170 protein-coding genes and 10 pseudogenes are annotated in these 169,265 nt (G+C 69.7%); 104 read left to right on the top strand and 76 right to left on the bottom strand.

Going from position 1 to position 169,265, the window contains the following annotated elements:
- The 7 genes and pseudogenes from ABZ016_RS22945 to ABZ016_RS22915 all read right to left on the bottom strand — a co-directional run.
- Positions 1–558: pseudogene (locus ABZ016_RS22945) on the bottom strand (site-specific integrase); the annotation flags it as partial.
- Positions 559–781: 223 nt separating this feature from the next.
- Positions 782–958 (bottom strand): helix-turn-helix domain-containing protein, encoded by a 177-nt coding sequence (locus ABZ016_RS22940; RefSeq protein WP_356918498.1) that lies wholly within the window; start codon positions 956–958, stop codon positions 782–784.
- A gap of 848 nt (positions 959–1,806) precedes the next feature.
- On the bottom strand, positions 1,807–2,520 hold the full coding sequence (locus ABZ016_RS22935; RefSeq protein WP_356918505.1) for a 5-formyltetrahydrofolate cyclo-ligase: 714 nt from the start codon (positions 2,518–2,520) through the stop codon (positions 1,807–1,809).
- Positions 2,521–2,546: 26 nt separating this feature from the next.
- The gene (locus ABZ016_RS22930) at positions 2,547–3,713 is read right to left on the bottom strand and encodes a helix-turn-helix domain-containing protein (protein ID WP_356918497.1); all 1,167 of its coding nucleotides are present in this window, start codon (positions 3,711–3,713) and stop codon (positions 2,547–2,549) included.
- 202 nt (positions 3,714–3,915) lie between these two features.
- Positions 3,916–4,794, bottom strand: a complete 879-nt coding sequence (locus ABZ016_RS22925) for a hypothetical protein (RefSeq protein ID WP_356918506.1) — start codon at positions 4,792–4,794, stop codon at positions 3,916–3,918.
- Between the two features lie 27 nt (positions 4,795–4,821).
- Positions 4,822–5,109 (bottom strand): annotated as a pseudogene (locus tag ABZ016_RS22920) (helix-turn-helix transcriptional regulator); the annotation flags it as partial.
- A gap of 6 nt (positions 5,110–5,115) precedes the next feature.
- Positions 5,116–5,550 carry an NUDIX hydrolase gene (locus tag ABZ016_RS22915; protein ID WP_356918496.1) on the bottom strand — a complete coding sequence of 145 codons (435 nt, stop codon included), beginning with the start codon at positions 5,548–5,550 and terminating at the stop codon, positions 5,116–5,118.
- A 201-nt stretch (positions 5,551–5,751) separates the two neighbouring features.
- Between ABZ016_RS22915 and ABZ016_RS22910 the strand changes: the two genes are divergently transcribed.
- From ABZ016_RS22910 to ABZ016_RS22800, 23 genes are all read left to right on the top strand, one after another.
- Positions 5,752–6,552 carry a TauD/TfdA family dioxygenase gene (locus ABZ016_RS22910; RefSeq protein WP_356918495.1) on the top strand — a complete coding sequence of 267 codons (801 nt, stop codon included), beginning with the start codon at positions 5,752–5,754 and terminating at the stop codon, positions 6,550–6,552.
- A gap of 96 nt (positions 6,553–6,648) precedes the next feature.
- Positions 6,649–8,553 carry a glycoside hydrolase family 15 protein gene (locus tag ABZ016_RS22905; protein WP_356918494.1) on the top strand — a complete coding sequence of 635 codons (1,905 nt, stop codon included), beginning with the start codon at positions 6,649–6,651 and terminating at the stop codon, positions 8,551–8,553.
- Between the two features lie 371 nt (positions 8,554–8,924).
- Entirely contained in the window at positions 8,925–10,094 is a 1,170-nt protein-coding gene (locus ABZ016_RS22900; RefSeq protein WP_356918493.1) for an ATP-binding protein, read from the top strand.
- Between the two features lie 9 nt (positions 10,095–10,103).
- A complete protein-coding gene (locus ABZ016_RS22895) occupies positions 10,104–10,643 on the top strand; it encodes a roadblock/LC7 domain-containing protein (RefSeq protein WP_355721589.1) in 540 nt (179 codons plus the stop codon).
- Positions 10,644–10,717: 74 nt separating this feature from the next.
- The gene (locus ABZ016_RS22890) at positions 10,718–11,050 is read left to right on the top strand and encodes a DUF742 domain-containing protein (RefSeq protein WP_355721592.1); all 333 of its coding nucleotides are present in this window, start codon (positions 10,718–10,720) and stop codon (positions 11,048–11,050) included.
- A gap of 55 nt (positions 11,051–11,105) precedes the next feature.
- Positions 11,106–11,693 (top strand): ATP/GTP-binding protein, encoded by a 588-nt coding sequence (locus ABZ016_RS22885; protein WP_356918504.1) that lies wholly within the window; start codon positions 11,106–11,108, stop codon positions 11,691–11,693.
- Complete coding sequence (locus tag ABZ016_RS22880; RefSeq protein ID WP_356918492.1) at positions 11,690–12,346, top strand: GAF domain-containing protein; 657 nt, start codon at positions 11,690–11,692, stop codon at positions 12,344–12,346. The genes ABZ016_RS22885 and ABZ016_RS22880 overlap by 4 nt, the downstream gene beginning before the upstream one ends.
- Before the next feature lie 85 nt (positions 12,347–12,431).
- Positions 12,432–13,682, top strand: coding sequence for an acyl-CoA dehydrogenase family protein (locus tag ABZ016_RS22875; RefSeq protein WP_356918491.1), 1,251 nt, complete (start codon positions 12,432–12,434; stop codon positions 13,680–13,682).
- Positions 13,683–13,789: 107 nt separating this feature from the next.
- On the top strand, positions 13,790–14,527 hold the full coding sequence (locus ABZ016_RS22870; protein WP_356918490.1) for a hypothetical protein: 738 nt from the start codon (positions 13,790–13,792) through the stop codon (positions 14,525–14,527).
- A gap of 374 nt (positions 14,528–14,901) precedes the next feature.
- The gene (locus tag ABZ016_RS22865) at positions 14,902–15,774 is read left to right on the top strand and encodes a GntR family transcriptional regulator (RefSeq protein ID WP_356918489.1); all 873 of its coding nucleotides are present in this window, start codon (positions 14,902–14,904) and stop codon (positions 15,772–15,774) included.
- Complete coding sequence (locus tag ABZ016_RS22860) at positions 15,771–16,238, top strand: DUF6082 family protein (protein ID WP_356918488.1); 468 nt, start codon at positions 15,771–15,773, stop codon at positions 16,236–16,238. The genes ABZ016_RS22865 and ABZ016_RS22860 overlap by 4 nt, the downstream gene beginning before the upstream one ends.
- 126 nt (positions 16,239–16,364) lie before the next feature.
- Positions 16,365–16,550, top strand: a complete 186-nt coding sequence (locus ABZ016_RS22855; protein ID WP_355727284.1) for an FxLD family lanthipeptide — start codon at positions 16,365–16,367, stop codon at positions 16,548–16,550.
- Positions 16,551–16,638: 88 nt separating this feature from the next.
- Positions 16,639–18,678, top strand: coding sequence for a lantibiotic dehydratase family protein (locus ABZ016_RS22850; protein ID WP_356918487.1), 2,040 nt, complete (start codon positions 16,639–16,641; stop codon positions 18,676–18,678).
- Positions 18,675–19,745, top strand: coding sequence for a lanthionine synthetase LanC family protein (locus tag ABZ016_RS22845; protein ID WP_356918486.1), 1,071 nt, complete (start codon positions 18,675–18,677; stop codon positions 19,743–19,745). Before ABZ016_RS22850 ends, ABZ016_RS22845 begins: the two co-directional genes overlap by 4 nt.
- Positions 19,746–19,781: 36 nt before the next feature.
- Positions 19,782–21,827, top strand: a complete 2,046-nt coding sequence (gene fxlM / locus ABZ016_RS22840) for a methyltransferase, FxLD system (protein WP_356918485.1) — start codon at positions 19,782–19,784, stop codon at positions 21,825–21,827.
- A 4-nt stretch (positions 21,828–21,831) separates the two neighbouring features.
- Complete coding sequence (locus tag ABZ016_RS22835) at positions 21,832–22,944, top strand: hypothetical protein (protein ID WP_356918484.1); 1,113 nt, start codon at positions 21,832–21,834, stop codon at positions 22,942–22,944.
- A gap of 233 nt (positions 22,945–23,177) precedes the next feature.
- On the top strand, positions 23,178–25,118 hold the full coding sequence (locus ABZ016_RS22830; RefSeq protein ID WP_356918483.1) for an ABC transporter ATP-binding protein: 1,941 nt from the start codon (positions 23,178–23,180) through the stop codon (positions 25,116–25,118).
- Positions 25,119–25,179: 61 nt separating this feature from the next.
- Positions 25,180–26,316: an NUDIX hydrolase gene (locus ABZ016_RS22825; RefSeq protein WP_356918482.1), complete on the top strand. Its 1,137-nt coding sequence runs from the start codon at positions 25,180–25,182 to the stop codon at positions 26,314–26,316.
- 57 nt (positions 26,317–26,373) lie between these two features.
- On the top strand, positions 26,374–27,867 hold the full coding sequence (locus tag ABZ016_RS22820) for an NUDIX domain-containing protein (protein WP_356918481.1): 1,494 nt from the start codon (positions 26,374–26,376) through the stop codon (positions 27,865–27,867).
- Complete coding sequence (locus ABZ016_RS22815; protein WP_356918480.1) at positions 27,864–29,132, top strand: M15 family metallopeptidase; 1,269 nt, start codon at positions 27,864–27,866, stop codon at positions 29,130–29,132. Before ABZ016_RS22820 ends, ABZ016_RS22815 begins: the two co-directional genes overlap by 4 nt.
- Positions 29,133–29,262: 130 nt before the next feature.
- Complete coding sequence (locus ABZ016_RS22810; RefSeq protein ID WP_356918479.1) at positions 29,263–30,078, top strand: NUDIX domain-containing protein; 816 nt, start codon at positions 29,263–29,265, stop codon at positions 30,076–30,078.
- Complete coding sequence (locus tag ABZ016_RS22805; RefSeq protein ID WP_356918478.1) at positions 30,039–30,164, top strand: hypothetical protein; 126 nt, start codon at positions 30,039–30,041, stop codon at positions 30,162–30,164. The genes ABZ016_RS22810 and ABZ016_RS22805 overlap by 40 nt, the downstream gene beginning before the upstream one ends.
- Positions 30,165–30,193: 29 nt before the next feature.
- Positions 30,194–30,613: a methyltransferase domain-containing protein gene (locus tag ABZ016_RS22800; protein ID WP_356918477.1), complete on the top strand. Its 420-nt coding sequence runs from the start codon at positions 30,194–30,196 to the stop codon at positions 30,611–30,613.
- 93 nt (positions 30,614–30,706) lie between these two features.
- On the opposite strand, the gene ABZ016_RS22795 is transcribed toward ABZ016_RS22800, so the two are convergent.
- The 4 genes from ABZ016_RS22795 to ABZ016_RS22780 are packed head-to-tail and all read right to left on the bottom strand — an operon-like array spanning position 30,707 to position 34,335.
- Positions 30,707–32,155: an amidase family protein gene (locus ABZ016_RS22795; RefSeq protein WP_356918476.1), complete on the bottom strand. Its 1,449-nt coding sequence runs from the start codon at positions 32,153–32,155 to the stop codon at positions 30,707–30,709.
- Positions 32,152–33,360, bottom strand: coding sequence for an MAB_1171c family putative transporter (locus tag ABZ016_RS22790; RefSeq protein WP_356918475.1), 1,209 nt, complete (start codon positions 33,358–33,360; stop codon positions 32,152–32,154). Before ABZ016_RS22790 ends, ABZ016_RS22795 begins: the two co-directional genes overlap by 4 nt.
- Positions 33,357–33,869 carry a hypothetical protein gene (locus tag ABZ016_RS22785; RefSeq protein WP_306688730.1) on the bottom strand — a complete coding sequence of 171 codons (513 nt, stop codon included), beginning with the start codon at positions 33,867–33,869 and terminating at the stop codon, positions 33,357–33,359. The genes ABZ016_RS22790 and ABZ016_RS22785 overlap by 4 nt, the downstream gene beginning before the upstream one ends.
- Before the next feature lie 34 nt (positions 33,870–33,903).
- Positions 33,904–34,335, bottom strand: a complete 432-nt coding sequence (locus ABZ016_RS22780; RefSeq protein WP_355720378.1) for a helix-turn-helix domain-containing protein — start codon at positions 34,333–34,335, stop codon at positions 33,904–33,906.
- A 745-nt stretch (positions 34,336–35,080) separates the two neighbouring features.
- Between ABZ016_RS22780 and ABZ016_RS22775 the strand changes: the two genes are divergently transcribed.
- From ABZ016_RS22775 to ABZ016_RS22730, 10 genes are all read left to right on the top strand, one after another.
- On the top strand, positions 35,081–35,227 hold the full coding sequence (locus ABZ016_RS22775; RefSeq protein ID WP_210964443.1) for a hypothetical protein: 147 nt from the start codon (positions 35,081–35,083) through the stop codon (positions 35,225–35,227).
- Positions 35,224–36,120 carry a helix-turn-helix domain-containing protein gene (locus ABZ016_RS22770; protein WP_356918474.1) on the top strand — a complete coding sequence of 299 codons (897 nt, stop codon included), beginning with the start codon at positions 35,224–35,226 and terminating at the stop codon, positions 36,118–36,120. Before ABZ016_RS22775 ends, ABZ016_RS22770 begins: the two co-directional genes overlap by 4 nt.
- Before the next feature lie 2 nt (positions 36,121–36,122).
- Positions 36,123–36,839 carry a hypothetical protein gene (locus tag ABZ016_RS22765; protein ID WP_356918473.1) on the top strand — a complete coding sequence of 239 codons (717 nt, stop codon included), beginning with the start codon at positions 36,123–36,125 and terminating at the stop codon, positions 36,837–36,839.
- Positions 36,840–36,999: 160 nt separating this feature from the next.
- Complete coding sequence (locus ABZ016_RS22760; RefSeq protein WP_356918472.1) at positions 37,000–37,641, top strand: WhiB family transcriptional regulator; 642 nt, start codon at positions 37,000–37,002, stop codon at positions 37,639–37,641.
- Positions 37,638–39,278 (top strand): hypothetical protein, encoded by a 1,641-nt coding sequence (locus ABZ016_RS22755; protein WP_356918471.1) that lies wholly within the window; start codon positions 37,638–37,640, stop codon positions 39,276–39,278. The genes ABZ016_RS22760 and ABZ016_RS22755 overlap by 4 nt, the downstream gene beginning before the upstream one ends.
- A complete protein-coding gene (locus tag ABZ016_RS22750; RefSeq protein WP_030422103.1) occupies positions 39,275–39,466 on the top strand; it encodes a hypothetical protein in 192 nt (63 codons plus the stop codon). Before ABZ016_RS22755 ends, ABZ016_RS22750 begins: the two co-directional genes overlap by 4 nt.
- Positions 39,467–39,785: 319 nt before the next feature.
- Complete coding sequence (locus ABZ016_RS22745) at positions 39,786–40,412, top strand: hypothetical protein (RefSeq protein WP_356918470.1); 627 nt, start codon at positions 39,786–39,788, stop codon at positions 40,410–40,412.
- Positions 40,409–42,151: a relaxase/mobilization nuclease domain-containing protein gene (locus ABZ016_RS22740; RefSeq protein WP_356918468.1), complete on the top strand. Its 1,743-nt coding sequence runs from the start codon at positions 40,409–40,411 to the stop codon at positions 42,149–42,151. Before ABZ016_RS22745 ends, ABZ016_RS22740 begins: the two co-directional genes overlap by 4 nt.
- A gap of 441 nt (positions 42,152–42,592) precedes the next feature.
- Entirely contained in the window at positions 42,593–43,036 is a 444-nt protein-coding gene (locus tag ABZ016_RS22735) for a hypothetical protein (protein ID WP_031102860.1), read from the top strand.
- 79 nt (positions 43,037–43,115) lie between these two features.
- On the top strand, positions 43,116–43,808 hold the full coding sequence (locus ABZ016_RS22730) for a hypothetical protein (RefSeq protein ID WP_356918466.1): 693 nt from the start codon (positions 43,116–43,118) through the stop codon (positions 43,806–43,808).
- A gap of 553 nt (positions 43,809–44,361) precedes the next feature.
- On the opposite strand, the gene ABZ016_RS22725 is transcribed toward ABZ016_RS22730, so the two are convergent.
- From ABZ016_RS22725 to ABZ016_RS22715, 3 genes are all read right to left on the bottom strand, one after another.
- Positions 44,362–45,183 (bottom strand): DUF317 domain-containing protein, encoded by an 822-nt coding sequence (locus ABZ016_RS22725; RefSeq protein ID WP_356918465.1) that lies wholly within the window; start codon positions 45,181–45,183, stop codon positions 44,362–44,364.
- Between the two features lie 15 nt (positions 45,184–45,198).
- The gene (locus ABZ016_RS22720; protein WP_356918464.1) at positions 45,199–45,489 is read right to left on the bottom strand and encodes a hypothetical protein; all 291 of its coding nucleotides are present in this window, start codon (positions 45,487–45,489) and stop codon (positions 45,199–45,201) included.
- Positions 45,490–45,594: 105 nt separating this feature from the next.
- Positions 45,595–45,948 (bottom strand): DUF317 domain-containing protein, encoded by a 354-nt coding sequence (locus ABZ016_RS22715; protein WP_356918463.1) that lies wholly within the window; start codon positions 45,946–45,948, stop codon positions 45,595–45,597.
- A gap of 284 nt (positions 45,949–46,232) precedes the next feature.
- Between ABZ016_RS22715 and ABZ016_RS22710 the strand changes: the two genes are divergently transcribed.
- Positions 46,233–46,946 carry a hypothetical protein gene (locus ABZ016_RS22710; RefSeq protein WP_356918462.1) on the top strand — a complete coding sequence of 238 codons (714 nt, stop codon included), beginning with the start codon at positions 46,233–46,235 and terminating at the stop codon, positions 46,944–46,946.
- Between the two features lie 881 nt (positions 46,947–47,827).
- Here ABZ016_RS22710 and ABZ016_RS22705 read toward each other — a convergent pair.
- Positions 47,828–48,163 (bottom strand): hypothetical protein, encoded by a 336-nt coding sequence (locus ABZ016_RS22705; protein ID WP_356918461.1) that lies wholly within the window; start codon positions 48,161–48,163, stop codon positions 47,828–47,830.
- A gap of 943 nt (positions 48,164–49,106) precedes the next feature.
- Between ABZ016_RS22705 and ABZ016_RS22700 the strand changes: the two genes are divergently transcribed.
- The 3 genes and pseudogenes from ABZ016_RS22700 to ABZ016_RS22690 form a co-directional block, all read left to right on the top strand.
- Positions 49,107–49,277: a hypothetical protein gene (locus ABZ016_RS22700; RefSeq protein WP_356918460.1), complete on the top strand. Its 171-nt coding sequence runs from the start codon at positions 49,107–49,109 to the stop codon at positions 49,275–49,277.
- 238 nt (positions 49,278–49,515) lie between these two features.
- On the top strand, positions 49,516–50,559 hold the full coding sequence (locus tag ABZ016_RS22695) for a YihY/virulence factor BrkB family protein (protein WP_356918503.1): 1,044 nt from the start codon (positions 49,516–49,518) through the stop codon (positions 50,557–50,559).
- Between the two features lie 106 nt (positions 50,560–50,665).
- A pseudogene (locus tag ABZ016_RS22690) lies at positions 50,666–50,790 on the top strand (phage holin family protein); the annotation flags it as partial.
- A 106-nt stretch (positions 50,791–50,896) separates the two neighbouring features.
- Here the strand turns inward: ABZ016_RS22690 and ABZ016_RS22685 are convergent.
- The 7 genes and pseudogenes from ABZ016_RS22685 to ABZ016_RS22655 all read right to left on the bottom strand — a co-directional run.
- Positions 50,897–51,871, bottom strand: a complete 975-nt coding sequence (locus ABZ016_RS22685; RefSeq protein ID WP_356918459.1) for a YihY/virulence factor BrkB family protein — start codon at positions 51,869–51,871, stop codon at positions 50,897–50,899.
- Positions 51,872–51,942: 71 nt separating this feature from the next.
- Complete coding sequence (locus tag ABZ016_RS22680; protein ID WP_356918458.1) at positions 51,943–52,623, bottom strand: DUF3618 domain-containing protein; 681 nt, start codon at positions 52,621–52,623, stop codon at positions 51,943–51,945.
- Positions 52,599–52,943, bottom strand: coding sequence for a phage holin family protein (locus ABZ016_RS22675; protein ID WP_356918457.1), 345 nt, complete (start codon positions 52,941–52,943; stop codon positions 52,599–52,601). The genes ABZ016_RS22680 and ABZ016_RS22675 overlap by 25 nt, the downstream gene beginning before the upstream one ends.
- A 64-nt stretch (positions 52,944–53,007) precedes the next feature.
- Entirely contained in the window at positions 53,008–53,682 is a 675-nt protein-coding gene (locus ABZ016_RS22670) for a hypothetical protein (RefSeq protein ID WP_356918456.1), read from the bottom strand.
- Positions 53,683–54,127: 445 nt separating this feature from the next.
- Positions 54,128–54,268, bottom strand: a complete 141-nt coding sequence (locus ABZ016_RS22665; RefSeq protein WP_356918455.1) for a hypothetical protein — start codon at positions 54,266–54,268, stop codon at positions 54,128–54,130.
- A gap of 562 nt (positions 54,269–54,830) precedes the next feature.
- Complete coding sequence (locus ABZ016_RS22660) at positions 54,831–55,190, bottom strand: CorA family divalent cation transporter (RefSeq protein WP_356918453.1); 360 nt, start codon at positions 55,188–55,190, stop codon at positions 54,831–54,833.
- Positions 55,191–55,306: 116 nt separating this feature from the next.
- A pseudogene (locus ABZ016_RS22655) lies at positions 55,307–55,687 on the bottom strand (CorA family divalent cation transporter); the annotation flags it as partial.
- Between the two features lie 301 nt (positions 55,688–55,988).
- Between ABZ016_RS22655 and ABZ016_RS22650 the strand changes: the two are divergent.
- Both ABZ016_RS22650 and ABZ016_RS22645 read left to right on the top strand, forming a co-directional pair.
- Entirely contained in the window at positions 55,989–56,180 is a 192-nt protein-coding gene (locus tag ABZ016_RS22650) for a hypothetical protein (RefSeq protein ID WP_356918452.1), read from the top strand.
- Positions 56,181–56,387: 207 nt separating this feature from the next.
- On the top strand, positions 56,388–56,738 hold the full coding sequence (locus ABZ016_RS22645) for an ANTAR domain-containing protein (RefSeq protein WP_356918451.1): 351 nt from the start codon (positions 56,388–56,390) through the stop codon (positions 56,736–56,738).
- A gap of 23 nt (positions 56,739–56,761) precedes the next feature.
- Here the strand turns inward: ABZ016_RS22645 and ABZ016_RS22640 are convergent, their stop codons facing one another.
- The gene (locus ABZ016_RS22640; protein ID WP_356918450.1) at positions 56,762–57,241 is read right to left on the bottom strand and encodes an ATP-binding protein; all 480 of its coding nucleotides are present in this window, start codon (positions 57,239–57,241) and stop codon (positions 56,762–56,764) included.
- A 160-nt stretch (positions 57,242–57,401) separates the two neighbouring features.
- Between ABZ016_RS22640 and ABZ016_RS22635 the strand changes: the two genes are divergently transcribed.
- Positions 57,402–57,788, top strand: coding sequence for an STAS domain-containing protein (locus tag ABZ016_RS22635; RefSeq protein ID WP_356918449.1), 387 nt, complete (start codon positions 57,402–57,404; stop codon positions 57,786–57,788).
- 171 nt (positions 57,789–57,959) lie between these two features.
- A complete protein-coding gene (locus tag ABZ016_RS22630; RefSeq protein WP_356918448.1) occupies positions 57,960–58,514 on the top strand; it encodes a phosphatase PAP2 family protein in 555 nt (184 codons plus the stop codon).
- On the opposite strand, the gene ABZ016_RS22625 is transcribed toward ABZ016_RS22630, so the two are convergent.
- From ABZ016_RS22625 to ABZ016_RS22615, 3 genes are all read right to left on the bottom strand, one after another.
- Positions 58,506–58,727 (bottom strand): hypothetical protein, encoded by a 222-nt coding sequence (locus tag ABZ016_RS22625; RefSeq protein ID WP_356918447.1) that lies wholly within the window; start codon positions 58,725–58,727, stop codon positions 58,506–58,508. The two genes, ABZ016_RS22630 and ABZ016_RS22625, sit on opposite strands and share 9 nt — an antisense overlap.
- 83 nt (positions 58,728–58,810) lie before the next feature.
- Positions 58,811–59,599: a GvpL/GvpF family gas vesicle protein gene (locus ABZ016_RS22620; protein ID WP_356918446.1), complete on the bottom strand. Its 789-nt coding sequence runs from the start codon at positions 59,597–59,599 to the stop codon at positions 58,811–58,813.
- Positions 59,596–60,003: a gas vesicle structural protein GvpA gene (locus tag ABZ016_RS22615; protein WP_356918445.1), complete on the bottom strand. Its 408-nt coding sequence runs from the start codon at positions 60,001–60,003 to the stop codon at positions 59,596–59,598. The genes ABZ016_RS22620 and ABZ016_RS22615 overlap by 4 nt, the downstream gene beginning before the upstream one ends.
- Before the next feature lie 282 nt (positions 60,004–60,285).
- Here ABZ016_RS22615 and ABZ016_RS22610 point away from each other — a divergent pair.
- From ABZ016_RS22610 to ABZ016_RS22590, 5 genes and pseudogenes are all read left to right on the top strand, one after another.
- A pseudogene (locus tag ABZ016_RS22610) lies at positions 60,286–61,091 on the top strand (PRC and DUF2382 domain-containing protein).
- Between the two features lie 179 nt (positions 61,092–61,270).
- The gene (locus ABZ016_RS22605; RefSeq protein ID WP_356918444.1) at positions 61,271–61,540 is read left to right on the top strand and encodes a hypothetical protein; all 270 of its coding nucleotides are present in this window, start codon (positions 61,271–61,273) and stop codon (positions 61,538–61,540) included.
- 535 nt (positions 61,541–62,075) lie between these two features.
- Positions 62,076–62,447: a phage holin family protein gene (locus ABZ016_RS22600; protein ID WP_356918502.1), complete on the top strand. Its 372-nt coding sequence runs from the start codon at positions 62,076–62,078 to the stop codon at positions 62,445–62,447.
- Positions 62,444–62,926 (top strand): DUF3618 domain-containing protein, encoded by a 483-nt coding sequence (locus ABZ016_RS22595; protein WP_356918443.1) that lies wholly within the window; start codon positions 62,444–62,446, stop codon positions 62,924–62,926. The genes ABZ016_RS22600 and ABZ016_RS22595 overlap by 4 nt, the downstream gene beginning before the upstream one ends.
- 5 nt (positions 62,927–62,931) lie before the next feature.
- Positions 62,932–63,198, top strand: coding sequence for a DUF4235 domain-containing protein (locus ABZ016_RS22590; protein ID WP_356918442.1), 267 nt, complete (start codon positions 62,932–62,934; stop codon positions 63,196–63,198).
- Positions 63,199–63,520: 322 nt separating this feature from the next.
- Here ABZ016_RS22590 and ABZ016_RS22585 read toward each other — a convergent pair whose 3' ends face one another.
- The 20 genes and pseudogenes from ABZ016_RS22585 to ABZ016_RS22490 all read right to left on the bottom strand — a co-directional run bounded on the left by ABZ016_RS22585 (position 63,521) and on the right by ABZ016_RS22490 (position 77,220).
- Positions 63,521–64,198 (bottom strand): isochorismatase family cysteine hydrolase, encoded by a 678-nt coding sequence (locus ABZ016_RS22585; RefSeq protein WP_356918441.1) that lies wholly within the window; start codon positions 64,196–64,198, stop codon positions 63,521–63,523.
- Positions 64,199–64,421: 223 nt separating this feature from the next.
- Complete coding sequence (locus ABZ016_RS22580; RefSeq protein WP_356918440.1) at positions 64,422–65,441, bottom strand: SpaA isopeptide-forming pilin-related protein; 1,020 nt, start codon at positions 65,439–65,441, stop codon at positions 64,422–64,424.
- Between the two features lie 37 nt (positions 65,442–65,478).
- A complete protein-coding gene (locus ABZ016_RS22575) occupies positions 65,479–66,267 on the bottom strand; it encodes a DUF317 domain-containing protein (protein ID WP_356918439.1) in 789 nt (262 codons plus the stop codon).
- A gap of 51 nt (positions 66,268–66,318) precedes the next feature.
- Positions 66,319–66,807: a hypothetical protein gene (locus ABZ016_RS22570; protein ID WP_356918437.1), complete on the bottom strand. Its 489-nt coding sequence runs from the start codon at positions 66,805–66,807 to the stop codon at positions 66,319–66,321.
- Positions 66,808–66,836: 29 nt separating this feature from the next.
- Positions 66,837–67,706 (bottom strand): DUF317 domain-containing protein, encoded by an 870-nt coding sequence (locus ABZ016_RS22565; protein WP_356918436.1) that lies wholly within the window; start codon positions 67,704–67,706, stop codon positions 66,837–66,839.
- Complete coding sequence (locus tag ABZ016_RS22560; protein WP_356918435.1) at positions 67,703–68,932, bottom strand: ATP-grasp domain-containing protein; 1,230 nt, start codon at positions 68,930–68,932, stop codon at positions 67,703–67,705. The genes ABZ016_RS22565 and ABZ016_RS22560 overlap by 4 nt, the downstream gene beginning before the upstream one ends.
- Before the next feature lie 52 nt (positions 68,933–68,984).
- Positions 68,985–69,287: a hypothetical protein gene (locus ABZ016_RS22555; protein WP_356918434.1), complete on the bottom strand. Its 303-nt coding sequence runs from the start codon at positions 69,285–69,287 to the stop codon at positions 68,985–68,987.
- Positions 69,288–69,319: 32 nt separating this feature from the next.
- Positions 69,320–70,554 (bottom strand): annotated as a pseudogene (locus ABZ016_RS22550) (MFS transporter).
- Positions 70,551–71,030 carry a regulator gene (locus ABZ016_RS22545; RefSeq protein WP_356918433.1) on the bottom strand — a complete coding sequence of 160 codons (480 nt, stop codon included), beginning with the start codon at positions 71,028–71,030 and terminating at the stop codon, positions 70,551–70,553. The pseudogene ABZ016_RS22550 and the gene ABZ016_RS22545 overlap by 4 nt, the downstream one beginning before the upstream one ends.
- Positions 71,027–71,869 (bottom strand): helix-turn-helix domain-containing protein, encoded by an 843-nt coding sequence (locus ABZ016_RS22540; protein WP_356918432.1) that lies wholly within the window; start codon positions 71,867–71,869, stop codon positions 71,027–71,029. The genes ABZ016_RS22545 and ABZ016_RS22540 overlap by 4 nt, the downstream gene beginning before the upstream one ends.
- A 42-nt stretch (positions 71,870–71,911) precedes the next feature.
- Positions 71,912–72,325, bottom strand: coding sequence for a hypothetical protein (locus ABZ016_RS22535; RefSeq protein WP_356918431.1), 414 nt, complete (start codon positions 72,323–72,325; stop codon positions 71,912–71,914).
- Positions 72,326–72,335: 10 nt separating this feature from the next.
- The gene (locus ABZ016_RS22530; RefSeq protein ID WP_356918430.1) at positions 72,336–72,779 is read right to left on the bottom strand and encodes a hypothetical protein; all 444 of its coding nucleotides are present in this window, start codon (positions 72,777–72,779) and stop codon (positions 72,336–72,338) included.
- Positions 72,776–73,258 (bottom strand): hypothetical protein, encoded by a 483-nt coding sequence (locus ABZ016_RS22525; RefSeq protein WP_356918429.1) that lies wholly within the window; start codon positions 73,256–73,258, stop codon positions 72,776–72,778. Before ABZ016_RS22525 ends, ABZ016_RS22530 begins: the two co-directional genes overlap by 4 nt.
- 95 nt (positions 73,259–73,353) lie before the next feature.
- A complete protein-coding gene (locus ABZ016_RS22520) occupies positions 73,354–73,707 on the bottom strand; it encodes an SH3 domain-containing protein (RefSeq protein WP_356918428.1) in 354 nt (117 codons plus the stop codon).
- A 148-nt stretch (positions 73,708–73,855) separates the two neighbouring features.
- On the bottom strand, positions 73,856–74,599 hold the full coding sequence (locus ABZ016_RS22515) for a hypothetical protein (RefSeq protein WP_356918427.1): 744 nt from the start codon (positions 74,597–74,599) through the stop codon (positions 73,856–73,858).
- Between the two features lie 18 nt (positions 74,600–74,617).
- Positions 74,618–74,854: a hypothetical protein gene (locus tag ABZ016_RS22510; protein ID WP_356918426.1), complete on the bottom strand. Its 237-nt coding sequence runs from the start codon at positions 74,852–74,854 to the stop codon at positions 74,618–74,620.
- Positions 74,855–74,921: 67 nt separating this feature from the next.
- Positions 74,922–75,170, bottom strand: a complete 249-nt coding sequence (locus ABZ016_RS22505; RefSeq protein ID WP_356918425.1) for a hypothetical protein — start codon at positions 75,168–75,170, stop codon at positions 74,922–74,924.
- A gap of 18 nt (positions 75,171–75,188) precedes the next feature.
- Positions 75,189–75,674: a hypothetical protein gene (locus ABZ016_RS22500; protein ID WP_020271124.1), complete on the bottom strand. Its 486-nt coding sequence runs from the start codon at positions 75,672–75,674 to the stop codon at positions 75,189–75,191.
- Entirely contained in the window at positions 75,671–76,213 is a 543-nt protein-coding gene (locus ABZ016_RS22495) for a DUF4913 domain-containing protein (protein WP_356918501.1), read from the bottom strand. Before ABZ016_RS22495 ends, ABZ016_RS22500 begins: the two co-directional genes overlap by 4 nt.
- 251 nt (positions 76,214–76,464) lie before the next feature.
- The gene (locus ABZ016_RS22490) at positions 76,465–77,220 is read right to left on the bottom strand and encodes a site-specific DNA-methyltransferase (protein WP_112438327.1); all 756 of its coding nucleotides are present in this window, start codon (positions 77,218–77,220) and stop codon (positions 76,465–76,467) included.
- Positions 77,221–77,733: 513 nt separating this feature from the next.
- Between ABZ016_RS22490 and ABZ016_RS22485 the strand changes: the two genes are divergently transcribed.
- The 8 genes from ABZ016_RS22485 to ABZ016_RS22450 all read left to right on the top strand — a co-directional run bounded on the left by ABZ016_RS22485 (position 77,734) and on the right by ABZ016_RS22450 (position 85,700).
- A complete protein-coding gene (locus ABZ016_RS22485) occupies positions 77,734–78,864 on the top strand; it encodes a C40 family peptidase (RefSeq protein WP_356918423.1) in 1,131 nt (376 codons plus the stop codon).
- Between the two features lie 175 nt (positions 78,865–79,039).
- Positions 79,040–79,405, top strand: coding sequence for a hypothetical protein (locus tag ABZ016_RS22480; RefSeq protein ID WP_356918422.1), 366 nt, complete (start codon positions 79,040–79,042; stop codon positions 79,403–79,405).
- A gap of 213 nt (positions 79,406–79,618) precedes the next feature.
- Positions 79,619–79,933: a DUF6112 family protein gene (locus tag ABZ016_RS22475; RefSeq protein WP_011031268.1), complete on the top strand. Its 315-nt coding sequence runs from the start codon at positions 79,619–79,621 to the stop codon at positions 79,931–79,933.
- Positions 79,933–80,625 (top strand): hypothetical protein, encoded by a 693-nt coding sequence (locus ABZ016_RS22470; RefSeq protein ID WP_356918421.1) that lies wholly within the window; start codon positions 79,933–79,935, stop codon positions 80,623–80,625. The genes ABZ016_RS22475 and ABZ016_RS22470 overlap by 1 nt, the downstream gene beginning before the upstream one ends.
- A 36-nt stretch (positions 80,626–80,661) precedes the next feature.
- Positions 80,662–82,041, top strand: coding sequence for an ATP-binding protein (locus ABZ016_RS22465; RefSeq protein ID WP_356041039.1), 1,380 nt, complete (start codon positions 80,662–80,664; stop codon positions 82,039–82,041).
- A gap of 81 nt (positions 82,042–82,122) precedes the next feature.
- Positions 82,123–83,595: an SCO6880 family protein gene (locus ABZ016_RS22460; protein ID WP_356918420.1), complete on the top strand. Its 1,473-nt coding sequence runs from the start codon at positions 82,123–82,125 to the stop codon at positions 83,593–83,595.
- Between the two features lie 100 nt (positions 83,596–83,695).
- On the top strand, positions 83,696–84,157 hold the full coding sequence (locus ABZ016_RS22455) for a DUF6238 family protein (RefSeq protein WP_356918419.1): 462 nt from the start codon (positions 83,696–83,698) through the stop codon (positions 84,155–84,157).
- Positions 84,158–84,185: 28 nt separating this feature from the next.
- Positions 84,186–85,700, top strand: a complete 1,515-nt coding sequence (locus tag ABZ016_RS22450; RefSeq protein ID WP_356918418.1) for an ATP-binding protein — start codon at positions 84,186–84,188, stop codon at positions 85,698–85,700.
- Positions 85,701–86,142: 442 nt separating this feature from the next.
- On the opposite strand, the gene ABZ016_RS22445 is transcribed toward ABZ016_RS22450, so the two are convergent.
- Complete coding sequence (locus ABZ016_RS22445; protein WP_266425718.1) at positions 86,143–86,364, bottom strand: hypothetical protein; 222 nt, start codon at positions 86,362–86,364, stop codon at positions 86,143–86,145.
- A 118-nt stretch (positions 86,365–86,482) separates the two neighbouring features.
- On the opposite strand from ABZ016_RS22445, the gene ABZ016_RS22440 reads away from it, so the two are divergent.
- From ABZ016_RS22440 to ABZ016_RS22430, 3 genes and pseudogenes are all read left to right on the top strand, one after another.
- Entirely contained in the window at positions 86,483–87,406 is a 924-nt protein-coding gene (locus ABZ016_RS22440; RefSeq protein WP_356918417.1) for a hypothetical protein, read from the top strand.
- Positions 87,407–87,620: 214 nt separating this feature from the next.
- Entirely contained in the window at positions 87,621–88,688 is a 1,068-nt protein-coding gene (locus tag ABZ016_RS22435; protein WP_356918416.1) for a hypothetical protein, read from the top strand.
- Positions 88,689–88,809: 121 nt separating this feature from the next.
- Positions 88,810–89,347, top strand: a pseudogene (locus ABZ016_RS22430) (hypothetical protein).
- A 577-nt stretch (positions 89,348–89,924) separates the two neighbouring features.
- Here the strand turns inward: ABZ016_RS22430 and ABZ016_RS22425 are convergent.
- The 5 genes from ABZ016_RS22425 to ABZ016_RS22405 all read right to left on the bottom strand — a co-directional run bounded on the left by ABZ016_RS22425 (position 89,925) and on the right by ABZ016_RS22405 (position 94,627).
- Positions 89,925–90,803, bottom strand: a complete 879-nt coding sequence (locus tag ABZ016_RS22425) for a hypothetical protein (protein WP_356918415.1) — start codon at positions 90,801–90,803, stop codon at positions 89,925–89,927.
- A 260-nt stretch (positions 90,804–91,063) separates the two neighbouring features.
- Positions 91,064–91,507 carry a PaaI family thioesterase gene (locus tag ABZ016_RS22420; protein WP_356918414.1) on the bottom strand — a complete coding sequence of 148 codons (444 nt, stop codon included), beginning with the start codon at positions 91,505–91,507 and terminating at the stop codon, positions 91,064–91,066.
- Entirely contained in the window at positions 91,504–92,331 is an 828-nt protein-coding gene (locus ABZ016_RS22415) for an amidohydrolase family protein (RefSeq protein ID WP_356918413.1), read from the bottom strand. The genes ABZ016_RS22420 and ABZ016_RS22415 overlap by 4 nt, the downstream gene beginning before the upstream one ends.
- A complete protein-coding gene (locus tag ABZ016_RS22410) occupies positions 92,328–93,470 on the bottom strand; it encodes a CaiB/BaiF CoA-transferase family protein (protein ID WP_356918411.1) in 1,143 nt (380 codons plus the stop codon). Before ABZ016_RS22410 ends, ABZ016_RS22415 begins: the two co-directional genes overlap by 4 nt.
- 20 nt (positions 93,471–93,490) lie before the next feature.
- Entirely contained in the window at positions 93,491–94,627 is a 1,137-nt protein-coding gene (locus tag ABZ016_RS22405) for an acyl-CoA dehydrogenase family protein (RefSeq protein ID WP_356918409.1), read from the bottom strand.
- Positions 94,628–94,715: 88 nt separating this feature from the next.
- Here ABZ016_RS22405 and ABZ016_RS22400 point away from each other — a divergent pair, with 88 nt between their 5' ends.
- The 5 genes from ABZ016_RS22400 to ABZ016_RS22380 all read left to right on the top strand — a co-directional run bounded on the left by ABZ016_RS22400 (position 94,716) and on the right by ABZ016_RS22380 (position 100,734).
- A complete protein-coding gene (locus ABZ016_RS22400) occupies positions 94,716–95,777 on the top strand; it encodes an AraC family transcriptional regulator (RefSeq protein WP_356918408.1) in 1,062 nt (353 codons plus the stop codon).
- Positions 95,778–95,868: 91 nt separating this feature from the next.
- Entirely contained in the window at positions 95,869–97,071 is a 1,203-nt protein-coding gene (locus ABZ016_RS22395) for an acetyl-CoA C-acetyltransferase (RefSeq protein WP_356918407.1), read from the top strand.
- A gap of 13 nt (positions 97,072–97,084) precedes the next feature.
- A complete protein-coding gene (locus ABZ016_RS22390; protein WP_356918406.1) occupies positions 97,085–99,220 on the top strand; it encodes a 3-hydroxyacyl-CoA dehydrogenase NAD-binding domain-containing protein in 2,136 nt (711 codons plus the stop codon).
- 136 nt (positions 99,221–99,356) lie between these two features.
- On the top strand, positions 99,357–100,124 hold the full coding sequence (locus tag ABZ016_RS22385) for an enoyl-CoA hydratase-related protein (RefSeq protein ID WP_356918405.1): 768 nt from the start codon (positions 99,357–99,359) through the stop codon (positions 100,122–100,124).
- 10 nt (positions 100,125–100,134) lie between these two features.
- Positions 100,135–100,734: a TetR/AcrR family transcriptional regulator gene (locus ABZ016_RS22380; RefSeq protein ID WP_356918404.1), complete on the top strand. Its 600-nt coding sequence runs from the start codon at positions 100,135–100,137 to the stop codon at positions 100,732–100,734.
- A 201-nt stretch (positions 100,735–100,935) separates the two neighbouring features.
- Here ABZ016_RS22380 and ABZ016_RS22375 read toward each other — a convergent pair whose 3' ends face one another.
- Positions 100,936–101,280 (bottom strand): AzlD domain-containing protein, encoded by a 345-nt coding sequence (locus tag ABZ016_RS22375; protein WP_356918403.1) that lies wholly within the window; start codon positions 101,278–101,280, stop codon positions 100,936–100,938.
- Positions 101,273–102,019, bottom strand: a complete 747-nt coding sequence (locus ABZ016_RS22370) for an AzlC family ABC transporter permease (protein ID WP_356918402.1) — start codon at positions 102,017–102,019, stop codon at positions 101,273–101,275. The genes ABZ016_RS22375 and ABZ016_RS22370 overlap by 8 nt, the downstream gene beginning before the upstream one ends.
- A 62-nt stretch (positions 102,020–102,081) precedes the next feature.
- On the opposite strand from ABZ016_RS22370, the gene ABZ016_RS22365 reads away from it, so the two are divergent.
- The 7 genes and pseudogenes from ABZ016_RS22365 to ABZ016_RS22335 all read left to right on the top strand — a co-directional run bounded on the left by ABZ016_RS22365 (position 102,082) and on the right by ABZ016_RS22335 (position 107,575).
- Entirely contained in the window at positions 102,082–102,540 is a 459-nt protein-coding gene (locus tag ABZ016_RS22365; RefSeq protein WP_356918401.1) for an Lrp/AsnC family transcriptional regulator, read from the top strand.
- A gap of 781 nt (positions 102,541–103,321) precedes the next feature.
- On the top strand, positions 103,322–103,780 hold the full coding sequence (locus ABZ016_RS22360) for a hypothetical protein (protein WP_356918400.1): 459 nt from the start codon (positions 103,322–103,324) through the stop codon (positions 103,778–103,780).
- A pseudogene (locus tag ABZ016_RS22355) lies at positions 103,777–104,933 on the top strand (hypothetical protein). Before ABZ016_RS22360 ends, ABZ016_RS22355 begins: the two are co-directional and overlap by 4 nt.
- An 18-nt stretch (positions 104,934–104,951) precedes the next feature.
- Complete coding sequence (locus ABZ016_RS22350; protein ID WP_356918399.1) at positions 104,952–106,181, top strand: MFS transporter; 1,230 nt, start codon at positions 104,952–104,954, stop codon at positions 106,179–106,181.
- Positions 106,182–106,265: 84 nt separating this feature from the next.
- Entirely contained in the window at positions 106,266–106,763 is a 498-nt protein-coding gene (locus ABZ016_RS22345) for a hypothetical protein (RefSeq protein ID WP_356918398.1), read from the top strand.
- Positions 106,764–106,862: 99 nt separating this feature from the next.
- The gene (locus ABZ016_RS22340) at positions 106,863–107,288 is read left to right on the top strand and encodes a hypothetical protein (protein ID WP_356918397.1); all 426 of its coding nucleotides are present in this window, start codon (positions 106,863–106,865) and stop codon (positions 107,286–107,288) included.
- Positions 107,285–107,575, top strand: coding sequence for a hypothetical protein (locus ABZ016_RS22335; protein ID WP_356918396.1), 291 nt, complete (start codon positions 107,285–107,287; stop codon positions 107,573–107,575). Before ABZ016_RS22340 ends, ABZ016_RS22335 begins: the two co-directional genes overlap by 4 nt.
- 38 nt (positions 107,576–107,613) lie before the next feature.
- Here the strand turns inward: ABZ016_RS22335 and ABZ016_RS22330 are convergent, their stop codons facing one another.
- Together ABZ016_RS22330 and ABZ016_RS22325 are read right to left on the bottom strand one after the other, a co-directional pair.
- On the bottom strand, positions 107,614–107,799 hold the full coding sequence (locus ABZ016_RS22330; RefSeq protein WP_356918395.1) for a hypothetical protein: 186 nt from the start codon (positions 107,797–107,799) through the stop codon (positions 107,614–107,616).
- Positions 107,800–107,826: 27 nt separating this feature from the next.
- Positions 107,827–108,117 (bottom strand): hypothetical protein, encoded by a 291-nt coding sequence (locus tag ABZ016_RS22325; RefSeq protein ID WP_356918394.1) that lies wholly within the window; start codon positions 108,115–108,117, stop codon positions 107,827–107,829.
- 25 nt (positions 108,118–108,142) lie between these two features.
- Here ABZ016_RS22325 and ABZ016_RS22320 point away from each other — a divergent pair, with 25 nt between their 5' ends.
- From ABZ016_RS22320 to ABZ016_RS22280, 9 genes are all read left to right on the top strand, one after another.
- Entirely contained in the window at positions 108,143–108,838 is a 696-nt protein-coding gene (locus tag ABZ016_RS22320; RefSeq protein ID WP_356918393.1) for a hypothetical protein, read from the top strand.
- A 23-nt stretch (positions 108,839–108,861) separates the two neighbouring features.
- The gene (locus tag ABZ016_RS22315; RefSeq protein WP_356918392.1) at positions 108,862–109,620 is read left to right on the top strand and encodes a hypothetical protein; all 759 of its coding nucleotides are present in this window, start codon (positions 108,862–108,864) and stop codon (positions 109,618–109,620) included.
- On the top strand, positions 109,617–110,267 hold the full coding sequence (locus ABZ016_RS22310) for a hypothetical protein (RefSeq protein ID WP_356918391.1): 651 nt from the start codon (positions 109,617–109,619) through the stop codon (positions 110,265–110,267). The genes ABZ016_RS22315 and ABZ016_RS22310 overlap by 4 nt, the downstream gene beginning before the upstream one ends.
- Before the next feature lie 14 nt (positions 110,268–110,281).
- Complete coding sequence (locus ABZ016_RS22305; protein ID WP_356918390.1) at positions 110,282–110,689, top strand: hypothetical protein; 408 nt, start codon at positions 110,282–110,284, stop codon at positions 110,687–110,689.
- A gap of 272 nt (positions 110,690–110,961) precedes the next feature.
- A complete protein-coding gene (locus ABZ016_RS22300; RefSeq protein ID WP_356918389.1) occupies positions 110,962–111,345 on the top strand; it encodes a hypothetical protein in 384 nt (127 codons plus the stop codon).
- A complete protein-coding gene (locus tag ABZ016_RS22295; protein WP_356918388.1) occupies positions 111,342–112,145 on the top strand; it encodes a DUF317 domain-containing protein in 804 nt (267 codons plus the stop codon). The genes ABZ016_RS22300 and ABZ016_RS22295 overlap by 4 nt, the downstream gene beginning before the upstream one ends.
- Positions 112,146–112,173: 28 nt before the next feature.
- On the top strand, positions 112,174–112,530 hold the full coding sequence (locus tag ABZ016_RS22290) for a hypothetical protein (RefSeq protein ID WP_356918387.1): 357 nt from the start codon (positions 112,174–112,176) through the stop codon (positions 112,528–112,530).
- Entirely contained in the window at positions 112,521–113,339 is an 819-nt protein-coding gene (locus ABZ016_RS22285; protein ID WP_356918386.1) for a DUF317 domain-containing protein, read from the top strand. Before ABZ016_RS22290 ends, ABZ016_RS22285 begins: the two co-directional genes overlap by 10 nt.
- Positions 113,340–113,412: 73 nt before the next feature.
- Complete coding sequence (locus ABZ016_RS22280; protein ID WP_356918385.1) at positions 113,413–113,925, top strand: hypothetical protein; 513 nt, start codon at positions 113,413–113,415, stop codon at positions 113,923–113,925.
- 133 nt (positions 113,926–114,058) lie between these two features.
- Here the strand turns inward: ABZ016_RS22280 and ABZ016_RS22275 are convergent, their stop codons facing one another.
- Positions 114,059–115,297, bottom strand: a complete 1,239-nt coding sequence (locus ABZ016_RS22275) for an IS701 family transposase (RefSeq protein WP_356918384.1) — start codon at positions 115,295–115,297, stop codon at positions 114,059–114,061.
- Positions 115,298–115,554: 257 nt separating this feature from the next.
- Here ABZ016_RS22275 and ABZ016_RS22270 point away from each other — a divergent pair, with 257 nt between their 5' ends.
- From ABZ016_RS22270 to ABZ016_RS22225, 10 genes are all read left to right on the top strand, one after another.
- The gene (locus tag ABZ016_RS22270) at positions 115,555–115,728 is read left to right on the top strand and encodes a DUF317 domain-containing protein (RefSeq protein WP_356918383.1); all 174 of its coding nucleotides are present in this window, start codon (positions 115,555–115,557) and stop codon (positions 115,726–115,728) included.
- An 80-nt stretch (positions 115,729–115,808) separates the two neighbouring features.
- On the top strand, positions 115,809–116,126 hold the full coding sequence (locus tag ABZ016_RS22265; RefSeq protein ID WP_356918500.1) for a DUF317 domain-containing protein: 318 nt from the start codon (positions 115,809–115,811) through the stop codon (positions 116,124–116,126).
- Between the two features lie 31 nt (positions 116,127–116,157).
- Positions 116,158–117,948 (top strand): TraM recognition domain-containing protein, encoded by a 1,791-nt coding sequence (locus ABZ016_RS22260; RefSeq protein ID WP_356918382.1) that lies wholly within the window; start codon positions 116,158–116,160, stop codon positions 117,946–117,948.
- 56 nt (positions 117,949–118,004) lie between these two features.
- Positions 118,005–118,604: a hypothetical protein gene (locus ABZ016_RS22255; RefSeq protein WP_356918381.1), complete on the top strand. Its 600-nt coding sequence runs from the start codon at positions 118,005–118,007 to the stop codon at positions 118,602–118,604.
- 43 nt (positions 118,605–118,647) lie between these two features.
- On the top strand, positions 118,648–119,430 hold the full coding sequence (locus ABZ016_RS22250; RefSeq protein WP_356918380.1) for a hypothetical protein: 783 nt from the start codon (positions 118,648–118,650) through the stop codon (positions 119,428–119,430).
- Positions 119,431–120,113: 683 nt separating this feature from the next.
- A complete protein-coding gene (locus ABZ016_RS22245) occupies positions 120,114–121,052 on the top strand; it encodes an alpha/beta hydrolase (RefSeq protein ID WP_356918379.1) in 939 nt (312 codons plus the stop codon).
- A 23-nt stretch (positions 121,053–121,075) separates the two neighbouring features.
- The gene (locus tag ABZ016_RS22240) at positions 121,076–121,948 is read left to right on the top strand and encodes a hypothetical protein (protein ID WP_356918378.1); all 873 of its coding nucleotides are present in this window, start codon (positions 121,076–121,078) and stop codon (positions 121,946–121,948) included.
- Positions 121,948–123,213, top strand: coding sequence for a DNA cytosine methyltransferase (locus tag ABZ016_RS22235; RefSeq protein ID WP_356918499.1), 1,266 nt, complete (start codon positions 121,948–121,950; stop codon positions 123,211–123,213). Before ABZ016_RS22240 ends, ABZ016_RS22235 begins: the two co-directional genes overlap by 1 nt.
- The gene (locus ABZ016_RS22230) at positions 123,213–124,340 is read left to right on the top strand and encodes a DnaB-like helicase N-terminal domain-containing protein (protein ID WP_356918377.1); all 1,128 of its coding nucleotides are present in this window, start codon (positions 123,213–123,215) and stop codon (positions 124,338–124,340) included. The genes ABZ016_RS22235 and ABZ016_RS22230 overlap by 1 nt, the downstream gene beginning before the upstream one ends.
- A 64-nt stretch (positions 124,341–124,404) precedes the next feature.
- Positions 124,405–124,593, top strand: coding sequence for a hypothetical protein (locus ABZ016_RS22225; RefSeq protein ID WP_356918376.1), 189 nt, complete (start codon positions 124,405–124,407; stop codon positions 124,591–124,593).
- Between the two features lie 679 nt (positions 124,594–125,272).
- Here ABZ016_RS22225 and ABZ016_RS22220 read toward each other — a convergent pair.
- Positions 125,273–125,893: a TetR family transcriptional regulator gene (locus tag ABZ016_RS22220; protein WP_356918375.1), complete on the bottom strand. Its 621-nt coding sequence runs from the start codon at positions 125,891–125,893 to the stop codon at positions 125,273–125,275.
- Positions 125,894–126,047: 154 nt separating this feature from the next.
- Between ABZ016_RS22220 and ABZ016_RS22215 the strand changes: the two genes are divergently transcribed.
- Together ABZ016_RS22215 and ABZ016_RS22210 are read left to right on the top strand one after the other, a co-directional pair.
- Positions 126,048–127,607, top strand: a complete 1,560-nt coding sequence (locus ABZ016_RS22215) for an MDR family MFS transporter (RefSeq protein ID WP_356918374.1) — start codon at positions 126,048–126,050, stop codon at positions 127,605–127,607.
- A 46-nt stretch (positions 127,608–127,653) separates the two neighbouring features.
- Positions 127,654–128,835, top strand: a complete 1,182-nt coding sequence (locus ABZ016_RS22210; protein ID WP_356918373.1) for an NAD(P)/FAD-dependent oxidoreductase — start codon at positions 127,654–127,656, stop codon at positions 128,833–128,835.
- Between the two features lie 188 nt (positions 128,836–129,023).
- Here the strand turns inward: ABZ016_RS22210 and ABZ016_RS22205 are convergent, their stop codons facing one another.
- The gene (locus ABZ016_RS22205) at positions 129,024–130,214 is read right to left on the bottom strand and encodes an IS110 family transposase (RefSeq protein WP_356918372.1); all 1,191 of its coding nucleotides are present in this window, start codon (positions 130,212–130,214) and stop codon (positions 129,024–129,026) included.
- A gap of 324 nt (positions 130,215–130,538) precedes the next feature.
- Between ABZ016_RS22205 and ABZ016_RS22200 the strand changes: the two genes are divergently transcribed.
- Positions 130,539–131,615 (top strand): DUF317 domain-containing protein, encoded by a 1,077-nt coding sequence (locus tag ABZ016_RS22200; RefSeq protein ID WP_356918371.1) that lies wholly within the window; start codon positions 130,539–130,541, stop codon positions 131,613–131,615.
- A 24-nt stretch (positions 131,616–131,639) separates the two neighbouring features.
- Positions 131,640–131,958, top strand: a pseudogene (locus ABZ016_RS22195) (transposase); the annotation flags it as partial.
- A 158-nt stretch (positions 131,959–132,116) separates the two neighbouring features.
- Here the strand turns inward: ABZ016_RS22195 and ABZ016_RS22190 are convergent.
- The 14 genes and pseudogenes from ABZ016_RS22190 to ABZ016_RS22125 form a co-directional block, all read right to left on the bottom strand.
- Entirely contained in the window at positions 132,117–132,341 is a 225-nt protein-coding gene (locus ABZ016_RS22190) for a hypothetical protein (RefSeq protein ID WP_356918370.1), read from the bottom strand.
- 209 nt (positions 132,342–132,550) lie between these two features.
- The gene (locus tag ABZ016_RS22185; protein ID WP_356918369.1) at positions 132,551–134,722 is read right to left on the bottom strand and encodes an MMPL family transporter; all 2,172 of its coding nucleotides are present in this window, start codon (positions 134,720–134,722) and stop codon (positions 132,551–132,553) included.
- Between the two features lie 143 nt (positions 134,723–134,865).
- Positions 134,866–135,273, bottom strand: coding sequence for a DUF302 domain-containing protein (locus ABZ016_RS22180; protein WP_356918368.1), 408 nt, complete (start codon positions 135,271–135,273; stop codon positions 134,866–134,868).
- A gap of 397 nt (positions 135,274–135,670) precedes the next feature.
- The gene (locus ABZ016_RS22175; RefSeq protein ID WP_356918367.1) at positions 135,671–135,958 is read right to left on the bottom strand and encodes a metal-sensitive transcriptional regulator; all 288 of its coding nucleotides are present in this window, start codon (positions 135,956–135,958) and stop codon (positions 135,671–135,673) included.
- A 115-nt stretch (positions 135,959–136,073) separates the two neighbouring features.
- On the bottom strand, positions 136,074–136,817 hold the full coding sequence (locus ABZ016_RS22170) for a sulfite exporter TauE/SafE family protein (protein WP_356918366.1): 744 nt from the start codon (positions 136,815–136,817) through the stop codon (positions 136,074–136,076).
- On the bottom strand, positions 136,814–137,194 hold the full coding sequence (locus ABZ016_RS22165; protein WP_356918365.1) for a rhodanese-like domain-containing protein: 381 nt from the start codon (positions 137,192–137,194) through the stop codon (positions 136,814–136,816). Before ABZ016_RS22165 ends, ABZ016_RS22170 begins: the two co-directional genes overlap by 4 nt.
- A 54-nt stretch (positions 137,195–137,248) precedes the next feature.
- Positions 137,249–138,622 (bottom strand): MBL fold metallo-hydrolase, encoded by a 1,374-nt coding sequence (locus ABZ016_RS22160; RefSeq protein WP_356918364.1) that lies wholly within the window; start codon positions 138,620–138,622, stop codon positions 137,249–137,251.
- Between the two features lie 144 nt (positions 138,623–138,766).
- Positions 138,767–139,887: pseudogene (locus tag ABZ016_RS22155) on the bottom strand (histidine kinase).
- A gap of 580 nt (positions 139,888–140,467) precedes the next feature.
- Positions 140,468–142,222: a DUF5605 domain-containing protein gene (locus tag ABZ016_RS22150; protein WP_356918363.1), complete on the bottom strand. Its 1,755-nt coding sequence runs from the start codon at positions 142,220–142,222 to the stop codon at positions 140,468–140,470.
- A 47-nt stretch (positions 142,223–142,269) separates the two neighbouring features.
- Complete coding sequence (locus ABZ016_RS22145; RefSeq protein WP_356918362.1) at positions 142,270–143,487, bottom strand: MFS transporter; 1,218 nt, start codon at positions 143,485–143,487, stop codon at positions 142,270–142,272.
- 58 nt (positions 143,488–143,545) lie between these two features.
- Positions 143,546–144,625, bottom strand: coding sequence for a family 43 glycosylhydrolase (locus tag ABZ016_RS22140; protein ID WP_356918361.1), 1,080 nt, complete (start codon positions 144,623–144,625; stop codon positions 143,546–143,548).
- Positions 144,622–146,142 (bottom strand): family 43 glycosylhydrolase, encoded by a 1,521-nt coding sequence (locus ABZ016_RS22135; protein WP_356918360.1) that lies wholly within the window; start codon positions 146,140–146,142, stop codon positions 144,622–144,624. The genes ABZ016_RS22140 and ABZ016_RS22135 overlap by 4 nt, the downstream gene beginning before the upstream one ends.
- Complete coding sequence (locus ABZ016_RS22130) at positions 146,135–148,540, bottom strand: glycoside hydrolase family 3 N-terminal domain-containing protein (protein ID WP_356918359.1); 2,406 nt, start codon at positions 148,538–148,540, stop codon at positions 146,135–146,137. The genes ABZ016_RS22135 and ABZ016_RS22130 overlap by 8 nt, the downstream gene beginning before the upstream one ends.
- Positions 148,541–148,709: 169 nt before the next feature.
- The gene (locus tag ABZ016_RS22125) at positions 148,710–151,523 is read right to left on the bottom strand and encodes a glycoside hydrolase family 78 protein (protein ID WP_356918357.1); all 2,814 of its coding nucleotides are present in this window, start codon (positions 151,521–151,523) and stop codon (positions 148,710–148,712) included.
- Between the two features lie 341 nt (positions 151,524–151,864).
- Here ABZ016_RS22125 and ABZ016_RS22120 point away from each other — a divergent pair, with 341 nt between their 5' ends.
- The 10 genes from ABZ016_RS22120 to ABZ016_RS22075 all read left to right on the top strand — a co-directional run bounded on the left by ABZ016_RS22120 (position 151,865) and on the right by ABZ016_RS22075 (position 165,588).
- Positions 151,865–152,896 carry a LacI family DNA-binding transcriptional regulator gene (locus ABZ016_RS22120; RefSeq protein ID WP_356918356.1) on the top strand — a complete coding sequence of 344 codons (1,032 nt, stop codon included), beginning with the start codon at positions 151,865–151,867 and terminating at the stop codon, positions 152,894–152,896.
- A 395-nt stretch (positions 152,897–153,291) separates the two neighbouring features.
- Positions 153,292–154,818, top strand: coding sequence for an ABC transporter substrate-binding protein (locus ABZ016_RS22115; RefSeq protein WP_356918355.1), 1,527 nt, complete (start codon positions 153,292–153,294; stop codon positions 154,816–154,818).
- A gap of 45 nt (positions 154,819–154,863) precedes the next feature.
- Entirely contained in the window at positions 154,864–155,790 is a 927-nt protein-coding gene (locus ABZ016_RS22110; protein WP_356918354.1) for an ABC transporter permease, read from the top strand.
- Positions 155,787–157,559 carry a dipeptide/oligopeptide/nickel ABC transporter permease/ATP-binding protein gene (locus tag ABZ016_RS22105; protein ID WP_356918353.1) on the top strand — a complete coding sequence of 591 codons (1,773 nt, stop codon included), beginning with the start codon at positions 155,787–155,789 and terminating at the stop codon, positions 157,557–157,559. Before ABZ016_RS22110 ends, ABZ016_RS22105 begins: the two co-directional genes overlap by 4 nt.
- A 1-nt stretch (position 157,560) precedes the next feature.
- On the top strand, positions 157,561–158,403 hold the full coding sequence (locus ABZ016_RS22100) for an ATP-binding cassette domain-containing protein (protein ID WP_356918352.1): 843 nt from the start codon (positions 157,561–157,563) through the stop codon (positions 158,401–158,403).
- Entirely contained in the window at positions 158,400–160,493 is a 2,094-nt protein-coding gene (locus ABZ016_RS22095) for a Tat pathway signal sequence domain protein (RefSeq protein ID WP_356918350.1), read from the top strand. Before ABZ016_RS22100 ends, ABZ016_RS22095 begins: the two co-directional genes overlap by 4 nt.
- A 739-nt stretch (positions 160,494–161,232) precedes the next feature.
- Positions 161,233–162,264: a sugar phosphate isomerase/epimerase family protein gene (locus ABZ016_RS22090; protein ID WP_356918349.1), complete on the top strand. Its 1,032-nt coding sequence runs from the start codon at positions 161,233–161,235 to the stop codon at positions 162,262–162,264.
- The gene (locus ABZ016_RS22085; protein ID WP_356918348.1) at positions 162,261–163,169 is read left to right on the top strand and encodes a transketolase; all 909 of its coding nucleotides are present in this window, start codon (positions 162,261–162,263) and stop codon (positions 163,167–163,169) included. Before ABZ016_RS22090 ends, ABZ016_RS22085 begins: the two co-directional genes overlap by 4 nt.
- Positions 163,166–164,119 carry a transketolase C-terminal domain-containing protein gene (locus tag ABZ016_RS22080; protein WP_356918346.1) on the top strand — a complete coding sequence of 318 codons (954 nt, stop codon included), beginning with the start codon at positions 163,166–163,168 and terminating at the stop codon, positions 164,117–164,119. The genes ABZ016_RS22085 and ABZ016_RS22080 overlap by 4 nt, the downstream gene beginning before the upstream one ends.
- Complete coding sequence (locus ABZ016_RS22075; protein WP_356918345.1) at positions 164,119–165,588, top strand: FGGY family carbohydrate kinase; 1,470 nt, start codon at positions 164,119–164,121, stop codon at positions 165,586–165,588. The genes ABZ016_RS22080 and ABZ016_RS22075 overlap by 1 nt, the downstream gene beginning before the upstream one ends.
- Before the next feature lie 107 nt (positions 165,589–165,695).
- On the opposite strand, the gene ABZ016_RS22070 is transcribed toward ABZ016_RS22075, so the two are convergent.
- From ABZ016_RS22070 to ABZ016_RS22060, 3 genes are all read right to left on the bottom strand, one after another.
- The gene (locus ABZ016_RS22070) at positions 165,696–166,325 is read right to left on the bottom strand and encodes a TetR/AcrR family transcriptional regulator (protein WP_356918344.1); all 630 of its coding nucleotides are present in this window, start codon (positions 166,323–166,325) and stop codon (positions 165,696–165,698) included.
- The gene (locus tag ABZ016_RS22065) at positions 166,318–166,770 is read right to left on the bottom strand and encodes a DUF1569 domain-containing protein (protein ID WP_356918343.1); all 453 of its coding nucleotides are present in this window, start codon (positions 166,768–166,770) and stop codon (positions 166,318–166,320) included. The genes ABZ016_RS22070 and ABZ016_RS22065 overlap by 8 nt, the downstream gene beginning before the upstream one ends.
- A gap of 127 nt (positions 166,771–166,897) precedes the next feature.
- Positions 166,898–167,260, bottom strand: coding sequence for a hypothetical protein (locus ABZ016_RS22060; protein ID WP_356918342.1), 363 nt, complete (start codon positions 167,258–167,260; stop codon positions 166,898–166,900).
- A 166-nt stretch (positions 167,261–167,426) separates the two neighbouring features.
- On the opposite strand from ABZ016_RS22060, the gene ABZ016_RS22055 reads away from it, so the two are divergent.
- Positions 167,427–168,581: a histidine kinase gene (locus ABZ016_RS22055; RefSeq protein WP_356918341.1), complete on the top strand. Its 1,155-nt coding sequence runs from the start codon at positions 167,427–167,429 to the stop codon at positions 168,579–168,581.
- Positions 168,569–169,228 carry a response regulator transcription factor gene (locus ABZ016_RS22050; protein WP_356918340.1) on the top strand — a complete coding sequence of 220 codons (660 nt, stop codon included), beginning with the start codon at positions 168,569–168,571 and terminating at the stop codon, positions 169,226–169,228. Before ABZ016_RS22055 ends, ABZ016_RS22050 begins: the two co-directional genes overlap by 13 nt.
- The last annotated feature ends 37 nt before the right edge of the window (positions 169,229–169,265 follow it).

Genomic DNA, 169,265 nt, shown 5'->3' with positions numbered 1-169,265 from the left:
GTTGACCGCGAAGGCCTCACCGTTACGCATCCCGCAGCCGCTCATCAGGTCGGCGACCAGCAGGAAACTGTCGTCGCCGGCGGCGCGTATCTGCCCCAGCTGCTCCGGTGAGGGGATCACCACCCGCTTGGGGTCGTACTGAGGCGGCTTGACCCCGGCCACCGGATTGTCGTCGAACAGCCCCAGCCGGTTCGCGTCCAGCAGGATCGCTTTCAGCTTGTCGAACGCATTCGCCTGCGCAGCCAGGCCCACCCCGTTGCGCTCCAGGGCCTGGAGGAACCCTTCGACGACCTTGTGGTCAAAGGTGTTCATCCGCCGGCTGCCCAGGAGTGGCAACAGATGGATGTTCAGCAGCGACTCCAGGTGCACCACCGACGCCGGCCCCAGATCCCGCTGGGCGGCCTTCCACTGGCCCGTGTACTCCTCGAACCGCATCGCCCCGTACCTCGCGATCCGGTCCGCCTTCGCCTGCCCCCGTGGCGCGGCCTTCTTCGCGTTGTAGACCTCCGTCAAACGCGCGATCGCCTTGTCCTGGGTCGCGAACCCGGACTCCTTCACCTGCCTCCCCGCCGCCGACCGATACCGGACCTTGTACGGATGAGGACACTTCGACCACCGCGATCGCGGATGCTCACACTCCTTGAAAAACGACCCCATCCCACGAACCAACGAACTCGTCAAGATCCACGTCCTGCACAACTGGAAAGTTCCGAACGATACTGCGTGTTTCGAACCATGGCACCAGCGGTGGCATCGCCGGGGCCGCGAATCGGAGATCGCTTCAATAGCCCCGTACTCGTTGCTGCTTTACCCAGGCTTCAACCTCTGACACTTTGAATCGGATTTTGGCGTTCGCTCCTACACCAAACCGGTACATCACCAATCCCGATCGGGCGGAATTCTTGTACAACCAGGAAGTGGACACATTCAAATACTCGGCAGTTTCTTTGACATCCATGAAACGGACTGTTACAGGCGCTCGCATAATCCCCTCCGAAAATCTCTAGGCTGCAGCTGTTACTGCATCGACTCGAAAGCCACGTCTGGGGTTCGATGTATGACTGGCCTCAGGTGTTGCAACCAATACTCCGCAGCGTCGCCGGTTTGCCCAACCGGCGATCGTCGGCTATGTTGCGCTCGCGCCACACGCGCACACCGGCCCTCGACTGCGTTTTGAACCCGCGAGGCAGCCCGCCAACCGAGCCGTGCCCAGAAGTGACGGGAACTCAACTCGAGCTTGACGAGAGCCACCTGTGGCCCGGGCGACGTTCAGTGGCCGCATCAAGTAGACTCTCCCAACTCACAGGTCGCCGTTCACGACGCACCCGGTCAGGCCCGCAGACCTGTGCTCCCACCGAGCGTGGCTTTCGCTTCCACCACCGCAACTACACGCGATCACCGCCGGACAGGGACAACGCCGCCTCGATGGCTCGGCAACCCACGCGATCGGGTCGGGACCGTTTGACGGAAAGTCCGGCACGGGCTGAGGTAGGGCTCCTTCAGCAGCGTGACGTATGCCTTTGACGGCTCAATTGGGTCCCGGTAACCGCGCTGGTCTGTCGCCCAACCAGCCCAACTGGCAGTCGTGCAAGAAGATCGCAACCCCTAGTCACCGAGTAGGGGCGCGTCGGCAGCCCGGTGCGTTTCTCCATGCCCGACGGAGGAACGGACCGCGCCACGGCGGGTCATCGGAGGGGCGAAGCTAGGTGATCGCCCAGTCCAGATCGATATCCTGTCGGTGCGGGCTGGGACAAGCACTGAAGAAATAAAAGCGGCACACCGGCGGCACGGACCTGAACACCCTCGCTAACCCCTCGCGCGGGACTGCAGGGCAGGGATTGCAGCAATCTTGGCTGCATCAAGGTGGTCCCAGAAAATTCCCTTTGGCCTTCGTGGCGAAGTGCATGGAATGACCTCTTGCGGTGTGACAACCAGGTCGACGTTCACGTCATGATCCGTAACCGGGATAGGGAAGTCGATCACCTGTAGTGAGTGAACGGTGGTGACGACCAGCGTTTCTGCCCCCACGAGCCCTGCCTCCGTGAGCAGAGCAAACTCCAGGTCCGAGTAACCGGCCCCCTTACCGATACGGGCACCATCCCGATTGACGGCCACACTCCCCAGGACCACAACATCCACCGGCCGCAGGGCGTCGACCTCGACAGTAGGTGCGATCGTGGCCGCTATCTTGCTGCTTGCTGCCTCGATCGCCGGCACGTCCAAGACGGCGGGATCGAGCAGGTAGAACGGCTTGGCGGAGGCCAGCTTCGGCACGGCCATGTAGACGAGCTTGCCCTCATCCAAGGCGCGTGCTCGTACCGGCAGCTGGGCCTTGTCCGGCACGGCCTTGACGACTCCGGCCTTCTTCCAGCGCTCCAGCTCAGCCAGCCTGGCGGCGGCTTCCTCCGAGCCGCGGAAGTTGGGGATGCGGCCATGGGCGGTGTCGTCGTACACCGCGCCGGCCGCATCGAGCGCGTTCCACACCTGGGTCCGCACGAGTTGCTTGGCATCGTCTTGCATTGCGGGCACCCAGGTTCTCCTCACTCCTACGCCGTCGTCATGAGAGCGAACAGCCGGTCGTGGACGTCGGTGACGATTCGCTCGCGCCGCCAGGGCCCCAGCTCACGAGCAGCGCCGAAGACCACGTTCAGTCCTCCGCCGCCCCGTGTCTTCTCCAACTCGGTGATGGCCTCGGACAGCGTAGTCACGGCACCGTCGATTTCGCCCTGCCGGATATAGGCGAGCGTAAGGTTTCCCAGCACGATCGCGCGGGACTTCCGACGATCTTGCAGTTCGGTGGCCGTCGCCTCAAGGAACTTCTGTGCGCGCCGGTGCTGTCCCAGTGAGAGGTAGCACGACCCGGCCAAGCGGCCGAACTGAGTCGAGGACACGAGATCTGCGGCCGCGTCCATCCCGTCAGTCTGTTCCAGCTGCTGCTGGGCCCGCCCAAGAGCCTTCTCACAGTCGCTCGCCTCGCCGAGCATGGCGTGCGCCTCACCGGCGTGGAGGAGTGCCAGCCCAGTGACGGCTGGGCTGGTGGTCCGGGCGGTGTCGGCTGCCTGGAGGGCCAGGTCCAAGCCGCTCCGCGGGTCTTGGGCGCCGTAGAGCTCTACGTAGCAGGTCCTCAGGAGTGCGCGTCCTTCAAGGGTGTGATCTCGCAGGCGCCGGGCGACCACGACGCTCTCGTCGTAGAAGCCACGTGCTGTGGCGTGGTCCCGCCTCTGTGAGGCGTCCCAGACGAGTTGTCCCATGAGTGTGAGCACATCCGCTCGGAGTGCGAGGAGATCTCTCTCCGCTCGCCCACGCGGGCCATTCCGTCCCATGAGGGTGATCAGGCTGAGCTGCTCTCCTCCCTTCGCCAGCAAGCTCGCCGACGGGGCCCGATCGTAGGAGGCCGCGAGCTCGTCGTACTCACGCCGGAGCTCCGCCACAGTCGTGAGGTCGACCTGGGCAGTGCCGGAAGGCGTCGGCTTCTGAAGCGCGGGGGGCTCTTGTGCCGAGTCGGTCTCCTGCTCCAGCAGTTCGACGAGTCCAGTGACCGAGATCCCGAGTGTCTGAGCGAGGCGTGGGCGCATCCATGGCTGTGGGGAGGCCGTTCCCGCCTCCCAGCGCACGACAGTGGAGCGATCCACGCCGAGGTGTTCGGCCAAGCCCTCCTGCGTCAGGCCCATCGCTTGGCGCCGCTGGGCAAGTCTCTGCCGTCTGCGTGCCATGCCATAGCCCCCCTTCAACGTCCTAGACGTGGCAAACACCCAGGTGATGCCCGTCGATGCCACATGGATGCATCACGAGCGCATCAATTTTGCTCTGGGAACGCAGGAGTTGGCCCGCTTGTCTGGGGTTCCACATTCCACACGACAAAGGACCGTGACGGTGTTGGACCCACGTGCTGATGCCAGCGAGCGCGCCATCAGGTCAGGCCGCCATCTCGCAGCGCATGCGATCCAGAGCCTGTGCAGCGGTGTCGTGGATCTCGGGCAGGCGGCCCGTGGCCGTTCGCATGATGCGCTGAAGTTGGTGCGGAAGCCTCTGCACCACCGCCTCCTGCACCGCGACGTCCAAGGACTTCTCCGCGCCGCCGCGATCGTCGGCAAGCAGCTGCACGTGTGCGACGGTCACCAGCTCGATCACCCGCCACTGGGGCGCAACCGTCGTTGTGAGCACCGGGCTGTGCTCGACCAGCCGTATGGCCGTGTCGACCTGTCCAGTGGCGATCAGCCCCCGGAGCCGGATCTCATGCAGCGAAAAGGGATTGAACAGACTGGTGTGATCCACCGAGGTGAGGTGGTCTTCCGTCTCGCGCATCACTCGGTCGAACAGCTCTGCGTTGCCCAACGCGCCGGCCGCCCGGGCCAGCAGCGGCAAAGCGGCGGCACGGGAGTCGTTGTCCGGCGCGAGGGCAGCGGCGCGGCCCAAACGTTCTACAGCGGCACCCACGAGACGCGCCTTGCGCAGTTCGTTCCCGTGCATGCGCAGTGCGTACGACGTCAGCGCCGGCTCCTCGAAGTACTGCACGAGATCCAGACTCTTGGCGGTCCAGCGGGCCGCCGTACTCAGTCTCTCTTCCGGGAGGACGTTGCCCAGCGCGACGCCGAGCCCTACTCGGGCACGGGCGAGCAGGTGGAGGACGTCTCGCTCGGTGTGCCCGTCCTCGACACGGGCTTCGAGCCGGGCGACCAGCGGCCAGAGCTCGGAGACGGCCTCCGCTGCGTGTCCGGACTGTCTGGCGATCTCGGCGAGCCGAACGGTGGACTCGCCGAACTGCACCATGGCCCGATGGTCGGTGTCGGCCACGTCCGTGACTCCGAGGACGTGCGGCGGCAGGCGCAGGTACTCGCAGACACGGCGCCGGGACCCTACGTCGTCCAGGCTGCGCTTCCCGAGTTCAAGCGCGGAGATGTAGGTCTTGTCGTAGCCGAGGAGTTCACCGAGCTCTGTCTGGTTCAGTCCGTGTACCCGCCTGTAGAAGCGCAGGATGGGGGCCAGATCCCCTGTCGCCAGTACGAGTTCGGCCTGCGGTGTCGCCCAGTGCCACTGGGCATGCTCCGCCGACGGGCGGGATCCAACGACGTCACGGCTTGGCCCTGCCACGAGCTCTCCCCCGACCATGGCTGGCTACATCCGCTCGTAGTCGTCCAGGCCGACGGCGTCGCGGCGGTACCACGCGGCCACGGCCCGTTTGTAGCCCTCTGGCATGTTCAGAGTCGGTACTTCCTCGGCGGTGAACATGCCGAGTTGCTTGTGTTCATGGCTGACGACAGGCGGTTGATCGGGTGTGAGCACCGTGCAGCCATAGGTGACGATCAAAACCCTCCGGCCGGGGATGGGCTCGTAGATCCACACGCCTCCGTCGATCAGAGGTCCGGCTTTCACCACCCAGCCGGTCTCTTCGTGGATCTCTCGTTCCACCGCCGACTCAGGGCTGTCATCGGTGGGGACCGCGCCGGTGGGGTTCCCGATCTCCAGGCGCCCTCCGGGCAGTTCCCACTCCTCACGCTCGTTCTTGAGCAACAACACGCGGTTCCGCGCGTCGAGGGCAACGCCCTTCACGGAGACAGGCCAGAGGGGCGGCGTATACGTCATTGCTGTCCTCGTCCTGGGGTGTGTGATCCCGGCTCTCGGAACGTAGCACGGTGCGCACAGCGTGCACCTGAGCTGGGCGATTTGCCCGAGTCGACAATCAGTCGCTTTACCCGGGCCTCGGCGACTTCCCAGTCTGTCCGCACAGAAGCCGATCTAAGGAGCACGTCGATGCGCGTTGCCCTCGCTCGCTCCGCGACGCTCTTCGCGTCGCACTACGTTGACATCCGAGCACCGCACGCTCTCGATGCCTGCGCTGCCCGGCTCCAGGACACGGGCCTGGTGACCGTGGGCGGGCTCTTGTCCCGCCGGGCTGTGCTCGCCTTCGCTGAGCGGCTGATGCGGATCGCGCCGCACCCCCACAGTGGTCCCGATGGGCTCACAGCCATCTACGACACCGGAACCGATGCGCACCGCGTCGGCTTCGCCGGACTCGGTCGCGGCGAGCTGGAGGCCCACACGGAGCGCGCCGGCGTGCCCAATCCGCCGCGGCTGATGCTGCTCGTCTGCCTGCGGCCTGCCGACGACGGCGGTGAGGTGCTGCTGGCCGACGGGCACGATGTTCTCGCCAGCTTGTGCGCCGAGGGGAGGGACGCAGCGGTCGTACTCTCCAAGCCCCGGACTGCCTACTTCGGCGCGGGCGCCGGACACCCCTCGCAGGTGTTCACCGTGCATGCCGAAGGACGTGTATCCGTTCGTCTCCGGCAGGACGGCTTGGCTCGGTGGAGCCCGATCGTCCACCCTTATCTGCCGTTGGTCAGGCGCGCGATCGCAGGATGCCAGCGGCGCCTGCGCCTCGAGCCGGGCCAGGGCTACGTTCTGGACAACCAGCGCTGGCTGCACGCCCGGGCCGGCTTCTCTGGCAACCGTCTGTGCCTGCGTGCCCTTGGTGACCCGCTCGTCCCCATGCAAGAGGGCTTCACGCCGGACTCCATTGGAGTCTCCCTGCCCAGGACCAACGACGTCGTCTGACGACTTCCGATCTCACCACACATCGCCAACTGCCCCGGCCGCTGCGGCGGCCCCGAAGCCGTCCCCGAAGTCGCGGGGCCTACGGAGATCTACACGATGAAGCGCCTTCCGCGTATTGAGCAATACGGCCTGATCGGCGACATGCAGACCAGCGCCCACGTCTGCGACGACGGCTCGATCGACTGGCTGTGCCTGCCCCGCTTCGACTCGCCGGCCGTCTTCGCCGGCCTACTCGGAACGGAGAAGCACGGCACCTGGCAGATTGCTCCGGCCTCGCGTTCTCGCTCCGGTCTGGATCCGGAGCTGTCGCCGAACCGCCGCTACTGCGGTGACTCGCTCGTCCTGGAAACGGTGTGGCGCACCCCGACCGGTTCGGTCCGCGTCCTGGACTTCATGCCGCCGCGCGACGGGACACCGCAGGTGATCCGAATCGTCGAGGGCCTGGCCGGCGAAGTGCCGATGGTCTCGGCTATGCGTCCGCGGCCGGGATACGGCAGCGTCAGCCCGTGGATCCACGAGGTCGACGGCCGCATGGTCGCGGAGGCCGGCGCGGACGCTCTGTGGCTCGACACCTGCGTCGAGCAGGTGGAGAAGGACGGCGTCGTCATCAGTGGCTTCGACGTCCCCGCCGGGCAGAGCGTGGCGTTCGTGCTCAGTTGGTGCCCGTCCCACGCAGCTGCGCCTGACGTTCCCGACCCGGAGGCCGCGCTCGCCGAGACGCTCGCCTTCTGGCAGGAATGGACGCAGAAATGCACCTATGACGGGCCCTACCGCGAGCCCGTGGTCCGTTCGTTGATCGCGCTGAAGGCGATGACGTACGGGCCGAGTGGAGGGATCGTCGCGGCGCCGAGCACGTCGCTGCCCGAGGAGATCGGAGGCAACCGGAACTGGGACTACCGCTTCACCTGGTTGCGTGACGCCTCCACGACGCTCGCCGCGCTGCTGGGGACCGGGTATCGGCAGGAGGCTCAGGCATGGCGACGGTGGCTCTTACGCGCTGTGGCCGGCGATCCGGAGAACCTGCAGATCATGTACGGGCTCACCGGGGAGCGTGACCTGCGGGAACGGGAGCTGCCCTGGCTTCCCGGGTACGAGGGATCAGCCCCGGTGCGGGTCGGCAATGGGGCGGCGGACCAGCTGCAGCTCGACGTGTACGGCGAAGTCATCGAGACCCTGTACCTCGCCCACCAGAGCGGTGTGGCCCACTGCGCCGATAGCGCGGTCTTGCACCAGCGACTCATCAAGCACCTGGCGCAGCGCTGGCATGAGCCCGACGAGGGGATCTGGGAGATCCGCGGGGCACGCCGGCACTTCGTGCACTCCAAGGTGATGGCCTGGGTGGCGGTCGACCGCACCATTCGCTTGGCCGAAGCCGGTGCCCTCGACATGGATTTGGGCCCCTTGATCGAGCTGCGCGAGACGATTCACCGCGAGGTCTGCGCCGAGGGCTTCGACCCGGTGCGCAACACCTTCACCCAGTCCTACGGCTCCCAGGAACTGGATGCCGCCACGCTGCTGATCCCCCGCGTCGGCTTCCTGCCGCCCGACGACCCGCGTGTCATCGGCACCGTAGACGCGGTACGGCGTGAACTCTCCACGGCGGACGGGCTCGTGCACCGGTATCCCACCACCGGCGAGGACGCCGGAGTGGACGGCCTGGCGGGAGATGAGGGCACATTCGTCCTCTGCTCCTTCTGGCTCGTCGATGCCCTGGCCCTGACCGGCCGCCTCGACGAGGCCCACGCCCTCTTCGAACACCTCCTCGCGCTGCGCAGCGACCTCGGGCTCCTGGCCGAGGAGTACGACCCCGTCCAGCAGCGGCAGCTCGGGAACTTCCCGCAGGCGTTCAGCCACATGGGCCTGATCCAGAGCGCCCGGCTCCTTCATCTGCTGTCGACGCGGTCCTCCCGTCACCAGGGCTCGGTCGCTCTTCCGGTGCCCCGCTCGGCACCAGATCGGCGACGACAGACCCGCACTGGCCTGGCTTCGCAGCACGCCTAGCCGCCCGTCCCCCACTGATGAGGTTCCTCATGTCTGACAGCGCGTTCCCGACACGGCCGGTCGCGCCCGGCCGCCGCAGGCGGCGGCCTCCACAGATCGACGCATTCACGCTGCACCGTGTCCGTCGTGCCGTGGCGTTGCCCCTGCTGCTTCTCGCGGCGGTGCTGGGCGCTGTATTCGTCGCCTGGTCGACATCCGCTGTCGCTGCGGGCTGGCTTGTGGCCGGCTTCGTGTGCGGGCTGCTCGGAGTCGCGTTTGCAGCAGTCCGTGGGACACGAAGGGCCGCAGGGGCACTACAGGCAGCCGCGGATGAAGCCCGGGCAGCGGAGCTGGCGGCGATCTCGGGGGCAGCGGCGGCTGTCGAGCGGTCGGTGCTGCGTTCGGCTGACGAGCTGTGCCGCGGGGGGCGTCCGCCGCTGCCGGAGCGGCAGGCGCCCAGGCAGACCGGTCTGACCGCAGAGATCGACGCAGCTCTGAGTGCCCTGCAGGTGCAGGCCATTTCCGATCTGATCCGCGTGCACGACAGGTCGCAGTCGGCGGTGCTGCTGTCGATGCTGCACCAGTTCTCCAAGCGGGAACATGCCCTGGTCGGACGGGCTCTGGAGAAGCTGGACGCTCTCCAGGACCTGACCGAGGACCCCGACCAGCTGGACGCGCTGTTCAAGCTGGATCACCTGGTGACGCGGATGCGGCGCTGGGTGGAGAGCAAGGCCATGGTCGCCGGCGAGTCGCTGCGCAGCGCCCGGGAACCGGTGAGCGTGATGCACGTCCTGCGGGGCGCGAACCAGGAGATCCTGCACTACTCCCGGGTGACCGTCGCCGCGGGAACCGTGGGGGCCGAGCTGGGCCTTCCCCGGCATGTCGGACCGGACATGACGCACCTGCTGGCCGAACTCATCGAGAACGCCACGCAGTTCTCCGACCCCACCACCAAGGTGCAGGTGCGAGCCCAGCGGGTCGCGCTGGGGCTCGCGGTCGAGGTCGAGGACCGGGTCGTCATCCCCATGCGGCCCACCGACCGGGAGCGATGGAACCACCTGCTGGCGGACCCCCATCGAGTCGATGTGAGCGCGGAAGTCAGCGCGGGGCGGCTCGGCCTGCTCACGACGGCGATGATCGCCCGCCGCCACGGCATATCGGTCGAGTTGAAGGAGAACCCGACCGGCGGGACCACGGCCCTGGTGGTTGTTCCGAACAGGCTGCTGGTGGCGATGCCCGCTCCCGTAGTGCCGCCGGCTCCGCCGCAGCCGCCCGCCGCACCGGCCCCGCGGGCTGCGACGTCAACGCGCCGCAGCTCCCCAGCTCCCGCCCAGGCACGCGCGCGGCCCGTTTCAGCCGTCGTTGCTGGGAGCGCGCCGCCCTTGCCGCAGCGTGTCGTACGCGAGCCGTCGCAGATGCCTGCAACATCCCGGCCCATGCTCTCGACAAAGGGTCCCCGCTATGACCTGGCCGGCGCGTTCCAGGGCGGGATCAAGGCCGCCCGCGCTCACGACAGCACCGATGCCTCCGGTCCGTCCACAGCGCCGCCCCCTCACCCGTAGCCCCCACCCATGATCGGCCCCGACGCCGGTGCCGGCCTGTATCCGCAGGAGCACATGCTGATGACCCATGACACGCCCCACCTCGACAGCGACACCATGACGGCCGCATCCGGGAAGGACGCGAAGAAGCAGCTGGCCGGGCTGCTGAAGAACTTCGTCGATAACGTCCCCAGGGTCACGCACGCCCTGCTGATCTCACGCGACGGACTGAGCCTAGTGGACAGCGAGATCCACAAGGACTGGGCCGACAAGTGGGCAGCGACCCTGGGCTCACTGGCCTCCCTGAGCGAGAACATCCCCGGACCGGGTGGTGGCCGGGCCGCACTGCGACTGGCTCTGATCGAACGCGGCGACGCCCTGATCTTCGTGTCGATCGCCGGTACCAGCGCGGCCTTCCCGAACCAGCCGGGCAACACGGCGGGCATGGTCGACACCGTGCTGGCCGTGATCGCCGAGCCTGCTGCCGACGCGGGAACCGTGGGCTTCGAGATGGGTCAGCTGGTGGACCGCTTCGCCCCCTACATGGTCGCGCCTGTGCGCAGCGCATGATGACCAGGCCCAGCAGGCACGATCCAGATCCACGACCGGCTGACCCTGCACCGGCGTTCGTACGCCCCTACCTCGTGACCGGGGGCCGGGCACGCCCCAGGCACTGGCTGAGCCCGGAGACCCTGCTGGAGGCCGGGGAGGGCAGGCCCGGACCGAGGCTGGCCGAGGAGCACCGGCAGATCGCTCAACTGTGCCGGCAGCGGCGCCGGTCGGTGGCCGAGCTGGCCGGCACGACACGCCTCCCGCTCACCGCGGCCCGCGTTTTGATCTCGGACCTCATCGACGCCCGTGTCCTGACACTCGCCCTCACCAACCCCTACGCAGTCTCCGACTCCCCGACCGGGGACCGCCCCTCCCCGCAGCTCTTGGAGGCACTTCGTGCCGGTCTCGAACGACTCGCCGGCTGACCCGGCCACCACCGCCCAGAGCGGTGCCGCCATCAGGAGCGCTGGCGGCCCGGCCGTGCTGAAGATCCTCATCGCGGGGGGATTCGGCGTCGGCAAGACGACCACCGTGGGCGCGATCAGCGAGATCGAGCCGGTCTCCACCGAGGAGTACCTGACCCAGGCCAGCGCCCCCACCGACAGCCTGGACGGAGTGGAGACAAAGAAGACCACCACGGTCGCCTTCGACTTTGGCCGTATCAGCTTCGGTGCGCCGATACCGATGGAACTGATGTTGTTCGGCACTCCCGGCCAGGACCGGTTCGTCGAAAGCCTCTGGTACGACCTCGCCCGCGGGGCCGTCGGTGCGGTCGTAATGGCCGACACCCGCCGCCTGGAGACCAGCTTCGACGCGGTCACCTTCTGCGAGCGAGCCCGCCTGCCGTTCATCGTGGCCGTCAACGAGTTCGACGACGCCCACCGCTATCCGGTCCACGACGTCCGGCAGGCCATCGCCCTCGCCCCACACGTCCCTGTCGTGGCCTTCGACGCCCGAGTGTCCACCTCGGTCGCCACGGTGCTGCTGCGACTCGTCGACCACGCCCTGACCCAGACCACGCCCAGTCCCGTCAAACGGTCCGACCCCACTCTCCTGGACGCCCGATGACACACCACACCCACACCCCCCAAACCCCTGCGCTGACCCGCCGCGTGCGCGACGTACAGGCCGCACCCACCGCAGGCCAGGCGATCAGCGTGAGGCCCGGCACCCTTCACACGGGCCAGGAGCTGATCAGCGCTGCCATGGCCGAGGAACTCGCCGAACAGAAGGCCCGCGAGGAACTGATCCAGCACCTCGGGATTCCCACCGGCCCCGACGATCTGATGGACCAGTTTGCCGACCGCCTCGCCGAGGCGACGGGCATGCTCTACGGATTCGTCAATGTCTTCCGCGGCGAGCAGACGTTCATCGGCCTGCACAACCCGCCACCGGAGAGCGGCCACCTCATCCTCGGCCGCACCATGGACCGCGAGCACGGCTGGTGCCCCGCCGTCGTCAAACGCAGGAAGGGACTTCCCCTGCCCGACGTGCACGCCTCCCCCCGCTTCTCCGGCAACGCCGTGGTCGACGCGGTGGGCATCCGCTCCTACTTCGGCGCCCCGCTCATCCACGCCGAGACCGGGATCACGCTGGGCACCGTGTGCACGATCGACCCCGAGGCCCGCCCCCGCACCGACGCCCGACGACTGCTCGGCGCGGTCAAGGACACGGGCGCCGAAGTCCTGCACGCCCTCACATCCGGTGCCTCCGTGCGCTGAGTACTGGCCTCGCCCCCCACCCGGTATCCCGTGACCGGGGCCGGCCGCACCCGCCTTGCGACCCCACAGGGACAGGGAGACGACCATGCCCACCACCATGAGCCCGCCACCCGCGCTTCATCCGTATCTCACTGCCTCCCATGAGCAACTTTGGCGCGAGGCAGATCAGTTCGCTGCTGGTGAAGTCGCACTGCGTGTTGCTGCAATGGAAGCCGCCCCGCACAAGGTGGAGGACGAGCTGGCGCGACTCATGGCCGCTCGAGGCTGGTTCGGGGTGACCATCCCCAAGAAGTACGGAGGGATGGAGGCCGGGCACGTCGCCAAGACTGTGCTGATTCACCGCCTCGCCTGCGTCTCGGCGGCTGCGGCGGCCATCCTGCAAGCCACGCTGATTCCCGTCGGCGCGGTCGACCACTGGGGCACGGTCGAGCAGAAGGAACGCTGGCTATCGCAGGTAGCTGACGGGACGGTGCTGACGTCCATCGCAGTCACCGAACAGGACGCCGGTGGCCACATCGGCGGCATCGAGACCGTCGCCGAACGGTCCGGGGAAGACTGGGTGCTCACCGGCGAGAAGGTCCACATCGGTAACAGTCACCTCGCAGGGCTCCACGTCGTCGTCGCGCGCACCGCTCCTTCCGGCGTCTCCGCGTCCCAGGCTCTGACCGCGTTCCTGGTGGAATCCGACCGCCCCGGGCTCTCCGTCTCCGGCCACCTCCCCGGCCTCGGGCTGCACGGCTTCTCCGCCGGCCGCCTCAACCTCGACCGCGTCCGTGTCCCCGGCAACAACGTGGTCGGGGAGATCGGTCAAGGGCTGAGCGTGGCCCAGAGCAGCAGCATCCTGTACGGGCGGCCCAACCTTGCCGCTATAAGCCTCGGGATCCACGAGGCCGTCGTGGGCACCACAACGGCCTACCTCAAGCGCCGTCCCCGCTACCGAGGCACTCTGTCCGACCTGCCTGTCCTGCGTGACCGTATCGGTGACATGCAGGCCCGCCTGTGCGCCGCACGGATCCTGGCCTACCAGTCCGTGCACCTCCTCGACCAGGGCCTGCCCTGCGACGCCGACCTGGTCAACGCCAAGTACCTCGGCCACCAGTGGGCGATGCGATCCGCGCAGGACGCCATGGAACTCCACGGCGCCCAGGCACTCGACGGTGACTACGTCCTCCAGCGGCTGTGGCGCGACATCCAGCACACCTACCCACCGGCCGGAACAGGCGAAGTCCAACGCATACGTCTCGCCGACGCGGCGCTGAGCGAAGACCGCATCCAGTGGTCCGAACGCCTCGCCGCCAACGCCGCCCGGGCGAGCCCCGACCCCACCGCTGTATGACCTCCCGTGTGCGCCGCACACGGGCTCGCGCCGCCGGCCCTTGTCCCCCGCGAGGGCCGGCGGCACCCACTACTGCGTCCATCAGGGCATCCGAGGAAGAAGCGACCGTGAACCCCGCCATCGCCGACCCACTGAACCCCGAACATCCCCCTACTTTGGGGGAATTGAAGCCGATCCTCGAAGGCGCGCTGCGAGACGCTCACTTCGCTGCACGAGTCGACCTGAGAGGCGTCGGCTCCGTCCTGGATCTGACGGTCCTGAGCCACAAGGCACCGTTCGACAGAACCCTCGATGCAGCCAACGCATGGATGGCCAGCGTCGGCATCGGCGGCACCGCCACCTTCAACGATTTCCACGACATCGTCGTCACGCTGTCCACGGCCGCCGAGGTACATAAGCTCACCACCGCCCTGCTGGAGCCGCACATCCGAGCCCACGCCGTGGCCGACGAGCTGTCTGGCCTTCTTGAGGCCCACCACCTGAGCAGCAGCATAGAGCTGCAGGGCACGCATGCCGTGGAAGTGGTTCTGGCCGGCGACGAGTTGGAGGCAGTCGCCGGGTTCGCGGCCAAGCTCGACGCGCCCGCGATCGAGGCCGGCCTCGCACTGCACCGGCCTCGCGGGATGCGCCGACTCGCCGAACGGCTCCAGTGGCTGGTGACCGGCGCCCTGGGGAGCGCTGTCTGCGCGACCGCAACGCCTGGATGTGCCCACGACCCGGACCACATCACACTCCACCTGACCATCGACCAGGCGCAGCGCCTGACGCAACGCCTCCCCTGTCCTACGCAGGACAACCCGATCGCCACCTGTCCTGTCCGGTCAGCCTCCCGGGGTATCTCATGACCCCGCCAGCCGGCACGGGTGCTCCCGCCCGCGGACCCGAACCTCACGACGGCAGGCCGCGCTACCGCCAGCTGCGGTCCTCCCTGGTCTCGCTGCAGCGGGCCACCACTCAGTTCACGGGTCAGACACGCACGGGGTCCGACCGCGATCGCGAGACAGTCTGGAACACGGTGGAGGTCTGGCTTCCGCTGGCCGCACAGCGGTTACGGGAAGCGGAACACTCGCCCTCACAGCAGGCTCACTGGCGGGCGATGATCAGTGCCGCCAGCCGCCCCGACCCCACCTGTCTGCCCGGATCTGACCTGGTCCTACTCGTCTCTGCCGCACGCCGCCTGATGCGCGCCCTGATGGAGGCTGAGCGCCCCGGACCGAGCGTGAGCGCCATCGCCGACTCGGTGCGACGTGCGATCACCGACGGCGCCCACCCGCCCGGGAGCCTGCTGGGAGCACGCCGCATCGCCACTCAGATCGGTGCGCCCACCGTGGAACGGGTCGACCTGGCGCTACAGGACCTTCAGCGCGAGGGCCTGCTCAACATCAGTCCCTCCAAACGAGTCCGAGTAGTCGGGCGCGCTCAGCGAGCGGAGCGCCCTGAGCAGATCGCCGAGTGGTTGCGATACCTCATCCAGTCCGGGGTCTACCCGCCGTATACCGTCCTGCCGCCGCTACAGCCGTTGGCAAGGAGCCTGGTCTCCTCCACTCCCGACGTCACCGAAGCCCTCCGCCTGTTGGCGAAACAGCACATCCTGTTGATCCGCCGCGGCCACCGCGCCCTCGTCCTCCCCGATCCGCCCTTCCCCACCGTCGCCCCACCCGATCTTGACAATCTGATCCTCGCGCTGACGCGCCGCGCCACCCCCGACGAGCAGCTGACCGCCACGGACGTCCTGGCAGCGTGCACCCAGACCCACTCCTGGTGGGCTAGTCGCACCATGCCACCGCCTGACAAGGCCGACGTCCTCATCGCCACGTTGACCGCCGCCGTGACACGCCTCGTATCGCGGGCCGCAGAACACCACTGCCAGGACCCGGAAGTTCGGACCGTCCTGCGACGAGCTGCCGTTACCGCGCTCAAGGAACGCCCCTCGGACAGGTGGGAGCAGATCTGGCGCACAGCCTGTCTGGGCACCCTCGTCCGCGATCTCTACCAACTCGAACCTTTGTCCACGCAGCCGCCGGAGCCCGACACCTGCGCCGCCGGCACTCGCCTGAACACCTCTGCACCTGAAAGGACCGTTGCAGTATGAAACTCACTACCGCCATCCTCGCTGCCGGCGCCGCCGTCTCGCTCACCACCGCCGTGGTCGGAGCCGCCCGGCTCAGGCAGAACGCGCGACACCAGGCCGACCGGAACGAGGCGGTCCTCGCCCGCAACCAGCTCGACTGGCTGGTGCAGATGTCCACCAACCCCGACCTCGCCAAGCTCTGGACGCCCGAGGACATGGACGTCGAGGAGTACATGCAGCTGCTCAATGCCAACCAGCAGATCTGCACTCTCAGCCTGCGGGACCGGCTTGGCTTCGTTCGCCATGGACAACTGCCGTTCTACGCCGCGCAGCTGATGGACAGCGACGTCTGCCGGCGTTACTGGAACCGATTCGGCGACCTCCGCGCCCAGGAGGCCGAGGGCGACGAGCGCGCCGAACACTTCACCCGAGTGCTGGACCAGGCCGCAAAGCACCGCCTGGAGGTCCAGCCCTCAGCAGCCTGACGGGCTCGCCTACCCCAGCCGCCACGGCTCAGGCGACTTCGCCGGCCGCCGCCGTCTGGGTACAAGCTCCGGGGCTCGAAGGGAGCCCCGGTGTCCCGAACCATCCATCACCCCTAGGAGGCATGCGTGACCGCCATCCAGACCGAGAGGCCGGCCGCTCCCGCGCAGGCGGACCTCGTGAAGACCGACGAGGACCCGTTCGGGCTCGACATCACCTTCATCGAGGGCACGCCAGCGACCGAGACAGTCCTGATGTGCAGCACGGGCGACACCTGCGGCAGCTCCTGCCCCAGCGCCTGCACCACCTCGTAAGCCGGGCCACCCCGGCAACGCGGGCCGGACGGGGCTCTCCCCGTCCGCCCCGCCCCGCCCGCCACGCAGAAGTTGGAGGAGAGCCCTGATGACACGGCAACGGCCCAGCCTGTACGAGGCTGCGGGACAGGCCATGCTGCGCGCCGCGGTGCACACGACCGAGCCCGCCATGCCGCCCTGGCCGACGACCCCGGCACCCGTGGACGAGTGGCGCGCGTGGCTGGGCACGGTGTGGTCCGACACCGACTTCCGCCGGACCGTGTCGCAGGCGAGCCCTCACCTGGCGGACCAGGTGCAGGCCATCATCGACGGCCGCACACCGAAGGTGCGCCGGATGCGCCGGGCGGCGCTGTCCACCGCCCGCTACGCGATCCGCTACGCCCAACGCTCCACCCCCTATGGCCTGTTCGCCGGCGTCGCCCCGCTCGGCTTCGACCAGGCCACGTCCGTCCACATCGGCGACAAGCACCAGGCCGTGGCCCGCCCCGAGCCGATCGGACTCGAGGAGATGCTCAGCACCTGGGAGAGCGACGCCGCGCGCATGGCCGACGTCGAGGTCTGCGTCAACACCCTGATCCGGCAGCGCGACCAGCACATCCACGTGCCCTCCGAGGGCGACGCCGAGTTCCGCCTCACCCTCAGCCCCGCACTGCGTCTTGTACTCGACCTGGCCCGATCACCGATCACCTACCGCTACTTGTCCGACAAGCTGGCCGCGGAATTCCCCGCCGTGAGCGGCACCGCGCGCAACCGGCTGCTCGGTGACCTGCTGCGGGTGCGGCTGTTGCGCTCCTCCCTGCGCGCGCCCGCCATCATCGCCAACCCCACCGACGTCTTACCGCCCACGGAGCGCGCTCAGGCAGCCGGCCTGCGGACAGCGTGTGACCTGCGGCTGGACGCCGACGTGCGGCTGCCCGAGCAGGTGCTGACCGAAGCGGGGACCGCGGCGACCGTCTTGACCCGCCTGGTCACCCATCAGAGCGGGACTCCGACCTGGCGTCGGTGGATCGAGCAGTTCTCCGAGCGCTACGGCGAGAACACCGCCGTGCCGGTGGAAACGGTGACGGACCCTGACCGGGGCGTGGGCTTCCCAGCAGGGTTCGTCACGGCGAGCGAACCGCCCCGGCCGATGTCCCGGCGCGACCGCCTGCTGCTGGAGCTGGCCGGCACGGCCGCCGCCGAAGGCAGCCGCACCGTCGCCGTGACCGGGGCGATGATCGAGGAACTGGAAGCAGCGGCCGGCGACAAGGCCCAGGATCCGGCGCCCCACCTCGAACTGGCCGCACAGGTCCACGCCGCCTCTGTTCCGGCCCTGGACCGAGGCGACTTCCGGCTGCGTGTTCTGACCGTCTCCCGCTCGGCCGGTTCGATGACCGGACGGTTCTGGCACCTCTTCCCCGGCACCGAGGCAACGTACGCACACCTGCCCACCATCGATGCGGAGGCGGAGCTGGCACAGCTGTCCTTCCACGCAGGACGTGTGCCGGCCGACCTGCTCACCCGCGCGCCCCAGGCCCTGCCCCGCGTCGTCAGCGTCGGCGAATTCCGCCGCCCCGCCCCGCACGTCCTCTTCCCCCGCGACCTGTCGGTCACCGTCGCCGACGGCCGCCCCCAGCTGGTGGACTCCGCGACGGGCAAGCCGCTGGAGCTGCTGGCCCCCACCGCCATCAACTTCCTGTGGAACAACTACACCCCGCCGATGGCCCGCTTCCTCGGCGAGATCAGCCGGGCCGCATCCCCGCAGGTGACCTGGTTCGACTGGGGCGCCGCCTGGACCCTGCCCTTCACCCCGGCCCTCACCTACCGACGCACCATCCTCACCGCCGCCCGGTGGAAGATACGCAGCCGCACGCTGCCCGCCCGCACCGCACCACTCCAGCAGTGGGCAGACCAACTCCACGCCTGGCGTGCCCGGTTCCGGGTGCCGGAGCGGGTCCTGCTCGCCGAGGACGACCAGCAGCTGCCCCTCGACCTCACCCGCGACGTCGACCTGGACCTCCTGCGCGCGCACCTGGACGCCAGCCCCTTCGGCATCGCCACCCTGCACGACGCGCCCCCGCCGGACGCCGACGGGTGGATCGGCGGCCGGGCCCACAGCATCGTCGTCCCCCTGGCCAGGCGCTCATGACCACGACGACCGTGCCCCGTACGCAGGACCTGTCCGAAGGCGCCCTGGGGATGGCCCTGCTCGACATCGAGCGCCGTGACCTGGCCACCGCCCGCCGCCACCTCGCCCAGGCCACCGTCCGAGGGGTGAGCACCGGCAGCAACGCCAGCCTCTTCCACGGCGCACCCGCCCTGGAGTTCGTCCTCGCCCGCGCCCACGGGGCTGGCGACGACGTCCGCGCGGCCGTCGACCGCGTCGTGGACGCCCGGCTCGCCGCCGCCCACCGCCGTCAGGCGGCCGGCGCGCTGCCCCACCTCGCCGAATGGGACCTCATCCGCGGCTTGACCGGACTCGCCGCACTGCTGCTGTCCCGCCGCCCGATCGCGCCCCGGCTGCCCGACCTGCTCGCCTGCCTCGTCGCGCTCGCCCACCCCGCCCGCAGTGAAGGCCGGATCCTGCCCGGGTGGTGGTCGCCGGTCGGCCCCGACGGGAAGACGATGGCCGGCGGCCACGGCAACAACGGCATGGCCCACGGCATAGCGGGGCCACTGGCCGTGCTCTCCCTCGCCCTGCGCGCCGGAGTCAGCGTCCCCGGGCAGGAGGAGGCCGTCGGCACATTCGCCACCTGGCTCGACCGGCACGGCGCCCACTACTGGTCCACCGCAGCACACCTGGAGGCCGACCAGCCGCCCGCAGCGGAACCGGCCCGCCAGTCCTGGTGCTACGGCCAGCCCGGCATCGCCCGCGCCCAGCAGCTCGCCGCGCTCGCTCTCGGCGACACCGCCCGGCGCCAAGCGGCCGAGGACATCGTCGAGACCATCCTGACCGACCCGCTGCGGCTCGCCCGCATCGCCGACTCGACCCTCTGCCACGGCTGGGCCGGCCTGCTGACCCTCACCCGCGCGGTCGCCGCCGACAGCCCCGCCCCCGCACGCTTCACCCCGATCGTCCAGGACCTGCACCGACGGCTGGCCGCCGACTGGGAGCGCCTGCCCAAACCCGGATTCATGGAAGGCCGCGCCGGAGCCCAACTCGCCCTGAACGCCACCGACACCACCGGCTGGACCCGCGTCCTCCTGCTCACCTGATCCTCTCCCCGCCGCCTCGCAAGGAGTTTTCTGCCCATGACCTTCGACGACGAGAACCTGCCGATCCCCCCGGACACGTCCTGGTGGCACGCCTCCGTGGCCTTCCCCGACCAGCACGCGGACGCCGCCCGGGCCCTGGCGACCGCGCTGTCCGGGCGCCGCTTCCACTTCCTGCGCAAGGACGCCGGCGTGCGTCTGCGCACCGAACAGCCCGCCACCGGCCTGCTGGACCAGCTCGTCGCCGCCCGCGTGATCACCGGCTGGACGGGCGGGATCTACGAGCCGGAGATCCATGCCTTCGGCGGCCCCGAGGGCATGGAGGTCGCGCACGACGTGTTCTGCGCTGACAGCCCGGCCGCGCTCGCCGAGGCTGGCGCCCCCGGCGCCCGTGAGCGCAGCGTGATGCTGCTGTCCGCCATGATCCGCGAGGCGGGACTGGACCCGTTCGAAGCCGGAGATGCATGGGCCCGGTGGGCTGCCCTGCGGCCTCCCGTCGCCCCGCCCCAGGGGCCCGCGCTGGAGAGAGCCGTCTCCGCGATGCGGCGGCTGATGAACGCGGACGCTTCGCTGCGCCCAGACGCGGAAGCGGGCTGGGTCGAGCGCGTCGCCGCGTTTGAGGACGCCGGCCGCCGCCTGCGCCGGCTCGCCGCTGACGGCCGACTGATACGCGGAATCCGGGGCGTCATCGCCCATCACGCGATCTTCGCGTTCAACCGCGCAGGCGTGCCTGCCGAAGCGCAGGCCGCCACCGCGTGGCTCGGCCGTCACGTCGCCTTCTCCACCGGAGAAGGAGCTGACGTGTCCACCCGCAAGTCCGCCCCGGCGGACCCTAGCCTCCCTCGAATGGAGACCACCATGACACCCGTCACCGACCCCAACCAGCTGCGCGAATCCCTCGCCCAGCGGCTCGTCGACAGCGGCCACCTGCGCAGCAAGGCGGCCATCGACGCCTTCCGCACCACCGACCGGCACGCCTTCCTGCCCGGCGTCGACCTGGAGAGCGCGTACAAAGAGGACGCGGTCCCGATCAAGCACGACGAGCACGGGGAGATGATCTCCTGCATCTCCGCGCCGTCCATCGTCGCCACCCAGCTCGAACAGCTCGGCGCCCAGCCCGGCCACAAGGTCCTGGAAGCCGGAGCCGCCACCGGCTACAACGCCGCCCTCCTCGGCAAGATCGTCTCCCCCGGCGGGCAGGTGTGGACCCTCGACGTCGACCAGGACCTCGTCGCCGGCGCGAGCCAGCACCTCGCCGAGGCAGGCGTCGACAACGCCACCGCGGTGATGGCCGACGGCGCGGCCGGGCTGCCCGAGCACGCCCCCTACGACCGGATCATCTTCACCGTCGGCGCCGGCGACGTCCCCGTGAAGATCCTCGACCAGCTCGCCCCCGGCGGGCGCCTGGTCCTGCCGATGCGCATCCGCGGCAGCATCTCCCGCTCCTTCGCCTTCGAACGCGACGGCGACACGTGGAAGACCGTCTCCTGTGAGATGGCCACCTTCATCCCCCTGCGCAAGGGCGTCTGCGACGACGTGTACACCCTCGTGCCGATGGCCGGCGAGGGCAACGTGCGCCTGGAGACGTTCAGCGAGCAGGACGTCGACCGCGAGGCGCTGCGCTCCGTTCTCGACCAGCAGCAGACCAAGCTCTACACCGGGGTGAAGTTCCGGCAGGGCTCGGCGTGGGAGTGGCTGTACCTGTACCTGGCCTGCGTGCTGCCCAACGGCCTCTCCCGCCTGCCGGGCCAGCGCCCCGGATTCACCCCGCACTTCGGGTGGGGCTCCATGGCCGCCCTCGACGCCGGGTCGCTCGCGTACCTGACCATCCGCGAGGGCGAGGACGAGAAGGGCCGGTACTGGGAGGTCGGCGTGATCGGCCACGGCGAGGGCGGCGCCGACCTCGCCGAGCGCGTCGTGAGCGAGATCCGCGCCTGGGACGCGACCGGCGGCAACGACGCCCCCGAGCCGGGCTTCCGGATGGCCGTCGCGGACTCGCGTGACCGGCTGACGGCGGACGACGCCCGCTTCGTCGTCGACAAGCCCTACAGCCGACTGGTCGTCGACTGGGCGCGCAAGGGCTGAGCCGATGATTCCCGCGATAGCCAGCCGCATCCCCCTGGTCCGCCGCACCAAGGCGCCCGCGCTCCCCTTGGAGGAGCGCATCAACCACCTCACCGGGCTGACCGTCGCGCCCGCAGGTGCGAGCCACCATGACCTGGTGGCCCGCGCCTGCGGGGTCCTCAACTACGCCGCGCTCATCGCCTCCGACGTCGGCCTGCCCGGCCTGGCCGAGGATCTGTGCTGGCGCCAGCACCAGGTCTTCACCGACGCCGGACGCCTCAGCGGACGGGTCGCCGTCATGTCGCTGATGCCGCTCGTCAACCTCTCCCGATTGCAGACTCGCGCCGGCCACGGCGAACTCGCCTACGGCTTGTTGTGCTGCCTCAACGACGCTGCCCGACATCGGAACAAGGCTGACATCGACGGCCGCACCGTCGACCTGTCTGCTCTGACCGGCAAGGACGAGGACCACCGCACGGTGTGCCAGGAGCTGTACGTCACCCTGCTCGTGGACGGCGCCCGCGCCCTCGCCCAGATCGGGCGGTGGACCGACGCGGCCGACGCCATGGCCCGGCATCGCGGCATTGGCAACCGGCTCCTCGACGGTCGCCAGATCAAGATCATGGCCCTGATGGAGCAGGGCCTGGACCAGCAGGCCCGCGACCTGATCGACACCACCCAGCCCACGGAGCCTTGGGAGAGAGCCATCGCCCTCCTCCTGCACGCCCACTGCCGGCCCGAAGACACCCCCGTCCCTGAACCCGACCTCGATCGCACCGTTGATGCAGCCGTCCAGCTCCTCGACCATCCCGATCCGCCGACCGCCGCCTTCCAGACCCGGACGGGCCTGTCAGCCCTGGAACTGGACCGCACCGGACGCCATGTCGCCCGCGTACTCGACTCCCTCGTCAGCGTTGCCCGACTCGACGCCTACGCCGCACGAGACGCACTGCACCACCCCGTCGCCGCGGCCGCCCTGGACGACCGGGCGACAGACGCGCTGAACGCGGTGATCGCCGCGGCCGGACTGGGATCCGGCGTCCTGTCCGCCCACCACCATGAGGCTCTGACGGGCGCGGTCGGCCACGCCGAGACAGAGCTGGAAAGGCTGCTGCAGGCCGAACCAGATCCCGGCTAGGAGGAGACGCCCGGGATGGCCCGCCGTGCTGCCCACGCTGTTTGGCGGTGTCGGCGTTTCGGCCATTTCCTGCCCGCGGCCGCTCCAAGCCAGACCAGGGATCCCGCGCCCGCGGGGTTCCCTGACGCAGGAAATAGCGGGCTCCCCAGCACGACCGAATGACGTGTGTTCGATATCGCAGCCGTGTCGTTAGACCTCACGACTCTGCCGCAGCGACCGTCCTAGGGGGAACGATGACCTCGGCCATTACGCAGGACCAGCCGCCGCAACCGCCAAAGGGGGCCGCGCCGGACGACGAACCGCAGGAGGCCGGTGTTCGAGAGGAGGAATACCTCTACCGCGACGAGTCGAGGCTCCAGGCCGGCTCACTGCTGACCTCCCGCACCATGGCGCGGCGCCTGCCCTCGCTCGTGCGGCGCTCGGTGCAGATGGCCTGGCGCGTGGACCGCGGCGCGACCATCGGCCTGCTGGTGTGCCAGATCGGGACCGGCGTCCTCGCGGCCCTCGGCCTCCTGGCCGTCACGGGCACGATCACCGCGCTGATCTCCTCGGGCGGCATCACCGAGCGGCTGTGGGACGCCGCCCCGCAGCTGGCCGTGATCGCCACCGCCACCGGCCTGCGCGCGCTGCTGGGCATCGCCGTCGTCTGGCTGACTGGCCGTCTGCGCCCGGTGCTCGGCCGGGCAGCGGAGCTGACGATGATCGAGGCCGCGCTCGGCGCGGAACTGGCCGCCAACAACAAGCCCGGCTACAACGACGCCTACGACATCGCCGACCGCGGCGCCCAGGTCACCCCCGACCTCGTCGAAGAAGCGCAGGACGTCCTCGCGGCGACCGCCACGCTCGCGGCCGGCGCCACCGTCCTGACCGTCCTGCATCCGCTGCTCCTGCCTCTGCTCTTCCTCGCGTGCCTGCCGCAGGCCGCCGCCTACGTGCGCTCCGCACGCGTGATCTACCTGGCCGGGCTGGAGACCTCCGGGCGGCGCCGGATGCTGGGCAAGCTGCGCTGGCACATGGCCTATCAGGAGTCCAGTGAGGAGATGCGCGCCTGCCTGGCCGGGCCCTTCCTGATCGGCCGGTACCGGCGGCTGGCCGCCTCGGTCAACGCGGCCGAACGCAAGGCCGCGAACACCGGTGCCTGGATGGGGCTGGCCGGAGCAGTGGCCGGCGGGATCGCCTCGACCGCGGTGTGGGCGGCGCTGCTGTGGCTCCTGGCCTCCGGGCGGTTGAGCCTGGCGGCCGGTGGCGGCGCCGTCTTCGCCCTCCAGACCGCCACCGGCTCGGTGCGCGGCATCATCAACGGTGGGGCACGCCTGGTGCGCACCGGCTGGTACGTGCAGGACTGGCAGAACTTCCTCGACAACGCCCACGGCCAGGCCATGACCGATTCCCGCGGCACCGCGCCCGTGACCGCGGCCCCGGAGCGTTTCGAGGTCCGTGACGTCACCTACCGCTACGACGGCGCCCCGAAGGACAGCCTGAGCAACGTCTCCCTGCACGTGCGGCGTGGGGAGATCGTGGCGCTGGTCGGGGAGAACGGCTCCGGCAAGACGACCCTCTCGCGCCTGCTGTGCGGGCTGCTGCTGCCCACCGAGGGCGACGTGGCCTGGGACCACGCCTCCACCGCAGACCTGGACCCGTGGGGATCGTGGGGGCACGTCGCGCTGGTGCCGCAGAAGTTCACGTACCTGCCGCTGACGATGCGCGACAACATCAGCTTCGGGCAGGGCGACACCAGCGATGCGGCCCTGCTCGCCGCATGCGAGGCGTCCGGCGCCGCGGAGATGCTGCCGGGCCTGCGTTCCGGCCTGAACACCCTGTTGACCAGCGAGTGGTTCGGCGGACAGCAGCTCTCCGGCGGGCAGTGGCAGCGCTTGGTCCTCACCCGAGCGTTCCACCGGCAGGCGGCGCTGCTGGTGATGGATGAACCCACGGCCGCCCTCGACGCCCGCGCGGAGCACCGGATCTTCGCCGGCCTGCGCGAACTGGCCAAGGACCGCGCCATCCTGCTGATCACGCACCGCCTCACCAACGTGGCCGTCGCCGACCGGATCGTGGTCCTGGACGAAGGGCGGATCGTCCAGGAGGGCACCTACACCCAGCTCACCCAGGAGCCGGGTCTCTTCCGGACCCTGTGGGAGCTGCAGCGCCGGATGAGCGGCGACACCCCCTGATCGCCCCTAGCCGTTCCGCGCTGCCCACTCGCCCGTACACCGTCTCGGAAGGCAGAGATACGTGGCCTCTCCCGTCTCCCCTTCGGATCACGTCTCACCGCGTGCCGCTCTGCCCGCAGCGCAGGACGCCGCATCCCGGCATGCGGCGTGGCTCGGCGCCGCCGCGATCATCACCGACGAGGTCGGCCGGGTCCTGCTGGTGCACCCCACCTATCGCGAGGACGACTCGTGGCTGCTGCCCGGAGGCGTCGTCGAAGCCGGCGAACACCCGCACGTCACCTGCAGGCGCGAGATCACCGAGGAACTGGGCCTGGATCTACCCCTGTCGGCCGTGCTCGCCGTCCACTCCTTCTCCCCGCACCACCCCGACCTCCAGCCCGCCACGGCATGCCCCGGCGAGATCCGGTTCGTCTTCGACGGGGGAACCCTCCGCCCCGACCAGGTGGAGGCGATCCGCCTGCCGCACGAGGAGCTGTCCGAGTACGCCTTCCTGGAGACCCGGGACGCAGTGCAGCGGCTGCGGCCCGTGGACGGGCAGATCATGCTCGCCGCCTACCGTGCCCGGCTCGGAAACACCGCCACCGCTCACCTCGCCGATGGCCGGCACATCTTCGACGTCCCGGCGCTGGACCGCCATGACGTCCACGTCCGGTACCGGCCTCTGTGGGACAGCCCTCTCAACCGCGGCCCCGTCCCCGGGCAGCTGCCCGTGCAGCAAGCCTGGGCGTGGTGCTTCATCCCCGACGGCCGGGTCGTCCTGGTGGCCGACCCCGGCCCGCGGGGCGCGCTGCCGATGCTGCCCGGCGGCACCGTGGAGACGACCGACGCGACGCCAGAGGACACCCTGCACCGCGAAGCCGCCGAGGAAGCCCAGCTCACCCTGGCCGAACCGGTGCGACTGGGCTGGGTGCTGGACGAGACCGGCAAGGTCTACGGCGGCGTGGGGCCCAACGCCCGGCTCCGCCTGGCCGCCCGGGTCACCGACATCGGGCCGACGGCCGTCGACCCCGCCACCGGCCACCCCTTCGCCCGCCTGCTCGCCACCCCCGCCCAGGCAGCCGCCCTGCTGGGCTGGGGCCCGCCCGGCGCGCGGCAAGCCCAGCTCGCGGCGGAGACGGCACGCGAGCGGTGGGGCCTGCCCACCGCTCGCTCCGCCCCCATCGAGGAGATCCCTGCGGAGGGGATGCGGCTGAGCTGACCCGAACACGCACCCCGCCTCGACTCCTCCCGCTCTACGGCCCTCTGAGGTAGCCCCATGCCGTTGTCGCACGACCACATCCGCACCACCGTCGAGACCTACCTCGCTCGCCACCCTCACGAGCGCGAGCAGCTCGGCGGCCTCCTGGACGCCCTCGAACGTCCCACCAACATCGCCAGCCGCTCCACCTTCACCGGACACGTCACCTGCGGCGCGATCGTCGTCGGCCCGCTCGGCCGCGTCCTGCACGTGCTGCACCTGGCGAGCGGGAAGGTCCTCGCCCCCGGCGGACACCCCGAGCCCGCCGACGAGTCCCTGGCAGCAGCGGCGCTGCGGGAGCTGCACGAGGAGACCGGGATCCCGCCCCAGGCCGTGGCACCGTGGCCCGGCTACGAGGCCGTGCCGTTCGACATCGACATCCACGACATCGACGCCCACCCGGGCAAAGGCGAACCCGGCCACCAGCACTTCGACCTCCGGTTCCTCTTCCGCCTGCACCCCGCAACAGATGTGCCCGTGGTACTGCAGGAAGAAGAGGTCGGCGGCATCGAGTGGCGTCCCGTGGACAGGGCGTCCTCCCCCTCACTGCGCGAGAAGCTGCTCAAGCTCGCGCCGGAGACCGAACCGGATACGGCCAACGCCTCCGCCCTGATCTACAACGACCGCGGCGAGTACCTGCTCCACCTGCGCGACTACTTCCCCGGCCGGATCTGGGAGCCGGGCATGTGGTCACTGCTGGGCGGCGGCCGAGAGCCCCAGGACGTCACCCTGGAACACACCGTGCGGCGCGAACTGGCCGAGGAAGCCGGCCTCGACATCGCCGACCTGACCCCGTTCGGCACCGAGTACGCCTCCGACGACGCCGGCGCGAGCGTGCCCATCGCCATCTACGCTGGCCGCTGGAACGGCGATCCCCGCGAACTCCGCCTGACGGAAGGGGTGATGCTGGCCTGGTTCGCCCCCGATGACCTCCACCGCCTGCGCATCGCAGACACCACCAGCGACCTCGTACGGCGCCACGCCGCCAGCCTCCCGGCCAACGCTTCCAGCACTGCGTCGCAGAGCGGGCTCGCGTCGCACGAGGAGCGTCGCCCAGCTTCGCCGCACGGCACGGTCCTCAACGTCATCGGCGTCCACCTCTACCTGGAGCGGCCCGACGGGACGGTGTTGCTCGGGCTGCGCCACCCCGACTCCGAGTTCGCGCCGTCCACCTGGCACGTCCTGGCCGGCCACTGCGAGCAGGAGAGCGCCATCACCTGCCTGATCAGGGAGGCACGGGAGGAAGCCGGCCTGCGCATCGAGCGCCAGGACGTCGAACTCGTCCACGTCGTCCACCACATCGACAAGGCCGGGGACCGGCCCCGCATGGGCCTGTTCTTCCGCGCTCGCACCTGGAGCGGCGATCCGGAACTACGCGAGCCGGACAAGTGCACCCAGTGGAAGTTCTGGGATCCCGCCGCGCTGCCCGACAACCTCGTTTCCTACACCCGCCAAGCCATCGCAAAGATCCAGAACGGGGACCTGTACAGCGAGACGGGCTGGCGCGCATGACCGGCACTCCGAGCGGCGCACACCGTCGTGTGTCCACTGCAACTGCGGCCGGCCGTGAGGACACCCGTCTGGTGGTGATCCGCGGCAACTCGGCGTCAGGCAAGTCAAGCGTGGCCCAGGGCCTGCGAGATCACTACGGCCGCGGTATCGCGATCGTGGGCCAGGACGTGATCCGCCGGAACGTGCTCAGGGAACACGACACCGCGCGCGGCGCCAACATCGCCCTGCTGGGCAGGATCGCACGCGAAGCACTGAACGCCGGCTTTCACGTGGTGCTTGAAGGGCTCCTGTACGCCGACCGCTACAGCCACTTGATCACGTCTCTGGTGCGGGACCACCGCGGTGTCTCCTGCTGCTACTACCTGGACGTGCCGCTGGAATCGACGTTTGTCCGACACGCGTCGAAGGCGGATGCCGCGTACCTGACGCAAGTCACCAACAACCACCTGGCCTCCTGGTACCGCGAGCTGGATCTGCTGCCCGGCGGTCTGGAGACCGTGATCCCGGCCGACAGCACGCTGCAGGAGACCGTCGCGCGAATCGTGGGCGAAACCGACCTGGCCTCTGCCTCCCCCATCCCGTCACCGCAGTGCAAGCCGTCGCAGGGAGACTCGATGAACCCTCTGGTGTTGATGTCCGATCCGCGGGTCGCCGCGATCCCGGTGCGCGAGTGCGGGGAGCCGCTCATCGACGTGCGTGACCACAGCTTCCGCGTCGATCCCCGCAAGCAAGATCTATTGGGCGCGTTCGCCCACGTCCGCGAGGGCGTCCTGACCCGGCTGGAGCACGCCCGCTCGCTCCTGCCCGCTGGCATCGACCTGCTGTTCATCGAGGGCTACCGGCAGCTGGCCCTACAGCAGCACTACTTCACCGAGTACCGGGACGAGCTGGCCTCCGCTCACCCCGGCTGGACAGCTGAGCAGCTGCACCAGGCCGCCAGCCGGTACGTGTCGCCGCCGGAGATCGCGCCCCACTCCGCGGGCGCGGCCGTGGACGTAACCCTCGTCGACCAGGACGGCCACGAACTCGACCTCGGCACCCGCGTCAATGCCTCCCCCGAGGAGAGCGACGGCGCCTGCTTCACTCACGCCCCGAACCTCAGTGATCACGCGCGCCACCACCGCACGCTGCTGCTCAAGGCTATGGAGAACGCAGGTTTTACCAACTATGCGACCGAGTTCTGGCACTTCTCGGTAGCGGATCGGTACGACGCGCTGATGCGGCAGGAGCCGCACGCGCGCTACGGACCGATCGAACTGCCCTAGCGAGCCGGCATCCTCGTCCACCTTCTCGCCACCCACGCCGATTCGGAACCACAGGAGCGCGGCCACCCCACCCTGGCGCGCCTGCGATCCCAAGGCCGCAACGGACGGACCGCATCGAACGGAGGAACGCATGCCTGACGACACCCAACAGGCGATCCCAGCCGTCCCGAGTCCGGCGACCGGAGGGGAACCACAAGAGCACCACATGCACCTGCTCGGGCGGTACTACCGCCAAGTGGAAGCAGGCCGCAAGACGATCGAAGTGAGGGTGGCCACCCCGCAGAAGCGCGCCGTCGCAGTCGGTGACACGGTCGTCTTCCACGACCGGGACACCGGGCGGGAACTCGACGTCATCGTTAAGCGGATCACCCCGTACCACTCCTTCGAGGATCTGCTCAGCTCGGAGGACACCGTGCGCATCGACCCGGACGGGCCGCCCGGAGAGCTGCTCGCCAACCTCCGCGGCATCTACTCGCCGGCCAAGGAAGCCCTCGGCGTTCTCGCCCTCGCGTTCGACCACCGCCCGGCCCGGCCCGGCCGCCCCATGCCTATGACGCCCACGCAGTACGCGCAGACCGTCCCCCACCACACGGTGTACGGCTGCCTGTACATCCGCGACGAGAACGACCGGCCGGTCCAACTGCGCTCGGTCTACGGCTCGAGACTCTGGCAGTTCCCGGGTGGCAACCTGGACGCCCCGGGCGAGGACCCGCTGCAGACCGCACGGCGCGAGGCGGTCGAGGAGACGGGCCTCGAACTCGGCCTGGAAACGCCGAAGCTGCTCCTGACGCACTTCCTGCACGCCGGGCCGCGCCTGCCGCTGAACAAGGTGGGGCTCATCTTCGACGGAGGCTGGCTGACCGCCAGCCATCTCGGCCGGATCCGTTCGATCCCGCGGAGCACGACATGTGGGCCGTCCACGACCTCGCCACCTGGCAGGAGCTGATGGCTCCGCTCGCCTTCGCCCGCCTCGACGCCATCGAACGAGCCCGGCGCGGCGAGGGCCCCGCCTACCTGATCACGCACACCTGATCCCCGACACCCCCACCCAGGAGGCAACCGTGCCCGCCGAGGACACCAACACCCGGGCCTGGCAGATCTACGGCCAGCGCCAACTGGCCCGCTCCTACACGCCTCCCATCCCCGACCGGCTCGGCTGGACGCCTTGGGAAGGGATCGGACCGGGTGCAGAAGTCCTCGGTGACGTCGCCGGCCGCCGGGTCCTGGACATCGGGTCCGGAGCCGGCCACCACGCCGTCCACCTCGTCCAGGCTCACGGAGCCCGCGTCACCGGCATCGAGTTGTCCCCGACCCAGCATGAACGCGCCGTCTCCGCCCACGCAGACGTTGACGGCGTGGAGTTCGTCCAAGCAGACGTGACCGAGTACCTGGCCGGAGCCGAGCCGTTCGACTCCGCGTACGCGATCGGGACGCTCGCCTTCATCGACCCGCCGCGCTCCGTCGAGACGCCAATGCCTTGACCGTCACGCCTGAAGCCTTGGACGACTTCTTCGCTCGGTTCGAACCGCCTACCGCCGATGAAGACGCAGTCACTTACAACGGTGACGTAGAGGTCATCCGCTCCGTTGTGCGATGACGCCCTCGGCCGTCCCTCCGAGCAGGAGCGCGAGGTGCTCGGCCATCACGAGCAGGGTCCGGTCCGAATAGGCCGGTCCTACGAGCTGCACACCGATCGGGAGGCCGTCGGCGCCGTGCGCAACAGGCATGACCAGGCTGGGCAGGCCGATGTGGCTGGTGAGGTTGGCCCAGCCGGTCTGGTCGAAGTAGCTCCGTTCGACGCCGTCGACCGTGAGAGAACGGCTCCCGGCTGGGATCGCCGCGGTGGGAGCGGCGGGCGTAATGAGGACGTCGTACTGACCGTCGGTGAAGAACCGGTGCCACGTCTGCTGGAGCCGGAGGCGCTCCTCGTTGGCGCGGAGCCAGGCGCGGTGTGTCTGCGTGCGGTGGCGGAGGATGGCGGCCCGTGGGCTCGCGTCGTCCGTGTGCAGGTCACGGGCGGCGGCGAGTTCGGCCGCGCCGGCGGCATCGTCGGTGGCGGCCGTCGTGGTGGCGTGGAGGAGCTGCTCGAAGAGGCGGAGGGATTCGGCGAAGCGGACCGACCCCGCAGTGCGGTGGACACTGGCGCCGGCGGAGGCGAGTGTCCCTTCGAGGGCGGCGACAGCGTCGGCGATGTTGCGGTCGACGGGGCAGCTCGCGTCGTCGGCCCACACCGCCACGCGGAGCTGGCCGATCGGGCGCTGCGCCGTGGGCAGCGTGACGCTCCAGGGGTTGTTCTCGTCGGGTGACGGTGTCGTCAGTGCGGCGAGGAGCAGGTCGAGGTCGCGGGGGTGGCGGGCCAGGGGGCCGGGGGTGACCATGTCGCTGCTGGTGATCCATCCCGGCGGGCGGGGGATGTGGCCGCGGGCTGGGATGAGTCCGTGGGTGGGGCGCAGGCCGTAGACGCCGCAGTAGTGGGCGGGGAGCCGCAGGGAGCCGGCGAGGTCGCTGCCGAGGTCGGCGGGGGTCAGGTGTGCGGCGACTGCTGCGGCGGGGCCTCCGGAGGAGCCGCCGGTGGTGTGCTTGGGGTCGTGCGGGTTGAGCGTGGGGCCGAACAGGGCGTTGTCGGTGTGCAGGTCCTGGCAGTACGCCGGAGTGTTGGTCTTGCCCATGATGACGGCACCTTGGTGGCGGAGCCGGGCGACCGCGTCGGCGTCGCGGGCGGGCACGTGGTCGGCGAGGTCTTCGGCGCCGCTGGTGGTGCGCAGGCCGGCCGTCTCGAAGCTGTCCTTGATCGTGAGGGGAAGGCCGTCAAGGATGCCAGTGCTCTCGTTGCGAGCGCGGCGTTCGTCGGCCGCGTGCGCGGCGGCTCGGGCCGCGCCATCGTCGCGGGTGACGACGGCGTTGATCTGGCTGGCGTCTATCTGGGCGAGGTGCAGGTCCAGCAGTTCGCGGCTTGAGATCTCGCCGCGGTCCAGTGCCTGGAGCTGGACGTGGGCGGGCTGGTGGGTGAGGTCGTTCGTCATGCGAAGACTCGCTCAAGGTGGGGGGCTCGTGCGGGCTGGCGGGGCAGGTGGCGCGCGACATCGAGGAGAGCGTCGATGTCGTCCATGGGCCCGCTGGTCTGGCGTTCGGAGTCGGCGAATTCGGTGAGCTGGTCGGGCGCCGGCCGGGTGCCTTCGGCCCGGGCGGCGATTCCGGCGAGGATTTGGTCGGCCGTGACAGCGGCGGACAGCTCCTGGCCGTGGAGTCCTCGGGCCCGGTGGTGGGCTTCGCTGGCCTCGCGGACGGCGGCGTCGAGGTACTGGCGGATCACGAACCGGCCGTCCCGGATCTCGACGGCTCGGCGGTAGAGCCGGATCGAGATGCGACGGAAGCGGCGCCGCTGGGCCGGGTCGACCCTGTCGATCGGCAGCTCGATCTCGGGTGCCTCCCTGTAGAAGGCCAGCCATAGGCGGCGCAGGCCGTAGTAGCTGCGGTACTGCTTGATCCGGTACCGGACGCTCTGGGCCTGGTCGCTGATGGTGGGCACGAGCCAGCCGATCAGCGTGAGCATGGCGCCGACATCGCCGCAGGTCCAGGCAAAGCCCTCCCATTCCGCGAGGGAGGTGTCGAAGGCGCCGGCGACCACGTTGCCGATGCGGACGGCGCTGTATCCGAGGGTGACGGTCGCGCCGAGGGCGACGATGAGCAGGCCGACACGGACGGACCCGCGAGTGCTGCGGCGGGCCAGGCGCCAGCAGGCGCGGGCGAGGAAGACTTCGCCGATGGTGTAGGCCGTGACGTACAGGGTGAGGTACGCGGCGTACCAGTCGTCGTGCGCGTAGTAGAGCGTGAAGTCGATCGGGTGCGGCGCGTTGGGCGTCAGCAGGGCGAACAGCACCAGCAGCCCGGCGATCACCGCGAAGCCGGCCCAGAGCCAGCGGCGACTGCGCCGGCGGGCTACCTCGGGCGGGGATCCCCAGTAGGTGAGGACCACCTGTTGGCAGGCCAGGAGCGCGACCACGCAGCCCTGCGCGAGGGGCACGGAGATGTTGACGGTGCCGAGCACGCGGTCGAGGTAGTTCCACATCGGCGTGATGGAGAACAGGAACGAGAGCCCTGACAGCAGGAAGACAGCGGCCAGCGCGGCGGAGGCGGGGTCGCGGCGCCGCGTGGGCACGTCCCGCAGGAGGCAGAGGAAGCCGAGCGTCGCGACGACGAGGCTGATCGGGTGGAGCAGGTCCTTCACGGCCGGGCCTCCCGTCGGCGCAGCAGCGTGTGCGTGACCCGATCCTGCACTTCGTCCCCGGAGGACTCGTCGCTGCGCAACCACCGGTCGATGATCCGGCGCTGGAGCAGCGATGCCAGGAGTTCGGTGTCTCGCTCCTCGTCCTCGTCGTACTTGGTGCGCCCCAACATCATCTGCACGGTGGCCGGGTCCACGCTGGTGATGAAGGCCGGAGCCAGCGCGGAGACCGGTCGGTTCTCGTGGTGGCCGAGCAGTAGGTGGCTGAACTCGTGGGCGATGATGTGGTCCTGGTGCAGGACGCTGGTCCACGGGTCGTAGAAAACGTGGACGGCACTCTCTGTAACGGCACATGCCCCGCACACCGAGGGCGCCTGCTCCCGGGGCTCTAGGACCACCGTCCGTCCCGTGCGGCGAGAGACCTCGTCGCTGAGGTCGCGGATATTGGTGACGTGCGGGAGCTTCAGCTCGGCCAAGAGGTCAGGCCGGCGCAGCCTACGTGCAGACCACATTGCTTTCCTTGATCATTTACTGAACTGCGGCCGTTTACGCGCCAGTTGAGGGCGGCAACCCCTCGGATTTTCGTACGCTCTCAACGATCCCCAGGACGGCATCCTTTCCATCTGCAGAGACGTCGGACAGGCGAAGAAGAACGTTCTTGATCTTCGCGTCGCGAAGCAGCGCGAGCAACTCAAGTTCCTGCACGGTCTTTTCGGCGACAGCATCGTCGAACCAATAGGCGGGATCCACACCGAAGAACCCTGCGAGCGCTTCGAGATGACGCTTCGTCGGGTTATCGCGCCGCCCGGTCCGCAAGAGCCAAAGGTACTGCCCCGACAGCTTGCCCAGCCCTCGCTTCTCCATCAGTTCGGCCACTTCAGCGTTGCTGTAAGGGCCGCGATCGGGCGGGTGCACAGTGTCGAACAGGCGGTTTAGGCGATCCATGAGCCCCCTGGGGCTCACCTGACCTTCGGTCACTCTTCCATGATCCTTTCCAGGGCGGGCTTCCTCGCAACTTCAGCCACCCTACCCCGCCATAAACACCAGTTTGACGCGCCGATCACACGTATGGAAAGTTCTTCCCCACCAGCACGTTTCCGTGTGGCGCGTACCGCCTGTTTCAGGTCGACCTGTCCGTTTCTGCCGACAGGAGTACGCCGGGCGACGTGGCGCAAGCCACATTCGCCAGCGACATAAGTCACGTCTGGCAGGCCGTATTTGATCTTCGATCGGAAAGCGCGGAGGCGACCGTGGAAACACCTCATCCACATCGCATTTCCGCTGCGGGGAATACCAGACTCCCGCTCCAATTCGGACACAATGGAACGCTCTCGGCGTACGGGGCAACCGCGGCAACGGTGCGCTTCGACGCGAGGACGGACCCCGCCAGGCCCTGTGCGGACGGCTGCGGCACACGACCGTTCGGCGACTCTCTGCAACCAGTACAGAGTTTAAGAACCAAGTCTGGATCTTGACACCGGTCCGTGCGTATGTTCGTCGTCCCCGGGCAGCCCGCCTGCGGCGACGAACGTGAGGAGACCGCGAGCACGGACCGGACCGCGAAGGTCCGCAAACAGCGACGGCGCCCGAGAGCGGTAACTCACGGACGCCGAACGCTAAGCGGCATACCCGCCCCGGCAAGGGCGGAGATTGCCCACCATCACCACGCTGAGTCCTTCCGAGGGGCGCGTCAGCGTGGCAACACTGCAAAGGGAAGTATCGCATGCCTCCTGCCCTGCGCAAAAGGCCCTTCCGCCTGGCCTGCGCGGCAGCCACCACCGCCTCGGCGCCTCAGCGCCCCGAGCCGGACCGCACGACCCTGGCCCCGGCGAGCAGCCGGACCCGCCCGCTCGTCTGGAGCGGCCGATGAGCAGCGAAGCCCGCGAGTGGGTGTGGGAGCACAGCTCCAGCCGAGGGGCCGCGCGCCTGGTCCTGCTGTCGATCGCCGACCGGGTGGCCGACGAGCAGTGCATCTCCTGGGCCTCGCTGTCCAGCCTGGCCAAGCGCACACGCGCCTCGGTCTCCACGGTGCGCGAAGCCGTCGAGCGCCTGCTCCTGTCCGGCGAGCTGGAACAGCTCCATGACCTCGTAGGCCCGCAGCGCAGCACGGTCTACCGCATGCCTCTCGCCGCCGAAGTGGTCGCCCAGGCCCAGCGCGAGCAGCAGGAGCAGGAAGACAGCGACACAGCAGCAGACGAGCCCGCGGGCCCCGCGAAGCTTCGGCTCTCGGCTCTGCGGCGGTACGGAATCCGCCCGCGTGAGGTGCCGGAATCCCTCGCGAGGGTCCGGAATCCGGCAGTACCGGAAACCGGCAGGTCGAGGCGGAAACCGGCACAGCGACGTACCGGCCACCGTCACAGCGATGTACCGGCTACCGGCACACAGAACCGTAGTGAACCTGATTTGAACCGGAGGTACAGCAGTAGTGGTGCTGCCGTCCTCCCGGCTGCCGAGTGGCAGGTCGACTCCGCCACCCACACCTGGGCCCGCCAGCAGGGACACCTCGATCGCCTCGGCGAGCAGGGCCTGCGGGCCGCCGACGCGAAGTGGCGTGCGCACCGGGCGGGCCATGCTCCGAGGGCGGCGGAAGCCTGGGCTGCCGACTGGCGCTCCTGGGTCGCCCGGGAGCACGCTCCCAGCCGACCGAACCTCTACGCCGTGCCCGGCAAGAACACCGCCGTACCGGGGGGCATGACGCGGACTGAGGCGCACACCGCCGCCCTGCTTGCCGCCCTCGACGAGCCGACCGGAACGGAGGGCTGACCGTGGACCGCCGCGAAATCGCAGCCCTGCTGGCCTACATCGGCCGACTCGACCCCCGCACCATCCGCACCGACCAAGGCGAGGCCCGCGACCAGCTCGCCCAGTGGCACGAGCTGCTCGGCGACGTGCCGATGGCCACCCCGCACGGCTGGGACGTCCGCGTCGCCGCCCGCCAGCACATCCGCACCTCGCCGTACCAGATCCTGCCCGCGGACCTGGCCCGTCCCTGGGAGAGCTACCGGCGCGACCGCCTGGCGAGGCACTCCGACCCGACACCGTCCGTCGACCCGGACGACCAGGCCGCCTGGACCGCCGAGCTGGTCGACACCCGCCGCGCCGTCGCCGCCGGTACCGCGCAGCCCGCGCAGGCCCGGGCGATCACCAGCGGTCGCGACGGAGTCGACCCGAAGCTGGAGGCGCGGTTGCGGGAGATCGGCTCCTGCATACCGCCCGCCGCCCGAGCAGCCCTCGCGCCCTATCGGCCCGCCCGCGCAGTCCGTGAGGCCGCTGTCGCGCAGGGGCTGCCCGATGCCCTGAGCGTGCGGTGCGAGTGGTGCCTGGCCCAGCCCGGCGAGCCGTGCCGCCGCCGGAGGATCGGCCCCGATGGCGGAGCCCGCGGAACCGCCCCGCGCGCCACTCCGCACCCCGGCCGTCTCGACCTCGACGCCGCCGAGCAGGCACAGCGCACCGAGCAGGCCCAGCAGCCCGCCTTGGCCTGATCCGGCGCCTCCGGCGCGTGCATTCCGTCCGCTGCACCGCCGCAACATCACCGTCCCGCACCGGCTGCGTCGCACGCCCTACGCCGCAGCTGGCACCCGACGCCGCACCCGCCGAGCACCGCCCTAGCCGGCCGGCGCGGCAGCACATCGGAGACTCGCCTTGCGCCACATCACCACCCACGACGCGCCGGCCACCGGCCTGCGCGGCATCGGAGACACCAGCTGGCACGTCCGCGGAGCGTGCCACGGCATGGACGTCGAGGACGCCGACGCCGTGTTCTTCCCCGGGCCCCGGGATCACGAGGAGATCGCGGAGGCGAAGGAGCTGTGCGGTTGGTGCCCCGTACGCCGCGAGTGCCTGGACTTCGCTCTGGAGAACGTCCTCAAGGAGGGCGTCTGGGGCGGGCTCACCGAAGCCGAGCGGCGCCCGCTGCACGACGGACTGCACCGGCGCCTGGACTACCGGCGCGTGGCGGCCTTCTTCCAGGGACGCGACGTGCACCTGACCGAGGCCGAGCGGCAGGTTGTCATCGACCACGCCTACGTCCGGGGCTGGCGGCCCGACCGGCTTGCCGCCGCCCTGCAGATCAGCCACAAGCACGCCCGCGACCTGCTCCGGCAAGCGGCCAACAAGGTCCTCGACCGCGACCGCAATTACGGCGTGCCCCGCTCCAAGAAGGAGCGGAAGAAGACCTCCAAGGCCAAGGGCACCCCCGGGCCCGCAGCTCCCGGCACTCAGCAGCCGGCAGGCCGCCCGGCAACGTCGACCCCGGCGCACGCCCCTCTCGGAAAGGCAGCATGACCCACCCCGTCTTCGCCTTCGGTGCTACTTCGGACCTCCCTCTCCTCCTCGCCGCCGTCGTGCCCGCCGCCCTTGCGCTCGTGCTAACCGCCTGGACTATCCGGCGCCGGGGAACCCGCGCGCAGAAACGTCTCGGCGGCCCGGCGGTCAAGGTCGCCGCCGTCGCTGCCCTGGGCTGCACCGCCTACAGCGCCGACACCTCGTGGCGGTTCGCGGCCGACTACCTCGACATGGCCGGCACCGCCGAGCGCGCCGGCATGTTCGCAGCCGCCGAACTCGCACTGTTCGCCACCGCGCTGATGGCACGGCAGAACCTCGCCGTCCAGGGCGCCCCCGGCCTGCCGGGCACGCTGGTCTGGGTGATCACGACTGTGCAGGTGATCCCCGCCTACGCAGAGAGCGGCCCCATCGGCGGCACGGTCCGCGCCTTCGTCGGACCGGTCATGGCGGCGATGCTGTGGCACCTGGCCATGGGCATCGAACTGCGCCTGCGCACACCCGGCGCCGCCTCGAACGGACTGATCGCCGTCCTGGGCCGGGAGGCACGCGAGCGGCTGCTGTCCCGCCTGGGCATCGCCGCGCGAGACCGCGACGCTGCGCAGATCACCCGGGACCGAGCCACCGCCCGTGCGGTCACCCTCGCCGCCCGCCTCGCCGAGCGCACACCCGAGCAGCAGCGGAACCGTCGAGGCCGGCGGCTGACGCGACGCCTGTCGAAGGCGGTCGGCAGGGCCTCGGTCGGCACCGACCCTCTCCAGCGGGCACAGCTGCTCGACCAGCTCGCCGCCCGGCGACACGCGCTCGCGCTCGCCACGGTCCCGCTCCCTTCTCCCTGGTCCCCTGCGCACAGCAGCACATCGGCGGCCACGGTGCCCGCACAGCCGACATCGAATGTGCCGGTCCCCGTCCCCGGTCCCGACGGTTCCGACGAGCCGGTCCCGGACCGAGGACCGAGGACTCCTCGGGGACCTGTCCCCGAGGAGGCGGACCCGGAAGTCAAGGTCGGCGCGGGGACCGAGGGCGACGAAACTGGAACGACCGCGGGAACCAAGCCCCCGGAAGACGGCGCGGTCCCGGGGACCGAACCCGCCGATCCAGAAGCCGTAGCGCGGGACACAGCGGCCACGAGGACCGACCTCAACAAGCGAGAAGTAGCAGCTCAGGACCCAGATTCTCATCGGGGACCGAGCCTCGCGAAGTCGGGGACCGAGAGCACCGAGGACCGAGGACCGACCGCCACCGAGTCCGGGACCGAGACCACCCAGGACCGAGGACCGACCGCCACCCAGTCCGGGACCGAGACCACCCAGGACCGAGGACACAAGGTCCCACTCCGCCGGAAGCCGGCCAGGAAGTCCCGGACGAAGAACATGGACAAGCGTGCCCGGTCCCGCTCTCCGCAGGCGGAGCGCCCGGCACGCGAGCTGGGCGAGTCCGAGCGCCAGCTTGTCCACGAAGTGCGCCCCTATGTTCCCGCCCTGCTCGAACGGGACGGCAACGGAGCGATCACCCGGGTGCAGCTGCGCGAAATCATCCGCCGCCAGGGCCTGACGGGTGTCGGTAACGACCGACTCGGCCTCGTCCTCCAGGAGCTGCGGAACGAGGACATCACGACAACGAGGAGCACCGCTCGATGAAGACCTGCCACCAGTTCAACACCGTCCGCGCGGAGTACGAGCGAGAGATCGGGTTCATGCTCGCTCACTCCGAGCGGCACGCAGGCAGGCCGGCGGCGAAGTCCAGCGCGAAGCAAGCTGCCTCGGCGAAACAGCGGATGGCTCGCGCGCTCAACAGCCACGTCGGGCGCTGCCCCGAGTGCGGCTGAACCGGCAAAACCCCAGTTCAAAGCCCGTACCCGCAAACGTGGCCCGGCTCCGTGCCGGGCCACCGCCCCGCTTTAGGAGGTACGCCGTAATTCCGCGTCCCCCTCGTTCTTCCGAGCCCACCGTCGCCGAGGCCGATGCCTGGGCGGACGTCCTGGTCCGCCAGCAACTCCTACACGCCGTCGTCCTCACACCGACCGGGCAATGGCTCCTCCAGGACCGCCCCGACGGGCCGGTCCGCGTCCTTGCCAGCCCAGCCGATGTCCTCGCGCTGGCCGCAACCATCCAGCAGCGCACCCGCTCTACGAGGCCCGAATCCCGATGACGAACGCACGCAAGAACGGCACCACCCCAGAACCTGATCCCGACTCCAACTCGGTCTCGCGGCGAGCAAGTTGGGGCGGAAGCGTAGCTTCCGCCGAACCCGCCCCCTCGGGGGCGGGAGACGACCTGCACCGGGGGGCGCAGGTCCTTGAGGCTTCGACCGGGGGCGGATCGAAGCCAGGGCAGGAGGAGAAGCAGACTGAGCCGCGTGTACGCCGACAGCGCGCTCCTCGCGCCCGCCAGCGTCCGCGCCAGTCGCCCGAGAAGAAACGCCTCCACCAGCCCAACACACGTTTCAACGATGAAGAGTTCGCCCTGATCAAGTCCGCCGCCGCCCAGTGCAATCTGTCCGTCGCCGGGTTCCTCGCCCGTTCCTCGCTCGCCGCCGCACGCGACCTCAACCGCACCAGCGCCGAGATCGCCGACGAGCGCGAAGTCATCACAGCCCTGTTCGACAGCCGACGTCGGCTCGGCTGGGCCGGCAGCAACCTCAACCAGGCAGTCAAGGCGCTCAACTCCGGTGCAGACGTTCCTCAGCTCGAAGCGGCCGTCGCCGCCGTACGGCGTGCCGCCGACGCCGCCCACGAAGCCGCCACACGGCTGATCGAGCACCACGGCTCATGATCCCCAGCGTCAACCCGTCCGGGTCGGATACCAGAGGTCTCCTCTGCTACCTCTACGAGACCGGCAAGTACGAGGATCACACCGACCCCCATCTCGTCGCCTCCTTCGACGGCATGTCCCCCGACCCCGGCCGCGACCCGAGCGCCACCCTCACAGACCTCCAGCAGCTCCTGGACCAGCCCGTGATGGCCCTCGCCAAGCACGCCCGCCCGGCCAAGCACGTGTGGCACACCTCCGTACGCGCCGACCCCGGCGACCGGATCCTGTCCGACGAGGAGTGGGCCGACATCGCCCGCCGCATCGTCGCCGCCACCGGCATCGACCCCGGCGACGGACAGCCCGGCTGCCGCTGGGCAGCCGTACGCCACGCCGATGACCACATCCACATCGTCGCCACCCTCGTCACCGAGGACGGCCACCGCCCCGACGACTTCCGCTCCGGCGCCCGCGCCCAGGCAGAAGCCCGGCTCATCGAGAAGGAACTCGGCCTCCACCAGGTCGCACCCGGCGACGGCACCGCAGCCCAACGGCCCACCAGCGCCGAACGCCACAAAGCCGAGCGGCAGGGTCGCGAGCGCACCGCCCGCGAGGAACTGCGCGAAACCGTACGACGGGCGGTGGCCGGCGCGAGGAGCGACGAGGAGTTCTTCGACCGGCTCGCCGCCGCCGGCCTCCTGATCCGCAAGCGCGCCGCTCCCTCTGGCGACCTCCTCGGATACAAGGTCGCCCTGCCCGATGACCTGAACAAGGACGGCGAGCCGGTGTTCTACCCCGGCGCACGCCTGGCCCCCGACCTGTCGCTGCCCCGCATCCGCGAGCGCTGGGCCGGCGACGCGCAGGACGTTCCGGCTGCCCGGCGGGAGGGTGCGATCCGTACGGGGCCGGGCAGTCCGGCCGCCGCACGCCGCGGGACGGCCTCGGCCGTGTGGCAGGCCGTGCTCGTCGTCGAGCACGGCGAGGACGCGGTCGCCGCCGCCCACATCGCAGCGGCCGGCGAGGTCCTGGATGCCCTCGCGAAGACCTCCGCCGCCCACACTCGCCGCGAACTGCGCGACGCTGCAACGGCTTTCGAACGGGCCTCGCGCTCTCACGTCCGCGCCGTGCGCGGGCACGATCGAGCCCTGCGGCAGGCCGCCCGCGACCTCGTCCAAGGCGGCCCGGCCCTCGGCCGCGGCGAGGACGGAGCCACCACGGCCATGGCCATCGACATGCTGTTCTTCCTCATCACCGCCGCCGCGCACTGGCACGCCAGGAAGGGGCACGCCCAGCAGGCCGAGGCCGCTACCCGGGCCGCCGCGCACCTGCGCACCGCCTACCAGGCCGCCGCCGCCCAGCCCCTAGGCGTGCTCTACCAGCACGGCCGACGCCTGAGCCGACCGATGCTCCAGCGGCAGACCGCGCTGCTGCGCGAGGCGCTGCCGGAGCTGGCCGAGCAGATCCTCGCCGAACCCGGCTGGTACGCCCTGGCGGCGACCATCGCGGAAGCCGAAGCCGCCGGCCACGACACGGCCGTCCTTCTGTCCGACGTTGCCGGCCGCCGCGAACTCGGCACCGCGGACTCCGTCAGCGACGTGCTCGTGTGGCGGATGCGGCGGACCGCCGATCTGCCCGCCGACGCCTCCCACCTGCCGGAGACCAGCGCCGCAGGGCGCCAGTCCGCAACGCGCGGGACGACCACCAGGCCCTCCGCGCCCGGCAGGCAGCTCAGCGGAGAGGACACATCACGTAAGACCCTGTGAGCCCGCCGGGTGCCTGCACGCGGACTCAGTTCATCAACGAGAGAAGGGACAGCGCCACCGCTTCGCCCGCCATCCAGAGCATGGTCGTGCGCCACATCGAACCTCGGTGGCGACCAGGTCCGATGTGGGGGCTGTCGGCATCCGTGCAGCCGCAGGACGGACGGGCGTGGCGCAGGTGGGGCGAGTCGAGCCAGTAGGCGTCGCGAAGTTGAGCGGTCGAGGGAGACGATGGCGTGTGATCGGGCACACCCCGGCATGGCCACCCCGGCACATGGAGGCACGCATCGTGGCCAACTCGTCATCTGGGCAGCCGAGAAGCCGAATACCTCTGCTGACCTGGCCGGAGGTGACTGTGGACATTGTGAATTGAAACCGCCGGGGGCGTCGGGCACGATCATGAAACGCGCAGGACGAGGTGCTGAGGTAGAGGAGGACGCCAAGGTGTTTCACCGGATACGCCGCAGGGCCGAGGAGCCGAGCGAAGCTCAGAGACAGTTCGCCGAGCTGTACGTGCAGCTGCAGGGCCAGGTCCCGCCCGGCTTCGGAGTGCCGGCACCTGAGCCGGAGTCCGCCGAGCCGGCCGCCATCGTGGACGACTTCCTCCCGCCGGAACTGCGGGTGCCGAGCCACGACCAGGTCGAAGGCAAGATGATGCCGTGGAAGCAACCCCTCGTCCTCGACGGCGAGATGGCCGCCTGCACCGAGTGCGGCGCATACCGGGACTGGCTCATCCTCTCCACCCGCGGTGAGATCTGGCTGCGCTGCAGGGCCGGACACCAGCAGCAGGAGACCCGCATCGACACCGCCTGGTACAACCGGCACTCCGGGCCGGCGGACGCGACGCACGCCACGTTCGAGGACTGCCTGCGCCACCTCGGGCACTGACCACCGCTCCTACGACCCCACCGGGCCCGCGGGCCCGCACTGACCACCCGTCGCCTAGCACCAAGGGGTCAGTTCCGTCATGCGCGTTCGCGTCGCCACCACCGTACTCGGCATCACCGCCGCCCTCCTCGCCGTGCCCGCCTGCTCCACCGACACCACCGGGTCCAAGCACCAGACCCCCTCCTCCCGCACCGGAAAGCCGGCCGACGCCGTCCAGAAGCCGGCCGCGCTCTCCTCGGCCGCGCTCGAGTCCCGCCTGCTCGACCCGCGCGACCTCGGCAGCGGCTACCTTCCCAAGCCGGAGCGTCCGGCCCAGCACGACGACGTCACCGTCATCGGCTGCCCCGCCCTGAGCGAGCTGGGCGGCGATGCGGCGACTGGCGGCACGCTCGCCTTCCCGCACAAGGCGAAGGCGGACTTCACCTACGGCGGCAGCTCCTCGGAGATCTCCGAGGAGCTGTACAGCGATAGCGTGAAGAAGCTCTCCGACGGCATCCACCGGATCTTCGACGCCATGACCGGCTGCCCGACCTATCAGGTCGTCGCAGGCGGCACCCCGGTCGACGTGACCTCGCAGAAGCTGCCCGCACCCCACGCCAGCGGTGACGAGCAGTGGAGCCAGCTCCTGACGTTCATCGCCGGGGGACGGAGCACCGTGGTCAAGCAGACCGCGATCCGCGACGGCAACCTGCTGCTGGTCATCTCCGGCTCCCCGGCCCTCGTCGACCGCCACCTCGACAAGGCCCTCGACAAGGCCACGGCAACGAGCTGACCTGCGTGCGCGTCACGCTGCTGCCTCCGACCACCGCAGGTCGGGGGCAGCAGTGCGTTACTGGCTGACGCGTTGAGCGGCGCGAGCGGCTTGGCCTGGTACCCAGGCTCGGACCTGGCCGGGCTGGAAGCAGAGCACGTTCGGGTTGTGACTGTGCGGCCCGTAGCCGCTGCAGGCGTTCACGAGCAGGTACGCGCCTGCGGGAACGTGACAGTTCCAGAACCAGGCGTCCTGCTGCCGCCCGGTGTCGCACCAGGTCACGACAGCTTTGGAGCCACGGCGGCCGTGCTGGTAGACCCGCGTCACATGGAGGAGTTGCCCCTGCCCGGAGCTTCAGTGCTGCTGAAATGCCTGCCACTGCGGCGACGATGAGAGCGATGACCGTAACGGCGCCGGGGCTGGGGTGCATCGCCGCCTCCTACATCGTTCCATCAACGGGCGGCAATCTTCCTGGGCGTCGAAGACCGGGTTACTTCACCCGAGAAGCAAGAAAGTCCGGCCCCCCAACTGGGAGGGTGCCGGACTGCGATCGTCGAGAGTTGCGCGCGGGACGTTAGAGGGCCGGCGCGCGCAGGAGGCGCTCCTGGGTGGCCTCGGGCAGTACCCGCCGCAGGACCGGTGCGGTCGAGCTGAGGGAGGCGGCGAAGGCGGCGACGAGATCGTGCGGGACGCTGGCGGCGAACGATGCCGCCCACAGACACGGTGCGCCGAGCGCGGGCTCGGCCCACGCCTGCCATCCGGCCGGTCCCGTCTCGTCGTCCTCGGCGGACAGGGCCCGCGGGTCGGCGTCCTGAATGAGGGGCGGGACCTCGCCGAGGCTGATGTGCGAGGTCAACGTCGGGTCCGTCGCCGCCGCCTCGGGTTGGTCGATGTCGCGGAACCATCCGTGGGCGGCGACAGCGTCAAGGACCAGCTCGGATCCGGCGAGCGGCACGGCAGGCTGGTCGCTAGCGTCGAGCGCGATGAGGAAGTCGACCACCGCCTCGCCGGGGACGTCACGGGTGAAGTAGGCCGACCACTGGGCGAGCGGGCTGCTCGCCTCGGCTCGGGCGGAAATCTGCCAGGCGATCGGCAGCTCGCCCAGGTGGAACGGCTCGTCCGCCAGGCCCCACTGGGCCCAGCGCAAGGCGTCGGGGCTGATGTGCAGGACGGTGCTGCGCAGGACCTGGCGGTCCTCCGGCGCCTCGTCCGGCTCGTGCCGTCCGCGGACGATCGTCAGGCTCGTCCAACCCAGGCCGGCAAGCGCGTCGGCGACGACGTCGTAGAGGCGCCCATCGTCACCGGCCAGGTGCCGGGGGCCGACCCAAAACGCGGGCTGTCCGCCACGCGGGGCGGACGAGTCGGGCAGGAAGTCGGGGTACAGGGACGCCTCCAAGGGCTCGGTGCGGGTCTAGTTGCCGCCGGCGCGGCGGCGAGGGCGGCGCGGGGGGGCCTGGACGGGGCCCTGCCACGTCAGGGCGATGGCGACCTCCGGCGGAAGGTGGCCGAGCTGTGCGGCCGGGTCCGGTCCTTCGGCGAGGTAGACGACGGTCTGGCCGGTCTCGTCGACCGACTGCAGGACCTGCGCCAAGCGGTGCGCCATCGGGGCGAAGGGGTTCATGGCCTGGCGGACCGGAGCACTCCGGTCGCAGCCGGACAACAGGTCGATGAGATCGCCGACGGTCATCTCCGGGGACGTCACAGACAGCCTCCTGGGGTTCGGGGGAAACGGGGGGCAGTGGAACGGGCCGGCCTTCGGTACGGCCAGCGCTCACAGGGCGGTCACTACGTGTCGGTGTCCGCGCTGTCAGAGGCGGCGTGAGGTCTCCAGCACACTCGCTACGGTGGCGGCGACGATGTCGGCCGGCGTCTCGGTGTCAAACGACAGTTGGTAGCCGCGGACTTTGGCGGTTCCGGTTACAGCGATCTTCCATCCCTCGCTATCCGTGCCGGGGCGGCCGAGCGGAAACCAGCCGAGGTAGAACCGGCCGTCCTTGGAGCTGACGTGCACGTCCGCGCGATCATCGACGATCAGGTGGAAGTCCTCGGCGGAGAACTGGTCCATGACCAGGGTCGGCTGACCGGGGCCGAGCTGCCACTCCCGCGGTCGCAGGGCTTCGACGGTGGTGGAGAAACCGGGGCCCGCAGGGGCTACGGTCACGGGCAATCACCTCTCTGACCTGGGGTTTCTTGCAAGGTCGTCTACGTTGACATGCCCTCGCGCCCGTTGGCCAGTCTTTCCGCGATCTTTCCTGTCTGCCCCCGGCGAACTGTCCGTTGACATCGAACTGTGGGATCTCAGGCCCCGTGGCCGAATTTCACGAACCGTGGCCGCTCAGTGGCCAGTTGGCTGCGACTGGTGGGCTACCCCGTCGCATTCGCAGCCGCCAGTCGGCGTGGCCGGGTTCCCCTTTGGCGTGATCTTCGGCGTGAAACAATGCCGGGATGGATGAGGGGGCAGCTGCCGTACTCGCGGCGCTGATCGCGGTGGCAGGCGTGGCGCTTGGCCTGTTTGGGGCCCGCTGGCAGGCACGCGGCATGCAGGAGCAGGCGAACGCAGCCATCGAAGCGGTCAAGACTCAGGGACTAGACCAAAATGCACAGTGGCGTCGGACCGTAAGGCGCGACGTCTGGGTCGCATATCTCGGCGCCGTGGATGAGTTCAGGCTGGCTGCCGGAGAGGTAGCAGGACATCTCGCTGACGAAGATTTGCCGGAGGCCGAGCTGGGACTCGAAGCGGCTCATTCTCGGTCTGTGGGCGCAACCGACGCATATCGCAAGATCGAGCTCGAAGGACCTGAGCAGATCGTCTTTAAGGGCTACGCCTTGCAGGGCGCCATGGTCCAGACGATCTTCGAGCTGGAGCAGGCACTCACCGCCGCACGAGCGATGGGAGTACTCGAAGAAGCCGGGCAGCGTGAGCAGCGCGAAGTTTCCTCCGATCAGCATCGGCCGATCGCGGCGGTTCTCAGTTCTCTACGCGAGCTGCGGGGAATGGAATCCGACGACCCGGGCAGCACGGAGTACGGACAGCGCCTCGGCCTCCAGATCCTCGCCTTGGACTTGCTATCTGCCTCTGACACCACGGCCCTCGTTTTCACGTACGCACACCAGCTGTCGCTAAGCGAGGCTGTGGAGCGCTACCCCCACGGGCGGTGACAGCGTTTCCACGAAGTGCGAACAGACTTCGTTCAAGCGGCTCGCTCGCATCTCGATGGCAGCACTTGAGCCTGGCCGCCGGTCAGGGAGCGGGTAGATCGTCGCTCAGGCGAGCGCCGGTCCGAGGATTCCGACACGACCCTGAGACTGGCGGGCCGGGACACGGCGGGAGACTCGGGCGAAACCGCAGGGCACGATGCGCTGCATCACACGAGCTGCGAGATCCTACACGAACCCAGTCGTTTTGCTGTCGAACCGAGTCGCGCCGCATCCGGCGTGCCCAGAACCACGAAACGAAGGAGGGCCGACGGCAAGCCATCGGCCCTCCGGTCAGCTACCCCACAGCACAGCAAGCCCCGCAGATCATCAGCTGCCGAGAGTCCCCATGCACGTCATGCACCGGCTCGTCGCCCGCAGCTGCGCGTTCCCCCCAGTGGCAACGGCTGGACTGCCTTCGCTGATAGGGTCCCAATCTCCGGGGGACGGATCGAGAATCCAACCCCACTTCGGGGGCCGCACCTCGTCTTCTGTCATGTGATCGCAGGCGCCCGGAACGTGTGCCTTACCACTCTGTTTGATCAGGATGGCGTTGCCGGGGAACCGCCGCCACTCCTGCCGAACACGTCCTGTCTCCGGGTACGCCTTGGGCACACTGCCGTCAGGAGGGCAGGGGCACCCCAGGCCGATGATGTTGTCGCATCGCTCGCAGCGCACCTCTCTCATGTGAACAACTCTCCTATCTGAGAGTGCGCAGCTCACGCGCGTCGGCATGGCCTCGGTGTCCTTGCAGGGACACCGAGGGATCAACCGTGTTACGGGTCTTCATTGGATTACCGCCTCGGGACGAGTGCTGTCCCGTCTCGAATGATCTGACTTCCGCCTCAAGTGGTCTGGCCCGATTCGATTGCGGTCTCAGGTGACCTGGTCCGCTGTCCGTCCGTTCCACGACCGCATTCGGGCCAGGCTGAGGGGTCAGCTACGGCGTGGTCGTGCCACCAGGGAGCGGACATGGACAGGCCCACCACGGTCCACACGGCGTCGCCGACTCCGTCGATGGCTTCCTTGGTGGCCCGCTCTTCGGTGGTCAGGACGTTGAGTTCCACCCGGAGGTCATAGGGCAGGTAGTCGAGGCCCAGGCGGCGGCCGACGTAGTCCATGACGGAACTGGCCTGCTTGACCTCTGCGTCGTTGGTGAGGCCGGCGGGCTCGAAGCGCATTCCGATGTAGTCGGTGACGAACGCCCTGAGCGGAACCCCATGCGAGCGTGGAGCCCTGCTTGGCCATACGGATCAGCACTTCGGCGGGGGCCCCGTCCTCGGTGCATGCGACGGTCAGGTACCCCTTGCCCTCGCCGACCGTGAACGACCGGGTCGTCGACTGCATGCGCCGCAGAGGACGCTGCCGGGCCGGCTCGACAGCGTCCTCCCCGCTGCGCGGTCGCCTCGTGCTGTCACCGAACCGTTCGGCCAGCAGCACCTGGTCGACCAGCTGACTGCATCGGACTGGCTCACCGAAGCCACCCTCACCGACACCCAGCTCACCGGGCAGCTGAGTGAACGCCTCCTTCCGCTCACCTGCCCCTTTCCCTAACCCGCCCGGTCAAGGCCGGAGCCCCCCAGATTGTGGGTGAACCCCTCAGTGGCTCCCGCTCCATGGACGGACCCGCGGCCGCGGTGCTCGACCGCGCCCCGGGATAAGGGGATGCCTCTGCGTGCCGTGCGCCGAGAGCGACTGCAGGTTGCTGTTCAGCTCCCGCAGGACGTCCTGGAGGGAAAACGGCCCAAAACCACATCGCGCAGTGGGCTCGCCGCTGTCACCGACTGGTGCTGCGTCATCCATGCAGGGAGCGTACGAGAGCGGGGATGCGGTGGCTGTTGAACACGCGCAGTGGACCCGCTACCACGTGGACGATCGCGGTCTGGGTGGCGGCAGCGCCCCACCGGCCAATTGGTCAGGGCATCATCCCTGGGCCAAGCCGACGTGGACGGCGTACGCGGCACTGTGGGGGCAATGGCCCGCGGCTACCTCCATTCCGCGGGCCTCGTCGTGGGGACGCTGTTACTCAGGGAGCGGCATGCCCGGTCGGGCAGGATGCGGCGTACCAGGCAGTGTGCAAATCTGGCGAAAAGGGTCTGAACGGGTGGTGTGAGGAGGAGCGGTATGGACGCCGAGAGGATGAGGCAACGGGCCAGGGAGATGGCCGGCAAACTACGGCAGAGGCACCCGGCTGAGCAGCAGAGCAAGGGGCGGCACAAGGCCGGAACTCATCGTGGCGGGCTCCTGGAGACCCAGATGAAGAAGCTGCAGGAGCGCCGTCACCGGAGCCGGTGACTCGGCAGGCAGTCGCAGGCTGGGGGGCGGGAGCTGGGCCGCTTGCAGTGACGAGAGGCGCCGCGGACTTTCCCTTTCGACCAGCGGTCCGAAGTGGTCGGGCATCTGTGGCTCGAGTCGTCATGCCTGTGACCGACCAGTGTGGGGTGCTCCAACGGTGATAGCCGCAGGGGGCTGTGGTGGACGGATGATGGTCCCGGCGCTGCCTAGAGCGGAGTCCTGCGGATACCCGAGTGTCATGGCACGGACAGTAGATGCGGACGGAAACAAGGGATCTGAGCCGGAGCCGGACGGCCATGACGCGGCCGTTGGGCCGGACGAGGAGGTGGAGGAGCGGGCTCCGGACGCGCCGACCGAGCTTCCGAAGCGATCCTGGTGGGCGGTGCTGAAGGGAACGCTGAAGGAGTTCAAGGACGACGAGCTCGCAGACCGGGCGGCTGCCCTGACCTATTACGGGGTGCTGTCCCTGTTCCCGGCGTTGCTGGTGTTGGTGTCGCTGCTGGGTATCTCGGGGCAGTCGGCGACACAGCAGGTGATGGACAACATCAACAAGCTGGCGCCGGGTTCGGCGCGCACCATCATCAGCAATGCCGTGAAGCAGTTGCAGGGCAACGGCGGTGTCGGTTCCATCATGGCGGTCGTGGGTCTGGCGCTCGCCGTGTGGTCGGCCTCGGGCTATGTCGCCGCCTTCATCCGTACCTCCAACGCCGTGTACGACATGCCGGAGGGGCGCCCGGTGTGGAAGGTGTTGCCGGTCCGGCTGGGTGTGACGGTGGCGCTGCTGGTCCTGGCGGTGATCAGCGCCCTGATCGTTGTGTTCACCGGCGCCCTGGCGCGTCAGGTGGGCACCGCGCTGGGCCTGGGGAACGCGGCGCTGACAGCATGGTCGATCGCGAAATGGCCAGTCCTGGTGGTCTTGGTCACGATCATGATCGCAATCCTGTTCTGGGCGACGCCCAACGTGAAGGGGCGCGGCTTCAAGTGGGTCACACCGGGCAGTTTTCTTGCCCTGCTGGTGTGGATGGTCGCCTCCGCCGGCTTCGCGTTCTACGTCTCCAACTTCGCCTCATACAACAAGACGTACGGCACTCTGGCGGGAGTGATCGTCTTCCTGGTGTGGCTGTGGATCAGCAACATCGCGATCCTGCTCGGCCTGGAATTCGACGCCGAGATGGCCCGCCAGCGTGCGGTCGCCGGTGGTCTGCCGGAGACGCAGGAGCCGTACGTCCCGCCCCGTGACACCCGTAAGTGGACGCAGGAGGACCGACGCCGTCTCGCCTGAGGCAACGCGCCGCCCAAAGGTCGGGCCCCACGCTGTGCGCGTGTGCATGTTCGCCGTGCGTGCTCGGGGGGCATTGCGCCTGACCGAGTAGCGTGCTTCGCAGCACCTGACCGAGCTGGTGTGCGGGAGATGCGGCTGGCGCAGGCCGAGATGAAGGAAAAGGGCAAGCGATACGGCAAGGGCGGCGGGCTGTTCGCCGGCAGCGTTGTGGGCGCGCTCACCCTGCAGGCTCTGCCGGTGTGGCACGCGGCCGTGCTCCGCCGCACTCGGTCTGGTGGGTGGCGCGCCGACGCTGGACAGTACCGCGCACCGCACCGTCGGCACGGCGGGGTGATTGTCAGAGTTTGCGGGTGTCGCGGGGCTCGACGTACGGCTCTTCGCCGGGAGGGTGGCCGCTGTCGATGGCCCGGGCGCGTTCGAGTTCGGCGTTGAACTCCAGGCCGAGCAGGATGGCGATGTTGGAGATCCACATCCAGACCAGGAAGATGATCACTGCGGCCATGCTGCCGTAGGTCTTGTTGTAGCTGCCGAAGTTCGCCACGTAAAAGGCGAACGCGGCGGAGGCGATGAGCCAGATGACGATGGCGATGAGGCTGCCGGGGCTGACCCACCGAATTTTGCGTTTGACGTTGGGGGCAGCCCAGTACAGCAGGGCGACGATCGCGGCGAAGAGCAGGACCATCACGGGCCATTTCGCGATGTTCCACACTGTGATGAAGGTGTCGCCCAGGCCGAGGACCTGGCCGGTCTTCTTGGCCAGGGTGCCGGTGAAGACCACACCGATCGCCATCGCGGCGAGCAGAACCACGACGATGAGGGTGATGACCAGCCGGGTGGGAATGGTCTTCCAGACCGGCCGGCCTTCGCCGATGTCATAGACGGCGTTGGACGCGCGCATGAACGCGGCGATGTACCCGGAAGCCGACCACAAGGCCAGCGCGATTCCGATGATCAGCGCGATGCTTGCCCCGCCCTGGTTTCCCTCCAGCTGTGTAAGGACGTTGTTGAGAATGTCGCGGGCGGCGCCGGGGGCGAGACTGCCGAGGTTGTCGATCATCGGCTTGATCGTCGCGCTGCCCAGCAGCCCCAGGAGCGACACCAGCGCGAGCAGGGCGGGGAAGATCGCCAGGATGCCGTAGTAGGTCAGGGCGGCCGCCCAGTCGGTGAGGTTGTCCTCCTTGAATTCCTTCAGGGTCCGTTTGAATACACCTCCCCATGACCCTTTGGACAGGTCGGTCGGCTTCTTAGCCGGCTCAGTCGGGAGCCCGTCCGGGCGGGAGGTCTCGTCGCGATCGTTGCGGTGGCGGTCCATGACTCACCCCTTCTGATCGGTACCGCCGCAGCAGGAGCGAAATCCGGGGCGATGCGGCGGTCGCTGGTGGTTCACATGGCGCCGGGGGGCTGCTGCCGGGCCTCGTCGGCTACCTGCTGTCCGGATTGCCGGGCCTGCTCCGTGACCTGCCCGGCCTGGTCGCTTGCTTCTTCCTTGGTGGTGCGAGCGGCTTCCGCGGCGGTGTCCTTGACCTCCTGGGCGGCCTGCTTGGCCGTCTCGGTGGCGTCCTCCTTCAGCTGCTGCGCGGACTGAATCGCCGCCTGCTTGACGGGTTCGATCGCCTCACCGGCCTTCTCGGAGAGCTGGGAGGCTGCCTGCTCCTCGGCCTGCGAGGTGGGCAGGAGCGAGGCGGCCAGCAGCCCGGCGCCGAAGGGGATCAGCCCGGCCGCCAGCGGATTGCCCTGCGTCTGCCGGACCGCCTGCTCCGGCGCGCCGCTGACCGCTTCGCCGACCTGGCCCGCGGCCTGGCGCATCGTGTCCGCGGCCTGGCCGGCGCTGTCCTGGACGGAAGCTGCGGCCTGCTGAGTGCGGCCCTTGGCGCTGTCCGTGGTTGCGGAAGCAGTGCCCATGACGCGCTCGCGCGCCCCGGAGACCGCGCCGCGGACTCGATCGGTGCGGCGGCGCACGATCCGCCCCGGGCTGGTGCGGTCGGCCAGCCGGTCGGCCTTCTTCGACAGGCGCCCTCGGGTCGCCTCGATCTCGGCTCTCACTTGGTCGGGTGACGTGCCCATTGCGCGTCCTCCTTCAGCGTCTGCACGGTCTGCTCCGGCTTCGGGGACACCTCCCGCATCCGGGAACGGCCCATCACGAACAGCACTGCCGCAATCCCCGCCCACACCGCAGTGACGATCAGGGCCGCCCATCCGATGTCCATCACATTGGCCAGGCCGAACATCGCCGCGAGCGAGGCGAACAGCGCGACCATGTAGCCGCCGAACCCGGCTCCGCCATACATTCCGGCGGCCTTGCCCGCCTTGCCGGCCTCCTCACGGATCTCGGACTTGGCCAGCTCCACCTCCTGCCGGAAGAGCGTCTGGATGTCCGAGGTCATCTCCGACAACAGCTGTCCGAGCGAAGAGTCCTGACCGCGCGGCTCCGGTGTCATCGATGACATGTCACACCTCCGGGTAGGCCCGCGGTTCCGCCTGTAGGGCCCCTTGCGGGTAGGGAGGCGGCTCCGGCTCTACAGTCCTCTCGGGCACCTCCGAGTAACCGCGGAAGTCCGGCCCCACAGCCCCCTCCGGCGGCCCTGGCGACCCAACGCCCTGATCCTGCTGTGCCCCCTGTCCGGACTGCGCCTTGCTGCCGACCTTGGCCATCCTGCCGACCGCGAACCCTGCCAGCGCCGCCCCCGCCAGGAACGCCCCCGGCCGGCGCCGTGCGAATCCCTTCAGGTCCTCGGTCATGCCTTCCACACCGTGGTCGTCCAGGTAGTCCGCCGCCCGGTGGCCGCCATCCGCAGCCTTGGACACCAGGGTGCGGGTCGGGGAGTCGTCCGGGGCGTTGCGCGCCATCTCCGCCAGATCGTCCGCCCACTGGTGCACTGTCTCGGCCGCCCGCCGCGTCTGGCCCTCCACCTCTTCGGTGACACGGCCCCGGAGGTCTCCAACGGCGCTTCCGGCCTGGCGGCGCGCCTCCCCAGCTATCGTCTTGGCCTGATCCAGCGCGGTGCCCGCCACCTCACCGGCTGCTTCCCTGGCCTGGCCCGCTGTGGCCGATGCCTGCTCCTTCGCGGTCTGTCCGGCCGCCTGTACACGCCCGGCCCCGCCCACATCGGACTCCGTACTCATGGTCCTCACCCTCTTTCCGGGGCGCAGACGGCCTCCAGGCTTCGGTGAAGGACGTGCGGGAAAATCGCTGCACCCCCACGGTTGGCATCTCTCAGCTCGGTGAGGGCCTTACCACGCCCGTGTGCTTATGTACCGAATGGGCGTTTTTGCGAGTATCCGGGCCATGACATGCGAAACAACCACTGCATGTGGGCGGGGCTGGACGCGGGCGGCCTTCGGCGCTCGATAGCCGTCATGGCGTGGGCCGCGTTGCAAGGCATGGGGTGTTGAGATCGTGGCACCGCCTGAACGCCAGAAGGATGTCACTGGGGCAGAGCTTCGTCAGTGACCTTTTGATCGGCGGTGCGTTGTTGCTGTGACGCGTGCACTTCGCTCCGGTCGCCACATGACGGGACATCGTGTGCGCGCGGCCCCGGCCCCGCCCGGCGTCGGGGCCGCCCTCGACCTACTGATCGGCCAGGACCAGCAAGTCACCACCGTCCTCCGGTTCCGTGACGGTGTGCCCCAGCTGCAGCAGCAGGCCCGACACCGCAGCCCGCACTATCGCGTGCATGCTGTCGCCCGAGGCACCAGGCTGGTCGTTCACCAGCGAAGTGAACCCGTCCGAGGCCGTCCATCTCACCAGCACCCCAGCCGCCACCTCGTCACCGCTAGTCCCGGCTCGCTGTCTTGCGCGTCCTCGTGGACGAGGTGGAAGCCAGCCTGGATCAAGGCATGCCGCACCTGCCCAAGCAGTCGGACGACACGGATGACACCGAGCCCGCCTGCCCAGATCCCGCACGATCAAGCACCCAGATGCCACGCAGTCCGCGTAGCGCCAGGGAGACGTCTCGGGGACTGCCTGGGAGCCAGCGTTAAGAGGTCGCCGTACAGGGCGAGGTGCAGCGGCGGCGAGTTCACGTTAGAGCTGGGGCTCGCCAACGAACTGCAGCCGCACCGCAGCAGCCCGCTGCATCGCGCTCGAAGAGAGCCATCGTCCGGCCGGCCGCTACCGGGCAGCCCTCGCGGTAGCGGCCGGGAACCCTTCGGATCGAATCAAGCGGCTGTGGTTGTGGAGATGGAGGGCGTGGCAGTCTGGCGGAAGAACTCGGCGTAGCGGCTGGCGAGGGTGGGCTGTGGCAGGCAGTCGGCCTGCGGGACTGTGCGCTTCACAGCCAGCCGTTGCGGCGGAAGGCTCGGTACAGCAGTCCTGCCCCCAGCGCCATCACGGCGAGCGCGCATGGGTAGCCGTAGCGCCAGTCCAGTTCGGGCATGTGGGCGAAGTTCATGCCGTAGATCCCGGCGACCATGGTGGGGATGGCGAAGATGGCGGCCCAGGCGCTGATGCGGCGCATGTCGTCGTTCTGCCACGTTCCCACCTTCGCCAGATGGGCGTCGAGGACGGAGGCAAGCAGGTCGTCCAGGGCGCGGACTTCGGTGTCGGTACGGGTGAGGTGGTCGGTGACGTCGCGGAAGTAGGGCAGGACCTGCCGTGGCCAATCGTCGCGCGCCGTGGTGAAGGGCTGCATGACAGGGACGAGTGGCTGGATGGCGTCGCGGAACTCCACGACCTCGCGTTTGACGAGTAGATCTGTTCGGTGAGGTCATCGCGTGCGGGCGAGAAGACGCACCCCTCCAGCTCCGTCAGGTCCGTGCGGACTTGGGCGGCGGCCTCGGTGTAGGCGTCGACGATCACATCGGTGACCGCGTGCAGGACGGCGACGGGCCCGAGCCGTGCCATGTCCGGCTGCTCCGCGAGGCGGCGCGCGGCCTCCACTGTGGGGTCGTTCGCACCGTGCCGTACGGTCAGTGCGAACGACGGGCCGAGGAAGATCATCACTTCTCCGGTCTCCACGTCCGCGGTCTTTTCGACGAACCAGAGCGTCTTCACCGCGACCGCCAGCACGTCGCCGTAGCGTTCCTGCTTCGGCCGCTGGTGCGCCTGGACCGCGTCCTCAATGGCCAGAGGATGCAGCTTGAGGTACTCGCCGAGCTGCTGCAGCTCTTCCTGGCGGGGCTCGTCCATGCGGATCCAGGCAAACTCATCCGGTTTCAAGGCCGCCAGGCGGTCCAGGGTGACCTGGCATCCGGCGTCCGCCTGCCGGCAGTCGATCTGCTCGTACTCACCCGTCCGCTCCTGATAGATCACGCACTCCATGCCCTTTCGGATGCTTCCGCCGCCGCATTCCATGCCTGGCAGCGCAAAAGGCCCGTCGTCGTGCGCCATCCCCACTCCAGTGGTCACCAGACCTTCACACAGGTCGGCTGCTGGCCGGGGAGCTGGTGGAAACCCGGTGAGGTGTTGTCGGCCGGAGGGATCTTTCACCGTGATCGCCGTCGCTGTGTTGCTGCTGCCTGCGCTGGGCCTGCTGCTGTATGGGATGGATCGCATTGAGGACTGGCTGCCGGGCCGGCCGAGGGCGGCCCGGCACGCCCGGGGGCGTCATCTGCGTCTGGTCCACAGCACAAGCCGGCGGCAGGGCGCTGATCGGTCACCGCGCTACCGCGATGTGGCCTGATCATTCCGGTATGGCAGCTGACCATGCGGCTACCCGCCGTGAGCGGGGTTCGGAAGCAAGCCTTGCCGAGCACTCCGAGTCCAGGCTCGGGGAGCTCGCCTCTTTCCGGCCATAGTGCTGTGGCTTTCTCCCGCCGCGGGGATGTCAGGGATTGAAGGGGGCAGGCGAACATGCGTACCCGCTCCGCCGACACCCACGGTGATACGCATGGCCTCGCCCGCGCTCCCTGGCCGAGAACCCGGCGCTGGTCCTCGCGTCGAAGACCTCGTGCAGGAGGTCAAGCGGTTGCGGGCGGAGGTCGAGCAGTTGCGGGTGGAGAGTGCGCAGCTGCAGCGTGCGGTGGCCTCTCATGCGGTCGTGGATCAGGCCATCGGGGTGCTGGTGATGACGGCGAAGATCAACCCGGAGGACGGGTTCATGGTGCTGCGTGAGATCTCGCAGCACACCAACACCAAGCTCTCCTTGATCGCCGAGCAGATCATCAAGCATGCGCAGGACGCCGCTCTGCCTGAGACGATCCTGGCCGAACTGCACGCTGCCCTCGCCCGCAGGAGGTGATCGAAGCGGCTGGGCTGGGTGGGTCAGGGCCCGTGGCGACCGGCCATGCCGGCGACCGGATCGTCGAGGAGCGCGATGCGGGCCGTGATGCGTTTTCCGACCGGCTGCCGCTGCGCCTCGAAGCCCTGAGCGACCGCCATCACGATCTCCAAGCCGTGCTGGCCCACCCGGCCGGGGTCAGCGGCCCGGGCCACCGGAAGCACCGGGTCGCTGTCCCAGACCACCACCTCGATCACCGCGCCGGTGACGCGCAGATCGAGCAGCACCGGCCCGGGTGCGTACTTGCGGGCGTTGGTGACCAGCTCACTGACCACCAGCTGCGTGAGGTCCATCGCCCGCGAGGGGACGGGGATGCCGTGGTCGGCCTGGAGCCGTGTGAGGAAATTGGCCGCGAGATGGCGGGCCTCGGCGATGCAGGCACCGTCCCCGTCCAGGGCCACGGTGGTCCGTATGGCCCACCCGTCCGGCGCCGTGCCGTCCTCGCCCACCGGCACTGATTCCACGCCGACGCCTCCACTCCCCCGCTGACACCCCCCGCGCATACCCACGTGTGCCCAGTACAGGCCCCGCGTCCCTCGGCCGGCTCCCCGGCACAAGGGCATGACCAGTAGCGTGCAGGGGCAGCACTTCGGCCGAGCGTCTTGATGTGCCAGTATCACCGACATGGCAGAGGGACACATGGCGGATACCGAACGAGCCGATCAGACACCGCGGCCGGCCGGGCTGTCGGTCGTGTCCACCGTCACCGACGGCATCCGCGTGCTGACCCTGGCCGGGGAGATCGACCACCACACCGGAGACCAGCTCAGCAAGGCGCTGGACGTCTCCGACACCGCCCAGCCTCGCATCGTGGTCGACATGCGGCAGGTCACCTTCATGGACTCCAGCGGCATCAACATCCTCATCGCCGCCTACCAGGCCGTCACCGCGGCAGGCGGCTGGCTGCGCCTGGCCGGCGCCGCCAGCTCCGTGCTGCGCACCCTGCAGCTCGTAGGTGTCGATGCCCTCATCGACTGCCGCCCCACCTTGCGTGAGGCGCTCAGCCCCTGACCGCGCGGGAACCCTGCTCCTGTCGGTGATGCTGCTTATGCCGTTCGGGCTGGAGACCCTCGCTGCCGTAAGCCGCCCGTCTTGAGGAAACACCTGACCGCGCCGCAGCGCCGCATCGGCGTCGGCGTTGGGACCAGGCATGGCCGGTGCTCTGCGGGATACCCGCAGGCTATGAGCTTGCTGACAGGGATCCGTGAGGCAGACCGGAGTCTGACCAAGCGGCTCGCTGCCAGTGCCCCACCCGGCCTTCACCGTGCGCTGTCGGCGGTGGAAGAGACCGCGGAGGGAACCAAGCTGTGGTGCGGTGCGGCCGCGGTGATGGCCTGGCTGGGCGGCTGGCGCGGCCGCAAGGCCGCCGCTGCGGGCCTAGCCGCTGTGGCCCTGGCGCAGCTGGTAGCCAACGGCGTGTGCAAGCAGCTGGCCGACCGTCCCCGGCCCCCCAGGGAGTGGTTTCCGCACGACGAGGCCGAGGACCGTCCCGATTCCTCCTCCTTTCCCTCCGGGCACACCGCCGCTGCGGTGGCATTCACCGCCGCCATCGCACCCGCCTGGCCGGCCGTCGGCGCAGCGTGCGCAGTGCCCGCCGCCATGGTCGCGGTCGAGCGGGTGCAAAGCGGAGCCCACTACCCCAGCGACGTCGCCGTCGGCGCCGCCATCGGCCTGGCCAGCGCCTGGCTCACGCGCCACGCCCCACGCCTGATCCGGGTTACTGGCTCCTTAAGCTGAGGGGGACGGCCGCATCTCCACGATCAGCAGGCCGTGCATCCGAAAGCGTGCCAGCAAGCCGAACAGATGCGCCTCGTCGATGACGTCGCCGTAGAACACCGTCTGTTTGCCGATGATCACAGCCTCCAGCTCGGTGAACGCTTCTGCGACGGCCTCCGGGACGCAGCTGTCGACGCGGAACTCGTATCCGCGTGCCGCACTTGAACCGTTCATAGCCTCAGGCTGAGCCGGGCCGGGCCCGACAGGCATCACCCGCAACGGATGAGCCCGCCCTTCCTGTGAGGCTCCGCGACTCCTTACCCGTCCGGCTGGGCTGCCGCGGCTCCGAACGCTTCCGCCGTACCGCCTTCGGCCTGCTGGGAGGAGGGGGTGTCGACGAAGCTATAGGGCGGCAGCGGGCCGTTGACACGCAGCTCGAGATGCGGGTGCTCCCGGCGGAATTCGTCGACCGCGGCCAGGAATCGCTCCGCTGAACCGCGCTCCACCAGGAAGGAGAGGTTGGCCAGCCAGCCACTGCTCTGCGGACCGGCGCTGACCGCCTTGGCCATCGGCGAAAGCGCCTGCTCAAGCAGCTCCGCGTCCCTCGGCTCGCGTGCCTGGACAGCGGCAGCGATCATCTCCCCGAGCCGGACCTTCTCTTCCTGCGTGGCGCCACCGGCCTCGCGGTTCGCTTCCGCCAGGGACCGGATGTCGTCATGGTCGGCCATGATCAGGCGGAGTACGGCCTCTTCGTCGTGGTTGGCCTTGATGTTGTACTCCGCTGTGCCGTCCAGGGCCCGTAGTCGCTCGAGGAAGTGCTCCGCGCGCTCGGCGAGCACCTCGGTCACCGTGTCGTCGTCCCCGGAGGCGCTGCCGAACCGCATCGGCAGGACCACGCCGCCCGCTCCGGCTTCGTCCAGTACCCGCTGGTGGGCCACCAGATCGCGGCGCTTGGGCCGCAGCTGATCGGGGGCGTCACTGACGATCGCGGCCAGCTCGCCCTGGCGCAGCACGCGTACCGGCTGCGGAGGGTCGCCGATGCCATCCAGGTCCTCGCGGAGGGAGGGGTGTGGGGCGCGGATGATCCCGTAGACGTAGGTGCTCATCTCTCATTCCCCTCTCCGCGCGCGGGAGACCGCTCGGCCTGACGTTCCCGGCCGTCATCGCGTGCCTGCTGGAAGGCATCCGAGATCATCTCGGCGGCGCCGGACAGGGCTCCCTTGGTCATGCCGCGGGCGCCGGACTGCGTGAGCTGTCCCGTGAGCTCGGTAAGCCCGGCCGGCTTGCGCGGCCCCGCTTCCAGGTCGAGGCGGTTGCACGCCTCGGCGAAGCGAAGGTAGGTGTCGACGCTGGCCACCACGATCCGTATGTCGATCGTGAGTAGCTCGATACCGATAAGGGAGACCCGCACGTAGGCGTCGATCACCAGCCCGCGGTCGAGAATGAGTTCCAGTACGTCGTAGAGGCCGCTGGAACCGCCCCCGCCGCCCTGCTGTGTCGCGATGGTCATCGCGACCAACCCCTTGCCGTCTGTCTCTGCGCGGTCCCGTCGGCGCTGTCCCTCGCTGCGACGCAGGCTTGCAGGTGCGAGTAGCCCCCACCATCTGAGATCAAACGCGTGTACGAGCTTGGCGATGGACGCCGTCTGATCCGGCCTGGGGAGGTAAGAGCAGCCTCCGGGACGCGTTTGTCGCTTCGCGATTCAACATGCTTGTTCCTGTTTCACACCCTTTGGGTTGGCGAGCCGGGCAGGGAGCGAGGCGCACACGAGAAGAGAGAGGGTGAGCAGACTGTGATCACCCACGAGCAGATCCCGACTGTTCTCGGCCACCCGGTCTACGACACGGACGGCAACAAGATCGGCGATGCCAGGCACGTCTTCCTCGACGACGCCACCGGCCAGCCCGAGTGGGTCAGCGTCAAGACCGGCCTGTTCGGCACCAGCGAGTCGTTCGTACCGATCCACGACGCCTCCATCGTGGAGGACCATCTGGAGGTTCCCTACCCCAAGGACACGGTCAAGGACGCCCCCAACGTCTACGTCGACGCCGGCGGCCACCTCTCCGAAGAGGAGGAGCACCGCCTGTACGAGCACTACGGCATCGACTGGGACGCGGCCTGGCAGCAGGCCAACCAGCCCGGCGCGGGCGGCTGGGCCCACACCGACACCAGCGAGACAACCGACGTGCCCCGCTCCGCGGACACCGGCGTGCGCGGCGATGACGCCATGACGCGCTCGGAGGAACGCATGCACGTCGGCACCGAGCGCCGCGAGGTGGGCCGGGCGCGGCTGCGCAAGTACGTCGTCACCGAGGAAGTGCAGCAGACCGTGCCGGTACGCCGGGAGGAGGTCCGCGTCGAACGCGAGCCGATCACGGACGAAAGCCGCGATGCCGCCCTGTCCGGGCCCGACATCAGCGAGGCCGGCACGAGGTCACCCTGCACGAGGAACGCCCCGTGACGGAGACCGAGACGGTGCCGGTGGAGCGGGTGCGCATGACGACGGAGGAGCACACGGACGAGGAGACGGTGCGCGGTCAGGTCCGCAAGGAACAGATCGACACAGAAGGCGTCGACGAAGACCGGCGCGACAGGTAACCGAGCCCGCGTCGCCTGCCCGCTGCCGCTCGGCGGACTTGAAAAGGAAGCTCCGGCAGGTCAACAGCTGCCGGACACCCAGCCCTGGGACTTCGAGACGCTACCCTCAGACAGCGGACTTCAGGCGGCCGGGAAAGGCGCGGGCGATCAACACCGGAACAGAAAGGGAGTCGGCTGTCATGACCCAGGTCGAGCAGCCCCTGACAGAAGCCGCCATCAAAGTGCGCCAAGTCAACCACTACCAGTTCAGCTGGGTGGCCGGAGAACCCGGCCAGCGCGGCACCTTCACCCTGCAGCTGGTCCTGGACGAAGGCGCCGGGGAAGAAGTCCTCACGGTCGACGCCGACGACGCCGACGTGCTGAAGGATCTGCTGGAGCACACTCAGACGGTCCAGTACGACGTCCCACGCCACACCCTGATGTTCGGCGTGACGCCCGCAGGCAGCTGACACCCAGCAACCCACTGTCCAGACCCCGCCGACAGATCGGCGCGGCTGGGCCTGGTGCGCGGAAAGGGACTGGCCCCGGGGCAGACCGTGGGCAGCTCCGCCACACCCGTGTGGTCCAGACGGTGCGGCCAGCTCCGCGAAGAACAGAGCGACACCGAAGGCATCGACGACTGAGGAACAGTAGCCGAGCCTGCGTCGCCTACACGCGCCGGCCCGCTCGGAACCTGCACGAGCGGGTCGGCGCTGCATACCCGGCAGCCCCACTACCAGGCACACGCCCACAAGCCGGCCAGGTCGCCGCCGCGACGCACCAAGACCGCACCGTGCGGGTAACCCGCGAGCCTCGGCTCAACCACCGCACCGAGCCTGTCCTGATCTTGTCCGTTCGGGGTACTCGCGCCCTCACCAAGGAGACGGGCTGCAACGCGGCCCGTCGTAGTGGACCGAAGACGGACGGGAGGTGATCGTCGTGTCGACCATGCAGCCACCTCCTGCCGGCGCCGACCTCAGGAGTACTCACAGCACCGACGAGCCGATGAGCGAACTGGTGCAGCGGGCGTCGCAGCAGCTGACGGAGCTGGTGCGCGGCGAGCTGAGGCTGGCGCAGGCGGAGATGAAGGAGAAGGGCAAGCGCTACGGCAAAGGCGGCGGACTGTTCGGCGGAGCCGGGGTAGTTGGCTTCCTGATGCTGCAGGCGCTGGTCGCCACCGCGATTGCCGCGCTGGCGGTGCCGCTGCCGGTGTGGGCCGCCGCCTTGATAGTCACAGCGGTGCTGGGTGTGATCGCCGCAGTGATGGCCATGAGTGGAAAGAAGCAGGTCGACCAGGCCGCGCCGCCCACGCCCGAGCAGACGGTCGAGAGCGTGAAGGCCGACGTGGCCGAGATCAAGGAGAGTGCAAAGCGATGACCCAGCCGCCTCACGACGAGCCCACCGCATCCAGCCCCGAGGAACTGCGCGAGCAGGTTGAGCAGACCCGCGAAGAGCTCGGGGAGACGGTCGAGGCGCTGGCGGCCAAGACAGATGTCAAGGCGCGCGCCCGGGAGAAGGCCGCCGAGGTCAAGGAACAGGCCGCCGCGAGGGCCGGCGAGTTGAAGGGACAAGCCGCCCTGAAGGCCGGGGAGGTGAAGGGGAAGGCCGCCGACCTGGCCCACCAGGCGCAGGACAGGCTGCCCGACCCAGTCAAGGACAAAGCCGCCCAAGCCGCTGGGCAGGCCAAGGCGAAGGCGGCCCAGGCCGGTCAGCTGTGGCAGGAGAAGGCGCCCGAGCCGGTGCGGCAGAAGACCGCCCAGGGGGCGCAGTTGGCGCGGGACAACCGCAACCTGCTGCTGGCGGCAGCCGGTGCGGCCGCCGTGGTGTGGCTGGTCTGCCGCCGCCGGGAGGGGTGAGTCGCGTGAAGGCATCGAAGATCGCCTACAAGCCGGTCGGTCTGGCCATGGGCGCCGTCAGCGGCATGGCCGCGGGAGCGGTGTTCAAGCAGACGTGGAAGATGCTCGGCCACGACGAGGACGCCCCGGACGCCACCGACGAAGAGCGCACCTGGCGCGAGGTGCTGCTCGCCGCCACACTGCAAGGCGCGATCTTCGCTGCGGTCAAGGCGGCCGTCGACCGTGCCGGCGCTACGGCCACCCGCCGGCTGACCGGAACCTGGCCCGGCTGACGCGCATAAAGAGACGGGAGGGCCGGTACGACACGGATACCGGCCCTCCCGCATCCGGACCAGTACCCGTACGAAGGACGCTCACAGCCATGTCCGATCAGCACGCGGCTGCCACGCTGACAGCCGCAGCAGTCATCGCCACGATCCTGGTCGCCCGGGCAGCGGTCCTCCACCAGGGCGGCCGAACACAACGTGCCCGCGCTGCTCACCCGCCGCGTCGCCGCAGCACACCCCACGCCGACAAGTACAAGGCCCCATCATCTCCAGCCGCGCTTTCCGACGACGCCTCCTCTGCCGTACGAGAGGCTGAACAGCACGTCCGCTACTGCTGGCAGCAGCTCCAATCACGGGTCGACCCGCCCGAGTGACCTGAGCGAGACAAGGAAGCCAGCATGGCGAGCGCAGCGTTGTGGTCCTGGTCGCGCCGGGCCGCATTGGCGTCGGCGACCATCAGCACGCGCAGGCCCGTGGTGGCCGCGTCCCGGGCCGAGGATTCGCAGCAGACGTTCGTGAGTGTGCCCGTGATGAGGACGGTGTTGATACCGCGCTCCGCCAGCAGTCCTGGTAGCGGCGAGCGTCCGGGGAAGAAGGCGCTGTAGGCGGTCTTCTCCACCACGAGGTCGCCTTGCCGGGCGTCGAGGGCGTGCCACAGACGCGAGCGCAGTGAGCCTTCGCCTCCTGTCGCCGCGAACGTCTGGCTGACTGTCGGTCCGTAGAACTCGCTGCTAACGCTCCCGAGTGGTGCCTCGTTCGCTGGCAGCACCCAGGCGACCGGGCCGCCAGCTGTGCGCAGTGCATCAGCTATGCGTTTGATGTTGGGCACGACGCCGCGGGCGTACGGATTCGCCTCGACGAAGAAGGACACCATGTCGATCACGATCAGCGCAGTGCGCACCGGGTCGAGGCTCTCGTACGCGTGCCGCCTGCCGCGCCTCTCCTCCTGCCGCGCGTACTCCCGGGGTTCGATCCGCCAGGCGTGGATCTTGGAGTCGGTCTGCATACATCCCTCGGTCGGCTGGCCCGTGACTGGGACGAGCATGCCCTCCGTGACCGATCAGCACGCCGACTCCGCCTCTCGGCTACGTGTCAAGCCGGGGAGCGAAGAGGGGTCGATCACTGCGGCAGCGTGACGAGGCCCGCGCGCGCTCGTGGACGACAGAGCCCCCGGATTCCAGGCTGTGGAATCCGGGGGCTCTGAGTCGTGGAGAGGTGTGGAGCGCGGGTCAGCTCTCGGTGGAGTCGTCGGTGGGACTGTCCGTGCGGCTGCGGCGTGCCAGGAGAACGCCTCCGCCCGCTGCGATGAGCACGGCCGCGCCGCCGATCAGCCACGGTGTGGCGTCGGCTCCGGTGTGGGCGAGGGAGCCCGTCGGCGCCTTCGGCGTGGAGTCCCCGACCGGGGTCGCGGCCACGGGCGAGGAGTCGGCATCCGGTGTGTCGCTGCCCGAGGCGGAGGGCGTGGCCCCTCCGGTACCGCTGCTCGGCTTGCCCGGACTGGACGGGGAGTCGGTGGGCTTGTGCGTCGGCTTGTCTGAGGGGTCGGGCTTCGGGTCGGTGGCTGTCTTGGCGTTGGTGACGGTCACGGTCACCGGGGCGCCGGGGCCCGCAGTGAACGTCTTCGTCGTCTTGTAGAGGTCGTAGCCGGCGGGGGCCTTGATTTCCTTTGCCCAGAACTGAGTCCTGCGGCTCGACACGGGCAGTTCTCCGGAGGTCGTGCCCTTGGCGCCCGTGGTCAGGGTGAGCAGCGTCGAGGTGCCGGTGCCGATGTTCACGGTCGCGCCGGGCAGGAGCTTGCCGGTCTTGTCGTCTTTGGCCTGCAGGAGGACCTTGGCGGCCTTGAACGGGTCGTTGATCGTCAGCCGGGTGGCGGTGCCGGGAGTGACGATGACGTCCTGGTCGGCGACGACCTCGTGTAGCGGGCTGCCGGAGGCCGTCTGCTTGAGCCTGTAGACGCCCGGCGCGAGGTCGGGGAAGGTCAGCTTTCCTTGGGCATCGGTCTTCCCGCGTCCGTTTTCCTGGCCGGTGGAGTCGAGCAGTAGGAACACGGCGCCGGGCAGGGGATCTCCGGCCGCATCCTTCGCAGTCATCTCGACGCTGCCCGCGTCCGGGGCCGGTGTCTCGGCAGAGGCGGCCGAGGCCGAGGGGGTCGGTTCGGAGGGCTCGGCGCTCGCGGCCGGCGCCCAGGTCAGGGTGCCGGCCGCCATGACGGCGACAGCAGCAGCGGATGGGACCAAACGTGCATGCACGAGGAAGAGGACTCCTTGGGACAGGGGACGGGGAAGGTCATCGGCTGCGGCCAGAGACCGGGGCGGGAGGTGTCGGAGGGACGGGTGTGCTGCCGTGCTGTTGCTTGCCTGTCGGGGTGGCGACGTAGAGGGCGCGGCGGGTCTGGACGGGGACGTCTTGGACGGTGCGCTGCAGCGGTTCGGTGGAGATGAGCGAGGCGGTGAAGGCCGCGACGAGCGTGGTGGGCGTACCGAACGAGAAGCGCGCCGTCCAGTGCGGCTCGCTGGGGTACCCACCCCAAGCCCGCCAGGCCAGCTCGCTGGAACCGCCGTTGGCGTAGTGGTGGCGTACACCGCCGAGTCCCTCCGGGGTGAGGAAGGTCTGGGTGCCGTCGGTCTTGACGGCGTGGTTCCAGCCGCGGGTGAGTAGCGGCGCGTACGCCTCGTACGGTGCCGTCTCGTCCTGGAACAGCCGGTCCTGGTCGCTGTACCTGTCTTCGAGATAGAGGTCGAGCAGCTCGCTGTGGACGTCGTGCAGCATTTCGGCGAGGGTGGTGGCGTCGAAGGTGATCCGCCAGGCCGGCGAGGTGAACGGGGCCTGGTGTGCGTTGATGGTCCACGTGCCCTTGCCGGGCTTGTCGGGCTGGGGGTCGAAGGTGGTCTGCAGGCGTAGGCACGGGCTGAACGCGGCGGCCGTGCCTGCTTCGGTCTGGGCGAAAGGCCAGCCCTCCTCGAAGGGGAAGGCCCACGCGGCGCGAGGGTCAACGGCGCCGGGGCCAGCGAGGTGACGAGGCAGGACCTGCACGCTCTGGGCCGGGTCGAGGTTCTCAAGGGGGTGGGTGAGCACGGGCAGGGCTCCTGCGGAGAAAGTACGGACTGCCGTATTGGAAGGCGCGGCTCAGCGAGTGCGAGCGCCGCCGCGCGCGGTCGGCGGGGCGGGAGCCGTGTGCGTGCTCCTGCTGGCGGCGCTGTTCGGCGCGGTCGCCGCCCATGCCCCCGGGAACCAGACAGCGGTGTATTGCTCGATGGCGTCGCGAAGCCCGGTGAACTCAGCTCCCTCCCACGGTGGTTGACCGGCACGGTGGTACTTGTTGAAGGTGCCGTGAGTGGAATTGTTCAGGGGCCTGTTGCTTGCCACGTCGCGGCGGTGAAAGGTGCCGTGGTCCAGGAAGCTGAGGCTGACCGCATCGATCTCGCCGCGGTCCGGGTGGACGACCGCAAGGCGTAGACCGCCGTAAGTGTCCGCGTGGATGGTGCGGGTGAAGTCGATTCGGAACCGAAGGTGCGTGCCTGGAGTCGGCACGGCGAGGTAGGTGTTGCCCACGACGGTGCTGTCGTGAAAGGGGAGGCGGAGTTCGGCGAAGAACTCAGGGGCTTGCAGGGACAAGGAGGATCTCCGGTCGGGTTAGGAGCGTGCTACCGGCGGCCGGGCAGGGCCGGGCGGCTGGTGGTGCTCCAGCGCGGGACGCTGGCCACGGGCAGCGCAGCCGGACGGCGGGAGGAGTTGGCCCGCTGCACGTCGAGTGGAGTAGGAGCCGGCGGGTCCGGCGGGAGAATCGGGGTGAGCTGGGCCATCCCCTTGATGTAGCTGGAGGTCACCTCGCGCCACCGGGGCAGGGGAGCCGGATCGGCGAGGCACTCGGTGACGGCGGTGAGCAGGGCGACCGGGGTGTCGGTGCTGGCCGTGGCGTACCAGACGGGCCGGTCGATGGACTTGCCCGCCCACAGCTGCCAGCGCGCGGCGCGCGTGGTCAGTTCGGTTTCCGGATCGAGGTCGCCGGTGGTGAACTCCATGCCAGCGAGCCCGTCCGGGGCCTGGACCGCGAAGACGCCCCAGCGCGGACGGTCGATCTCCCAGCCCTGCTTCAGAAGCGGCACGACCGCGAGGGAGGGATCGTGCTCGTCGATGCCGGAGACCGGCCGGGCAAGGTATGCATCCGGCCCCTGCTCGTACGCCGTGGCCAGGATGGTGGTGAACGCCTGGACAAACTCGGTGGGGACGCGGTCGTTGAAGCAGACGCCCCACGCCGGCGGTCCGAAGGAGTCCTTGTAGGCGTTGATGCGCCAGAGCCCGTCGTCCTCGCCTTCGGGCAGGTAGCCCAGGCGCACGCGCCGGTCGGGAGCGCTCACGTACACGTTGGAGTCCTCGTCGTACCGCAGGTCCCAGCCGAGGTCGAGCAACGGGGCGAGGGCGGGGTCGCCGGTTCCGGTGGTGGAGGCGAGGTGGCGCGGGGAGACGTAGACGTCGCCGTCGATCTCGTGGTGCGAATCGGGCTGTGGGTTCATCGGTCTGCCCTCGTGGTAACGGTGATCTCGTCGGCGGCGGTGTCGAGGCGTTCGGTGACCTCGGCGGTGGTGCGGCCGGTGACGATGTAGAACCCGGCCCGAGCGGTGAACAGGTCGCCGTCGGGCGACAGGACAAGCTCGTCGCCGATCTCGCGGATCCACTGCACTTGGCGCAGCCAGGGGGTGTGGGCGGCGAAGGGCTGGTTGATGTGCCGGGCGGTCAGGGTGCCGGAGGTATCCGGGTAGAGCATGCGGATGCCCGCGGCCCCGCTGCGGGTCGGGGTGAGGTCCGGCGCTCGGCCGCAGGCGAGGTCGGCGGTGGCCCGGGGCAGGTCGATGCCGGTGGCCAGACGGACAAGGTGGCCGATCATGTCGCCGCCGATCCTGGCATTGACCTCGATCAACCGCGGCCGACCGTCCACCAGGCGCAGCTCGACGTGCTGCACACCGTCGGTGATCCCCAGGGCCTTGACCGCAGCAGCGGCGGCCGGGGCGACCCGGGCCAGAAGCGGGTCGGCGGCATCGACGGTGTGCCCGGCCTCGTCGAAGTACGGCGCGGGGCCCAGGTGCTTGCGGGTCACGGCGACCGCCGTGGTCGCTCCGCGGTGGGTGACGCATTCGACCGAGAATTCCGGCCCGTCGAGGTACTCCTCGACCAGGACGCCGGTGTCCTCGTGACTGCGGCTCGCACCGGCCGAGGCGAACGCGAACGCGGCGGGCAGTTCTTCGGGCCGATCGACGCGGATCACGCCGATGCTGCCCGCGAAGGCTGCGGGCTTGATGACCGCCGGCAGGCCGAGGGTCATCGTTGCCAGGCTGGCCTCCAGTAGAGTCCGCGCCCTTATCGAGGCGGCCGAGGGCACGCCATGGCGGGCGAACAGAGCCCGGGCGGTGGCCTTGTTGCGACAGGCCCGCATCACCTCGACGGACGTCGAGGACAGACCGAGCGCACGGGCGAGACGGGCGGTGGGGACGAGGTGCCACTCGTCCCAGGTGACCACGCCGACAAGGTCATGCTGCTCGGCCAGCGCGCGGCCGCCGGCGAGCAGCGCTGCGGGGTCGCTCAGATCGACCACGGTGTGGTCGACGATGAACGGCTTCTCCCACGACGGCTCGGTGCCGGTGAGCAGGACGACGTCGTACGCGGCGGCCACCTGCTCCAGGCAGTAGCCGCGGTAGGTCTCGTCGCCGGGAGAAACGACGAGCACGAGAGGACGAGCGGACAAGAAGGGGTTCTCCGTATCGGTGGGCGGCGGGACGTGGGAAGAGAGGGGTGTCTCAGGCGGGACGGCGGCGGCGCAGCTCGAACGCCGCAGCCCAGTGAGGGTGTTCGCTGATCAGGCGGCGGGCGTAGAGGGCGGTGTAGTTGTTGTTCAGCCCGGCGACCCCATGAGGGAGCTGGCGGCGCAGGTCTTCGAACAGGTCCTTCAAGCTGACCCGGGTTGCGCCGGCGGCCAGGCGGCGAGCGGCCATGCGTTCCAGGGCCCGGTAGACGTGCGGGTTGTGGGCGTCGAAGGCGTGGAACTGCTCGGTGATGGTGCGACCAGTCGCGCGGTGCGATCCAAGGGCGGCAATGGACATGGAGTTCTCCACAGGCTGGGGGCGCAGCAGGGTCAGGTGCGCAGGGCGGGATCGGTTCGCAGGCGGGCGAAGGTGCAGAACAGACCGAGGGCCTGCAGCGCGGCACAGACGGTGATGACGTGGCCCAGCGCGTCGGGCGGAGTGAGCGCGGTGAGCACGCCGGCGAGGGGGAAGGGCAGCAGGAGGATGAGGATGGTCGCCGACAGGGTGCTGCCGAACTTCTCCGGAGGGATCAGGCGGGAGCGCAGGGTGCGCAGGACGACCGTCATGCCGCCTTCGCCCGCCATGAGGACCGCGACCAGGACCAGGTAGGACCGGTAGTCGGGAGCTGGGCAGCGGCGAGACAGCCGAGCGAGGCGAGGGCGGCGCAGGCGGCGCCGACCGGCCACAGGCCAAGGCGGTCGAGCGCGAACCGGCAGAGCGTGACGCTGAGGAGCGTCGCTGCGGCAGCGGCGGACCAGACGAGGCCGACTGCAGTGGTGGACTGCCCGAAGTGCTTGACGACGATCACGGGACCGGCCGCTTGAAGAAGGCCGGTGGCCAGGTTGGACAGGGTCAGCCCGGTCACGAGCCAGCCGAGCGCGGGAAGCGAGCGGATGGTGCGCCACCCGGTGAGCAGTCCGGCCCCGGACCTCCCCTTCGGCGCACGGGCCGGTGCTACGGGCGAGTGCGGAGTGCGCAGGGCAAGCAGCGCGGCAAACAACGAGAGCACGGTGATCACCGCGAGCATCAACGGCGGACCGGCAAGCAGGAGCACCCCGGCGAGCGCCGGACCGGCCAGGGTCGCCGTCTGGTCGATGCCGAGCAGGACGGCCTGGACACGGTGGGCCCGCCGTCCTGCTCGGCGGCCGGCGGCAGCGCCTGCGGTCTCGGCCGCGATATAGCTGAACTCGGTGAGCACGCCGGTCGTCGCCGCCAGCACCATCACGGTCGCGCTCGCCACGGTGCCGGATGGGTGGAGGTGGAGCAGGACCGCGCCGGCGGCGAGGGCCAGCGCCCGGCCCAGGGAGGCCAGGTGGAAGACCACCGCAGCACCGCGCCGGTCGACGACCGATCCGGCCCACCCGAACGCAGCCAGCCTCGGGATCCACTCCAGGGCGAAGGCTGCGCCCGTCAGCGCGGCGGAGCGCGTCGTGGCCAGGACGAGCAGTGGGATGCCGTAGGTGGACATCGCGAACGCCAACGCGTCCGTCGTGCGCGGCAGGTAGATGCTGCGCATCAGCCCGCCGGTGGGGCGTGCGTGCCGGGGTGTGACCGCTTCGCTCACGCGACCGGCTCAGGTTCGGACACCCTGGCCATCTGAAGGTTGTCGGCCAGCCACTGGATCAGGAGCGTGCGGAGGCAGGCCAGGCCCGCCTCCGCTCCGTCGGCGTGCTCGGTGATGAGCGATGGTGCCAACAGGGCAAGGACGTGCCGAATGCGGCTGCTGAACTCGCAGAGGGGGGCCGGGACGGCGTGACGCCGGGACCAGCGGGCCATCGCGTCGTACAGGCCGGCCAACTCCATCCCAGCCTCGGTCAGTTCCAGACCGGTGCCGGGCGCGATCCGGATGAGACCGTGGGCGCGGGCCGTGTCGGATGCGGTGCGCAGTTGGTGCGTGGAGAGGTCGGGCAGGGTGCCGGCCAGCCGTCGCGGCGGTATGGCGCCGTTGTCGTCGATCTCGGTGACCAGGCGGACCAAGGGCCGCGAGGCGAGCAGTTCGACAGCGCGCTGCGCTTCGGCAGAGGTAAAGGGGGTGCTCATCGGCGCGGGCCTCCCGCCGGGAGGGCTGCCTTCGGGCGGGCGGTCGCAGCGTGCGAGAAGAGATCCCCGTTGTGCCAGGCCGGAGGGAACTGGGGTGTCCGAGCGGGTGGGAGCGCCGTGGGGGCCGGCCGGGACGGGCTGCTGATCCACGGCCTCGGCGCGGGCTTCGCCTGCGGGTGCCCCCAGACCGGGTGGTGGGCCGCCTGGTCGAGGGGCTGCCCGGCGGCCCACGCGGACAGGGTGCTGAGCACGGGGCCCAGGCCATCGCCGGCCGCGGACAGCCGGTAGGGCCGGCCCATGCCGTCGGTGTCAACCAGGCCGTCGAAGACGAGCTGCCGCAGAGGCGGATAGATATTGGTCCAGTCGCTGCTGGGCATCACGATTCGGGCCAGAGCCCGGCCGCTGACTTCCTCACGGGACTTCAGCGCCCACAGGATGGCGGCGGCATGGCGCCGGGTGAGCAGGGTGAGGCTGTCCTCGATCTGCTCGATCGCGGCCAGCGGGCGGTCCGCCTTCTCCAGGTGTTCCTCGGCCCAGGTAACAATCATCGGCAGGACCGGCAGCAGGGCAACGCCACGTTCGGTGTGGCCGTAGGTCACGTGCCGTGCGGTGTGTTCGGTGCGTTCGACGAGTCCGGCGTCGCACAGCGCCTTGAGTTTGGGGTGGAGCTGGCCGTTCTGCAGCCAGGACACCTTGGCCGCCAGCTCTCTGTAGCGCAGCGGCGGGCCGGAGAGGGCCAAGAGGATCCTCACGCTCCAGCGCGGGGTGATCATGGCGAGGGCTTCGGTGACCCGGGCGATGTCGGCGTCGGTGTCAGGGGGCAGAGCGGTGACGGCCAAGGGAGGAACTCCTGGTGAATGAAAGGGGGGATCGCCTGCGGGTCAGCGGCCGTGCGCCGGACTTGGCGCCGCAAGAGGCGGAACCGGAGCAGGCTGCGAGGGAGCTGGCGGGACAGGCGTCGGAGCCGGGACGCGGGCCAGGCTCTGCAGGACGGCGGCGACCGATTTGGCCTGGACCTCGCGGACGGCGACGGCTTCGACGAGCCGGCGGGTCCCGTCGAGGAGGTGGGAGACCTCGTGCGGGCCGATCTGCCGTTCGGGGTGGATGAGCCGGGCGAGGTGGTCGCGGTGGAAGTCGATGCTGCGCTCGGCGAGGGCAAGGTCGTCGTGCATGCCGAGCAGGGCGCAGAGCATGCCGCGCGGCTGGTCCTGGGCGTGGGCTTCGAGGTCGGCGAGCGGTGCGCCGTACAGGTCCTCGATCCGTCCAGCTATGTCGGTGGACGTGGGGTGGGGCAATCGGGGGCTTTCACGGTCGGCGGGCCCGGGCCGCCCCGGCACGCTGGGGTGCCGGGGTGGCAGACGGGGGCAGGGTTGCGGTGGCCCTGAGCTGAGCCGTTCGTACGGGCCGGGCCTGCTGTGCGGGCGGGGGCATGGTGCGCAGCAGCTCGCCGAGGGCGGCGCGGTAGGCGTCGCGGGCCTCCAGTGCCGCGTCCAGCCACTGCGCGTCGAAGCGGAGCTTGTCCGCCGACAGTTCGCCCAGGTTGCGGTCCGGATCCATGTCGGCGTGGACGCGGTCGCGGACGCGGGCGACCTGCTCCTCGGTGAGCGCCAGGAAGGACCGCAGTCCCAGGGCCCGGGCGAGCGCGGGCGAGGCATCGTGGTCGGCAGCCGCCTCGTACAGCTCGAGGACCGGCTTACCGAAGACCTTCTGCAGGTCGGCGTCCATGGTGGTGGCCTTGTCCCGGCTCATCGGGCGGCCCTTGCCGACCGCCACGCCGTCGCCGGTGCGGTTGAACCCGCGGGCCGGTTGGGGGCGCTGGTCTGCACCGCAGGCCCGGTGCGGGGCCGAAGGCGGGCGAGGCGCTCTGCGGCGAGGTCCTTCTTCCCCGGGGCGTTCGGGTCGAGGAGCCATCGCACCACCATGGCCCGGCCGTCGCGGGCAGTGACGGCCGCGTTCACCCTGTGGGCGAGACCCATCGTCGGGTCGTCGACCTCGCTGGGCTGGGTTTGCAGCGCGGCGAGGAGGTCGTTCTCCGCGCGCTCCAGCACCGACTGAGCCTCGACGAGAAGGTTGTGCCACTTGACGACGTCGGTGGCGTCGGGATTCGCGGTCGGCGCGGCGGCGACCGCGGCCTTCAACTGGTCCATGCCCATGCCGAAGCGCGCTTCGATCCGTTCGGTGAGCACGCTCACGGCATCCGCAGAATCCTCGGACATGCCGTCGGACAATGGTGACCTCCTGTTCTGGATAGGCCGATGCGTGGGGAATATGAGGGGTCCCGTGCTCGGCGATGAGCCGCTTGCCGGGACGTGCTGAAGTGCGTTTAGTCCAGGCACAAGCGGACGTCGCGGTAGACGTACGTACCAGGGACCCAGCCCTTGACGCCGGTCGTCTTGTCCGTGATGTAGACCCAGTTGCCGCTCTTCTTGTGAACGGTGAACTTGTGGCTCTTGTAGAGCACGCCGAGCGCCGTGGACTTCGAGCTGGCCTTGGACCGGATGGTCACGGCCTTGGCGTGCACCGTGTACGGGAGCGGCGGCAGGTTGTGGCAGCTGACGGCGGGGGCGGCGGTTGCTGCGGTGGGTACGGTCGCGGCGCTGGCGGTGGTGGCGGACAGCACCGGCAGCGCGAGTGCGCCGAGCATCGCCGCGGATATGGCAATTCGGGTGGAGCGCATGCGGAAGAAGCCTCCGTGAAGGCGTGGGGAATGTGTGGAAGGGCGCCGCGGGGATTGTCCCGGCGGCTGTATAAGAGTCCGGAGAATCGCCGGTTTGGCTAACCGGCGATCGTCGACTATGTTGCGCCGCCCGCGTCGGGCTGAGCGCTCAGCGCGAACGGCCTGGCGGGCGCGGGGCAGGGGCCTTCGCCACACCGGCCGGGCGGCTGGCAGCGGCTGCAGGGCGGACCGGCGGGAGAGGGCCGGCCTCTCCGGTGAAGCGGTCGTCGCACCAATGCAGGGCCTCGTCGACCGTATCGAAGCCGCCCTCGCGCAGGGTGTGCGTCCAGGTGTCGGTGTCGACCTCTTCGACCACAACGCGGAACGGCGACGGGGCGCGTTCGTCCAGGACGCGCAGGGCCACGACGACGACCATGTCGTCCGGGTCGTCGCTGGTGTAGGAGTAGCCCATGGCGTAGTGGTCGCCGTCGCCGGCGAGGCGTCGCTCCAGTGCTCGCGTGGCCTCGTCAGCCGGCGGCGGGCCCAGCTCGGGGTCGAGGCCGATGGCATCGTGCGGGCAGCCGCGGTGGATGAGCCAGGACTGCGCCATCGCGGGCAGCGGCAGCGGGGCCTTCTCGAAGCTGAACGTTCGCTTCTCGTGGTCCCGTTGCAGATGCACGGCGAGCACCTGGGGCATGCCGGGGTGTTCCCAGGTCGCGGTGCGGTCGAACAGGACGTAGTAGCTGTGCGGACCGTCGTGATGTTCGGCGAGGGGGACGAGCATGTCCTCGTGGACGCCGACCTTGCGGTAGAAGTCGAGGTACCTCTCCTCGTCGGCGTCGAGGTCGTCCAGATCGAAGTCGACTTGGGGGATGGACTTCCGGACCGGCGCCGGTTCGGTGGGAGACAACAAGGGGCCTTTCGGTGGAGTTCAGCGCCGCTGCGCCGGAGTGGACGGCGATGTGCCGGGGCAAGCTGGGACCTTCGGCGTCTGTGTCGTGAGGGCCCGGCGGGCGGCGAAAAGCGCGGCTCTTCCGGCGTCGGTGAGCGCGACCGGCTGGCCGGCGTGTACGGGGTGGCCAGTGTCCTGGGCGACCAGGCCGGCGTCCTCCAGCCGCCGTAGCTTGGTGTGGGGGATGCGGGTGCCGGAGGCGGCTGTGACGGACATCCGGCCGGTCAGCAGGTGTTCGTAGAGCTTGGCGCCGCCGGCGATGGCGAGCAGCGCCGCCTGGTCGTCAGTCGAGAGCTGCTGCGCGTCGGGCGCGACGGACGCTGCTGCGGCTTCGGCGCAGGTGGAAGATGACGCCAGTCTGGGTCTTGGCCAGCTTCCGGTGCCGGTCCACCAGTTGGGCGTGCTCGTCGAGGACGCCGCGGTCGCGGTAGGCCCACAGGGTGTCGATGTCGTGCCCGGTGGCGGCTTCGAGGCGATGGTCGAGCGGGGAGACCGCACGCCGGGAGGGTGCCGGCGCGGGTTCAGGGGGCATAGGCGACGCTCCGTGCGTTCAGCGGGTGGGATGGTGCGCGGGGTTCGGTGCGGGACGGGGCAGACCCGGTGGCGCAGTGGGCGGCGGACCGGGCCGGGGCACGGGCGCGCGGGCGGCCAGTTGCGGGGAACGGGAGCGTGCCGCGTGGGTGCGGGCGCTCAGCGGCCGGCGAGTCATGCCCAAACGGCGGCCGACCTCGTCGTAGACGTCGTTGCCCGCGCGCGGCCGGATCGCGACGACGTGGATCTCCTTGTGGTGGGCGGACTCCGCGGGCGCCGGCCGGACGGCGTAGACGACGCGCCAGTCCTTGCGGGAGTCCACGAACAGCTTTCGACAGCCCTCCAGGTCACCGTCGAGGCGCAGCCCGAAGCGCTGCGCGTTCACGACTTCCTGCAGGTAGGCAAGGGTGAGGTCGCGTATGTCGCTGGGGGCCTGGAGGAGATCGGTCAGCGCGCGCGGATCGAAGCTCAGTCCGAAGGCGGGCTGTCCCTGTCCCGCGGTCATGACGCCGGCTCGTTCTGGTCAGCGGCTTCCGCCGTGGCCGCCGTCTCCGTCCGTACGGACGGCGGCGGACCGGGCAGGAGACGGTGTGCGGGCCGGTCGGGAGAGGTCATGCAGGCCGACAGCGGGCCGCCCGGTGTGCGGATCGCCGCGACGGCGTGGGTGAGGAAGTCTCGGTGCCACACGAACAGGCCGGAGAGCCCGGCTTCGGGGTCCTTGTGCTGCTGGTAGGCGAGCCACAAGGCATGGAGCCAGGCCACGACGTCGTCGTGCTCCTGCCACTGCAGGCACCAGGGCGCCGCGGTGGTGACCTCCGCCCCGTAGACCGGGAGGAAGAAGTCGTCGACCCAGTCGGACAGGGCGTCGAATTCGTCCTCGCGTTCCTCTCCGTCCAGTTCCAGGATCGGGCGGGGCTCCGGTGGAGCGGAGGCCGGCGGGCCGCCGAGTCCCGGCATGTCGAACGCGGCGAACGATGATCCACTCGGCGACGGGGCGGACCCGAGGTGGTCGAGCTGCTGAGCCTGATGCGCCGACTGCTCCATGAGCCGCCGCACGCTCGCCTCGATTCCCTCCAGCTGCGGATCCGGAATACGAATCGGCTCCATCTCTCCATCGTCGGCACGTTTTGCGGATTCGGGCATTGAGAAGTTCGGCCTCCTACGAGACGCGGAATGAGGGAAGTGCGGGGGCGCACTCGCGCGGCGCCGTCGGCGGATCGCACGTTCCTCCGGCGGTATTCCGCCGACGGCTACGCCTGGGAGCTGGTCGCCTTGGCGACGGGCAAGGACGCGGCTCAGGCGGTGAGAACCACGTCGTCCTGCGTGAGGGTTGCGCGGATCGTCTCGGTGAGTCGGTCGGCCGCGATCGACGCGTAGTGCTCGGTCTTCTCCACGCCGATGAAGTCCCGGCCTTCCAGCAGGGCGGCCACGCCCGTGGAGCCGGAGCCGGCGCAGAAGTCGAGGACCGTGCCGCCCTCGGGGCTGATCTTGACCAGCTCGCGCATCACCTCGACCGGCTTCTGCGTGATGTGCTGGCGCTTCGCGCCAGAGGGCTGCGAAGCCGAGTACATGCCAGGCAGATAGACGGGGTTGCGGGAGCCGTCGATCGGCCCCTTGCTGGCCCAGACGATGAACTCGCAGTTCTGGGTGAACCGGCCCTTCTGGGGCCTGGCCTGCGGCTTGTGCCAGGCCAGGACACCGCGCCACAGCCATCCGGCCGCCTGGATCGCGTCCGTCGTCGTCGGGAGCTGTCGCCAGTCGGTGAACAGCAGGGCCGTCCCGCCGGTCTTGGTGAGGCGGTGAGCCTCGGTCATGATCTGCGTCAGCCAGAACGAGTAGGACCTCTGGTCCATGTTCTCGCCGGTGAAGTCGGCCAGGTCGTTCTTGGCGTCGGCGGAGGTGTACTTCTGCTTCGCGGAGCGCGTGGTGCGCTCCTTCGCGGTCCGCCCTCCGCTGTTGTACGGCGGGTCGGTGATGACGGAGTCGACGCAGCCGTCCGGAAGGCCGGAGAGAACGGCCAGAGCGTCGCCCTGGTGAAGGGAAAAAGGCAAAGGGGAACCCCGATTCGGGTGCGGAAAGGCGGAGGGAAATAGTCGCCTCGCGCAGGAGTCCTCGCGGGCCGGAAGTGGGCATGCAGAAGCCCAGGGCGGCAGACCGAGGAGGGCGAGGGGGAGTCCAAAAACTGTAGAGGCGAAACCGCCGACGACCAAGAAGTGCCCTGTCGAGGTATCGGTTTCCGGCACCTCACGCCGACTTTTTGGTCAACCGCCGATCCGCGCCTACTGTTTTTGAACCGCCGGCGCACACCGCCGCTGGCCACTCCCCTGCCACACCTCACGGAGGTACCCCTTGCCCCGGCACACCTAGCTCACGGCCCGGCCACGCGGAGCGAGCGGCAACTCGCCCCGCACCGGCCCGTCCCGATCGCCCACCCCGGCTGCCGCGCCCTTCCGAGACGCCTCGCGCACGCGGTACGCCGGCCACCGCACCCCCAAGGACACGCTCATGATGTCTCGCTACCCACCCATGCCCGAAACCGCTGACCGGCGAGCGGTCCGCTCGGATTGAAGGGGCTCGCCGCCGGCATCGTCGTCGTCTTCCTGTCCCCGATCCTGATCGCTGGCACCGGCATGATGCTGGCCTCCTCGGCCGACGCCGTGCAGAGCAGCGGCTCCTTCAGCAGCTGCCTGAGCGACATCGACAGCGACAAGGTCGCTGAACAGGTCACCAAGATCCTCGACGGCGCCTCCGGAAAGGACGTACACGTCGAGGGCCTGGACCTGCCCGCCGAGCAGGTCCCCAACGCCCAGACGATCGTGGCCGCCGGCCTCTCCCTCGACGTCCCCAAGAAGGGACAGATCATCGCGCTCGCCACGGCGATGCAGGAGAGCCGACTGCGCAACCTCGCCTACGGCGACCGCGACTCCCTCGGCCTCTTCCAGCAGCGCCCTTCCCAGGGCTGGGGCAGCGCCGAGCAGATCCGCGACCCCACCTACGCAAGCGAGCAGTTCTACAAGCACTTGCTCAAAGTGAGCGGGTGGCAGCAGATGACCGTCACCCAAGCCGCCCAAGCCGTGCAGAAGTCCGGCCTGCCAGACGCGTACGCGCAGTGGGAAGAGCTCGCCACCGCGCTGCAGGCCGCCATCGCCAAGACCTTCCCCGGCGGCGGTGACGCGGACGGCAAGGACACAGACCAGGACAAGAAGCCGTCGACCAGTACGAGCGGCTGCGCGCCGGGCCAGGACGGTTCCGGCTTCGGCCCCATCCCCGAGGGGAGCGTCCCGAAGGGCTACTCGATCCCCAAGGACGCCCATCCGAGGGCCCGTAAGGCCATCACGTGGGCGATGCAGCAGCTCGGCACCCTTTACCAGTGGGGCGGCTCCTGCACGAACTCGCACGGCCCCGACCCCATGGGCCGCTGCGACTGCTCCAGCCTGATGCAGCAGGCGTACGCGCATGCCGGCGTCACGCTCACCCGCACCACGTACACGCAGGTCAACGAGGGCAATGCGGTCTCGCCCTCCCAACTTGAGCCCGGGGACCTGATCTTCAGCCGGGGCACCGCCGCACGGCCCGAGCATGTCGGCATGTACATGGGCAAGGGCCTCGTGATCGAGGCGCCGCGCACCACCAAGCCGGTCCGGATCACCCCGATCAAGGACTGGACGATCCTCGCCGCCCGCCGCGTCATCTGATCCCGGACAGCCCGCAGGCCCGCGAGCCGCCGTCACCAGGACCTCGCCGGCGGTCTGCCCGATAGCTGGGCTCGGTGGCCGACTCCCCATCTCTCTTGACCGCTTCGCCCGACGGCCGCCCAGCAGGACGAGCTGACGGCCCACTCCCTATCCCTCAACACCCCGGAGCATCCACGTGACAATCCACTCCCGCGTCCGGCGCGCCCTCGCGGCCAGCTCGATCGGCCTCGCAGTTGCGGCCAGCGGCCTAGCCAGCGCCTCCACGGCCCAGGCGTACGACACCGGCCACACGACGATCTCGTGCAAGGCGGTCAAGGTCCGCAAGGACCCTTCGAAGAATTCCACCGTCGTGGGCATCGCCTACCGGCACGACAAGGTCACCTATAACCAGTTCGCGTACAAGCACGCAGAGAAGACCTGGTACACCCGCGGCACGGTGACCCGGAATTCCGACGGCAAGAAGATCCGCGGATACATGATCTACGACTGCGCCAACCCGTACGAGTCGAACCCGGCGCCGAAGCCGTCGATCCCGAAGTAGAACGCCCCGGCAGCCCTCCCTGGCCCCGAGCCGAAAAAGCGGCTTCGAAGCCGCGCCCCGGCCCGAGGAGTGGCCTCTCCCCGCCTCTGCCCGACGCCGGTCCGGGCGGGGCGCCGCCGCGGCCACTTCCGCGCTCCGAGCGCGCCCCCTCCGTTTTCCCCTTTCCCGCCGGCCCTCGCCTGGCCCGCGTATGCAAGGAGCCCTGCCACACCTATGTCCGTCCCTCTCGCAGACCGCGTCATCCAGCTCGCCTACGACCCAGGAATCTCACCCAAAGGCGGCGGACTGCCCGGGCTGAGTGTGCTGAAGAACGTCGTCAACAGCATCAACATGTTCGGGATCATCGCCGTCGTCGGCGCCCTCGCCGTCTCGCTCGGCGTATGGGCCTGGGGTCACCACACCGGTGGTCACCAGGCCGAAGCCAACGGTAAGAAGGGCGCGGTCGTGGCCGCCGGCGCTGCCCTCGGGTTGGGCGCCGCGAACGGAATCGTGGCCTTCTTCTCCGGCCTGGGGTCGCAGGTCCACTGATGCGGAAACGATCCCCCTCCTTTTCGCTGTCCTCGTACGGCTCGGGCTGGTCGGCCAACCGGCGCATCGCGATCGTCACCTGCGTAGTCGCCGTCCTGCTCGCCATCGCCGGGATCGTCGCCCTGCTGACCGGCGGTGGGAACAGCCACCAGGCCCCGGACGAGGCCCGGCCTGCCCCTGCTGACAGCCCGTCCTCCTCCGAGGCCGCCCCGAAGCCTTCCTCCGGATCCGGTTCGGTGCCCAAGCCTCCGCAGATTGCCGAGCCTGTCGCCTACGCCAAGGCGGCGGCCCGGATGTTGTGGTCGTACGACACCCGCGACACCAGCCGCGACCAGCAGCTCGCCGGCATGCGCGCCTGGATGACCACGGAGACCAAGTACGCCGACTGGGCCTCGGTCTCCGGCCAGGTTCCCGATCCAGTGCTGTGGTCGCGGATGGCCGACCAGGACCAGCACGCCACCGCCAGCGTCACCGAGGGCCACTACCCGTCCGCCTTCAAGGCGGCCCTGGCCGAGGACCCGTCCGCGATCACCGAGGCGTACATCTACGTCGTCACCGTCAACGGCAAACAGACGCTCAGCTGGAAGAAGGGCGGCGGAGGGGCCGAGGAACGGGCCGTGACCCTCGCCGTCCAGTGCCGCCCGAACCACGACTGCACCCTGGCCGCCATCGCACCGAGCGTCACGCAGTGACCCGCGCCTGACACAAGAATGGAGGAGTAACTCCCCGTGGGTTTCTGTGATTTCCCCCTGGCAGACAAGCTGTGCGCCGTCGGTGACGCGGTCGACTTCGCCTCGGACCCCGCCAAGGCCATGGGCGACTGGATGGCGAAGTCCGCCGGTGAACTGGCAGCCGCCGCAGCCGACCTGGCGGCCGAGGCAGTCAACACCACCACCAAGGTCGACCTGAACGCCGGGTGGTTCCGGGACAACTACGAAATGTTGCTGCCGCTGGGCCTGGTTCTGCTGGTCGCGACGTTCTGCGCGCAGCTGGTCCGAGCCGCCGTCAGGCGCGACGGACAAGCCCTGACACAAGCGTTCACCGGCACCATGTCGGGCGTTCTGTTCGCCTTCTGCGCCATCGCCCTGACTACGGTCGCCGTCGAAGTGGTCGACGCCCTGTCCGCCGGCCTGTTCAAGACAGCGAACCTGAACATCGAGTCGGCTGTGCGCCGCATCGTGAAGGTCGGCCAGATCCCGGGCCTGTCCGCACTGGGCTGGCTCGTGGCGGCAGTCGCCGGTCTCGGCGCCGCCATCGGCGCGTTCCTCTACTGGTGCGTGATGATGGTCCGCAAGGTCGGCATCCTCGTCATGGTCACCCTGGCCGTCTTCGCCTCCGCCGGCGGTGGCTGGGAGGTCGCGCGCCGCTGGCGCAGGGGCTGGATCGAAGCCACCGCCACCCTCGTCGTCTCCAAGCTGCTGATGACCGTGATCTTCGTGCTCGGTATCGCCGCTATGGGCAAGACCGAGGCCGGCGATGGTATCGCCGCTCTGGCCGACGTTATGTCCGGCATCGTGATCATGATTCTGGTGTTGCTGTGCCCGTACGCCGTCTTCAAGTTCGTGCACTGGGCAGCCGACGGCACCGACGGCGAGTCCATCCACCGGGCCGGTGGCGCTGGGGCCCAGATGGCCAAGGCTCACGCCGAGAAGGCCGCCCGTAAGACCGCCGCCGCTGCGGCTACCGCCGGAACCGGTGGCGCTGCCGCCGGAGCAGGCGCCGCAGCGCTGGGCAGTGAGGCTGCTGCCGGAGGCGGTTTCCCTGGCGACATCGCCGCCAACCCGACCGGCGGAGGCGGCGAGGGCAAGGAGGGATCGCAGAGCGGCGGAACGGGTGCCTCGCCCGGCGGCGACGCGGTCAAGTCCGGCTTGGAGAAGGCCGTCCAGCCCGCGCCGACGAGCGTGTCCGACGACACAAGCGGCCAGGTGGGCGGCAGCCCGGGGCCTGGCGGATCCGGTGCGAGTGCCGCGTCTGGGCAGAGCGGCGGATGGCAGTCCACTCCGCCGACCACAACCCCTCCGCCGCAGGGGGCACCGCCGTCCTCCGGCACGCAGAACACCCCGTCCAGCGGGGCGAGCGGGCCCCCGCCGCCTCCGACCGGCCTCTGATTCCCTGACCGACTCCCGGGGGCGGGATGTGCACACGCCCTCCCGCCCCCGGGTTCCACCCGCGCCTCCAGGACCCGCCCCTTGACTGATCTTTCCGTCGCCCCGGTCACGGTGAAGTTCCCGCACCGGAGCCGCCGCGGCATCCTCCTCGGCCTCTCCCTGCCCCAACTCGTACTAGTCTCCTGCATGCTGGCCCTGCTGCTGATGACGGTGATCTCCACCGGGCTTCTCGGCGCCGTCGCCCTGGCACCGCTGTGGGCGGCATCCGGGGCACTCGTCGCGATCCGTCGGCACGGCCGCTCCCTGATCGACTGGGCGCCGATCGTCACCCGGTATGCGCACCGTCGCCGCACCGGCCAGACCCTCTGGCTCGCTCGGCCCGTCAACCGGCCCCGGCAGGACGGCGTCCTCCATCTGCCCGGCACCGCCGCATCCCTCAAGATGGTCACCCCCGGCGACTCCGCCAACGGCGCCGCAGCCGTCCACGACCCGCACCAGCAAACCCTGACCGCCATCGCCCGCGTCACCAGCCGCGCCTTCGCCCTCCTCGACCCCGCCACCCAGAACCACAACGTGAGCAGCTGGGGACGCGCGCTCGCGGGCATCGCCCGCACCGGGCACATCGCCACCGTGCAGGTGCTGGAACGCACCGTCCCCGACTCGGGCGACACCCTCACCCGCCACTGGACCCACAACGGGCAGCCCCAGACCCCCATCGCCGGACAGATCTACTCCGAGCTGGTCTCCTCTGCGGGCCCTGCCGCCGCCCCGCACGAGACCTACCTCGCCATCTCCCTCGACCTCAAGGCCGCCCGGCGCCTGATCAACCAGGCCGGCGGAGGGCTGCCCGGGGCGTTCACCGTCATGGAGCAGACCACCGCGTCCATCGCGCAGGCCGCCCGCAACGCAGGTCTCCAGGTCACCGGCTGGCTGAGCGCACGGGAAATCGCCGCCGTCATTCGCACCGCCTACGACCCGAAGGCCCTCGCCGCGCTCCAGCAGTGGTCCGAGACCGGCCGCGCCGAAGCCGACCCCGCAGCCGCCGGTCCCGTCGTCCAGTTCGAGGAGTACGACCGCCTCGCCACCGACAGCGCACGGCACGCGACGTACTGGGTGGAGAACTGGCCGAGGACCGAGATGGGTGCCGGGTTCCTGCACGGGCTGATGTTCACGGCCGGCGTGCGCCGCAGCCTCTCCCTTATATACGTGCCGCAGGGGCTCGAGTCCGCACTGCGGGACGTCCAGCGCAAGAAGGCCGCGATCGTCGCCGACGCCAACGAGCGCGCACGCCGCGGACAGGTCGATTCCGAAGAGGACTCCGTCGAGTACGCCGACGTCAAAACCCGCGAACGCCAGCTCATCGCCGGGCACGCGGATGTAGCACTGACCGGCCTGGTCACCGTCACCGCCGAGACCGACGCCCTCCTGGACGCCGCCTGCGCACAGATTGAGACCCACGCCGTCACCTCTGGCGTCGACCTCCGACGGCTCAACTACCAGCAGCCCGACGCCTTCGCCCTCTCCGCGCTCCCGCTCGCCCGCACCGCATTGTGAACCAACCTCGCCAGTCCGCGCCCTGGCCCACTGCACTCCGGATCACCCGCGACGGGACGCCCGTCGCCACCCTGCCTACCGGCAGGAAGGACCACCACCTTTGACCTCTCCTACGCGCCCCGACGACGCGCACCCCTACCTCCGCGCCGCGAGCGCCGGCATCCGCCACCACGCACGGACCCTAGCGCCGTCGGACGCGGACCCACCCAGGCCCGTGGACCGGCTGCACCTTGACGTGCTGCACGCCCACCTCACCGCTCTGCTCCAGCTTCTGGACCGGCTCGCCGACAACACCCGGCCCCCTCACCCGGCCGCCGGACGTCACCTGGCCACCGCCCACACCAGGCTCTGGCAGGCCACCACCGAAGTCCACGCCGCCTTCCACCTGCTACCTGGCACAACCGAGGCCAACGCCGGGACGAGCTCCTGTCATCCAGAGCGGCTTCCCGAGGGTCCGCCCCTGCTGACCATCTGCCAACGCCACCTCGCCGCCGGACACGTAGTCCGCCGCAAAACCACCCCCACCGACCTCCGCCCGCGCACCACGGCCTGCGTGCGATGAGCACCACCCGCAGAATCGAGGGCCCCCGATGAGCCACCGGCCCGCCCGTCGCGCCCGTCGCGCCTCCGCCAGCCCGCTGTTCACCCCCCACGGCACCGACCGCGCCAGCCGCAAGGCCGCCCGCCGCCAGCTCGCCGAGGCCACCGCCAAAGCCCGCGCCGAAGCCAGCGCCCACCAGAGCGAAAGCACGCCCGCCGAGCACCAGATGCCCGCCCCGCTCTACCCACCGAACGGACGCCCCGGGCCCGCCTCCTCTCGCGGAAACCGGCTGAAGCTGCCCGCCCACCGCATGACCACAGCGGTCGCGGCCGGCGCCTATCCCTTCCTCGCCGAAGGCGGACTCGGCGCCGAGGGCATCTACATCGGCCGCGACGTCCACGCCGAAGCATCATTCGTCTTCGACCCGTTCGCTCTGTACGGCAAAGTCGAGGGATTCACCAACCCCAACCTTTTGCTCGCCGGCGTGATCGGCCAGGGCAAGAGCGCCCTCGCCAAGTCCTTCGCGCTGCGATCGGTCGCCTTCGGATACCGCGTCTACGTACCGTGCGACCCGAAGGGCGAGTGGACTCCGGTGGCAGAAGCCCTCGGCGGCCGGTCCGTCGCCCTCGGGCCCGGACTGCCGGGTCGCCTGAACCCCTTGGACGCGGCCCCGCGCCCGGAGAGCGTGTCCGAGGCCGACTGGGTCGGCGAGATCCGCAAACGACGCCTGCTCCTGCTCGGCTCCCTTGCCCGCACCGTCCTGGGTCGGGACCTGATGCCCATGGAGCACACCGCCCTGGACGTCGCCCTCGACGCCGTCGTCACCCGCGCCGCCGACACGCACCGCACCCCGCTCCTCGGCGACGTCGCCGCCACCCTCAACAACCCAAGCGCGCTCGACGAGGCCGCCGGGATGATGTCGGGCCAACTCGGCGACACAGCGCGAGACCTGGCCCACGCCATGCGGCGCCTGGTCCACGGCGACCTGGCCGGCATGTTCGACGCCCCCTCCACCGTCGCCTTCGATCCGAACGCGCCGATGCTCACCATCGACCTGTCCCGCCTCGGCGGCTCCGGGGACGACACCGCCCTCGTCCTGGCAATGACCTGCGCGAGCGCCTGGATGGAATCCGCCCTCTCCGATCCCAACGGCGGCCGGCGCTGGATCGTGTACGACGAGGCATGGCGCCTGATGCGGCACGTCGGCCTGCTCCAGCGGATGCAGGCCCAGTGGAAGCTCAGCCGCGGCTTCGGCATCGCCAACCTCATGGTGATCCACCGGCTGTCCGACCTGCTCACCGCCGGCGACGCCGGATCACAAGGCCGGGCCCTAGCCGAGGGACTCCTCGCCGACTGCAGCACCCGGATCATCTACCGCCAGGAGACCGACCAGCTCCACGCCGCGGCCTCCCTGCTCGGCCTGACCTCCGTCGAGATGGACGCCATCGCGCACCTCAACCGAGGGCGTGGCCTGTGGAAAGTCGCAGGTCGGAGCTTCATTGTTCAGCACCTCCTGCACAGCCACGAACTGGCGCTCTTCGACACCGACGCCCGTATGCACTGAGGACCAAGAGGCCCGTGAAGCCCGAATTCCAACGCGCCTTGATACCGAGCGACGAGGTGCTCCAGCTAATCGGCGCGCTCAACGCGATGAAGGACAAACTACTCAACGCTGCCCAGCAGTGAGAGCTGCTGGACGAGAACGGACACGTACCGGCCACGCCTTCCTACACCGCGCTGCTCCAGCACGCCACCGACGCACAGGACCTCTCCCGCGATGTCCTCCGGCTCACTGCTGACTTCGCCCGGAGCCCACACCACACCACCCGCGCCGGCAGCACCGTTCTGAAGCATCTCGGCACGGCGGCGACCACGTCGAGCCACGCAGCCCCGCACTTCACCGAGCACCTCAGCGCGCGCCTTCCTGCGGCGCACCTCGGAATCCCTTCGTGACGCGGCCAAGGAACTCGACGACCACCACGGCTTCCAGCGCTTCCTCGCGACGCTCACCCGTCAGGAAGGCCCGCCGGCGCCTCCGCCACCCAGGCCGGGCGGTCGCCACCGCTGACCGCGCCTGCCCCGAAGCCTGATCCACCCACATCCCAAGGAATGCTCTGAACCGCCCCGCTCATTTCAGCGACGCCGACCGGGCCGAATACCAGCAGTGCCAGGCCGAGCACGACGACCTCATGGCGCAAGTCGCCGATCGTGAAGCCCAGCTGGAACACGACCTGATCGCCGCCGACGACGAGTACGAACTCGACTCCAGTCCGGTTCCGAAGCCAGAAGTCGACCTCGCTCGCCGAACGCCTCCGTCACACCGACCGGCGTCTCGCAGGAGAATCCGTGGCCGCTGACGAGGCGAACTCTACGGACGCCCGCGCGGCTCCGATCGCGCCACTTCCCGACCACCGCGACGTGAACATGCCGTGGTGGCAGGAGCTGTGGCGTCGCCACGCGCACATCACCACGCCGCTGCGAGCGCGCGGACTGCCATGCGACATCGAGTTCGGCCTCAGCGCCTACATCGTGCGCGTCTCGCTCTCCGACGACAGTTACCTGATCATCAGTCCGCCGCAGGAACCGTCCTCCGACCACCCGCCCGGAGACCCCGAGGGCTGGATCGCGACCCGCGAGCACCCCGACGACCAGACGCTGTTCGAGGTCCTCTACGACTCCGCCCCCTCCGACAACCCCGGCGCTCGCCGGCGGCCCGAAGCCCGCCACGGCGGCAGCGCCCAACCCCTGATCGAGGCGATCGACCTCCGCCTCGCCCAGCTCGGACTGCTACCGCACCCCGCTCTGCCCCACGAAAGCCCCCACGTGCACCCGGCCCAACCGACGCCCACGCCCCCGTCCCGGGACATCCCCGGCAAACCAGACCGCGACCCCGCCTACGTCTACGGCGACGCGCTGCGCGATCTGGCCGACCGGCTCAACGCAGCCGAGTCACACGCGGATGCCGCTGCCCTTTTGCATCAGATCCTGGAACCCACCGACGGCCTGCTGGCACAGCTCGGCGAGTTCTTCGAAGCAGCCGGCGAGAAAGCCAAGGAAGCCGAGGAGGACGACGGCTTCGACCTGTCCTACGACCTCGCCGACGCCGCTGCCGAGATCCGCAGCCTCGGAGAGGTCCTGCACGTGGCCGAGGACCGGATGCGGGCCCTCACCCCGCTCGCGCCCGCACCGCGGCTGCCCTCCACCCCGGCTCGTGCACCGTCCCTTCCGCCGCGAGCCCTCCCATCAGCTCCGCCGCGGCACATGCGCTGACGCCGCACCGCCGCCTCCCTCCCCTTCCCGCCGCCTACGGGGACAGCGGTCGCGCACTTCGCGTCCACGGCGTGGTCCAGCAGCTCACGGCCAAGGGCATCGGTGTGAACCGCCGCGACTCGGCCCGCCGCCAGCGCGGCCCTTCCGCCGACATCGCCGAAGACAGCACCCACGACCAGTCGTGCTCGCTGATCCCCATCCGCCCAGCAGACCCTTGGAGCCCCCTATCCGCACCGCTCGCCGTACCCTGCCGCTGTTCGTCGGCGCCGCCTGCCTCGCCCTGGCCCTCACCGGCTGCGCCGGCGAAGACGGCCCCGCCCATGCCCGGCAGACGCCCCACGCCAGCACCGCCCCGAAGCCCGTGCCCGCTCTCAGCGCCGCCCAGGCCCGCGACGTCATCACCCGCTATTCGGAGATCAACAACGAGGCCAACACCGACCGCGACCGGCGCCTGCTCGACACGGTCGAGGACGGCCCGCTGTACGCGATGTCCGTCTCGGACTACACCGAGACCGAAGGGCTGCCCGCGGCAGACCGCAAGCCGTACAAGCCGTGGTCCTACGACTCCGCGGACGCCAAGCTGTACATCCCGCGCCTGGGAGCCGGACAGAACCGCTGGTTCGCCGCCGCGCTCTCGGACCAGAAGGGCAAGGCCCCCTCGCGGTTGGCCGTGTTCGCCGAACGCCCCCAGCACAAGCGCTGGGAGATGGTCTCCGTCGTCGACCTCGACAGCCCGGACCTGCCGGACATCGCCCTCGACCACGACGGATACGCAACGGCCGTCACCGCCGACGGCAACAAGCACCTCGCTGCTGACGCCAAGCTGCTGCGCACCGCGATCTTCGACAACTTCGCCACCGGAGGCACGAACACGGGGACGAAGGTCTTCGCACCGACCAAGGCGAGCAAGCGGCAGATCGAAGTCCACGACAAGACCGGCACCCGCTTCGGGGCCCAGGGCACCACCGTCTTCACCGGCGCCGCCAACCGCTACACGGACGCCTACGCCCTCAAGACCACCGACGGCGGCGCGCTGATCCTCTTCTCCCACACGCACACCCAGACCGACGCCGTGGCGCACTCCGGCCTGCAGATCAATCCCGGCAAGGACGACCGGGCCTGGCTCCACGACGTGCCCCGCACCTCCATCCGCTACACGTTCGTGTGCAACGACGCCGCCACCGTCCCCGCGAGGGCCGAGCCCTCCCGCCTGATCGGCTACACCTGCGCGCGTACCGACGCCTCCGGCCCTCCGGTCCCGTCCTGGTCCGACCGCGCGTAGACGCACCCGCGCGCCACCGTGACGGCCGCCGCACCTCCCCCGCACCCCGCGCGCTCCGGAGAATCCCCTGTCCACACGCTCCTTCATCGCCCGCCCCACCCGCGGTACGGGATACACGGGCATCCACATCCAGCTCGACGGCGTACCCAGCCACCACCTCCCCTTGCTCCTGGCCGCCTACCAGTACAAGTTCGGACGCAACATCGAGGCCATGTCACGGCACCTCATCGACGACGTCGCCGTCGGCTGGGACGAACTCGGCACCGATCTCCTCGACGACGCCCCGCCCGCACTCGTGACCGCGCTGACCGGCGGCGAACACAGGCCCAGCCGAACCCTCGACCACCTGATCGCCCCGGACGGCTCACCCCCGGTACGCATGTCGGTCACCGACACGACCGCCGACGAGCAGGACATGCAGTGGGGGTACGTCCTGCACAAGGAGGGCGTCGAGGTGATCAGCCTCCTGCACGAGGACATCGGCCCAATCGTGAGCTGGTCCACCGACCCGCGCACCGCCTTCAACGACCACCCGGCGGCCTGGTCCTCCCTCGATTCCCCCGCCAGCCATGCGGGCATCGCGCGGCAGGCAGCCCCAGAGCGCTCCTGCCACAGCCCCGGCGAAGGTCGGCGCCCCGCGCCCCGCCGTCCGACGCTAGTTCCCTCTCGTCTTCCCGGAGCCTTCTCTGCCCCCGTACACCACACCCCTGATCACCGTCGTCATCGCAAGCCGCCCCGCGCGCCCAGCGCGCCCCCCCATACGCGAGGGCCTGTCCGATGTTCACACCCGCCGATCGGACAGGCCCTGGTCCCTCTGTCGGAGCCCGGTGGAGCCGGGAAGCCATCGAGTTGGCCTCATGAGCTCCGTGGACAACGGACAGCTTCAAGCCCTGTCCATGACTTGATTTCGTAGGCCCACGACGGGCCTGTCGGCAGCCGCGTCACGGGCCGCGCGAGGGCGACATCCACGGGCCACTCCACCCCATCAGCCTGCGTCTTCGGGACACCGGCCGCCTGCTGGCGTACTCCCGGACTGCCCAGCAGGCGGCCCGGGCGGCATGGCCGCTGCGGTACAGCCGCACGGCGCGAGCCCGGCCGAGCAGCGCGACCGGGCCCTGAAGTGGTCTGTGGTGTTCTCGATTTTCTGCTGAACGTCTCGCCGAACCGCCCGGCTGTCATCACCCACACGGGTGGCTGTAGCTGAGCGCATCACTTGGCGAGCTGAGCGTTCAGTTTTCAGTCCTTTCTCATCAGCGATGCGAGGTGCTCGCCGAAGCCTTCCTGGTCAGCGACCCGCGCCCTGCGCCTGTACGAGCAGACGACGCACTGCCCGAAGCCGACCCGTCCCCACATGTCCAAGCCCTGGACACAGAAGGTCTCGTGCCCACACACCGGGCACTCTTCGAAGTCGTGGCCGTCAGGGTTGTGCTTGGGGTGGTATTCGTTGGGGTTCTCGGCCGACTCCGCACGGCGCTTGGCCTCTTCATCACCGATGAGTTCTAGCAGAGCGCGCGCCTGATCGGCCGAGCGCGCGTCGTCGTCCTGGGCCCGTTCGGCGTCGCGGTCAGACTGGGTCTCGAGGAGCGTTCTCAGGGTGGGGTGGTGGTCGAGGGCAAGCAGGGCTTGGACGTGACGGCGCTGCAAGCCCCCCGTTCCGCTTCCATGGCGGGCCTGACCGCTGACATCGAGCGCATCGGTCAGGAGGTCAACGTCGATCCGGGTGTCCCAGAAGCCTTCGGGCACACGGTCTTCCTTCTCCCACTGGGAGCGGACGTCGGCGTCGCGATCGGGTATAACGCACAGGCCCGTCGTCGGGTCGGACGGAATCTTCTCGGCGATCACCTTCAACAGGGTCCTCGCAAAGTGCACACGGCCCTTGTCATTCGCTTCCTCCCCTGGCCACTCTGCTGCGACGATCGCGGCCAGGGCGTTGGACAGGGCCTGGTCGTAGATTCCTTCGTGCCCGGGCTCGGTTTCCGCGGACAGGTCGACGCTGGTGACCTCGGAAAATGGGTCCGCGTCATTCTCCTGCCGGAGCGCGTTGAGCATCATCACCGCGCACTGGCCGAAATATTCGGCCCGGCGGTCGTTCGGAAGTTCATTGCCCGGCTGCATGTGCACATCATCCTCCGGACACGGGAACGAGGACTACCGGTTTGACCCGACGGCGCACGAGCACAGCCTGATCGGACGGACCCAACACGAGCGGCGCCGCACACACCGTGACCAGCGCCCGGAGCAGCACACAGCTGCACCGGCGGGCTCAACTCGCCAACCGAGGCGCTCAGTCACAGGGCGCCCGCTCACACCACGGCGGCCTCCTTCTCCTGCTGCGCGCGGATCCGTTGCCTTCTTGACCTGGAGGGGCCGATCTTTCACACCTGCGCCGAAGTGGTGGAGTGGGAGGATCTCACGATGGTTCCGGTCACGGTGGCCACATGGTCCCGGTCGCGGCCGGGGTTCATCGTGTAGATCTCACAGCGGCAGACGGCTTGGCGGCCGGTGGTGTGCAGCACGGTGGCCCGGGCGATGAGCAGGCTGCCGCGGGCCGGGCGCAGGAAGTTGATGTTCAGCCCGGCTGTGACCATGCCCTTGCCCAGCTTGGTGGTCGCTGCGAAGGCGAGGGCGTTGTCCGCTGCATAGGCGATGACTCCGCCGTGGACCGATCCGTGCTGCTGGTGCAGGCGCTCGGTGACGTCGATGGTGATTTCGACGTCGGACTCCGTGTAAGCGGTGAGGCGTGCCCCGATGAGCCGGCTGAACGGCTGTGAGGCGAGCGCCTGTTGCGCGTTCTCCAGCGTGTAGCCGGCCGTGGTCACTTCTCGGCCGTCCTGCCGAGTCCGAAGATCCGCTCGGCGTGGCCGTGGAGGTAGAGGTCTTTGGCCGTGTCGCCCAGTTCGAGTTGGTCGAGGTCGGCGAGGGCTTTGTCGGCCGTGATCATGGGGTAGTTGGTGCCGAACAGGACTTTGTGGCGGTCGCTGCGCAGGTAGGAGACTAGTTCGGGCGGGATCCGCTTGCTGGTGTAGGCCGAGGTGTCGATGTACACGTTCTCGTGCTTGCGGGCCACGGCGATCATCTCCTCCGTCCATGGGTAGCCGATGTGCCCGGCCACGATGGTCAGTTCGGGGAAGTCGAGCGCGACGGTGTCCAGGTAGGGGATCGGGCGGCCGGTCTCGGAGGTCCGCAGCGGCCCGGTGTGGCCGACCTGGGTGCAAAAGGGGATGCCGAGTTCGACGCACTCGGCGTACAGCGGGTAGTAGCGGCGGTCGTCCGGCGGCCAGCCCCACAGCCACGGCACGACCCGCAGCGCTTTGAAGCCCGATTCGCGGACGCAGCGGCGCAGTTCGCGCACGGCTTCCATGGGCTTGCGCAGGTCGACGGAGGCCATGCCGGCCAGGCGGTCGGGGGCGTGAGCGACGAAGGCGGCGACCTCGTCGTTGGAGATGAGGGCGCCTTCCGGGCCGTACCAGGCGCTGAGCAGGGAAAGGTCCACGCCGCCCGCGTCCATCATGCTGATGGTGAGGTCGACGGGCAGTTCCTCGGTGAGCTCTTCAGCACCGGTCCAGCGGCGCAAGGAGGCGAACATCTCGTGCTGGATGAAACGCAGGGTGGGGTGCTGGGCCCACACGTCGATGACGGTCATCGCAGGGCGCCGTCCTTTCTGAGGTTGGTGATTTCATCGGTGGTCAGGCCCCAGTCCGCGAGCGCGGTGTCGGTGTGCTCGCCGGGGCGGGGTGAGGGGGAGGCGATGGCGGCGGGGGTGCGCGACAGGCGCGGGGCGGGCGACGGCTGGAGTTGGCCGTTCACTTCGGTGAAGGTGCCTCGGGCGAAGTTGTGTGGATGCAGGTGTGCTTCGAACGGGCTGAGTACTGGGGTGACGCACGCGTCCGTGCCGTCGAAGACCGCGGCCCACTCGTCTCGTGTGCGGGTCGCGAAGACCGAGGCCAGCCGCGCTTTGACGGCCGGCCACGCGGCACGGTCGTGCTGGGCGGGGAGGTCTCCCGCAGCGAGGCCGAGGCCGGCGAGGGTCTGTGCCCAGAACTGTGGCTCGATGGCGCCGACGGCGACGAACCGGCCGTCGGCGCAGGTGTAGGTGGTGTAGAAGGGGGCGGAGCCGTCGAAGAGATTACCGCCGCGCCGCACCTTCCACAGTCCCTGGTCGCGCAGCCCGTGCAGGATTGAGGTGATCAGCGCGGCGCCCTCGGTCATCGCGGCGTCCACCACCTGGCCGCGCCCGGAACTGTGCCGTTCCCACAGGGCGGCCAGGATGCCGACGGCCAGCAGCATGCCTCCGCCACCGAAGTCCGCGACATAGTTCAGCGGCGGCAGCGGGGGCCCGTCCGCCGGCCCGAGGGGCTCCAAGGCACCCGACAATGCCAGGTAGTTGATGTCATGCCCGGCTCGCTCCGCGAGGGGTCCTGACTGGCCGTAGCCGGTGAGGCGGGCGTAGACCAGGCGCGGGTTGCGGGCCAGGCACGTGTCTGGGCCGATGCCGAGTCGTTCGCACACGCCGGGTCGGAAGCCCTCGACGAGGACGTCGGCGCGTTCCACGAGCCGCAGTACCGCCTCGGCTCCGCCTGGCTGCTTGAGGTCGAGTGCGGCCGAGCGGCGGCCTCGGGCCAGGGGGGCCTGGGCGGCGCCGTCCGGGGCCGGGGTGTCGGTGCGGTCGATGCGGAGCACTTCGGCTCCGAGGTCGGACAGCAGGGTGCAGGCGAAGGGCGCGGGGGCGAGGCCGGCGAGTTCCAGAACCCGTACGCCGCGCAGTGGGCCGGTCGTGGTCATGGCGTGGCTCCTGTCCTGCTTCACAGGTCCATGGACCGGCTGATGATTTCCTTCATGATCTCCGAGGTACCGCCGTAGATCCGCTGGATGCGGGCGTCGGCGTAGCGTCGGCAGATCGGGTACTCGCGCATGTAGCCGTATCCGCCGAACATCTGCAGGCAGTCGTCGACGACCTCGCCCTGCAGTTCCGTGGCCACCAGCTTGGCCTCGGCGGCCTGGTCGGCGGTGAGCCGCCCGGCGTTGTGCGCCAGGACGCAGGAGTCGACGAACGCCTGGGCGCAGGAGATCTTCGCGCGCATCGCGGCGAGCCGGAACCGGGTGTCCTGGAACTTCGTCAGGGGGCGGCCGAAGGCGGTGCGTTCCTTGACGTAGGCGACGGTCTCGCGCAGTGCGGCCTGGCACTCGGCGACGGCGCCCATGGCGACCACGAGGCGTTCCAGGGCGAACTGCCCCATCATCAGCATGAAGCCCTGGTCCGGTTCGCCAAGGACGTTGCCCGCCGGGATCCGCACCTCGTCGAAGAACAGCTCGGCGGTGTCCCAGGTGCGCAGGCCGAGCTTGTCGAGCTTGCGGCCCGTGCGGAAGCCGGGTGTGCCGGATTCGACGAGGAACAGTCCGATGGAGTGTCCCTCGCCGGTGCGGGCGGCGACGATGACGAGGTCGGCGTTGATGCCGCTGGAGATGAAGGTCTTGGCGCCGTTGATCACCCATTCGTCCCCGTCGCGCGTCGCGCGGGTGCGGATGCCGGCCACGTCGGAGCCGGTGCCGGGCTCGGTGATCGCGATGGCGACCACACCCTCCCCCGACACCGCGCGGGTCAGGTGGCGGCTTTTCTGCTCCTCGGTTCCGAAGGCGGCCAGGTAGGGAGCGACAATGCCGGAGTGCAGCGGCACCGCGAAGCCGGACTCGGCGGCGAACGCCAGCTCCTCGATCATGATCTGCTCGTACCGCAGATCGTTTAGACCCAGACCGCCGTAGGCGGGGTCGGCCCACGGGCAGAGCAGGTTCTGCTTGCCCGCGAGGCGCCAGACGTCCTTGCCGACGATCTCGTCCCGCTCCCACGCCGCCTGACGCGGCAGGACCTCGTGCTGGATGAAACCGCGCCACGCGCTCCGGTACGCCTCGTGATCCTCGTCGAAGTAGCCGTCTCTGATCATGGCGCGACGGTAGGCCGGGCGAGGGCCCAGACGTCATGACCGCAGCGCTCACAACCATTGACTTCCGCGTCGCCTACGATCGGCGGTCATGGCCGCACCACCCGCACAGCAGAGCCTCCCACCCTCATCGATTCCCGCCGGAATGTCCGCCCGCTCGGTGGCCATCCACCATGTACGGGCCGCTCTCCACGGAGCTGAGCGGCACGGCGTCGACACCTCCCCCCTGGTGACCCGCGCCGGCATCCCGCCGCAGCTGCTGAGCGCCCCGCTGGCCCGCGTGTCGCCCCAGCAGTTCGCCCGGCTGACCAAGGAACTCTGGGTCGCGCTCGATGACGAACTGCAGGGCTTCGGGCCACAGCCGCAGAAGGTGGGCACGTTCGCGATGATGTGCCACGCCGTCGTCCACTGCACTCCCGACCTGCGGTCCGCGCTGAAACGCTGCGCCGCCTTCTACCGCCTCTTCCCGGGCGGGCCGCTGCTGAGCCTGGAGGAGCCGGAAGAACACGACGAGGCCCGGATAGTCTTCGACCTCACGGCCTTCGACGACCCGGACCACTACCTCGCCGAGTCCGTGACCGTGGTCGTCCACCGGTTCGCGGGATGGCTGATCCGACGTCGCATCGACCTGCCGCGGGTCGAGTTCCGCTACCCCGCACCGGATCACGTCCTGGAGTACGACCTCCTCTACGGCGCTCCCTGCCATTTCGGCGCCCCGCGGACCGCCCTGGTCTTCCACCGCGACGTACTGGACCAGCCGGTGCTGCAGGACGAGGCGGGGCTGCGGGCGTTCCTTCGCCGCGCACCCGCGGACGTGCTGGCCCGGCTGGACTACGGCAGCACCACGGCCGCACGGGTACGCCGGCTGCTGGGGCAGTCGTTGCCGGACTGCATGCCGGATCCCCCGGAGGTGGCGGCCCGGCTGGCGGTGAGCCCGCAGACACTGCGTCGGCAGCTGGCTGCCGAGGGCACGTCCTTCCAGCAGATCCGCGACCAGCTGCGGCGCGATGTGGCCGTCACCGCGCTGGCGGCGGGAACCACATCCATCGAGGAGCTGTCCCAACGCCTGGGCTTCTCCGAGCCGAGCGCCTTCCACCGGGCGTTCCGGCGTTGGACCGGCTCGACTCCGCGCGCCTACCAGCCCGGCAACTGACCCGCCCGCCGTCCGGCCGCTGCCGTCCGGTCAATGACGGTGAGCACTGCGGTCACGGCGTAGCGCTGGGAGCCGCCCATAACGTCCGGGCATGACTCAAGCATTGATATACGACGCCGTGCGGACACCCCGGGGCAGGGGCAAAAGGGGGGCGCTGCACAGCGTGAAGCCCGTCGCGCTGGCCGCCGGGCTCCTGCGGGCGCTCGTCGAGCGGAACCGGCTGGACACCACCGCCGTGGACGACGTCGTGCTCGGCGTCGTCTCCCCGGTCGGTGAGCAGGGCGCCGACATCGCCCGCACCGCCGTACTGACGGCCGGCTGGAGCCTCCGCCCGGCGGGGGTTCAGCTCAACCGCTTCTGCGCCTCGGGCCTGGAGGCCGTCAACCTGGCCGCGGCCAAGGTCGCGTCCGGGTACGAGAACCTGGTCGTCGCAGGCGGCGTGGAGTCGATGTCACGGGTGCCGATGGGCTCCGACGGCGGGGCATGGGTGACCGACCCGGAGACCAACCTGGCCACGCACTTCGTGCCGCAGGGCGTGAGCGCCGACCTGATTGCCACCCTGGAGGGCTTCACACGCGACGACATCGACGCCTTCGCCGCCGCCTCGCACGCCAAAGCGACCGAAGCCCGCGAGAAGGGCTACTTCTCCCGTTCCCTGGTGCCGGTCACCGACAGCAACGGCACCCTGCTGCTCGACCACGACGAGGCGATCCGCCCGGACACCACACCCCAAACCCTGAGCACGCTCAAGCCCAGCTTCACCGTCCCCGGGGAACTCGGCTTCGACGCCATCGCCATCGACCGCTATCCGCGCGTCGCCCGCATCAACCATGTCCACACGCCGGGCAACTCCTCGCAGATCGTGGACGGCGCCGCCGCCATGCTCATCGGCAACGAGCGCGCCGGCCGCGAACTCGGGCTCACGCCCCGCGCCCGCATCGTCGCCACGGCCGTCATCGGCACCGAGCCCACCATCATGCTCACGGGGCCGGCCCCCGCCGCCCGGAAGGCACTGGACAGGGCGGGACTCACCCTGGACGACATCGATCTGTTCGAAGTCAACGAAGCCTTCGCGTCCGTGGTGCTGAAGTTCCAGCGCGACCTGCGCGTGCCGGACGAGAAGGTCAACGTCAACGGCGGCGCCATCGCGCTGGGCCACCCGCTCGGGGCCACCGGCTGCATGATCCTTGGCACCCTGCTCGACGAGCTGGAGCGCCGCGATCTGCACCGGGGCCTGGCCACGCTGTGCGTCGGCGGCGGCATGGGCATAGCCACCATCATCGAGCGGATCTGAGGACCTTCACGCCATGACCAGCGAGCACAACGACCACATCCGCTACGAGCGCGACGGCGACGGCATCGTCACCCTCACTCTCGACCTGCCCGGCACGGCGAACATCATGAACAGCGACTACCGCGTCGCGATGGGTGCCACCGTCGACCGGCTGGAGGCCGAACGCAACGACATCGCCGGGGTCGTCGTCACCTCCGCCAAGAAGACCTTCTTCGCGGGCGGTGACCTGAACACTCTGGTCGCCGTCACCCCGGAGACCGCCGACGCCTTCGCCGCCGATCTCGCCGCGCTCAAGGATCAGTTCCGGCGGCTGGAGAGCCTGGGCCGCCCTGTCGTCGCCGCGATCAACGGCAGCGCACTCGGCGGCGGGCTCGAGGTCGCCCTGGCCTGCCATCACCGCGTCTGCCTGGACGACTCCGCCCTCCGCATCGGCTTCCCCGAGGTCACGCTGGGCCTGCTGCCCGGCGCCGGCGGCATCACCCGAACCGTCCGCATGATCGGCGTCCAGGCCGCTCTGCCCCTGCTGAGCGAGGGCAAGCAGCTGCGGCCCGCGAAGGCCCTGGCCGCCGGCTGGGTGGACGAACTCGCCGCCGATCAGGAGGAACTCCTCGCCAAGGCCCGTGCCTGGGTACTGGCCAACCCCGCTGCCGTACAGCCGTGGGACACGCCGGGCCACCAGGTGCCCGACCTCAAACCGCTGGATCCCGCCTCGTACGGCCTGCTCGCCGCCGCCCCCGCCGTCGTACGCAAGAAGACGCGCAGCTGCTACCCGGCACCCGAAAGGATCCTCGCCGCCGCCGCGGAGGGAGCGCTGCTGGACTTCGACACCGCTCTGCAGACTGAGAGCCGCTACCTGCTGGAACTGGTGACCGGCCAGGTCGCCAAGAACCTCATCGGCACCTTCTGGTTCCAGATGAACGAACTCAAGGCGGGCCGCTCCCGCCCGGCCGACCAGCCCCCCTCCCGCACACGCAAGGTCGGTGTACTGGGCGCGGGGATGATGGGCGCCGGTATCGCGCAGGTCAGCGCACGGGCCGGGATCGAGGTCGTCCTCAAGGACGTGACGATCGAGGCGGCCGAGCGGGGCCGGGCCCGCATAGCCGAGGCGCTGGGTGACCGTCATGCCGCCGCCGTGGAGCTGATCACGGCTACGGCGGACGACGCCGGCCTGGCCGGCTGCGACCTGGTCATTGAAGCCGTCTTCGAGGACCGGTTGCTGAAGAACAGGGTCCTGGCCTCGGCCGAAGCTGCGGCCGAGCCGGACGCGGTCATCGCCTCCAACACCTCCACGCTGCCGATCACCGGACTCGCCGACGCTGTCCCCGACCCGGGACGATTTATCGGTCTGCACTTCTTCTCTCCGGTCGACCGGATGCAATTGGTCGAGATCATCCGAGGTGAGAAGACCTCCGACGCCACCCTGGCCCGCGCTTTCGACTACGTCCTGCAGATCCGGAAGATACCGATCGTCGTCAACGACAGCCGTGGCTTCTACACGTCCCGCACCTTCGGGACGTACATCACCGAAGGCGCCGCCCTGGTCGCGGAGGGCGTGCACCCCGCGCTGGTGGAGAACGTCGCCCGCAAGGCCGGCATGGCGGTCGGCCCGCTCGCCGTGCTCGACGAGGTGACGCTCACCCTGCCGCTCAAGATCCGCGACCAGACGCTCGCCGACCTGGGCGACGAGGCCAATCCGGAGCTGCGCACCAATCCCGCCTACCAACTGCTCGACGTCCTCGCCGGAGAGCTCGGCCGCACCGGCAAGACCGCCGGCGCGGGCTTCTACAACTACCCGGCCGACGGCCCCAAGACGCTGTGGCCCGGCCTGGTGGAACGCTGGACCAAGCCGGACGACGCCGGGGTGCCCGAACAGGACGTCCACGACCGGTTGCTGTTCATCCAGGCCCTGGAAACCGTCCGCATCCTCGACGAGGGCGTGCTCACCTCCGTGGCCGACGCCAACATCGGCTCCATCCATGGCATCGGCTTCGCCCCCTGGACAGGCGGCACCCTCCAGTACATCAACGCCTACGGGCCGCAGGCATTCACCGAACGCGCCGACCACCTCGCGGACACCTACGGCGAGCGATTCCGACCCCCCACGCGTCTGCGCGAACTCGCTCACCGGGGCGAGGAGTTCCGCATCTGACGGCGCCGAGCGGCCGGGCCGGGTCATTCACAGGCGGAAGCCATGGACACTGCTGGAGCGTTGCTCTAGATTCGTGCTCTAGAGCAACGCTCCAATCGATATCAGATGCAGAATCAGACGCGGAAAAGGGAAATGCATGCCTGCACGAGTGGAAGACCAGGGACGCGTACGCGTCGTCACCCTCGACGACCCGGCGCGCCACAACTGCCTCAGCCGGGACATGGCGATCAGCCTGGCCGAGACAATCACCAAGTTCTCGCGTGACGACTCCTCGGACGTACTGGTCATCACCGGCGCGGGAGAGGCCTCGTTCTGCTCAGGCATGGACCTGCGCGGCATGCACGAGGTGGCGGACCACTTCTGGACCTACCTCGCCGGCCCGCTCGGCTTCGCCCGGCTGGACGCGGGCAAGCCGACCATCGCCGCCGTCAACGGCAACTGCCTGGCCGGAGGCATGGAACTGGCCGCCTGGTGCGACTTCCGCATCGCCGCAGACAACGCGACCTTCGGCGCCCTGAACCGGCGCTGGGGCGTTCCATTCACCGACGGCGGCACCCAGCAGTTCACCCGCATCATGGGCAAGGGCAATGCCCTGTACCTGATGGAGACCGGAGTGCGCATCGACGCCCAGCGCGCGCAGCAGCTGGGCCTGGTGCAGGAAGTCGTTCCGGAGGGCGGCGCGTTGGACAGGGCGCTCGAACTGGCCCAGCACATGACGACCTACCCGCAGGCGAGCCTGCGCGCCGACCGTCAGGCGGCGATCCGTGGCGACGGACTTCCGCTCGCCGAGGGCCTCAAACTGGAGCTGGACCTCACCGCACCCACCGCGTGGGACGCCGGCACCGCCGAAGGACTGCGCCGCTATGACAAGGGCGACCGGCCCCAGGCCCCCTCTCCCGTATGATCATGCGGCCATGACCACAGGCGACACACGCACACGAGTCCTCACCTGCGCCGCGGCCCTCGCGGCGCAGGGGGGATTCGACGCGCTGAGCGTGGCCGCGCTCAGCGCGGCCAGCGGGGTGAGCAACGGCAGCATCTACCACCACTTCGGCTCGAAGGAGGGGGTGCTCGCCGCCCTGCTGGTGGAGATCATCGAAAGCTACCAACAGGCTGTCCTCACGGTCCTGGACGACCACCCCGACGACGCCCCAGGCGGTGTGCACGGCATCGTCGACGCGCACCTGCGGTGGACCGAGGAGAACCGCGACAGCGCGCGCCTGCTGCACGAGCACGGCGAACAGGTCACCCAGGGCCGCGAACGCGAGCGGGTGGCAGCCCTCAACCAGCACTTCCGGGAGCACAGCGCTGCCTGGCTGGACCGCCAGACGAAGGACGGCACACTGCCCGCCATGTCCGTCGAGGTGGCCCACGCCATCGCCTTCGCCCCCGCCCAGGAGGTCTGCCGCCTGTGGCTGGCCGGCAAACCGTTCCCGCCGCCCACCTCGTTCAGCCAAGCCCTCGGGGCCGCCGCTTGGGCCGGGCTGTGTGCCGCATCCAGCACCTCCAGGTGACACACACGGAAAGCGATGAGCAGCACGCGCACTGGACAGTCAAGCGATTGCGCTGCGCGAATATATAGTGGTTCAACCAAGCCCGCTCTGACCGGGGGTTCGCGGTAAGAGCGTCGCCGCGACATCGGCCGGAAGCCGGGCCGGTCGCCCGGGCGGTGAACGCGCCGTCAATGGCGGCCGTTGCCTTCGTGCCGAGTTCCGTCAGACGGCGAACACGGTAGAGGCGAGGGCGACGTGCAGGCCGGTCCCGGCCAGGATGCTCAGCACGAAGTTGCGGCGCCACAGGTGCACGGCCGCGGTGACGGCCGTGGCGATGGCCAACGCCGCCCACGGATGTGCCCCCGGGGATGTCGACGCGGACGACAGCAGCGAGTAGATGACGAGGATGGTCATAACTCCGACGGGCATGCTCGCGTTGAGATAGGGCAGTAGGGCGCTGCGGCGCAGCGGTGCCAGCAGCGCGAACGGGGCGGCACGCAACGTCCAGGTGACGGCGGCGCTGACCAGGACGACTCCCACCAGGTAGAGGGTGCTGGGTTCAGACATTCCTGCCCTCCTTCCTGCGCCCAAGCGCATACCGGACCAGCAGGTACCCGGTGAAAACGGTCAGTGCGGGGACCAGCATCTGAGTGCCGAACAGGGCGTATCCGGCGAGCGCGGATGCAACGGCGACCAGTGGTGGGGGAACGCTGCGAGTCACGCGGAACGCATCGATGGCCAGGACCAGGAAGAACGCGGTGACTGCGAACTGGAGCCCCACGATGCTGTCGGGGACGAGAGTTCCGCCGAGGGCGCCGAGGGTGACGCTGCCGACCCAATTCAGCTGGAACGTGGCCTGGATGGCCAGAATTCGGCGACGCGACCAGGACTGGGCCTCCGGCGCGGTGGTCAACGCCCACGCCTCGTCGGTGAGCGCGAAAGTGCTGTAGGTCTTCGCGACAGGTCCGTGGATGCGGTGCAGGGGGAACGACAGCGCATAGAAGACGTGCCGGAAGTTCACCAGGAAGGCAGTCACGGCGACCTGGCTCAGCGGGGCCATAACCGTGACCAGCCCGATGAGCAGAAACTCCAAGGATCCGGCGAACACCACCGCGGCGAACACAGTCGCCCACCACCATTGCAAACCGGACTGCGTGACCAGCACGCCGAAGGCCAGCCCCATCGGGATCACACCGAGGACCGCGGGCAGTGAATGCGTGACAGCCAGACGTATCTGGCCCGGTTGCTGCGAGCCGGGGGACTTCTCCGGCGCAGTCGGCACAGGAGCCGGTGACTTGAGAGGCATAGAGCAATGGTAGGGAAGTCCACGTGGTCAAGGATTGCTATTTCGCGCTCTACAATGCCACCATGCGCAATATTCAGCAGCTCGACGCCATCGATCGCGCAATTATCGAGGAACTCCGCCAGGACGCCCGGCTGAGCAATACGGAGCTGGCGCACCGCGTCCGCCTGACCCCCGCTCCCTGTTTGCGTCGCGTCAAGCGCCTCGAACAGGAAGGCGTCATCACCGGCTACCACGCGAGGGTGAACCCCACAGCTGCGGGACGCCCGTTCGAAGTCACCGTCTCGGTCGAGATCACGATGAACAACCAGGACACCGTCGACGCGTTCGAGTCCGCCGTCTCCGCGCTTGACGAAGTGGTCGAGGTCCGCCGGGTCTTCGGCGCACCGGACTACATCCTGCGGGTCCTGGTCGCCGACGTCGGCGAGTACGAGCAGTTCCAGACCAACAAGCTCCTCCGGATCCGGGGCGTCAGCCGCACCATCTCCCACCAGACCATGAAGCTGGTCAAGCAGGAGTGGTGACTGGTAAATCGCCAGCACCTGTCCGACATGCTCCCGGCTCTATGGATGCGATCTGCACGCCCGTCGCCATGGTCATGCGGAGGCAGGGATGCCACGCTCCGCGAGCAAGCCACGTACCCGCTGACCGACAGCGTCCCGGATCGGGCGGACGCCATCGACGCCTTGAACCCTGGGGCCGTACAGCCGCCAGTCCGAGTACCAGTTGCACACACCGTGACCGAGGCTAAAGATCGCGTCGGGGTGCGGTCGGCGGAACCGACCCGTTTCCGCCGAGGACAATGGACAACCCCAAACCCTGTCCATAACCCGGGATCCTGCTGCCAGTACCCGTGTACAGGTACCGCAAGTGGGACGGGCAGATGACGGCCCAGGTCGGATACGACCGGCTGGAGGCGGCTGCCCGGGAGCACGCCTGGGGCGTACGGCCGCAGCCTGCGCGCCTTCCTGCGCGGTGGCGAAAACCTGGTCCGTGGCTGAGGCGCAGATCGTCCTGTCGCACAGCCGGGAGTCCGGGATCGTCGCGATCGCCTCGGGCGAGCAGTATCAGTGGGCGCACACCGCCCCTCCGTGCCGGAGCAGGAGCGCCGAGCACGCGCGTGGCCGGCAATCGAGACGTGGCTCGCCGACGGCGAAACGTTCTTTCGTCAGGCCCGCATCAGCGCGCCCCATCGTCGCCCGGCCCTGCCCGTCACCGCGCCAGCCCGCCCCCTTACCACGGCCCGGCCCGCGCACCGCGGCCCCTGCCCCTTCCGCCCCGCGCCCCGAGGAGAGCCCCGCCTCCTTGCGACCCGGCACCCACTTCGCCTTCGGCGACCACGAGGAACACGGCTTCGTGGCCTCCTTCACCGCCGCCCTGCCCGCGCACCTCGCCCACTGGCACCTGGAGCGCGAGCAGTTCGAGCCCGTTCCCGGAGAACCCGGCCTGTACCGGCTCAGCGAGCCCGAGCGCGACGGAGTCCGCCGCACCCGCCAAGCCGTCCACGACCTGCGCCGCCACGGCTACACCGTGCAGGCCGACATCCGCCTCGAGCCGTCCCTCTCGGCCAGCCCGCCGCGCCCCGCCCGGCCCAACGGACTCCAGGAGCGCCGCAGCCGGCTCGCCCAGGCCGCCGCCGGCCGGACGACGCAGCGCTCCGTACCGCCCACCACCTCCCCGCCAGCGGCCCGGCCGATCCCGCCGAAGCCCACGTACGCTCCTACCGTCCATTTGACGGCCGCGACCGGCGGGCGGTCCCGATGACACTCGCGAGCAGCCCGGCCCCTGACGGCCCCTTGCCGACAGCTCCCGAACTGGCCAACGGGGCACGCGACTTCCGCTTGCGGATGGCGGTCATCGACAGCGAGACCGAGGCCGCGCTCGACCTGACGCGCGACCGCTAGGGCCGTACCGTCCACGCGGGCGCCGCCGCAGCCGCACGAGTCCACCGTGACAAGGCGGCGGTGGAGGCGTACGCCACCCACCTCGCCCCGCACGCCGAGGCTCTCCTCGATGCCGCCCGCCTCGTGCTCGACGAACTGCTACCCGCCCGGCACCTGGCCGGGTGGCGAGCCGTCCTGGACGGCCTGGCTGCCTCCGCCGCCGAGATCCGCCGGGCCCTCGACCGGCCGGCCGCCCCTGACTCCCAGGCCGAACGCACTCAGCACGCGGCCTTGTGGCCGCACCTCACCACCTGGGCGGACCACAGCTCTATCGCCAGCAACCTCGCCGACCAGCGCGACGGCCAGCACCACAAGGCTCCGCTGACCGACGAGGAGCAGCAGATGTGGGCCGAGAGGGCCCAGGCCGCGCAGCGGGGGGGGGCGAGCTGGAGCTGACCGAGTCGTGGTATGCCGCCGACGGGCAGTCGATCACCCTCGCTTACCTGGTCGAGGACAACGACTCGACGGTGGTCGCGCTGCGCGGCGATCCGGGGGTACCGGGCTGGCAGGTGATCGGGCACTACGCCCACGAGTTCGAGGCGGGCAAGGCCCTGCCCGCTCCGGTCCCGCCCGGCATCCTGCGCGCCGACGTCTCCCGGTTCAACCGCCCGGCACCGGCACCGGAGGTGTCCCTGCAGGAACTCATCCGCGACGTCGTCGAAGGCCACACCGCCGGTGACGCATCGAACGCTCTCCTCGGAGCCGTCCAGCGCGGCTACGCCGCCGGTCCGATGGTCCGCCTGCAGGAACTCCTGGAGACGAGCAGCCAGATCGCCGCCCGCCTCTCAGCGTTGGGCCGGCAGATCGAGTTCCTCACCCGTGAAGTCGAAGAGGTGGCCGAAGACCTCGGCACGACCGTCGCCGTCCTGCCCCCGCACCGCACCCCCGTACTACGCGCCCGCCCGCGCCCGGCCGTGGACACCACCCCGCCCACGCCGCCACCCCGCGCCAGCACGACCGCCCGCCACCGCTAGACCCCGAGAAGGCACCCGTTGCCCCCGACCGCACCCCCGGCCTCGGCACCGCGCATCACCTACGGCGCGGTGCTGGGCAGCCCGTACGTCGCCCGCCTCCTCGGCGGCACCCTCACCGGCCGACTCCCCAACGGCATGGTGCCCGTCGCCATCCTCCTGTGGGCCACCACGAGCGGCAGCAGCATCGCGTTCGGCGGACTGCTCAGCGCCCTGTACGGGCTGTCCTCCTCGGTGGTGCAGCCCGTCAAGGGACGCCTCATGGACCGCCACGGCCAGACGGCGGTGCATCTTCCAGCCTCCGTGCTCAACTCGGCTCTCCTGGTGACCCTCCCGCTGACGGGACCCTACGGCGGACCGGGCCTCGCCACGGCCCTCGTCGTCGCCGCCGGCCTGACGACCCCGTCCCTGGAGGCCGGGCTGCGGGCCCTGTGGCCCAACGTGCTGCCCGACGCCCGCCTTCGGCACGCCGCGCTCGCCCTCGACACCGGCACGCAGGGCCTCCTGTACATCGTCGGCCCCCTGCTCGTCGCCGCCCTCGCCTCCGCGTACAACCCGAGCGTCGCGCTCACCGTCACCGCCGTCCTCGGCCTGGCCGGCACCACCGTGGTCGTCCTCGCTCCGCCATCGCGGCGCTGGCGATCGACGCCGTCAGTCGGCACCCTGCACGGTGACGTTGGGCGGCTGACCAGCCCCGGCCTGCTGCTCCTGTTCGTCTCGCTGACCGGCATCGGGTTCGCGATCGGGGCCATGAATGTGTGGTCGATCGCCATAGCCGAGCACCACGAACAGGACATGCTCTCGGGCATCATCCCCGCCGCGTTCTCCACCGGCAGCTTCCTGGGCGGCCTCGTCTACGGGCGCCGCACCTGGAGTCGGACCACCGCCGACCGGTTGATCATCGCCAGCGCCGCGTTCCTCGCCGGATGGCTCCCGCTCGCAACCCAGCCCGCGCCGTTCGCGGCCACCGCCGCGGTCGCCGTGCCTGGTGCGTTCCTGACCATCGTGGTCGCCTGCGCCTACGTGACCACCGATGCCCTCGCCCCTGCGGGCCGGACCAGCGAGGCGTACGCGTGGCTGATCCTCTCGATCGGCGTCGGACAGTCCGCCGGTACCGCCCTGGCCGGACGCCTCGCCGAGCAGACGCTCGCCAGCGCGGCGCTCCCCGCCGCCGGCGCGGCCTTCGCCCTCGCCGTCCTTCTCGCCGCGCGCCGACAGCTCCACCTCGCCGGGCACCGGCCGCGCGGCTGACACCGCCGCCCACTCCGAGGCCGGCACAAGACGTCCTGATCAGGGCGCACCCCCACCTTCCAACCCCTTTTGAGGAGATCGATTATGGCCGTGCGTACGCACTGGACCGTGGAGCACGCCTGCTCCCACAGCGTGGATCATGACCTTTCCAATCGCCCTGCCGACAAGCGGGCGGGCTTTGCCCGTTGGCTCGCGTCGAAGGACTGCACCGACTGCTGGAGGGCGGCGCGCGACGCCGACTCCGAGTCCAAGGAGGAGTGGCTCGCGACCAAGCGTGCCGAGGAGCAGGAGGCAGCCGTCGCGTGGGCCAAGCAGTTCGACATGCCGCAGCTGGAGGGTCCGGAGAAGGCCCTGGACTGGGGCGAGCGCTCCCGCCACCAGCTGATGACGGCCGCGCACACCGCGCTTGTCATCGAGGGCGCGTGGGACGAGGCGGACTGGGCGGAGCTGGAAGAGAAGGCCCGCTCCATCACCCGTGCCGGATGGTGGATCGACCAGCGCGACGCCGAAGGCACTGACCTTCTCGAACTCCTCGACGCGGCCAGTGAGGCGGACCGCGGGACGGAGAACCCGTTCCGCTGACGGCGGGGCAACATAGCCGGGGAACGCCGGTTAGCCAAACCGGCGTTCCTCCGGACTATTGATGCTCCCACCCCGCCAGCAATCGCGCGGAAGGAACTCATGTCCCAACCCCCGCCCACCTCAGCGTTCGCACCCACGCCCGACCGGCTCACCCCCGACCGGGACATCACCCACGCCCACTTCCAGGCCGGTGACACCGTCGTCGTCCTGAAGGGAGTGGCCGGCGGAGAGCTGTGGGGCGACGCGATGCGCGTCGTGGCCCCTTCCTGGCACACCCCGACCGACGAGGACGGGTGGCGGCTGCGGGATCCGACCGGTGGCGCCCAGTCCTACGTCACCGCCCACCCCCGCTACCTCGTGCACCTCTCACGCCGCTGCCCTGACTGCCTGATCTACCTGCGGGCCATGGAGGACACCCTCCTCGCACGGTTCGCCGACCGCGACGATCTGATCGACTGCGGCTGGTACACCACCACCGCCCTGGGCCAACTCGTGCACATCGCCGACATCCGGAGCGGCCGTTGATCCCCCGCCTGCACGAGCGGACCCACCGGCCCCACCACCCGCTCGAAGAGGCGCTGGGGCGGCCGGTCTCACCGAACGAGGGCCTGAAGGAACACACGATCGCCGCCCACTGGCCCGGCCTGGATTACTTCACCCTGGACGACGAGCAGAAGACCTGGACGTCCGTCCAGTGGGCCGAGCACCTCGAAGACCCCTACTGGAGCACCCGTTCGCCCCCAGCCCCGACGACGACCGGCGGGCGATCCTCCACCTCGACATCCGCCTTCACCCCGACGACCGGGAACTGACCGGACCGGAGTGGGCCGAGGTCGCTCAACGGCTCGCACTAGCCGTCGGCATCGAGATCCCCGGCAAGGAACATGGCTGCCGGTGGATCGCCGTCCAAGCCCAGCCAGGGCGCCTCGACCTGATCGCCAACCTGATCCATCTCGACGGCGCGTGGCACGCTCCTCCCGCAGACAAACTGCGGCGCCTGGCACAGGAGGCGCGTCGCATCGAACAGGACCTCCACCTGATCCCTGTCCGATCCGACCCCCCTTCACGGCCTGTCGTCCGCGCGGCGCTCACGGCGTCGGCCCAGCTCGCGACCATCCTCACGCAGCTCGCTGACGAACAGGCCGGCCCTCTGGCAGCGGTACGCGGACTCGTCGAGCACGCCTCGCACCGGATCGCCCGCCAGCCGGGAGCAGCCGGCACCGATACGGCACACCGCCTGGAGCTGATCGCCCGCCGCCTCCATTCCATCCAGCAGGACCTGGACACCACCGCAACCCGCCTGGTCCAGCCCCGTGCCGTCCCGGCCCCGGACGCCGTCCGGCACAACGCCCACCGATCAACGTAGGAGAAACGTCTCCTTGCCCCGCACCGAACGCTTCCTGGACATCCGCCGCGACCCGCACTCCGACGAACTCCTTGCCCGCGGCGGCGACTCCGAGGCACACAGCATCCTCCAGCGCGCGGGCTTCGTCGCCGTCGTCCGCGTCCATGAGACGTACCACCGCGCCCCGACCGGCCTGGCGGAGGACGACGAGTCCCGTCTGGCCGCCGACGCCGTGGCCCGCCTGCGGGCAGCCGGATACCACGTCGACTGCGACGCGGGCTTCGACAACGACTCGCGTCCGGCCAGCTACCTGCCGCTGGGATCCTCCGTTGCCCACGTCGCCGAGCGCCTTCGCGAGGCCGCCACTACAGACGAGGCGGCCGATGCGCTGACTGAGCTGACCGCCGCCCACGACGGCGTCCTCGCCGCGCTGGAGGAAGTCCTCACCGCCACCGCCGACTTCCACGACGGGCTCGGCCAGGTGGCCGACCCCTACATCGCGCGGCGGCTGCGCTACCTCGCCGACGAGCACCTTCGCGTCATCCGTACCGACCTCTCCGAGACCCGCAACCAGCTCTCCGACCGGCATGCCCCGCACCCCGGCCGCAGCATCCGCACCGGGGAAGTCCCGTCAACCGAGCAAGAGCGCTCTGCCGTGTGCGCCTGCACGCCACCGCCGCGCCCCCTGCCTGTCCCGCCGCCCCCGATGGCCGCCGGACTGCGCCGCTGACTCCCACCTCGCCCAAGGACACCATGCACGACCACGACACCTCCGAGCGTCTCGCCTCGTACGCCGACGTTCTCGCCGGCGAACTCCCCGACAGTTGGACCAGCTCCCACCTGCCGGCCGACGCCAAGGACGACCTCGCCGAACTCGCCGACCGCATCTGGGACCTGGACCTGGTCGCCGCCTCTCTCGCCGAGCACCCCCTGCAGCAGGCCGCCGTCCTGAGCCGACAGGACGGTGCGCAGCTCGTCCTTCTGGACCGGCACGACGAGCGCGACGGCTTCCTCATCGCCGCCGTCGCCCCGCACGCTCTGCCCGACGAGGCGTTCCGCGGCGTTCCCGAGCCCAACGGCATCGCCCTGGCCGATGACCCGTTCCTGAGCGCCGAGCAGGTCACCGGCGACCTGCTCGCCCGATACGACAGCGCCCTCACCCAGGTCCGCCACAACGCCCTGGGCGGCGGCATCCAGCCCGCCCAGCCGGACCGGGTCGTCCTGACCTGGCAGCCGGACGGCAGCATCGCCACCGCCCCCGCCGACGACCGCGCCACCGCTGTCCTCATGGCCCACGGCTTCGTCCAGGACCCGCAGAGTGGCATCTACCGCCTGAGTGGTGACGACACCCGGGCCCAGGCCCGCGCCCTGCGCGAGATCGGCCCGCGCCTCGACGCGCTCGGCATCGACACCGCTCTGCAGCATCCCGCAGGCCGGACCGCGCCCACCGCCGCCGCTTCCGTGCCGCCCGTCCCTGCCGGTCCTCGTACGCCAGCCACCCGGTCTCGGTGAAGCAGACGGAGCCCGACTTCTGGGTGCTGGAGTACGTCACCATCACCAAGGACCCCCGAACCGACCTGGTCGTGGCCATCGGCGGTACCGAAAAGGCCGCGGACATCCTCCAGCGAACCGGCGGCTTCCTCCCCGCTCCCGGACCGCGCGGGGACTATCACCGGCTTCCACACGGCCTGCCCGTCGAGCAGCAGCGCCGGAAGGCGACCGCAGCCTCGCACGCCCTGCTCGCCGCCGGTCACAGCGTCCACATCGACCCCACACTGAACATGCTGGTCGCACCGGACGGTGAACGTGAGGCCGCCCTGCGCTGCCTGGCCGGCCTCGCTGAGCGAGCCGCAGCCGCCACAACCAGCAGCGAGGTGGCCGAGGTCCTGACCGAGATCGCTGCCCCCGTCCACGGGCTGCTGCCCCTCGCCAGAGAGGTCGTCGTCCGCGCCTGGATCGCCGCCAGCGACTTCCAAGGGGCCGTGCCCGCCGGGGAACCCGATCCCATCGCACGGCTCGGAAGCACCGCCACCTCCATGAGCGAGGCCGCGCGCGCCATCCTCCACGCCCGCAACCACGCCGCGCGCCCTGCGCAGCGGCCGGCCACTACCTCACCACCGCCGAGCCAGGCCCAGCCCGCGGAATCCCGCCGCCGCTGACCCCGGAGAACCACATGGCCAACCTGGCCGACGAATACGGCACGGACGTCGAGATCTACATCAAGGCCCTGACGACCACCATCCACGCCGACACCCCAACGGGTGCCCCCGCCCAGCTCCACGACCTGCTGGAACACCTCGGCCTGGAACGCCACGCATACCCCACGGGCGCGCCGCTCTACATCTGGCACATCGTGCCCGAACACCTCGACGCCAGCGAGCAGAAGCGGCTGGCAACCCGCGCCATCCCCGTCCTGCTCCTGGCCGGGTACGAGGTCAACTGCACGCCCGACGTCTTCGACGAATCCGCCTACCGACAGGCCGTGCAGGACCTGCGTACCCGAGCGGGCCGCCCTGCCGTCCGGCAACAGGCACCGATCGGCTCCCCCTCGCCTGCAACCCCGGCCCGCCGCACCCCGTAAGGCGCCTGGGCGGTCCCGGCACCGCGCCGGGACCGCCCGCCTCACCACCCGAGACCCGGAGAAACCCGTAGCAACCCGCACCCCCCCACCGATCAGCAACCGGCTCAAGCCCCGACTCGCCACGGCCTTCTTCCGCCGCTATCTGCGCGCCTGTATTCCGACCGGCCCCGACCGCACCTCCCCGCTGGCCGGCGCCCGCCCTGAGGCCGCCCTCGCAGAGACACAGCGCGTCGGGCACCGCCACCACTGACCGTCCACCGACCCGGAGGAGCATGTCCCACCCCGCCCCCTACCCGGTGAGACTGGCCGACGAGATCACCCGCCAGCTCGGCCAGCTCGCCGACCACCTATCTCAGCTTCCCCCGCCCCAGGCCGCTCAGGTCATCGCCCGCGTGCTCGACCCGGATACCGGAGTCCTTGGCGGCGTCACCCACCTCGTCGCCACCGGCAGCGTGTTCGCCAAGGACCAGGCAGAGCGAGGCGCGCTCCCCGCGGAGGTATGGCTCGCCCTGGGCCGTGCCTCGAACGAACTCGGCGACATCACCCTTGACCTGGACGAACACAAAGACGCTCTTCAGCGCGTCGGCGCCCCGCCCGCCACTACGGCGGCGAAGCCCCCGGCACCCGCACCGCTCGTCGTCCGGCGCCGCCGGTGAAGAAGAAGCAGTGGCAGGGCTGGGGACCCGACGAGCAGGCCGAGCAGCACTACCTCGTCCAGCCCCGCGCCCTGGCCGGCGGCGGCGACGTCCGGCACGTCTCGGAGTTCCTGCGCGCCTCCGGCTGGAGGGACAAGTCCAAGACGGGCGGCCCCCTGCGCATGGAGAGCCCGGACCGCACCGTCCGCATCGCCTACGACCCCTACGTCCTCCCCGGCGGATGGACCATCCACGGCCACGCAGACGGAGCGAACGGCGAGTGGTCTGCCCACCTGGGCCGGCAAACGCCGGTGGAGATCGTCGCCGGCCTGACCGACGCCCTCACCCGCCACCGCTCCGCCCACGCCCCTAACGTCTGGGCCCCTCTGCAGGAGCAGAACTGGCACACGCGCTTCGAGGGCCAGGACTACATGGCGACGAGCCCCGACGGCACCGCGTGGATGCAGTACCGGCAAAGCCCCGACGGGGCGGTGATGTGGTGGACCGGAGCGCAGGACAAGCAGGGCAACGGCTGGACGGCCAACTTCACGCCGAACACCCCGATGCACCTGGTGCAAGCCTTCTCCACCGAGCTCGCCAGCCCGGACCCTGTGATGCGCCCGCGCGGACGCGTGCCGCACAGCGCGCAGATCCGTACCTGGTCGGTGTCCGTGAAGCCCTCCCAGCTCAGTGCGTGGCAGCAGGCCCGCATCACGGCCGCCCGCGCCGCCACCTGGGCCCGCAACAGCGCCCGTAGCACCAGGCCGCGCACCAGCGCCCGTCCCTACACCCCGACCGGCGGCGCACGCACCCGCCGCTGACCGCAATAGCCCCGCCCCGAGGAGCCCGATGCCCGCACTCACCCCGGACACCATCCGCACCCTGACCGAAACGCTCGCGGACCTCACCGACTACCTGCGCGAGAACCCCGACCCCGCAGAAGCCCTCGCCCTCGTCGAGCCCCTCCTCGACGAGTACACGGGCCTGCCCGTCCAGTTCGCCGACACGCTGCGCGCCCTCGCCCGCGCCGTTCAGGAGAACCCTGACGCGCGGCGCACGGCGCAGGGCGACCTGCTGATCACCGAACTGCGCACGGCCGCGTGGGAACTGGCAGACCAGCACACCCTCCACTACGTGCTGGACGATCTCCGTGACCTGTACGGCAGTTCACCGACGGGCGAGCAGGGGTGCTGCTGGTGCCGCTGAGCGAACGGCAGCTCGCCGCCTTCGCCGACAAGCACGCCGTGCAGATCCCGTACGACACCAGCCCCCGCCACCTCGCCGGCCCCGGAGACGCCCGCCATGTCACCCACGGTCTGGCCGCCGCCGGATGGAACGCCGTCTCCGACCCCCTGAGCGCCGAGATCATCCTGGCAAGCCCTGACCTTCGCCACCGGCTCCAGTTCGACCCGCAGTCCCGCACCTCGGCGTGGTGGCGGCTACGGGCGGAGCCCGTCGGCACCGAGCCCGGCTGGTACGCCGAGTTCGGCGAAATCGTGCCCGCCGAGGTCCTAGCCGCCTTCACCGACGCCCTCACCGTCCCGCCGCCAAAGCAGCCGGACCCGTGGCAGCAGGTGACCTCGGCAGGATGGCACCACGAGCCAGACGGCGCGCGCTCGCCGGACTCCATGTGCCACATCGAACTGCGGCCGTTGAGCGAATTCCACGACCGGTCGTCCTGGCACATCGAGACCCGCGAGCCCGGCCACGGGGAGTTTTCCGGCCCGCGCATCTGGCACGCCTACCTCGACGAGCACACCCCCGCTCACCTGGTCAGCGCGTTCCTCACCGCGCTGACCGACCGCAGCCCGCTCCAGCGCGGCATGTTCGAACGCACCGGCCACTACAGCGCCGTACAGGAGCCGAGCCCACTGCGCCCGCAGCAGGTGGTCGAGGCCCACGCCACGCGCATCAAGTATCTGCGCGCCCAGGCACGCTCAGCCCGCCGCCAGCAGACGAAACCCGCGACGATCCCGGCGCACGCCAGTACCGCGCAGCCGGCCGCTCGCCGCTGACCTGACAGGACCCCTCCTCATCTCCCGAGACCACAACGCCCACCGCGACTTCCTGCGCCACCTCGACCACTACGTGCGGGACAGCCAGAAGATCCTCGACGCCTGGGACGCCTACTCCGACGAGCACACCGGCCTCGACGGCTGGCCATACGACGACCACGCCTACGGCATGCGCAAGAGCCAGCGCGATGCCGACACCGCCGAGGCGTTCGAGCTGCTCCGCTACGGCGCCCGGCACCTGCTGGCGACCGCCGAGACACAGCTGGCCCAGTTGCCGGAGAACACGGTGCAGAGCCGCTGGGTATACCAGCTGGGCGTCCTGCACACGGCCCTCGACCGTCTCGACGAACTGCACGAGCAATGGCTGCTCACCCGCGACGCCCTGCCCGCCACCGCCAAGCCCGGCACCGCCGAATTCGACGAAGCCCTCGCCGAATATCACGCCGAATCCTGGAGCTACCTCGACAACTGGGCCACCCACGGCAAAGCGCTCCGGGAGATCAACACCGCAGCCCGCAAGGCCCCCTCATCCCTGGTTCCCATGCCTGCCCCCTCACCCGTGCGACGAACCGCGGCACGGAAGTGACTAGTAGTGCTTCGTTAGGTTCTTGGCTGTCTGTGGCTGCTCCGAGGGCTGGGCAGGGGGCGTCCGCAGGTGGTGCAGGTGCCGGTCCAGCACCTCAGCAGGTCCTGAAGAGTGTCGAGGACCTGGTAGAGGGTCAGGCCGGTGTGCGGGCTTTTGGGTCGAGCCGCCTGAGGGTGAGGAATGCCTGGGCGGCGGTGACGAGGGTGACGTGGTGGTGCCAGCCGCGCCAGGTGCGGCCCTCGAAGTGGTCCAGCCCGAGGCCATGCTTGAGCTCGCGGTAATCGTGCTCGATCCGCCAGCGCATCTTCGCCCACCGCACCAGGTCAGCGACCGGTGTGGTGGCAGGCAGGTTCGATATCCAGTAGTCCGTCGGAGTGTCCTGGCCGTCCGGCCATTCGACGAGAAGTGTCCGGGCGGGCAGGACGCCGTCCCATCGGTTGCGGCCGCCGCCCGCCTCCTGAGCTGCGGCCAGGGACTGCTTGCCCGCGGGCCGCACTGTCAGCACCGCGAACCGCGAAGTCATCTCCCCTTTGCTGCCCTGCCTCCACATCACCTCGGTGAACCGCTCCGCACCCGCCTCCCTTGCGAGGACGCAGACGGCTCGCGGTGGGGTGCGGTAGCGGGCAAGGGTGGGCGGTCCGAGCCCGCCATAAACAGGCTGGCGCGACTCGACATCCGCCGGGTGGGCGACTTCCTTCCCGTTCAGGGCCAGGACATAGGACAGCCCTCGCTCCTCGAGGCCGAGCCGGAATGGGGTGCTGACGCCGTAGCCGGCGTCGGCGACCAAGACCGGCGCCTTCAACTGCCACTCGGCGAGTGTCTCCAGGAGACTGAGCGCGAGACGCCACTTCTCCCGGTGCACCACGACCTCGCCGGGGACTCCCGCCCTGCGGCATCGGTCCGGCTCGTCCGTCCACTCACGCGGCAGATACAACTGCCACTCCAGCGGGCACGAGGCGGTGTCGGTGGCGGCATGGACACTGACCGCGACCTGGCAGTTCGCCCGTTTCCCGACCGCTCCGCAGTACTGGCGGGCCACCCCCACCGACGCCTCGCCACACTTGGGGAACGACACATCGTCGATCACCCACACCTCGGGCCTGACAACTCCGGCCAGCCGCTCGGCGATCCGCTGCCGCACCGGCAGCGGATCCCACGGCGACTGGTTCACGAACTGTTGCAGGACCTGCATGTTCCCGTCCGGCAGCCGCTCGGCCATCGGCTGGATCGACTTGCGCCGGCCATCCAGCATCAGGCCCCGCAGATAGCACTCGCCCCACCGCCGCTGATCCCGCCGCGGAAACGACCCGCACACATCGGCAACGAACTCCGCCAACTCATCCCGGAGCCGCTCCACTTCCCCCAACCTCACACCGGGAAGCTGCCCACCACCAGCCGAGATCACTCAAGGTAACGAAGCACTACTAGGGCCCCGACTCCCGAGACCGTCGAGGTCGACTTCATCACCCCGCGTCACCTCGCCGGCGGCGGTGACCCCGCCTGGATCACCGTTCCCATCCACCGTGCCTGCGGATGGAGCCACGGCAACGACCCCCTGATGCCACGCGTCCTGCTCTCCAGCCCAGACCAGAAGGCCCTCCTGCGTCCGGAGCCCGACCCCGACGACCAATGGTGACCCTGCGCCACGTCGCCGAGCCGGACCGGCCCGCCTGGTACGCCAGCTTCGGCGCCCGCACGGCCGTCGAACTGATCGCCGCCTTCACCAACGCCCTCACCGACCCGGCCCCAGCCGCTGACGCACCTTGCGACCCGTACGGAGCGCTCCGGCAGGCCGGCTGGTAACCGTACGGCGACAACGGCCTTGCTTCCCCCGACAAGACGGCGTACGTCGAGCGGCTGGGAACGCCGGCTGATCGGGAAGCCTGTTCGTCACGGTCACCCTCGGCCTGCACCAGAAGGTCTGGCAGGCCCGCTTCGGTGCGCACACTCCGCCACACCTTGTCGCCGCGTTCACCGCCGCGCTCGGCGATCCGAAGCCCGTGCACCGCACCGACAGCGGGCGCAGTCTGCCGACCCTCGATCCGAACGTCGTCATCCGCCGGACGACCGACGTGCTCGTCGTGTACGTCGCCGGCGCGCTGGAAGACCGCGTTCACTCCCTCGCTTGCCCGCACTCCACCACGCCGACGGCCTCGATCCCCTCACGGCCAGCGCCGCCCAGGCACGGCCGCAGCCGCTAACCCTCCCTCCCCACCCGGAAGCACATAGCCCTTGCCCCCTCCCTCCTCCAGCAGCAACACCGACGGATACGACCTCGTCCTGCGCCTCCTCCTCGGCGTGCTCGCCGTCGTCGTCCCCTTGTCCCACCTGGCCTGGCTGTCCGGCAACATCACCGCCTACCTCACCGGCACCAGCTGGGCCCCCTACCAGCCGACCAACGCCCTGCTCCGCCCCGAGCAGGTCTGGCCCGACGCAGGAGAAACGTCCCTGCTGATCGGTGCCCGCATCGTCCCGGTTCTCCTGCTCCTCGCTCTCGGGGCAGGGGCTGGCGTCCTGTGGGCCCGGCACAAGAACCGAAGCGGCGTCCGGAAGACGATCACCGATATGGCCAAGGCCCGGGACATTGAGCCGCTGATGGCCAAGGCGATCACCGACAAAGCCCGTTCCCTGCGCCCCAGCCTGAAGGACAGCAAGCACATCGACGCGAAGGACACCGGCATCCTTCTCGGCAACCTGCAGGGCAGCCGCCACGAGGTACGGATGGGGTTCGAAGACGTCGCCGTAGCGATCATGGCGCCCCGGTCCGGCAAGACCACCTCGCTCGCCATCCCGTCCATGCTCGGCGCACCCGGCCCGGTCCTGCTGACGTCGAACAAGGCCGCCGGCGACGCCTTCACCACCGCCTACGAGGCAAGGGCCCGGGTGGGGGCGGTATGGACCATGGATCCACAACAGATCGCCCATGCCGCCCGCGAGATGTGGTGGAACCCTCTCGCCAGCGCGACCACCTTGGACGGGGCGAACCGGCTGGCCGGACACTTCCTCGCGGCCTCGGTGGACGCCTCCCAGCAGGGCGACTTCTGGTCGAAGGCCGGCAGCAACATCTTGGCCCAACTGCTCTTGGCCGCGGCGCTCGACGAGCGGCCCATCACCGACATCATGCAGTGGCTCGCCTTCCCCGCCGACCGCACTCCGCTGGACATCCTGCGCGACCACGACTTCGCCGCCGTCGCCGCTCAGCTCAAGGGCACCGTCGAAGGCCCCCCGGAAACGAGGGACGGCATCTACGAGACAGCCCGGCAGTACGCCTCCGCGCTCCTGAACGCGGAAATCGCCGCATGGGTGACGCCGCAGAAGGACGTCCCGGAATTCCGGCCGGAGCAGTTCGTCACGTCCACCGACACGCTGTTCCTACTCAGCAAGGACGGCGGCGGCGGAGCCTCGGCGCTGATCGCCGCGTGCGCGGACTCGGTGATGCGGGCCGCGACCGCGCAGGCCGAACGTGCTGGCGGGCGCCTGGATCCGCCCATGCTGGCGATCCTCGACGAGGCTGCCAACGTGTGCAAGATCAGCGACTTGCCGGACCTGTACTCCCACCTCGGCTCGCGCGGGATCATCCCGATCACCATCCTGCAGTCCTACCGCCAGGGCCAGAAGGTCTGGGGAGACGCGGGCATGGACGCCATGTGGTCCGCCTCCACCGTCAAGGTGATCGGCAGCGGCATCGACGACCCGGACTTCGCCGACAAGCTCTCCCGCCTCATCGGCGACCACGACGTGGAGACCACCTCCACCTCCACCTCCGAGTCCGGCAAGTCGACCTCGGTGTCGATGCGGCAGGAGCGGATCCTGCCCGCCGACGCGATCCGCGCCCTGCCCAAGGGCACCGCCCTGTGCTTCGCCACCGGGATGCGCGCCGCCATGCTCGACCTGCGCCCCTGGTACCTGGAGCCCGGCGCAGGCGAGTTGTCCGCCGCCTCCGCTCGCGCGTCGAAGGCCATCACCGCCCGCGCCATCGCCAAGCACGCACCCCAGCAAGGCGACTACGGCACAGCTGCCTGACGGAGCTGCCCCACAACCCTCGATCGCGCTCACCGTCCCCTGATCATCGGAGCACCATGGCTCTCATCGACCATGCCGACGTCTTCATCGGCTCGACCGACGACGGATGGACCTTCGTCGTCCTCAACCGTCCCATCCGCAACGCCGCCCGCATACTGACCGGGGCGGGATTCACCCCCCGCGAACACCAGGGCCGCACCCTCTACCTTCTGCCGCCCGAGACTGCCGAGGACGCGCACGAGCGCGCCGGCGTCGCCGTCTACGGGCTCCTGGCCCACACCCACGACCTCGTCGACCTGGCCTGGACGACGCGCCAGTACAGCGGAAACTCAGCCGCCCAGCCCGACGTGACCATCCGCTTCACCGACCGCGTGGTCACCGCGACCGCGGCCACGGAACAGGCCGCCACCATCCTCGCCCAGCACGGCTTCACACCCACGGGAGCGAAGCGGCAATACACGCTGCCACCTGAACTCGGTGAATCCGACGGACTCAGCGCCGTTATCGGCGCCGAGGCGCACCTCCACGTCCACGGCATCAGCGTGCGCGTCGGCCTCGGCATCGCCACCCTGCACGACATCCCCCCGGCGCCCTCCCGGCCCAGCGCCACTCCTGCACCGCCGTCCACCACACAGGTCCAGCGGCGTAGCCGCTGACGATCGTCCTCTTTCTCGGAGCTGCACCATTCGCACGATCGACTTGCATGCGGAGATCACCCGCCTGCGCCAACTGGGCAGTGACTTCGAGGAATTGCACAGCGAGGTCCGCTCGCTCACCCTGGCACCCGGCACCGACGCCCGTCAGCAGCTCTCGTCGAAGATCGTGGCCACGAACGAGCTGGTCCACCGGGCCATGGAGTGCCTCGCCGCACTCGACGGCAGCCAGTACACCGCTGTACCCGGCAGCCGCCCGGCTCTGGAGGCACTCGCCTCCGTCGTCTACTCCGCCACCGTCACCTCCTCCGACCTGGCCGCCGTGCTCCTCGAAAACCCGCTGGAAGGCGCCCCGTTCCCAGGTCCGCCGGCCGATGAAGCAGCCGTGCGCAAGGCACGGCACGAGAAGGCGCGCCCTGCCATGGCAGAGCACCTCGCGGACGCCGCCCATCAGCTCGACCTGGCCCACACCGGCTGCTACTACCTCGCCAGCGGCATCACCCGCGACCTGAAGCAGCACGCCGAACAGAATCAGGCTACGGCGGCTCCGAAGATCACGGATAGCCAATACGCCGTCCTGACCCGGCTGTCCGCAGGCGGCGGCACCTTTTACGTGATCAGCCGACACGGCGCACTCAAGGCCGTCGACAAGGACCGGGCCACCGTTAACGTCGCCACCCTCAACGCCCTGATCAAACGAGGACTCGTCGCGGTGGACACCACAACGTCCCTGCACCAGGGCCAGCGACTCTACGTCGTCACCGTCGAAGGCCATCGCGCCCTCGCCCAGCACAAGCTCACCACGCCCCCGTCCGGGCAGCGGCCGTGACGCCGCCTGCGACGAAGCAGGCTGCGGGACGCAGCGCGATGACCGGCGCCACCCCACCCGGCCCGCCGTCTCATTCCACGCGGAACGGGGACGCCCAACCCTCCGGTCCTGTCGAACCGCCGTTCGCCATACCTGAGCTGTCGGCCATTGCACGGCGCCTGACCTGGCAGCAGCGCGCCGCCCTGCGGGTTCTCGCCCGGACGCCCAGCCGTGTCCGGCAGCGGAACAACGGCTCGCCGTACGTGGACACCCAGACCTCGTCGCACATCGCGATCACCACGTGGAACGCCCTGGAACGCAAGGGCCTGGCCTACCGCGACCGCACCGCCGACCCCGCGTCTCTCATCGGTCAGCGCCTGGCACTGACCCACAAGGGACTGGCCGTCCTTAACCACCTCTCCCGCGCCACATACCCCTCCTCGGCGACCCAACTCTGGCCCCCCCGCCGCCGCATTTCACCACACGCCCCAGCGCCCCAGACGTGCGCGCACCCCGTGCCTGTCGCCGCTGACGGCCCGCGCACCTCAAGCCCTCTGCTCGGCATCCGCCGGCCCCGGCCCGTGCCCAGCCGCAGGCGGGCCGAACCTCCGTCGCCGCCAGCGCGACGTGGACGGCGCACGGCTGCCCCCTACTGATCCCCCTTCCGGAGTCCCTCTGTGCTCAATCCGTGTCCTGCCACGGAGGTGTTGTCGGTCTCCGCCGCCGACGGCACTCCCCTGTCCGTCTACCGCGACATCCCAGCCCGCCTGCGGCCCGTCGGCCCAACGATCGTGCTGGTGCATGGCGCGTCGGTCACCGCGGACCTGTGGCGCCTTCACACCCGGCACCTGACCGGCCTGGGCTTCAACGTGCTGCGCTACGACCAGCGCGCGCACGGCCGCACCCCGCGCGGCCAAGCACCGCTGACCATCGAGCAGCTCGCCGACGACCTGCACCACATCCTGCGCGCCCTCGCCCCCACCGGGCCTCTGGTGCTCGCCGGCCATTCCCTGGGCGCCCTCGTCCTCCAGGAACTTGCCGCCCTGCACCCCCAGCTCCTGCCGCGGATCCGGGGCATGGTGCTGCTGTCGGCCACCGCCCACGGCGCGAGCGTGCTGCCCGGCCGCAGCCCGCGCGCCCTGCTGCTGGCCGCCGGGCGCAGCCTGTTCGCCCTGACCTGCACCCACGCGCCCCAGGCCGTGGACTGGGCACGACGCCTGCTGCCCGACATGCACCGTTACACCCTCGCCTCCCGCCGCAGCACCGGACCGGAGAACGGGCCGCCGCCGCGCCGCCACGGCGTACGCCACACTCCCACGGCCGATCTCGCAGCGCTCTGGCAGTCCCTGCGCCGCTACCAGGCGAGCCACCTGCCCGTGCTGGAGCAGCTCGGCGGTCGGCTGCTGTTAATGGCCGGCGCGGACGACCAGCACATCCCCGCCGCCCACACCACACAGCTGGCCGACCGTCTGTGCGGCGCCCGCCTGGAGATCCTCCCGCGCACCACGCACGCCCTGCCCATCCGCCACCCGGCACTCATCAGCGCCCGCATCGCCCACCTCGCCGCCGGGCCACACCCCCGCTCTCCCCTCTCCAAGGACCTGTCATTTCCGAACTTCCCGCTTTCCGAGGAATTTCACTAGGCGCCGGGATTCAGTCCAGCGCTATGCTCGCCCTGTCAGCCGAAGGAATTCTCCCGAAGGTCGACTACGCGATTTTCGCCGACACGGGCTGGGAGCCCGGGGCCGTCTATGCGCACCTGGACCGCCTGGAACGTGAGATAGCCGAACCCGCAGGTATACCCGTTCTGCGCGTCTCCTCCGGCAACATTCGCAAGGACGCCCTGGACCCGGACCACCGCTTCGCGTCCATGCCGCTCTACGTCCTCAACAAGGATGGCAGACCCGGTATGACCCGGCGCCAGTGTACCGGGGAATACAAAATAAAGCCGATCAAGAAGAAGGTCCGGGAACTCCTCGGCTACCCCTATCCGGCGCGCATTCCCAAGGGCGTGTTCGTCGAGCAATGGGTGGGCATTTCCACCGATGAATTCCATCGGGCCAAGGACGCCGATGTTAAGTACATGCGCAACCGGCATCCGCTCATCGACATGGGCTGGTCGCGATCCGACTGCTTGCGCTACCTGACCTCGCTCGGACTGGCCGACACGCCAAAGTCGAGCTGCCTCGGGTGCCCGTTTTACGGAAACGCCCAATGGCGGCATATCCGCGATAACTCCCCTGAGGAATGGCAGGACGTGGTGGAGTGCGATGCGGCCATCCGTAAGGGGAACGCCCGCGCCAACGCCACCGGCAACAGGCTGCTCGGTGAGGCGTTTCTCCACCGCTCCCGCGTCCCTCTCAGCGAAGCCCCGATCGACCACGTCACCGCCGCCGAATGGGCGGCGATGCAGCAGGAACTCACCGACGCCGAAACAGACTTGGAGGAACTGGAGCAGGGCGTCATCGACGGTTGTTCCCCGTGGGCCTGCCGCGGTGAAGTCGAGCCGGTGCGGGACGACTTCGGACTGGCCTCTTGATCACCCTGGACCTGTTTGCGGGGCCGGGTGGATGGAGCCACGCGCTGAACGTCCTCGGCGTCCGGGATGTCGGGCTGGAATGGGACGAGTGGGCCTGCATGACCCGCGCGGCAGCAGGTCAGTTGACCATTCGCACGGACGTGGCCATGTATCCCGTCCGGCCTTTCCTCGGACGCACGGTCGGGCTCATCGCGAGCCCGCCGTGTCAGGCGTGGTCGATGGCCGGCAAGCGCCTCGGCCTGGTCGACCAGCCCCTGGTGCACCAGGCCGTCGCGGATCTCGCCGCCGGCCACGACACCCGCGCCAAGCTGCTCGCCTCCTGCCAGGACGCGCGCAGCCTGCTGGCCGCCGAGCCCATGCGCTACCTGAACGCCCTGAACACGGCAGGCGAACCGGAGTGGGTCGCCATGGAGGAGGTCCCCGACGTTCTGCCGCTATGGCGCCAGTACGCGGCGATCCTCCGCCGCTGGGGTTTCTCCGTATGGACCGGCATCCTCAACGCCGCCGACTACGGCGTACCCCAGACACGAAAGCGCGCCATCCTGCTCGCCTCCCGCGTCCGTACGGCCGAACCACCCACGCCCACCCACGCCCGAGTCACCGAGCCCGATTCACTGTTCGGGCCGGGCCGCACCCGCTGGGTGTCCATGGCCGAAGCCCTCGGCTGGGGCGCCACCGACCGCCCCGTCCCCACCGTGTGCGCCGGCGGCGGACCAGGAGGCGGCCCCGAACCCTTCCCCTCCGGCTCACGCAAGACCCTCTCCGACGCCCGCGATCGCAGCACCTGGGCACCCCGCGTCGGCGCGGAGATCGTCCGCGCCTCCCGGCGCGAAGGGACGGGCTGGGCCACGCGCCCCGGAGAAAACCGTTCGACCACCGCCCCGGCTCCCACATTCACCGCCGAGGCACACCGCTGGTCCTGGTCCCTGCGCAGCAACAACCAGGCCAACGCCACCTTCAGATCAATCGAGGAGCCGGCCGGGACGCTGTTCTTCGGTCACCGCGCGAACGAGTGCACCTGGATCGCCGAACCCGTCGGCACCCAGCCGAACAACGAAACGGCAGCCGCGCCGGAGCCGATCCGGATCACCGCACGCGAAGCCGGCATCCTCCAGACCTTCCCCGCCCACTACCCGTGGCAGGGCAACAAGGGCCAGCAGTTCTCCCAGATCGGCAACGCCGTACCCCCGCTGCTCGCCGGCCACCTCCTCGCCCCGCACCTGCGCGTGCCCCTCAACCCCGACGACTTCACCCTGGCAGCCTGATGCCCCGCACCCCCGCCCCCGACGAACCCGAGGACGACCTCGACGACCTGCCCGACACGCATCCGCCCCAGCCCGTGTACTACGCCGAGCAGGCCCTGCTCGGCGCCCTCCTCCTCGAACCCCACCGCCTCACCGACATCGCCGGGATCGAGCCCGACTCGTTCTCCAACTACGCGCACGGCGCCCTGTTCGCCGCAATCCGCGCCCTGCCGGCCCCCGACCCGAACCAGCACACCAAGGACACCACCTGGCTGAACGCGGTACTCACCGCCGCCCGCGAGCACGCTCGCGGGCTGACCGCCTCCTACCTGCACACCCTGGTCCAGGTCTGCCCGTGGCCCAAGCACGCATCCGCGTACGCACGGATGATCGAAACCGAGCATGCCCGCCGTACCCTGCGCGCCCACGCCGAGCGCCTCGCGCTGACCGCGACGGACGTCACGCTCCTGCACCCGGTGCCCACCACCCTCGCCGAAGCCGACGCCCTCGCCCGCGCCGTGGACGACATCGCCGCCAGGTTCCCGTCACACTCCGGCTCCCTGCCCCGCACCCCCGCACCCCCGTCGGCAACCAACTCCGACAACGATGAGGAATCCGTCGATGAGGAGCGGCTGCTGCTCGCGACCGCGACGGCGCACCCTGCTGACGTCGAGCAGATGCGGTGGCTGACCGCCGACGACTTCACCCACCCTCTGCACGCCGGTCTGTGGCAGTGCCTGACCGCTCTGGCCCGGCGCCGTGCCCCCGTCGACCCGGTCACCGTCCTGTGGGAGGCCCAGCAGCGCGGCCTCCTCGCATCCGGGGCCGAACCGGCAGAGCTGCTCGACCTCCTCGGAGCACCAGCCGGTTCCGCTGAGTACTGGGGCGAGCGGATCCTCCAGCGCTCCGTCCTCGCGACCGCGCATCACGTGGCCCTGCGCATCGAAGCGTTCACCGACGATCCGGCGACCACGCCGTACCAGCTCATCCTCGGCAGCCGCCGCGCGCTCGCCGACCTGTCCGCCGCACGCGCCCGCTGGCACCACGCCACCTCACCCGCACCCACGACCACCCGCACCAGGACCACGGCACCGCCCCGGGCCAGCCCGCCACGGACCACGGCGCCACCCACCCGTATCTCCCGCTGACCCCGACCCCGCCGGTGGCCGGGCCTCCAACGGCCCGGCCACCGGCAGAAGCGAGCACCCCTTCGTGACGTCCCCCTCCGCCGACGCGTATGTCCGCCTCGACACCCACCCCACGCACACCAGCGCCGTGACCGCCACGATCACAGGCCCCGGACAGGAGCCGGCCCGCGCTCTGCTGGCCGCCCGCGGCTTCGAGGCCCTCGACGAAGACACCCTGGTCATGGCCCGCATCGACCACGAAGAGTCTCAATGACCGAGTCAAGTCCGGAGTTGAGGTTCCCTCTCCTGCTCGTCGGCCGTCTTGTAGGCAACAGTGCGAGCATGAGAGGCCCGGCTTGAGGCGGCGAAGACCGTGTTGGGAGCAATTGTCATTCCTGAAGGGGTGGTCCTCGTCAAGGGTGCTGCTTCTGCGGGCTGTTGGTGGTGTTCGGACACGTCGGGTCGGGATGGTGAGCGAGCAGTACCTCGAGCTGCGACTGGCTGAGCAGATGAACCACGAGAGCGCGGACGCAAGTAGTGGTGGCTGCGGACCGGCTGGAGGCCGGGCTCGCAGGGCAGGTAGTGAAGGGCTGCCTGTGCGGCACTGCCCAAGCACAGGCTGTAGTGAGTAGTACACCGCCGGGGCAGCGCGTACGCGGCGCTTGAGGCCAAGCTGACATAGGACCTACAGGTCGGGCCAGCCTCGGCGCAGGTGGGTGAAGGCGGCATCCAGAGAGGCGCGGGCATCCTCGCCGGTACCGACGAGGTCGGGTGGTCCAAGGGCGTAGCGGGCCAGGATGCGCACTTCCGGATCTCGCAACTCACGTCCGCTCTCGTCGGCGATGACATGGTGAGGGCGTAGGCGTACAGCGCCGGTGTGTTGGTGATCAGATCCAGCCTGGGGCGGCGTCCCTCGTCTCTCCCACGCCTGACGAACTTCTCGTCGAGCAAGGTTAGGGCCACGGTACATGCGAGCCGCCAGAGTCGAGCGGCTCACCGTGCGCCGTTTTCCAGCCATGTTCGAGCAGGTCGAAGATCTCGTCCAGAGCGCGCCGGGGATCCTCGCGTCCGTGGACCAGGCTGGGGCTTTCCATGACGAAGCGGGCCAGGGCCGCGACGCGGACGTCGCCTTCGGGGGCGCCCGTGGCTTCGGTGATGGCGGCTGCCAGAGCGGTCTCGTGCCGCCGCCACATCCGGTGCAGGTACTCCTGCAGGGCCGGTGTCTCGTCCACCAGTTTCATCATGGCGGTGAACTCCGGTGGGTCGCCGCGAAACGCCATGCGCGTCTGCATCAGGTGGTCCCGGAGCGCATCGAGGACCGACTGGCCGGGCGCTCGATCACGAACGGCGGCGACCAGGGCGGCTTCCCTGCCCTCGTCCTCGTCGAAGATCAGGGCCTCCTTGCTCGGGAAGTGCTTGAAGAGCGTGGTCACTGCCACGTCCGCCTCCTCGGCCACATCCCTGACGCCCACGTTGTCGTAACCGCGCTCGGTGAACAGCCGCATCGCGGCGTCCGACAGCGCCTTGCGGGTCTGGGCCTTCTTGCGCTCCCGGCGTCCCATGGTCTCGGTCATGCCTGGCAGTCTACCGCCGCAGGCAATCCGATCCATAAGGCTATCGGTTGCACTTTTTTATCGGGTTGTGTTTCTCTGGTTGAGGCAAGAGCGGACGAGCTTCGCCGTGACTGCTTCTACGACCCCTCCCACTCCGCGAAAGGAGTGATCAGCCATGTCCACCGACCCCACTGCGCCCCCGGCGGCCGAACCGTCCGCAACCCCGAACCGCATCCGCATCACCATGCTCGGGATCATGCTGGCGATGCTGCTGGCGATGCTCGACAACGCCATCGTCGGCACCTCGATGCCGACGATCGTCGGTGACCTCGGCGGCCTCGCCCACATCTCCTGGGTCGTCACCGCCTACACGCTCGCCACCGCAGCCTCCACCCCCGTCTGGGGCAAGCTCGGAGACCTGTACGGCCGCAAGCACGTCTTCCTCGCCTCGACCGGCGTCTTCCTGATCGGCTCGGTCCTGTCCGGGGCCTCGCAGTCGATGTCCCAGCTGATCGCCTTCCGGGCGATCCAGGGCCTGGGCGCCGGTGGCATCACGGCGCTCTCCTTCGCGCTGATCGGCACCCTGGTGCCGCCCCGGGAACGGGGCCGCTACCAGGGCATGAACGCAGCGGTCATCGCCATCGGCACCATCGGCGGCCCGCTCATCGGCGGCCTCATCGCCGACCACCTCGGCTGGCGCTGGGCCTTCTACATCAACATCCCGCTCGGGCTCATGGCCCTGGCCTGGTCCGCGATCATGCTGAAACTGCCCGCCACCCGCACCAAGGCCCAGATCGACTGGCCGGGCATCGCCCTGATGACCACGACGATCAGCGCGATCGTGCTGGCCGCCACCTGGGCCGGCACGCAGTACGCCTGGGGCTCCTGGCAGATCCTGTCGCTGTTCGCGGTCGCGGTGATCGGTCTGGCCCTGTTCATCGCCTCGCAACGGCGGGCCGTCGAGCCGGTCCTTCCGCTGCGGATATTCAGCGACCGCAACTTCGTCCTGTCCTGCGTGATGATCTTCGGGGCCGGCGCGGTCATGTTCGGCGCCACGCTCTATCTGCCCCTGTTCCAGCAGAGCGTGCAGGGCGCCTCGGCCACCAACTCCGGCCTGCTGCTGATGCCGATGATGATCCCGATCGCCCTGGTCTCCACCATCGCCGGCAAGGCCATGTCCCGCACCGGCAAGTACAAGATCTTCCCCGTCCTGGGCGCCGGCCTCCTCGCCGTCGGCACCGGCCTGCTCGCCACCATGGACACCGACACCTCCCGCACCACCGCCGGCCTCTACATGGCGCTCGTCGGCATCGGACTCGGCTTCCTCCTCCAGATGACGACGACCATCGCGCAGAACAGCGTCGAGATGCGCGACATGGGCGTGGCCTCCGCGGGCGTCACGCTCTTCCGCACCATCGGCGGTTCCCTGGGCGTCGCCATCTTCGGTTCCCTGTTCACCCACGCGACGGCAGGCCACCTGCCCGCCACCACCGGCTCCGACTCGGGGGAAGCCACGCAGATCAGCGCCTCGGCGCTGGCCCAGCTGCCCGCCCAGACCAAGGACGCCTACCTGGAATCCGTCGCCTCCGGCACCCAGCACATCTTCCTGCTCGCCGCGTGCCTGTGCGCCACCGCCTTCGTGGCCGCGCTCTTCATCAAGGAGATCCCGCTGCGCGGCAAGCCCACCACCCCGAGGCCGGCGGCCGAGCAGGCACCGGCTTCTCAGACCGCCTGACCCAGACAGACCCTCCGCACCACCTGAACCTGAACGGAGCATCACCTTGAGCACCACCACCCCCCGCATCGCCATCGTCGGAGGCGGCCTCGGCGGCCTCACCCTCGCCCGCGTCCTGCAAGTCCGCGGCATCAAGGCCACCCTCTACGAGGCCGACGCCGCCCGCGACGCCCGCCCCAGCCAGGGCGGCACCCTCGACATGCACCCGGAGTCCGGGCAGCGCGCGCTGCAGGAAGCCGGCCTCACCGCCGAGTTCCTCGCCGCCGTCCGCCCCGAAGGTCAGGACATGAAGCTCTTCGACAAGCACGGCACGCTGCTGCGCGAACAGACCGCCCAGGAAGACGACATGGACCGGCCCGAGATCGACCGGGGCACCCTGCGCGACATCCTGATGGACTCCGTCGACCCGGACTCGATCCAGTGGGGCAAGTACCTCACCGAGGCCGTGCCCCTGACGGACGGCCGGCACGAACTGCACTTCGCCGACGGAACCGTTGAGACCTGCGACCTGCTGGTCGGAGCCGACGGCGCCTGGTCACACGTCCGCCCCCTGATCACCGACGCCAAGCCGGAACACAGCGGCGTCAACTTCCTCGAACTCGGCATCACGGACGTGGACCGCACCCAGCCCGCCCTCGCCGAACTCGTCGGCCGCGGCAGCCTGTACGCGCTGGGCGACAACAAGGGCATCATGCCGCAGCGCAACGGCGACGGCCGCATCCGCACCTACGTCGCCTTCCGCACCCCCGCGGACTGGCTGACCACGTCCGGCATCCCCTTCGACCGCCCGGACGAGGCCCGCACCGCGATCCTGGAGTACTTCACCGACTGGGCGCCGCAGCTGACCGACCTCATCCGCTACTGCGACGACACGATCCTGCCCCGCCCGATCATGCAGCTCCCCGTCGGCCTGACCTGGGAGAGCAAGCCGGGCGTCACCCTCATCGGCGACGCCGCCCACCTCATGTCCCCCTTCGCCGGGGCCGGAGCCAACCTCGCCATGATCGACGGGGCCGAACTCGCCCTCGCCATAGTGAACAACCCCGGCAATCCGGCGGCGGCGATCGAGGCGTACGAGAAGGCGATGCACGAGTACGTGCTGCCGCAGGCCCAGATGGCCTCGCATCACCTCGACCTCATGATCTCCCCCGACGGTGACCAGCAGATGCTGGCCCTGATCGAACAATTCGACGCCGCGGCTGCCGAGGGCCCCGACACCGACCGGTAAAACCTGCTGACGGCAACCCACCCGACACCGACAAGAGCAGCACCCCAAGCCCGGCCCCCGGCATCGCCAACGCAGAGGGCCGGGCTCGAAGGACGGATTCCTGCTGTGGTCGCCGGGCAGCGCTTCGAGTTAGCCCTGCCGCTCAGCACGGCCTGTATCGGTGGCCGGCCCATAGGTGACCGCGGCGGTCACCCTGGCGGTATGGGGGTGAACAGCCGGTTGTCGCGTAGGAGCGCCCACAGGACACCGGCACGTCGGCGGGCGAGCGCGATGACGGCTTGAACATGCTTGCAGCCCTCGTTGCGCTTTTTGAGGTAGAAGTCCCGGTTCGGTCCTTCGCGGATGATGCTGGTCTGCGCGGACATGTAGAACACGCGTCGCAGGCGTCGGCTATAGCGCTTGGGACGGTGCAGGTTGCCAGTTCGGCGACCTGAGTCCTTCGCCACGGGCACCAGCCCGGCCGCGGAGGCCAGATGGCCGGCGTCCGCGTAAGCCGACAGGTCGCCAGCGGCCACAATGAACTCTGCACCAAGTACTGGGCCCATACCGGGCAATGATTCGATGATCTGCGCCTGCGGGTGGCTGCGGAATGTCTCCCCGATCTTCCGGTCGACGCGCTTGAGCCGGTCGTCCAAGGTCAGGACCTGCGCCGCCAGATCGGCGACAATCTGCGAGGCCATATCTTCGCCGGGCAGCGACGTGAACTGAGCCTGGGCAGCCTCCAGCGCGGTGGCGGCAACCAAGTCGGCGCTACGGACGCCGCGGTTGGCGAGCCATGCCGTCAGCCTGGCCCGGCCCCGGCGGCGGATCTCGGCGGGAACCTGATACCCGGTCAGAAGGACAAGGGCGCCCTTATGGCCTGAGTAATCGAAGGCCCGCTCCAGGGCAGGGAAGACACCACTGAGCACGTCACGCAGCCGATTGATCATCCTTACGCGGTCGGCAACCAGATCCGACCGATGAGCGGTCAGCAGGGCGAGATCGGCGCACAGCTGGGCAGGCACCCCGATGGTGTCAAAGTCCTGGCGATGACGGACGGTTTCGGCGATTACGTAGGCGTCGCGGGCGTCGGTCTTGGCCTCTCCCCGGTAGGCGCCAGCCATGCGGTTGACCGTGCGGCCAGGCACGTAGACGGCCTGCTGACCATGGGCGGCGAGCAGGGCCAGCAGCAAGGCGGAAGCCGTGCCGGAGATGTCCATCGCCCAGCGGATTTCATCCGCTAGCTCCAGGATCTCGCCGAGGGCCGTGAGGATGGCTGTCTCATCGTTGTCGATCTTCTTCGACCACAGGGTCGCGCCAGTTTCGTCGACCACTGCTGCCCAGTGATGGCCCTTGCCAGCGTCGATCCCACACCAGGCTTGGCCAGGTCGCTTGCTCACTCAACTGCTCCTCGTTGTTCCACACAGCATGCCGTGGGCCCGAGGAACACCCCGCTGTCCGCTCCGTAAACAGCGACCGCACACGCGCGCACATCTCAATCAGCAGTCAGGGCGCCCCAGAGAGCCGGATGGCCACTCCTCGCAAGCCACTGCTGGCAGGCCCTACTCAGCCGCATCCGGCCCTCTCGGACCGCCTAACAACTTACGGAGCCCTACTGGGCCGAGAAGGCCGCACAGGCCCTGACCGCAGACGGCTTCACCACGGAGATCACCCCCCAGCTCCGCGAAGCGATCGACGAGGAGTGGACCTGGGCCAACTACCCGATGCCCTGGTGTACCCGGGCGGAGATCCGGGAGGTCTCCAACGAAGCCCAGAAGATCCACGACGACATCCGCCACGGCCGACTCATCATCCACGCCCACGCCGACGACAGCGGCACCACCGTCGCCGTCGGCACCTACCGCGACACGGGCAAGAGCGTCTACCTCCACGGCGAGAACCACCTGCGGCAGATCGCCGACACCTTCGATTCACCCGCAAAGGCCCTAACAGCCTTCGAACGCCTCCACCACGACACCATGCGACCCGGCCCCGCCCCCATGACCGACACCGAGCGCGCCGCCGGTGAAGCCCGCACCTCGCTCGGCACACCGGCCACAGGACCCCAATCGCCTGCCCAGCCACTGGAGATCGTGCCCGCGTACGCCGCCGATGCCGGCGACCATGACACCCTCCTCGATCAGTTTCTCGCCGAACAGGGCGACTGGGAGAAGTGGCGCACCTGGACCGACGACACCACCCACGCCATCCACGAATCACAAACCCTGCGGGTCGAACGCGTCCACGAGGCCGAGCCCCGCGAGATGGCCTGGACCGTCGCCGCCTACGAAACCCCCGTCTCCGACCGGATGTGGCACCTCACCGCGACCGGCACCACCCCCACCCCCGTGCTCCAGACCCTGCTGCACCACCTCGCCGAAGGCGACGGGTGGGACACCGCCATCGGTAGCCCCGTCACCGAGAAGACCGTCACCGTCGCCACGAAGCCCCTCACTGACGCCGGATGGAAGCACACCATCGACGGACGCTGGATCCGCTGGATGACCCCGTCCGGGGACGCTGGCATCCAGTTCGACACTTTCGCCGCCCAGCAGCCGAACAGCACGCTCGTCACCTGGGCCCTCTGGGCCCGCCCCAGCATCGACCGCCCAACCTGGAACGTCACGGCATCCCCCTATACCCCCAGCTCGCTGCTGGCCGACCTCGCCGAGAACCTCGCGCATGGCACCGGAATCCGGACGCACACCCCCGTGAAGGTGAAGCCCACTGTGCACCTCACCACCACCCCCACGGCGCCACCTCCGACAGCAGCCACGGCGCAGCCCAGCCGACCCCGCTGACGGGACTTGACCGAACGCGTGTTGTCTCTCCTGCCGCTACCGCCCATCAGCCCCCGTCGTGGCCGCCGACGCCGACGGCCCGGGAAACTGCACGGAGACAATGGCTACGGCTACCAGCACCTACGACGCTGACTGTCACCCCGAGGCATCCGGCACCGCATCGCCCGCAAGGGCATCGAGTCCTCCCAACGACTGGGACGGCACCGCTGGATCGTGGAGCGAACCGTGTCCTGGCTGTCCGGCTGTCGGCGACTCCACCGCCGCTACGAGCGCAAGCCCGAGCACTTCCTGGCCTTCACAGATCGCCGCGACCCTCGTATGCCACCGCAGACTCACCAACTGAAATGGCCAAGCTCGAGCCGCCGGGCCCGGGTGCGTCGGCCTCCGTCCCCTGGAGGCCCGGCGCGGTCTGGGGCCACTGCCGCTTCAGTGGCCCCGGTCAGCGGGCAGCAGCCGGAGCTGTGAAGATGACCGTCCCGCTGTCATCGGTCCGCTGCGAGTTCAGCGGATGGGCAGGGGCCGTACGACCGACTGGTCGTCCGGCGAGGCAACCTTGTGGCTGAGCTTCTCGCCCTCGACGTTGATATTCGGCAGCAGCCGCTCCAGCCACCGCGGCAGGTACCACACCTTGTCACCCAGGAGCGACAACACGGCCAGCACCGACGTCAGCCCCGGCCGAAGAAGCGCTTCCAGATGTTTCCGGCGGATGTCTCCTGCTGAGGGCACATACAGCGTTGGGACTTGGGGACCCCGGCCAGCACCTGTTCGACGTGCATGCCGCAGCCGCGGTAGGTGATTCCCTGGCATGTCCGGCAGACCGCTCGCTGGCACATGGGACTTCTCCTTCTTCGACGTAAGAGTTCTTCAGGGTTCTTCGGTGGTTCGAGAGCGGGGAGGTCGCCCGGGCCCTGTTCCGGACCACCTCCCCGGTCACCTCAGCCGTGGCTGAAGTGGATGTCGGGCAGGATGCGCCTCAGCCAGGCAGGCGTGTGCCAGGCGGCGCGGCCGGTGAGGCGGAGCAGGACCGGCAGCAGCACGAGGCGGACCAGGGCGGCGTCCAGCAGGACCGCGATGCCGAGGACGATGCCCATCTCCTTCGGCGGCAGGGGCCCGGAGAGGGCGAAGGTGAAGAAGACGGCGACCATGACGGCCGCAGCAGCGAAGATGACGCGTCCCGAGTGGCCGAGCGCGGCCACCGCGGCGGTGCGTGGGTCGCCCGTCTTCTCGTAGTGCTCCTTGGCCGTGGACAGCAGGAAAACCGTGTAGTCCATGGCGATCGCGAAGATCATGGCGAAGAAGAACACCGGCGCCCAGCCGTCCAGGAAGCCCTGGGAGGTGAAGCCGAGCAGATCGGCGCCGTGGCCGTCCTGGAAGATGAGCCGGGCCGCGCCGAAGGCCGCGGCGGTGGCGAGCAGGTTGGTGAGGGTGCCGATCAGCGCCACCAGCGGTGCCTGGAGGGCCACGAGGAGCAGCAGGAAGCCGAGGGCCAGGACGACGCCCATGACGAGCGGGGTCTTGTCGTCGAGGGTGGTCTGCAGGTCGAGGTTCTCGACGGCTGCGCCGCCCACGAGAGCGCTGCTCGGCAGGTCTCGGCGTAGCGCGTCGACGGTCTTCTCCAGGCCTGGGTCGGACGGGTCCACCGTGGGCACGGCCTGGATGAGCGAGAGGGAGCTGCCGTCCGCGGCCGGCTGGGCCGGCATCACGCCCGCGATGCCCTTGTTCGCAGCGAGTTCCTTCGCGGTCCGGTCGGCCTCGGCGGTCGGGGTGACGACCTGCAGGGTGCCGGGGGCGCCGTCGCCGAACGCCTTCTGGACGGCCTCGTATCCGACGCGCGAGGAGTCCTTCTCCGGAACGACGGTGATGGAGGGCATCGCGGTGCGCAGGCCGATCACCGGTGCGGCGAGTGCGACGAGGATGAGCAGGGCGGGAAGGCCGTAGCGCAGGGGGTGGCGCCAGAGACGCTCGCCCCAGGCGGTGAAGCGCGGCGAGGAGCCGTCGCCGGTGGCCGCGGCGCGGGCGATGGGCAAGGACGCCGCGTTGACACGGCTTCCCAGGCGGCCCAGGACGGCGGGCAGCAGGGTCAGGGTGGCGGCCAGGACGAAGACGACGGCGAGCATGATGCCCAGTGCCATGGACCGGAAGGCCGGAGCGGGTACGAGCATCACGGCCGACAGGCTGACCAGGACGGTGAGCCCGGACAGGGCCACGGCCTTGCCCGCGGTGTCCATGGTCTCGGCGACGGCGCGGACAGGGTTGCCGTGCCGGGCGAGGGCGGCGCGGAAGCGGACGACGAGGAAGAGGGCGTAGTCGATACCGAGCGCGAGGGCGAACATCATGGCGAAGTTCATCGCCCAGATCGATGTCGGTGTCGCGTGGTTGAGCAGGACCAGAGCGCCCGCGGAGGCGGCGAGCCCGGCGATGGTCAGCAGCAGCGGCAGCCCTGCGGCCACCAGCGAGCCGAAGGCCAGCACGAGGATGGCCATCGTCACCGGCCAGGACACCATCTCCGAGTGCATCATGGCGTCGTGGTTGGCGGTGTTGAAGTCGCTCCACATCACCGACGATCCGGTGGCGCTGACCTCGATGCCGTCGCCAGACAGCTCGGACAGCGGCTTCTTGAGGTCGTCGGCGGCCCGGACCATGTCGTTCGTGTCGGCGCCGGCCCCGGCGAGCAGGACGGCCGCCTTGCCGTCACGGCTGATGGTCGCGCCCGCCTGAGGCTGTACGACGGTCGAGATGCGTGAGTCGTGCTCCAGCAGAGCGGTCGCCTCGGCGATCACCTTCCGCACCGAGGGGTCGGACACCTGCTTGTCGGCGGTGACGACGACCTGGAGTGCGGAGGAGGCGTTGCCTCCGAAGTGCTTCTGCGCGAGTTCGCGCACCGTCACCGACTCCGACCCGTTGGCCTGCCATCCGGCCCCGGCCAGCGCCGAGGTCACCTGCGGCGCGAAAGCTCCAAGGCCGACCACCAGGACGAACCACAGCACCAGTACGAGGCGCAGGCGTGTGGTGGCCCAGACGCCGAGGCGCCCCAGCACGCCGGGCAAGATTGCCGGCGGCTCGGCGGAGGAGTCCGCTGCTTCCCGTGTGGATTGGGCAGTGGTCATGCTCAGTTCCCTTTCGTCTACCCGGAGGGGTGGTTTTCCTTCACTGACTACTAAATACCCCTGGGGGTATTTGAAAGCGATGCGTCTGCCCAGGAAGAGGTGCAGCAGAGGGCACGCACCGGAACCCGGACGGCTACGGGCCGCTACGCGAACCTGTCCTGCACTGCGGCCAGCACGGCGTCAAGGCGGCCGGCCGCTTCTTCGGCGACCGCGGCGAGTGCGCCGTCACCTGTCAAGGTCACCAACATGTTCGGCTCCACAGCCTGGACGAGCACGCCGTCACCATCGACGCGGACGACGACGTTGCACGGCAGGAGCAGCCCCACGCTCCGGTCGGCTTCGAGCGCCCGACGGGCCAAGGGAGGGCTGCAGGCACCCAGGATGACGTAGTCCTCCATGTCGTGACCGAGCTTGGCCTTGAGAGTGCCTTGGACATCGATCTCGGTCAGCACCCCGAACCCCTGGGCGCTCAGCTCTTCCCGCACCGCGGCGACGGCCGTCGCGAAGTCGGCCGCCACGTGGGCGGTACGGCCATATGACGGGTCTGGCATTCGACTCTCCTGCTACTCACTGCCGATGGCGCTTGCATACCCACGGGGGTATTGATGTGATCAGAATATACCCCCGGGGGTACTCCTCGGCGACTATATACCCCCTGGGGTAATTATTCGAGTGGGCCACTGCGCTCTTCGTCGACACCCAGGGACTGGTCAACCGCACCCCGCGGTCGGCGGCAACACGCAGAGGCCGGCACCGGGCTCGCATTGGGCCCCTTCATGACCCGGCGGACCGTCGACACACACGCAGGCTTGCACCCGAGCCGCCCGTGAAGCGCCTTCACCGTCACGGACCGGGGCCGCGACGCTTCAATGAGTCATCGTCCTGACCCGACAAAAAGGGCGCGTCCGCCGTGTACGGGCATAGCGGACGCGCCCCAGTCAAGCCCCCTCAGGCCAGCGACAGGAACAGCTTCTCCAGCCTGGCGCGCATCTGGCCCTGGTCCTTTCCACCGCCCGCACCGCTCTCCGCGTCCACGATGCACTGCTGCAGACCGGTTGCGATGATGGCGAAGCCAGCCCGGTCGAGCGCGCGAGAAGCAGCGGCAAGCTGCGTGACGACGTCCTCACAGTCACGGCCTTCCTCGATCATCCGGATCACCCCGGAGATCTGCCCCTGCGCCCGGCGCAGCCGGTTCAGCACCGAGCGCAACTCGTCGCCCGCCAGCTCAAGCTCCATTGAATACTCCTCCCAAATACCCCCAGGGGTAACTATACGGTAAGTCTCTCCCGCGTCCGGGGCCCCGGGCGTCGTCTGGATGTCTTCCGCCGCCCGTCCGGTTGATCGGCGTGCATCACACCAGCGCGTCGATCAGCATGGCGGTCGCAACCGCCAGCAGCACGAACGCGAAGGTCCGCTGGAGCGCGCTCCCGGAGACCTTCGCGGCCAGGCGCTTGCCGTCCCACGCGCCGAGGACGGCGGCCCCGGCGAAGGGGGCGATGACGGCCCAGTCCAGTCCGTCGGCCGTGCCGGCGCGCATAGCGAGGGCGGCCAGGGAGTTGAGGGATATGACCAGCAGGCTGGTGCCCACCGCCTCTCGCATCCGCAGCCCGAGCACTGCGAACAGGGCGGGTACGGCGAGGAAGCCGCCGCCGACGCCGAGCACCCCGGTGACCGCGCCGAGGCCGGCGCCGGCGCCGGCGACACTGCCCGGCCGCACATGTCCGGGGCCTCCCGTCGGCCGGGGGCGCAGCATGCGCACTGCGGCCGATGCCGCGACGACGGCGAAGGCGCCGGTCAGTACGGCTGGCGGAAGCCGTGCCGCGACGGCGCCGCCGAGCATGGCTGGCCCGATGCCGGCCGCCGCGAACAGCAGCCCGGTGCGCCAGCGGACGTTGCCGTCGCGGGCGTGTGCGGGCAGCGCGGTGGCCGAGGTGACCGAGACGATGACCAGGCTGGCCGTGGTGGCCGCGACCGGTGTGAAGTGCAGGAGGTAGATCAGGACAGGGACGGCCAGGACGCTGCCGCCGCCCCCGAGCGCTCCGAGCGCCAGGCCGATGACGGCCCCGGCGACCAGGGCGAGTATCAGAGCACTCACGCGACGGTGCCGTCCTCGCCCAGCGCGTCCACCACAGGCAGTCCGGCCCGTATCCAGTCCTGCATCCCGCCGATCACGTCGACGGCTTCGACCCCTTGCGCGCTCAGCAGTTCGGCGGCCCGCCGGGAGCGGTTGCCGGAGCGGCAGATGACGATCAGGAGCCGCGCCTGAGCCTCGGCGGGCAGGCCGGCTCCGGCCGTCAGCGCCGACAGAGACAGGTGCACGGCCCGGGGAGCGTGGCCCGCCTGCCACTCCTGCGGTTCGCGGACATCCAGCAGTACGGCGTCACCGCTGTCCGCTTCAGCACCGCTGTGACCTGTGCGCGCGGCCGCCTGCTGCACCGTGACCCGGTCGTGAGGACCGTCCAACACGCTCATCGAAAATCTCCACTCCTCATCAATTCGACATGGACCGACGCGGCGCATTCGCCGTCAGGCGTTGCGGACGAGGAGTCCCGCCTTGTTCGCGTTGTCGTAGGAGTCGTCCACGGCGACGACGGCGCGGCCCGCTGCGTCCAGCAGGGATGCGGCGATGGCGGCACGCATCCCGCCGGCGCAGTGCACCCACACCTCGCCCGGAGGAATCTCGTCGAGCCGACAGTGCAGGCTGTGCAGAGGAATATGGAGTGATCCCTCGATGAAACCGCCGGCTCGTTCGGAGGCACGGCGGACATCGAGGACGACCACGTCGTCGCCACGCCGCTCCGCGAGGTCGGCGAAAGTGGCGCGAGGGAAGGCCGCCAGGCCTTCACCCTCCCGTACCCAGTCCGTCGGTTCGCCGACGGCCGCGGCGGCAGGCCGGTCGATGCCGACCCGGACGAGTTCCCGCTGAGCGCCGGCCAGTTGCTCGGCCGACGCCGCTAGCAGGGTGACCGGCTTGCCCCACGGGATCAACCAGGCGAGGTACGTGGCGAGTTGTCCCTCGGCCTCGAAATTGAACGAGCCCGAGACATGCCCCGCGGCGAAGGCGATCCGACTGCGCAAGTCCACCACCCACTCTCCGGCGGCCAGCCGGGCGGCGATCTCGTCGGCGTCAGCCAGGGCGGGCGCGGTGAGGTCGACGGGCGCGGGACCGGCGGCGTTGGCCGGGCCCATGTACGCGTAGTACGCGGGGACATCGCCCAGACCCGCGAGCAGGCCGGCGACGAAGGTGTCGACGTTCCTGGTGAGCGCCTCGTTGGAGGCCCTCTCCTTTCCGATGGTCGAGGCGTTGCCGTCGGCCTCGCCGGCGGAGCAGAAGCTGCCGAAGCCATGGGTGGGCAACACGGCTGCCTCGTCCGGGAGTTCGGCGGCGAGCCGGTGGGCGGAAGCGTGCTGAGCGCGGGCCAGCCGTTCGGTCAGGCGCGGCTCGACCAGGTCGGGGCGGCCGACGGTTCCGATGAGCAGCGAACCGCCGGTGAACACCGCGACCGCCGCCCCGTTCTCCTCCAGGACGTATGACGAGTGGTGCGGGGTGTGGCCGGGGGTGGCCATCACTCGCAGGGTCAGTCCGGCGGCGCCGTCGGTGTCGTCGACGGACACGCTGTCCCCGTCACGCACGGGTGTCCGCTCGAACGAGACGCGGGCATCGGCGGGCACCAGGTAGGCGGCACCCGTGATCCTCGACAGCTCCAGCCCGCCGCTCACGTAGTCGTTGTGGACGTGCGTCTCGACGACGTGGGATATCCGCACCCCGCGCCGGGCCGCCGCGGCGAGCACCTGGTCGATGTCGCGTGGCGGGTCGACGGCCACGGCGGCACGCTCGCCGCCGGCGAGGTAGCTGCGGTTGCCGAGGCCCGCCACCTCGATGGTGTCAATGAAGAACACGCCGGACACTCCTTCCTACGAAATTTACCCCCCGGGGTATGTTCCGGACCTTAGCATAGTTACCCCAGGGGGTATTTTTCGAAGCAGAGAAGACCTGGTCGGACGGGTATGGCCATTCCCGTCGGTGGACCGCCGCCAGGAGTCCTATCGCGCCGTCGGCAGCAGGGCGACGACTTCCCAGCCCTCGTCCGGGCGGGGCCGGCGTGGATTTCGCCGCCGAGGGCACCGACACGTTCGGTGAGGCCGACAATGCCGAAGCCGCCACCCCGCGCGGCGTAAGGCATCTGGGTGCCGCCCCGGCCGTCGTCGCGCACGGTGACCAGGAGTGCGCGGTCCTGGTGCGTCAGGGTGACCGTCACCTCGGTGGCGTCGGCCGCGTGACGGCGGATGTTCGTGAGCGCCTCCTGGACGACACGGTGGGCGGCCGCCTGGATCTCGTGGGGCGGATCCGCAGGCACCGAGGGGTCGCGGCGCAGGACGGCTTCCGGTCCGACGGGACCGCCGAATCCCGCCACCAGGTCCGCGAGCGCCTCAAGGTCGCCCACCGGACGGCGGTCCGCGCTCTGGGAGTCGACGGTGCCCTGCGGGTTGTCGCGGAGGATGCCGACCGTACGGCGCATCGAGGCGAGGGCCTCGGTTGCGGCGTTCTCGATGCCGGCCAGGACCGGATCTAGGCGGTCGGGCTCGGTGGTGGCCATCATGCGGGCCATCTGTGTCTGGACCAGGATGCCGGTGACGTGGTGGGCGACGAAGTCGTGCAGGTCCGCTGCCATGGCGAGACGTTCGGCGCGGCGGGTCTCGGTGACCGCGGCGCCGCGGCGATGGTCGAGCGTGCGCAGATATCCGCCGAGTCCGGCGATGATGCCGACCAGCAGCGCGAGGACCAGCATGATCCCGAACAGGCTGTCGTCGTAGGCGTCTGCCTCGTACAGGCGCAACGGCTGACCGATGGCAGCCGCCCCGTTCAGTACCGCGCACCCGGCCGCCCATCCCGGCGGGCAGGTGCGGACGGCGATCAGGAGCAGGCAAAGCAGAATCGCCGTCTCACCGAGGCCAAACTGCTCGGGACCGAACAACTCCCCGCGGCCGAACAGGAGGGTGCGGACCGTCAGCACCGCGGAGAGGAGAGCGGGTACGGCGGTGCGCAGTTGGGGGGTGAGCCAGACGGGCCGCCTCGTGGGCGGCCAGAGAACCGCGGCCAGGCCGGGCGACAGCACCAGCAGGACGGGCCAGACGCTGCCGTGGTTGGCCTCCGCGACGAACAGGTCCGTGAGGGCCAGCAAGATCAGGGCGGCGATGCCCGCCGCGCGCGGGCAGCTCTGCTGGCGGGTGCGGCGTGCGCTGCGGTCATCGGGCGCGTGTACGAGATTCACGCCGCCCACCGTATGGAGGAGCCGGTCCCCCGTGGATCGGTCGATCGGCTGCCCCTGTGCGGTGGAAGGGGCCCGGGCAGTGGCCGTTCGGCCGAGGTGCGGGGTGACGCGGGCGGCGAGAGTGAGGACGGGATCACAGCCGCGGCTTCAGGAGGCACGGTATGCAGCGCAAGTCCATGATCGTCATCGGCGTCACGGCAGCTGCCGTCCTCGGCGCCTGGACCGCCCCACCCACGCGATGAGCGGTACCGTAGGTGTCCTGTCCGGGCGGGCTCACGGCGGCCGAGACCACGATGACCTTGTACCGCGACGAGGCACGGCAGGCGGCTCGAGATCCCGGTGCGCGTCGTCAAGGCCGCCGACTTCACGTCCATCACCTGGAAGTTCGACCGAAGTACACGTCCACCACCGCGCTCGCCGGGGTGGACGTAGAGGTCGGCGAGCGCGAGTCGCTCAACTCGTCAGCGCCCTGTCACTCCTCCCAAGCGCGCAGTCGCAGTGCGAGGTAGGAGCGGCCTGGCAGGGGCACCGTGAACGTCCCCTCGTAGACATCCGGAAGCTCCGTGACGGCCATGTTCCAAGTGTCGATGATGTCGGCCCGCACACGCACACCGTCCGGCAGTGTGAAGGTGCGGCGCCGGGGCTGCATCACGCCGAAGTAGGCGAGAAAGTAGCTCCCCTCGACACCACCGATGGGAAGATCGAAGTCGGACAACGGCAGCGGGTCGATACCTGCGGCATCAGAAGGAGTCTGTTCGAGAATCGTCCGCAGGAACTCCAGTCGGGGCACGCTCTCACCCTTGAGAGTTCCCCCCTTCGACCACCACAGGACGTCGTCCTCGGCGAGGAAGCACTCGCCGTGGGTGACGTATCCGCCCCGCACGACCCCCTCCCAGCAGCGGCGGACAAGCTCCTGCGGGCTGTTGCTGCCCCAGCCCCACTCGATGTCGCCCTCATAACCGAGCTCGTCGACGGTCACGGGCTTGCCCCAGAGCTCGCGCCACTCGCGGACCCCGTCCGGCAAGCGCTGGATGCTGGCGTGGGTGACCCAATCCGCATTGTTGTCCCACAGCTCCACCCAGTTGTGCACGCTCATCAGGTGGCCGTGCGGATCACGGGCTCGGATGACCGAGGCGAAGCGGTGCCAGTCGTCGGTGTTCTTCGACCAGAGAAGGTCGTATTCGTTGGCCAGCGACCACCACACGTTGGCATGGGCGGCGAGGCGGGAGACGACGTACCGCAGATAGCGGTCGTCGGCGGCCGGACTCATCGCGGAGAAGCCCCAGCGATCGTAGGGGTGGAAGAGAATGAGGTCGGCCTGGATGCCGAGCGCGCCGAGCTCGGTGATCCGCCGCTCCAGATGCCGGAAGTAGGCGGGGTTGGGTCGTTGGAAGTCCCAGCCCTTCTCGGGTGAACCCTCGAAGGGGTAGAGCGGCGGTTCGTCCAAGTTGTGGATGTAGGACTTGGGGAAGACGCACATGCGGATCTTGTTGAAGGGGCTGCCCGCGAGGGAGCGGAGGGTCTGTTCCTCCACCTCGTCACCCTGATGTGTCCAGGCGTACGCGGTGGTTCCCAGTGGCAGGAACCGGGTGCCGTCAGCGTGGCGGAAGTGGGCACCTTCGTGGACGCGGACCGGGCCGTGGTCGCCGGGGCCGGCGGGCCCGCAGTGGAAGGTGCCGGTGATCGAGTCCAGCGAGCGGGCGTTGCTGAACGTACGGAATGTCCAGACGCCTTCCTCGTCCGGCAGGAGCCGGATGCGATAGACGCCCTCGCCGTCGTAGAAGCCGTGCGCGGTCAACGTGCGCTCGCCACAGGTGAATTCGGCCCGCACTGCAACGTCCGTGAAGGGGTTGCCGTGGCCCGGGCCGTGAAGCTCCAGCTCATAGGCCGACCACCGGGTGGCGGTTTCCTCGGCCACTGAGCGCGCGCTGCCGACCGGGACATCATCCGCCTCGTAATTCGCAGCCGGAACGACCTCCACGTCTGTGACGGGCAACGGGGCGAGCGTTGCCTCCTCGAGAGTGGCCAGTTCGGCGAAGAGCGCTTTCCGTGCTGCGGGGTCACTCCGGATCCCCGTCATGAAGGTCGTGACCTGGTGGAGGGTGCCGTGCCAGAACTGCACGCGCACGGGGTCGTCGTCCAGTCCGGGCATGTACCTGCGGACCAGTGCGGCGGCCCGCTGATCGCGCAAAACCTCGCCGAGGACGGAGGAAGGGCCATATGGCATGAGGGACTCCAGGAGGATCGGGAGTGGAGGTGAACGGGAGGAGCGACTCAAGCGGAGTTTCTGGTGTCGGCGTGGTCGACCGCTTCCGGCTCCGTGGATCGACGTGATCGGCGGCTGAGCACGGGCCACGGCTCGCAGAGCAGGGCTGCGAGAAGGGCCGCGGCACATGCCACCACCAACGGCGCCCGGGCACCGTACTCAGTGACCAGAATGCCGCTGAGTGCGGTGCCAAGAGCGTTACCGGCGGCAACCGAACTGTTCATCCAGCCGAACGCCTCGGTCGCGGACTCGGATGGTGCCAGTGACGACAGTCGTTCGAACAGCCGGGACATCGCCGGGGCCAGCGTGAATCCCCAGCAGAACACCAGCACCGTCAGCACGCGCTCATCGGGTGCGAACAGCAACGTGGCCAGACCCGCGGCCACGAACACCATCAGGTGCCGAAGGCCCGCCCGATGGCGTGTCAGCGACCCATAGATCAGGCCCCCGAGGAGCGAACCGAGACTCCCGGCCGCCAGGACGAACCCGGCGTCCGTGGACACCTGCGAGCCGCTCGCCAGAGCGACCGCGCCGATGGCCTGGCAGCCGAGCGCCCCGTAGAGCAGGGCTCCGGACACCAGGACGCGGAGGATGCCGGGAGCGCGCAGGACGGTGCGGCGGGGCCTGGTGTGGGTTGCAGTATTGCGGCCGGCGTCGGCGTTGCGGTCCTGCACGTATCCCAGGGTTCCGAGGAACACGAGCGCACCACAGGCCCCTACTGCGAGTCGGGGCCCGCCGAGCACCGCGAGCATCGCGGTGGCGGGCGGGCCGAGTACGAAGGTCAGTTCCTGCAACGTCGACTCGAGGGCGAAGACGGTGCGGCGCCGGTCCTCGCCGACGAGTACGGGCAGCGCCGCTCTCACCGACGCCGTCATCGGAGGTGTGCACAGCCCGCACAGGAACGAGAGACCAGTCAGCAGGGCCGGTTGCGGCGGTGCCAGGACCAGCGCGCCCATGGTGAACGCGTTGAAAACCGCGGTGACAGTGAGCACTCGGCGGCGGCCATGGGCATCGGCCCACCGGCTGAGGACCGGCCCTGAGATGAAGCCTCCCACCACACCGGCCGTCGACACCACGCCGGCCACGGCGTAGGTAGCGTGCTCGGTCGTGAGCATCAACAGAGCCAGGCCGGTCATGCCCTGGTTGAGGCGGCCGATGACCGAGGTCGCGAGCAGCCAGGGCACCGACGGCGTGCGCAGCAGGTCCCGGTAGGCGGATGCCGGCATCGTCAACCGCCCGTGACTTCGAGCAAGTCCCCAGTGGCCAAGTCCATCCAGCCGACCGTCACTTGGCGTCCTCGACACGCCACTCGTCGTGCCATTCGATCACTGGCATCTCACCGTCGAACCGGATGGGTAGCCACACGTGGTCCGCGACCGATGTATCGGCCTCGGGCAGTACGAGGGAAGGAGCCTCGCGCCCCTCCGCCTTCGCCGAGTAGTGGCGTCGGAAGGCTTCGCCCCAGTTCGACTCCTCCTCCGACAGGTGGGGCAGCCACCGGTCCGCGATCGCGATGTAGAGGTCGTCGTGGTCCGGGTGCTGGAAGACGGAGCTGATCTGAGACCGGAACGAGGTGCCGCTCGGGTCCGTGGGGTGCGGGTCGCCGAGCACGGTGAACGGGCCGTGGTACGTCTCGGCCACGGCCGCTTCCGATGGGTTCGGAAAGTACCACGTCGTACCCGAAGTGATCAGGTAGTGCTTGTCCCCGCGCCGGAAGTAGGCGGGCGCTTCACGTACCAGCGGGGGGTGCGGGCGGGGGAAGTGAATCGAGTGCACCCCCGTCAAATCCGTGTAGTCATCGTTGAGTTCGGCACAGATCAGCTCGCTGTGCACCCGCTCGAAGTAGTAGTACGCCTTGCCGTCGGCCGGATCGACGACCACGTCGAAATCGCCTGCGGACATGCCGAGCGGGCTGAGCCCCGTACGGACGATCTCGTAAGGACCGAGGAGCGAGTCCGCCGTCAGAACCGTGCAGAGCTGATCGCCGTCGGCACCCATGATCTTGAGCCAGCAGACGTACGTTCCCGTGCGCGGGTTACGGATGATGTGCGGGCGGTCAATCATCTGGGACGGGTGCAGGGGCGACGTGCGGTCGTCGAGGACCGGCGGGATGATCAACCCGCGGTCCTGCCAGTTGTAGAGGTCGGTCGACGAGTAGCAGCGGATGCCCCAGGTCCAGATGCCGCTCCCCGGCTTCGAGTGCTCCTTGTTCTCGCCGTACCAGTAGTAGACGCCGTCCTCGAACAGCACGGACCCGCCGTGCGCGTGGATGCGGTGCCCGTTCGTGTCCAGCCACGTCTGGCCGGGCCGGAAGGAGTCGTACATGGCGGTTCCCTTGGGTGTGCCCGTGGATACGGTGGTCATGAGCCGCCCTCGCCGCGGTAGCGGAAGTCGGCGAAGTGGACGGTGCCTTCCTCGGCGAACATGCCGGTGACACGGCCGGTGAACGTCGCGGAGGTCTCGACCGACCAGAACCGCCCGTCCACTTCGGCCAGTTGGGTCTCGGCGCCGGTGTCGTCCACGACGATCAGCCGGATGCGGTCGCCGGGGGGAAACCATGGGGCCCGTCCTCGCGGAGGTACCTGCGTGACCAGGCGAAGCGTGACCTGGTCGCCTGCGACCTCGGTGCTCCAGGACTGGCTGAGGGTCGGGATGCTCGCCCGCGCCGTGATCCTCGTGCCGGCTCCCGAGGCGGCCCGCTCCGCGACGAGGCAGAGAGTGAAGTCCTCGGCGAAGCGCAGTCCGAGGCCGCCGCGGCCGTTCGCCGGATCGATCCTGGTCTCGAAGAGGCTGTCCAGATGACGTTGGCGGCGGCCGACGAAGGCAGGGCGGAAGACGTCGAGACCGCCGTCGGCGGCGCGGATCGTGAGCCGGCCGGGCTGCTTGCTGACAGAGGCGAGCTCGGTGGGCGGCCGGCCGACGGCGAGCCAGCCGGGGTCGGACAGGGCGGAGCCGTCGGCGAAGTCGAAGTACTCCTCGACCGGTTCCGGACGCGGGTTGAGGTCAACGTGCGCGGGCTGCGGCCAGCCGTCGTGCCACTCCACGGCGGTGACATAGGTTTCCCGGCCCAGTGGCGAGCCGTGGCCGGCGCGGCGTGTGCCCAGTAGGACCAGGACGTCGTTGCCGTCCGGGCCTTGGACGAGGTCGGCGTGGCCTGTGCATTCGACCGGGTGGTTCCAGCCCGCCTCGCGCAGCACGGGATTGTTGGGCGCGCCCTCGTACGGTCCTTCGATGGAGCGGCTCCGCGCGATGCTCACGGCGTGTCCCTGGCTGGTGCCGCCTTCCGCGATGAGCATGTACCAGTATCCGTCGCGCCGGTACAGGTGAGGGGCCTCGGGCGCGACGAGCCCGATGCCGGACCACATCGGCCGCGGCTCTTCCAGGATCTTGCCCGCCTCAAGGTCGATCCGTGCCTGCTGGATGCCGTGGAAGCCGACGGGCTGGACCCCGTCCAGCTCCAGGGCGCTGTAGGTGACGTAGGCCGCGCCGGACTCGTCCCAGGCGAGGTCGGGGTCGATTCCGGTGATGCCGGCGATGGTGATGCCGTCGCTCCAGGGCCCGGCCGGGTCGTCGGCGGTGAACACGACGCAGCCCCGAGGGCTGTCGGTCACCGAGACGATGACGTGGAACAGTCCGTCGTGGTGACGGATGGTCGGGGCCCATACGCCGGCGGCCGAGGTGGCCTGGGCCAGGCCGACCTGTTCCTCCCTGGTCGCGACGTTGCCGATGTGCTCCCAGGTGACGAAGTCCGTGCTCCGGTAGACGGGGAGGGCCGGCAGGTACTCGAACGTGGACGTGACCAGGTAGTACGTCCCGTTGACGAGGATGCAGCTCGGGTCGGGGTTGAAGCCGGGGATCAGTGGGTTGGGCAGCTCAGACATTCTCGATCTCCACGTCGGACAGGAAGGCGCGGTCGGCGCTCGCGAGGACACGGGGCTTGCCCGCCAGGTCGAAGGCCCCTTCGACCCGCCGGTCGTCGGAGTCGAAGCCGAGGAAGAAGTCGACGCGCGCGGGCTCGACAGCGAAGTCACGGGCGAGGTTGGTGTAGCCGAGCTGGGCTGCGGCGAGGCGGAAGGTGACCCGGCGGGATTCGCCTCGGGGCAGTTCGATGCGGCTGAAGCCGGCCAGCTGCTGCGCGGGCCGGGTGAGGCCCTTGGTGTTGACCCGCACGTAGAGCTGGACGACCGTCGCGCCCGTCACCGGGCCGGTGTTGGTGACGGTGACGGCGATCCGTGCGGTCCCGTCGGTGTCGATCCCGGTGTCGTGGGACAAGTCGCCGAGGTCGAAGTCGGTGTAACTCAGACCGTGCGCGAACGGGAGAAGCGGCGTGGCTTCCAGGTCGAGATAGTGCTGGGCGACGTTCGGGGGCAGTGGGTTGCGGTAACCGGAGCCGGCCTTCTGGTGGTGGTAGACCGGGACCTGCCCGGAGTGGCGCGGGACGCTGTAGGGCAGCTTGCCGCTGGGGTTGGTGACGCCGAAGAGGACCTCCGCGATGGCCTTGGCACCGAACGGTCCGCCGTAGGGCGCCATCACGATCGCCGAGGCGTTCTGCACCACCTCGGGCAGCGCGTACGCGCGTCCCTGCACGAGTACGACGACCAAGGGCTTGCCGGTGGCGGCCACGGCCTCGGCGATACGCGTCTGCGCGGCCGGCAGGGAGATGTCGGCGGTGTCGCTGGCCTCGCCCTCGGTGCGTTCCCCGGTGAACCACAGGCTTCCGCCGCCGAGGGCGAGCACCACCACGTCGGCTTCCCGTGCGATGTCGACGGCCCGGTCGATGGCTTCCTGCTCCAGCGGGCGGGTCAGCGTGGATCCCTGTTCGCTGCGTACCTGCTGGGCGAAGTCGGAGATCTCCTCCGCGATCGAGCGGGCCCCGAACCGTTCGTGGACGAACGCCTCCGGGTCGACGGGCTCGAACATCGCCTTGTACCAGGAGGTCGTGACGTCTTCCGCGCCGAGCATGTTGCCGAGTTCGCCGCGTGTGACGGCGTCCGTCGCTTCCCGCCATGAGGCGTAGGTGTAGGTGGGGAACTGGAGTTTGGCCGCATTGGCGTGCGGCCCGATCACGGCGACGTTCAGCGTCCCGGGGACCAGGGGGAGGATGCCGTCGTTCTTGGCGAGCACCACGGAGCGCCGGGCCAGCTCATGCGAGAGCTCCGTGCCCTCGGCCGCGACCGCGGCCACGTCGATGTGCTCGGCCGGATAGGGATTCTCGAAGAGCCCCAGCTCGAACTTGGCCTTCAGAACGCGCAGGACGCTCGTGTCGACGTCGCGGACGTCCGCCTTGCCCTGCTCGACCTGTTGCGCGAGCACCTGGCCGTAGGCGTACGGCTTGGGCATCTCCACATCGAGGCCGGCGGAGATCGCGAGGCACGCCGCCTCCCCCGCGTCGGCCGCAACGCGCTGACGGTCGACCACCTGTTCCAGGGTCGTGTAGTCCGACGAGATGAACCCGTCGAACCCGAGGACCCCGCGCAGCAGGTCGGTGAGCACTTCACGGGAGACGCCCACGGGGATGCCGTCCACGTCGGCGTACGAGTTCATCACCGAGCGCAGGCCGGCGAGCTGGATCGCCGCCTCGAACGGGTAGGCGAACAGGTCCCGGGTCCAGCGCGCACCTCCCTCGTACGCCGACGTGTTGGAACCGGCGATCGGCAAGGCATACCCGAGGAAGTGCTTGCCGGTCGCGATGACACCCCGGGCAAGGTCGTCGCCCTGCAGGCCGCGGGTGAACGCGACGCTCAGTGCTGCGGACAGGTAAGGGTCCTCGCCGTAGGTCTCGTGCACCCGGCCCCACCTGGGGTCGAGCGCGACGTCCATGACGGGCGACAGCGCGTGGCGGACACCCGTGCGGATCATCTGGGCGCGGATCAGCTCGGTCATGTCCTGGACGAGGTCAGGACTCCAGGTGGCCGCGAGCCCGGTACCGGTGGGGAAGGCCATGTGGCCGCCGGCCAGGAAGCCGCTGAGCGCCTCCTGGTGGAACAGCACGGGAATGCCGAGCCGGGTCCGCTCGACTGCCTGGCGTTGGATGCTTCCGACCAACTGCGCCAGCTTGGCCGGGGTATCCACGATCAGCCCGGCCACATGGCCCGGCGGGTGCCCGAGCCATTCGTCAATCTCACCGGAGTCCGACCCGTCGGCGCGGACCAGGGTCCAGGGCATGACGGAGACGAGCTGGTGGCACTTTTCCTCAAGGGTCATCTCCCGCAGCAGCAGCTCGGCGCGCGTGGCGGCGGTGAGGCTGGGGTCACGGTGGCTGTCAGTGGGCTTGCTCAACGTTCGTTCCTTGCATGGGAGTGCCCGGAAGCTGCCGGGAGTCCGGCCGGGATGTCGCGGCGCACCTGCCGGGCGTGTGCGAACTGGTGCCCTGCTGGGTGCCGTGCTTCATGACCGGCTTCTTTCCTGGTCGTGGAGTGTTTCGGGGACGGCTCGCGCAGGAGCGCCGTCAGGCAGGGCGCAGACCGAGGATCGCCTCCAGCCGTTGCTCCAGGGAGGCCAGGCCCGCCAGCGCCTCCTGCGGTGTCAACGCGAGGACCAGTTCGGCGGCGGGTGCGTCGAGATACGCGGTGAGCCGACCGGCGACCTGTGCCTCTCCCCCGGGAACGACACCGGTCTCGACGGCGGCTGCGACGACCGCGGCCCAGGTGTCCGGGTCGTCGAGCACATCCCGGACGGTGGCCGTCGCGTGCTGGGTGGCACCGTCTGCCAGCGGATCGGGCACCTCCCATTGGTGCTTGCCGTGGCCGACGGCCTTCGGCTCGGCCGTCCCGGGCAGGTGCACCTGTGCGGTGGCCCCCACCGGCACGCGGACATCGAGGCGGAACATCCCGCCGGCCCGCTCCCAGGCGACACCGGCCTCGCCGTAGGGGGTGAGGTGGCGCGCCGAGGCGGACGTGAGGTCGGCGGACGGTCGTGGGTGGACGAGAATCTCGCGGTAGCCGGGAACGGCGGGTGCGAGGCCGGCGACGGTGCGGTGCAGCCAGTCCGCCACGGCGCCGAGCGCGTAGTGGTTGAACGACGTCATGTCACCGGGGTTGATGCTCCCGTCGGGGAGCATGCTGTCCCAGCGCTCCCAGATGGTGGTCGCCCCCATGGTGACCGGGTACAGCCAGGACGGGCAGCCGGTCTGCAGCAGCAGCCGGTAGGCGACCTGGGCGTGTCCGGTTGAGGTCAGTGCGTCGGTCACCAGGGGCGTACCGACGAACCCGGTGCTGATGCGGAAGCCGCTCGCGCGTACGAGGTCCGCCAGGCGCCGGCCGGCCCGCTCGCGCTGCTCGTCGCTTGGCAGCAGCGCCCACTCGATGGCCAGGGCGTAGACGGTCTGGGCGTCGGAGAGGACCCGGCCGGCCGGTGTGACGTAGGCGTGGGCGAAGGCCGCACGGACCTCGGCTGCCAGGGCGCCGTACCGCTCGGCCTCCCTCTCGTGTCCCAGCACTCGCGCGGCTTCGGCCACGATCTGCGCGGAGCGTGCGAAGTGCGCGGTGGCGACCACGTCGGGGTCGGCCTTGGCGCGGAAGGGATCCTCTGGTGGGGCCGTGGGGTCGAGCCAGTCACCGAACTGGAATCCGCCCGACCACAGCCGGTCCGGGCCGGCGAGGTCCGCGAGCCGGTCGACCCAGGCGCGCATGCTCGGCCACTGCCGTTCCAGGACTTGGCGGTCACCTGTGCGCTGATACAGCGTCCAGGGCACGATCGTCGCGGCGTCGCCCCAGGCAGCCGCGGTCGGCGCGGGGTCGCGCAGCACGTCCGGCACGACGTAGGGCACCGACCCGTCGGGTTGCTGCTCGGCCGCCAGGTCCGCCAGCCACGACCCGAGGAAGCCTGCGCTGTCGAACATGAACGTCGCCGTCGGGGCGAACACCTGGATGTCCCCGGTCCAGCCGAGGCGTTCGTCACGCTGCGGACAGTCCGTGGGTACGTCGACGAAGTTGCCGCGCATGCCCCACACCACGTTCTCGTGAAAACGGTTGAGCAGCGCGTGGGAGGAGGTGAACCAGCCGGTGCGGCGCAGGTCCGACCCGATCACCACGGTCTCGACGTCTTCGGCGCGCAGACCGGCAACGCCCGAGATCTCCGCGTAGCGAAACCCGTGGAAGGTGAGGGACGGTTCGAGGACCTCCTCGCCGGCACCCGCGACGAGGTAGGTGTCGGTGGCTTCGGCGCTGCGCAGCGGACGGGTGCCCAGCTCGCTGTCCTCCAGGACCTCCGCATGGCGGACGACGACCTCGCTGCCGGGCGCCAAGCCGCGCACCCGTAGCCGCACCCATCCCACGGCGTTCTGGCCGAAGTCCACCAGTGTCCGGCCCGACGGGGACGTCCACACCTTCTCGGCCGACAGGACGCAGCTGACCCGGACAGGAGGTCCTTCCGGGGCGACGAGGCGTGTGAGGTCGCCAGCGACCACCTCGACCGCCCCGGCGGCCGGGCGCCAGCCACGGCCGCGTCTGCGCAGGTCGGTGCGCTGGCCGTCGTAGAGGTCGTCGGCGAGAACCTCGCTCTCCCGCGCCGTCCACGTGCCGTCCGTGGCAAGCACATGCACCCGTCCGTCGGTGGTGGTGACCTCCAGCTGGGCCAGCAGTGCCAGCCGGTCGCCGTACAGGGCACGCTCGCCGTTGAAGCCCAGTCGGCCCCGGTACCAGCCGTTGCCGAGCAGGACCTCCAGCTCGTTCTCCCCGCTGCGGACCATTTCCGTCACGTCGTACGTCTGGTAGCGCAGCCGGTGCTCGTAGGAAGTCCAGCCCGGGGCAAGCACGAGGTCGCCCACGCGGCGGCCGTTGAGCAAGGGAACGTACACACCGTGCGCGGTCGCGTAGAGACGGGCCGTGCGTACTTCTCCCGGTACCTCGAGCGCTCCGCTGAGCACCGGAGCGGGCATACGCATGCCGGCGATACCGACCGGACTGATGAAGTCAGCCGTCCAATCAGCCGCGTCGAGGAGTCCGGCCTCCACGACGGCTCGTTCGCTCCACTCGCTCCACCAGTCCCGGCAGGCGACGCGGACCCGCACCGCGGCGTACTCCCGGGAAGCCAGGGGCCGCGCAGGCCAGGGGACCAGCACCTGCTCGGCGCTGTCGACCCGGAACCTCTCGGCAGCGCCGTCCCGAAGGATCTCGATCTCGTACGCGGTCTGGTGGTAGTCCGCCTCCGCTTGGGGAACCGACCACGACAGCCGGGGAGAGCCCGTGCCCACACCGCGGACGGGCGAGGGATCGGTGAGGTGCTCGAACCTAGGGGCGCAGGGGGCTGCAGCCACGACCATGCAAGTCTCCAGACTTCGCGAGCATTGGCGACCGGGCCCGAGACGGGCATCCGCAGCTCCGCTCAGGAACGCCCGCATATACAGGGAGGAAGCCACCTGGCGGACCGGTTTGTGTAATGTTCTACACCGGGGAGCGTAAGGAGCTGCCTGAATTCGTGTCAAGGGAACGGGAGGTACCGATCGATGGGGAGCCAGCCGGAGGCGGCGCTTGTAGCATGGCGCGAATGGACAGCAGCGGCGCCGACGTCGACCTGGAGGGTGGCATGACCGCGCCACTCGGCAGGAGTAAGCCTCATCTGGCGAGTCCCGGCGCCACCACGCAGCCTTCCAAAGGCCGACGGGTGACGATTCAGGATGTCGCCAAAGAGGCGCAGGTCTCGGTGTCGGCCGTGTCCAAGGTGCTGCGCGACGCCTATGGCGTCAGCGCGGAGATGCAGGCCAAGGTCACCGCGGCGATCGAGAAGCTGGGCTACCGGCCGCAGGCCGGCGCGCGCGCCATGCGGGGCCGCTCCTACACCGTCGGCGTCATGCTCGTGGCTCTGTCGCACCCCTTCCAGCCGGAGATCGTCGAAGGGGTCACGGACGAGCTGGAACCTACCCCCTACCAGGAAATACTCGTCACCGGCGGCCTCTCGGCCGAGCGTCAGCAGCGCAGCATCGAGGCCCTCGTCGACCGCCAGGTCGACGGCCTCATCATCATCGCGCCCCAGATGGACACCGCCTGGCTCGAACAACTCGGGGCCAGCCTGCCCACTGTGGTCGTCGCGCGCCATGGCGGCGCCACGTCCTTCGACACCGTTGTCGACGACGACCAGGGCGGCGCCCGCCTGATGGTCGACCACCTGGCGAGCCTCGGCCATCGGCGCATCCTGCACACCAGCCACCCGGCCGGGGGCCTGGAGCGCCCGCACGTCCTCGCACACACCGCACGGTGCGACGGGTACATCCGGGCCATGCAGCGCCATGGCCTCGAGCCGGACGTCATCGAGACGGCGTACACGGAGGAGGGCGGATACCGGGCGGCCGTCGAGGCGCTGTCCAGGCCGACCCCGCCGACGGCGATCTTCGCAGGTGCCGACATCGCGGCGCTCGGCGTCCTGCGAGCGGCAGAGGAGCGGGGCCTGCGCGTGCCGGAAGACCTCACCGTGACCGGCTACGACAACGTCAACGCCTCGTCGATCGGACGGGTCTCCCTCACGACGGTCGACCAGTCGGGTCACCTCACCGGCCAGATGAGCGCGCGCATCCTCCTTGAGCGGCTGAACGGCCGCACGCAGCCGACCCACTACGTCCTGGCTCCCAGGCTCGTCCCTCGCGGCACAAGCGCCGCCCCGGCCGTCGGCCTCACGACGGGTGCGGCGCACTCTTCGTAGACCTGGCGTGCCACTCTCCCTTTGCACAGCTGCCCGGCGGGTTGTGGAACATTGCACCTTCCTGGTGGTCGCGGCCGATCCCCGCGACCACGGCACATCGGCCGCCATCGCCGTTCTCCCGGCGACACAGAGTTGGATGGACCAAGATATGCCTGGTGGCAGCCGGTTCGACGTAGCCACCTGAAGATCACACTACGGGCGTGTTACGGAACCGTTACCGCTTGGGGTTGGTGCGATCCCTTGACTGGTTCCCGGTGCCTCCGTAGCTTGCCGCGTAGAACATTGCACATATCACATCGTCCAGTTCGCGCCATCTCTCATCGGGCGCTGGATAGATCTGCGTCGGCCGGCATGTAACCAGGCCGCAACTTCATTCGCGTCCGAAGGAGTCCATAATGCGGCGCACCACCCGACCTGCCGCCACGGCAGTCACGATGACCACGACCCTGGCCGCACTCGTCGCCCTGAGCGGCTGTACCGACGCGAGTTCCACCTCGGGGAACGCCGGCGGCAAGGATACGCTCACGCTCGGCATGACCCAGGACATCCAGGGCTGGGACCCCGTGAACCAGCCCAGCTACCAGGGCTGGGGCGCCGCGGCAGTGTATGAATCCCCCTTCCGGTGTGACGCCCTGGGCAAGCCCCATCCCGCTGCCGCGAAGACCTGGACCTTCAAGTCGGACAACACCGGCGTGACGATTCACCTGCGCCCGGGCATGAAGTTCTCGGACGGGACGCCGGTGAACTCGGCGGCCGTGAAGGAGGCGGTCAAGTACGCGGCGACACATGGCGCCAGCACCGCCCGCTTCGCCGGCATGCAGGTCTCCACGCCGGACGACCTGACCGCCGTGATCTCCACGAAGCCGAACCCGCTGCTCACCGCGCGCCTGTGCGAGCTCAGGCTGGCCAGTCCGAAGTACCTGGCCTCGGGCAACCGGAACAAGGCTCCGGTCGGCTCGGGCCCGTACACCCTCGACGCATCGGCGACGACCGGTGGCTCGGTCTACACCTTCGTCAAGAACGACGCGTACTGGGACGCCAAGTCGTTCCCGTACAAGAAGCTCGTGCTGAAGGTCATCACCAGCGAAACAGCGACGATCAACGCGCTCAAGACCGGGCAGATCGACGGCTCCCTGATCACACAGGCGACGTACAACCAGGCCAAGTCATCCGGACTCAAGATCCAGATGCAGCCGAGCGAGGTGGCCCGGCTGCTGCTGACAGACCACCTCGGCAAGAAGATCCCCGCCCTGGGCAACGTGGACGTGCGCCGTGCGATGAACATGGTGTTCGACAAGGACGCCATAGCGAAGAACCTCTTCCGAGGACTGGCGGAGCCAACCCCGCAGATCTTCCGCCCTGGATCCGCGGCGTACATCAAGGACCTCAAGGACCCCTACCCCTACGACGTCGAGGCCGCGAAGGCTCTGATGAAGAAGGCGGGCTACGCGAACGGTTTCAGCATCGAGATCCCGTACATGCAGGGGCAGAACCTGGACGCGCTGATGCCGGTCGTCAAGCAGCAGCTGGGCCTGCTGAACATCAAGGTCAAGCAGGTCACCCTGTCCGGCCCGAACGCCATCAGTGAACTGCTCAGCGGCAAGTACCCCATCCCCATGTGGGTGCTCGGGAACTACGGCGAGTCGCGGCTGGACATCGCCGACTACATCCTGCCCGACGGCATCTGGAACGTCAGTCACCAGACCGACCCGACGGTGGCCAAGCTCTGGGACAAGATCCTGACCGACGACCCGCAGCAGTCGGCCAAGGATCAGCAGGCCATCAACCGCTACGTCGTCGACCAGGCCTGGTTCGTTCCGATGGTCTCCACGGGCACCATCTACGCCTACAACCCCAAGCTCAAGGTCCGGAAGTCCACCGACCCGTCCGGCCTGCACCCGCTCCTGTGGGACTTCCAGTAGCCCCCACAGCGTGAACGATTGGAGCCGCAGGTGTTGGGTTCAGTGGTGAGGAAGCTGGCGCGCTCGGTGGGTGTGCTGCTCGTCGTCAGCTTCGCGACGTTCGTCCTGATGTACGGCAACGGGCCCGGGATCGCACGGGCGGTCCTGGGCACGAGGGCCACTGAGGCCGACGTGCAGGCGGAGGTGGTGCGGCTCGGTCTCGACAAGCCGCTCCTGGTGCAGTACGGAGACTGGCTCCAGGGCGTCGTCACGGGCAATCTCGGCGACTCCTTCTTCACGGGGCAGTCCGTGACGTCGGCTCTTGCCTCCCGGGTGCCGGTGACGCTCACCTTGATCGTGCTGTCGCTCCTGCTGACAGCAGTGATCAGCGTCGTCCTGGGCGTCGCCGCCGCCGTCCGCGGCGGATGGTTCGACCGGGTGGTGCAGTTCCTGTCCGTCCTGGGAGCGGCCGTGCCGGCCTTCATCATCGCGATCGGTCTCGTCTTCGCCTTCGCGATCTCCGTCCGGCTGCTCCCGGCCACGGGATACGTCTCACCGGACCAGAGCGTCAGCGGGTGGCTCAAGTCGGTCACCCTGCCGGTCATCGCCTTGCTCATAGGATCCATCGCCAACGCGGCCGCGCAGTTCCGCGGAGCGGTCCTCGACACGCTCTCCCAGGACTTCGTGCGGACGCTGCGCGCCCGTGGCATCCCGGAGTCGCAGGTCGTCTTCCGACACGTACTGCGCAGTGCCGCAGGCCCCGGTCTCACCGCCCTGGGCCTGCAGACCCTCGGCCTCATCGGTGGGGCAGTGGTCATCGAACAGGTCTTCGCCCTGCCGGGTCTCGGCGACCTGAGCAACACCTCGGCCCAGAAGGGCGACGTGCCCCTGGTGATGGGGTGTGTGCTGGTGACGATCGTCGTCGTCCTCGTAGTCAATCTGCTGGGCGACCTCGTCACGGCAGCGGTCAACCCGAAAGCGAGGAAGCGATGACGACGACGCCCCCGCTGGAAGCGGCCGATCTGGTGCAGGCAGCCGCGAGGAAGAGGTCTCTCCTCAAGCGTCTGCTCACCAATCCACAGGGCGCCACCTGCCTGGCCTTCCTCCTCTTCGTGGTGTTCATGGGCCTGACCAGTCCCTGGCTGGCCCCCCACGGCCCGAACGTCACGGACCTCAACGCGGTGGACGCGTCCCCGTTCTCCTCCGGGCATCTCCTCGGAGCGGACTCGACGGGGCGGGACATCCTGTCCCGGCTGATGCGGGGCACCCAGCAGACGCTGCTCGCCTGCGTGCTGGTGCTTGCGGTGTCCGTCGTGCTCGGTGTGACCAGCGGTCTCGCCGCCGGCTTCTACCGAGGCAGGACGGACGCGGTTCTGAACTGGGTCTCCGACGTGGTCATGTCGACGCCCGGCGTGATCCTGCTGATCGCCCTGTACGCGCGGACCGGGTCGAACATCGTCGCCGCCATGGCCGTCTTCGGGCTCATCGTCGCGCCGACCTACTTCCGCCTGGTCCGGTCCGTCGTTCTCGGCGTCCGCAGTGAGCTCTACGTCGACGCCGCCAAGGTGGTCGGGCTCTCCGACCTGAGGATCGTCGGCCGCCATGTGCTGTGGGCCGTGCGCGCGCCGGTCGTCATCCAGAGCTCGTTCGTCCTTGCCGCGGGGATCACCATGGAGGCCGGTCTGGGCTTCCTCGGTCTGAGCGACCCCGCCAAGGCGTCCTGGGGCAGCGTCCTGCAGGAGGCGTTCGGCAACATCTACAACAACAAGGCCGGCGTCCTGTGGCCGGCTCTCCTCATCAGTCTGACCGTTCTGGCGCTCGTCCTGCTCGGCAACGCCCTGCGCGACGTGCTCCAGTCGTCGACCCACAGCACGACACTGTCCCCGCGCCGGCGCCGCGAACTGGCCCGGCAGGCCCAAGAGGAGCGCCAGTCGACCACCGGAGACCCCGCGGCCGCCCCGGCCGACGCGGTTCTGTCGATCCGCGGCCTGCGCATTGGCTACCCGGACGGTGAGAACGGTGTGCGCGAGGTCGTGCACGGCGTCGATCTCGACGTACGGCGCGGCGAGATCCACGGCCTGGTCGGCGAATCCGGGTCCGGCAAGTCACAGATCGCCTTCTCGACCCTGGGCATCCTGCCCCGAGAAGCGGTCGTCCTCGGCGGCAGCATCGTCCTGGACGGCAAGGACCTGCTGGCCGACGAACAGCAGCTGCGTGCGACACGCGGCCGGCGCATCGCCTACGTGCCGCAGGAACCCATGTCGAACCTCGACCCCTGCTTCACGGTCGGCGCGCAACTTACCCACGGCCTGCGCGCGGTGAAGAAGATGTCCAAGCAGGAAGCGGAAAAGGAGCTGCTGAGGCTGCTCGCACGGGTCGGCATCAAGGATCCGGAACGGGTCTTCCGCCAGTACCCGCACGAGATCTCCGGCGGCATGGCACAGCGCGTGCTCATCTGCGGCGCGGTGGCCTCGAACCCCGACCTGATCGTGGCCGACGAGCCCACGACGGCCCTGGATGTGACCGTGCAGGCCGAGGTGCTGGAACTGCTGCGCGAACTGCGTGACGAACGCGGTCTCGCCGTGATCCTCGTGACCCACAACCTCGGTGTCGTCGCTGACATCTGCGACACGGTCAGCGTCATGCGCGACGGCAACATCGTGGAACGCAGCGACGTGGACGCGCTCTTCGAGTCCCCCGCCGAGGACTACACCCGGGAACTGCTCTCATCGGCACGCCGTGTCGAGATCGCGGAGGTATGAGGTGCCAGAGCCGGTACTGAAGGTCGACAACCTCGTCGTCCGCTACGGCGGCCGGAAGGGCGCCGGGACCACGGTGATCGACGACATCTCCTTCGAGTTGCGCGCCGGGGAGACACTGAGCCTGGTCGGCGAGTCCGGTTCGGGCAAGACGACCATCGGCCGCGCCGTCCTCGGGCTCGCGCCGGTCACAGCAGGCTCGATCACCTTCCGCGGCGAGACCATCAGCAACATCTCCCGGGCCCGTCGGCGCAGGGTGGCCCGCGATATCCAGGTCATCTTCCAGGATCCCTATTCGTCGCTGAACCCGTCGATGCAGGTCGAGGACATCCTCGTCGAACCTCTTGTCGCGGCCGGGGCCGAGGGGGGGCGAACCCGCGTACGGGAGCTGCTGGACGCCGTCGGTCTCCCGGCCGACTCCGGCGGGAGGTATCCACGGGAGTTCTCCGGCGGTCAGCGGCAGCGGATCGCGATCGCTCGCGCGCTCGCCCTCGATCCCTCGGTCATCATCTGCGACGAACCCACCAGCGCGCTGGACGTGACCACCCAGGCACGCGTCCTGACACTCCTGCAGGACATCCAGCGCCAGACGGGCGTGGCCTACCTGTTCATCAGCCACGACCTGGGCGTCGTGAACGAGGTGAGCGACCGGATCGCCGTCCTCCACCAGGGCCGCATCGCGGAGATCGGCAAGGCCCACGACGTCGCGACGAACCCGCAGCACCCCTACACCCGCAGGTTGCAGATGGCGGCTCCCATCGCGGATCCGAAGAAGCAACGCCTCCGGCGCGCCAAGCGGCTGCAACTCGACACTCCGGAGCTTTCCGACCTCAAGGGGAACACATGAAGACACACGGATCGGCCGGTGACGACAGGTCGCACAGCGCCCCGGCGGGGGCATGGTCAAGACGTCATTTCGTCCGCAACGCGACAGCCGGAGCCGTGGTGATGCTGGGCGCGTCGTCGATCCAGGTCCCCCGCGCCGCGGCCGCTTCCCGGCCGCAGTGCACGGCGCGCGTGAGCGGCGGGCCGATATGGGTCACACCCGACTGCGACGACCCCCTGTACAACCAGCCTGTGATCGACAGCGAAACGGACCTCACCACACCGGTACCGCACCGCAAGGTGGCGGGTCACTTCGCGGGCACGGACAAGAAGTTCACCCTCTGTCTCCCCTCGAAGAGGCAGTGGCAGGGCCGCTTCTTCCACAAGGTGTATCCGCTGCAGGACGAGAACCCAGCCTCCGAGGACGTCGCCTTCGGCGTGGACAGCGGCGCCTACGTCGTGCAGACGAACGGCGGCATCGGCTACCGCGTGGACGCGGCCACGGCAAAGTTCTCCCGGACGTACGCGGCGCGGTACTACGGCTCGAAGCGGCGTATCTACGGCTATGTCTACGGCGGCAGCGGCGGCTCCTACCAGACCATCGGCGCCATCGAGAACACCTCGGGCGTGTGGGACGGTGCGGTGCCCTTCATCCCTGGCACGCCGGCCGCCGTCCCCAACAGCTTCACCGTCCGCGCCCTGGCCCGGCTCGTCCTGCGGGACAAGGCTCCCCTGATCGCCGACGCGGTGGCACCCGGTGGCAGCGGCGACCCTTACGCGCATCTGAACGAGGTGGAGGGGGCCATGCTGCGCGAAGCCACGGACATGGGTGTCCCACTCCGGGCGTGGGAGGACTACCGATACGTGCTGGGGCTGTCCGCCCCCGACGGCCTTCTCGGGTTCACGGCCCTCGTGCGCAGCATGGATCCCACCTACGCGGACGATTTCTGGGGCAAGCCGGGCTACCTCGGCACCGAGCAGTCACCCCTCGGCGATCTGATCCGTGCCGCACGAATCGACCATCAGGCCACGGTCAAGCAGATCAACCGGGACACCCAGAACAAGCCGACGAGCCTTGTCCTCGACACCGCACCGTCCCAGCCGGACACGACGGGACTGGATTTCACCGCCTACGAAAGCGACGGCACGACGGTCATTGGAACGCTGTCGGGTTCACTCGACCCGACCACGCGGGTCCTCACACTCGACAGTGGCAACAACGCCGGGGTGCTGGCCGCCCTCGGTACCGGCGACAAGCTGCACATGGGCAACCGGTGGTCCCTCGCCTTCCGCGCCTACCACCGCTACCAGGTTCCGACCCGTCCCGGCTTCTACGCCTGGGACCAGTACCGGGGCCCCGACGGGCAGCCCCTCTACCCGCAGCGCAAGGTCCAAGTAGGCCCCGCCATCTCCGCGTCCACCAGCGGCGGCGGCACGCACACGGGCAGGATCAACGGCAAGGTCATCGTCATCGCCAACCTCCTCGACACCGACGCCTACCCCTGGCCCGCCGACTGGTACCGCACGCGCGTCAAGGAAGCCCTCGGCGAGGGATACGACGACAGCTTCCGCCTCTGGTTCAACGACAACGCCGACCACCTCGAAGGCCCCGTCACCGGCGCCCGCGCGGCCCGGATCGTCGAGTTCACCGGCATCCTGCAGCAAGCGCTGCGCGATCTGAGTGGCTGGGTGGAGAAGGGTGTGGCACCGGCGCGCTCGACTCCCTACGGCGTGGACGACAGCCAGGTCCAGGTGCCGGGAAATGCCACGGCTCGCCGTGGAATCCAGCCCGCCGTCGATCTGACCGTCGACGGCACCGACCGGATCGATGTGCCCACCGGCCGGCCCGTCACCTTCAGGGCCAGGATCGAGGTCCCGCCCGGCGCCGGCAGCATCGTGAGGACGGAGTGGGACTTCGCCGGCACCGGCACCTTCACACCCAAGTCCTTCGGGCTACCTCGCCGCACCGTCGAGGTGAGTCAGACCTTCACCTACACCAAGCCGGGCACGTACTTCCCGGTGCTGAGGGTGGCGGCGCAGCGGCAGGGCGACACCGCAACCCCCTTCGCCCGGGTGGCGAATCTCGGTCGGGTGCGCGTCGTCGTCCACTAGAGATTTCCTTGCGCCTCCACCAGGTCCTGCGCAGCAACGCCAGCGCCGGACATCCTCTACGCCGCGTCGGGAGCCGTTGAGGGGGCGGCTCCCGACCGGCCTTCCTGCCTGGGCCGACGAGGGGTGCTGACGAGCGGCTCTCGGGGGCGCACCGTGCAGCCCGGCACCGCCGCACAACCAACAGCACCTGACGGGCTACCGGACTGCTGCGGCGTACCGCGACGAAAGGCCGGGCAGGTCGAGCGGTCCGCACCATCACAAGGAGGCGAACCTGTTAACGGTGCCAGTCCACACCCGCGGGATGTTCCACGGCAGTTGGCATGACGCTGCTGAAGAAACGAGACGATCACGCAGGATCGGCTCTGCCGTCGTCAGGTAGTTGGTCTGTCGATGAAGCCACCCGGGTACGCCGACATGTTGCCGTGGACGAGGTGGAGCAGCCCGTCAGCGTAGCTCGGTTCGGTGCGCAGACGCGCTGAAATCCGGGCAGCCGGTCAGGCCCAACAGCTGCGCCCCGTCCAACGAGCCGCTCAGCGGACGCCTGGGTGCTGTTCAGCCTGACCGACCTCAGACCCACTCCCTGCGACTGGAGCAGGACCGCGAGCGCCCAGCCATAGCCCATGGCAACGCCTCAGTGCGCCCCACGGCGTGCCTCCGCAGCGGTCCTCCTCCCCTCCCCCGGCAAGCTCGCCGGTGCACACCGTTGACACGTCGCAGTCTCATTCCTAGCGTGAGCCGCATGTATAGTCAGAGGGGCATAGAAATTCAATCACAAGGTGAACCGATCTACGGCGCCGGGGTCTGGCACTTCGCGACCTACGTCGACCGCTACGCCACGGACGGATACGGCGATCCCCGCACGATCCTCGATGCCATCAAGCTGGCGGGAGCAGTCGGTGACCTGTCCGTCCTCGACCTGAACTGGCCCTTCCCGCCCGGCGGCATCAGCACGGCCGAGGTGCGCAGCGCCCTGGCCGAGCAGAACCTGCGCGCCATCGCGGTGACGCCGGAGTTCTACACCGGCAAATTCGCCAAGGGCGGCTTCACCAACCCCGATCCCGCCGTCCGCCGAAGGGCGATCGATCTGGTCGCCGGAGCGGCCGAGGTCGGGCGCGAGCTCGGGGTGGACTACGTCAAGATCTGGCCGGGGCAGGACGGCTACGACTATCCCTTCCAGGCCGACTATACCGACCTGTGGGCCAAGTCGGTGGACGCGCTGCGCGAGCTCGCCCAGTCCTTCCCGGACCTGAAGTTCGCGATCGAGTACAAGCCGCGTGAGCCGCGCAACCGGATGGTCTTCTCCTCCGTGGCACGCACCCTGCTCGCGATCCAGGACATGGGCGTGGACAACGTCGGTGTCCTGCTGGACTTCGGCCACTCCCTGTACGGCGGTGAGACCCCGGCCGAGGCCGCACGTATGGCGATCGCTCGCGACAAGCTGTTCGCCATCGACGTCAACGACAACTTCCGGGGCTGGGACGACGACATGGTCGTCGGCTCCGTGCACCTGCTGGAGACCTTCGAATTCTTCTTCGCGCTGCACGACGCCGGTTGGCAGGGCGTCTGGCAGCTGGATCAGTTCCCCTTCCGTGAGGACCCGGTCGAGGCCGCACGCACCGGCATCCGGACCATGCGCGCCTTCCACCAGGCGCTGGGCTACCTCGACCGGGACGAACTGGCCGCCGCCCAGTCGGCGCAGGACGCCCTGGGCGCGCAGCGCAGCGCGAAGCGGGCGCTGTTCCGTGCGCTCGCGGAAAGTGAATCCGAGTGACCACCACCCTGAAGACCATGGCTCCGCTGCAGCCCGACGAGGACGCTGCCCGGATGTACCACCAGCGCAGCGCCCAGTTGCGGGCGGCATCGCCGACCGAGGCCGCCGCGGAGCTCGCCGAGATCTCGACCTCCGTCCGCCGTGACATCCTCACCACGATCCAGTCGGCGGGCATGGGCCACGTCGGCGGTGACCTGTCCGTGACCGACCTGCTGGTCACGGCACTATGGGGGACCTTGCGGATGCATCCGTCCGAGCCCGATCACCCCGAGCGCGACCGCTTCGTCCTGAGCAAGGGGCACTGTGCCGCGGCGCTGTACTCGACGCTGGCCTCCTGCGGGTTCTTCCCGCGGGCCCGGCTCAGCGAGTTCATGGCCCCGCTGTCGCCGCTCAACGGTCATCCCGCCCGGTTGAAGGTCCCCGGCGTGGAGACCAATACCGGTCCGCTCGGACACGGCTTCCCGGTCGCCACCGGTATCGCACTCGGAGCGCGATTGCGCGGCCAGACGTGGCGGACCATCGTCGTGCTGGGCGACGGAGAGATCCAGGAAGGCAGCAACTGGGAGGCCGCGATGACAGCCGCCCACTACGAACTGGCCGACCTGACGGCTGTGGTGGACCGCAACCGGCTGCAGCAGGGGGCCCGTACCGAGGACACCAAGTCCCTGGAGCCGCTGGACGCGAAGTGGGCGAGCTTCGGGTGGGAGGTCCGTGTCATCGACGGCCACGACCACGAGGCGATCAAACAGGCGTACGCGCCGTCGACCACAGGTCGCCCGGTCGCGGTAATCGCCAACACCGTCAAGGGCAAAGGTGTCTCGTTCATGGAAGACCGCGTCGAGTGGCACCACAAGGTGCCCACCGATGAGCAGGTCCGTCTCGCGCTCGAGGAGCTGAACCGATGACCGCCGTGGCCGCGCAGGCTCCCACATTCGACTGCCGGGCGGACTTCGCCGACGAGCTTGCCCTACTGGCCCGCGCCGATGAGCGGATCGTGGCGGTGTGCAACGACTCGGTGGGCTCCAGCAACCTCGTCAAGTTCCGTGAGGAGTTCCCCACCCGGCTGGTCAACGTGGGCATCGCGGAGCAGGACATGGTCGGTGTGGCGGCCGGCCTCGCCAACGCCGGGTTCGTTCCGTTCGTGTCCGCCGCGACGCCCTTTCTGACCGGGCGTGCGCTGGAACAGATCAAGGCCGACATCGCCTACACCTACCGGCATGTCGTGCTGTGCGGGCAGAGCCCCGGCATGGCCTACGGCGAGCTCGGCCCCACCCATCACGGCATCGAGGACCTCTCCTGGATGCGTGCGATACCCGGGCTGGAGATCATCGTCCCCGCGGATCCTGCGGAGACCCGCAGCGCGGTGCGCTGGGCCGCCGCCTCGGGCAGGCCGACCTACATCCGCGTTCCCCGGTTCAAGGTCCCCGCCGTCACTCCCGACGGCACGCCGTTCGACGCCGGCCAGGCCACCTGTCTCGCCGACGGCACCGATGTCACCCTGATCGCTGTGGGCACGATGGTCTCGCGTGCGCTGGAGGCAGCCGAACTCCTCGGGCGACAGGGGGTCTCGGCCCGCGTGCTCAACATGACGTTCGTCGAGCCGCTCGACGTGACTTCCGTGGTGGCCGCCGCCCGGGAGACCACTGCCATCGTCACCGCGGAGGAAGGACTACTCTCCGGTGGCCTGGGAGCCGCGGTCGCCAAGGCCGTGGCCGAGCACCACCCCGTCCCGGTGCGCATGCTGGGCGTGCCCACCTTCGCCCCGACCGGCAGCGCGTCCTTCCTGCTCGACCACTTCGGCCTGAACGCCGAAGGCATCGCCGCCGCCGCGCGCGAGGCCCTTGGACGGGCCTGATGAAGCCACATGTTCTCGCCATCGATCAGGGCACCAGCTCGACCAAGGCGCTGCTCCTGGACGCCGTCGGCGACGTCGTCTCCCGGGCGAGCGCGCCCCTGTCGCAATTCCACCCGGGCCCCGGCCTGGTGGAGCAGGACGCTCTGGCGCTCCTGGGCAGTGTGCGCACCGCGGTCGCCGACTGCATGAAGGCCGCTGACCCGCGCTCCGTGGCCGGCGTGGCGCTGAGCACCCAGCGTGAGTCGGTTGTCCTGTGGGACGCGGTGACCGGCCTGCCCGTCGCTCCTCTGGTCAGCTGGCAGGACCAGCGCGGATCCGAACGCGCCGACTGCCTCGCCCGCGCAGGGATGGGCGAGGCAGTCAGGCGACGCACCGGTCTTCCGCTCGACCCGATGTTCTCCGCCCTGAAAATGGCCGCACTCCTCGACCAGCACGATCCCTCCCGCGCACTCACCAGCACCGGCCGCCTGCGCCTCGGCACCGTGGACGCGTATCTCCTGCACGCGCTGACTGGGGAGCTGGTCACCGAGGTCGGCAACGCCTCCCGAACCCAACTGGTCAACCTCACGACAGGTGAGTGGGACGACGAACTGCTCGGCCTCTTCGCCGTCCCGCGCCCGGCATTGGGCCGGATCGTCGCGTCCAACGGGCCCTTCGGGAGGCTGCGGGGACTCGATCCCCTGCTCGACGGCACCCCGGTGCTCGCGGTCCTGGGCGACTCGCACGCCGCGCTGTTCGCCCATGCCGGCTGGCGTCCCGGCATCGTCAAGGTCACCTACGGCACCGGCTCGTCCGTCATGACGGTGACGGACTCTCCAGAACCGGCCGAGCAGGTGTGCAGCACGATCGCCTGGTCCACCGGCCGGCCCACCATCGCCCACGAAGCCAACATCCGCTCCACCGGTCGCACCATCACATGGCTGGCACAGCTGCTCGGCATCTCGCCGGACGAGGCCATACAGCTTGCGGCCGACGCGAACGCGGGCGACGTGACGCTGGTCCCGGCGTTCGGCGGCGTCGGAGCGCCCTGGTGGGACGCCCACACCGTACCCGTCCTCGCCGGGTTCGACTTGGGCACCAGCCGCGCTCAGCTGGCGCGCGCCGCGCTGGAATCGGTCGCCTACCAGGTGGGAGACGTCGTTGCTGTCCTGCCTGGCCTGCGTCAGGTTGTCGCCGACGGCGGTCTGAGCCGCAGTGACACGCTCATGCAACTGCAGGCCGACGTCGCCGACGTGGCCGTGGCGCGCACCCGGCACCACGAACTCTCCGCCGTGGGGGCCGCCCATCTGGCAGGACTCGAGCTGGGCCTGTGGACGACCAGTGACTTGGAGGAGCGCGCGGACAGCGACATGCAGATCTTCACCTCCGGTTGGGACGACGCACGGCGCCGCAGCACGGTCGCACGATGGCACCGGTGCCTTGAGGCCGCGCGCGACCTCGGCAAGGGCGGCGGCCACGGGCCGTCATGAACACATCTGAGCTGCGAGGTCAGGCCGTCGGGGCTCGGCTGGGAGCATCTGTACGGATCATGGGTACTCCGACCGCACACGCGCCAGTGCTCGTGTCGACCTGGCCACTAGGGACGCTCGACGCCGCCGAAATCGCTTCCGATGGCGCGCAGCAGGAAGGGCAGCAGCCGGTCGGCCGTCCGTGCCGCGGCGGCCGCGTCCACCCGGTCCGGCGGCAGTGAGGTGAGCAGGAACCTGCTCACCATGGGACCGATCACCAGGTCGCCGAGCACGTCGGCGTCCTCGACCGGCGCGATCTCGCCCCGGTCGACGGCCCGTCGCACGATCTCGTCCACGTGCCGGCGTACGGGCGTCAGGAACGCGGTAGCGAGGGCCTCGGCCAGGACGGTGTTGTGCGCGGCCTCGCCGACCAGAGCTCGCATCAACCACCCGCTCCGACCGGTCAGAGCGGCAGCTTTGTCCCGAAGCACAGCGCGCAGGTCACCTTCGAGCGTGCCGGTGTCGGGCGGCACCTGGAGGTCACGGATGTGGGTGGAGGCAGCGGCGATCACCAGGTCTTCCTTGGAGGACCAGCGGCGGTAGAGAGTGGCAGTGGACACTCCGGCGCGGGCTGCGACGGCAGCGGTGGTCAACCCGCCGTAACCAATCTCGGCCAGAACGGCCAGCGTGGCGTCCAGCAGCGCCCGGTCCCGCGAGGCGTCGCGGGGGCGTCCCCGGCTCGGCGCGGGGTCAGGCATCGACCAGTCCCGGGAGGTGTTCGGCCAGGTGCATGGCGTGCAGCCGCGCGAACTCGTCGTGTGTGCAGCGTCCGTAGGCGGGGTGGGGGGCATGCTGTGCCGTGTGGCCTGTGAACAGGGCCACCGCGTCCGCGAGGCTGGACGCGGCCTCTGCCACCGGCAGGCTCGGGTCCAGCGGCGGGGCCCCGTCGATTTCCGCGCCGAGCGGGTGCTTCATCGCTCCTCGACGCAGGAAGACGCGTTTGGCCAGGGCGCCTGCCGTGGCCCGGAACAGGGCGGGCTTGAGCTTGGGGTATCCGGTCACGGAGTAGCGGACAGTCTGTGCACAGTGCTGCAACGTCTGTGACAGGTTCCAGGGACCGCCCGAGGCCAACAGGTCGGATTCGGGGCGGCCGAGGTTCTTGTGCAGCCGCTCAGTGAGCTCAGTGAGGACAAGGGAGGTCATGGCACGAGCATACGTCCATGCGAAACGAACACATTTCGTTTCGTATGTGCTCCGCGGAATGCATTCCCCGAGCTTCCGGCGAGGCGCGCCGACCTAGGCGATCTTGAAGCGGCTGGTGACGTCGGCGTCAGGCCCGCTCCGGCTGCGGCTTCGCGCGCTTCTGGAGCAGCCCGAGGCCTGCCCCCAGAGAGACGACGCCCATACCGACCGCGGCCATGATCCCCTGCGTGCCCTCGACCGCGACGCCGCAGAACGCGGCGACGGCGCCGTTGAACAGGAACAGGAACCACAGCACCGGCCGCGAGCCGAGGAACGACTTGATCGGTTCCTTCCGAGCGATCCGGGAGCCCGCCACGAGCGAGACAGCGATGCCGCCGTAGGTGGCGAGATCCTTCGCCGTGCCGTCGAGGACGGCGCCGGAGGCCACGCCTGCTGCGAGGCCGACCACGAAAACGAGCCAGAGAGCGATGGACGCGAGCAGGGACTTCATGAGGGGTTTCCCTTTCATGGGGGACGAGTTCGCCTGCATCCACAGTCCCGTGATCCGTGCACCGCTCCGAGAGAGCGCGCTCCCGGATCGAGGGTGTAGCCGACTACACCCCTTTAGTGTCGGCCGCTCCACCGTCGCCCGGCTCTCGGCCGCTTAACGTGGGCATATGTGGAAAGCTATGCGGCAGGCCGGGCGGGCCACGGTCCACCTGACCCTCGCCGCGGTGATGGCCTTCGGCCTGTACCTCTTCATCACGGTTTTGCTGATCACCGCCATCGGCACGCTCGCGGTGGTCGGAGCCTGGCTGCTGCCGGAGACAGTGCTGCTCATCCGCCGCATCGCCGGCGCCAAGCGGCAGATGACAGCCGCGTGGACGGGCCGCCAGATCCCCGAGGCGTACCAGGCCCTCACCGGTTCACTGCGGCACCGGCTGCGCATCGCGGTCCGCGATCCCGGGACCCGTACCGATCTGCTCTGGATGCTCGCCTCCTACCTCTACGGCGCTCTGGTCTTCCTCGCGCTGCCGCTGTGGCTGCTCGGACTGGTCGTCGACGGGGTGTGGTGCGGCCTGCTGCGCCGCGAAGCCGTCGTACTTCCGCTGATCACCCGGCTCGCCGACCTGGAGGCCCGCTGGTCGCAGGCCCTCCTCAGGCCATCCCCCGAGGCGCTCCTCGCCGCCCGGGTGGAGGAACTGGCCGCCACCCGGGCCGACGCGATCGCCGCGCATGAGGCCGAGCTGCGCCGCATCGAACGAGACCTGCACGACGGCGCCCAGGCCCGCCTGGTGGCCCTGTCCATGCGTATTGGCCTGGCGCAACGCGCCTACGACCGCGACCCCGACACCGCTCGAAAGCTGCTCGACGACGCCCAGGACCATGCTCAGGAGGCCCTGACCGAGCTACGGCACGTGGTGCGCGGCATCCACCCACCGATCCTCACCGACCGTGGCCTGGTCGGCGCGGTGCGGGCGCTGGCTGCCAGCAGTGGACTGGAGGTGACCGTGGAGGTCCTGGGCGGTCTGGAGGAGGGGCCGCGGCCCCCGGCGGCGGTGGAGGCGGCCGCGTACTTCGCTGTGGCCGAGGCGCTGACCAACGCGGCCAAGCACAGTGGCAGCCAACGGGCTATCGTGCGTCTGGAACGCCTGCGCGCAGGGCTGCGGGCCGTCGTCCGGGACGAGGGCATGGGCGGCGTGGACGAACACGGCGGCTCGGGCCTGCTGGGCATCCGCCGCCGCGTCGCCGCCCTCGACGGCACGGTCACCGTGACAAGCCCCGCCGGGGGCCCGACCGAGATCCAAGTGGAGCTGCCGTGCGTGTGGTGATCGCCGAGGACAACGCCCTGCTCAGAGAGGGGCTCGTCCTGCTGCTGAACTCGGCCGGGCACGAGGTGGTGGCCGTCGCCAGCAGCGGGCCGGAGATCCTGCCCGCGCTGCTCGAGCACCGACCGGACATCGCCGTGCTGGACGTGCGGATGCCGCCGCACTTCCGCGACGAGGGCATGCGCGCCGCCCGCGACGCGCGGGAGCTCATTCCGGGACTGCCGATCCTGGTCCTCTCCCAGTACGTCGAGGAGTCGTACGCCGCCGAGCTGCTGGGCGGCGGGGCGAGAGGGATCGGTTACCTGCTCAAGGACCGCGTGGGGCGGGTCGACGAGTTCCTCGACGCGCTGGAGCGGGTCGCTACGGGCGGCACCGCCCTGGACCCGGAAGTCGTCACCGAGTTGCTCACCCGCCGTCGGGACACGCCGATCGACACCCTCACCCCGCGCGAACGCGAGGTGTTGAAGCTCATGGCCGAGGGCCACGACAACGCCACCATCGCCAAGACGCTCGTCGTGACCGAGCGCGCAGTGCACAAGCACATCGGCAACGTGTTCCTGAAGCTGGGCCTGCCGCCCAGCGACAGCGGGCACCGCCGAGTCCTCGCCGTGCTCGCCTACCTCAACAGCCCTCAGAGCAGCCACTCCTGACTTGCGATGGAGTCGTGGCCCCGGCTCCCGCCGGGGC

Source organism: Streptomyces sp. NPDC006372 (assembly GCF_040612515.1).
Taxonomy (GTDB): domain Bacteria; phylum Actinomycetota; class Actinomycetes; order Streptomycetales; family Streptomycetaceae; genus Streptomyces.
Note: the sequence above shows the minus strand (reverse complement) of the source record. Positions and strands in the feature narration are given on the sequence as shown.

Coding starts and splice junctions, on each gene's coding strand:
- ABZ016_RS22940 (WP_356918498.1), bottom strand. CDS start 958: ATGGATGTCAAAGAAACTGCCGAGTATTTGAATGTGTCCACTTCCTGG.
- ABZ016_RS22935 (WP_356918505.1), bottom strand. CDS start 2,520: ATGCAAGACGATGCCAAGCAACTCGTGCGGACCCAGGTGTGGAACGCG.
- ABZ016_RS22930 (WP_356918497.1), bottom strand. CDS start 3,713: ATGGCACGCAGACGGCAGAGACTTGCCCAGCGGCGCCAAGCGATGGGC.
- ABZ016_RS22910 (WP_356918495.1), top strand. CDS start 5,752: ATGCGCGTTGCCCTCGCTCGCTCCGCGACGCTCTTCGCGTCGCACTAC.
- ABZ016_RS22905 (WP_356918494.1), top strand. CDS start 6,649: ATGAAGCGCCTTCCGCGTATTGAGCAATACGGCCTGATCGGCGACATG.
- ABZ016_RS22895 (WP_355721589.1), top strand. CDS start 10,104: ATGATCGGCCCCGACGCCGGTGCCGGCCTGTATCCGCAGGAGCACATG.
- ABZ016_RS22880 (WP_356918492.1), top strand. CDS start 11,690: ATGACACACCACACCCACACCCCCCAAACCCCTGCGCTGACCCGCCGC.
- ABZ016_RS22875 (WP_356918491.1), top strand. CDS start 12,432: ATGCCCACCACCATGAGCCCGCCACCCGCGCTTCATCCGTATCTCACT.
- ABZ016_RS22860 (WP_356918488.1), top strand. CDS start 15,771: ATGAAACTCACTACCGCCATCCTCGCTGCCGGCGCCGCCGTCTCGCTC.
- ABZ016_RS22850 (WP_356918487.1), top strand. CDS start 16,639: ATGACACGGCAACGGCCCAGCCTGTACGAGGCTGCGGGACAGGCCATG.
- ABZ016_RS22845 (WP_356918486.1), top strand. CDS start 18,675: ATGACCACGACGACCGTGCCCCGTACGCAGGACCTGTCCGAAGGCGCC.
- fxlM (WP_356918485.1), top strand. CDS start 19,782: ATGACCTTCGACGACGAGAACCTGCCGATCCCCCCGGACACGTCCTGG.
- ABZ016_RS22835 (WP_356918484.1), top strand. CDS start 21,832: ATGATTCCCGCGATAGCCAGCCGCATCCCCCTGGTCCGCCGCACCAAG.
- ABZ016_RS22830 (WP_356918483.1), top strand. CDS start 23,178: ATGACCTCGGCCATTACGCAGGACCAGCCGCCGCAACCGCCAAAGGGG.
- ABZ016_RS22820 (WP_356918481.1), top strand. CDS start 26,374: ATGCCGTTGTCGCACGACCACATCCGCACCACCGTCGAGACCTACCTC.
- ABZ016_RS22815 (WP_356918480.1), top strand. CDS start 27,864: ATGACCGGCACTCCGAGCGGCGCACACCGTCGTGTGTCCACTGCAACT.
- ABZ016_RS22810 (WP_356918479.1), top strand. CDS start 29,263: ATGCCTGACGACACCCAACAGGCGATCCCAGCCGTCCCGAGTCCGGCG.
- ABZ016_RS22805 (WP_356918478.1), top strand. CDS start 30,039: ATGTGGGCCGTCCACGACCTCGCCACCTGGCAGGAGCTGATGGCTCCG.
- ABZ016_RS22795 (WP_356918476.1), bottom strand. CDS start 32,155: ATGACGAACGACCTCACCCACCAGCCCGCCCACGTCCAGCTCCAGGCA.
- ABZ016_RS22785 (WP_306688730.1), bottom strand. CDS start 33,869: ATGTGGTCTGCACGTAGGCTGCGCCGGCCTGACCTCTTGGCCGAGCTG.
- ABZ016_RS22775 (WP_210964443.1), top strand. CDS start 35,081: ATGCCTCCTGCCCTGCGCAAAAGGCCCTTCCGCCTGGCCTGCGCGGCA.
- ABZ016_RS22770 (WP_356918474.1), top strand. CDS start 35,224: ATGAGCAGCGAAGCCCGCGAGTGGGTGTGGGAGCACAGCTCCAGCCGA.
- ABZ016_RS22755 (WP_356918471.1), top strand. CDS start 37,638: ATGACCCACCCCGTCTTCGCCTTCGGTGCTACTTCGGACCTCCCTCTC.
- ABZ016_RS22750 (WP_030422103.1), top strand. CDS start 39,275: ATGAAGACCTGCCACCAGTTCAACACCGTCCGCGCGGAGTACGAGCGA.
- ABZ016_RS22745 (WP_356918470.1), top strand. CDS start 39,786: ATGACGAACGCACGCAAGAACGGCACCACCCCAGAACCTGATCCCGAC.
- ABZ016_RS22740 (WP_356918468.1), top strand. CDS start 40,409: ATGATCCCCAGCGTCAACCCGTCCGGGTCGGATACCAGAGGTCTCCTC.
- ABZ016_RS22730 (WP_356918466.1), top strand. CDS start 43,116: ATGCGCGTTCGCGTCGCCACCACCGTACTCGGCATCACCGCCGCCCTC.
- ABZ016_RS22710 (WP_356918462.1), top strand. CDS start 46,233: ATGGATGAGGGGGCAGCTGCCGTACTCGCGGCGCTGATCGCGGTGGCA.
- ABZ016_RS22705 (WP_356918461.1), bottom strand. CDS start 48,163: ATGCGCTTCGAGCCCGCCGGCCTCACCAACGACGCAGAGGTCAAGCAG.
- ABZ016_RS22700 (WP_356918460.1), top strand. CDS start 49,107: ATGGACGCCGAGAGGATGAGGCAACGGGCCAGGGAGATGGCCGGCAAA.
- ABZ016_RS22695 (WP_356918503.1), top strand. CDS start 49,516: ATGGCACGGACAGTAGATGCGGACGGAAACAAGGGATCTGAGCCGGAG.
- ABZ016_RS22685 (WP_356918459.1), bottom strand. CDS start 51,871: ATGGACCGCCACCGCAACGATCGCGACGAGACCTCCCGCCCGGACGGG.
- ABZ016_RS22680 (WP_356918458.1), bottom strand. CDS start 52,623: ATGGGCACGTCACCCGACCAAGTGAGAGCCGAGATCGAGGCGACCCGA.
- ABZ016_RS22675 (WP_356918457.1), bottom strand. CDS start 52,943: ATGACCTCGGACATCCAGACGCTCTTCCGGCAGGAGGTGGAGCTGGCC.
- ABZ016_RS22670 (WP_356918456.1), bottom strand. CDS start 53,682: ATGAGTACGGAGTCCGATGTGGGCGGGGCCGGGCGTGTACAGGCGGCC.
- ABZ016_RS22660 (WP_356918453.1), bottom strand. CDS start 55,190: ATGCAGCCCTTCACCACGGCGCGCGACGATTGGCCACGGCAGGTCCTG.
- ABZ016_RS22645 (WP_356918451.1), top strand. CDS start 56,388: ATGGCCTCGCCCGCGCTCCCTGGCCGAGAACCCGGCGCTGGTCCTCGC.
- ABZ016_RS22635 (WP_356918449.1), top strand. CDS start 57,402: ATGGCAGAGGGACACATGGCGGATACCGAACGAGCCGATCAGACACCG.
- ABZ016_RS22630 (WP_356918448.1), top strand. CDS start 57,960: ATGAGCTTGCTGACAGGGATCCGTGAGGCAGACCGGAGTCTGACCAAG.
- ABZ016_RS22625 (WP_356918447.1), bottom strand. CDS start 58,727: ATGAACGGTTCAAGTGCGGCACGCGGATACGAGTTCCGCGTCGACAGC.
- ABZ016_RS22620 (WP_356918446.1), bottom strand. CDS start 59,599: ATGAGCACCTACGTCTACGGGATCATCCGCGCCCCACACCCCTCCCTC.
- ABZ016_RS22615 (WP_356918445.1), bottom strand. CDS start 60,003: ATGACCATCGCGACACAGCAGGGCGGCGGGGGCGGTTCCAGCGGCCTC.
- ABZ016_RS22605 (WP_356918444.1), top strand. CDS start 61,271: ATGACCCAGGTCGAGCAGCCCCTGACAGAAGCCGCCATCAAAGTGCGC.
- ABZ016_RS22600 (WP_356918502.1), top strand. CDS start 62,076: ATGAGCGAACTGGTGCAGCGGGCGTCGCAGCAGCTGACGGAGCTGGTG.
- ABZ016_RS22595 (WP_356918443.1), top strand. CDS start 62,444: ATGACCCAGCCGCCTCACGACGAGCCCACCGCATCCAGCCCCGAGGAA.
- ABZ016_RS22585 (WP_356918441.1), bottom strand. CDS start 64,198: ATGCAGACCGACTCCAAGATCCACGCCTGGCGGATCGAACCCCGGGAG.
- ABZ016_RS22565 (WP_356918436.1), bottom strand. CDS start 67,706: ATGAACCCACAGCCCGATTCGCACCACGAGATCGACGGCGACGTCTAC.
- ABZ016_RS22555 (WP_356918434.1), bottom strand. CDS start 69,287: ATGTCCATTGCCGCCCTTGGATCGCACCGCGCGACTGGTCGCACCATC.
- ABZ016_RS22545 (WP_356918433.1), bottom strand. CDS start 71,030: ATGAGCACCCCCTTTACCTCTGCCGAAGCGCAGCGCGCTGTCGAACTG.
- ABZ016_RS22530 (WP_356918430.1), bottom strand. CDS start 72,779: ATGAGCCGGGACAAGGCCACCACCATGGACGCCGACCTGCAGAAGGTC.
- ABZ016_RS22520 (WP_356918428.1), bottom strand. CDS start 73,707: ATGCGCTCCACCCGAATTGCCATATCCGCGGCGATGCTCGGCGCACTC.
- ABZ016_RS22510 (WP_356918426.1), bottom strand. CDS start 74,854: ATGTCCGTCACAGCCGCCTCCGGCACCCGCATCCCCCACACCAAGCTA.
- ABZ016_RS22505 (WP_356918425.1), bottom strand. CDS start 75,170: ATGCCCCCTGAACCCGCGCCGGCACCCTCCCGGCGTGCGGTCTCCCCG.
- ABZ016_RS22500 (WP_020271124.1), bottom strand. CDS start 75,674: ATGACCGCGGGACAGGGACAGCCCGCCTTCGGACTGAGCTTCGATCCG.
- ABZ016_RS22495 (WP_356918501.1), bottom strand. CDS start 76,213: ATGGAGCAGTCGGCGCATCAGGCTCAGCAGCTCGACCACCTCGGGTCC.
- ABZ016_RS22475 (WP_011031268.1), top strand. CDS start 79,619: ATGTCCGTCCCTCTCGCAGACCGCGTCATCCAGCTCGCCTACGACCCA.
- ABZ016_RS22470 (WP_356918421.1), top strand. CDS start 79,933: ATGCGGAAACGATCCCCCTCCTTTTCGCTGTCCTCGTACGGCTCGGGC.
- ABZ016_RS22450 (WP_356918418.1), top strand. CDS start 84,186: ATGAGCCACCGGCCCGCCCGTCGCGCCCGTCGCGCCTCCGCCAGCCCG.
- ABZ016_RS22425 (WP_356918415.1), bottom strand. CDS start 90,803: ATGCAGCCGGGCAATGAACTTCCGAACGACCGCCGGGCCGAATATTTC.
- ABZ016_RS22415 (WP_356918413.1), bottom strand. CDS start 92,331: ATGACCGTCATCGACGTGTGGGCCCAGCACCCCACCCTGCGTTTCATC.
- ABZ016_RS22410 (WP_356918411.1), bottom strand. CDS start 93,470: ATGACCACGACCGGCCCACTGCGCGGCGTACGGGTTCTGGAACTCGCC.
- ABZ016_RS22405 (WP_356918409.1), bottom strand. CDS start 94,627: ATGATCAGAGACGGCTACTTCGACGAGGATCACGAGGCGTACCGGAGC.
- ABZ016_RS22400 (WP_356918408.1), top strand. CDS start 94,716: ATGGCCGCACCACCCGCACAGCAGAGCCTCCCACCCTCATCGATTCCC.
- ABZ016_RS22395 (WP_356918407.1), top strand. CDS start 95,869: ATGACTCAAGCATTGATATACGACGCCGTGCGGACACCCCGGGGCAGG.
- ABZ016_RS22390 (WP_356918406.1), top strand. CDS start 97,085: ATGACCAGCGAGCACAACGACCACATCCGCTACGAGCGCGACGGCGAC.
- ABZ016_RS22385 (WP_356918405.1), top strand. CDS start 99,357: ATGCCTGCACGAGTGGAAGACCAGGGACGCGTACGCGTCGTCACCCTC.
- ABZ016_RS22380 (WP_356918404.1), top strand. CDS start 100,135: ATGACCACAGGCGACACACGCACACGAGTCCTCACCTGCGCCGCGGCC.
- ABZ016_RS22375 (WP_356918403.1), bottom strand. CDS start 101,280: ATGTCTGAACCCAGCACCCTCTACCTGGTGGGAGTCGTCCTGGTCAGC.
- ABZ016_RS22370 (WP_356918402.1), bottom strand. CDS start 102,019: ATGCCTCTCAAGTCACCGGCTCCTGTGCCGACTGCGCCGGAGAAGTCC.
- ABZ016_RS22365 (WP_356918401.1), top strand. CDS start 102,082: ATGCGCAATATTCAGCAGCTCGACGCCATCGATCGCGCAATTATCGAG.
- ABZ016_RS22345 (WP_356918398.1), top strand. CDS start 106,266: ATGGCCGTGCGTACGCACTGGACCGTGGAGCACGCCTGCTCCCACAGC.
- ABZ016_RS22340 (WP_356918397.1), top strand. CDS start 106,863: ATGTCCCAACCCCCGCCCACCTCAGCGTTCGCACCCACGCCCGACCGG.
- ABZ016_RS22315 (WP_356918392.1), top strand. CDS start 108,862: ATGCACGACCACGACACCTCCGAGCGTCTCGCCTCGTACGCCGACGTT.
- ABZ016_RS22305 (WP_356918390.1), top strand. CDS start 110,282: ATGGCCAACCTGGCCGACGAATACGGCACGGACGTCGAGATCTACATC.
- ABZ016_RS22300 (WP_356918389.1), top strand. CDS start 110,962: ATGTCCCACCCCGCCCCCTACCCGGTGAGACTGGCCGACGAGATCACC.
- ABZ016_RS22290 (WP_356918387.1), top strand. CDS start 112,174: ATGCCCGCACTCACCCCGGACACCATCCGCACCCTGACCGAAACGCTC.
- ABZ016_RS22270 (WP_356918383.1), top strand. CDS start 115,555: ATGGTGACCCTGCGCCACGTCGCCGAGCCGGACCGGCCCGCCTGGTAC.
- ABZ016_RS22255 (WP_356918381.1), top strand. CDS start 118,005: ATGGCTCTCATCGACCATGCCGACGTCTTCATCGGCTCGACCGACGAC.
- ABZ016_RS22240 (WP_356918378.1), top strand. CDS start 121,076: ATGCTCGCCCTGTCAGCCGAAGGAATTCTCCCGAAGGTCGACTACGCG.
- ABZ016_RS22230 (WP_356918377.1), top strand. CDS start 123,213: ATGCCCCGCACCCCCGCCCCCGACGAACCCGAGGACGACCTCGACGAC.
- ABZ016_RS22220 (WP_356918375.1), bottom strand. CDS start 125,893: ATGACCGAGACCATGGGACGCCGGGAGCGCAAGAAGGCCCAGACCCGC.
- ABZ016_RS22215 (WP_356918374.1), top strand. CDS start 126,048: ATGTCCACCGACCCCACTGCGCCCCCGGCGGCCGAACCGTCCGCAACC.
- ABZ016_RS22200 (WP_356918371.1), top strand. CDS start 130,539: ATGCCCTGGTGTACCCGGGCGGAGATCCGGGAGGTCTCCAACGAAGCC.
- ABZ016_RS22185 (WP_356918369.1), bottom strand. CDS start 134,722: ATGACCACTGCCCAATCCACACGGGAAGCAGCGGACTCCTCCGCCGAG.
- ABZ016_RS22180 (WP_356918368.1), bottom strand. CDS start 135,273: ATGCCAGACCCGTCATATGGCCGTACCGCCCACGTGGCGGCCGACTTC.
- ABZ016_RS22175 (WP_356918367.1), bottom strand. CDS start 135,958: ATGGAGCTTGAGCTGGCGGGCGACGAGTTGCGCTCGGTGCTGAACCGG.
- ABZ016_RS22165 (WP_356918365.1), bottom strand. CDS start 137,194: ATGAGCGTGTTGGACGGTCCTCACGACCGGGTCACGGTGCAGCAGGCG.
- ABZ016_RS22150 (WP_356918363.1), bottom strand. CDS start 142,222: ATGCCATATGGCCCTTCCTCCGTCCTCGGCGAGGTTTTGCGCGATCAG.
- ABZ016_RS22145 (WP_356918362.1), bottom strand. CDS start 143,487: ATGCCGGCATCCGCCTACCGGGACCTGCTGCGCACGCCGTCGGTGCCC.
- ABZ016_RS22140 (WP_356918361.1), bottom strand. CDS start 144,625: ATGACCACCGTATCCACGGGCACACCCAAGGGAACCGCCATGTACGAC.
- ABZ016_RS22135 (WP_356918360.1), bottom strand. CDS start 146,142: ATGTCTGAGCTGCCCAACCCACTGATCCCCGGCTTCAACCCCGACCCG.
- ABZ016_RS22125 (WP_356918357.1), bottom strand. CDS start 151,523: ATGGTCGTGGCTGCAGCCCCCTGCGCCCCTAGGTTCGAGCACCTCACC.
- ABZ016_RS22115 (WP_356918355.1), top strand. CDS start 153,292: ATGCGGCGCACCACCCGACCTGCCGCCACGGCAGTCACGATGACCACG.
- ABZ016_RS22105 (WP_356918353.1), top strand. CDS start 155,787: ATGACGACGACGCCCCCGCTGGAAGCGGCCGATCTGGTGCAGGCAGCC.
- ABZ016_RS22095 (WP_356918350.1), top strand. CDS start 158,400: ATGAAGACACACGGATCGGCCGGTGACGACAGGTCGCACAGCGCCCCG.
- ABZ016_RS22090 (WP_356918349.1), top strand. CDS start 161,233: ATGTATAGTCAGAGGGGCATAGAAATTCAATCACAAGGTGAACCGATC.
- ABZ016_RS22080 (WP_356918346.1), top strand. CDS start 163,166: ATGACCGCCGTGGCCGCGCAGGCTCCCACATTCGACTGCCGGGCGGAC.
- ABZ016_RS22075 (WP_356918345.1), top strand. CDS start 164,119: ATGAAGCCACATGTTCTCGCCATCGATCAGGGCACCAGCTCGACCAAG.
- ABZ016_RS22070 (WP_356918344.1), bottom strand. CDS start 166,325: ATGCCTGACCCCGCGCCGAGCCGGGGACGCCCCCGCGACGCCTCGCGG.
- ABZ016_RS22065 (WP_356918343.1), bottom strand. CDS start 166,770: ATGACCTCCCTTGTCCTCACTGAGCTCACTGAGCGGCTGCACAAGAAC.
- ABZ016_RS22060 (WP_356918342.1), bottom strand. CDS start 167,260: ATGAAGTCCCTGCTCGCGTCCATCGCTCTCTGGCTCGTTTTCGTGGTC.
- ABZ016_RS22055 (WP_356918341.1), top strand. CDS start 167,427: ATGTGGAAAGCTATGCGGCAGGCCGGGCGGGCCACGGTCCACCTGACC.